159 protein-coding genes and 28 pseudogenes (2 of these 187 running past the window's edge) are annotated in these 230,686 nt (G+C 66.6%); 125 read left to right on the top strand and 62 right to left on the bottom strand.

Annotated features, from left to right (window positions below):
* From CKW46_RS17470 to CKW46_RS17390, 17 genes and pseudogenes are all read left to right on the top strand, one after another.
* A pseudogene (locus CKW46_RS17470) lies at nt 1-811 on the top strand (ISAs1-like element IS2404/ISMul1 family transposase) (it extends 393 nt beyond the left edge of the window).
* 596 nt (nt 812-1,407) lie between these two features.
* On the top strand, nt 1,408-4,959 hold the full coding sequence (locus tag CKW46_RS17465) for a PE domain-containing protein (RefSeq protein WP_482052196.1): 3,552 nt from the start codon (nt 1,408-1,410) through the stop codon (nt 4,957-4,959).
* Between the two features lie 91 nt (nt 4,960-5,050).
* Nucleotides 5,051-6,103, top strand: a complete 1,053-nt coding sequence (gene argC, locus CKW46_RS17460) for an N-acetyl-gamma-glutamyl-phosphate reductase (RefSeq protein ID WP_012394204.1) — start codon at nt 5,051-5,053, stop codon at nt 6,101-6,103.
* 72 nt (nt 6,104-6,175) lie between these two features.
* Nucleotides 6,176-7,390: a bifunctional glutamate N-acetyltransferase/amino-acid acetyltransferase ArgJ gene (gene argJ, locus CKW46_RS17455; RefSeq protein WP_015355962.1), complete on the top strand. Its 1,215-nt coding sequence runs from the start codon at nt 6,176-6,178 to the stop codon at nt 7,388-7,390.
* Nucleotides 7,387-8,268, top strand: coding sequence for an acetylglutamate kinase (argB, locus tag CKW46_RS17450; protein ID WP_015355961.1), 882 nt, complete (start codon nt 7,387-7,389; stop codon nt 8,266-8,268). The genes argJ and argB overlap by 4 nt, the downstream gene beginning before the upstream one ends.
* A pseudogene (locus tag CKW46_RS17445) lies at nt 8,265-9,454 on the top strand (acetylornithine transaminase). The gene argB and the pseudogene CKW46_RS17445 overlap by 4 nt, the downstream one beginning before the upstream one ends.
* Nucleotides 9,451-10,377: an ornithine carbamoyltransferase gene (gene argF, locus CKW46_RS17440; protein WP_015355959.1), complete on the top strand. Its 927-nt coding sequence runs from the start codon at nt 9,451-9,453 to the stop codon at nt 10,375-10,377. The pseudogene CKW46_RS17445 and the gene argF overlap by 4 nt, the downstream one beginning before the upstream one ends.
* On the top strand, nt 10,374-10,874 hold the full coding sequence (locus CKW46_RS17435; RefSeq protein WP_015355958.1) for an arginine repressor: 501 nt from the start codon (nt 10,374-10,376) through the stop codon (nt 10,872-10,874). Before argF ends, CKW46_RS17435 begins: the two co-directional genes overlap by 4 nt.
* A 48-nt stretch (nt 10,875-10,922) precedes the next feature.
* The gene (locus tag CKW46_RS17430; RefSeq protein ID WP_012394209.1) at nt 10,923-12,119 is read left to right on the top strand and encodes an argininosuccinate synthase; all 1,197 of its coding nucleotides are present in this window, start codon (nt 10,923-10,925) and stop codon (nt 12,117-12,119) included.
* Nucleotides 12,120-12,213: 94 nt separating this feature from the next.
* Nucleotides 12,214-13,626: an argininosuccinate lyase gene (gene argH / locus CKW46_RS17425; RefSeq protein WP_015355957.1), complete on the top strand. Its 1,413-nt coding sequence runs from the start codon at nt 12,214-12,216 to the stop codon at nt 13,624-13,626.
* Between the two features lie 103 nt (nt 13,627-13,729).
* Entirely contained in the window at nt 13,730-14,791 is a 1,062-nt protein-coding gene (locus CKW46_RS17420) for a type III polyketide synthase (protein WP_015355956.1), read from the top strand.
* Nucleotides 14,792-14,925: 134 nt separating this feature from the next.
* Nucleotides 14,926-21,287 (top strand): annotated as a pseudogene (locus CKW46_RS17415) (SDR family NAD(P)-dependent oxidoreductase).
* A gap of 20 nt (nt 21,288-21,307) precedes the next feature.
* A complete protein-coding gene (locus CKW46_RS17410; RefSeq protein WP_482052194.1) occupies nt 21,308-27,652 on the top strand; it encodes a type I polyketide synthase in 6,345 nt (2,114 codons plus the stop codon).
* Between the two features lie 5 nt (nt 27,653-27,657).
* Nucleotides 27,658-29,187 (top strand): annotated as a pseudogene (locus CKW46_RS17405) (beta-ketoacyl synthase N-terminal-like domain-containing protein); the annotation flags it as partial.
* A 144-nt stretch (nt 29,188-29,331) separates the two neighbouring features.
* Nucleotides 29,332-30,535: pseudogene (locus tag CKW46_RS17400) on the top strand (ISAs1-like element IS2404/ISMul1 family transposase).
* Nucleotides 30,520-32,124: pseudogene (locus CKW46_RS17395) on the top strand (acyltransferase domain-containing protein); the annotation flags it as partial. The pseudogenes CKW46_RS17400 and CKW46_RS17395, both read left to right, overlap by 16 nt.
* A gap of 154 nt (nt 32,125-32,278) precedes the next feature.
* Nucleotides 32,279-33,340, top strand: coding sequence for a type III polyketide synthase (locus tag CKW46_RS17390; protein WP_482052193.1), 1,062 nt, complete (start codon nt 32,279-32,281; stop codon nt 33,338-33,340).
* Here CKW46_RS17390 and CKW46_RS17385 read toward each other — a convergent pair.
* Together CKW46_RS17385 and CKW46_RS17380 are read right to left on the bottom strand one after the other, a co-directional pair.
* Nucleotides 33,323-34,606, bottom strand: a complete 1,284-nt coding sequence (locus CKW46_RS17385) for a cytochrome P450 (RefSeq protein WP_117436626.1) — start codon at nt 34,604-34,606, stop codon at nt 33,323-33,325. The two genes, CKW46_RS17390 and CKW46_RS17385, sit on opposite strands and share 18 nt — an antisense overlap.
* Nucleotides 34,607-34,620: 14 nt before the next feature.
* Entirely contained in the window at nt 34,621-36,390 is a 1,770-nt protein-coding gene (locus CKW46_RS17380; protein WP_482052192.1) for an ABC-F family ATP-binding cassette domain-containing protein, read from the bottom strand.
* Nucleotides 36,391-36,840: 450 nt separating this feature from the next.
* Between CKW46_RS17380 and lpqS the strand changes: the two genes are divergently transcribed.
* From lpqS to CKW46_RS17355, 5 genes are all read left to right on the top strand, one after another.
* Entirely contained in the window at nt 36,841-37,269 is a 429-nt protein-coding gene (lpqS, locus tag CKW46_RS17375; RefSeq protein ID WP_036426656.1) for a putative copper homeostasis (lipo)protein LpqS, read from the top strand.
* Between the two features lie 161 nt (nt 37,270-37,430).
* Nucleotides 37,431-38,543: an FAD-dependent oxidoreductase gene (locus tag CKW46_RS17370; protein WP_240274790.1), complete on the top strand. Its 1,113-nt coding sequence runs from the start codon at nt 37,431-37,433 to the stop codon at nt 38,541-38,543.
* Between the two features lie 146 nt (nt 38,544-38,689).
* A complete protein-coding gene (locus tag CKW46_RS17365; protein WP_482052191.1) occupies nt 38,690-41,674 on the top strand; it encodes an acyl-CoA synthetase in 2,985 nt (994 codons plus the stop codon).
* The gene (locus CKW46_RS17360; protein ID WP_015355947.1) at nt 41,667-41,900 is read left to right on the top strand and encodes a Trm112 family protein; all 234 of its coding nucleotides are present in this window, start codon (nt 41,667-41,669) and stop codon (nt 41,898-41,900) included. The genes CKW46_RS17365 and CKW46_RS17360 overlap by 8 nt, the downstream gene beginning before the upstream one ends.
* A 109-nt stretch (nt 41,901-42,009) precedes the next feature.
* Nucleotides 42,010-42,447, top strand: a complete 438-nt coding sequence (locus CKW46_RS17355; RefSeq protein WP_117436621.1) for a VOC family protein — start codon at nt 42,010-42,012, stop codon at nt 42,445-42,447.
* A gap of 351 nt (nt 42,448-42,798) precedes the next feature.
* On the opposite strand, the gene CKW46_RS17350 is transcribed toward CKW46_RS17355, so the two are convergent.
* From CKW46_RS17350 to CKW46_RS17335, 4 genes are all read right to left on the bottom strand, one after another.
* Nucleotides 42,799-44,667, bottom strand: a complete 1,869-nt coding sequence (locus tag CKW46_RS17350; protein WP_499018039.1) for a PE family protein — start codon at nt 44,665-44,667, stop codon at nt 42,799-42,801.
* A gap of 395 nt (nt 44,668-45,062) precedes the next feature.
* Entirely contained in the window at nt 45,063-45,686 is a 624-nt protein-coding gene (locus tag CKW46_RS17345) for a TetR/AcrR family transcriptional regulator (protein ID WP_117435663.1), read from the bottom strand.
* Between the two features lies 1 nt (nt 45,687).
* Entirely contained in the window at nt 45,688-46,437 is a 750-nt protein-coding gene (locus CKW46_RS17340; protein ID WP_252872313.1) for an ABC transporter permease, read from the bottom strand.
* 2 nt (nt 46,438-46,439) lie between these two features.
* Nucleotides 46,440-47,207, bottom strand: coding sequence for an ABC transporter ATP-binding protein (locus tag CKW46_RS17335; protein ID WP_117435662.1), 768 nt, complete (start codon nt 47,205-47,207; stop codon nt 46,440-46,442).
* A gap of 59 nt (nt 47,208-47,266) precedes the next feature.
* On the opposite strand from CKW46_RS17335, the pseudogene CKW46_RS17330 reads away from it, so the two are divergent.
* Together CKW46_RS17330 and tyrS are read left to right on the top strand one after the other, a co-directional pair.
* Nucleotides 47,267-47,877, top strand: a pseudogene (locus CKW46_RS17330) (DNA-3-methyladenine glycosylase).
* 11 nt (nt 47,878-47,888) lie between these two features.
* Nucleotides 47,889-49,181 (top strand): tyrosine--tRNA ligase, encoded by a 1,293-nt coding sequence (gene tyrS / locus CKW46_RS17325; RefSeq protein WP_015355942.1) that lies wholly within the window; start codon nt 47,889-47,891, stop codon nt 49,179-49,181.
* Between the two features lie 149 nt (nt 49,182-49,330).
* Here tyrS and CKW46_RS17320 read toward each other — a convergent pair.
* From CKW46_RS17320 to CKW46_RS17290, 7 genes and pseudogenes are all read right to left on the bottom strand, one after another.
* Nucleotides 49,331-50,534, bottom strand: a pseudogene (locus CKW46_RS17320) (ISAs1-like element IS2404/ISMul1 family transposase).
* A gap of 155 nt (nt 50,535-50,689) precedes the next feature.
* Complete coding sequence (locus tag CKW46_RS17315; protein ID WP_482052189.1) at nt 50,690-52,543, bottom strand: PE family protein; 1,854 nt, start codon at nt 52,541-52,543, stop codon at nt 50,690-50,692.
* A gap of 341 nt (nt 52,544-52,884) precedes the next feature.
* Complete coding sequence (locus tag CKW46_RS17310; protein ID WP_482052188.1) at nt 52,885-54,672, bottom strand: zinc ribbon domain-containing protein; 1,788 nt, start codon at nt 54,670-54,672, stop codon at nt 52,885-52,887.
* Nucleotides 54,669-54,812, bottom strand: a complete 144-nt coding sequence (locus CKW46_RS17305; protein WP_238559637.1) for a zinc-ribbon domain-containing protein — start codon at nt 54,810-54,812, stop codon at nt 54,669-54,671. Before CKW46_RS17305 ends, CKW46_RS17310 begins: the two co-directional genes overlap by 4 nt.
* Nucleotides 54,813-55,252: 440 nt before the next feature.
* On the bottom strand, nt 55,253-57,148 hold the full coding sequence (locus CKW46_RS17300) for a PE family protein (RefSeq protein ID WP_482052187.1): 1,896 nt from the start codon (nt 57,146-57,148) through the stop codon (nt 55,253-55,255).
* 175 nt (nt 57,149-57,323) lie between these two features.
* Nucleotides 57,324-58,817, bottom strand: a complete 1,494-nt coding sequence (locus CKW46_RS17295; protein ID WP_015355937.1) for a TfuA-like protein — start codon at nt 58,815-58,817, stop codon at nt 57,324-57,326.
* Complete coding sequence (locus tag CKW46_RS17290; RefSeq protein ID WP_117429234.1) at nt 58,814-60,076, bottom strand: YcaO-like family protein; 1,263 nt, start codon at nt 60,074-60,076, stop codon at nt 58,814-58,816. Before CKW46_RS17290 ends, CKW46_RS17295 begins: the two co-directional genes overlap by 4 nt.
* Nucleotides 60,077-60,738: 662 nt before the next feature.
* Here CKW46_RS17290 and CKW46_RS17285 point away from each other — a divergent pair.
* The 12 genes from CKW46_RS17285 (at nt 60,739) to xerD (ending at nt 72,532) form a co-directional block, all read left to right on the top strand.
* Nucleotides 60,739-61,128, top strand: a complete 390-nt coding sequence (locus CKW46_RS17285) for a DUF732 domain-containing protein (protein ID WP_012394235.1) — start codon at nt 60,739-60,741, stop codon at nt 61,126-61,128.
* 60 nt (nt 61,129-61,188) lie between these two features.
* Nucleotides 61,189-62,022, top strand: coding sequence for a tetratricopeptide repeat protein (locus CKW46_RS17280; RefSeq protein WP_482052186.1), 834 nt, complete (start codon nt 61,189-61,191; stop codon nt 62,020-62,022).
* A 2-nt stretch (nt 62,023-62,024) separates the two neighbouring features.
* Nucleotides 62,025-63,035, top strand: coding sequence for an HAD-IIA family hydrolase (locus CKW46_RS17275; RefSeq protein WP_015355934.1), 1,011 nt, complete (start codon nt 62,025-62,027; stop codon nt 63,033-63,035).
* A gap of 24 nt (nt 63,036-63,059) precedes the next feature.
* Entirely contained in the window at nt 63,060-63,236 is a 177-nt protein-coding gene (locus CKW46_RS17270) for a hypothetical protein (RefSeq protein ID WP_117435843.1), read from the top strand.
* A 7-nt stretch (nt 63,237-63,243) separates the two neighbouring features.
* Nucleotides 63,244-64,089, top strand: a complete 846-nt coding sequence (locus CKW46_RS17265) for a TlyA family RNA methyltransferase (protein WP_011739792.1) — start codon at nt 63,244-63,246, stop codon at nt 64,087-64,089.
* Nucleotides 64,086-65,009 (top strand): NAD kinase, encoded by a 924-nt coding sequence (locus CKW46_RS17260; protein ID WP_015355933.1) that lies wholly within the window; start codon nt 64,086-64,088, stop codon nt 65,007-65,009. Before CKW46_RS17265 ends, CKW46_RS17260 begins: the two co-directional genes overlap by 4 nt.
* Nucleotides 65,010-65,021: 12 nt before the next feature.
* Nucleotides 65,022-66,767, top strand: a complete 1,746-nt coding sequence (gene recN, locus CKW46_RS17255) for a DNA repair protein RecN (protein ID WP_482052185.1) — start codon at nt 65,022-65,024, stop codon at nt 66,765-66,767.
* Nucleotides 66,768-66,932: 165 nt separating this feature from the next.
* Nucleotides 66,933-68,114, top strand: a complete 1,182-nt coding sequence (gene steA, locus CKW46_RS17250; protein WP_117435839.1) for a putative cytokinetic ring protein SteA — start codon at nt 66,933-66,935, stop codon at nt 68,112-68,114.
* Between the two features lie 21 nt (nt 68,115-68,135).
* On the top strand, nt 68,136-69,089 hold the full coding sequence (locus tag CKW46_RS17245) for a copper transporter (protein ID WP_015355930.1): 954 nt from the start codon (nt 68,136-68,138) through the stop codon (nt 69,087-69,089).
* A 137-nt stretch (nt 69,090-69,226) separates the two neighbouring features.
* On the top strand, nt 69,227-70,978 hold the full coding sequence (pyrG, locus tag CKW46_RS17240) for a CTP synthase (protein WP_015355929.1): 1,752 nt from the start codon (nt 69,227-69,229) through the stop codon (nt 70,976-70,978).
* Entirely contained in the window at nt 70,971-71,594 is a 624-nt protein-coding gene (locus CKW46_RS17235) for an NUDIX domain-containing protein (protein ID WP_011739798.1), read from the top strand. Before pyrG ends, CKW46_RS17235 begins: the two co-directional genes overlap by 8 nt.
* Nucleotides 71,591-72,532: a site-specific tyrosine recombinase XerD gene (xerD, locus tag CKW46_RS17230; RefSeq protein ID WP_015355928.1), complete on the top strand. Its 942-nt coding sequence runs from the start codon at nt 71,591-71,593 to the stop codon at nt 72,530-72,532. The genes CKW46_RS17235 and xerD overlap by 4 nt, the downstream gene beginning before the upstream one ends.
* Before the next feature lie 6 nt (nt 72,533-72,538).
* Here xerD and CKW46_RS17225 read toward each other — a convergent pair.
* Nucleotides 72,539-73,305: pseudogene (locus tag CKW46_RS17225) on the bottom strand (O-methyltransferase).
* Between the two features lie 159 nt (nt 73,306-73,464).
* On the opposite strand from CKW46_RS17225, the gene CKW46_RS17220 reads away from it, so the two are divergent.
* The 9 genes and pseudogenes from CKW46_RS17220 to CKW46_RS17180 form a co-directional block, all read left to right on the top strand.
* Nucleotides 73,465-74,691, top strand: coding sequence for an inositol-3-phosphate synthase (locus CKW46_RS17220; RefSeq protein ID WP_015355926.1), 1,227 nt, complete (start codon nt 73,465-73,467; stop codon nt 74,689-74,691).
* Nucleotides 74,692-74,714: 23 nt separating this feature from the next.
* Nucleotides 74,715-75,548 carry an SCO3242 family prenyltransferase gene (locus CKW46_RS17215; protein ID WP_482052184.1) on the top strand — a complete coding sequence of 278 codons (834 nt, stop codon included), beginning with the start codon at nt 74,715-74,717 and terminating at the stop codon, nt 75,546-75,548.
* Nucleotides 75,548-76,969: an EboA domain-containing protein gene (locus CKW46_RS17210; protein ID WP_482052183.1), complete on the top strand. Its 1,422-nt coding sequence runs from the start codon at nt 75,548-75,550 to the stop codon at nt 76,967-76,969. The genes CKW46_RS17215 and CKW46_RS17210 overlap by 1 nt, the downstream gene beginning before the upstream one ends.
* Complete coding sequence (locus tag CKW46_RS17205; RefSeq protein ID WP_015355924.1) at nt 76,966-77,817, top strand: TatD family hydrolase; 852 nt, start codon at nt 76,966-76,968, stop codon at nt 77,815-77,817. Before CKW46_RS17210 ends, CKW46_RS17205 begins: the two co-directional genes overlap by 4 nt.
* Nucleotides 77,818-77,855: 38 nt before the next feature.
* Nucleotides 77,856-78,935, top strand: coding sequence for a metabolite traffic protein EboE (eboE, locus tag CKW46_RS17200; protein WP_499018033.1), 1,080 nt, complete (start codon nt 77,856-77,858; stop codon nt 78,933-78,935).
* A 56-nt stretch (nt 78,936-78,991) separates the two neighbouring features.
* A pseudogene (locus tag CKW46_RS17195) lies at nt 78,992-80,204 on the top strand (alkaline phosphatase family protein).
* A 123-nt stretch (nt 80,205-80,327) separates the two neighbouring features.
* Nucleotides 80,328-81,530, top strand: a pseudogene (locus tag CKW46_RS17190) (ISAs1-like element IS2404/ISMul1 family transposase).
* A 375-nt stretch (nt 81,531-81,905) separates the two neighbouring features.
* Nucleotides 81,906-83,108 (top strand): annotated as a pseudogene (locus CKW46_RS17185) (ISAs1-like element IS2404/ISMul1 family transposase).
* Nucleotides 83,109-83,128: 20 nt separating this feature from the next.
* Nucleotides 83,129-83,563 (top strand): annotated as a pseudogene (locus CKW46_RS17180) (ISAs1 family transposase); the annotation flags it as partial.
* Between the two features lie 62 nt (nt 83,564-83,625).
* On the opposite strand, the gene CKW46_RS17175 reads toward CKW46_RS17180, so the two are convergent.
* The 9 genes and pseudogenes from CKW46_RS17175 to CKW46_RS17135 form a co-directional block, all read right to left on the bottom strand.
* On the bottom strand, nt 83,626-85,215 hold the full coding sequence (locus CKW46_RS17175; protein WP_482052182.1) for a DHA2 family efflux MFS transporter permease subunit: 1,590 nt from the start codon (nt 85,213-85,215) through the stop codon (nt 83,626-83,628).
* Between the two features lie 141 nt (nt 85,216-85,356).
* Nucleotides 85,357-86,541, bottom strand: coding sequence for a PPE family protein (locus CKW46_RS17170; protein ID WP_482052181.1), 1,185 nt, complete (start codon nt 86,539-86,541; stop codon nt 85,357-85,359).
* Nucleotides 86,542-86,772: 231 nt separating this feature from the next.
* Nucleotides 86,773-87,900 (bottom strand): PPE family protein, encoded by a 1,128-nt coding sequence (locus CKW46_RS17165; protein WP_238559635.1) that lies wholly within the window; start codon nt 87,898-87,900, stop codon nt 86,773-86,775.
* A gap of 613 nt (nt 87,901-88,513) precedes the next feature.
* Nucleotides 88,514-89,620 (bottom strand): thioesterase domain-containing protein, encoded by a 1,107-nt coding sequence (locus tag CKW46_RS17160; RefSeq protein ID WP_499019294.1) that lies wholly within the window; start codon nt 89,618-89,620, stop codon nt 88,514-88,516.
* Nucleotides 89,621-89,623: 3 nt separating this feature from the next.
* Nucleotides 89,624-92,159: pseudogene (locus tag CKW46_RS17155) on the bottom strand (non-ribosomal peptide synthetase); the annotation flags it as partial.
* Nucleotides 92,152-92,403, bottom strand: a complete 252-nt coding sequence (locus CKW46_RS17150; protein ID WP_117435658.1) for a hypothetical protein — start codon at nt 92,401-92,403, stop codon at nt 92,152-92,154. The pseudogene CKW46_RS17155 and the gene CKW46_RS17150, both read right to left, overlap by 8 nt.
* A 48-nt stretch (nt 92,404-92,451) precedes the next feature.
* Nucleotides 92,452-92,676: an MbtH family protein gene (locus CKW46_RS17145; protein ID WP_011739810.1), complete on the bottom strand. Its 225-nt coding sequence runs from the start codon at nt 92,674-92,676 to the stop codon at nt 92,452-92,454.
* Nucleotides 92,677-92,702: 26 nt separating this feature from the next.
* Nucleotides 92,703-93,926: an acyl-CoA dehydrogenase family protein gene (locus CKW46_RS17140; RefSeq protein WP_482052179.1), complete on the bottom strand. Its 1,224-nt coding sequence runs from the start codon at nt 93,924-93,926 to the stop codon at nt 92,703-92,705.
* Between the two features lie 6 nt (nt 93,927-93,932).
* Nucleotides 93,933-94,106: a hypothetical protein gene (locus tag CKW46_RS17135; protein WP_015355915.1), complete on the bottom strand. Its 174-nt coding sequence runs from the start codon at nt 94,104-94,106 to the stop codon at nt 93,933-93,935.
* Between the two features lie 205 nt (nt 94,107-94,311).
* Between CKW46_RS17135 and CKW46_RS17130 the strand changes: the two are divergent.
* Nucleotides 94,312-94,518, top strand: a pseudogene (locus CKW46_RS17130) (ISAs1-like element ISMul1 family transposase); the annotation flags it as partial.
* Nucleotides 94,519-94,527: 9 nt separating this feature from the next.
* Here CKW46_RS17130 and CKW46_RS17125 read toward each other — a convergent pair.
* A pseudogene (locus CKW46_RS17125) lies at nt 94,528-95,730 on the bottom strand (ISAs1-like element IS2404/ISMul1 family transposase).
* 478 nt (nt 95,731-96,208) lie between these two features.
* On the opposite strand from CKW46_RS17125, the pseudogene CKW46_RS17120 reads away from it, so the two are divergent.
* Nucleotides 96,209-98,490: pseudogene (locus CKW46_RS17120) on the top strand (PE family protein).
* 100 nt (nt 98,491-98,590) lie between these two features.
* The gene (locus CKW46_RS17115) at nt 98,591-98,872 is read left to right on the top strand and encodes a DUF1876 domain-containing protein (protein ID WP_012393843.1); all 282 of its coding nucleotides are present in this window, start codon (nt 98,591-98,593) and stop codon (nt 98,870-98,872) included.
* A gap of 33 nt (nt 98,873-98,905) precedes the next feature.
* On the opposite strand, the pseudogene CKW46_RS17110 reads toward CKW46_RS17115, so the two are convergent.
* The 3 genes and pseudogenes from CKW46_RS17110 to CKW46_RS17100 all read right to left on the bottom strand — a co-directional run bounded on the left by CKW46_RS17110 (nt 98,906) and on the right by CKW46_RS17100 (nt 103,367).
* Nucleotides 98,906-100,216 (bottom strand): annotated as a pseudogene (locus CKW46_RS17110) (phosphoribosyltransferase family protein).
* A gap of 99 nt (nt 100,217-100,315) precedes the next feature.
* Nucleotides 100,316-101,440 carry an Rv2629 family ribosome hibernation factor gene (locus tag CKW46_RS17105; protein ID WP_482052178.1) on the bottom strand — a complete coding sequence of 375 codons (1,125 nt, stop codon included), beginning with the start codon at nt 101,438-101,440 and terminating at the stop codon, nt 100,316-100,318.
* 61 nt (nt 101,441-101,501) lie between these two features.
* A pseudogene (locus tag CKW46_RS17100) lies at nt 101,502-103,367 on the bottom strand (AMP-dependent synthetase/ligase).
* Nucleotides 103,368-103,621: 254 nt separating this feature from the next.
* On the opposite strand from CKW46_RS17100, the gene CKW46_RS17095 reads away from it, so the two are divergent.
* The 5 genes from CKW46_RS17095 to CKW46_RS17075 all read left to right on the top strand — a co-directional run bounded on the left by CKW46_RS17095 (nt 103,622) and on the right by CKW46_RS17075 (nt 109,169).
* The gene (locus tag CKW46_RS17095) at nt 103,622-104,875 is read left to right on the top strand and encodes an alpha/beta hydrolase family protein (RefSeq protein WP_482052177.1); all 1,254 of its coding nucleotides are present in this window, start codon (nt 103,622-103,624) and stop codon (nt 104,873-104,875) included.
* A gap of 15 nt (nt 104,876-104,890) precedes the next feature.
* Entirely contained in the window at nt 104,891-106,318 is a 1,428-nt protein-coding gene (locus CKW46_RS17090; protein ID WP_482052176.1) for a wax ester/triacylglycerol synthase family O-acyltransferase, read from the top strand.
* Between the two features lie 57 nt (nt 106,319-106,375).
* Complete coding sequence (locus CKW46_RS17085; RefSeq protein WP_020787930.1) at nt 106,376-107,053, top strand: hypothetical protein; 678 nt, start codon at nt 106,376-106,378, stop codon at nt 107,051-107,053.
* A gap of 89 nt (nt 107,054-107,142) precedes the next feature.
* Complete coding sequence (locus CKW46_RS17080) at nt 107,143-108,321, top strand: site-2 protease family protein (protein ID WP_482052175.1); 1,179 nt, start codon at nt 107,143-107,145, stop codon at nt 108,319-108,321.
* A 53-nt stretch (nt 108,322-108,374) separates the two neighbouring features.
* Complete coding sequence (locus CKW46_RS17075) at nt 108,375-109,169, top strand: universal stress protein (RefSeq protein ID WP_015355903.1); 795 nt, start codon at nt 108,375-108,377, stop codon at nt 109,167-109,169.
* Here CKW46_RS17075 and CKW46_RS17070 read toward each other — a convergent pair.
* From CKW46_RS17070 to CKW46_RS17060, 3 genes are all read right to left on the bottom strand, one after another.
* Nucleotides 109,166-110,059 (bottom strand): universal stress protein, encoded by an 894-nt coding sequence (locus tag CKW46_RS17070; protein ID WP_015355902.1) that lies wholly within the window; start codon nt 110,057-110,059, stop codon nt 109,166-109,168. The genes CKW46_RS17075 and CKW46_RS17070 overlap by 4 nt on opposite strands.
* A 129-nt stretch (nt 110,060-110,188) precedes the next feature.
* Complete coding sequence (locus tag CKW46_RS17065; protein WP_012393853.1) at nt 110,189-111,013, bottom strand: class I SAM-dependent methyltransferase; 825 nt, start codon at nt 111,011-111,013, stop codon at nt 110,189-110,191.
* Nucleotides 111,014-111,202: 189 nt separating this feature from the next.
* A complete protein-coding gene (locus tag CKW46_RS17060; protein WP_482052174.1) occupies nt 111,203-112,621 on the bottom strand; it encodes an MFS transporter in 1,419 nt (472 codons plus the stop codon).
* A 167-nt stretch (nt 112,622-112,788) separates the two neighbouring features.
* Between CKW46_RS17060 and fdxA the strand changes: the two genes are divergently transcribed.
* From fdxA to CKW46_RS17035, 5 genes are read left to right on the top strand one after another with little or no spacing between them, the layout of a single operon-like run.
* Complete coding sequence (gene fdxA, locus CKW46_RS17055; RefSeq protein ID WP_015355899.1) at nt 112,789-113,136, top strand: ferredoxin; 348 nt, start codon at nt 112,789-112,791, stop codon at nt 113,134-113,136.
* A gap of 9 nt (nt 113,137-113,145) precedes the next feature.
* A complete protein-coding gene (locus tag CKW46_RS17050) occupies nt 113,146-113,817 on the top strand; it encodes a helix-turn-helix transcriptional regulator (protein WP_011741077.1) in 672 nt (223 codons plus the stop codon).
* Between the two features lie 47 nt (nt 113,818-113,864).
* A complete protein-coding gene (locus tag CKW46_RS17045) occupies nt 113,865-114,239 on the top strand; it encodes a hypothetical protein (protein WP_085979890.1) in 375 nt (124 codons plus the stop codon).
* Between the two features lie 12 nt (nt 114,240-114,251).
* Nucleotides 114,252-114,596 (top strand): cupin domain-containing protein, encoded by a 345-nt coding sequence (locus CKW46_RS17040; RefSeq protein WP_012393857.1) that lies wholly within the window; start codon nt 114,252-114,254, stop codon nt 114,594-114,596.
* 2 nt (nt 114,597-114,598) lie between these two features.
* On the top strand, nt 114,599-115,543 hold the full coding sequence (locus CKW46_RS17035; protein ID WP_482052173.1) for an NAD(P)H-dependent flavin oxidoreductase: 945 nt from the start codon (nt 114,599-114,601) through the stop codon (nt 115,541-115,543).
* 32 nt (nt 115,544-115,575) lie between these two features.
* Here the strand turns inward: CKW46_RS17035 and CKW46_RS17030 are convergent, their stop codons facing one another.
* Entirely contained in the window at nt 115,576-116,079 is a 504-nt protein-coding gene (locus CKW46_RS17030; protein ID WP_134428456.1) for a DUF1990 domain-containing protein, read from the bottom strand.
* A 79-nt stretch (nt 116,080-116,158) separates the two neighbouring features.
* On the opposite strand from CKW46_RS17030, the gene CKW46_RS17025 reads away from it, so the two are divergent.
* The 11 genes from CKW46_RS17025 to pdxT all read left to right on the top strand — a co-directional run bounded on the left by CKW46_RS17025 (nt 116,159) and on the right by pdxT (nt 126,856).
* Nucleotides 116,159-116,983: an aldo/keto reductase gene (locus CKW46_RS17025; protein WP_015355896.1), complete on the top strand. Its 825-nt coding sequence runs from the start codon at nt 116,159-116,161 to the stop codon at nt 116,981-116,983.
* A 122-nt stretch (nt 116,984-117,105) separates the two neighbouring features.
* Nucleotides 117,106-117,729, top strand: a complete 624-nt coding sequence (locus CKW46_RS17020) for a PaaI family thioesterase (protein WP_015355895.1) — start codon at nt 117,106-117,108, stop codon at nt 117,727-117,729.
* A 127-nt stretch (nt 117,730-117,856) separates the two neighbouring features.
* Nucleotides 117,857-119,932, top strand: a complete 2,076-nt coding sequence (gene thrS, locus CKW46_RS17015; protein WP_482052172.1) for a threonine--tRNA ligase — start codon at nt 117,857-117,859, stop codon at nt 119,930-119,932.
* A gap of 2 nt (nt 119,933-119,934) precedes the next feature.
* Nucleotides 119,935-120,507 carry an ATP adenylyltransferase gene (locus CKW46_RS17010; protein WP_015355893.1) on the top strand — a complete coding sequence of 191 codons (573 nt, stop codon included), beginning with the start codon at nt 119,935-119,937 and terminating at the stop codon, nt 120,505-120,507.
* Between the two features lie 7 nt (nt 120,508-120,514).
* Nucleotides 120,515-121,219 carry a phosphatidylinositol phosphate synthase gene (pgsA, locus tag CKW46_RS17005; protein WP_015355892.1) on the top strand — a complete coding sequence of 235 codons (705 nt, stop codon included), beginning with the start codon at nt 120,515-120,517 and terminating at the stop codon, nt 121,217-121,219.
* Entirely contained in the window at nt 121,216-122,166 is a 951-nt protein-coding gene (locus CKW46_RS17000; protein WP_012393865.1) for a phosphatidylinositol mannoside acyltransferase, read from the top strand. Before pgsA ends, CKW46_RS17000 begins: the two co-directional genes overlap by 4 nt.
* A complete protein-coding gene (locus CKW46_RS16995) occupies nt 122,166-123,290 on the top strand; it encodes a glycosyltransferase family 4 protein (RefSeq protein WP_012393866.1) in 1,125 nt (374 codons plus the stop codon). The genes CKW46_RS17000 and CKW46_RS16995 overlap by 1 nt, the downstream gene beginning before the upstream one ends.
* Nucleotides 123,290-124,357: an NUDIX hydrolase gene (locus tag CKW46_RS16990; RefSeq protein WP_482052171.1), complete on the top strand. Its 1,068-nt coding sequence runs from the start codon at nt 123,290-123,292 to the stop codon at nt 124,355-124,357. Before CKW46_RS16995 ends, CKW46_RS16990 begins: the two co-directional genes overlap by 1 nt.
* Nucleotides 124,358-124,548: 191 nt before the next feature.
* On the top strand, nt 124,549-125,397 hold the full coding sequence (gene pdxS / locus CKW46_RS16985) for a pyridoxal 5'-phosphate synthase lyase subunit PdxS (protein ID WP_499019293.1): 849 nt from the start codon (nt 124,549-124,551) through the stop codon (nt 125,395-125,397).
* Nucleotides 125,398-125,406: 9 nt separating this feature from the next.
* Nucleotides 125,407-126,252, top strand: a complete 846-nt coding sequence (gene tesB, locus CKW46_RS16980) for an acyl-CoA thioesterase II (protein ID WP_012393869.1) — start codon at nt 125,407-125,409, stop codon at nt 126,250-126,252.
* 7 nt (nt 126,253-126,259) lie between these two features.
* Nucleotides 126,260-126,856, top strand: coding sequence for a pyridoxal 5'-phosphate synthase glutaminase subunit PdxT (gene pdxT, locus CKW46_RS16975; protein WP_011741064.1), 597 nt, complete (start codon nt 126,260-126,262; stop codon nt 126,854-126,856).
* Nucleotides 126,857-126,882: 26 nt separating this feature from the next.
* On the opposite strand, the pseudogene CKW46_RS16970 reads toward pdxT, so the two are convergent.
* Nucleotides 126,883-128,422 (bottom strand): annotated as a pseudogene (locus CKW46_RS16970) (PGRS repeat-containing protein).
* Nucleotides 128,405-128,614, bottom strand: a pseudogene (locus tag CKW46_RS16965) (PE family protein); the annotation flags it as partial. The pseudogenes CKW46_RS16965 and CKW46_RS16970, both read right to left, overlap by 18 nt.
* A 283-nt stretch (nt 128,615-128,897) precedes the next feature.
* Here CKW46_RS16965 and CKW46_RS16960 point away from each other — a divergent pair.
* On the top strand, nt 128,898-129,653 hold the full coding sequence (locus CKW46_RS16960) for a YebC/PmpR family DNA-binding transcriptional regulator (protein WP_011741062.1): 756 nt from the start codon (nt 128,898-128,900) through the stop codon (nt 129,651-129,653).
* Between the two features lie 15 nt (nt 129,654-129,668).
* Here CKW46_RS16960 and CKW46_RS16955 read toward each other — a convergent pair whose 3' ends face one another.
* Nucleotides 129,669-130,886, bottom strand: a complete 1,218-nt coding sequence (locus CKW46_RS16955; RefSeq protein WP_041299241.1) for an Rv1453 family transcriptional regulator — start codon at nt 130,884-130,886, stop codon at nt 129,669-129,671.
* Between the two features lie 460 nt (nt 130,887-131,346).
* On the opposite strand from CKW46_RS16955, the gene CKW46_RS16950 reads away from it, so the two are divergent.
* The 5 genes and pseudogenes from CKW46_RS16950 to CKW46_RS16930 all read left to right on the top strand — a co-directional run bounded on the left by CKW46_RS16950 (nt 131,347) and on the right by CKW46_RS16930 (nt 142,124).
* On the top strand, nt 131,347-135,093 hold the full coding sequence (locus tag CKW46_RS16950) for a PE family protein (RefSeq protein ID WP_499018026.1): 3,747 nt from the start codon (nt 131,347-131,349) through the stop codon (nt 135,091-135,093).
* Nucleotides 135,094-135,274: 181 nt separating this feature from the next.
* Complete coding sequence (locus CKW46_RS16945; RefSeq protein WP_482052168.1) at nt 135,275-135,766, top strand: DUF6790 family protein; 492 nt, start codon at nt 135,275-135,277, stop codon at nt 135,764-135,766.
* A 212-nt stretch (nt 135,767-135,978) separates the two neighbouring features.
* The gene (locus CKW46_RS16940; RefSeq protein WP_482052167.1) at nt 135,979-138,270 is read left to right on the top strand and encodes a PE family protein; all 2,292 of its coding nucleotides are present in this window, start codon (nt 135,979-135,981) and stop codon (nt 138,268-138,270) included.
* A gap of 91 nt (nt 138,271-138,361) precedes the next feature.
* Complete coding sequence (locus tag CKW46_RS16935; RefSeq protein WP_482052166.1) at nt 138,362-139,996, top strand: hypothetical protein; 1,635 nt, start codon at nt 138,362-138,364, stop codon at nt 139,994-139,996.
* 163 nt (nt 139,997-140,159) lie between these two features.
* Nucleotides 140,160-142,124 (top strand): annotated as a pseudogene (locus tag CKW46_RS16930) (PE domain-containing protein).
* Nucleotides 142,125-142,136: 12 nt separating this feature from the next.
* Here CKW46_RS16930 and CKW46_RS16925 read toward each other — a convergent pair.
* From CKW46_RS16925 to CKW46_RS16905, 5 genes are read right to left on the bottom strand one after another with little or no spacing between them, the layout of a single operon-like run.
* Nucleotides 142,137-143,717 carry a polyamine aminopropyltransferase gene (locus CKW46_RS16925; RefSeq protein ID WP_015355881.1) on the bottom strand — a complete coding sequence of 527 codons (1,581 nt, stop codon included), beginning with the start codon at nt 143,715-143,717 and terminating at the stop codon, nt 142,137-142,139.
* Nucleotides 143,714-144,184 (bottom strand): DUF350 domain-containing protein, encoded by a 471-nt coding sequence (locus tag CKW46_RS16920; RefSeq protein WP_117438155.1) that lies wholly within the window; start codon nt 144,182-144,184, stop codon nt 143,714-143,716. Before CKW46_RS16920 ends, CKW46_RS16925 begins: the two co-directional genes overlap by 4 nt.
* Nucleotides 144,185-144,217: 33 nt before the next feature.
* Nucleotides 144,218-144,649: a DUF4247 domain-containing protein gene (locus tag CKW46_RS16915; RefSeq protein ID WP_117438156.1), complete on the bottom strand. Its 432-nt coding sequence runs from the start codon at nt 144,647-144,649 to the stop codon at nt 144,218-144,220.
* A complete protein-coding gene (locus CKW46_RS16910; RefSeq protein ID WP_012393878.1) occupies nt 144,646-145,158 on the bottom strand; it encodes a DUF2617 family protein in 513 nt (170 codons plus the stop codon). Before CKW46_RS16910 ends, CKW46_RS16915 begins: the two co-directional genes overlap by 4 nt.
* Nucleotides 145,159-145,167: 9 nt before the next feature.
* Complete coding sequence (locus CKW46_RS16905; RefSeq protein ID WP_117438157.1) at nt 145,168-145,776, bottom strand: DUF4178 domain-containing protein; 609 nt, start codon at nt 145,774-145,776, stop codon at nt 145,168-145,170.
* 214 nt (nt 145,777-145,990) lie between these two features.
* Here CKW46_RS16905 and ruvC point away from each other — a divergent pair, with 214 nt between their 5' ends.
* From ruvC to ruvB, 3 genes are read left to right on the top strand one after another with little or no spacing between them, the layout of a single operon-like run.
* The gene (gene ruvC / locus CKW46_RS16900; protein ID WP_011739820.1) at nt 145,991-146,545 is read left to right on the top strand and encodes a crossover junction endodeoxyribonuclease RuvC; all 555 of its coding nucleotides are present in this window, start codon (nt 145,991-145,993) and stop codon (nt 146,543-146,545) included.
* Complete coding sequence (gene ruvA, locus CKW46_RS16895; protein WP_011739821.1) at nt 146,542-147,135, top strand: Holliday junction branch migration protein RuvA; 594 nt, start codon at nt 146,542-146,544, stop codon at nt 147,133-147,135. The genes ruvC and ruvA overlap by 4 nt, the downstream gene beginning before the upstream one ends.
* 3 nt (nt 147,136-147,138) lie before the next feature.
* Complete coding sequence (gene ruvB / locus CKW46_RS16890) at nt 147,139-148,176, top strand: Holliday junction branch migration DNA helicase RuvB (protein WP_015355877.1); 1,038 nt, start codon at nt 147,139-147,141, stop codon at nt 148,174-148,176.
* Nucleotides 148,177-148,201: 25 nt separating this feature from the next.
* On the opposite strand, the gene CKW46_RS16885 is transcribed toward ruvB, so the two are convergent.
* On the bottom strand, nt 148,202-149,983 hold the full coding sequence (locus CKW46_RS16885) for a PE family protein (protein WP_482052165.1): 1,782 nt from the start codon (nt 149,981-149,983) through the stop codon (nt 148,202-148,204).
* Nucleotides 149,984-150,203: 220 nt separating this feature from the next.
* Entirely contained in the window at nt 150,204-151,778 is a 1,575-nt protein-coding gene (locus CKW46_RS16880) for a PE family protein (protein WP_482052164.1), read from the bottom strand.
* Nucleotides 151,779-151,972: 194 nt separating this feature from the next.
* Between CKW46_RS16880 and CKW46_RS16875 the strand changes: the two genes are divergently transcribed.
* A complete protein-coding gene (locus tag CKW46_RS16875) occupies nt 151,973-152,359 on the top strand; it encodes a DUF1304 domain-containing protein (protein WP_041300342.1) in 387 nt (128 codons plus the stop codon).
* A gap of 89 nt (nt 152,360-152,448) precedes the next feature.
* Entirely contained in the window at nt 152,449-153,141 is a 693-nt protein-coding gene (locus CKW46_RS16870; protein WP_015355873.1) for a hypothetical protein, read from the top strand.
* A gap of 37 nt (nt 153,142-153,178) precedes the next feature.
* Here the strand turns inward: CKW46_RS16870 and CKW46_RS16865 are convergent, their stop codons facing one another.
* From CKW46_RS16865 to gabT, 3 genes are all read right to left on the bottom strand, one after another.
* The gene (locus tag CKW46_RS16865) at nt 153,179-155,053 is read right to left on the bottom strand and encodes a PE family protein (protein WP_482052163.1); all 1,875 of its coding nucleotides are present in this window, start codon (nt 155,051-155,053) and stop codon (nt 153,179-153,181) included.
* A gap of 153 nt (nt 155,054-155,206) precedes the next feature.
* Entirely contained in the window at nt 155,207-158,731 is a 3,525-nt protein-coding gene (gene car, locus CKW46_RS16860; RefSeq protein ID WP_482052162.1) for a carboxylic acid reductase, read from the bottom strand.
* A gap of 180 nt (nt 158,732-158,911) precedes the next feature.
* On the bottom strand, nt 158,912-160,252 hold the full coding sequence (gene gabT, locus CKW46_RS16855; RefSeq protein ID WP_482052161.1) for a 4-aminobutyrate--2-oxoglutarate transaminase: 1,341 nt from the start codon (nt 160,250-160,252) through the stop codon (nt 158,912-158,914).
* 230 nt (nt 160,253-160,482) lie between these two features.
* On the opposite strand from gabT, the gene yajC reads away from it, so the two are divergent.
* The 6 genes from yajC (at nt 160,483) to CKW46_RS16825 (ending at nt 168,827) form a co-directional block, all read left to right on the top strand.
* Nucleotides 160,483-160,815, top strand: a complete 333-nt coding sequence (yajC, locus tag CKW46_RS16850; RefSeq protein WP_015355869.1) for a preprotein translocase subunit YajC — start codon at nt 160,483-160,485, stop codon at nt 160,813-160,815.
* Between the two features lie 111 nt (nt 160,816-160,926).
* Nucleotides 160,927-162,774, top strand: coding sequence for a protein translocase subunit SecD (secD, locus tag CKW46_RS16845; RefSeq protein WP_482052160.1), 1,848 nt, complete (start codon nt 160,927-160,929; stop codon nt 162,772-162,774).
* A 4-nt stretch (nt 162,775-162,778) separates the two neighbouring features.
* On the top strand, nt 162,779-164,119 hold the full coding sequence (gene secF, locus CKW46_RS16840) for a protein translocase subunit SecF (RefSeq protein WP_482052159.1): 1,341 nt from the start codon (nt 162,779-162,781) through the stop codon (nt 164,117-164,119).
* 5 nt (nt 164,120-164,124) lie between these two features.
* Nucleotides 164,125-165,837, top strand: coding sequence for an ABC transporter substrate-binding protein (locus tag CKW46_RS16835; RefSeq protein WP_482052158.1), 1,713 nt, complete (start codon nt 164,125-164,127; stop codon nt 165,835-165,837).
* A gap of 43 nt (nt 165,838-165,880) precedes the next feature.
* Complete coding sequence (locus CKW46_RS16830; RefSeq protein WP_499019291.1) at nt 165,881-166,387, top strand: adenine phosphoribosyltransferase; 507 nt, start codon at nt 165,881-165,883, stop codon at nt 166,385-166,387.
* A 76-nt stretch (nt 166,388-166,463) separates the two neighbouring features.
* Entirely contained in the window at nt 166,464-168,827 is a 2,364-nt protein-coding gene (locus CKW46_RS16825) for a RelA/SpoT family protein (RefSeq protein ID WP_020787890.1), read from the top strand.
* A 56-nt stretch (nt 168,828-168,883) separates the two neighbouring features.
* Here the strand turns inward: CKW46_RS16825 and CKW46_RS16820 are convergent, their stop codons facing one another.
* Nucleotides 168,884-169,771: a peptidylprolyl isomerase gene (locus tag CKW46_RS16820; protein WP_482052157.1), complete on the bottom strand. Its 888-nt coding sequence runs from the start codon at nt 169,769-169,771 to the stop codon at nt 168,884-168,886.
* Between the two features lie 140 nt (nt 169,772-169,911).
* Between CKW46_RS16820 and CKW46_RS16815 the strand changes: the two genes are divergently transcribed.
* The 4 genes and pseudogenes from CKW46_RS16815 to CKW46_RS16800 all read left to right on the top strand — a co-directional run bounded on the left by CKW46_RS16815 (nt 169,912) and on the right by CKW46_RS16800 (nt 174,683).
* Nucleotides 169,912-170,586: an MBL fold metallo-hydrolase gene (locus tag CKW46_RS16815; RefSeq protein ID WP_015355864.1), complete on the top strand. Its 675-nt coding sequence runs from the start codon at nt 169,912-169,914 to the stop codon at nt 170,584-170,586.
* Entirely contained in the window at nt 170,583-171,845 is a 1,263-nt protein-coding gene (gene hisS, locus CKW46_RS16810) for a histidine--tRNA ligase (RefSeq protein WP_015355863.1), read from the top strand. Before CKW46_RS16815 ends, hisS begins: the two co-directional genes overlap by 4 nt.
* Nucleotides 171,846-171,909: 64 nt before the next feature.
* On the top strand, nt 171,910-173,373 hold the full coding sequence (locus tag CKW46_RS16805) for an HNH endonuclease signature motif containing protein (RefSeq protein ID WP_482052156.1): 1,464 nt from the start codon (nt 171,910-171,912) through the stop codon (nt 173,371-173,373).
* Nucleotides 173,374-173,653: 280 nt separating this feature from the next.
* A pseudogene (locus tag CKW46_RS16800) lies at nt 173,654-174,683 on the top strand (Rv2578c family radical SAM protein).
* A 7-nt stretch (nt 174,684-174,690) separates the two neighbouring features.
* Here CKW46_RS16800 and CKW46_RS16795 read toward each other — a convergent pair.
* Together CKW46_RS16795 and CKW46_RS16790 are read right to left on the bottom strand one after the other, a co-directional pair.
* Nucleotides 174,691-176,274 (bottom strand): purple acid phosphatase family protein, encoded by a 1,584-nt coding sequence (locus tag CKW46_RS16795; RefSeq protein ID WP_117437418.1) that lies wholly within the window; start codon nt 176,272-176,274, stop codon nt 174,691-174,693.
* Nucleotides 176,275-176,312: 38 nt separating this feature from the next.
* Nucleotides 176,313-177,157, bottom strand: a pseudogene (locus CKW46_RS16790) (patatin-like phospholipase family protein).
* An 85-nt stretch (nt 177,158-177,242) separates the two neighbouring features.
* Between CKW46_RS16790 and CKW46_RS16785 the strand changes: the two are divergent.
* Nucleotides 177,243-177,668, top strand: coding sequence for an Rv2576c family protein (locus CKW46_RS16785; RefSeq protein WP_117437419.1), 426 nt, complete (start codon nt 177,243-177,245; stop codon nt 177,666-177,668).
* A gap of 11 nt (nt 177,669-177,679) precedes the next feature.
* Here the strand turns inward: CKW46_RS16785 and CKW46_RS16780 are convergent, their stop codons facing one another.
* Nucleotides 177,680-178,222, bottom strand: a complete 543-nt coding sequence (locus tag CKW46_RS16780) for a helix-turn-helix domain-containing protein (protein ID WP_012393918.1) — start codon at nt 178,220-178,222, stop codon at nt 177,680-177,682.
* A gap of 92 nt (nt 178,223-178,314) precedes the next feature.
* On the opposite strand from CKW46_RS16780, the gene CKW46_RS16775 reads away from it, so the two are divergent.
* Together CKW46_RS16775 and CKW46_RS16770 are read left to right on the top strand one after the other, a co-directional pair.
* Nucleotides 178,315-179,100, top strand: a complete 786-nt coding sequence (locus tag CKW46_RS16775; RefSeq protein WP_117437421.1) for an aldolase — start codon at nt 178,315-178,317, stop codon at nt 179,098-179,100.
* 37 nt (nt 179,101-179,137) lie between these two features.
* A complete protein-coding gene (locus CKW46_RS16770) occupies nt 179,138-180,028 on the top strand; it encodes a dihydrodipicolinate synthase family protein (RefSeq protein WP_011739841.1) in 891 nt (296 codons plus the stop codon).
* 49 nt (nt 180,029-180,077) lie between these two features.
* Here CKW46_RS16770 and ypfJ read toward each other — a convergent pair whose 3' ends face one another.
* From ypfJ to CKW46_RS16755, 3 genes are all read right to left on the bottom strand, one after another.
* On the bottom strand, nt 180,078-180,962 hold the full coding sequence (gene ypfJ / locus CKW46_RS16765; protein ID WP_015355855.1) for a KPN_02809 family neutral zinc metallopeptidase: 885 nt from the start codon (nt 180,960-180,962) through the stop codon (nt 180,078-180,080).
* Nucleotides 180,963-181,023: 61 nt separating this feature from the next.
* Entirely contained in the window at nt 181,024-181,539 is a 516-nt protein-coding gene (locus CKW46_RS16760; RefSeq protein WP_015355854.1) for an SRPBCC family protein, read from the bottom strand.
* A gap of 18 nt (nt 181,540-181,557) precedes the next feature.
* Nucleotides 181,558-182,445, bottom strand: coding sequence for an oxidoreductase (locus tag CKW46_RS16755; RefSeq protein WP_252872633.1), 888 nt, complete (start codon nt 182,443-182,445; stop codon nt 181,558-181,560).
* A gap of 91 nt (nt 182,446-182,536) precedes the next feature.
* On the opposite strand from CKW46_RS16755, the gene aspS reads away from it, so the two are divergent.
* The 3 genes and pseudogenes from aspS (at nt 182,537) to CKW46_RS16740 (ending at nt 185,829) form a co-directional block, all read left to right on the top strand.
* Entirely contained in the window at nt 182,537-184,318 is a 1,782-nt protein-coding gene (aspS, locus tag CKW46_RS16750) for an aspartate--tRNA ligase (protein ID WP_012393924.1), read from the top strand.
* Nucleotides 184,315-184,750: pseudogene (locus tag CKW46_RS16745) on the top strand (nitroreductase family deazaflavin-dependent oxidoreductase). The gene aspS and the pseudogene CKW46_RS16745 overlap by 4 nt, the downstream one beginning before the upstream one ends.
* 19 nt (nt 184,751-184,769) lie before the next feature.
* Nucleotides 184,770-185,829: pseudogene (locus CKW46_RS16740) on the top strand (FUSC family protein).
* Between the two features lie 6 nt (nt 185,830-185,835).
* Here CKW46_RS16740 and CKW46_RS16735 read toward each other — a convergent pair.
* On the bottom strand, nt 185,836-186,234 hold the full coding sequence (locus CKW46_RS16735; RefSeq protein ID WP_482052155.1) for an MmcQ/YjbR family DNA-binding protein: 399 nt from the start codon (nt 186,232-186,234) through the stop codon (nt 185,836-185,838).
* Nucleotides 186,235-186,367: 133 nt separating this feature from the next.
* Here CKW46_RS16735 and CKW46_RS16730 point away from each other — a divergent pair, with 133 nt between their 5' ends.
* Nucleotides 186,368-187,312, top strand: a complete 945-nt coding sequence (locus CKW46_RS16730; protein ID WP_015355850.1) for a transglutaminase family protein — start codon at nt 186,368-186,370, stop codon at nt 187,310-187,312.
* Entirely contained in the window at nt 187,305-188,360 is a 1,056-nt protein-coding gene (locus CKW46_RS16725; RefSeq protein WP_117437468.1) for a zinc-binding metallopeptidase family protein, read from the top strand. Before CKW46_RS16730 ends, CKW46_RS16725 begins: the two co-directional genes overlap by 8 nt.
* Before the next feature lie 23 nt (nt 188,361-188,383).
* On the opposite strand, the gene CKW46_RS16720 is transcribed toward CKW46_RS16725, so the two are convergent.
* The 4 genes and pseudogenes from CKW46_RS16720 to CKW46_RS16705 form a co-directional block, all read right to left on the bottom strand.
* Nucleotides 188,384-189,352, bottom strand: coding sequence for an alpha-E domain-containing protein (locus CKW46_RS16720; RefSeq protein ID WP_499019289.1), 969 nt, complete (start codon nt 189,350-189,352; stop codon nt 188,384-188,386).
* A gap of 306 nt (nt 189,353-189,658) precedes the next feature.
* Nucleotides 189,659-191,058: pseudogene (locus CKW46_RS16715) on the bottom strand (circularly permuted type 2 ATP-grasp protein); the annotation flags it as partial.
* A gap of 45 nt (nt 191,059-191,103) precedes the next feature.
* Nucleotides 191,104-194,439 carry a transglutaminase family protein gene (locus tag CKW46_RS16710; RefSeq protein WP_482052154.1) on the bottom strand — a complete coding sequence of 1,112 codons (3,336 nt, stop codon included), beginning with the start codon at nt 194,437-194,439 and terminating at the stop codon, nt 191,104-191,106.
* Nucleotides 194,440-194,592: 153 nt separating this feature from the next.
* Nucleotides 194,593-195,726, bottom strand: a complete 1,134-nt coding sequence (locus tag CKW46_RS16705; protein ID WP_012393932.1) for an integrase — start codon at nt 195,724-195,726, stop codon at nt 194,593-194,595.
* Nucleotides 195,727-195,916: 190 nt separating this feature from the next.
* Between CKW46_RS16705 and CKW46_RS16700 the strand changes: the two genes are divergently transcribed.
* Nucleotides 195,917-197,275 (top strand): replication-associated recombination protein A, encoded by a 1,359-nt coding sequence (locus CKW46_RS16700; protein ID WP_015355846.1) that lies wholly within the window; start codon nt 195,917-195,919, stop codon nt 197,273-197,275.
* Nucleotides 197,276-197,320: 45 nt separating this feature from the next.
* On the opposite strand, the gene CKW46_RS16695 is transcribed toward CKW46_RS16700, so the two are convergent.
* Nucleotides 197,321-197,944 carry a hypothetical protein gene (locus CKW46_RS16695; RefSeq protein ID WP_015355845.1) on the bottom strand — a complete coding sequence of 208 codons (624 nt, stop codon included), beginning with the start codon at nt 197,942-197,944 and terminating at the stop codon, nt 197,321-197,323.
* 212 nt (nt 197,945-198,156) lie between these two features.
* On the opposite strand from CKW46_RS16695, the gene CKW46_RS16690 reads away from it, so the two are divergent.
* From CKW46_RS16690 to aroQ, 10 genes are all read left to right on the top strand, one after another.
* Nucleotides 198,157-198,558, top strand: coding sequence for a secondary thiamine-phosphate synthase enzyme YjbQ (locus CKW46_RS16690; protein ID WP_012393935.1), 402 nt, complete (start codon nt 198,157-198,159; stop codon nt 198,556-198,558).
* A gap of 118 nt (nt 198,559-198,676) precedes the next feature.
* Nucleotides 198,677-201,382, top strand: a complete 2,706-nt coding sequence (gene alaS, locus CKW46_RS16685; protein ID WP_482052153.1) for an alanine--tRNA ligase — start codon at nt 198,677-198,679, stop codon at nt 201,380-201,382.
* The gene (gene ruvX / locus CKW46_RS16680; protein ID WP_011739856.1) at nt 201,383-201,895 is read left to right on the top strand and encodes a Holliday junction resolvase RuvX; all 513 of its coding nucleotides are present in this window, start codon (nt 201,383-201,385) and stop codon (nt 201,893-201,895) included.
* Nucleotides 201,888-203,144 (top strand): endolytic transglycosylase MltG, encoded by a 1,257-nt coding sequence (gene mltG / locus CKW46_RS16675; protein ID WP_117437428.1) that lies wholly within the window; start codon nt 201,888-201,890, stop codon nt 203,142-203,144. The genes ruvX and mltG overlap by 8 nt, the downstream gene beginning before the upstream one ends.
* Nucleotides 203,141-203,974, top strand: a complete 834-nt coding sequence (locus CKW46_RS16670; RefSeq protein WP_015355841.1) for a shikimate dehydrogenase — start codon at nt 203,141-203,143, stop codon at nt 203,972-203,974. The genes mltG and CKW46_RS16670 overlap by 4 nt, the downstream gene beginning before the upstream one ends.
* An 11-nt stretch (nt 203,975-203,985) precedes the next feature.
* Entirely contained in the window at nt 203,986-204,429 is a 444-nt protein-coding gene (locus tag CKW46_RS16665; RefSeq protein WP_012393939.1) for a prepilin peptidase, read from the top strand.
* Between the two features lie 76 nt (nt 204,430-204,505).
* Nucleotides 204,506-205,729, top strand: a complete 1,224-nt coding sequence (gene aroC, locus CKW46_RS16660) for a chorismate synthase (RefSeq protein WP_015355840.1) — start codon at nt 204,506-204,508, stop codon at nt 205,727-205,729.
* Nucleotides 205,730-205,737: 8 nt separating this feature from the next.
* Complete coding sequence (locus CKW46_RS16655; protein ID WP_015355839.1) at nt 205,738-206,292, top strand: shikimate kinase; 555 nt, start codon at nt 205,738-205,740, stop codon at nt 206,290-206,292.
* Entirely contained in the window at nt 206,289-207,377 is a 1,089-nt protein-coding gene (gene aroB, locus CKW46_RS16650; RefSeq protein ID WP_482052152.1) for a 3-dehydroquinate synthase, read from the top strand. Before CKW46_RS16655 ends, aroB begins: the two co-directional genes overlap by 4 nt.
* Nucleotides 207,374-207,814, top strand: coding sequence for a type II 3-dehydroquinate dehydratase (gene aroQ, locus CKW46_RS16645; protein ID WP_012393943.1), 441 nt, complete (start codon nt 207,374-207,376; stop codon nt 207,812-207,814). The genes aroB and aroQ overlap by 4 nt, the downstream gene beginning before the upstream one ends.
* Here the strand turns inward: aroQ and CKW46_RS16640 are convergent.
* Entirely contained in the window at nt 207,811-208,569 is a 759-nt protein-coding gene (locus tag CKW46_RS16640; RefSeq protein WP_117437433.1) for a B-4DMT family transporter, read from the bottom strand. The two genes, aroQ and CKW46_RS16640, sit on opposite strands and share 4 nt — an antisense overlap.
* Nucleotides 208,570-208,602: 33 nt before the next feature.
* Between CKW46_RS16640 and CKW46_RS16635 the strand changes: the two genes are divergently transcribed.
* The 5 genes from CKW46_RS16635 to CKW46_RS16615 all read left to right on the top strand — a co-directional run bounded on the left by CKW46_RS16635 (nt 208,603) and on the right by CKW46_RS16615 (nt 214,243).
* Nucleotides 208,603-209,721, top strand: coding sequence for a M24 family metallopeptidase (locus CKW46_RS16635; RefSeq protein WP_020724921.1), 1,119 nt, complete (start codon nt 208,603-208,605; stop codon nt 209,719-209,721).
* Between the two features lie 14 nt (nt 209,722-209,735).
* On the top strand, nt 209,736-210,299 hold the full coding sequence (gene efp / locus CKW46_RS16630) for an elongation factor P (RefSeq protein WP_482052151.1): 564 nt from the start codon (nt 209,736-209,738) through the stop codon (nt 210,297-210,299).
* Nucleotides 210,300-210,301: 2 nt separating this feature from the next.
* Nucleotides 210,302-210,823, top strand: coding sequence for a transcription antitermination factor NusB (gene nusB, locus CKW46_RS16625; protein WP_015355834.1), 522 nt, complete (start codon nt 210,302-210,304; stop codon nt 210,821-210,823).
* Entirely contained in the window at nt 210,823-211,230 is a 408-nt protein-coding gene (locus tag CKW46_RS16620) for a hypothetical protein (protein WP_012393948.1), read from the top strand. Before nusB ends, CKW46_RS16620 begins: the two co-directional genes overlap by 1 nt.
* Before the next feature lie 181 nt (nt 211,231-211,411).
* Nucleotides 211,412-214,243, top strand: a complete 2,832-nt coding sequence (locus CKW46_RS16615; RefSeq protein WP_482052150.1) for an aminotransferase class I/II-fold pyridoxal phosphate-dependent enzyme — start codon at nt 211,412-211,414, stop codon at nt 214,241-214,243.
* Between the two features lie 5 nt (nt 214,244-214,248).
* Here CKW46_RS16615 and CKW46_RS16610 read toward each other — a convergent pair whose 3' ends face one another.
* The 3 genes from CKW46_RS16610 to CKW46_RS16600 are packed head-to-tail and all read right to left on the bottom strand — an operon-like array spanning nt 214,249 to nt 217,307.
* The gene (locus CKW46_RS16610) at nt 214,249-215,469 is read right to left on the bottom strand and encodes an FAD-dependent monooxygenase (RefSeq protein WP_482052149.1); all 1,221 of its coding nucleotides are present in this window, start codon (nt 215,467-215,469) and stop codon (nt 214,249-214,251) included.
* A 5-nt stretch (nt 215,470-215,474) separates the two neighbouring features.
* A complete protein-coding gene (locus CKW46_RS16605) occupies nt 215,475-216,086 on the bottom strand; it encodes a GNAT family N-acetyltransferase (protein ID WP_499018007.1) in 612 nt (203 codons plus the stop codon).
* 15 nt (nt 216,087-216,101) lie between these two features.
* Nucleotides 216,102-217,307, bottom strand: a complete 1,206-nt coding sequence (locus CKW46_RS16600; protein ID WP_482052148.1) for a serine hydrolase domain-containing protein — start codon at nt 217,305-217,307, stop codon at nt 216,102-216,104.
* Nucleotides 217,308-217,715: 408 nt separating this feature from the next.
* Between CKW46_RS16600 and CKW46_RS16595 the strand changes: the two are divergent.
* The 5 genes and pseudogenes from CKW46_RS16595 (at nt 217,716) to CKW46_RS16575 (ending at nt 223,610) form a co-directional block, all read left to right on the top strand.
* A pseudogene (locus CKW46_RS16595) lies at nt 217,716-218,595 on the top strand (LppX_LprAFG lipoprotein).
* 266 nt (nt 218,596-218,861) lie between these two features.
* Nucleotides 218,862-220,325, top strand: coding sequence for a fatty acid desaturase (locus tag CKW46_RS16590; RefSeq protein ID WP_482053432.1), 1,464 nt, complete (start codon nt 218,862-218,864; stop codon nt 220,323-220,325).
* The gene (locus CKW46_RS16585) at nt 220,322-221,503 is read left to right on the top strand and encodes a type III polyketide synthase (RefSeq protein ID WP_482052147.1); all 1,182 of its coding nucleotides are present in this window, start codon (nt 220,322-220,324) and stop codon (nt 221,501-221,503) included. Before CKW46_RS16590 ends, CKW46_RS16585 begins: the two co-directional genes overlap by 4 nt.
* Before the next feature lie 80 nt (nt 221,504-221,583).
* Nucleotides 221,584-222,597, top strand: a complete 1,014-nt coding sequence (locus CKW46_RS16580; protein WP_482053431.1) for a sulfotransferase domain-containing protein — start codon at nt 221,584-221,586, stop codon at nt 222,595-222,597.
* Complete coding sequence (locus tag CKW46_RS16575; RefSeq protein ID WP_167470895.1) at nt 222,597-223,610, top strand: sulfotransferase domain-containing protein; 1,014 nt, start codon at nt 222,597-222,599, stop codon at nt 223,608-223,610. Before CKW46_RS16580 ends, CKW46_RS16575 begins: the two co-directional genes overlap by 1 nt.
* 6 nt (nt 223,611-223,616) lie before the next feature.
* On the opposite strand, the gene CKW46_RS16570 is transcribed toward CKW46_RS16575, so the two are convergent.
* Complete coding sequence (locus CKW46_RS16570) at nt 223,617-224,261, bottom strand: class I SAM-dependent methyltransferase (protein ID WP_085981921.1); 645 nt, start codon at nt 224,259-224,261, stop codon at nt 223,617-223,619.
* 174 nt (nt 224,262-224,435) lie between these two features.
* On the opposite strand from CKW46_RS16570, the gene pyrR reads away from it, so the two are divergent.
* From pyrR to carB, 6 genes are all read left to right on the top strand, one after another.
* Nucleotides 224,436-224,999, top strand: a complete 564-nt coding sequence (gene pyrR / locus CKW46_RS16565) for a bifunctional pyr operon transcriptional regulator/uracil phosphoribosyltransferase PyrR (protein ID WP_012393958.1) — start codon at nt 224,436-224,438, stop codon at nt 224,997-224,999.
* Entirely contained in the window at nt 224,996-225,958 is a 963-nt protein-coding gene (locus CKW46_RS16560; protein ID WP_015355822.1) for an aspartate carbamoyltransferase catalytic subunit, read from the top strand. The genes pyrR and CKW46_RS16560 overlap by 4 nt, the downstream gene beginning before the upstream one ends.
* Nucleotides 225,955-227,247 carry a dihydroorotase gene (locus CKW46_RS16555; RefSeq protein ID WP_482052146.1) on the top strand — a complete coding sequence of 431 codons (1,293 nt, stop codon included), beginning with the start codon at nt 225,955-225,957 and terminating at the stop codon, nt 227,245-227,247. Before CKW46_RS16560 ends, CKW46_RS16555 begins: the two co-directional genes overlap by 4 nt.
* Complete coding sequence (locus CKW46_RS16550; RefSeq protein WP_012393961.1) at nt 227,244-227,765, top strand: PH-like domain-containing protein; 522 nt, start codon at nt 227,244-227,246, stop codon at nt 227,763-227,765. Before CKW46_RS16555 ends, CKW46_RS16550 begins: the two co-directional genes overlap by 4 nt.
* Nucleotides 227,762-228,889: a glutamine-hydrolyzing carbamoyl-phosphate synthase small subunit gene (gene carA / locus CKW46_RS16545; RefSeq protein ID WP_015355820.1), complete on the top strand. Its 1,128-nt coding sequence runs from the start codon at nt 227,762-227,764 to the stop codon at nt 228,887-228,889. Before CKW46_RS16550 ends, carA begins: the two co-directional genes overlap by 4 nt.
* A gap of 91 nt (nt 228,890-228,980) precedes the next feature.
* A protein-coding gene (gene carB / locus CKW46_RS16540) for a carbamoyl-phosphate synthase large subunit (RefSeq protein WP_482052145.1) crosses the window boundary here: on the top strand, nt 228,981-230,686 show its 5' portion. The gene runs 1,660 nt beyond the window's last position; 1,706 of the gene's 3,366 nt are visible here — the first part of the coding sequence; its start codon is at nt 228,981-228,983; its stop codon lies off the right edge, out of view.

The raw sequence follows: 230,686 nt of genomic DNA, 5'->3' as shown, positions 1-230,686 counted from the left end.
TTGGTGCCGATCGCGTTGGACGGCAAGATGCTGCGTGGTGCCTTTACGCGCCAAAGCGACAGCCACGCATCTCGTGTCGGTGTTCGCCTACCGTGCCCGATTGGTGCTCGGTCAACTCGCTGTCGCCGAGAAAAGCAATGAAATTCCCTGCGTACGTGCCCTGCTCACGCTGCTGCTGGGTAGCTTGCGGTGGCTGGTCACTGTGGATGCGATGCATACCCAGGTCGTCACCGCGAAGTTGATCTGCGCCACCTTGAAGTCGCACTACCTGATGATCGTCAAGTCCAACCAAGCCAAAATACTTGCGCGTATCACCGCGCTGCCCTGGGCCGAGGTGCCCGCAGCCGCTACCGACGACTCCCGCGGCCACGGCCGTGTCGAGACCCGCACCCTGCAAATCATCACCGCTGTACGAGGAATCGGCTTCCCCTACGCAAAACAAATCATCCGGATCACTCGTGAACGCTTGATCACCGCCACCGACCAGCGCAGCGTGGAGGTGGTCTATGCCATCTGCAGCCTGCCGTTCGAGCACGCCCGCCCTACCGCGATCATGACCTGGATGCGTCAACACTGGGGAATCGAGAACAGCCTGCACTGGATACGCGACGTCACCTTCGACGAAGACCGTCAAAGGGCACATACCGGAAACGGCGCACAGGTCCTAGCAACGCTACGCAACACCGCGATCAATCTGCACCGCCTCAACGGCGCCGACAACATCACCGAAGCCTGCCGGATCACCGCTTTGACCGCCAACCGCCGCCTAGACCTCCTCAATCCACAATTCCCCAGCTCACAAGCCTGCTAATCAACAACGCCGGAGCCCTGGAGGATTGGGGAACTTGCGGAAAGGGTATTCCCCATAGACTTTTCGACCTTCGGGGTGATCTTCCGTGGCAACGGCCAAGGCCTCGTGACGGCCGCTTGTTGGTACGAGGGCTCCGTTGGGGCGCCCAAAAGTGTTCCGCTGCAACGGTAGAACATCTGACATGGGCGTGGTCGGGAGCCCTGGACGGCGGGGTAGGCGTCCGGGTGGGCGGCTTACGAACTCATCGCCTGGTCGCCCGGTGAAGGCTTTGTCGGGTGAAGTCGGTGTCGCTGAACATTCGCGAAATTTACTCTGCTGCAATTAATTAGCGGCGGCCAAACTATGTGTTGGGGCTGCGGCATCCAGATCTTGATAAAACTCCTGACGGCAGGCAACAGAAGTCGATACCCGGCTTCCGGTGAAATCTGGCCCGGGGTGAAGTCGTTTCGTCAATCAGATTGCCTGGGGTTGGATTCGGACAGGTGAAAACGATGGTTTTCTTGTGTAGTTCTGCCACAGCGGATTACGTTTCTTCTGCCGATGAGATCGGGCCTCTTCGGATCACAGACCGTTCATTCTGCGTGGGGATGATGAACATGTCTTTTGTGACCGCTGTGCCCGAGCTCGTCGAGTCGGCAGCCCAGGACTTGGCAGGAATCCGTTCAGCACTGGTGGAGGCCGCTCAGGCAGTAGCAGTGCCGCCCACCGCACTGGCGGCCGCGGGAGAAGATGAGGTATCCGCTGCAATAGCAGCGCTATTCGGCACTTTTGGCCAGGAATATCAAGCAGTCAGTGCACAAGCGGCGTCGTTCCACGAGTCTTTCGTCAGGGTGTTGAGCGGTGCTGCGGCCTCGTACGTGGAAGCTGAGGTAGCCAACGGTGCTGCCCTGCTCGCGGGCGAAAGTGCCGCCGCTGCAGTCAGCGGCGGATTTAGCGGTGGGCTGACGGCCGGACTTAGCGCGGAGTTGGCTCTTCAAGCGGCGAACTCCCTCGCGACAGCTTTCGGCTCCGGAGTTTCCGGTCTTGCGCTGCAGACCGGTGGTGCGCTTGTGTCCGGTCTTGGGACCGGTCTGGTTCAAACCGGCGAGGTCATCGTGTCGGCTGGCCCGGCCTTGCAGAACCTCGGTTCGTTCATGGCGGGCGCTGGTGCTGGGTTGAGCGCTCAAGCCAGGGCGGCCCTCACCCAGGCAATGAATTTGGGTGGCTCACTGAGCGCACAGCTTGGGGCTTCCCTGTCGGGCAACTTCAACCTCGCTCTGCCGGAACTGATCGCGGGATTCAATAATGGGCTGACTGGGCTGATTCAAACCGGCCAGACCATCACGACCAGCCTGATCGGTAGCGCCGGCAGCGGCCTTGGTGCGCTTTTCCAAACCGGCGGAACCGTGCTTACCAACTTCGGGAGCGCCTTGCCCGAATTCGCCGCTCAGCTAAGCGGTGCGATCTCGGCGACCGTTGGCAGCAGCCTGCCCGGCCTCGTCGGTGCGTTCGATAGCGGATTCACCGGCCTGGTCCAGGCGGGCCAGTCCTTGGCGACAAACCTGGCCGGCAGTGTGGGCGGCGGTCTGGATGCGCTCATCCAGACCGGAGAGACCCTGGCAGGCGGCTTGACGGCCAGCCTTAGCGCTCCCGTATTGGCGGCCCAGTTGTCGGCGGCGTTGCAGGCTAGCTTCGGTACGTCGCTGCCAGAGTTGGTTGCTGCATTTACCGGTGGATTGAACGGGCTGGTGCAGGCGGGTCGAACGTTGGCCGCGAATGTGGCGGGCAACTTTGGTGGCGGCCTGAGTGGGTTGTTGGAGGCCGGGCAGGTGTTGATGGCCAACCTGGCAGGTGGGTTTAGTCTGCCGGCGTTGGCGGCCCAGATTAGTGCGGCGTTGCAGGCTAGCTTCGGTGCGTCGTTGCCGGAGGCGGTGGCGGCGTTCACGGGTGGGTTGAACGGGTTGGTGCAGGCGGGGCAAACGTTGGCGGCCAACTTGGTTGGCGGGTTTAGCTTGCCGACGCTGGCCGCTGAGTTGTCGGCGGCGTTGCAGGCGAGCTTCGGTGCGTCGTTGCCGGAGGTGGTGGCGGCGTTTACCGGTGGGTTGAACGGGCTGGTGCAGGCGGGCCAAAGCCTGGCGGCGAATCTGGCGGGCAGCCTTGGTGGCGGGTTTAACGCGTTGGTCGAAGTTGGTCAGGCGTTGGCTGCCAACCTGGTTGGTGGGTTTAGTCTGCCGGCGTTGGCGGCCCAGATTAGTGCGGCGTTGCAGGCTAGCTTCGGTGCGTCGTTGCCGGAGGTGGTGGCGGCGTTTACCGGTGGGTTGAACGGGCTGGTGCAGGCGGGCCAAAGCCTGGCGGCGAATCTGGCGGGCAGCCTTGGTGGCGGGTTTAACGCGTTGATTGAAGTTGGTCAGGCGTTGGCTGCCAACCTGGTTGGTGGGTTTAGTCTGCCGGCGTTGGCGGCCCAGATTAGTGCGGCGTTGCAGGCTAGCTTCGGTGCGTCGTTGCCGGAGGTGGTGGCGGCGTTTACCGGTGGGTTGAACGGGCTGGTGCAGGCGGGCCAAAGCCTGGCGGCGAATCTGGCGGGCAGCCTTGGTGGCGGGTTTAACGCGTTGATTGAAGTTGGTCAGGCGTTGGCTGCCAACCTGGTTGGCGGGTTCAGTCTCCCGACACTGGCGGCCCAGATTAGCGCGGCGTTGCAGGCTAGCTTCGGTGCGTCGTTCCCGGAGGCGGTGGCGGCGTTTACCGGTGGGTTGAACGGGCTGGTGCAGGCGGGCCAAACGTTGGCGGCCAACCTGGCGGGCAGTTTTGGCGGTGGCCTGAGTGGGTTGTTGGAGGCCGGGCAGGTGTTGATGGCCAACCTGGTTGGCGGGTTCAGTCTGCCGACGCTGGCCGCTGAGTTGTCGGCGGCGTTGCAGGCGAGCTTCGGTGCGTCGTTCCCGGAGGTGGTGGCGGCGTTTACCGGTGGGTTGAACGGGCTGGTGCAGGCGGGCCAAACGTTGGCGGCCAACCTGGCGGGCAGCCTTGGTGGCGGGTTTAACGCGTTGATTGAAGTGGGTCAGGCGTTGGCTGCCAACCTGGTTGGCGGGTTCAGTCTCCCGACGCTGGCCGCTGAGTTGTCGGCGGCGTTGCAGGCGAGCTTCGGTGCGTCGTTCCCGGAGGTGGTGGCGGCGTTTACCGGTGGGTTGAACGGGCTGGTGCAGGCGGGCCAAACGTTAGCGGCCAACCTGGCGGGCAGCCTTGGTGGCGGGTTTAACGCGTTGATTGAAGTGGGTCAGGCGTTGGCTGCCAACCTGGTTGGCGGTTTCAGCTTGCCGACGCTGGCGGCCCAGATCAGCGCGGCGTTGCAGGCCAGTCTTGGCACCTCATTCCCCGAGCTGATGGCCGGATTCACCGGTGGCTTCACCGGCTTGCTCCAAACTGGACAATCTCTGGCGGGAAACCTCGTGGATAGCTTTGGCGGCGGACTGGATGCGCTAATCCAGACAGGTCAGAACGTCGCGGCCAATCTTGTCGGCGCCTTCAACGCACCGGCACTGCTAGCCGGATTGAATAGCGGGTTGAACGGATTAGTCCAGACCGGCGCGTCGCTGGCTGGGAACCTGGCGGGAGCCTTTGGTGCAGGCCTGCCGGAGCTTGCTACCCAGCTGTCGGCTGCGTTGTCGGCCAGCCTAAGCGGTGACCTGTCGGCGGAGTTGAGCGCCGCGCTGACGGCGAGCCTTGCCAACACGGCGTCGGGGCTGTTGTCAGGCCTGGCGCAGACCGGTGCAAACCTGGCAGGGGGGATCGGGGGAGGACTGTTAGGTCTGATTGGCACCGGCGAAACCTTGGCGAGCAGCCTCGCAGGAGGTGTTTCCGGCTTGCTGGGCACGGGCGAATCGCTGCTGATGATCTGGCAAAACGCCACGGCAGAGGTGACCGGTGCGCTCAGCGATGCTGTGGTTGCCAGCATCGGTGTTGGTCTGCCCGGGCTGTCACAGGCCGCGGTCACCCTGTCGACAGGCATCGCCAACGCCAGCGTTGGCCTGACCCAGACCGGAGGCGTCATCGTGAGTGCCCTGGATAACGCAGCTCTTGGAATCACCGGAGACATCAGTGCTGCATTGGCCAATCTTCAACTCGCCATCCAGGCGGCGTTGAACGCGAGTTTCGGAGTTCAGGTCGCTGCCTAGCTGGTGCTGACTACCCTTGAGCTAAGTCGTGGTCGCGACACAGGCCAGAATGGATTTGCGAAATATTGCATAACCATGCAAAATCCTCGAAATGGCCCACGCGACCGATGCAATCAGGGTGGCCGTAGCGGGTGCCAGCGGCTATGCAGGCGGTGAGATCCTTCGCCTTCTGCTGGGGCATCCCGCCTACACCTCGGGACGGCTGACGATCGGGGCGGTGACCGCAGCGGCCAGCGCGGGAAGCGTCCTCGCGGAGCACCATCCGCATCTGTTGCCGCTGGCCCAGCGGATCCTCGAGCCCACCGAGCTCGAGGTGCTCCGCGGACATGACGTGGTATTCCTCGCTTTGCCGCACGGGCATTCGGCGGCGCTGGCCGATCAACTCGGCCCAGAAACTCTGATCATCGACTGTGGGGCCGATTTTCGGCTCACCGATGCGGCGGCTTGGGAGCGGTTCTATGGGTCAGCGCATTCCGGCAGCTGGCCCTACGGACTACCCGAATTGCCGGGTGCTCGGGAGCGGTTGCGTGACACCCGCCGCATAGCGGTTCCGGGTTGCTACCCGACCGCGGCGCTGCTCGCACTGCTGCCCGCGGTGGCCGAGGGCCTCATCGATCCGGCCGTGACGGTGGTCGCCGTTAGCGGTACCTCGGGGGCTGGCCGGGCCGCCAAGACCGACCTGCTCGGCTCGGAAGTCATCGGGTCGGCCCGGGCCTACAACATCGCGGGTGCGCACCGGCATACTCCCGAGATCGCACAAGGCTTGCGCGCGGTCACCGACCGAGACGTCACCGTTTCGTTTACACCGGTTCTTATCCCGACCTCACGTGGCATTCTGGCAACCTGTACCGCGCGTACCCGCTCGCCGATCGCTCGGTTACGGTCAGCCTACGAAAAAGCCTATGAGGCAGAACCTTTTATCTATTTGATGCCGGAGGGTCAGTTGCCCCGCACTGGTGCCGTGATTGGCAGCAACGCGGCGCACATAGCGGTCGCTGTGGATGAAGAAGCCGAGACCTTTGTTGCGATTGCCGCAATCGACAACCTGGTCAAGGGCACTGCCGGGGCCGCCGTGCAGTCGATGAACCTGGCGCTGGGCTGGCCGGAGACAGAAGGGCTCTCAGTGGTCGGGGTGGCGCCATGAACGGCTTCGACGACCAGTTGCCGAGTGACCGGGAGCAAGGACTACCGCCTGGCAGCGGGGAGAGTGACACACATGACTGAAGTTGTCAGCGCCGGGCGGCTGTTGCGTAGTCAAGGCATTACTGCCCCGGCGGGTTTCCGGGCTGCAGGCATCGCGGCTGGGATCAAGGCGTCGGGTGCTCGTGACCTCGCGCTGGTATTCAATGAAGGCCCCGACTACTCAGCCGCCGGCGTGTTCACCCGGAACCAGGTCAAGGCCGCACCGGTGTTATGGACGCAGCAGGCGCTAACGACTGGGCAGCTACGTGCGGTGATCCTCAATTCCGGTGGTGCAAACGCCTGTACTGGCCCCGGCGGCTTCCAGGACACGCACGCCACGGCAGAGGCCGTCGCGGCCGCGTTGTCGGACTGGGGAACAGAGACCGGCGCAGTTGAGGTCGCGGTCTGCTCGACCGGGCTGATCGGCGACCGCCTGCCGATGGACAAGGTGCTTGCCGGTGTCGAACACATCGTGCATGAGCTGCATGGCGGCCTGCACGGCGGCGACGACGCTGCCCACGCCATCATGACCACTGACACCGTCGCCAAACAAGTTGCGCTACATCATCAGAGCAAATGGACTGTCGGTGGGATGGTCAAAGGAGCGGGCATGCTGGCCCCCTCGCTTGCGACCATGCTTTGTGTGCTCACCACCGACGCGGTCGCGAGTTCGGCGGCACTCGAGCAGGCGCTGCGTAGGGCAACCGCGCGTACGTTCGACCGGCTCGACATCGACGGCAGCTGCTCGACCAATGACACGGTGCTCTTGCTGGCATCGGGTGCCAGCGAAATAGCGCCGTCGCAAGCAGATCTCGATGAGGCGGTACTACGAGTTTGCGATGACCTCTGTGCTCAACTGCAGGCTGATGCCGAAGGCGTCACCAAGCGCGTCACCGTCACCGTGAAGGGCGCCGCCACAGAAGAGGACGCACTGATCGCCGCGCGGGTGATCGCTCGTGACAGCTTGGTCAAGACCGCGCTGTTCGGATCCGACCCGAACTGGGGGAGAGTTCTGGCAGCGGTCGGGATGGCCCCCATCACCCTCGACCCCAATCGAATCAGCTTGCTATTCAATGGCTCTGCCGTCTGCATCGACGGCGTTGGTGCCCCGGGCGCGCGTGAGGTGGACCTCTCGGCCACCGATACCTATGTCACCGTCGAACTTGGCGTCGGCGATGCTCACGCGGCAATCCGAACCACCGATCTGTCCCACGCCTACGTTGAAGAGAATTCGGCATACAGCTCATGACGATTGAAACGTTGTCCACCCAGGCCAAGGCCCAAGTGCTGGCCGAAGCGTTGCCCTGGCTCAAGCAGTTGCACGGCAGGGTTGTCGTTATCAAGTACGGCGGCAACGCGATGACCGACGACACATTGCGGCAAGCATTCGCTGCCGACATGGCTTTCCTGCGAAACTGCGGAATTCATCCGGTGGTGGTGCACGGTGGTGGGCCACAGATCACCGCCATGCTTGGCAAGCTCGGGATCGAGGGTGACTTCAAAGGCGGATTCCGGGTCACCACACCGGAAGTCCTCGACGTGGCGCGGATGGTGTTGTTCGGACAGGTCGGTCGCGAATTGGTCAACTTGATCAACGCGCACGGGCCCTATGCGGTGGGGGTCACCGGTGAAGACGCACAGCTGTTCACCGCAGTGCGGCGCAGTGTGAACGTCGACGGTGTCGCTACCGACATCGGCCTGGTCGGTGACGTCGACCATGTCAATGCCGCGGCGCTGATGGATCTCATCGCCGCACATAGGATTCCGGTCATTTCAACACTGGCTCCGGACGCCGAAGGCGTGGTGCACAACATCAACGCGGACACCGCCGCCGCCGCCCTCGCGGAAGCCCTTGGAGCCGAGAAACTTCTGATGCTTACCGATGTGGAAGGCCTCTATACCAGCTGGCCCGACCGGGATTCATTGGTCAGAGAAATCGACACGGCGGCTTTGGAGCAGTTATTGCCCAGGCTGGAGGCGGGCATGATCCCCAAGGTCGAAGCATGTCTGCGGGCGGTCACCGGTGGGGTGCCCAGCGCGCACGTCATCGACGGGCGTGTTGAACATTGCGTGCTGGTCGAGCTGTTCACCAATGCGGGGACCGGCACCAAGGTGGTGTCCGCATGACGCATACCGAAGACACGCGGGCCCGATGGGAAGCCGTGATGATGAACAACTACGGCACCCCGCCCGTGGCATTGGCCAGTGGCGAAGGCGCGGTAGTTACCGACGTCGACGGTAAGAACTACGTCGACCTGCTGGGCGGCATCGCGGTCAACATACTCGGCCATCGCCACCCCGCCGTCATTGAGGCGGTGACTCAGCAGATGTCGACGTTGGGCCACACCTCCAACTTGTATGCCATCGAGCCCACCATCGCGCTCGCCGAAGAATTGGTCACGCTGCTGGGCGCTGAAGCGCCGGCGCGGGTGTTCTTCTGCAACTCTGGGACCGAGGCCAACGAGGCTGCGTTCAAGCTGTCTCGGCTTACCGGTCGTACGAAACTTGTTGCTGCGCAAGAGGGTTTTCACGGCAGGACGATGGGATCGTTGGCGCTCACCGGACAGCCGGCCAAGCAAGCGCCGTTCGAGCCGTTGCCCGGCTACGTTACTCACGTCCCCTATGGGGATATCGACGCGTTGGCCGCCGCCGTCGACGACGAGACTGCCGCCGTGTTCCTCGAGCCCATCATGGGGGAGAGTGGTGTCGTCGTGCCGCCGGAGGGCTACCTGCTGGCGGCTCGCGAGATCACCGCACGCCACGGCGCGCTGTTGGTGCTCGACGAGGTGCAGACCGGAATCGGCCGCACCGGAGCCTTCTACGCGCACCAGCATGACGGCATTACTCCCGATGTCGTGACACTGGCCAAGGGGCTAGGGGAGGATTGCCCATTGGGGCGTGTCTGGCCATTGGCCCAGCGGCGGAGTTGCTGACACCGGGGTTGCACGGCAGTACGTTCGGCGGCAACCCGGTTTGTGCCGCGGCGGCGTTGGCGGTGCTGCGGGTAGTGGCCTCCGAAGGTCTGGTGCGCCGCGCCGAAACGCTAGGCAAAACATTCAAACAGGGCGTCGAGTCGTTGAGCCATCCGTTGATCGACCATGTGCGCGGGCGCGGATTGCTCTTGGGCATTGTGCTGGCAGGCCCGCACGCCAAGGCGGCGGAGGTGGCCGCGCGCGAAGTCGGCTACCTGGTAAATGGCGCTGCGCCCAACGTTGTCCGGCTCGCGCCACCATTGGTCATTACCGAACCCCAGCTCGAAGGCTTTGTCGCCGCGCTGCCGGGAATCTTGGACAACGCGGGAGCATCAGCATGATCCGACACTTTCTGCGTGATGACGACTTGTCGCCTGCCGAGCAGGCCGAAGTTCTGCAGCTGGCGGCCGAATTGAAGCGGGAACCGTTCAGCCGCCGTCCCCTGGACGGGCCGCGGGGAGTGGCGGTGATCTTCGACAAGAATTCCACCCGCACCCGCTTCTCCTTTGAGATGGGTATCGCCCAGTTGGGTGGGCATGCAGTGGTTGTCGACGGTCGCAGCACCCAGCTGGGCCGCGAGGAGACCCTGCCAGACACCGCAAAAGTGTTGTCTCGCTTTGTTGATGCCATTGTTTGGCGCACCTTCGGCCAGGATCGCCTGCAGGCTATGGCTTCCACCGCGACGGTGCCCGTGGTCAATGCGCTGTCCGACGAGTTCCACCCCTGCCAGGTGCTGGCCGATTTGCAGACCATCACGGAACGTCGGGGCTCCTTGAAAGGCTTGCGGTTGTCCTACTTTGGTGACGGCGCCAACAACATGGCGCATTCACTGATGTTGGGCGGGGTCACCGCGGGCATGCATGTGACAGTTGCCGCTCCCGACGGATTTCACCCCGACCCGTCGGTCGTTGGCGCCGCGGAGCAGCGTGCCGAGACGACCGGTGCCTCGGTGCGGCTCACCGCTGACGCCCACGTGGCCGCGGCCGGCGCCGATGTCCTGGTCACCGATACCTGGACGTCGATGGGCCAGGAAGACGACGGGCTCGACCGCGTCAAGCCCTTCCGTCCATTCCAGGTGAACGAGCAGCTGCTGGCGGCGGCCGATTCCGAAGTCGTTGTGCTGCACTGTCTTCCGGCGCATCGAGGCGACGAGATCACCGACCAGGTGATGGACGGTCCGGCCAGCGCGGTGTGGGACGAGGCGGAGAATCGGCTGCATGCGCAGAAGGCGCTGCTGGTGTGGTTGTTGGAGCGGGGGCGATGAACGGCGCCAAACAAGCACCCGAGATCAGTGTCAATCGCGCTGGTCGGCAGGCCCGAATCGTGGCGATTTTGTCCACGGAGTCGGTGAGCAGTCAAAGTGAATTGGCCGCGTTGCTAGCGGTCCAGGGGATCGAGGCGACCCAGGCTACGTTGTCTCGTGATCTCGAAGAGCTCGGCGCGGTGAAGCTGCGCGGCGCCGATGGCGGGGTGGGTGTCTACGTGGTGCCAGAAGACGGTAGCCCGGTGCGCGGGGTGACTGGGGGCACCGGACGGCTGGCGCGGCTGCTGGGTGAGCTGCTGGTGTCCTCCGATGCCAGCGCCAACCTCGCGGTGCTGCGCACCCCGCCCGGCGGGGCGCACTACTTGGCCAGCGCAATCGATCGTGCGGCGCTACCGTACGTGGTCGGCACCATTGCCGGCGATGACACTGTGTTCGTGGCTGCTCGTGAGCCGATGGCCGGGGCCGAGTTGGCAATCGCCTTGGAAAAATTGAAGTAGGACCTGAAATACACTGCTGCCGGTTCGGCGAAATGAAGGAGTTGGTTCATGTCAGAACGCGTCATCCTGGCGTATTCCGGCGGTCTGGACACCTCGGTGGCCATCAGCTGGATAGGCAAGGAGACCGGCCGTGAGGTCGTGGCTGTTGCGATTGACCTCGGCCAGGGTGGCGAGGACATGGAGGTCGTGCGTCAGCGAGCGCTCGATTGCGGTGCCGTCGAGGCGGTCGTGGTCGATGCTCGCGACGAGTTCGCGGAGGGCTACTGCCTGCCCACCATCTTGAACAATGCCCTCTACATGGACCGCTATCCGCTGGTGTCGGCCATCAGCCGGCCGCTGATCGTCAAGCATCTGGTGGAGGCGGCACGCGAGCACGGCGGTGGGATCGTCGCGCACGGGTGCACGGGCAAGGGCAATGACCAGGTGCGATTTGAGGTCGGGTTCGCGTCGCTGGCTCCCGATCTAGAGGTGTTGGCACCGGTTCGCGACTACGCCTGGACCCGGGAGAAGGCGATCGCATTCGCCGAAGAGAACGCGATCCCGATCAACGTCACCAAGCGCTCGCCGTTCTCGATCGACCAAAACGTGTGGGGCCGAGCTGTCGAAACCGGCTTCCTCGAGCACCTGTGGAACGCGCCCACCAAGGACGTCTACTCCTACACCGAAGATCCGACCGTCAACTGGAACACCCCCGATGAGGTGATCGTCGGCTTCGAACGCGGCATGCCGGTGTCGATCGACGGCAACGCGGTCACGATGCTGCAGGCCATCGAGGAGCTCAACCGCCGGGCCGGGGCCCAGGGTGTCGGGCGCCTCGATGTCGTCGAGGACCGCTTGGTGGGCATCAAGAGCCGGGAGATCTACGAGGCGCCCGGGGCCATGGTGCTCATCACGGCCCACGCCGAGCTCGAGCACGTCACCCTCGAGCGTGAGCTGGCCCGATTCAAGCGGCACACCGATCAGCGCTGGGCCGAGCTGGTGTACGACGGACTGTGGTATTCGCCGTTGAAGACCGCGCTGGAGAGCTTTGTTGCCAAGACCCAGGAGCACGTGTCTGGTGAGATCCGGCTGGTGTTGCACGGCGGTCACATCGCCGTCAACGGCCGGCGCAGCGCGGAGTCGCTCTACGACTTCAACCTGGCCACCTACGACGAGGGCGACACCTTCGACCAGTCGGCTGCCAAGGGGTTCGTCTACGTGCACGGCTTGTCGTCCAAACTCTCCGCCCGCCGGGATCTGCAGTGAGCCGCTACTGCCGAGCAGACGCGAAATCGCAGATGCACCGGCGCGTTGGTGCGATTCTGTGTCTGCTCGCGGAGGAAAAGCTCGCGGAGGAAAAGTGAGTACCAATCAGGGATCGCTGTGGGGTGGGCGGTTCGCCGGCGGGCCTTCCGACGCGCTGGCGGCGCTGAGCAAATCCACCCATTTCGACTGGGCCCTGGCCCCCTACGACGTCACCGCATCGCGGGCCCACGCTGTGGTGCTCTTCCGCGCTGGGCTGCTCACCGAGGAGCAGCGCGACGGTCTATTGGCTGGCCTGGACAGCCTGGCCAGCGACGTCGCCGACGGCAGCTTCGGCCCCCTGGTCTCCGATGAGGACGTGCATGCCGCGCTGGAACGCGGATTGATCGAGCGGGTCGGCCCGGACCTCGGCGGCCGCCTGCGGGCCGGCCGATCCCGCAACGATCAAGTCGCCACCCTGTTCCGGATGTGGCTGCGCGACGCGGTGCGCCGGGTGGCCACGGGTGTACTCGAGGTGGTGGCGGCGCTCGGCGATCAGGCGGCCGCGCACCCGACGGCCATCATGCCCGGCAAGACGCACCTGCAGTCCGCCCAACCCATCTTGCTGGCGCACCATCTGCTCGCCCACGCCCATCCGCTGCTGCGCGACGTGGAGCGGATCGTGGACTTCGACAAACGAGCGGCGGTTTCCCCATACGGCTCGGGTGCGCTGGCCGGATCCTCGCTCGGCTTGGACCCCGATGCGATCGCGGCGGATCTGGGTTTCACCACCGCCGCCGACAACTCCGTCGATGCGACCGCCTCGCGCGATTTCGCGGCCGAGGCGGCGTTCGTATTCGCCATGATCGCCGTCGACCTGTCCCGGCTGGCCGAGGACATCATCATCTGGAGCTCGACCGAGTTCGGCTATGTCACCTTGCACGACTCGTGGTCCACCGGCAGCTCGATCATGCCGCAGAAGAAAAACCCGGATATCGCGGAGCTGGCCCGCGGCAAGTCCGGGCGGCTGATCGGCAACCTCACCGGGTTGCTGGCGACCCTGAAAGCCCAGCCCCTGGCCTACAACCGCGACCTGCAGGAAGACAAGGAGCCGGTGTTTGACTCGGTGGTTCAGCTCGAGCTGCTGCTGCCGGCGATGGCGGGCCTGGTGGGGAGCCTGACCTTCGATGTCGAGCGGATGGCCGCGCTGGCGCCTGCGGGCTACACGTTGGCCACCGATGTCGCAGAGTGGTTGGTACGACAAGGCGTCCCCTTTAGGTCCGCGCATGAGGCCGCCGGTGCCGCCGTGCGCACCGCCGAGGAACGCAGCGTCGGCCTCGAGGAGTTGACCGACGACGAACTTGCCGCCATCAGCCCGGAGCTGACACCGCAGGTACGCGACGTATTGACGATTGAGGGATCGGTGTCCGCACGTGATTCCCGCGGAGGCACGGCGCCTAAGCGGGTCGCCGAGCAGCTTCAAATTGTGCGGGAAATCACTGCTCGGCTGGGCCATGAGCTGATGCGCTGAGCGGATTTTGCCGCTGCGGCCCTCGATCGCGAACTAAACTTCGTGTCCTAGGGAATGTATTGAACGTTTCGGCGTTGATGTTCGTGTTGAAGGGGTGGGACCGATGAGCGTCATCGCAGGTGTGTTTGGTGCGTTGCCCCCGCATCGCTACAGTCAGCGCGAACTCACCGAGACGTTCGTCAACATCCCGGACTTTGAGGGCTACGAAGAACTCGTCCGGCAGATACACGCAAACGCAAAGGTCAACAGCCGCCATTTGGTGCTGCCGCTGGAGACGTACCCCAAGCTGAATGACTTCGGTGAGGCCAATCGGATTTTCATCGACAAGGCCGTGGACCTCGGCGTCGAAGCCTTGATGGGGGCACTCGACGAGGCCGGCCTGCAGCCCGAAGACCTCGATGTCCTCATCACCACCACGGTCACCGGCCTGGCGGTGCCATCGTTGGATGCCCGCATCGCCGGACGCGTTGGACTGCGGCTGGACGTGCGACGGGTACCGCTGTTCGGGCTGGGATGTGTGGCCGGTGCCGCCGGTGTGGCCCGTCTCCACGACTATCTGCGCGGTGCTCCCAACGGCATCGCCGCCTTGATCTCCGTCGAGCTGTGTTCACTGACTTTCCCGGGATACAAGCCTTCGGCTGCGGGTCTGGTCGGCAGTGCACTGTTTGCAGACGGTGCCGCCGCGGTGGTGGCGGTCGGAGACGGACGGGCCGAAGAGGTTGGCGCCAGCGGACCCGACATCCTGGATTCGTGCAGCCACCTGTATCCCGATTCGTTGCGCACCATGGGCTACGACGTGGGCTCCGCCGGGTTCGAGCTGGTGCTGTCCAAGGACATCGCGGATGTGGTCGAGGAATATGTGGCCGAGGACGTCACCACCTTCCTGGCCGGCCACGGCCTCAGCGTCACCGACATCGGCGCCTGGGTCACCCATCCCGGTGGCCCCAAGATCATCAACGCGATCACCGAGAGCCTCAACCTGCCTCCGGAGGCGCTGGAGCTGACCTGGCGTTCGCTCGGCGAGATCGGCAATCTTTCGTCGGCATCGGTGTTGCATGTGCTGCGGGACACCATTGCCAAACCGCCGCCCAGCGGGAGTCCCGGCCTGATGATGGCGATGGGCCCTGGGTTCTGTTCCGAACTAGTACTGCTGCGTTGGCACTGAACAAACGTGAATTTCTGCTCGATCGGGGATCTAGGACGGGGCTACCGGTGCTTGGCCAGGAGCCGGAAAGGAACAACGCCAGCCGCCGCGCGCCCCTCGCGCCGATTCGCTGAGTAGCTGGAAAGGCGCGTTGTATGGACAGCACCCCAGACGAACTCATCACGGCACTGCGCAAGACACTCAAAGAGAACGAGCGGCTCAAGCGGGAAAACCGTGACCACCTTGCCCAAGCCACAGAGCCCGTCGCGGTGGTCGGGATGGGATGTCGTTACCCGGGTGGCATCGCGACTCCCGAGGGCTTGTGGGAGATGGTGGCCGCCGGACGTGACGTGGTGTCGGATTTCCCGACGGATCGCGGCTGGGATGGGGCGAGTCTGTTCGACCCCGATCCGGACGCGGTGGGTAAGTCATACACCCGCAGCGGTGGATTCCTGACCGACGTCGCTGGTTTTGACGCCGAATTCTTCGGGATAGCGCCCAGCGAAGTGATGGCGATGGATCCCCAGCAGCGACTGTTGCTGGAAGTGTCCTGGGAGGCGTTGGAGCGCACCGGAATCGACCCGACCACGTTGCGCGGATCGCCGACCGGTGTGTTCGTCGGGGTCTTCCACGGCTCGTATGGGGGACAGGGCCGGGTGCCCGGCGACCTCGAGAGATATGGGCTGCGCGGGTCGACGTTGAGTGTGGCGTCGGGCCGAGTGGCCTATGTGCTGGGGTTGGAGGGCCCGGCGGTGTCGGTGGATACCGCGTGTTCGTCCTCACTGGTCGCCTTGCACCTGGCGGTGCAGTCACTGCGGTCGCGAGAGTGCGATTTGGCCCTGGTGGGTGGGGTAACCGTGATGGCCACCCCGGCGATGTTCATCGAATTCAGCCGGCAACGGGCGCTATCGGCCGACGGGCGGTGCAAGGCGTACGCGGGTGCCGCCGACGGGACCGCGTTCTCCGAGGGCGCCGGGGCGCTGGTGCTGGAGCGGCTGACCGATGCACAGCGGTTGGGACATCCGGTGTTGGCCGTGGTGCGGGGTTCGGCGGTCAACCAGGATGGTGCCTCCAACGGGCTCGCGACCCCGAATGGGCCCTCACAGCAGCGAGTGATTCGCGCGGCGCTGGCCAGTGCCCGGCTGGGCGTGGCCGATGTGGATGTGGTCGAAGGCCACGGCACCGGGACCACCTTGGGCGATCCCATTGAGGCCCAGGCGATTTTGGCCACCTATGGGCAGGACCGTACCGGGCCCGGCAAAGAGCCCCTGTGGCTGGGCTCGATCAAATCGAACATGGGGCATACCTCTGCCGCGGCCGGGGTAGCCGGAGTCATCAAGATGACGCTGGCGATGCAGCATGGGGTGCTGCCCCAGACGCTGCATGTGGATGTGCCGACGCCGCATGTGGACTGGTCAGCGGGGTCAGTGTCGTTGCTGACCGAGGCGCGTCCGTGGCCGGAAACCGGGCGTGCGCGTAGGGCAGGGATATCTTCGTTCGGGATCAGCGGCACCAACGCTCACGTCATTCTCGAGCAGGCGCCGGCAGCAGAAGAGGTTGCCGCACAGCACAGAACCGATCTCACCCCGTGGATACTGGCTGCGCGGTCAGCTCCGGCGTTAGTCAACCAGGCACGGCGCCTGGCGCAGTGGGTGAGTGATCGCCCGGATCTCGATGTAGCCGATGTGGGCTGGTCGTTGGCTACCACCAGGTCGGTGTTCGAACATCGGGCGGTGGTGGTGGGCGCCGACCGGACGCAGCTGATTCAGGGGCTCGCTGGCTTTGTCGACGGTGAGCCAGGCGCCGGTGTTGTCGTGGGTCGTGCCCGGCCAGTAGGCAAGACGGTGTTCGTGTTTCCCGGCCAGGGGTCGCAGTGGGTCGGGATGGGCGTCGATCTGCTGGACACCTCGACGGTGTTCGCCGATCAGATGCATCCGTGCGAGAAGGCTCTTGCCGAGTACGTGTCCTGGTCGCTGCTCGATGTCGTGCGGGCGGTGCCGGGTGCTCCGGGGCTGAATCGGGTGGACGTCGTGCAGCCGGTGTTGTGGGCGATCATGGTGTCGCTCGCCGAATTATGGCGTTCCGCAGGGGTGCTTCCCGACGCGGTGATTGGCCATTCGCAAGGCGAGATTGCGGCCGCCTACGTGGCGGGGGCGCTGTCCCTCGAGGATGCGGCGCGGGTGGTCGCGCGGCGCAGCCAGCTGCTGGTGCAGCTCTCCGGTGCCGGCGGGATGGTGTCGCTCGCGTGCGGACTGGAACGCGCCCGCCAGCTAGTGGCGTCGTGGAGCGACCGCTTGAGTATTGCTGCGGTAAACGGCGTTTCAGCGATCGTGGTGTCCGGCGAGGTGGATGCTCTCGATGCCCTGATTGGGCGCTGTGAGGCGGACGATATTCGGGCCCGCAGAATCGACGTCGACTACGCGTCCCATTCCGCTCAGGTGGAGGCGATCCGTGCCGAGTTGGCCGAGGCGCTGGACGGTATCGCGCCCCAATCGACATCGACGGCCTTCATCTCCACGGTCACCGGCGAATTCACCGATACCGCGGGCTTGGACGCCGACTACTGGTATCGCAGCATCCGCCAGACGGTGCAGTTCGAACGGGCTATCCGTACCGCCTTCAACAGCGGGTGCCAAGTCTTCATCGAGTCCAGCCCGCACCCGGTTTTGATGGCCGGCATCGAAGAAACCCTGGCTGGCCAGCAAGACTCCGGCGAAGCGATCGTCATTCCATCGCTGGGGCGCGACGACGGCGGGCTGCAAAGATTCTGGCTATCGGTCGCTCAAGCCCATGTCGCGGGGGTGCGGGTGGACTGGGCCTCGATCATCGGCGCCGGCCGCCGGGTGGCCCTGCCCACCTACGGGTTCCAGCATCGCCGCTTCTGGCTGGGGCAGCTCGATGCCGGTCGTACCGACGTGGGCGGTCTGGGGCAGGCCGGTGCCGCGCATGGCCTACTGGGCGCGGTGGTGGAGCGACCCGATTCGGGTGGGGTGGTCTTGACTGGTCAGCTATCGGTGGCATTGCAGCCATGGCTGGCGGGTCATGCGGTGGCCGGCACGGTGTTGTTCCCGGGTGCGGGCTTTGTCGAGTTGGCGATCCGCGCCGGCGATGAGGTCGGATGCGCGGCAGTGGAAGAACTGACCCTGTCAGCGCCGTTGGTTCTGCCGACCGTCGGCGGAGTGCAACTACAGGTGGTGGTGGGCCCCGCCGACCAGTCGGATCGCCGGACAGTAGAAGTGTATTCCCGCGGCGACCAGTCACTTTCGGAATGGTCATTACATGCCGAAGGCGTACTGGCGCCGGCGGCGGTTGCTTCAGTGGGGCAGTTGACGGCATGGCCACCGGAGGGCGCGACGGCGCTGGACCTCGGCGGTGTGTACGACCGGCTGGCAGCCCGGGGCTACGAATACGGTCCGGCGTTTCGCGGTCTGCAGGCCGTGTGGGAGTCGGGGGACGAAATCTTCGCTGAGGTGGCCCTCCCCGAAGACGCCGGCGCGCAGATCGGCGGTTTCGGCATCCACCCAGCGCTTCTCGATGCGGCACTGCATGCGTTGGTGCTGACCGCGGAGCAGAACCAAACGGTGTTGCCGTTCGCGTGGCAAGGGGTGTCGTTGCACGCTGCCGGAGCCTCGCGCTGTCGAGTCCGGATAGCGCAATCTCGGTCCGGCTCGGTGGTCATGGAACTCGCCGACTCGGCAGGTCTGCCGGTTTTGACGGTGCGGGACCTAGCGTTTCGTCCGGTGTCCGACCAGACGTCATCGGCGGGCACGGCCGGTGGCGGTGGCTTGCTAGAGGTCGTGTGGTCACCGCTGGGCAGGCCCGGCGACGACACCGCCGATATACCGGTGACGTTGTGGGACTTGGCCTCCCAGGTCGAGCTGTCCGCGGGTGCGGTGGAGTCGACATATGTGGCCACCGATGGCGCGTTGGGCGCGTTGCAGTCGTGGCTGGCCAGCGATCCACCCGGGGTCTTGGCGGTGGTGACGCACGGCGCGGTAGGACTGGCGGACGAAGACGTGACCGATCTGGCGGGTTCGGCGGTGTGGGGGCTGGTGCGTTCGGCGCAGGCCGAGCATCCTGGTCGCGTCGTACTGGTCGATACCGATGGTTCGGTCGAACTGGGCGCGGTGCTGAATTCCGGTGAGCCGCAGCTGGTGGTGCGTGCGGGCGTGGCCTACCAGGCGCGGTTGAAGCCGGCCGAGTCACTGCTGCGGTTGCCGCCACCGGGCGAGAATTGGCGATTGGTCACCGGCGGCGGTGGCACGTTGGATGACGTGAGGGTGGGCGGCTGTGCGCCGTCGGGGCTGATGACCGGACAGCTGCGGGTCGCAGTGGCCGCCGTGGGCGTCAATTTCCGGGATGTGCTGGTGGCGTTGGGTATGTATCCCGGTGGAGGCGAGCTAGGGGTTGAGGGCGCCGGGATTGTCACCGAGGTCGGGCCCGGCGTTTCCGGGGTGGCCGTCGGCGATGCGGTCATGGGGCTGCTCGGCGTGGTGGGGCCCGAGGCGGTGGTGGATCACCGCTTGGTGACCGCAGTTCCGCCGGGCTGGTCGCTGCAGACGGCCGCCAGTGTCCCGGTGGTGTTCTTGACGGCGTTCTACGGCTTGCGTGTCCTGGCCGAGGTGCGGTCTGGGCAGAAGCTGTTGGTGCACGCGGCCACCGGCGGGGTGGGCATGGCCGCGGTGCAGCTGGCTCAGCTTTGGGGCCTGGAAGTGTTCGCAACGGCCAGCCCAGGAAAATGGGATACGTTGCGGGCAATGGGTTTTGATGATGACCACATCGCCAACTCGCGCACTCTGGAGTTCGAAGAGAAGTTCCGTGCCGGCACCGGTGGAGCCGGAGTGGACGCGGTGCTCAACTCGCTGGCCGGCGAATTTGTCGACGCATCGCTTCGGCTGTTGGTCCCCGGCGGTCGCTTCATCGAGATGGGTAAGACCGATCTTCGTGACCCACAGACGATGGCCGAACAGCATCGCGGCGTTGGGTATCGGGCATTTGATCTCATCGAGGCCGGCCCGGACCTGATCGCGCGGATGCTGGCCGAGCTGAGCCGACTGCTTTGCGCCGAAACCCTGACACCGTTGCCGATCAAGACTTTCGACGTGCGGCTGGCTCGGCAGGCGTATCGCTTTGTCAGCCAGGCTCGTCACATCGGCACGGTGGTGTTGACACTTCCCGACGAAACCGGTGCGGTACCCGCTGGTGCCCTGGCCGGAGGCACGGTGATCATCACCGGCGGGACGGGCATGGCCGGGACGGCCTTGGCCCGCCATGTTGTGTCCCGTCATCGGGTGGCCAACGTCATCCTGGTCAGTCGGTCCGGCGCGCAGGCCGAAGGGACCAGCGAGCTGCTCGGCCAATTGCAGGATGCCGGAGCAGAGGCGGCGGTGGTGGCTTGCGATGTCTCCGATCGGGACGCGGTCGCGGAGCTACTAGCGCAAGTGCCGGCACGCTATCCGCTGCGGGGCGTGATTCACGCGGCGGGAGTGCTCGACGACGGGTTGATCGCTTCACTGACCCCGCAGCGGGTCGATACGGTGCTGCGGGCCAAGATCGACGGCGCCTGGAATCTGCATGAGCTGACCCGCGGCCTCAACTTGTCGGCCTTTGTGCTGTTCTCCTCGATGGCCGGGATCATCGGCACCGCCGGACAAGGTAACTATGCGGCGGCCAACAGCTTCCTGGACGGGCTGGCCGTTCACCGGCGCGCGCTCGGCCTGCCGGGTGTGTCGGTGGCTTGGGGCCTTTGGGAACAAGCCAGCGCGATGACTCGCCATCTTGGTGAGCGCGACAAAGCGCGCATGAGCCGGGTGGGGCTGGCAACGTGTCAACCGAACATGCCCTCGAGCTTTTCGACGCCGCGGTGGTGGCCGACCGCGCCGTTGTGGTGGCCACCCGGCTGGACGCCAACGCGCTCAAGTCCAACAGCGCTGCACTACCGCCGCTGTTGGGCGAGTTGGCCGCTCGCCCCAAGAGACGAGTGATCAGCGACGCCGATGCCGGCGATAACATCGCGGCGGCAACGGGCCTGGTGGCCAGACTGCACGGGCTCAGTGCCGAGCAGCGTCAACGCGAACTCGTCGATGTCGTGTGCAGCAACGCCGCTACCGTGCTGGGGCGCTCCAGCACCGCCGACATCAACGCCCACCGCGCCTTCCAGGAGTTGGGTTTTGACTCACTGACGGCCGTCGAGCTGCGCAACCGGCTCAAAACCGCGACCGGGCTGACTCTTTCGCCCACGCTGATCTTCGACTACCCAAGTCCCGCAGCCCTGGCCGAACATCTCGGCATCCGTTTGGCCACCGCCACGGCGCAACCCGATCTGATGCGCCGATTCGACGACCTCGCCCGCGAACTCGACAAGCTGATCAACCGACCCGACTGGACCCACGAGGACAAGGGCAAGTTGTCCGGCCGCCTACACGACATCCTGGCCGACCTGTCCGCCGATGACGACATCACCACTGCCAGCGAAAGCCAGCTCTTCGCCATTCTCGACGAAGAACTCGGCTCCTGAAGCCTCTACGAGGAGCAATCTTGACGGAAACCACCAAGCATGTTGATTACCTCAAACGCCTGACCGCGGATCTGCGGCGCACCCGCCGGCGGGTCGCGGAGTTGGAGGACAAGCTCTCCGAGCCGGTGGCGCTGGTTGGCATGGGCTGCCGGTATCCCGGGGGAGCGGATTCTCCGGAATCGTTGTGGGAGATGCTGACCCAAGGCCGCGATGCCGTCTCGGAGTTTCCCTCCGATCGGGGCTGGGATATCGACGCAATGTTCGATCCGGACCCGGACGCGCGTGGCAAGACCTACACACGGCGGGGCGGATTCCTGGCGGATGCCGGAGACTTCGACGCCGGCTTTTTCGGCGTTGGTCCCAACGAGGCCTTGGCGATGGATCCGCAGCAGCGGCTGATGCTGGAAGTCTCGTGGGAGGCTTTGGAGCGCAGCGGGATTGATCCGACCACGTTGCGTGGCTCCGCGACCGGGGTATTCGTGGGAGTGATTCACGCCGGTTATGGCGGCGAAGTCAAAGGTGAGCTGGAAGGATACGGGCTCACCGGTTCGACATTGAGTGTCGCCTCGGGCCGGGTGGCGTATGTGCTGGGGTTGGAGGGGCTGGCGGTGTCGGTGGATACCGCGTGTTCCTCGTCCTTGGTGGCGCTGCATCTGGCGGCGCAGTCATTGCGTTCGCGAGAGTGCGATCTCGCGCTGGTCGGCGGGGTGACAGTGATGGCGACCCCCGCGGCATTTGTGGAGTTCAGCCGGCAGCGAGCGCTGGCCGCCGACGGGTTGTGTAAGGCGTATGCGGGTGCCGCCGACGGCACCACCTGGTCGGAGGGGGCCGGGGTGCTGGTGGTGGAGCGACTGGCCGACGCACAGCGGTTGGGTCACCCGGTGCTGGCAGTCGTGCGGGGCTCGGCGGTCAATCAGGACGGCGCCTCCAACGGTTTGACAGCACCGAATGGGCCGTCACAGCAACGGGTGATTAGGGCGGCGCTGGCCAGCGCTCGGCTGGGGGTGGCCGACGTGGACGTGGTCGAAGGCCACGGCACCGGAACCGTTCTGGGGGATCCGATTGAGGCCCAGGCGATTTTGGCCACCTATGGACAGGACCGCACCGAGCCCCTGTGGCTGGGCTCGATCAAATCCAATATCGGGCACACCTCCGCGGCGGCGGGCGTGGCCGGGCTGATCAAGATGGTGTTGGCGATGCAGCATGGTGTGCTGCCCCAGACGCTGCACGTGGATGTGCCGACGCCGCAGGTGGATTGGTCGGCGGGGGCGGTTTCACTGCTGACCGAGTCACGGCCGTGGCCGGATCTGGGGCGCCCCAGGCGCGCGGGGGTTTCCTCCTTCGGGATCAGCGGAACCAATGCGCATGTGATCCTCGAACAAGCCCCCACCGCCGAACACGATCTCGCCGAGCCTGATCGCGGCGCCCCAACCGTGCCGTGGGTGTTGTCGGCGCGTTCAGCACCGGCGTTGGCGAACCAAGCGCAACGGTTGCTGTCCTGGGCCGAAGAGCATCCAGATCTCGACCCGGTGGATGTGGGCTGGTCGCTGGCCGCAACCCGCTCGCTGTTCGAGCATCGGGCGGTGGTGGTGGGCACCGACCGCACGCAGTTGATGGACGGGCTTGCCGGTGTGGTCGCCGGCGAGCACGGCGCGGGCGCCGTGGTGGGCCGCGCGCGATCGACCGGCAAGACGGTGTTCGTGTTCCCCGGCCAAGGCGCCCAATACCTGGGCATGGGACGCGTTCTGTATGAGCGGTTTTCGGCGTTCCGCACGGCATTCGACGCGGTCGCGGCGGAGTTGGATGCGCACCTGCGGCTACCGCTACGGCAGGTCATGTGGGGCACCGATGAGGGGTTGCTGGAAAGTACAGAGTTCGCGCAGCCTGCGCTGTTCGCGGTGGAGGTCGCGCTCGCTGCCTTGCTGTCACAGCTGGGAGTCGTGCCCGATCTAGTGCTCGGGCATTCGGTTGGCGAGATCTCGGCGGCCCATGTTGCGGGTGTCCTGTCCCTACCCGATGCGGCACGGCTGGTGGCGGCCAGGGGCCGGCTGATGGCTGGGCTAGCGGCGGGTGGGGCAATGGTCGCGGTTGCCGCGTCCGAACAGGAGGTGACGCCGCTGCTGGGGTCCGGGGTTGCGGTGGCGGCGGTCAATGGGCCTGACTCGGTGGTGATTTCAGGCCCGGAAGGCGCCGTCGGCGAGGTGGTGGATCGGATTGCGGCACTGGGACGACGGACGCATCGGCTGGCCGTCTCGCACGCGTTTCACTCGGAGTTGATGGACCCGATGCTGCCGGACTTCGCCGAGGTGTTGAAGGGTGTCTCGGCGAGCCAGCCGCGGATCAGCCTGGTATCCAACGTTACAGGCCAGCTGGCCGAGGCAGGCTACGGATCGGCAGCGTACTGGGTAGAGCATGTACGCAAGCCGGTGCGCTTCGCAGACAGTGTGGCGTTGGCCGAGTCATTGGGAGCCGCCGCCTTCGTCGAGGTGGGGCCTAGCGGCGGCTTGACGGCGTTGGTCGAGCAGTCGTTGACTCGTGAGACGCCAGCGGTCCCGCTGCTGATCAAGGACCGCCCCGAGAACGACGCGCTGCTCCTCGGGCTAGGTCAATTGTTCGCCGATGGTCGAGCTTTGGACTGGCGTGAGGCGTTTGCGGGCTTGGGCGCACAGCGCACGGACCTACCCACCTATGGCTTTGTGCGGCGTCGCTACTGGCTCAAGGAGCTGGGCGTTGACCAGACCAAGCTCACCGGCGCTGGTCTGACAGGTGTCGGTCACCCGCTACTGGGGGCGGTGGTGGAGCGTCCCGATGTGGGGGGACTGGTGCTGACTGGCGTGTTGTCACCAGAACTGCACCCGTGGCTACGCGATCACACGGTGGACGGGGTGGTGCTGTTTCCGGGCGCCGGATTCGTGGAGCTGGCGCTGCGGGCGGGCGATGAGGTCGGCTGCCCGCTGGTACAGGAGTTGACCTTGCTGGCACCGCTGGCGCTGCCGCAGACCGGCACGGTGCGGATGCAGTTGGTCGTCGGCGGCGCCGATGAATCGGGCCGGCGGACCGTGTCGGTGTTTTCGTCGACTGCGGATGGCGATTCGTGGGTGCTGCATGCCGAAGGCGTGCTGCGCGCCAGCGGCGTCGGCCATGGTGTCGACCTGTCGGTGTGGCCGCCGGTGGGCGCATCCGCTGTGGATGTGAGTGACGTCTACGACCGATTCGCTGCCCGTGGTTATGGCTACGGACCGGCATTTCGCGGGTTGCGCTCGGTGTGGCGGCGGGGGCGCGAAATCTATGCGGAGGTGGTCGCTCCCGAGGATGCGACGGTGCAGGGCTTCGGGATCCATCCGGCGGTCCTGGATGCCGCCCTGCATGCCTGGGGGTTCGCCACCGCGACCGATCAATTGATGCTGCCGTTCTCCTGGCAGGGGGTGTCGCTGCATGCGGCGGGGGCGGCGCGGCTGCGGGTACGCATCACCCCGGCGGATGCGGGGTCGGTGTCGGTGGAGCTGGCCGACCCGCGCGGACTGCCGGTGCTATCGGTCAAACAGTTGGTAGTTCGCGCCGTTTCTGGTGAGGCGTTGTCGGCGGCCGTGATTGCGGCCGGAGGCACCATCAGCGGCCGGCTGCTCGAGGTTGCGTGGTCTCCGACATCACCGGAACTCAGCGCGAGCGACTCGGCTCGGGATGTGGTGTTGTGGGAGTCCGGCTCTGCCGACGGTGACGTCGCGGTCGGCCAGCGGGTGAACGAGGCGCTGGCGAAGCTGCAGTCGTGGTTGGCAGGCGATGATCCCGGTGTTCTGGTTGTGCTGACCCGGGGCGCGGTGGGCCTGGCCGGCGAAGGTGTTACCGATTTGGCGGGCGCGGCGGTGTGGGGTCTGACGCGCTCGGCGCAGGCGGAGCATCCGGGGCGCGTGGTACTGGTGGACACCGATGATTCGGTGGACATTGCCGATGCCGTCGCTTGTGGGGAGCCGCAATTGGTGGTGCGCTCCGGTGTCGTACATGGGGCCCGGTTGAGATTCATCGATTCCGGATCAGGGCTGGAACTGCCGGAAGGGCCGTGGCGGTTGGCCGTTGGCGGTGGGGGAACGCTCGAGGATGTGCTGGTGCAGCCGTGTCCTCGAGTGGACCTGGCCGCCGGCCAGGTGCGGGTCGCGGTCGGTGCGGCCGGGGTGAATTTCCGGGACGTGCTGGTGGCGTTGGGGATGTATCCCGGCGGTGGGGCGTTGGGTGCCGAGGGCGCCGGCGTGGTCGTCGAGGTTGGCCCCGGAGTGGAGGGCCTGGCCGTTGGCGATGCGGTGATGGGTTTGGTGGGTGTCGTGGGCTCTGAAGCGGTGGTGGATGAGCGGTTGGTGACGACGGTTCCTGCTGGATGGTCGTTGGCCCAGGCCGCAGGTGTACCGGTGGTGTTCCTCACAGCGTTCTACGGGTTGTCGGTGTTGGCCGGTCTCAAAGCCGGCGAGCGGGTACTGATACACGCAGGCGCCGGCGGAGTCGGTATGGCCGCGGTGGCGCTGGCAAAATATTGGGGCGCCGAGATTTTCGTGACTGCTAGCTGTGGCAAATGGGATACGTTGCGGGCAATGGGCTTTGATGACGAACACATTGGTGATTCACGCTCGCTGGAGTTCGAGGAGAAGTTCCGCAAGACCAGCGGCGGCGCCGGGGTGGATGTGGTGCTCAACTCGCTGGCCGGTGAGTTCACCGACGCGTCACTGCGATTGTTGGTTTCCGGCGGGCGATTCATCGAGATGGGCAAGACCGACCTGCGCGACCCACAAGCCGTTGCCGACGAGTACCCGGGGGTGAGCTACCGGGCGTTCGACCTGATGGAGGCGGGCCCGGACGCGATCGCGCGGATGCTTTCCGAGGTCGTCGGACTGCTTCAGGAAGGAATTCTAAAAGCACCGCCGCTCAAGCTGTTTGATGTTCGGTCGGCACAGCAGGCCTACCGCTACGTCAGTCAGGCCCGCCACATCGGAAAGGTGGTCTTGACCCTGCCGCAGGGACCGGCCGCGCAATCGGTGTTGTCCGGAGGGACCGTGTTGATCACCGGCGGCACCGGGATGGCCGGGGCAGCAGTGGCCCGGCATCTGGTGCAGCGCTATGGCGTGGGCCACGTCGTGCTGGTCAGCCGGGCTGGAACGCAGGCGCCGGGAATCGCGGATCTGGTTGCCGAACTGCAGCAGGGCGGCGCCCAGGTGTCGGTGACCGCCTGCGATGTGGCTGACCGCGATGCGGTCGCGGCGCTGCTGGCGCAGCTGCCGGACCGCTACCCGCTCAAGGGGATATTCCATGCGGCGGGTGTGCTCGACGACGCGGTGCTCGCCTCCTTAACACCGGATCGGGTGGAGCCGGTGCTGCGGGCCAAGGCAGCCGGAGCCTGGAATCTGCATGAACTGACCCACGGCATGGATCTGGTGGCATTTGTCATGTTCTCGTCGCTGGCCGGCATCGCAGGGGCCCCGGGTCAGGGCAACTACGCCGCCGCCAACGCGTTCTTGGACGGTCTCGCCGCCTACCGGCGCGGCCAGGACCTACCCGCTGTCTCGATCGCTTGGGGACTGTGGGAACAACCCAGCACCATGACGCAACACCTGGGGGATCGGGACCTGGCCCGGATGAGGCAGGTCGGACTCGATCCGCTGAGCACCGAACATGCCTTGCACCTGCTGGATGCCGCGCTGCTCGGCGAGCGCCCCGGCGTGGTGGCTGCCCAGCTCAATGTCGCTGCGCTGAGCGCCAACCCGGAGGTTCCCCCGATCTGGCGTGACTTGGTCACTCGCTCGGTGCGCCGCGTCGTCGACGCCAACGACAACAGTGCCTCGATGACGGCTCTGATCAGCCGCCTGCACATCCTGAGCCCCGAACAACGTAGCCGCGAACTTGTCGACATGATCTGCACCAACGCCGCCACCGTTCTCGGGAACGCCAGCGTCGATATCGATGCCAACAAGCCGTTCCAGGACCTTGGCTTCGACTCGCTGACTGCCGTGGAGCTACGGAACCGCCTCAAAAGCTCGACCGGACTGACACTTTCGCCCACGTCGATCTTCGACTACCCAACCCCGGCGGCACTGGCCGAACACCTCAGCACCCAACTCAGCTCGCTGTCACCCGCTGCCGCCGATGAACAGCCGAACCGGCTGGCTCGGTTCGATGCGGTGGCCCGCGAACTCGACAGCATGATCAACGAGCCCGACTGGACTGCCGAAGACAGGGAACGGGTGTCGAATCGGCTCCACGGCCTGCTGGCCGACTTGACATCCCCGCAGTCGAGGGGGGAAGACCACAGCCACGATGATGACATCAGCTCCGCCAGCGAAAGCGAACTCTTTGCCATCCTGGACGAGGAACTAGGACCGTAGGCGTTATGTCGCGGGCGACGAGTCTGCGCCGGCAGCATGGCGACGGCGATCAAGAGTTCGCATCGGCTGTGGCGATCATCGGAGTGGCATGCAGGTTTCCCGGTGCGGCCAACCCCGGTGAGTTCTGGGAACTGGTGTCTGAGGGGCACGAAGTCGCCAAACCCATTGACCATGTCGGCGACTTCGATGCCGAATTTTTCAATGTGTCAACGCGCGAGGCGGCGGCGATGGACCCACGGCAGCGACTCGCCCTGGAACTGGCATGGGAACTATTCGAAGACGCCCGCATCGTTGCGGAATCCGTGCGCGGCGAGCCCATCGCCGTCTACCTCGGGGCAATGAACGACGACTATGCGTTGCTGACGCTGGACCAGGCCCCGGACAAGCTCGATCACTACTCGTTCGCCGGGGCCAGTCGGGGGATGATCGCCAACCGGGTTTCCTACGGTTTCGCCCTGCACGGTCCCAGCATGACCGTCGATTGTGGCCAATCGTCCTCGCTGGTCGCGGTGCACCTGGCCCGCGAATACCTGCGCGGCGCAGGTGATGCCACGATGGCGATCGCGGGCGGCATTCACCTCAACTTGGCGAGCGAAACCGGCCGGCTGGAAACAGAGTTCGGAGCTGTGTCGGCCTCTGGCCGCACCTACGCATTCGACGCACGAGCCGACGGCTACGTGCGCAGCGAGGGTGGCGGCCTGGTGCTGCTCAAGCCATTGCGCGCCGCGCTCGAGGACGGAAACAGTATCCGCGCAGTAATTCTGGGCGCCGCCGTGGGCAGCGCTGGGCGCACGGCGGGTGGACTGGCAGCTCCCTCGGCCGCCGCGGAAGCCGACGTGATGCGGCGGGCGATGGCCAGCGCCGGCGTCGATCCCAACCAGATCGACTACATCGAGGCACATGGAACCGGCACGCGAATCGGCGACACCACAGAGGCCCAGGCGCTGAGCGAGGTCTTTGCCACACGCGAGACCCCGGTGTGGCTGGGTTCGGTGAAGTCCAATATCGGCTACACCGGCGCTGCCGCCGGAGCCGCGGGCCTGATCAAGACGGTGCTCTCGCTAGAGAATGGCGCAATACCGGCCAGTCTCAACTACGTTGGCGACAGCGCCGGGACAGACATGGAAAGCCATGGCCTGCATGTCAGTACCACACTCACACCCTGGCCGCGCGGAGCCGGGCCCCGCCGGGCCGGGGTGTCGTCGTTCGGCATGGGCGGCACCAATGCGCATGTGATCGTGCAACAGGCTCCGATCCCGCAAGAGGCCGTGGCGGACCCCGACGGTACGGAAGCGACCGTGCCGTGGCTGGTTTCGGCGCGTTCTCGGGCGGCGTTGGCGGGGCAGGCGCAGCGGTTGGCTGCGTGGGTGGCCGAGCTGCCCTCGATCGATGTGGCCGATGTCGGCTGGTCGCTGCTGTCGACGCGGTCCGTGTTCGAGCATCGGGCGGTGCTGGTGGGCGGTGATCGCGGTGGGTTCATGGCGGGGTTAGCGGCCTTAGCCTCAGGCGAACCGGGGGTCAACCTGGTTGCCGGACCAGGGCTCCGGCGTTGTTGATTAGCAGGCTTGTGAGCTGGGTTGATGATCTTTGGTGCCGCGCTATTGGGGCCGGAGTGTAGGCACGGGCTATCTGGAGAACGATCGAGTTGGTTACTGTTCGTCGTTGGTCTGGAGTTGCCCGTGCCTACCGTTTCAGTATTGCCTGTGTCGTCGGTTCCAGAGGTGTTCGACCGCTGGAGTCCTGGTGAGCGCAGTGAGCTCATCGGATCGGAGTTTCTCGATGTGTTGGCCTCGGTGCCAGACCCGAGGGACCCACGCGGTCGGAGGTATTCGCTGATGGCTTTGTTGGCGATCGCGGTTCTGGCCACTGCCGCGGGGATGCGCGGCTATGCTGTTTTTGCCACATGGGCGGCCACCGCTCCCGATGATGTGTTGGCCTAATTAGGGGTCCGGTTCCGGCGGCCCAGTGAGAAGACCTTCCGCGCTGTTTTGTCTCGGCTAGACCCCGCCGACCTCAACGCCAGGATGGGCAGTTACTTCACTGCACACGTGGCCAGCAGCGACCCCAGTGGATTGGTGCCGATCGCGTTGGACGGCAAGATGCTGCGTGGTGCCTTTACGCGCCAAAGCGACAGCCACGCATCTCGTGTCGGTGTTCGCCCACCGTGCCCGATTGGTGCTCGGTCAACTCGCTGTCGCCGAGAAAAGCAATGAAATTCCCTGCGTACGTGCCCTGCTCACGCTGCTGCCGGGTAGCTTGCGGTGGCTGGTCACCGTGGATGCGATGCATACCCAGGTCGTCACCGCGAAGTTGATCTGCGCCACCTTGAAGTCGCACTACCTGATGATCGTCAAGTCCAACCAAGCCAAAATACTTGCGCGTATCACCGCGCTGCCCTGGGCCGAGGTGCCCGCAGCCGCTACCGACGACTCCCGCGGCCACGGCCGTGTCGAGACCCGCACCCTGCAAATCATCACCGCTGCACGAGGAATCGGCTTCCCCTACGCAAAACAAATCATCCGGATCACTCGTGAACGCTTGATCACCGCCACCGACCAGCGCAGCGTGGAGGTGGTCTATGCCATCTGCAGCCTGCCGTTCGAGCACGCCCGCCCTACCGCGATCATGACCTGGATGCGTCAACACTGGGGAATCGAGAACAGCCTGCACTGGATACGCGACGTCACCTTCGACGAAGACCATCAAAGGGCACATACCGGAAACGGCGCACAGGTCCTAGCAACGCTACGCAACACCGCCATCAATCTACACCGCCTCAACGGCGCCGACAACATCGCCGAAGCCTGCCGGATCACCGCTTTGACCGCCAACCGCCGCCTAGACCTCCTCAATCCACAATTCCCCAGCTCACAAGCCTGCTAATCAACAACGCCGGAGCCCTGGTTGCCGGACGTGCCGGCTCGGGGGGCAAAACCGTTCTGGTCTTCCCGGGACAGGGGGCGCAGTGGTTGGGCATGGGACGGGATCTCTATGGCCGGTTCCCCGCGTTCGCCAAGGCTTTTGACACGGTGGCTGACGCGTTGGACGAACACCTTCGCCTTCCGTTGCGAGAAGTGATCTGGGGTGCGGATGCGTCGCTGCTCGAGGGCACCGAATTCGCTCAACCCGCGCTATTCGCCCTGGAAGTCGCGTTGGCTGCGTTGTTGCAGGCCTGCGGCGTGGTCGCCGATCTCGTCATGGGCCATTTGGTCGGAGAGATCTCGGCGGCTCACGTGGCCGGGGTGCTATCGCTGACGGACGCGGCGCGACTGGTGTCGGCGCGGGGTCGGTTGATGGCGCAGCTGCCGCCCGGCGGGGTGATGGTGGCGGTAGCGGCCAGCGCGGCACAGGTGGCGCCGATGCTGGAGGAAGGCGTCAGCATCGCCGCGGTCAACGGGTCGGATTCGGTGGTGATTTCGGGCCCGGAGGCCGCGACAGCCGTGGTAGCGGATCGGCTGACGGGTCAGGGTTGTCGGGCGCACCGGTTGGCGGTCTCACATGCATTCCATTCGGCATTGATGGAGCCGATGATGGCGCAGTTCGGCGCCACGATCAGCGGTATCGTCGCCCACGAGCCGCGGATTGCCCTGGTGTCCAACATGACTGGGCAGCTGGCTGCGGCGGGATACGGAACCGCCAGCTACTGGGTCGAGCATGTGCGCAAACCCGTCCGGTTCGCCGACGGCGTGGCCTTGGCCGAATCATTGGGCGCCGCGACATTCCTCGAAACCGGGCCGAGCGCCGGCCTGGGCACATCAGTTGCGTTGCTGGCCAAGGGTCGTCCGGAAGTCGAATCACTACTCACCGCGATGGGCCAGTTGTACGTCGACGGTGCGGACCTGGACTGGCGGGCGGCGTTCGCCGGTCTGCGCGCCCGGACGGTTACTCTGCCCACATATAGCTTCGCGCGGCAGCGGTTTTGGCTAGGTGAAGGCGCTGGCAGGAAGGCCGATAGCAGCGACGAGTCAGGGCTGCGGCCGCGTTTGGACAGTGTGGATTCCAAGGAGCGCTTTCGTCAACTGGTTGATCTGGTGTGCCTACACGCGGCGATCGCCACCGGCCACTCGAACAGCCACCAGATCGACGCGGAACGTGCCTTCCAAGATCTTGGGTTTGAGTCGATGACCGGGGTGGAACTGCGCAATCGGTTGCGTGCCGTAACCGGCTTAGCGCTGTCGCGAACCATCATTTTTGACTATCCGACGCCAATGCCGCTGGCCCGGCACCTTGATGAACAGCTGTCCGGTGGCAATCACGAAGAATCAGACGACGACAAGATCTGGTCGGTCCTGCGAACCATTCCCGTTCGTGAGCTCAGGCGAAGCGGAATGCTGGACAAGTTATTGCTGTTGGCCGGCCAGGACGAAAGCCCGGCACCCGATGCAGCTGTCAGCGACGATGTCATCGACTCGCTGAGTCCTGAGGCGCTTGTTGCGATGGCGCTCGACTCCGAAGAGGACGACCCTGACTGACGAATTTGCGCTGCACAGCACAAATTACGCCGGCATTACTGGTCGCATATGTGACATGTGTTGAATACGTGCGACTTTGCGAGACCCCGCAGATCCGCCTAAACTTCAGTATCGCTACGGGTGGGCTGGCCGATAAGTAATTGAGGGCAGAGCAATGAGCGTTATCGCAGGTGTGTTTGGTGCGTTACCACCGCATCGTTATAGCCAAAGTGAGATCACCGAGTCGTTTCTCGAGTTCCCCGGTCTGCAGGAACATGAAGAGATTGTTCGGCGCATGCATGCCGCGGCGAAGGTCAACAGCCGCCAATTTGTTTTGCCGATCGAGCAATACCCGGCGCTGACCGACTTCGGCGATGCAAACGAGATCTTCATCGAAAAAGCCGTGGATCTTGGCATTGAGGCCCTGATGGGCGCGCTTGACGAGGCGGGATTGACGCCTCAGGACATCGACCTGATCATCACCACGACGGTCACCGGAGTCGCGGTCCCGTCGCTGGATGCCCGGATTGCCGGCCGCCTCGGACTTCGCCCCGACGTACGCCGGATGCCGCTTTTCGGCCTGGGGTGTGTGGCGGGTGCGGCCGGGGTGGCGCGCCTGCATGACTACCTGCGGGGTGCGCCCGACGGCGTCGCGGTGTTGATCGCTGTCGAGTTGTGCTCGCTCACTTATCCGGCCGTCAAACCCACCGTATCGGGCATCGTGGGGACGGCGTTGTTTGGCGACGGCGCGGCGGCCGTGGTCGCCGTCGGCGACCGGCGTGCGGAACAGATTCGTGCCGGCGGCCCTGACATCCTCGACTCGCGCAGCCGCCTGTACCCGGAGTCGCTGGACATCATGGGCTGGGATGTTGGGTCTCACGGGCTGCAGCTGAGGCTGGCTCCGGAATTGACGAATCTGATCGAGGAATACCTGCCAGACGACGTTGATGCCTTCTTGGCCATGCACGATCTGTCCAAGAACGACATCGGTGCATGGGTGAGTCACCCGGGCGGCCCCAAGGTCCTCGACACGATCGCCAACAGCCTCGGGTTGCCCTCGGATGCCCTCGAGCTGACGTGGCGCTCATTGGGCGAAATCGGCAACCTTTCCTCGGCGTCGGTGTTGCACATTCTGCGCGACACCATCGCCAAAGTTCCGCCCAGCGGCAGCCCGGGTCTGATGCTGGCCATGGGCCCCGGATTCTGCGCGGAGCTGGTGTTACTGCGCTGGCACTGAGTCGACGAATTCGACTCTCAAGCCCGGTTTGGGGGCCAGCGCCGCAAAATTGGCCGCGCGGATGCGTTGAGCGGGCAACCTAAGCCTGGTGCGCGCGACTAGCCGGGCGAGCAGCACCACCAGCTCGGTGGTGGCCATCACCGCCCCGATACAGCGGTGCAGTCCGCCGCTGAACGGGATGAACTCATGAGGTGCGGGCTTGCGGTAGTCCGGTGCGGCGGGATCCCAGCGCTGTGGGAGAAACTGTGTGGGATTCGGCCATACTTCGGGGATTCGATGGGTTACGTATGCGCTGAAGATCAGCAGCCGTCCCGAGTTGATCCGGTGCCCGTCGAACCAGAGGTCGCGGATCAGCCGGCGCGCCGAGACCACTCCCGGTGAGTAGAGCCGAAGCGTTTCGTGCACAACGCCATTGAGGTAGGTGAGAGCGCCGAGGGTCTCGGCGCTGGGCGCGGTGCCGCCGAGCACCCGGGCAACCTCGTGGGCCGCCGTCTCCCAGGCGCCGGGCAACGTGAGCAAGGTGTAGGTGGCCCACGCCAGCGCTCCGCTGGTGGTCTCGTAGCCGGCCGCGATGAGCGAAACGATGGAGTCGCGAATCTCGTTGTCGCTCAACGCGCAGCCTTCTTCGGAACGGCCGTTGATCAGTGCGGTCAGCATGCGGTCGTCGGGGCTGGGCTCCGCGCGAGCGTTGGCGATTTCGGCATCGATCAGTTCGTCGATGCGGGTGCGCGCGGCCATCGCCCGCCGCCAACCCGGTGAGTTGAGCCGCTGCTGTAGTTGCATCACCTGGGGCAACCGGTGGGTCAGGTCGATCATAGGCTGCAGTTGTCGGCCCAGATAGTCCGAATGGGAGGCCAGCCGTGGGCCGAACAGGCTCTCGGTCGTGCTGCGGCGCACCGCGCAACGAAACTCCTGGTAAATGTCCAGTGGTTGCCCTGGCCGCCAGCTGTCGATGACGTTGTCGATGGTGGACACCATGGTGGCGACATAGTCCTGCACGCTTCGGTGCCGCAGTCCGGGCGCCACGATGCTGCGGCGACGGCGGTGATCCTCGCCGTCGCTGACGATCAGTGCGGTCGGTCCATCGACGGGCACCAGGCTCTCGAACGTCTCGCGCCAGCTGAACGCGTCGGCATTGGCGAACACGAACCTGTTCGCCTCGGGGCCCAGCAGATAGACGAAACCGTGGCGCCCGACTCCCGCGTCGATGAATGCGCCACGGCGCCGATATAGCGCCAACAGTGCCTCCCCGGGACGGTAAGGCACCGTCCGGTAGGTGCTCATTCAAGTGTCTCGGAGAGTTTGAGCCAACGCTCCTCGGTCGCGACAACCTCGTCTTCGAGCGCCCGCAACTGCTGGGTCAGCTCGGTGATCCCGACGTGATCGGACTGGTCGTATTCGGCGAGCTCGGTGTGCTTTGCCGCGATGCGTTCGGCCAGACGGGCGAGTTGGCGGTCGAGTGCGGTCAACTCTTTCTCGGCGGCCCGGCGCTGAGCGCCCGACATCGCCTGTGCTGGCGCGGCCGGTTCCTGGCTGGCCTTGGCCGCCGGACGTGCCGCGAGTTGCAGGTATTCGTCGATGCCGCCCGGCAGATGGCGCAGCTGGCCGTCCAGGATCGCGTACTGCTGATCGGTGACTCGTTCGAGCAGATAGCGGTCGTGCGAGACGACGATCATGGTGCCGGCCCAGGAGTCGAGTAGGTCCTCGGCGGCGGTCAGCATGTCGGTGTCGACGTCGTTGGTCGGCTCGTCGAGAAGTAGCACGTTGGGTTCCGACAGCAGGGTGAGCATCAGCTGCAACCGCCGCCGCTGCCCGCCGGAGAGTTCGCTGACTCGCGCGGACAGTTGCCCCTTGGCGAAGCCCAGGCGCTCCAGCAACTGTGTCGGGGTGACTTCGCGCCCGTCGACCTGGTAGTCGGCGCGCAGCCGGCCCAACACATCGGCGATCCGGTCTTCGGCGGCCGAGGCCAGCGCGTCGCCCTGCTGATCAAGCACGGCGAGCCGGACGGTCTTGCCGCGCTTGACGCGACCCGAGTCGGGTTGGATGGTCCCGGCGATCAGCCCCAGCAGGGTGGACTTTCCGGCGCCGTTGGCGCCGACGATGCCGGTGCGCTCACCCGGGCCGATCCGCCACTCGACCTCACGCAGCACCGGGCGGTCACCGTAGGATACCGACACGTCGAGTAGATCGATGACGTCCTTGCCCAGCCTGGCGGTGGCGAGCTTGGCCAGTTCGACGGTGTTGCGCAGCGGCGGCACGTCGGCGATCAGTTGATTTGCGGCCTCGATCCGGAACTTCGGTTTAGAGGTTCGCGCTGGCGGGCCGCGCCGCAACCAGGCCAACTCTTTGCGCATCAGGTTCTGCCGCTTGGCTTCGGCCGTGGCCGCCAGCCGGTCGCGTTCCACTCGCTGCAGCACGTAGGCCGCGTAACCGCCTTCAAAGGGCTCCACGATTCCGTCGTGAACTTCCCAGGTGGTGGTGGCGATCTCGTCGAGAAACCAGCGGTCGTGGGTGACCAGTAGCAGTCCGCCGGTGTTGCGCGCCCAGCGTTGTTGGAGGTGGCTGGCCAGCCAGGTGATTCCTTCGATGTCGAGGTGGTTGGTGGGCTCGTCCAGGGCGATCACATCCCAGTCGCCGATCAGGAGGCGGGCCAGCTGCACACGCCGGCGCTGGCCGCCGCTGAGCGTGCCAACCTTGGCGTGCCAGCCAATGTCGGATACCAGGCCGCTGACCACCTCGCGGATGCGCGCATTGCCGGCCCACTGGTGTTCGGGCTGGTCCCCGACAAGTGTCCAACCGACGGTATGGCTCGGGTCCAGGGTGTCGCTTTGGCTGACCGCGCCGATACGCAAGCCACTGCGGCGGGTCACCCGGCCGGAGTCCGGTTGCAGCTCTCCAGTGAGCAGCCCCAGCAGACTGGACTTGCCGTCCCCATTTCGACCGACGATCCCGATGCGTGCGCCATCGTTGACGCCCAATGTCACCGAGTCGAATATCACATGAGTCGGATATGCCAGGTGTACGGACTCGGCCCCGAGTAGGTGTGCCACCGGCCCAAAACTACCGGCGAGGATGCCGGTGGCGTGCGTTCGGTCGCCGACCCAACATCGGTCTCCCCGCCGACCGGGGGATGTGCTCGCCGAGAAGGCGGTCGTCGGAGATTTGCCGGGTGGGTCTTGCGCGACACGCCGACCGATGGGTGTGGGTGGGGGAGTGAACGTCGCTTCTTCGCCGAGACGGCGACCTGTTGCGTCGGGGTGGTTGGGTGACTAGGTCGAAGGGATGCTCGGCGGTGGCGACGGGGGAGCGGCCGCCTTCCCGTTATACCCAGTACGGGTACTTGGTATAGTTGAGTTGTGGCGCCGCGCCGTGGCGCCTCCGGTGTTCGCTCGAAAGAACCACGTCAACAGCTCGTATTCGGGGCATGCTGCCGCGCTAGTCCGGGCTGGCCGATTTCGTGCTGGGATATACCCCCTAGGGGTGCTAGTCTGATCGCTGCCATGTGCTTTGAGAGGACTCTCCTGAAACCGTGGCCGCGTTACCTGATCGCCGCGGTCGCCGTCGTTTGGTTGCTCGGGAGCCTCATTGCGCGCCACGGGCGACAGGCCGAGAGTGCCGCTGGTCGGGCACTGCCAAACCTGATCGCCGCGTCCGGTCAACTGTTTGCTGGATCGCCCGGTGTGCGGGCCGCCCGCGATTGCCACTGCGTGCGGCAGGCGCAAGCTTGCCCCGACGCGATACAGCACGGCTGGATAACCGGCGCGGTTGGACCGGGCGTCCTGGTGACCGAGGTCGCGCTGGTCGCTTGGCTGGCTGTAACGGTGTTCTCGGCCACCCGAGGGCCGCCGGGATCGCCTGGGTCCATTCGCCTTGTCATGACCGTTACGGGCCGGAGCATCCTGGCCCGGAACTGCATCTCTCGCCGCTGACCGGTCAGCGTTCGCCGCTGTCCAGGTCCGACGCCGCGTGTTCGCGGCACTTGATGCAGGAAAGAGAATGTCGTGAATCGTGTTGTGGACCGAAGGTGCCACCAGACAAATGCCGGCCCCACTGGGTCGGTGCGTTGTGCCAACGCGAAGCGGGTGTGGTCATGACGCCCGGGGACCGGCCACGGGTCGTGGTCATCGGGGCCGGTGTGAGCGGATGGACCACCGCGATGGTGCTGGCCAAGCGGGGTTGGCAGGTCGTCGTCGCGGCCGACGGGTTCGGCATTGACGCGGTGTCCTCGGCGTCCGGGGCGATGTGGGAGTGGCCGCCGTCGCGGTGCGGCCGCTACCACGACCAGGCGGTATTGGCTCGATACGCGGGTTGGGCGATGCGTTCCTACCTGCGCTTCGCCCAGCTCGCCTCGGATCCGGGTACCGGGGTGGGCCTGAGGCCGGCGGTGTACTACTTCGGCCGCCGCATCGAGGACGACCCGATCGAGTTCGCGAAGATGTCCGAGGTGAAGCGATTTGTCCCCGGGTTCGTCCACGACCCGGCGCTGATCGATAGGCACGGCGTCAACCGGGACTCCGGTGTGATCGACGCCTATTCCTACCTGGCACCCACCATTGATACCGACTGGTATCTGGCCTGGCTTGCTCGCGAGGCCAAGAATGCGGGCGTCTGCGTCGACCGCCGACGGATCTTCGGCCCGCTGATCAATCAGGAAAATCGGCTGCTGACCGAATATCGTGCCGAATTGATCATCAACTGCGCGGGACTGGGCGCGCGAGAGCTGGCCGAGGACACGACCGTGGTTCCGCACCGCGGCGCGCTGCTGCGGGTGCTGCAGGAACGTACCGCGACCTCGCGGGTAACCGCAGCTCACGTGGTGGCAAACGATGCCGCTACCGACCAGCAGAACCTGATCTCGATCGCGCCTCGCGGATCGGATCAGCTGGTGCTGGGCGGGCTCGTCGAGCCGGACCGATACCACACCGAATTGAACCTGGCTGACTATCCGCCGTTGCGCATGATGTTCGATCGCTGCGTCGAGTTCTTGCCGGCATTGCGCAGCGCTGCACCAGACGTGATTCATCCGGTACGGGTCGGGTTGCGCCCCTTCCGCCGCGACGGAGTGCGGCTGGAAGCCCAGCGCGGCACTCGGATCGTGCACAACTACGGTCATGGTGGCGCCGGCATCAGCCTCTCCTGGGGATGTGCCCAGGAGGTTGCCGATCTGGCCTACCGAATATTCGCCAGACAGGGCGTTGCCTGACCCGGATCCGCGCACGTGTGTCCGGCACTGCCGGGACGGGGTCTGCGGGGTCTTTCGGCCGACAAACAGCGTGACCAAAACCGCGCAGCGCGCGTATGTGCCATGATGGCCACGCCTAAGGCCTATGCAGGGAGCACTCAGGAGCAGTGGTGGATCTCAATTTGTCGATGGTCACACGTCCGGTCGAGCGTCTGGTGGCCACCGCCCAGAATGGTTTGGAAGTGCTACGGCTGGGAGGCCTGGAAACGGGCAGCGTCCCATCGCCTTCGCAGATCGTCGAGAGCGTACCCATGTACAAGCTGCGACGATACTTTCCGCCGGACAACCGGCCGGGTCAGCCGCCGGTCGGACCGCCGGTGTTGATGGTGCACCCGATGATGATGTCGGCCGACATGTGGGACGTCACCCGAGAAGAAGGCGCCGTCGGAATCTTGCATGCCCGGGGACTGGACCCCTGGGTCATCGACTTCGGCTCACCCGACAAAGTCGAGGGCGGCATGCGCCGCAACCTCGCCGACCATATCGTGGCGCTCAGTGAAGTCATCGACACGGTCAAGGACACCACCGGCAGCGACGTGCACATCGTCGGGTATTCGCAAGGGGGCATGTTCTGCTATCAGGCCGCCGCGTATCGGCGTTCCAAGAACATCGCCAGCATCGTGGCGTTCGGCTCCCCGGTGGACACCTTGGCGGCTCTGCCGATGGGCATTCCGGCCAACTATGGGGCCGCCATCGCAGACTTCATGGCCGATCACGTCTTCAACCGGCTGGATATCCCAAGTTGGATGGCGCGCGCCGGTTTTCAGATGATGGACCCGCTCAAGACCGCCAAGGCCCGGGTGGATTTCGTGCGTCAGCTGCACGACCGTGAAGCGCTGCTGCCGCGCGAGCAGCAGCGCAGATTCCTCGAGCGCGAGGGGTGGATCGCCTGGTCGGGTCCGGCGATCTCGGAGCTGCTCAAGCAGTTCATTGCGCACAACCGAATGATGACCGGTGGTTTCGCCATCAACGGGCAGATGGTGACACTCACCGATATCACCTGCCCGGTACTGGCGTTCGTCGGCGAAGTCGACGACATCGGGCAGCCGGCGTCGGTGCGCGGTATCCGGCGCGCGGCACCCAACACCGATGTCTACGAATGCCTGATCCGGACGGGTCATTTCGGCCTCGTCGTGGGATCCAGGGCTGCCCAGCAGAGCTGGCCGACCGTCGCTGACTGGGTGAATTGGCTGTCTCGCGACGCAGACAAGCCGGCCAACATCAGCCTGATGGTCGAGCAGCCGGCCGAACACACCGACAGCGGTGTCGCGTTCAGCTCCCGCGTCGCGCACGGCCTCGGGGAGGTCTCGGAGGCGGCGCTGGCCGTGGCTCGCGGTGCGGCTGAGGCGGTCTTTGCGGCCAATAGATCGGTACGCACCCTGGCCGTCGAAACGGTCCGCACGCTGCCGCGCCTGGCTCGACTGGGTCAACTCAATGACCACACCCGAATTTCGCTGGGCCGCATCATCGATGAGCAAGCACGTGACGCACCGCAGGGCGAATTCCTGTTGTTCGACGATCGCGTGCACACCTACGAGGCCGTGAACCGGCGCATCAACAACGTCGTTCGGGGGCTGATCGAAGTCGGTGTGCGACAAGGTGACCGGGTGGGCGTGCTGATGGAGACACGGCCCAGCGCCCTGGTCGCGATCGCGGCGCTGTCCCGGTTGGGGGCGGTGGCGGTGCTGATGCGCCAGGACGTCGACCTGGCCGCCCAGGTTCGGCTCGGGGGAGCGACCGAGATCTTGGCTGACCCAACCAATCTCGCTGCTGCGCGGCAACTGCCGGGGCAGATATTGGTGCTGGGCGGTGGCGAGGCGCGCGATCTGGACCTGCCCGAGGACGCCGACGTCATCGACATGGAACAGATCGACCCGGACGCCGTCGAACTGCCCGCCTGGTATCGGCAGAACCCCGGTCTAGCAAGGGATCTGGCCTTTATCGCGTTCAGCGGAATCGGCGGTGAGCTGGTGGCGAAGCAGATCACCAACTATCGCTGGGCGGTGTCGGCTTTTGGAACCGCTTCCACGGCCTCGCTGGACCGCAAGGACACGGTCTATGCGTTGACGCCGCTGCACCACGAGTCCGCGCTGCTGGTCAGCTTGGGCGGTGCGGTTGTTGGAGGCGCCCGCATTGCACTGTCCCGCGGATTGCGGCCCGATCGATTCCTCAGCGAAGTGCGGCGATACGGCGTGACGGTGGTGTCCTACACCTGGGCGATGCTGCGTGACGTGGTCGACAATCCCGAGTTTGCGTTGCACGGTAACCATCCGGTGCGGCTGTTCATCGGCTCTGGGATGCCGACCGGACTCTGGGAGCGCGTCGTCGAGACGTTCGCACCCGCTCACGTCGTCGAATTCTTCGCTACTACCGACGGACAGGCGGTGCTGGCCAACGTGTCCGGCGCCAAGATCGGCAGCAAAGGTCGGCCGTTGCCCGGGGCCGGACGTGTTGAGCTCGGTGCCTACGATGCCGAACACGACCTGATTCTGGAGAACGAGCGTGGCTTCGTGCAGATCGCCGAGGCAAACCAGGTCGGGGTGCTGCTGGCCCAATCCAGAGGGCCCATCGATCCGACGGCCTCGGTCAAACGCGGGGTTTTTGCCCCCGCCGACACCTGGATATCCACCGAATACCTGTTCCGCCGCGACGAGGACGGAGACTTCTGGCTGGTGGGCCGGCGCGGCTCGGTGGCGCGCACCGCGCGCGGGATGATCTATGCCGAACCCGTCACCGACGCGCTCGGCCTCATCGACGCCGTCGACCTTGCGGTCACCTACGAAGTCTCGGTCGGCGAGCATCAGCTCGCGGTATCGGCAGTGACACTGCGCCCGGGCGCGACCATCACGGGAGCCGATCTGACCGATGCCGTGGCCGGCATGCCGATCGGCCTGGGCCCCGACCTCGTGCACGTGGTGCCGACGCTCTCGCTCAGCGCGACTTACCGTCCAACGGTCAGCGCCCTGCGGGCGGCCGGGCTTCCCAAGCCGGGACGCCAGGCGTGGTATTTCGATGCCGACACCAGCGAGTTCCGGCGGTTGACGCCGGCGGTACGTGCCGAACTCAGCGGCGAGGCGCCCGCCGATGCTTGACGAGAAGCTACTCAAGATCCTGGTATGCCCGGCCGACCGGGGTCCGCTGCTGCTCGTCGAGGACGGCGAACGGGGCCGGCTGCTCTACAACCGGCGGCTACGGCGCGCATATCGGATCGACGACGACATTCCGGTCTTGCTGATCGATCAGGCCCGCGACGTCACCGACGATGAGCACGCTCGCTTCACGGCAGCGGGCTTACCGACAGATTCGCCGGCGGGCTGACGTCGCAACCCGACAATGCGGCGGGGCGTGACTATCGGAGAACGTCCCTACGGCCACAACGAACGCGACGAGGATTCGTGGCTGGGTCCGGCCCGGTAGCGTGCCACGCATGGCCATCAAAATCGAGAATGTCGGCATCGCCGTTCGCGACCTCGAAGCAACGATCTCCTTCTTCACCGACCTCGGTCTCACGGTCGTCGGTCGTGACACGGTCAGTGGTGAATGGGCCGACACTGCCGTCGGCCTTGATGGCAACCACGCCAACATTGCGATGCTCCAGACGCCAGACGGGCACGGTCGTCTCGAGCTCTTCGAGTACATCCACCCACCGGTGATCGAGTCGAAGCCCATGCTGCCCAACGAGATTGGAATGCATCGGGTTGCCTTCTCGGTCGACGATATCGACCAGGCTCTCGAGATTGCCGCGAGGCACGGATGCCGTCCACTACGCGGCGTGGCGACCTATCAGGACATCTATAAGCTCACTTACTTACGCGGTCCCAGCGGCATCATTGTGATGCTCGCCGAGGAGCTGACGGCGCGCTGACATCCGAAATCGGCCCACTTTGGCTGTGCCGCTTACCCACTCGGGGCTCTGAGTTCGTCCAGTAGGGGATCGACTGTCGCGCCGTTGCCGGCCGCACCGCACCGATCGTCTGGCAGCCGGGAGTGTCAGACACGCACTAGGCATCGGCGACAACGCTGCGACCTATCGTCGGCCTATCCAGTCGGCTACCCATCCTGACCGGCGGTGCCGGGTGCGCCCTGGTTACCGTCGGCACCGTCGCTGCCATTCACGCCAAAGGTTCCCGCCGCGACACCACCGTCGCCGCCGGCGCCGGCGCTACCGCCGTTGCCGGCCGCGCCCCCGGCACCGCCAACACCGGAGCCGCCAGCGCTACCAGCGCTGCCGAGAAAACCTCCCTGCCCCCGCGCCGCCGGCAGCGCCCGCGGCCCCGCCATCGCCGCCGTCGCCGCCGTCGCCACCGTTGCCTCCGACAGCGCCGATATTGCCGCTGACGCTGGAGGTTCCGCCGGCACCTCCAGCCCCGCCGGCACCTCCGGCCCCGCCGGCACCTCCGGCCCCGCCGGCACCTCCGGCGCCACCGGTACCGGCGGCGCCACCGTTGCCGCCGAATCCGAATACCGAGCTGGCATTACCGCCGTTGCCGCCGACGCCACCGGTGCCGCCATTGCCGCCAACGGCAGTGGTATCGCCGCCGTCGCCGCCGAGCCCACCCTCGGCAGCGATGCCCAAATTGGTCGCAGTGCCGATGCCGCCCCCGCCGCCGCCACCTCCGATGCCGCCCGGTGCGCCGGCTCCGCCGGACCCTCCCGTGCCACCGATACCGCCGGCACCCCCGTTGCCGATCAGCAGCCCACCGTGGCCGCCGGTACCGCCCGCACCGCCGTTGCCGCCATCACCGCCGCCGTTGGAGGCCGAGTTTCCGTTGCCGCCGATACCACCATTGCCGCCGTGGCCCACACCGTCGGCGGACGTGCCGTTGCCGCCGGCCCCGCCAGTGCCACCGGCGCCGCCACCGATGTGGCCATCATGACCGGCGCCTCCATTACCGCCTGTCGCGGAGGGGCCGGTCACGGTGGAGTAGTCGTTTAGCGCATCGCCCCCGCGCCCACCGTCGCCCCCGTTGCCACCGATGGCGAAGAGGCCGGCGGCACCCCCGTCACCCCCGTTGCCGCCGATTGCGTTCTGGGTGTTGTGCACCGTCGCGCTCCCGCCGGCACCGCCGGTGCCGCCGTTGAGACTGTCGAGGCTGCCGCCACCGCCCGGACCTCCCGCACCGCCATAGATCTCGGTCGGGGGCGGCGCGGTCGAATGTTCCACATTGGTTCCGGCAGCGCCGGTGGATGCCGTCCCCGAGCCGTGGGAACTGACGCCGTCGATCCCGGCCAGACCGGTACCGCCTTGCCCGCCTGCGCCTCCGGAGCCCAATAGCCCAACCGCGTTGCCGCCGCTACCACCGTGGCCGGCGGAGCCCCCGTTTATGCCCGTTATTCCGGTGCCGCCTTGCCCGCCTGCGCCGCCGTTGCCCCACAGCAGGGCACCATCGCCGCCGGTACCGCCGGCCGCGCCGGCACCGCCGAATCCGCCGGTGCCTCCGCTGCCGAATCCCACCCCACCGGCGCCGCCGGAACCGCCGGTGGCGCCGGCGCCACCGGTCCCACCGATGCCCCCGTCCCCGAATAGCCACCCGCCGGCGCCGCCGGTGCCACCGGCCGCGCCGGTGCCGCCCGCCCCTCCGGTGCCACCGGTGCCGATCAGCCCGGCCGCTCCGCCGGAACCGCCGACCTGCCCGGTCGCGCCGGACCCGCCGTTGCCGCCGTTGCCCCACAGCAGCCCGCCATCTCCGCCGTTCGCTCCGGTACCGGCAGCTCCGTCGGTACCGTTGCCGATCAGGTCGCGTCCGAACAGCGTTTGGGTGGGTGCATTCACGGCGTCCAGCAGGAACTCCAACGGTGATGCATTGGCGGCCTCGGCGGTCGCATAGGAGAAGCCGCCGGCGGCAAGGGAGCGAACGAGTTGCTCATGGAACGTCGCCGCTTGCACGCTGAATGCCTGATATTGCTTGGCGTGCGCGCTGAACAGGCCAGCGATCGCTAGCGAGACCTCGTCGGCGGCGGCCGCCAGCACCGAGGTCGTGGGGGCGGCCGCTATGGCATCGGCGGCGCTGATCGTCGACCCTATCGTCGCGATGTCCGCTGCCGCCGCCGTAAGCATTTCGGGTGCTGCGATCAAAAATGACATTGGTTGGCTCCTCTACGCTCGCGAGCGGCGGCCACCCAGTGGTACTCGTCCTGGCCATCGGCAGCCACATCTGCATACCAGATGGTATAGGAATGCATACCGAAAGGTATGAAAGTAGCGGCAACGGGTAAGCACCGCGCCGAGAAGCGGCGCGGTGTTCGGTCTCGAGTCCAGCCTCGGCCCGGCACACCGAGCGCCCAGAAGAAGTGCTGAGAGTCTTGGTGTGCCGGGCTGGCCGGTGTCGGCTGTCGCATCTGGGTGGCGGTAGGTTTTGCCTGGCCGCCCATGGCTAAGCGGTGCCTACTGCAGCGCGGGCGAGGGCCCGGTGTTGTTGGTCGAGCGGTCCCACAGCCTCATCGCTGTCGTCGGCGTCATCGGTGACGAGTGCGCTCGTTTCATGACGCAATCTCCTCTGGCAGCTCACCGGTGAGGTGGCGCTGCAGGGTGGGAGCGATGGCCTGTGCGACCTGGTCGGCCGGCAGTGAGGCGAAGGGCTCGATCTTGACGATGTGGCGAGCCATCACCACTCCCAGCAGCTGAGAGGCCACGAACTGGGCGCGGATCCTGCCGGTTCCGGTGGGGGAGTCGACTCGCGAACCTACTTCGCTTGTCACCACCTCCTGCAGGAAAGAACGCGCCAGATTCGACTCGGTGCCTGCCATCAACGCCCGCAGGGTCGCGATGAGCCCGGTGCCCAGCTCCGAATCCCACAGTGGCAGTAACACGGACGGCAGCTTGAGCCCGAGTTCGTCAACGGGGGTTTCGACAATCTGCTCGAGCACCACGGTCGGATCGATGGGGATTTGGATGGCGGCAGCGAACAGCTGTTGTTTGGTGCCGTAGTAGTGATGCACAAGAGCGGCATCCACGCCGGCGGCCGCAGCCACCGACCGGACCGAGGTTCGGTCAAGACCATTGAGCGCAAAGAGTTCTCGCGCACAGGTCAGGATGTGTTCCCTGGTGTTTGAGGTGCCGGTGGGGCGTCCAGGTCGCCGGCGTCCGGTGTTTGTCGTTTCCACGCTAGGGTGTCCGTCGGCGTAGGGTTGCGGCGGCCAGGCAAAGGGATGCGACCGCGAAAACCACCACGACGACGATGTCGCGAAGAGCGATGTAGGTGAGCTCGGGATGAGCTCCCACCTGCTGCAAGGCTTCCAGAGCATAGCTTGCGGGCATGGCGTTGCTGACCCACTCGAGCCAGGTAGGCATGACCGCACGAGGGACGATGATGCCGGCCAGCAGCAACTGCGGCACCATCACCAAGGGGATGAACTGCACGGCCTGAAACTCCTTGCGGGCGAAGGCACTGAACAACAATCCCAAACCGACTCCCAGAATGGCGTTGACGACTGCGATTACGAAGACCCACACGGGACTGCCCGCGGTGTCGAACCCGAGCAGCCAAAACGACACGATGCAAGCCACCGTGGCCTGTGCCGCGGCCGCGAGCGAAAATGCTGTGCCGTAACCGGCCAGCATGTCCAGCCGCCGCAGCGGCGTGGTCAGTACCCGCTCCAACGTCCCGGATGCCCGCTCTCGCTGCATCGTGATCGAGGTGATGATGAACATCACGAATAGCGGGAACAGGCCCAACAGGATCAAACACGCGTTGTTGAACGGCGTTTGCGTGCCGGGGCGGTGCGGGGCATTTTCGAACATGAAATACATCAGCGTGATCACCAGCACCGGCACCAGCAGGATCATCGCAACGCTGCGGTGATCGGCGGCGAGCTGACGCAGGATTCGCGTGGTGGTAGCGGTGTAGGCGCGCAGGCCTATTCGGCCTGGTGCGTGGTGGTGTGGCGGCGGATCATGGAGAGAAACGCCTCCTCCAGCGACATGCATCCGGTGTCCTTCCGTAGTTGGGTCGGGGTGGTCTGCGCCACTAGGCGGCCGGCACGCATCAGCAGCAGATCGCCGCAGTGCTCGGCTTCATTCATGACATGACTGGAAATCAGCAATGTCGTTCGGGCGCGGGCTAGCTCGGCAAACTGCTGCCAAAGATCTACGCGCAAAACGGGATCCAGGCCCACCGTAGGTTCGTCGAGGACAAGCAAGGTGGGGTGGCACACCAGCGCGCACGCCAGCGACACCCGGGTTCGCTGTCCGTCGGACAGGTTGGCGCAGTAGTCGGTGCGGTGATCGGTCAGGCCCACTCGCGCGATCGCATCATCGGCGGCTTGCCTGTTGTAGCCGTAGAGGGCGGCGAAGTAACGGACGTTGTCAATGATTCGCAGGTCGTGGTAGATCGCTGGATCTTGTGGCAGATATCCGACCTGGCGGCGCAGCACGGCAGAACCGGCCGGATGACCCAGCACGGTGACGGTTCCCGACGTCACGATCTGGGTGCCGACGATGCTGCGCATCAGGGTGGTCTTACCGCACCCGGATGGCCCGAGCAGGCCGGTGATGGTGCCGCGCGCAATGTCGACCGAGAAGTCGTGCAGCGCGGAGTGTTTGCCGCGGATGACCCGTAGGTGCTTGATGCTGACAGCCGGCTGTGACCCACCTGTTAGCGATTCAACGAGTGTTGAAGTCACCATGCGATGATTAGTCGACCTAGAAGTGGGGGTTTGTCAAGAGGAAGGGCACAATCGCTGCGATGAGCGCTGAGCAACTGCTGGTCGACCCGGTACCTGCCGCACATCGACTGCTCGGGGCGACCATCGCCGCGCGGGGGTGTGCGGCGTCATCGTCGAGGTCGAGGCCTACGGCGGGGTTCCCGACGGCCCGTGGCCCGACGCGGCGGCCCATTCCTATCGCGGACCCAGTGCGCGCAACCGCGTCATGTTCGGTCCACCCGGTCGGCTCTACACTTACCGCAGCCACGGAATCCACGTATGCGCCAACGTCGCGTGTGGTCCCGACGGTACGGCCGCGGCGGTGCTGCTCAGGGCGTGCGCCATTGGTCGCGGTACCGATGTCGCCCGGTCCCGCCGGGGTGGGCTGGTTGCCACCGCCGCGCTCGGGCGTGGTCCGGGAAACCTGTGTTCGGCGCTAGGGATCACCATGGATGACAACGGGATTGATTTGTTTGACCCGGCCAGTCCGGTGACGCTCCAGCTGCACGAACCGATCGCGGCGGTCTCGGGGCCGCGGGTGGGAGTCAGCCGCGCCGCCGACCGGCCCTGGCGGTTGTGGTCGGCCGACCGTCCGGAGGTGTCGGCGTATCGACGAAGTCCACGAGCACCCGCCCTCGGGGCCAGCGACTAGAGTCTTGCGCGATGTCTTCAAACTCTTCTGGGTCAGCTGGGATCCTCGACGAGCTGGGCTGGCGCGGCTTGATCGCCCAGTCCACCGACCTTGACGCGCTGGCCGCCGACGCACAGCGCCCGCCGCTGACGGTTTATGCCGGTTTCGACCCCACCGCGGCAAGCCTTCACGCCGGACACCTGGTGCCGCTATTGGCGTTGCGGCGATTTCAGCGAGCGGGCCATCGTCCCATCGTGTTGGCGGGTGGGGCCACCGGGATGATCGGCGACCCTCGCGACATCGGTGAGCGCAGTCTCAACGACGCCGATACCGTGGCCAACTGGACCGAGCGGATCCGCGGCCAGCTGGAACGCTTCGTCGACTTCGACGGATCTCCCACCGGCGCGATCGTCGAGAACAACCTCGAATGGACCGCCACCATGTCGACCGTCGAGTTTCTGCGTGACGTCGGCAAACACTTCTCGGTGAACGTGATGCTGGATCGGGACACGATCCGGCGGCGGCTGGAGGGCGAGGGGATCTCCTACACCGAGTTCAGCTACATGCTGCTGCAGGCCAACGACTACGTCGAACTGCACCGGCGCCACGGCTGCACGCTGCAGATCGGCGGATCGGATCAGTGGGGCAACATCATCGCCGGAGTCCGCCTGGTGCGCCAAAAGTCGGGTGCGGCGGTGCACGCCCTCACGGTCCCGCTGGTGACCGCCGCCGATGGCACCAAGTTCGGCAAATCGACCGGCGGCGGCAGCCTTTGGCTGGACCCCGAGATGACCAGCCCGTACGCCTGGTACCAGTACTTCGTAAACACCGCCGACGCGGATGTGATCCGCTACCTGCGGTGGTTCACGTTCCTGGTTGCCGAGGAACTGACCGAGCTGGAGCAGGCCACCGCCGAGCGGCCCCACCAGCGCGCCGCCCAACGCCGGCTGGCGGCCGAACTCACCACCCTGGTGCATGGGGAGGCGGCCACCGAGGCCGTCGAGCACGCCAGCCGAGCGCTTTTCGGCCATGGCGAGTTGAGCCGGCTCGACGAGGCGACTCTGGGGGCGGCACTGCGCGAGACGAGCATCGCCGAACTCGAACCGGGCACCCCGGACGGCATCGTGGATTTGCTGGTGGCCACCGGGCTTTCGGCCAGCAAGGGCGCGGCGCGGCGCACCATCGGCGAAGGTGGGGTGTCGGTCAACAACATTCGGGTCGAGACCGATGAGTGGGTACCGCAGACATCGGACTTCCTGCACGGCCGCTGGCTGGTGCTGCGCCGTGGCAAGCGGAATATCGCCGGAGTGGAACGCGTCGGCTGAGCCGCTCTTTCCCGGTGAGTGAAATGCATAGTCCAGCATTTCTCAAAGCACTGGGCGCTGCGGCTCGGCTATTCGCGGCTTACCGTGAATGCAAACTGGAATTGATTGGAGAGCGGCTTGGTGGGGGACCAGGGCTCCGGCGTTGTTGATTAGCAGGCTTGTGAGCTGGGGAATTGTGGATTGAGGAGGTCTAGGCGGCGGTTGGCGGTCAAAGCGGTGATCCGGCAGGCTTCGGCGATGTTGTCGGCGCCGTTGAGGCGGTGCAGATTGATCGTGGTGTTGCGTAGCGTTGCTAGGACCTGTGCGCCGTTTCCGGTATGTGCCCTTTGACGGTCTTCGTCGAAGGTGACGTCGGGTATCCAGTGCAGGCTGTTCTCGATTCCCCAGTGTTGACGCATCCAGGTCATGATCGCGGTAGGGCGGGCGTGCTCGAACGGCAGGCTGCAGATGGCATAGACCACCTCCACGCTGCGCTGGTCGGTGGCGGTGATCAAGCGTTCACGAGTGATCCGGATGATTTGTTTTGCGTAGGGGAAGCCGATTCCTCGTGCAGCGGTGATGATTTGCAGGGTGCGGGTCTCGACACGGCCGTGGCCGCGGGAGTCGTCGGTAGCGGCTGCGGGCACCTCGGCCCAGGGCAGCGCGGTGATACGCGCAAGTATTTTGGCTTGGTTGGACTTGACGATCATCAGGTAGTGCGACTTCAAGGTGGCGCAGATCAACTTCGCGGTGACGACCTGGGTATGCATCGCATCCACGGTGACCAGCCACCGCAAGCTACCCGGCAGCAGCGTGAGCAGGGCACGTACGCAGGGAATTTCATTGCTTTTCTCGGCGACAGCGAGTTGACCGAGCACCAATCGGGCACGGTGGGCGAACACCGACACGAGATGCGTGGCTGTCGCTTTGGCGCGTAAAGGCACCACGCAGCATCTTGCCGTCCAACGCGATCGGCACCAATCCACTGGGGTCGCTGCTGGCCACGTGTGCAGTGAAGTAACTGCCCATCCTGGCGTTGAGGTCGGCGGGGTCTAGCCGAGACAAAACAGCGCGGAAGGTCTTCTCACTGGGCCGCCGGAACCGGACCCCTAATTGGGCCAACACATCATCGGGAGCGGTGGCCGCCCATGTGGCAAAACCAGCATAGCCGCGCATCCCCGCGGCAGTGGCCAGAACCGCGATCGCCAACAAAGCCATCAGCGAATACCTCCGACCGCGTGGGTCCCTCGGGTCTGGCACCGAGGCCAACACATCGAGAAACTCCGATCCGATGAGCTCGCTGCGCTCACCAGGACTCCAGCGGTCGAACACCTCTGGAACCGACGACACAGGCAATACTGAAACGGTAGGCACGGGCAACTCCAGACCAACGACGAACAGTAACCAACTCGATCGTTCTCCAGATAGCCCGTGCCTACACTCCGGCCCCAATAGCGCGGCACCAAAGATCATCAACCCAGCTCACAAGCCTGCTAATCAACAACGCCGGAGCCCTGGGCGGGCCGGAATCAACCCGGCTGGCCCGGCGCCCCATCGAGACCGGTGTGGCCGTTTGCGCCCGTACCCCCGCTGGCCCCGGATCCTTGGGCGGTACCTCCGGCACCTCCGGCGCCGCCCGCACCGCCGGCGCCTCCCGCCCCGGCTGCGCCGCCGGCCCCGATCGAGCCGGTCCCGCCAGCCGCACCGATCAAACCACCGCGACCGCCCGCACCGGCAACCGCGCCGGCCGCGCCGCCATTACCGCCGTCGCCGCCGTCGCCGCCGTGACCACCCTCGCCGGCAACGGATGCCGTCGAGGACGATGAGGTGTTGCCGCCAATCCCGCCAATCCCGCCGGCGCCGCCGGCACCGCCGGTGCCGCCGACCCCGCCGGTGCCCGAGACTCCACCCGCGCCACCGGAACCGATCAACCACCCGCCGTTTCCGCCGTTACCGCCAGTGCCGCCGGCCCCGCCCGTTCCGCCGACCGCGGTCGAGTCTGCTCCATAGCCGCCATCGCCGCCTTGCTGTCCGGTGGCGGTGCCATCGCTACCGTCGATGGCGAATCCGGCGTTACCCCCATCGCCTCCGGTTCGGCCGGCGGCGCCGGCGCCACCCATGCCTCCGGTGCCCCCGACGCCTCCGGTACCACCGTTGCCGAACAGTAGGCCGCCATTGCCGCCCTGGCCGCCGGTCCCTCCCGTGCCGCCGGCGCCGCCGGTGGCACTGCTGGCGAATCCGGCGCCGCCGCGCCCGCCGACCCCACCGACGGCGTCACTCTGGTTGGCATGTCCGTCGCCACCCCAGCCGCCCGCGCCGCCGGCACCACCGGCAACCTGGGCATCGCCCCCGTTGCCGCCATTTCCGCCGGTGGCCGACGGCTGCGGCGCATCGGTCTGACCGGAGGTGTCCCCGCTGCCGCCGTTGCCGCCCATGCCGCCATTGGCGCCGTCGCCGCCCTTGCCGCCCTCTCCGCCCAAGGCGCTGTTCTGGTTGGTGGAGGTTGCGCCGCCACCCTGCCCGCCAACGCCGCCGTTTTGGATGGTGCTGCCCGCGGCGCTTTCCGACCCGTTGCCCCCGGTGAGGGGGTTGGCGGCGGGATCGTCGGTGGTGGTCACATCTTGGCCGGCTGCGCCCGAGTTTGCGGTGTCGAAGACCAGGGGGTTGGAGCCGTTCGTTCCGGCCACACCGGTGCCGCCTTGTCCGCCGGCGCCGCCGCTGCCGAACAGCAAGGCGCTACCACCGTTGCCTCCAGCTCCGGCCATGCCGCCGTTGAAGCCGAGTGTGGCGGTGCCGCCCATTCCGCCGTTGCCGCCGTTGCCGAACAGCAGCCCGCCGGTGCCGCCATTGCCCCCGGCCGAACCGGCGCCGCCGGTTCCACCGTTACCGCCATCGCCGAATAGCCCCGCGGACCCACCGCCGCCGCCGGCTTGGCCGAAATCGCCGGCCGCGCCGTTGCCGCCGTTGCCGATCAAGAGTCCGCCGTCTCGGCCGTCTTGTCCGGGGTAGGTGCCGTTGGAGCCGTTGCCGATCAGCGGACGCCCAAGGATGGCCTGGGTGGGCGCATTGATGAGGTCGAGCAGTGGTTGCAGTGGCGAGGCATTGGTGGCTTCGGCCGTCGCGTACAGGTTTGAACCGCTGGCCAGAATCCGCACGAAGTCGTCGTGAAATGCGGCCATCTGGGAACCCAGCGATTGGTATTGCTGGGCGTGTGCCCCGAACAACGTGGCCACGGCGGTCGACACTTCGTCGGCGGCCGCGGCGGCGACCGCGGTGGTCGACGCCGACGCCGCCGCATTGGCGGCGCTGATCGTCGAACCGATCCCGGCCAGATCGGTTGCTGCCGCCGAAATCAGCTCCGGCGCTGTGATGACAAACGACACAGTGCGCTCCCATCGGTTCATGACGCCCCAGGAAAAAAATTGCCGACGGCGCCTTCGAGAATGGCCACGACAGCCGACTGCAACACGATATAAAGATACGCGCTCTATTGCTGCGATTTCAGCGCAATGGTCAATTTAGACGAACCGGGCGGGCCTCTCGAATTCACCCTATGATGAATTGCTCACGGCCTTTTCTTGTGTTCATGTGCACACATTTTCTAAAACCACCATCTGATGAATTTGTTTTTTTGGTTATCGCGCGCACATCGCGGCGTGTTTCCGGGCATGGCCGGTCATTGGCACTGCGTCGCACTTCGACAGTCTGGGTTGCCTTCGCGCGTTCAGAGCATGGAGTCAATCATCATCTGGGCCGCACCCACATAGCTGGCGCTCACGTCGCTGGTCTCCCGGTAGTCGATGAACGCCGACTGATGGTTCGAGGTGTTCAACAACTCCATGAACACTCCGATGAGGTGGGTAATGCCCAGCTGTGCCGAGAAATCCGCGGTGTAGTTCATCGACGCTGCCTGCTGGAATTTCTCACTCTGCAGGGTCTTGGTCGTGGGTGCCCCCATCACGTTCACGTTGGTCAAACCGGTCGAGGGCGCGCTGATCAACTGATTGACATCGCCCTGCAATACCGCGGCGGCATCGGTGCCGTCGGCTGGTTTGACCGTGACGTGTATCGCCGCCGTGTTGTTGGGGTCGAACAGTGTCACCCAGTTCGGACCCCGGTCGGTCAGCGTCCAGCCCGGCGCGGGTGTGATGGAGATGCCGTCCGCGATGGCGATCGCATTCGCCGAGGTCAGCGTGAGTCGTGCACCCCGCACCGCAGGCGGGAGAGCCGTTGGCGGGTTGACGGGTTGGGAGAGGCCGGACCCCGCCGGCGCTGTCGCCTCAGCATGGCCACCGGGCAGCATCGGCGGCAGTTTGGTCCGGCCGGTGGTGCCGCTCAAGACGATCAATGCGGTCACCGCCGCGGCGATCAGGACGATCACCACGATGACCGCGGCGACCGTGACCGGTCGCAGCCGGTGCCCTACCTGCACTCCGTTGCCGGGGAACTGCAGCGGCGGGGGAGTGCGCGGCGGGGTCGCGGGCATCACGGCTGCTGGTTCGGCAGCGGTTGTTGCCCCCACATCGACAGTGGTGTTGCCATCGTCGGGGGCGGGGTGGCGGGCCAGCGCGGCCGTGGCTATCCCGCAGACCTGGCAGAAGGCGGCCTCGGCCTCGATCATTGCGCCGCAGTGGGCACAGACCTGGCGGGTGCCAGGGGCACGCGCCAACGTGGCGGCACCAGTGAGGGCCGCTTGGGCTTCGGCCAACAGCGAGACATGCAGCGCGTAACGCACGCCGAGCAGTCCGGCCGCGCCCAGCACCAGCGCTGCCAAGGTGGTCAGCACGATGCCACGGGTGCCGTAGGGGGCCAGCAGGACGGTGGCCAAACCGTAAAGCACCAGCAGCGCCAAACCTTTGGCCAGTCCCGAGACGGTATTGACGCCGACCCCGCGCAGCGGCACCAGCGCCATCGCGGCGGCGGTAGCGAAGATGATCGGCTGCAAAAAGCCGAGTGTCAGGGCGATGAACGCGACGTGAGCTGGATCCCCGGCGGTAGCCCCGAGGTGGGAGAAGGCGCCGCGTTGTATGGCCACGCTCAGGCCTAGAGAGAACGCGGCCCCGCTTAGCGAGCAGATGGCTACGGCATCGACAGAGTGCCGGAAGGCGCTGCGGGCGGTCACCAGCACAGGCGGAATCAGCACCGCGACAAAGGTCACCGCCGGGACGAGGATGCCCAGTTCCAGGACCTGGGCCATGGTCGGCATCCGATGTCGCGGCGCGGCCAGCAGCACCGGCTTGGTGAGGTGGTGTTCGAGCATCCCGACCCCGACACCGAGTGCCAGAGACGTCAGCAGGGCCAAGCCGAGAACGCTGATCGGCTCGCCACGCCATAAGTCGTGGTCGTGCATATAGGTCAGTACCGCCGCGGGCAGCGCAATGGCGGCCAGTATCAGTGCGACTGAGAGCATTCCGAATGCGGCGGCGATCAACGCCGCCACCAGCGCCAGCCCGATAGCGCCCCGGTAGATGTGGTGGCGTCCCCCGGCCAGGTGCGGCATCAGGGTGCTCACCACCGCCAGCGAACGCACCGGTTCTTCGGGGTGGGCAGCGAAGTGCCGGGACCTCTGAATGGCGGGATGCAAAGGGTGCCGCAACGAGAGCAGAAGCGTGCCGCCTCAGGGTGTGGTGTCGAGCAATTCGGGCAGTCCATGTCTCTCCTCCCGGCCATCCAGCGACTGGTTGGGTCGAGGCGGCGCTGGCGTCAGCTGACCCGGTCCCCGCCGCGCAGAGAGCAGCGAAGGTGCGCACGGGGGCTCACTGTTTTGCGGCGACTCGAGAAGATCCGTTGCGTCAATTTTGACCGCCGAGTTGGGTGGCCACCGCGGCCTACCGGGGGGCGCGGCATCCATCCTGATGCCGTGATCAAGCCCGATTGCTGGACCCACCTCAACCATCGAACCAGTTAGCCGAGGTAACGGATAGGGGCGGAAGCCCCTAGCGGCGGGCGGCCGCGCGCTACCCGCCGGTTCTCGGCGATCTTGGTCGCGCCGGGCGCGGTGTCGTGCAGTGACGCGCCGATCCGGTTCTAGCTGCGATCCCGCACGTCCGAGATGGCGGCCCCCGGTGGTAGTCGCAGCTGGACCGTTAGGTCTAGCCGTGTTGGCCGGCGTTGCCGGAGGTGCCTGCCACACCGTTGAGCCCAGCGTCACCGTCGACGTGGATCAGACCCTCGGCGATGCCACCGGTGCCGCCGACCCCGAGGGCGCCACCGGCCCCACCGGCACCGGCTCGGCCGCCGATTCCGGCCGCGCCGTCCACTCCCGAAACCCCGATCAACCCGCCCTGGCCGCCATTTCCGCCGCTGAGCCCGGCAGCACCACCATCGCCGCCGTCCGCGCCGTTGCCGCCGCCGCCGCCGTTGCCGCCGTTGCCGCCCTGACTCAGCTGACCGCTGGTCGCGTTGCCGCCATGGCCACCGGCGCCGCCGGTACCCCCGACACCGCCATTGCCGGCGTCGCCGCCGGCACCGCCCAGGCCGAGTAGCCGCCCGCCGTTGCCGCCGTTACCGCCCACGCCGCCGTTGCCGCCGTTGCCGCCGATTCCCGTCGAGTCGGCGCCGGAGCCGCCGTCCCCACCCTCTTGTCCCTGGGCGGCGGTACCGGTGGGGTCGAAGTTTCCAGTCGCGGTGCCGCCGTCTCCGCCAGCGCCTCCGGCGCCGCCCGCGGCACCCGTGCCGCCGGAGCCGCCAACACCCCCGGTTCCCCCTGCGCCGCCATTGCCGACGAGCAGCCCGGCGTTCCCGCCGTTGCCACCGGCGCCGGCCGCGCCGCCATTGCCGCCGGATAGGTCGCTGGCGGCGCCGTTGCCGCCATGGCCGCCCTTGCCGCCGGTGGCCGCTCCGCCCGCCGTCGAGGCGCCCCCGTCCCCGCCAGCGCCACCCGCGCCGCCGGGGCCACTGCCGTTGGCTCCGTTGCCGCCGTTGCCGCCTTGGTTGTTGTCGAAGCCAAATGTGTCCGTCGCCGCTCCGCCGACCCCACCATCGCCGCCGTTGGCGCCTCCGGAGCCCGCGGCACCGCCGTTACCCCCGGTGCCGCCGATTCCCCCGGCGCCGGTCGCTTCGCCGCCGGTTCCTCCGGTGCCGCCGTTCTCACCTGGTGCGCCGTTATCGCCCGTGTGGCCGGAACCGGCGTGACCGTCTCCGGAGAAAGGAGTACCCGAGGCCCCGGTTCCCGCGGTCCCGGTCGGGGTGGGGTTGGTCCCGTCGGTTCCGGCCATGCCGGTGCCGCCCTGCCCGCCGGCGCCGCCATTGCCCAACAGCACCGCGTGGCCGCCGCTGCCGCCCTGCCCCGCGACACCGCCGTTGACGCCAGCCATCCCCACGCCGCCCATCCCGCCGGCACCACCATCGCCCAATAGCAGGCCGCCGGTGCCGCCGCTGCCTCCGGCGGCGCCCGCTCCGCCCACGCCATCCACGCCACCGCCGCCGAACAGCCCGGCGGCGCCTCCCATGCCACCCGCCGCGCCGATGCCGCCGGCGCCACCGTTGCCGGCGGTGCCGATGAGACCGGCGACACCACCGTCGCCGCCGGTTTGACCGGCGGCTCCCGAGCCGCCGTTGCCGCCGTTGCCCCACAGCAATCCGCCGGCCCCGCCGTCGGCGCCGGTTCCGGGAGCACCATCGGTGCCGTTGCCGATCAATGGGCGGCCCAGGAGTGCCTGGGTGGGGGCGTTGACCGCGTTGAGTAGTTCCTGCAGCGGTGATGCGTTCGCGGCCTCGGCGCCGGTATACGCGAGCGCGCCGGTTTTGAGGGTCTGGACGAACTGGTCGTGAAATGCCGCCATGTGGGCACCGAAGGTTTGGTATTCCTGCGCGTAGGTGTCAAATACGTGTGCGACGGCGGTGGATACTTCGTCTGCGGCCGCCGCCGCCACCGAGGTAGTCAGGGCGGACGCGGCGGCATTGGCGGTATTGATAGTCGAGCCGATGCTGGCAAGATCGGTTGCCGCCGCTGCCACCATGTCCGGGGCCGCGATCAAAAATGACACGCTTTACTCCCATCAATTCACTACTCGGTGAATATTTCGCGCCGATTTTCACGCAATCCGAATTATCGGAAGTGAATGATTGTATAGCGAGACTCCGTGGGATATCTGGATTTTTCGAATACGGATCGGCGTCCCGCTGGACGCCAATTCGGTAGCAGATTCCGCCCGAGAGTCGCTAGTGGGCCGGAGGTGACTGGCGTGACTGAACGGGCCCCAGACAGCCGACCTCGATGGCTGGCAACTGGCCGTCGGCAGCGGCTACCGCGTAGACAGTGGCGGCGGTGTAGAAGGCGTCCTCGGTCATCAAGCCACGTTGGGCCAACTCGACCCGATCCACCGGGGTGCCCCATATCGTGCCGAACAGCTGCTTGAGCAGTGCGGGATCCGGGCGACGCAGGTTCAAATGTGGTTTTTGACGAGCCAGCTCATCGCGGCGGGCCACCGCGCGTGCGGCCATGAGGCGCCATTCCGGCAGCCGGGGGTCGCCGCGCAGCAGGTCCAGGAAATGCGCGACGGCAGGCAGGGATCGGGCGAAAAACAAGGTGCGGGTAGTCAGCCGCGCGGACACCGCAACTGCGTCGTCGCCAAGGGCGGAATTTTCTTCGGCGGTCAGCCAATGCGCCCTGACGTGCTCGGGAAAACCTGCGTCGTCGATGATGCCGGTTGCCAATGCGTAGTGGTGGGCGACCGTCTCCAGCGAGAGTTGATAACTGTCGCAGGGGACTTCGGCGGCAGCTAGCGCGGCCCGGTCACCGACGTTGCCGCTGGCGTCGGGGTGGTTCAAACTCCAGTGCCAGGCGGCCACCTGCTCCAATGCGGGCAGGTAGGCCCACCGATCGCTGGCGCACAAGCTCAGCAGCGAAAGTACGTCGATATCGGCAACGTCAATGGCGTCGATCGCGGGCTCGGCGCTCTCCGCGGCGTCCAAAGCCACCGGCGTCGGCGGTGACCAGCGTTGCCGCCAGCGCTCCGACCACACGGTCGGGGGTGGGCCGGGCCGCACGGCGGTACTGGCTTGACCGCGGAGCACTTCTTGAAGCGCGAGCACCGCATCGGCGTGTTTGATGTCCACTCGCAGAGACCTCAACTGCTTTGCCAGATTCTGGCTCTCGCCGGCGCCAACGGTGTCCAGCAGGCGATTCCAGGTCCGCTGGGTAAACGGTGTACTGCGGGCCGTGTCGATCAGCTGATCCGCTAAAGCTGCTGGTAGCAAACCGGATTCGACGGCGTGCGCCAAGGTTTGCCGAATGTTGACCAGCGCATCGACGAAGATGGGATAACCGTCTTCGGGATCGCCGTGCACCATCCCCACCTCGTCGTCTGCTTCCAGCAGCCCGTCCCGATATCCTTCGAAAACCCAGCCGTAACCCTCCATACCGAACGGGTGCAGCTCGGCGGCTCGCAATGCTCCCATGCTGGACGAACCGACGACCCGAATGCCGTCGGAGATCAGGGTCAGCAGTTCCTTGTGACGCACCGATGCCTGCTGGAAGAACAAGCCGTCGACAATGAGCAGCGCATCGCCGGGCCGCAGCCCGTAACCAAGAGCGTGGCCGAACGCGATCGGCGGCACCACCTCAGCGTGGGGCACCACGGCGTGCACGTCGTCGGCGCTGATCGTGGGCCCGGCCGTGACGACGATCCGTCCGCCGGTTGTCGTGAATGTCACTGGTGCTCCTGCAGCGGGGTTCGCATCGGCGAGGCTATCGAAGCGGACAAACCGGGGGCTATCACCTTCACCACCGGAACGCAGGCGTCGGCGAATTCGCAGACGACCGCGAGCGGCTCGGTGCCAGAACGTTTGGTCACCGCGGTCGCTGCGGTGGCCAGCAGCTCGCCCAGCGAGTTGGTGTAGTCGATGTGCCACGCGGTGGGTTCGGCGTCGGGCATCGATTGCATGGATCGGTGCACCGCCGCATAACTGTGAACCCGGGCGAACCGGTGGTAGATCGCTGAGGGCAGGTCCTCGCGGGCTCCGCTGATGGCGGTCAAGCGCGATTGTGCGGCTTCGGTGATCGCCCTGGACAGGGCGACATTGGGGTCATGGTGAAGTCCGCTGCCGCTGAACGGAACTTCCAACATCGGCGACGTCAGCTCGGCGGCGAAGCAATAGAAGCCGTCCCACGTGTCGATGCGAGCGACCTGCACTTCGCTTCCAGCTTGGTGGATCATTTCGACCAATTCGGCGCAGTCGGAGCGGGCGACGTCCTCGAGGGGGACATGGAAAAGGGTCGATCCGGGCTCGGCGGTGGCCATGCCGTGGCGCTCCATAATCTCGTAGAGCGCGTGCACTGTCGCTTCGTGGTAGCTGTTGCCCGAAGCCAATCCGGTGGTGTCCATGCCGAACATCGGAGGTCCCCAGGAATCGTTGACAGCGACATTCACCACGGTGGACAGCCACGGCACGAAGGTCCGTCGGCCGCTCAACAAAGTTGTCGCGACCATCCAGTCGAGCTTGGCCGAAGGGTGATACAGACTGCCTGCCGGCCGGTTGAGGTCGGCTGGGTCGTAGGTCAGCTCCGCCGTGAGATCCCTTGCCGGCGTTGCCAACATGGTGGGCGTGACGTTTTCAGCGTGCCAGTTTTCCAGGGACTCCATCACGGCCGACACCTGAGCGGCCCGGTAAGTGGTGGCTTTTCCCTGGCTCACCGACAAGGTCAGGGAGGCGGGGCGCACCGCCTGCACGGTGGGAATCCCGAGATCGTCGAGCCAGGTCAGGTCGGCGACTCGGGTGATTCCGGCTTGCGCCAGCAGCGGTTGGACCGCCTGCCAGGTTTGATCGGGAGAAATGGTCCGGTGAGTACCGGCTCGATGCCCGATCGTGGTGGGGTCGGCGTGCCCGAGGACTCGAACCGGCCAGTGCGACCAATCCGGACCGTTCGGCTTTTGGGGCAACTGCCGCGTACCAAGCCGGGGAGGTTTGGACATTGCTTCACGCTACTCAGTTGGAGCCGGCACAGGGGCCATGAAAAGTCGCTGAAAAAGATCCAGCGGGATCTCATCGCGGGGGGGGGGGGGGGGGGGGGGGGGAGGGAGGCGGCGATGAGACCCCGCTGGCAGTCGGGGATCAGATGAGCGCTGAGCTCTCTCTGTCTGCTGTGCGAAGTGGTGTTCGGCGGGGATCTCAGTACTTGGGGGGGCGTATGAGATCCCCGCCGATGGTCTATTTAGTTGATGCCCTTCGGGTGAAGGGGGGGTTCGGCGGGGGCCTCAATACTTGGGGGGGGATGGGGGCGAAAGAGGCCCCCGCCGATTGGTCTATTTAGTTGCGGTGCTGGTAGCGGGTTCGTTCTCTTGTTTCGTTCCCGCGCTGAAAACCATTCTGCGGGGGGCGCGACGCCGCTGCTATCCCACAACCAGCTGATTGGAAGGGGAAATTCGGCTCCCCCAACCGCCCGATACTCCTTGTCCCCCGATTGGGGGACAAGGAGCGGCTGTCCTAGCGCCTGGCCCCCTCACCACCTGCGGCAAAACGCGTTAGTGTGCAAACCTTTACCCCACCGAGGCGTGAATGTGACTGTCGTTGAGCACTGTTGTCACACGGTGATTTGTGCGTCCGGAGCTCCACGACTGACAGGTGAAAACGGGTGATGACACAGCAGTCAGACGGTGCACCACGGACCTGCCGCGCGGGCGGACCGGCGCTGGCCCTTCGATTCCTGGCGTTGACCGCCGGGGTGTTCGGGGTGTCGGCGGCCGTGGCGGCTCCGATACACGCAGACATGATGGGCAATGCCTTCCTGACGGCTCTGAACAACGCCGGCATCTCCTACAGTCAGCCCGCCGCAGCCATGGCAATGGGCAGGTCGGTGTGCCCGATGGCGGTGGAGCCAAACGGGACGTTCGAGTCCGTGGTGGCCAGGATGGTCGACAAGAACGGGATGCCCCGCGAGACCGCGGCCGCGTTCACCGTGGTCGCGATAGCGACCTATTGCCCAGCGGTGATCTACCCCCTGCTGCCCAACCGGCTGCAGGCCTGACCCACTGGGCCCATCCGGGCTGATTGTGAGCCTGCCCGGCGTGCCCGTAACCTCTAGCGAGTGGTCGACGACAGGCACGGTCGCGGTGGGCAGCGACGACTGCGATCGGCGTCGGGCGATGCACCACGGCGCGGTCCACGGCGGGATCGTGACGGTTCGTGGTCGGGCCCGGGCCGAGCGCGTCCGGCTCAGCCTCAAAACGCATCCGGTGACGGGACCCGCGCGCGGCCGGAAGGTCCGGCGGTGCCGCCCGGCGTGGACGCCAAGCAACTGGCACCCGAGATCCGGCGTGAATTGAGCACCCTGGATCGGGCGACCGCTGATGCAGTCGCCCGCCACCTGGTGGCAGCCGGAGAGCTGCTCGATGAGGACCCGCAGGCCGCGTTGGCGCACGCGCGTGCGGCTCGGGCGCGCTCCAGCAGGATCGCCGTGATTCGTGAAGCCGTCAGCATCGCGGCCTATCACTGCGGTGATTGGGGTCAGGCCCTGGCCGAGTTGCGAGCGGCGCGCAGGATGGGCAGCAAGTCCGCGTTGCTGGCGCTGATGGCTGACTGCGAGCGTGGCCTCGGGCGCCCGCAACGGGCCATCGATCTGGCCCGCGGTCCCGAAGCGACGCAGCTCAGCGGTGACGACGCCGACGAGTTGCGGATTGTCGCCGCGGGGGCCCGGGCAGATCTTGGACAGCTGGAGCAGGCGCTGACCCTGTTGTCCACACCGCAGCTGGATCCGGACCGGACCGGCTCGACCGCGGCTCGGCTTTTCTATGCCTACGCCGACACGTTGCTGGCGCTCGGCCGTCGCGACGAGGCGTTGCATTGGTTTCTGCGTTCGGCGGCCGCCGATAGCGAAGGCGTCACCGACGCCGAGGACCGAGTCGACGAACTGGCCGAGTAGCGGTGAAAAACATTGCGCAGGAATATGACTGCCTGCTGATCGACCTGGACGGGACGGTGTTCCGCGGCAGCCAGCCCACCGAAGGCGCGGTTGAGTCGCTGGATGAGGTCACGGCGCGCAAGCTGTTCGTCACCAACAATGCGTCGCGCAGCGCCGGCGAGGTCGCGGTGCACTTGCGCGAGCTCGGCTTCACGGCCACCAGCGAAGACGTTGTCACCAGCGCTCAGAGTGCCGCTCATCTGCTGGCCGTCGCCCTGCCACCGGGTTCGAAGGTACTGGTCGTGGGCACCGACGCGTTGGCCGACGAAATCAGCGCGGCCGGTCTGCGTCCGGTGCGCCGTTTCGAGGACCAACCCGATGCGGTCGTCCAGGGGCTTTCCCTGACCATCGGGTGGCCCGAGCTTGCCGAGGCGGCGCTGGCCATCCGGGCCGGCGCGTTGTGGGTGGCCGCCAATGTCGACAAAACGCTGCCCACCGAGCGCGGTCTGCTGCCGGGCAACGGATCGTTGGTGGCCGCGCTGCGAACCGCCACCGGCGCACAGCCCCAGGTGGCGGGCAAGCCCGGGCCACAACTGATGAAAGACGCCGTGGGGCGTGGCGACTTCCGTGCTCCGCTGGTGATCGGCGACCGGCTGGACACCGATAGCGAGGGGGCCAACGCCGCCGGGTTGCCCAGTCTCATGGTTCTCACCGGGGTCAGCAGCGCACGGGATGCGGTGCATGCCGATCCCGTTTGCCGGCCCACATATATCGGCCATGACCTGCGCTCGCTGCGCCAGGACCGCGCCACGTTGGCGGTAGCACCGCAGGCCGGCTGGCGAGTGCAGGTCGACGGCGCGGCGGTGACGGTCAGTGCCAACGGCGAGCAGGCGGGCGACGATCTGTCGATCGTCCGTGCCGTCGCGTGCGCGGTGTGGGATGCCCAGTTCGACGGCCGGCCGTTCACCGTGAACGGCGGTGACGACCACGCGTGGGAGGGCCTGCACCGCTGGTCCCTGGTGCACAGCGAGTAGCGGCCAACTAGCGTAGGGAGTCCGATGACTATTCATCCTGACCAAATTCGCACAGAAATCGAATCGCTACTCGCTCAATTGCCCGAGGTCGCGGATGGTGCAAACGGGCCGTCTCTGGCTGAGCTGGAAGACATTGCCCGTCGCCTTTCAGAGGCACACGACGTGTTGTTGCAGGCCTTGGAGTCGGCGGAGAAAGGTTGAGTGCGGCGTGGCACGGCGTACCCGCGTTGACGCCGAGCTGGTGCGCAGGGGACTCGCACGTTCCCGCCAACAGGCCGCGGAATTGATCAGCGCCGGCAAAGTGCGTATCGATGGCCTGCCGGCGGTGAAGCCGGCCACCGCCGTGGCGGCTACGGCCGCGCTGACGGTTGCTGCCGACAGCGAACGCGGCTGGGTATCACGCGGAGCCCACAAGCTGATCGGTGCCTTGGACGCTTTCGGCATTGACGTGCACGGCCGTCGCTGTCTTGATGCGGGCGCGTCGACCGGGGGGTTCACCGAGGTGCTGTTGGACCGCGGCGCCGCCGAGGTGGTCGCCGCCGACGTCGGGTACGGCCAGCTTGCGTGGTCACTGCGAACGGATCCGCGGGTGATTGTCATCGAGCGGACCAACGTTCGCGATCTTTCCCCGGCGGCCATAGGCGGGCAGGTCGACCTGGTGGTGGCCGATTTGTCGTTCATCTCGCTGACCACGGTGTTGCCCGCGCTGGCTGCGTGTGCTTTGCCGCACGCCGATATCGTTCCGATGGTGAAGCCACAGTTTGAGGTCGGCAAGGGCCAGGTCGGTGCTGGCGGAGTGGTGCAAGATCCCGCCCTGCGCGCCGGGGCGGTGCTGTCGGTCGCGCGGCGCGCCGGGGAGCTGGGCTGGCACACCGTCGGTGTCACGGCAAGCCCCCTGCCCGGTCCGTCGGGAAACGTCGAATACTTCCTGTGGCTGCGCGCCCAGACCGATCGGCCGTTGTCCGATGACACGCTCTCGGATGCGATCCAAACTGCCGTGGCCGAAGGTCCGGGCCGAGAACCGGCCGGGCACGCGGAACGAGGCCCGCAGTGACCGCCACCCGTACCGTCCTGCTGGTGGTCCACACCGGGCGCGACGAAGCCACTGAAACCGCACGACGGGTTGAGAAGGTCCTGGGTGACAACGGTATTGCCCTTCGGGTGCTCTCGGCGGAGGCGGTAGACCGGGGGTCGCTGCATCTGGCGCCCGACGACATGCGGGCCTTGGGCATCGATATCGAAGTGGTTGACGCGGATCCGCGCGCCGCCGACGGCTGCGAGTTGGTCTTGGTGCTCGGCGGCGACGGCACCTTCCTGCGGGCCGCTGAGCTGGCCCGCAACGCGCAGATTCCGGTGCTCGGCGTCAACCTGGGGCGGATCGGCTTCCTGGCCGAAGCCGAGGCCGAGGCCATCGACCGGGTGCTCGACCATGTGGTGGCGCGCGACTACCGGGTAGAGGAACGCCTGACGCTGGACGTCGTCGTGCGCAAGGCCGGCTGCGACCTCGAAAAGGGATGGGCGCTCAACGAGGTCAGCCTGGAAAAGGGACCCCGGCTGGGAGTGCTGGGGGTGGTCGTCGAAATAGATGGGCGATCCGTGTCGGCGTTCGGATGTGACGGGGTGTTGGTGTCGACTCCGACCGGATCCACCGCCTATGCCTTCTCGGCGGGTGGTCCGGTGCTCTGGCCGGATCTGGAAGCGATTCTGGTGGTGCCCAACAACGCCCACGCCCTGTTCGGGAGGCCGATGGTGACCAGCCCCGAAGCCACGATCGCCGTCGAGATCGAGCCGGACGGGCACGACGCCATGGTGTTCTGCGACGGTCGCCGCGAGATGTTGATGCCGGCCGGCAGCCGGCTGGAGGTGACCCGTTGCGATACCCCGGTGAAGTGGGCCCGCCTGGACAGCGCGCCGTTCACCGATCGCCTGGTTCACAAGTTCCGCCTGCCGGTAACCGGCTGGCGCGGGAAATAGCGGCTCGCACCTGTGCTGACCGAGATACGAATTGAATCGCTTGGCGCCATCAGCGCCGCGACCGCGGAGTTCGATCGTGGCCTGACCGTGCTGACCGGCGAGACAGGCACCGGCAAGACGATGGTGGTCACCGGACTGCACCTGCTCGGCGGTGCCCGCGCCGACGCCAACCGGGTTCGCTCGGGTGCTGACCGCGCGGTCGTCGAGGGCCGTTTCACCACCGTCGATCTCGACCAGAGCGCGACCGCACACCTGGATCACATGCTCGACGCGTCGGGGGCAGATCGTGACGAGGACGGCAGCGTGATCGCGCTGCGGTCGGTCAGCAGCTCCGGTTCCTCGCGGGCGTATCTGGGCGGGCGCAGCGTGCCGGCCAAGTCGTTAAGCAATTTCACCAACGAACTCCTCGCCCTGCATGGGCAGAACGACCAGCTGCGGCTGATGAGGCCCGAGGAACAGCGCGGGGCGTTGGACCGCTTTGCGACCAGCGCCAGCGCACTACAGCGCTACCGCAAGCTGCGTGACACCTGGCTGTCGGCACGACGCGATCTGCTGGACCGCCGCAACCGGGCCCGAGAGCTGGCCCAGGAGGCGGATCGGCTGCAGTTTGCGCTCGACGAGATCGACACCGTCGACCCGCAGCCCGGGGAAGACGACGCGTTGGTGGCCGACATCGCGCGGCTCTCCGAGCTGGACACCCTGCGCGAGGCCGCGTCGGCGGCGCGCGCCGCGTTGTCGGGCGCATCGGAAGAAGCATTCGGGACCGGTGCCGCCGAGTGTCTGGGCCGGGCCCGAGCGGCCCTGGAATCCAGCGACGACGCCACCCTGCAGGCCCTGGCCAAGCAGGTCAGCGACGCGCTGGCGGTGGTCTCCGATGCGGCCGGGGAACTCGGCTCCTATGTGGATGCCCTACCGGCCGACGCCAGCGCTTTGGACACCAAGCTGGCTCGCCAAGCGCAATTGCGCACGCTGACCCGCAAGTATGCCGCCGACATCGACGGGGTCTTGGCGTGGGCGCAGGACTCACGCGCCCGGCTGGCCGCACTCGACGTGTCCGAGGAAGGTCTGGCAGCGCTGCAACGCCGTGCCGGCGAGCTGGAGCATGAAGTCGCGCAGGCGGCGGCCGAGCTCAGCAAGACGCGGGCCAAGGCGGCCAAGCGGCTGGCCAAGGAGGTCACCGCCGAGCTGTCCGCTTTGGCGATGGCCGATGCCGAATTCACCATCGCCGTCGGCGTCGAGGTGGCTGACGAGGACGATGCCGCCGCGTTGACCTTGCCGACCGGTGAGCGGGTGCGCGCCGGTGGTGACGGCGTCGACCTGGTCGAATTCGGCTTCGCGGCGCACCGTGGAATGACGGTGCTGCCGCTGGCCAAGAGCGCGTCCGGCGGCGAGCTGTCCCGGGTGATGCTGGCGCTCGAGGTCGTGCTGGCGGCATCGGCGGCCGGCACCACGATGGTTTTCGACGAGGTCGACGCCGGCGTCGGCGGCTGGGCGGCAGTCCAGATCGGGCGCCGCCTGGCGCGGCTGGCGCGCACTCATCAGGTCATCGTCGTCACGCACCTGCCGCAGGTCGCCGCGTACGCCGACGTGCATCTGATGGTGCACTGCACCAAGGGCGGTGCCAGCGAGGTGCGGCGGCTCTCCGACGATGAGCGCGTCGGCGAGCTGGCCCGGATGCTGGCCGGGCTCGGGGAGTCCGACAGCGGTCGTGCGCATGCCCGTGAGCTGCTCGATACCGCGCGGAACGACAAGGATTAGCCGGCGATTAGTCAGCGCGCGTCGCTGTCTTGTTGAAGTACGGCAACAATTCGGCGAACAACCCCGCAATGGGGTTGTGACAGGTGTGACGACATATAACTTATGGGGCTGATGTTACGGCGCGCCTCCCCGCCTAGGCCGCGCTTCACCGACAGAATCGCCCCCATGAAGATGTCTGCGCTTCTGTCCCGTAACACCGCTCGGCCCGGCTTGATCGGCACCGCCCGGGTTGATCGGAATATCGACCGACTGCTGCGCAGGGTGTGTCCCGGTGACATCGTGGTCCTCGATGCGCTGGACCTGGACCGCATTACCGCAGACGCGCTGGTGGAATCCGGTGTGGCCGCCGTCGTCAACGCTTCGTCGTCGGTCTCGGGCCGCTATCCCAACCTGGGCCCCGAGGTGTTGGTCAACAACGGCGTCACCCTCATCGACGAGACCGGGCCGGAGATCTTCAAGAAGGTCAAGGACGGGTCCAAGGTCCGCCTCTACGAGGGCGGCGTGTACTCGGGTGACCGGCGGCTGATCCGCGGCACCGAGCGCACCGATCATGACATTGCCGATCTGATGCGGGAGGCCAAGAGCGGACTGGCTGCCCACCTGGAGGCGTTCGCCGGCAACACAATTGAGTTCATCCGCAGCGAAAGCCTGTTGTTGATCGACGGAATCGGCATTCCCGATATCGACGTCGACATGCGCCGCCGGCACGTGGTGATCGTCGCCGAAGAGCCGAGCGCCGCCGATGATCTGAAGTCTTTGAAGCCGTTCATCAAGGAGTACCAGCCTGTTCTGGTCGGTGTCGGCACCGGCGCTGACGTGTTGCGCAAGGCGGGCTACCGGCCGCAGCTCATCGTCGGCGACCCCGACCAGATCAGCACCGAGGTGCTCAAGTGCGGTGCCCAGGTGGTGTTGCCCGCCGATGCGGACGGCCACGCCCCGGGGCTCGAGCGGATCCAGGATCTCGGGGTCGGTGCGATGACATTTCCCGCCGCCGGCTCGGCCACCGATCTGGCGCTGCTGCTAGCCGATCACCACGGCGCGGCGCTGCTGGTCACCGCCGGTCACAACGCCAACATCGAGACGTTCTTCGACCGCACCCGGGTGCAGAGCAACCCGTCGACCTTCCTGACCCGGCTGCGGGTGGGGGAGAAGCTGGTTGACGCCAAAGCCGTCGCAACGCTGTACCGCAACCACATTTCGGCCGGGGCGATTGCGTTGTTGGCCCTGACGATGCTGATCGCCATCATCGTTGTCTTGTGGGTGTCACGCACCGATGGGGTGGTGGTGCACTGGATCGTCGACTACTGGAACCGCTTCTCCCTTTGGGTGCAGCACCTGGTCACCTAACTTTTCGAGGACGGTGCTTCTATGATCTCGTTACGCCAACACGCGATCTCGCTGGCGGCTGTCTTTCTGGCACTGGCGATCGGGGTGGTGCTGGGTTCGGGCTTCTTCTCGGACACCTTGCTGTCGAGTCTGCGTAACGAGAAGCGCGATCTCTATACGCAGATCGGCACTCTCAATGATCAGTGCAACGCTCTCAACGAGAAACTTAGCGCAGCAAACGATTTCGATAATCAGATGCTGGGCCGCATCGTCCATGACGCTCTTGCCGGGAAATCGGTGATCATCTTCCGGACTCCGGATGCCAGTGACGACGACGTCGCCGCGGTGACAAAGATCGTCGCGCAGGCCGGGGGCTCGGTGCCCGGAACCGTGTCGCTGACCCAGGAGTTCGTCGAATCCAACTCCGCGGAGAAGCTGCGCTCGGTGGTGGACTCGACCGTCCTGCCGCCCGGCACGCAACTGAGCACCAAGCTCGTCGACCAGGGATCGCAGGCCGGGGACTTGCTCGGGATCGCCCTGCTGACCAGTGCCAAACCGGACCCGGCGGCGGGCCCGGGAGTGGACGACGCCCAGCGCGACACCGTGCTGGGCGCCCTGCGGGAAACCGGCTTCATCACCTATCAGCCCAGCGATCACATCGGCGCAGCAAACGCCGCCATCGTGATCACCGGCGGCGCGCTGCCCGCCGATGCCGGCAACCAGGGCGCCAGCGTGGCGCGATTCGCCGCGGCGCTGGCGCCGCACGGGTCCGGCACCGTGCTCGCCGGTCGGGACGGCTCCTCGACCGGCGCCGCGGCCGTCGCGGTGGCCCGGGCCGATGCCGGGATGGCGGCCACCATCAGCACGGTCGACGATGTAGACGCTGCCCCCGGGCGGATCACCACGATCCTTGCCCTGCACGATCTCATCAACGGCGGTCATCCGGGGCAGTACGGCACCGGCCACGGTGCGACGTCGGTCACGGTCGCTCAGTAACTCCACTCGGGCGTGTTATCCGCGGGCTGGCGATGCGGATGTTAGGGTGGGTTTCCGTGGGTCGGCAGGCCTAGCTGGTTGCGGCTAGGAATGTCCGAAGAATTCAAACCCTGCCCGTCTTCACGGAGGTCGCTCACTTGCGTAGGCATCCGCAAACCGCTACTAAGCACCTCTTCGTCAGCGGTGGTGTCGCTTCTTCACTCGGCAAAGGACTGACGGCAAGCAGCCTCGGTCAGTTGCTGACCGCCCGCGGTCTGCGGGTGACCATGCAGAAGCTCGACCCGTATCTCAATGTCGATCCGGGCACCATGAACCCGTTCCAGCACGGTGAAGTCTTCGTCACCGAAGACGGCGCCGAAACCGACCTCGACGTCGGCCACTATGAGCGATTCCTGGATCGAGACCTGTCCGGGTCGGCGAATGTCACCACCGGGCAGGTCTATTCGACGGTGATCGCCAAGGAGCGCCGTGGCGAGTACCTCGGCGACACGGTTCAGGTGATCCCGCACATCACCGACGAGATCAAGCGGCGCATCATGGCGATGGCCGAGCCCAACGCGGACGGCCGCCGCCCCGATGTCGTCATCACCGAAATCGGCGGCACGGTAGGCGATATCGAATCTCAGCCATTCCTCGAGGCCGCCCGCCAGGTGCGCCACGACCTGGGGCGCGAGAACGTCTTCTTTCTCCATGTGTCGTTGGTCCCGTACCTGGCCCCCTCGGGGGAGCTCAAGACCAAGCCGACCCAGCACTCGGTGGCCGCACTGCGCAGCATCGGTATCACTCCGGACGCACTCATCCTGCGCTGTGACCGTGATGTTCCCGAAGCGCTTAAGAACAAGATCGCCCTGATGTGCGACGTGGACATCGACGGCATCATCTCCACCCCGGACGCGCCCTCGATCTACGACATCCCCAAGGTGTTGCATCGCGAGGAACTCGACGCGTTCGTGGTGCGCCGGCTCAACCTGCCCTTCCGCGACGTCGACTGGACCGAGTGGGACGACTTGCTGCGCCGGGTGCACGAACCAAAGGAAACGGTTCGAATTGCTCTGGTGGGTAAATACGTTGAGCTTTCCGACGCTTACCTGTCGGTCATCGAGGCAATACGGGCCGGCGGATTCAAACATCGGGCCAAGGTCGAAATCAGCTGGGTGGGCTCCGACGACTGCCAGACCGACGGCGGCGTCGCCAGCGCCTTGGGCGACGTCCACGGGGTACTGATTCCCGGCGGGTTCGGTATCCGGGGCATCGAGGGCAAGATCAGCGCCATCAGCTACGCGCGGTCGCGCGGTTTGCCGGTGTTCGGGCTCTGCCTGGGGCTGCAGTGCATTGTGATCGAAGCCGCCCGCTCGGTGGGGCTGACCGAGGCCAATTCGGCCGAGTTCGAACCCGGTACACCCGACCCGGTGATCTCCACGATGGCCGATCAGGAACACATCGTGTCCGGCCAGGCCGATCTGGGCGGCACCATGCGGCTCGGTGCCTATCCCGCCGTATTGGAATCGGGTTCCATTGTGGCCGAGGCATATCAATCGACCAAGGTGTCCGAACGGCACCGGCACCGCTACGAGGTCAACAATGCCTACCGGGAGCGGATTGCCGAAAGTGGGCTGCGCTTCTCGGGGACCTCACCTGACGGCCACTTGGTGGAGTTCGTCGAATATCCGCCCGAGCAACACCCGTTCGTGGTGGGCACCCAGGCTCACCCCGAGCTGAAGAGCCGGCCTACCCGGCCGCATCCGCTGTTCGCCGCGTTCGTCAAGGCGGCTATTGACTACAAAGAGGGCGAGCTGCTGCCGGTGGAGATGCCCGAGCGGGTTTCCAACGGCGCTGAGGGGCGCGATCAGGTCGGGCAGTCGATACCTGAGCCCGCAAACCGTGGCTGAGCACGACTTCGAGACGATCTCGTCCGAAACCTTATATACGGGGGCCATTTTCGCGCTGCGTCGAGATCGGGTGCGGATGCCCGGTGACACCACTGCCGTGCGTGAAGTCATCGAGCATTACGGAGCGGTTGCCATCGTCGCGATGGATGACAACGGCAATATCCCGATGGTCTACCAGTACCGCCACGCGTTCGGGCGGCGGCTGCTGGAACTTCCCGCCGGGCTGCGCGATGCCGCGGGAGAACCCTCCCATGTCACCGCGGCGCGCGAACTGCATGAGGAGGCGGGTCTGCAGGCCGAGCACTGGCAGGTGCTCATCGACCTGGACTCCGCGCCCGGATTCAGCGACGAGTCGGTGCGGGTCTATCTGGCCACCGGGCTCAGCGAAGTCGAGCAGCCCGAGGGGCATCACGAAGAAGCCGATATGACGGTGCGGTGGTTTCCCCTCACCGAGGCGGTGAGCAAGGTGTTCACCGGCGAGATCGTCAACGCCATCGCGGTGGCCGGCGTTTTGGCCGCCCACTCCATCTCCACCGGGCTGGCCCAGCCGCGCCCGCTGGACAGTCCCTGGATCGACAGACCGACGGCGTTCATGGCGCGGAAGAACTCGCGGTGAGCACCCTGACCCTGGACACGCAGTTGCAGGGTTATCTCGACCATTTAGCGATCGAACGTGGCGTTGCCGCCAACACGTTGAGCTCCTACCGGCGGGACCTGCGCCGCTACTCCAAGCACCTCGAAGATCGGGGGATCACCGATTTAGCCAAGGTGGGCGAGGACGATGTGAGCGAGTTCCTGGTCGCCCTGCGACGGGGAGATCCCGAATCCGGAGTGCTCGGGCTGTCGGCGGTGTCGGCGGCCCGAGCGCTGATTGCGGTGCGCGGGTTGCATCGGTTCGCGGCCGCGGAGGGACTGGCCGCGCTGGATGTGGCGCGCGCCGTGCGTCCGCCCACACCGGGCCGAAGGCTGCCCAAGAGTCTGACCATCGATGAGGTGCTGGCCCTGCTCGAAGGTGCCGGTGGCGACAATCCGGCGGACGGCCCGCTGACGCTGCGCAACCGGGCATTGCTGGAGCTGTTGTATTCCACCGGGTCTCGGATCTCCGAGGCGGTCGGACTCGATGTCGACGATATCGATACGCAGGCCAGGACGGTGTTGTTACAGGGCAAGGGCGGTAAGCAGCGGCTGGTGCCGGTGGGGCGTCCCGCGGTACAAGCCTTGGACGCCTATCTGGTGCGCGGACGTCCGGAGCTCGCCCGCCGCGGCCGCGGCACCCCGGCGATTTTCCTCAACGCGCGCGGCGGTCGCCTGTCGCGCCAAAGCGCTTGGAAGGTGTTGCAGGATGCGGCCGAACGTGCCGGCATCACCTCGGGGGTATCGCCGCACATGCTGCGCCATTCGTTTGCGACTCATCTGCTGGAAGGCGGCGCGGATGTCCGGGTGGTGCAGGAGCTTCTGGGTCATGCCTCGGTGACAACGACGCAGATCTACACGCTGGTCACCGTGCACGCGCTGCGCGAAGTGTGGGCGGGCGCGCACCCCCGGGCCACCTAGCGCCAGTCACCCCAAGTAGTCGGATTCGAGCACCAGATCCGATACCAGGGTCTGGTACTCGAGGTGGGTCTTGTGCTCGGTGGTGTCCCATAGCGTGCCCTGATGGTGCCGCATGTATTCGTGGTACTCGGGAGCGCCGGGCACCTTGACGTTGTCGGCCACCACGATCGAGCCCCGATGCAGCCACTCCCGGTCCAGGATGCTTTGCAGGTCGTCGAGGTAGGCCTTCTTGTCGTGATCGACAAAGACGAAATCGAGCGCACCGGGGGCGAATCCGTGCTCGGTCGCGAGTGCGTCCAGGGTGCGTCCGCCGTCGCCAATGGTGCCCACGACACATGTCACGCGATCGGCAACGCCGGCATGACCCCAGATCTGCCGGGCGTTGGCGGCGTTGGCTTCGGCGAGTTCGACGGAGTACACCTTGGCCTGCGGTGCGGCCCGCGCGATCCGCAGCGCGCCATACCCGCAGTAAGTACCCAGCTCCAGCGCCAGTGCCGGATCGGCGCGCCGCACCGCGGCATCGAGTAGTAGTCCCTTCTCGTCGCCGACGTTGACCAGGATGGACTTTTCGTAGGCGAACTTGTCGCTTTTCGTAGGCGAACTTGTCGATGGTGGCCAGCACGTCGTCGATATCGCCGGCGCGGGCATGCGCGAGCACATAGTCGACAGCCGCGGCCGTCGCCGACCTGGCCCGTTCTGAGCAGGGTGCGAAATGCCAGCGCCAGGCGCAATACCGACCACCGCAACGGAGCGAAGCGTGCGTTGAGCCTCATCGAGTCCACGCTACCGCTTTCGTGGGCCAGTTGATTTCGTCACATCGCGCGCCATTTGACCATGCACTTTCGACCTGTTCAAGGTTAGCATCAATTGTTTGGAAAAGCTAGTTTGACACGCCAAATTTTCAAGAAATTGTCGAACAAGTGAGCACGGCTATGAATCGCGATCGCGCCAGATCCGAGGCAACCGCAGGCCAGCGCTGCGGTCTGTGGCTCAGCGGCGCCCGGGGGTCGGTGGCAACTACGTCGATCGTCGGTTTGTATGCGCTGAGCGCGGGTCTGGTATCTGAAACCGGTTGTGTGACTTCGAATGCCGACTTTGCCGACGTGCCGCTGCCGAACTACTCCGATTTTGTGGTGGGCGGACGAGACCTGTCCACCACCTCGTTGGTCAAACGCGCGGAAACCCTGGTTGAAGCCGGACTTCTGCCGCACCAGGTGGTGGCCACACTCTCCGATCGGCTGGCAGCCACCGACGACGAGATCGTGGGTCCTTCTTGTGTGGCCACGCCGGATCCCTGCAGTGCGGGTGCGAGCACCCAAGCCGAACTGATCGACCGGCTCTGCGATGCGATGGCCTCGTTCGTTTCGCGTCATGGTTTGGATGGTTTGGTTGTCATCGATGTCGCGTCGACCCAGCCGCCGGTTGCCGATCTACCGGAGTATCGCGACCCGCAACTGTTGCGTCTGGCGCTGGGCGAGAAGAACCGAGCGCTGCTGCCGGCGAGTGCGCTGACGGCGCTGGCCGCGATACGTACCGGTGCCGCCTATGCCTGTTTCACGCCGTCGCCGTCTTTGGGTATCCCCGCGCTGCGCCAACTCGCTGCCGAGGCTGACATCAGCTACGCGGGTCAGGATGCCAAAACAGGCCAGACCTTGCTGCGCACGGTGTTGGCGCCGATGTTTGCCAGCCGCGCGATGAACGTTCACTCATGGGCCGGGTCGAACTTGCTGGGGGGCGGTGACGGCGCCACCTTGGCCGACCCGGTCGCGGTGCAGTCCAAGCTCGCCAGCAAGCAGCGCGGCATCCAGCAGATGCTCGGCGGCCATGTCACCGCTCCGCTGCACATCGACTACGTGCCCGATCTGGGGGAAACCAAGGTTGCGTGGGACTTCATCCATGCAACGGGATTTCTGGGCGGCCAGATCACGCTGCAAACTACCTGTTCTGCACCGGATTCCGCGTTGGCTGCGCCGCTGGTTCTCGACGTGGCACGACTTCTGTCGATGGCCCGAATGCGAGGCGCGCAGGGCGTGGTGGGGGAGCTCGGCTTCTTTTTCAAGGAGCCGTGGGGATCCTCGACGCACTCCCTGGCGGCGCAGTACGAAGCACTGCACCAGTGGGCCAACTCCTTCTCGACACCGGATTCAGCTGAGCTGTGAAACCCAAGGCGTACCTCGACCTGATGAGGGCGCCTGCTGCACTTACCGTTCTCGGTGACAGCGTCGTTGGCGCGATGTGGTCAGGACGCCCGTTGGGAGGACGGCGCCTGGCGCTACCGCTGGCATCCGCCCTGTTGTATTGGAGCGGGATGGTGCTCAACGACTGGGCCGACCGCAAGCGTGACGCCGTTGAGCGTCCCGAGCGTCCGATTCCCTCCGGCGACGTGTCACCCGCGGCGGCGCTGTCGGCGGCCACCATCTTGGCCGCCGCCGGAGTCGCCGCAGCGGCGGCGGGAGGCCGCCGGGGCCTGGCCGCCGCGGGCCGCATCACGCTGTGTGTGGTGGCCTACGACGTGGCTGCCAAGGACACCGCGGCCGGGCCCCTGGTGATGTCGGGCTGCCGGTTCTTCGATGTCATGCTTGGCGCCGCCCCACATTATCGCCGCGCCCTGATTCCCGCCTCGGTCATCGGCCTACACACCACCGCGATCACGGTGCTATCCCGCAGCGAGGTAACGGGATCCGACCGCCGCATGCCGGCTCTGGTAGGAGGTGCCGCTGCGGCGGTGGCGACATCGGCCGTTGCCGCCACAGCCGATGGGCCAGCTGGATACCGCGTGGCGCTGCCGGTTGCGGTCTACTCCTGGGCATTCGGGCCCGGGTTGTGGAACGCGTGGCAGCAACCCACCGCTGAGGCGATTCGCAGCGCGGTACGTAGCGGAATCGCCTCGATGATCGCGGTACAGGCCATGCTGGCCGCGCGCTCACCGCGGTCGCGCACCATGCTTGCGCTGTGCGGTCTTGCTATTGGCCTGCGGCTGAAAGTTTCTGCGCCGAAACCCACCGAGGTGACCTGATGCACGTTGGCTACAACACCAATAGCTTGGCTGATCATCCGATTGCTGAAGCGCTTGCTTTGATCGCCGAAGAGGGTTACAGCGCCGTCGCCTTGACCGTTGGCTATCCGCACGTGCGGCCTATGGACTCCGATCTCGGCGCGCAACTCGATGCACTGGGTTGCCTGCTGGACACATACGGATTGACGGTGGCAATCGAGACGGGCGCCCGCTATCTGCTGGATCCGCACAACAAACACAAACCGTCACTGGTCGATGTCGCCGCGCAGCCGCGCATTGAGTTCTTGCAGCGGGCAATCGATATCGCTGCCGAACTGGGGGCAACCTGCGTATCGCTATGGTCAGGATATTCGGTCAGCTACAGTGACGCCGCCACCACGCGTGACCTCTTGCTCAGCAGGCTCTCTCGCCTGGTGGAGTACGCAGACCGCAAGTCGGTCATGCTGGGCTTCGAGCCCGAACCGGGCATGTTTGTGGAAACCGTCCAACAGGCGCTGGGGCTGTGCAGCGAGTTGGGTGATCCTGCGCGACTTGGCATCACGCTCGACGTCGGACACTGCGTGATGACCGAGCCCGCCGGGGCCGAGGCGGCAATCGCGGAACTGGGGGACAAGCTGGTCAACGTCCACCTGGACGACATGACACCGCTCAAACATGAACACCTCGAATTCGGTTACGGCGCAGTGGATCTAGGTGCGGTGATGGACGCTCTGCAGGTCGCGGGCTTCGCCGGGGTGGCTTCCGTCGAGCTGCCCCGACACGCCCATGACGCACCCAAGGTGGCGCGCCGCAGCATGAATTCGATCAAGCTTGCCCAGCTGCCCCTGCAGGTTCGCACGTGGATCGCGGAGGCCGCCGTGGTGCTACGGCGGGACCCCGAGAAGGTTCTGGAGCTCTTCTCCGGCGCGCAGTGCCAGATGCCGGCCTCCTCGGATGAGGCTACTGTCTTGGCGCGCGGGCGACTGGTTGCCACTCTGGTGGCCGAAACCCCGGACGTCACCGCGGGCCCGCTGATCGACAAGTTATACCGGTGGGGCGATAGCGACGAGCGCCTCGGCGTCTTCTGCGGTCTCGAGACTGCGGCATCGGAGGAGACGCTGGGGCCCGACGCGACCAGGGTCGGTGTGGGCCTCGCCGAAGATGCCCTGCGGTGCAACGATCCGCGCCTGGTCGCCGCGGCGCTCGGCGGGTTCGGCGCCCGATTCCTGGCCCAGCACAGGTGGCGTGACGGAGTGATGAAGTTGGTCTTCATGGGTGTCCCACTGCGCGGCGTATCGGGCTTGCGCAGTCGCGCTGACACCGAGTTGGGTCGCATGGCTACGGATTACGCAAGTGAACGCGCTGCGGCCGGCCGAATGATCCCGGCCGATGCCCAGCTGCTGCAACGATTGTGTGCTACCGAAGCGGAGGCTTTGAAGTGAGGATCTTCGACCCGCACATCCACATGACATCACGCACCACAGACGACTATGAAGCGATGCATCGAGCGGGTGTGCGCGCGGTCGTCGAACCGGCCTTCTGGCTGGGGCAACCTCGCACCGGCCCGTCCTCATTCATCGACTATTTCGACAGCCTCATCGGCTGGGAACGCTACCGGGCATCACAGTTCGGGATTGCCCACAACTGCACCATCGCGCTCAATCCCAAGGAAGCCAACGACAGTCGATGTCGGGAGGTGCTTGATCAGATCCCGCGGTACCTGTCGAAGAGTGGGGTTGTTGCCGTCGGTGAGATCGGCTACGACTCGATGACCCCGGAGGAAACGGCGGTATTCGAGACACAGTTGGAGATGGCGGCCGAACGTGGTCTTCCTGCGCTCGTTCACACTCCTCACCGCGACAAGCTCGGCGGCACTTTGGCCAGCATCGAAGTGGCCGATCGGGTAGGGATCGACCCTGGCCTGGTACTGCTGGACCACCTCAATGAGGTGACCATTGAACCCGCGCGCGACAGCGGTTGTTGGATGGGCTTCTCCATCTATCCGGATACCAAGATGGACGAAGCACGGATGGTCGTGCTGATGCAGCGGTTTGGACTGGACCGGATGATCGTCAACTCAGCCGCGGATTGGGGGCGATCCGATCCGCTCAAGACGGCCAAGACCGCGCAGGCGATGCTGACCGCGGGCTTCACCGACGACGACGTCGACCGGGTGCTGTGGCGCAATCCCGTCGAGTTCTACAGCCAGAGCGGACAGCTTCGCTTGCTCAGTGATGAGCAGGAGGCGGCGTTTGCCGGCAACACCATCAATCGTGGGGAAAAGCCGTGATGTTGTCCTACTGCAGCAATGTTGTTGCAGCGGAGAACATGTCAGCACTAGAACAGCGGCTGGCAACGGTGTTTGCGCCGGCACGCGAACTCGCCGGCGTCGAAACGCTGGGCGTGGGGCTATGGTTACCCGCCCGCACCATGGCCGGCCTGGCCGATGACCCCGCCGCGCGCCGTCGGCTGGCGGCGATTCTGGCGCACCATGGGCTCGCTGTGGTGACCATGAATGCCTTTCCCTATGGCTCCTTCCACGGAACCTCGGTGAAGCACGCCGTGTATCGGCCGGATTGGACGACGCCAGAACGCATTGCCTACACGCGCTGCTGTGCCGAGGTGCTCAGCGAGCTACTCGGCGACACGGACCATGGCACCATTTCGACGCTGCCGTTGGGCTGGGCTGAGCAGTGGAGCGATGAGTCCGAAGCGGCGGCGCTGCGCAACTTGTCGGCGCTCGGCGATGAGCTGCGGCAAATCGAAGAGCACACCGGGCGCCGGATCCGGTTGGCTATCGAACCAGAGCCGGGCTGCGTCATCGGATCTTGTCGGGACGCAATCGAGTGGTTTGGCCGGGCCAACCTGGACCCCCGATACCTGGGTCTGTGCTTGGACACCTGCCACCTGGCCGTGATGCACGAGACCCCGGGCGAGGTAGTGAGCGGGCTGGCCGGAATCGGAGTCGAGGTGGTAAAGATCCAGGCATCCAACGCAATCCAGATTGATGACCTCGCAGACGAGCGTGTGGGGCAAGCCTTTGCCGAGTTGTCGGGGTCGCCGTACCTGCACCAGGTCAACGGTGTCACCGGTGATGGGCAACCGTGGTTTCGTGATGACCTTTCGTTCGCGGACCCGTCGATACCAAGATCGGGTAGTGCCAGGGTGCACTACCACGTTCCGCTTCATCTCGACCCGCCCGCGCCGCTGCGCACCACCTCACACATCCTGGCCGAGGTGATGACCATGTTCAGTAACGGGACGCTGTCAGGGAGGGCCGACGTGGAGGTCGAGACCTATACCTGGGAGGTGCTTCCGGCGTCGCTTCGCAAAGCCAGCCTGGCCGAAGACATCGCCGGCGAGATCGGCTGGCTTGACCAGCTTTTGCGGGTAGGGGATCCGGCGTGACTCAACGGGTGCTGCTGATCAACGTGGTGGGGCTCACCGAGCCGCTGTTGCCGAACATGCCCAATCTCGCCGCGTTGGCGGCTCGGGGTGCGATGCGCCATCTGGACCCGGTGTTTCCGGCGGTCACCTGTTCGGTGCAGTCGTCGATGGTCACCGGCTTGATGCCCAATCAGCATGGAATTGTCGGCAACGGCTGGTACTTCCGTGAACTGGGCGAAGTTCTGCTGTGGCGCCAGAGCAGTAAGCTGGTTGCGGGGGGAGAAGATTTGGGAGACCGCGGCCAGTCGTTTCACTGGATACACTTCGGCGAACGTCGGGTGGTGGTATGCGATGAATGCCAGCAACGATGTGATCGTGACGCCGCGGCCGGTGTATCACCAGGATGGACGCAAGTCCCCGGATTGCTATGTCGTCCCGTCGGACCTGCGCGACATCTTGACCGACAAGCTGGGGATGTTTCCGCTGTTCCAGTATTGGGGTCCGACCGCCAACATCACGTCGTCACGCTGGCTGGTGGATGCGTCGATAGAGATTCTGCAGCGCTATTCACCCACCTTGTTCACCGCCTATATTCCGCATCTGGACTACGACTTTCAACGCTACGGCCCGCACTCGGCCGCCGCGAGCACAGCGGCAGCCGATGTCGACACGGCGTTGGGGCCATTGCTGGGCTACGCCGCGGAGCATGACCTGACGACCATCGTCGTCTCCGAGTACGGGATCTCTGCGGCGCAACGGCCGGTGGACATCAATCGGATGCTCAGGACCGAGGGGTATCTGAGGGTCTACACCCAGCAGGGCCGCGAGTACCTGGATCCTTGGACCTCGCGAGCTTTTGCGGTGGCCGACCATCAAGCGGCGCACGTGTATGTGCGCGATGAGTCCGATATCGCCACAGTGGCCAGCCTGATCAAACGGCTGGACGGGGTGGACGACGTGCTGGATCGAAGCAAGCAGCAGGCGTGGTCGATTGATCACCCCCGGGCCGGAGAGTTGGTGGCTGTCGCCGAACCTGCGGCGTGGTTTACCTACTACTACTGGCTCGATGATGATCGGGCCCCGGAGTTCGCGCCCTGCGTGGACATTCACCGCAAGCCTGGCTATGACCCCGTCGAGCTGTTGATGAACCCCGATGATCGGGCCGCCAAGGCCAAGGCTGCCGCCGCACTCGCCAAGAAGTGGCTGGGGCTTCGCTACACCATGAACGTCATCGCCCTCAACGGTGCCGCGGTGGGAGGCACCCACGGAACAGGGCTCCGGCGTTGTTGATTAGCAGGCTTGTGAGCTGGGTTGATGATCTTTGGTGCCGCGCTATTGGGGCCGGAGTGTAGGCACGGGCTATCTGGAGAACGATCGAGTTGGTTACTGTTCGTCGTTGGTCTGGAGTTGCCCGTGCCTACCGTTTCAGTATTGCCTGTGTCGTCGGTTCCAGAGGTGTTCGACCGCTGGAGTCCTGGTGAGCGCAGTGAGCTCATCGGATCGGAGTTTCTCGATGTGTTGGCCTCGGTGCCAGACCCGAGGGACCCACGCGGTCGGAGGTATTCGCTGATGGCTTTGTTGGCGATCGCGGTTCTGGCCACTGCCGCGGGGATGCGCGGCTATGCTGGTTTTGCTACATGGGCGGCCACCGCTCCCGATGATGTGTTGGCCTAATTAGGGGTCCGGTTCCGGCGGCCCAGTGAGAAGACCTTCCGCGCTGTTTTGTCTCGGCTAGACCCCGCCGACCTCAACGCCAGGATGGGCAGTTACTTCACTGCACACGTGGCCAGCAGCGACCCCAGTGGATTGGTGCCGATCGCGTTGGACGGCAAGATGCTGCGTGGTGCTTTACGCGCCAAAGCGACAGCCACGCATCTCGTGTCGGTGTTCGCCCACCGTGCCCGATTGGTGCTCGGTCAACTCGCTGTCGCCGAGAAAAGCAATGAAATTCCCTGCGTACGTGCCCTGCTCACGCTGCTGCCGGGTAGCTTGCGGTGGCTGGTCACCGTGGATGCGATGCATACCCAGGTCGTCACCGCGAAGTTGATCTGCGCCACCTTGAAGTCGCACTACCTGATGATCGTCAAGTCCAACCAAGCCAAAATACTTGCGCGTATCACCGCGCTGCCCTGGGCCGAGGTGCCCGCAGCCGCTACCGATGACTCCCGCGGCCACGGCCGTGTCGAGACCCGCACCTTGCAAATCATCACCGCTGTACGAGGAATCGGCTTCCCCTACGCAAAACAAATCATCCGGATCACTCGTGAACGCTTGATCACCGCCACCGACCAGCGCAGCGTGGAGGTGGTCTATGCCATCTGCAGCCTGCCGTTCGAGCACGCCCGCCCTACCGCGATCATGACCTGGATGCGTCAACACTGGGGAATCGAGAACAGCCTGCACTGGATACGCGACGTCACCTTCGACGAAGACCGTCAAAGGGCACATACCGGAAACGGCGCACAGGTCCTAGCAACGCTACGCAACACCGCGATCAATCTGCACCGCCTCAACGGCGCCGACAACATCGCCGAAGCCTGCCGGATCACCGCTTTGACCGCCAACCGCCGCCTAGACCTCCTCAATCCACAATTCCCCAGCTCACAAGCCTGCTAATCAACAACGCCGGAGCCCTGCCAAGGCGGCGCACCGGCGACGCCGGTGGTCACTTCGGGTTGGGCATGCACACGACACGATCGCGACAGTCCGCCCGGTCGACATCAGCGGAAATCGGGTGGGCGCTCGGCAACCTGCGTGTCAGTTGTGAAAGATGGTGGTCCCGACGCCGCTGGGGCTGTTCGAGATGTATATCGCCTGCTGCCCGAAGGGGAGATATCCGGTATTCATCCAGGGCTCCGGCGTTGTTGATTAGCAGGCTTGTGAGCTGGGTTGATGATCTTTGGTGCCGCGCTATTGGGGCCGGAGTGTAGGCACGGGCTATCTGGAGAACGATCGAGTTGGTTACTGTTCGTCGTTGGTCTGGAGTTGCCCGTGCCTACCGTTTCAGTATTGCCTGTGTCGTCGGTTCCAGAGGTGTTCGACCGCTGGAGTCCTGGTGAGCGCAGCGAGCTCATCGGATCGGAGTTTCTCGATGTGTTGGCCTCGGTGCCAGACCCGAGGGACCCACGCGGTCGGAGGTATTCGCTGATGGCTTTGTTGGCGATCGCGGTTCTGGCCACTGCCGCGGGGATGCGCGGCTATGCTGGTTTTGCTACATGGGCGGCCACCGCTCCCGATGATGTGTTGGCCTAATTAGGGGTCCGGTTCCGGCGGCCCAGTGAGAAGACCTTCCGCGCTGTTTTGTCTCGGCTAGACCCCGCCGACCTCAACGCCAGGATGGGCAGTTACTTCACTGCACACGTGGCCAGCAGCGACCCCAGTGGATTGGTGCCGATCGCGTTGGACGGCAAGATGCTGCGTGGTGCTTTACGCGCCAAAGCGACAGCCACGCATCTCGTGTCGGTGTTCGCCCACCGTGCCCGATTGGTGCTCGGTCAACTCGCTGTCGCCGAGAAAAGCAATGAAATTCCCTGCGTACGTGCCCTGCTCACGCTGCTGCCGGGTAGCTTGCGGTGGCTGGTCACCGTGGATGCGATGCATACCCAGGTCGTCACCGCGAAGTTGATCTGCGCCACCTTGAAGTCGCACTACCTGATGATCGTCAAGTCCAACCAAGCCAAAATACTTGCGCGTATCACCGCGCTGCCCTGGGCCGAGGTGCCCGCAGCCGCTACCGACGACTCCCGCGGCCACGGCCGTGTCGAGACCCGCACCCTGCAAATCATCACCGCTGTACGAGGAATCGGCTTCCCCTACGCAAAACAAATCATCCGGATCACTCGTGAACGCTTGATCACCGCCACCGACCAGCGCAGCGTGGAGGTGGTCTATGCCATCTGCAGCCTGCCGTTCGAGCACGCCCGCCCTACCGCGATCATGACCTGGATGCGTCAACACTGGGGAATCGAGAACAGCCTGCACTGGATACGCGACGTCACCTTCGACGAAGACCGTCAAAGGGCACATACCGGAAACGGCGCACAGGTCCTAGCAACGCTACGCAACACCGCGATCAATCTGCACCGCCTCAACGGCGCCGACAACATCGCCGAAGCCTGCCGGATCACCGCTTTGACCGCCAACCGCCGCCTAGACCTCCTCAATCCACAATTCCCCAGCTCACAAGCCTGCTAATCAACAACGCCGGAGCCCTGGTCGAGACCCGCACCTTCCAAATCATCACCGCTGTACGAGGAATCGGCTTCCCCTACGCAAAACAAATCATCCGGATCACTCGTGAACGTTTGATCACCGCCACCGACCAGCGCAGCGTGGAGGTGGTCTATGCCATCTGCAGCCTGCCGTTCGAGCACGCCCGCCCTACCGCGATCATGACCTGGATGCGTCAACACTGGGGAATCGAGAACAGCCTGCACTGGATACGCGACGTCACCTTCGACGAAGACCGTCAAAGGGCACATACCGGAAACGGCGCACAGGTCCTAGCAACGCTACGCAACACCGCGATCAATCTGCACCGCCTCAACGGCGCCGACAACATCGCCGAAGCCTGCCGGATCACCGCTTTGACCGCCAACCGCCGCCTAGACCTCCTCAATCCACAATTCCCCAGCTCACAAGCCTGCTAATCAACAACGCCGGAGCCCTGCACCTATACCGAAGTGTTGTGAAGGCCGCTGGGCCAGCCGCGCTACCGATTGACTTCGGTGTCGGAGTGCTCTGCTGGTTGTGGCGGCGGATTCCTCCGGACGGCCGGCGGCTTTTTCGGCAGGAATGCCACCGGGACGAACATCAGCGCGACTAGTCCGACGGCCACCACGAACACCACCGCGTAAGCGTGCGAAAGGTCGTGCATCAGGACGAGGGGGAAGTCTGGGGTGCTGGCTCGTTCGGGCATCAGCGACTGGTCGACCGGGACGCCGCTGCGGGCAGCGTCGGCGCGCAGGCTGTCGATCCGGTGCGCCGCGGAGATGTTTGCGCTGCGGTTGAACTGGCTGGTGAGGATCACCGACATGAGGGCCGTTCCAATGGATGCGGCCACTTGCTGATTGACGTTGATCAGGGTTGAACCCCGAGCGATCTGATGCGGTGTCAGCGTCTGCACCGCCACCGCCGATAGGGGCATCATCGTGGCGCCCATGCCCAGGCCCATGATCGTCAGCCCGGTGACCAGGGTCGGCAGATAGGCGGCATTGAGGGAGACCCCGATGGCGAAGAGGCCCATCCCCGCCGCGATCAGCCCCACGCCGACCATCAGGATCTTTCCGGCCCCACGCTTGTCCATCAATGCGCCGGCGATCGGCATCGTCACCATCGCCCCCAGTCCGCGCGGGACCATGCTCATTCCGGCCTGCATCGGCGTCTGGCCCAGCAGCTCCTGGAAGTAGCTCGGGAATAGCAGCCCCGCGCCGAAGAACGACGCCGCGAACAGAAACATCGCCACGTTGGCGAGCGTGACCACGCGATTGTCGAACAGGCGTAGATCGATCAGCGGATGGTCGGCCCGGTAGAGGGCATGCAACACGAATCCACCGATGAGCACCAGGCCGACGGCTGCGGGGAGCCAGACATGGCGATCGGCAATGGTGCCGCTTGCGGGCAGGGCCGAGACACCATAGAGGAAGGTCGCCAACCCCGGTGATAGCAGCAGCATCCCGATGACATCGAAAGATTCCGAAGGTTCAGGGCGGTCCTTGGGAAAGACGACGGCGGCAAGACCCACCGTGATCAGCCCGATCGGGAGGTTGATCCAGAAGATCCACTCCCAGCCGAAACGATCGATCAGCCAGCCGCCCAGCACCGGACCGAAGACCGGTCCCAGCAACATGGGAATTCCGAGCACGGCCAATACCCGGCGGAGCCGCGCCGGACCGGCTTCTCGGGTCAGCATGGTCAAAACCGGCGGCATCAGCATCCCGCCGCCGAGACCCTGTATCACTCGAAAAGCGATGAGAGCGGAGATGTTTGGGGCCAACGCACACAGCAGGGACCCGGCGCTGAATGCCAGCAGCGAGGCGATGAAGGGGCGCTTGGTGCCGAACCGATCGGCTACCCAGCCGGCCAGTGGGATCACCGCGGCCAGCGCCAGCGTGTAGCCGGTCATCGTCCAGGCGACGATGGCCTGCGGGGAGTCGAAGGTGGAGACGAAAGTGCGCTGCGCGACGGTGACGACCGTGGTGTCTACGATCGCCATCATCGAGCCAAGGACACAGACTCCGGCGATCTTCAGCAGCCTGGCGTCGAGCTGGTCGGAACTGCCCTGCTGGCCGGTGTCTGGCACGGTTGTGGCTCCTAGCAACTCGCCATCGGCGGACAAGGCCCGTCGCCTCGATGCCGCCTCGAACTCACGGTCATCGGTGGGCGCCGGCCAACGCCGCCGAAGCGACGACGAGCTGGTACCGATGACATGGCGCGGAAAGTGTCAGCCCGCGAACGGTGGCCGTGCCATCACGGTGACCCGGAACCCGTAGCGGGGACCGGCTCCGGCCGCGGCACCGCCAGGGCCGCCGGCCAGCGGCATTCCGCCCAGCAGGCTTCCGGGTGCGGAGGCCTCTGGCGGGTTGACGATGTCGCTGGCCAGGGGGCCGCCCGCACTCACGCTTGGGGGCACGTCGAGGCCCGATCCCGGCCAGGAAGGCGGCACCGACAACTTGCCCAGGGCGGACGCGTTGCCCAGCCCGGCACCGATTGGCCCCGCGCCGCCCAAGGCTGCGGGTGCGGCGCCGGCGGCGGCCTCCGCTGCGCCGGCACCGGCGGCGGCGGCTTCGGCTTCGGCTTCGGGGCCGATCAACCCGAGCGCCCGCTCGGAGGTGATGAGGCTGCTAACGATACCAATCGCGAAGTACGGCAGACCCACCGTGTTGTAGAACAGCTGGGAAATCGGTAGATACCAGTTGACCAACCAGTCGATCCACGTCGCCGGTGAGGCGGCCGACGTCAGCGCCGAGGCGATCGGCGACGTCAGGCTCGTCAGTGCGTTCGGCAGCTGCGAAATGACTCCGGCCAGCGTGCTCTGCGCCGCGCCCGCCGCGGTGGCCGCGGCGGTGGAGGTGGCATTGGACTGCAGCGCCGAGGCGGCGGGATTGGCGGTTTCCGGCGGCGGGGTGAACGCGGTGATCTTTGTGGCGCTCGCGGAGGACCCCGCGTAGGTGTACATCGCCCTGGCGTCCTGCGCCCACATCTCGGCGTACTGCGCTTCCAGGGAAGCGATCTCGGCGGTGTACTGCCCGTAGATGTTCCGCGCCATCAGGGTCATCAGCTGCATGCGATTGGACGCGATCAGGGGCGGGGGCACCACGCCGGTGAACGCGGCCTCAAACGCGGCGACCGCGGCTTCTGCCTGCTTGGCCGCCTGTTCGGCTTGCACCGCGGTGGAGCGCATCCACGTCACATAGGGCGTGATCGCTTCCAGCATCATCGCGGAGGCCGGTCCGAACCACTCTTCGCCGGATAGCGCCTTGATCACTCGCTCGTAGCCGTCGGCGGTGAACGAGAGCTCGGAAGCCAACCGGTTCCAGGCGGAGGCGGCGGAGACCATCGGCGTCGAGCCCGGCCCGGTGTACATGCGCCCGGAGTTCACCTCCGGTGGCAAAGCCCCAAAATCCATCGCTACGAACTCCTTGCCTTGTCGCGGCCCGCCGTCGAGGCGCTCATGTCCGAACTGATATCGCGCCAATAAATCAGGGATGCCGATCGCAACTCTGATTCACCTATTATTGTCGCCATATCACTTCCTCTTTGCTGCTTTCAAAAATCTTTCGACCGCTATTTGAATTACCTGGCAGTCAAGCCTGAGTCGTTTTTCAATTGTGTGTGCGCGCTCTGTGCACTCTGTGTGCTATCCGGCGTTCGGGGGGCGGCACATCACCCGGAGCCGGGCCCCGTAGCGGCGGCCGAAATTGCGACCCGCCTGACCTTGGTTGCGCGGTGGTACGCCGGTGATCAGGCCCAATAGCCCGATCGTGTCGACCTCCGAATTGGCAGCCGAAAACGCCGTCGACGCTGCCGACGAACCGGGCCAGGTCGGCGGCACCGACATCGGCCCGACCTTGGAGGCCAAAGCGGCGGTGGCAATCGGCGGGGCCCCGCCAAATTGGGCCAACCCGCCCGAGAAGGCGGCAAATCCACCCATGCCGGCGGCACCGGCTACGCCCTCGGCCGCGGCTTCTCCGCTCTTCCACGCCAACGATCCGAATATCGACAGGGCAATCAGAGTGAAGCCGCCGCTGTCGTAGACGAACCCCTCGGCGGTGGTGAACGAGCTCATCAGTTCGATCCAGAGTTCCTGCCACGTCGGCGTCGTCGTCGCTGCGGCACTGGAAGCCTGTTGCCCGAGTCGCGCGGCCGCGCTGGACCTGCCCGCCAGGCTGGCGCTGGACCTCGACACCGTCGTTCCGGAGTTGTTTGCTGTTGCTGCGGCCTGCCTGGCCAACCCGCTTGGATCGCTGGTCTGCGGCGGCAGCGAGAACGGCGCCAAAAGCGAGGCGGCCGCGGAGCTACCTGCGTATTCGTACATCGCCCCGGCGTCTTGCGCCCACATCTCGGCGTAGTGAAGTTCGGTGGCGGCGATCGCCGCCGAATTTTGCCCGAACCAGTTCGTCGCGATCAGTGCGGCCAGCAATGCCCGGTTGCTCGCGATCACCGGCGGCGGCACCGTCAGCGCAAAGGCCATCTCATAGGCCGCGGCCGCGGCGCGGGCTTGAATCCCCGCCTGCTCGGCCACCGATGCGGTCGCACTGAGCCAGCTGGCGAACGGCAGGACGGCGGCCACCATCGACTCCGCGGCCGGACCAAACCACCAGATGCCGGTCAGCTCCGAGATCGCCGAATCGTAGCCGGCCGCGGTGACGTGCAACTCGGCGGCGAGGCTGTCCCATGCGCACGCGGCGGCCAGCAACGACCCGGCTCCCGGGCCGGCATACATGCGACCTGAATTGACCTCTGGAGGCAGTGCGCCATAGTCCAGCACGACTGGTGGGGCGATGTCGCCGACAACACCGGCGGTGGCGGGCGCCGTAGCCAACTCCCGTAGCTCCGCGACCTCGATCGCCCGGTCGGCGGCGAGAAGCAACTCTTCGGCGCCGGTCTCGATCTGCGGCAGCGCAGCGCTACCCCATAGGGCGTTTAACCCGATGGAGAGGTCTAGGGTCATCCAAAACCGCCTAGCGCTTGGGCCGGGTGCTCAGACGCGACATCGTCGTCGCTATGCAGTTAACGAGTAAAACTATGCCCTACTGCAACTAATATGCCGGGCGGCGTGTTGCTAAAGAATTTCGACTATGTAACAAGTATGTTAATTAGGCTCGAAAATAAGCGCTTTGTCCACCGAATGTTTATGTCGTGTCCACCGGATAGCGAGGACGTGTCCCCCGAACGGGGGACACGTAGATGTCGGTGATGTTAACGACGGTCGGTCTGGCTCAGGATCGGGAGCTGCGGGCAGTCCCGTGTCGCGCCCGGAATTCTAGAATGCGATTCGCTTTTTGTTGTGGATTGGCGCCCGCGTGGCGCCCGGAGAGTCCGTCGATGAGGGCGTCGCCGTTCAACGAAAATGGCTGGCTCGATCGATCGGTAGACCTTCACGGCTGGTCCAGGGCCGCTCGGATCAGGTCACCGAACGTTTTGAGGGCGGCGGGGTTGAGCAGTTCTTCGTGTGTGCAGTTGACGGGGTATTCGGTGACTTCGCCGGCAACATATTGCCGCCAGCATTGCTGAAGGTCGGCGCCGCTGCGGACCGGTTGTGCCGAGAACAGGACCATGCGGCCGGCGAAGAGGCCGGGCTGGTGTTGGGCATTGAGTTGTAGGTTGGTGTTCGCGTTGGCAACCATGATCTGCACAAGTCGGCGCGACGGCAGCGCGAATTCCGCGTCTACCTCCTGCTGAATCAACGTCTGTGCTTGGGAGTACGTCAGCAGGCGGCAGTACTGTTCGGCAGCCACTCCGACCGCTTGCAGGATTGCCTCCAAGACGTCGGATTCGCTGACCACCGTGGCGGTGGATGCATCCCGGATGAGGATCGGGTCGAGCGCTATCAGGCGCACCACAACGGCGCCGCGCTGTTGCAGCTCAACGGCAACCTGGTGGGCAGTGACCCCGCCGAACGACCAGCCGAGAAGCTGATAGGGGCCTTCGGGATCGTGAGTTTGGATGGCGTCGGCGTAGGCACTCGCGAGTTCACGAACCGATTCCGGGCCGTCGTGGATCTGCTGCAGACCGACGATCGGGCAATCCAGGTAAGGGCTGAGGTTCCGGTAAGCCCAGCTGATGCCGCCGCCGGGAGGCAAGCAGAAAAGCGGCAGACCGCAACCGTCTTGGAGCACCTCCACGGGCACGATCTCAACCGAACTCTCGGGTGCCCTTAGCTTTTGGGCCAGGGCGCAGACGGTGGGTGCGTCAAATAAGACTCGCACCGCCACATCGGTGTTCAGCGTGGTGTTGATCGCCGAGACCACTCGCATGGCGGATAGGGAGTCGCCGCCGAGGTCGAAGAAGGAGTCGTCGACGCTTACCCGGTCGAGTCCTAGGACCTGGGCATATATTGCGGCCAGGGTTTGTTCGGCGGGGGTGTCGGGGGCTCGGTAGCGTTGGGTGTGGCCGTATTGGACGGCGGGTAGGGCGCGTGTGTCGAGTTTGCCGTTGACGGTCAGTGGCAGTTCGGCGATGGGGATCAGGGCTGTGGGCACCATGTAGTGGGGCAGTTGGGTGGCTAGTGCGGCGCGTAGTTCGGTGGGGTCGGCGTTGCCGGTGAAGTAGCCGACCAGGCGGGGGTCTCCGGGGTGGTCGTGGCGGGCGATGACCACGGCTTGGTCGACTCCGGCCATTCGGCTCAGGGCCGCGCCGACTTCGCCGGGCTCGATGCGGAATCCGCGGATTTTCACTTGGTTGTCGGCGCGACCGAGGTAGCGCAGTTGTCCGTCGGTGCCCCACCACACCAGGTCTCCGGTGCGATACATCCGGGTGCCCGGTGTCTGGCCGAATGGGCAGGCGACAAATCGTGTGCCGGTCAGATCTGCCCGACGCCAATACCCAAGGCCGACACCGCCACCGGCGACATACAACTCGCCGACCACCCCGACGGGCACCGGCCGCAACCACCCATCCAAGACGAATAGCGAGGCGCCGGCTACCGGCGAGCCGATCGGTGTGGCTCCAGACCCCGGCACCAGCGGTGAGCTCATCGCCGCGTAGATCGTGGCTTCGGTGGGGCCGTAGGCATTGATCATCGTCCGCCCGGGCGCCCACTGGTCCACCAGGCCCGCCGGGCATGCCTCACCACCGACCACCAGCGTGACCGACTCCAATCCCTGCGGCGACAACGCCGCCGCCGCCGAGGGAGTCTGGGTCAACACTTCGACATGCTCGGCTACCAGCAGGGCGTGCAGTTCGTCGGGGGATTTTGCGGTGTGTTCGGGTACGACGACCAGTCGTGCGCCGGATAGCAGTGCTCCCCAGATTTCCCAGACCGAGACGTCGAAGGAGTAGGAGTGCCATTGGGTCCATACTCGGTTGGGGGAGAACAGGATTGCGGTTGATTGGGGGTCGAAGGAGTTCAGTAGTTGGGTGACGTTGTGGTGGGTGATGCCGACGCCTTTGGGGGTGCCGGTGCTGCCGGAGGTGTAGATGATGTAGGCGAGGTCGTGGGGTGTGGGGGTGGGCGGGTTGGTGGCGGGGGTGGTGTCGGTCGGGGGGGGCGATGTCGATGACGGGTAGGTCGTAGTCGTTGAGGCGGGGGTGTAGTGCGCCGGTGGTGATCGCGGCGATTGGTGTTGAGTCGTTGAGCATGAATGCGATGCGGGTGTCGGGGTGCATCGGGTCGATGGGTAGGTAGCCGGCTCCGGTTTTGAGGACGGCCAGGATGGCGATGATCCCGCGGTGTGTTCGTGGTAGTAGCAGTGCGATCAGTTCGCCGGGGCGTGCTCCGAGTGCGGTTAACGCCTGTGCCAGTTGGGTGCTTTGGGCGTCGAGTTGGGCATAGGTTAGGGATACGTCGCCGTCGGTTATGGCGGTTGCCTCTGGTGTGCGTGCGACTTGGGCGGCAAACAACGCCGGCAGTGATCCCGGGGTCGGGACCGCCTTGGTGAGGGCGGCCCGGTTGCCCCAGTCATCAAGACGTTCGTGCTCGTTGGGATCGAGCAGATCAATCAACGACAACCGCCGCCCCGGCTCGGCAGCCATCACCGTCAACACGGCCTGCAACCGGGCAGCGAGGTCTGAGACGTCAAGATCAGCAAATGGCCCGCCGCTTCCCACGGTATGCAGGAAGAGCCGGCCACCATCTTTGGTGAAGACCATGCCGAACTGCTCGCCCTGGGCAAAGCTGAGGATCGTTACTGTGCTGGCAGCGCCGCCGAACGGCGCCAGGGTTACCGACGGCATGAAATTGACACTGACCGCACCGGCCGAATTCTCATTAAACTGCTGGTAGGCGCCGCTTTCCAGGATGTGCATGGGGAAGCGTTGATGCCGCACGGCTTGCTTGATCTGGGACTCCACATGCTGGCAGAAGGCGTTGACCTCGGCATCGGGTGGCACCGTCAACACCAACGGCACAGTGCCGGAAAGCATCCCCGGAATCGTCATCAGTTGTGGGCTTGTCCGCCTGCTGACCGGGAAATCGAGGACTACCTTTGGGCCGCCTTGCCTTTGACGCACCATCAGTGCACATGCCGCGGTGATCACCGACGATCGACGAACACCGGCCAGCTGGGCAAGCTGCTCGGCTCGGTCCACGACCGCAGGGTCAATCTCGACCGACACCGAGGTCGCCGAGGGGCCGCGGTCACCGTCGGCGTGAGCCAGGCTGTGATCCGTTACGCCATCCAGAGTCTCTTTCCAGTAGGCCAGGTCCGCTCGGTAGTCATCGGACTGTTCGTATTCCGCCTCGGCGGCAACCAGGGTCTGCAACGACCCGAAGAACGTTGGTGAAACCGGTGCGCCAGAACTCAACTCGGAATAGACCAGGGCGATCCGATTGACAAGGAGGGCATAGCCGAATCCGTCGACGGCCACATGGTGGATGGACACGAAAAGATAGAACTCTTCGGAGGCCACCTGAAAAAGCGCGAACTTGAACAGCGGACCGTTCCACGGCATCGGCTCTCGATGCATCGCCAACCCGCGCCGATTGGCTTCCGCAACGGGATCGGCACAGCTTCTCAGGTCGTGGAATGGAACCTCCAGATTCGGGTAGTCGACCACCTTCTGAACGACATGCCCGTCAGCCATCGATGATGGCGGCCCTTAGCGGTTCGGCCTCACCCACCACCTGCCGAATCGCCTGGCTCAGCAGATCGGGCGTCACCGATCCGGCAATGACTGCGAATCCGCTGTTGTACCACTCCTGCGGCGAACGGCCGATCTCCTGGGAAAACCAGATATCAAGCTGTCCCCGCGTCAGCGCAAACCCCGTCTCGGCCGGCTCGAGAGCGCGCCCCGAATCGCGAAGTATTTGGTGGTGATCCACGGTCATCTCTACGTCGTGCCTACCGAAGACCTGTCCGGATCGAAATGTCCGCCATTACGCCGGCTGGTCCCGGGCCAGTCTGTCCCGCAAGCTCTTTGGTCGGATGTCGGGCCAGTTCTGCTCGATGTAGTCCAGACACTCGGCACGCGTGCCCTCGCCATGGACCACCCGCCAGCCTGCTGGCACATCAGCGAAGGTCGGCCACAAGCTGTGCTGCTCTTCGTGGTTGACCAAAACCAAGAAGGTCCCAGCCTCATCGTCGAACGGATTGATACTCACCGGCATTCCCTCTCATGGATTTGACGCTAGGCCCCTACGCCGCGGACCCGTTCCCACTGCCGCAGGGATGCGACATTGCTTGATCCCTCGTCGGCGCGGCTCTCCTGCAACGGTTTCGACGATCGCTCGTGATGGCTCTTGGCTAGTTCACGCGCAATCACGAGCCGCATCGCCTCCTCGGTACCGCCCGCCACGGAGCCGCAGAGAAAGTCGAGCGCACATTGGTAAAGGCGTGCTTCTTCCTGAATCCCGTAACTGCCGCACAACTTCATCGCGTCAATGCAGCCGTCCAAGCCCGCCTGCATCCCGTACAGCTTGAGCGCCGCGGACTCGAGATCGATGGATTCGTCGCGCAGGTAGCGGTCAAGAGTCGAATGAGCCAACGCGATGGTCATCTGCCTGCTCACCGCCACATCGGAGATACGGCGCTGGATGTGCTGGTGGGTCGCTATCGGCTTGCCGCGAACCTGACGGTTGATCGAGAAGGCGAGCATCTGGTCGAGTACCTGGTCCAAGATGCCGATCGTGCCGAAACCGCTGAGCAGCCGTTCGGGGCCGATGACCCCATGAAGAATTTCGTTACCACGGCCAGCGCCGAGCACATGAGTCTTGGGTATCGCGACGCTATCGAATCTGATCGAACCTACCGGCGAGGTGCGCATGCCGGCGGGGGCTAGCGGAGGCGAGCAGTTCACACCGGGCCACGACGATTCCACCAGCACCGCGGACATACCGCCCGTGGCCTCGTCAGCGCACCAGACGAGGATTACGTCGGCGATCGGTGCGTTGGTGATGTGCCATTTGGCGCCGTCGAGGTAGAGACCGCCAGGACCTCGGCGCAGGCGAGTCTCGGGATGAAAGGCGTCGCTACCGCCGTGGGGCTCCGTTGTCGCGAATGCCGGGATGATCTTCCCTGAAACCGCGGGCGCCAAGTATGCCTCCCGCACCTCCTGGCTGGCGTATTGATCGAGGATGGGAATCGTCAAGATCGCTTGGACGCCCGTGGAGATGTTGAACCCCAGGTGGCACGATCCGCTCGTCAGGCCATGTGTCGCCGCGGCGTAGGTCAATACCTGCCGCTTCATCTGTCCGCCGAGCGCGGCGCGGAACAAGCCGGCGCCAGCAACATCGCACCATAGATCGTGCGGGAATTGCCGCTGTGCCCAGCGTTCTGCCAGCGCGGCACGATGTCGCACCCCGATGGCGTGATACTGATCTCTGATTTGTTCGTACTCGGCCAGCCACTCCACTTGACTTCAACCTCCTTGGTTTTCGCCCGCACGCGGGGGCGCGTCATGGGTACTGCATTCACGCTTCTCATCGACTGAACGCTCGAACACACCGGCGTCGATGAGGGGGAACGCGTGAGCTGTGGTGCTGGTCAGGGTGCCGTGGTCGCTTGCCGTGGGCACCGTGACTTCGGAACTCATGGGTGCCGGCGCCGCATGATGCGCAGCGAGCTGCTTGCCGCCGCCGGCATGTCTTGAAGGCGCAGGGCTCCGGCGTTGTTGATTAGCAGGCTTGTGAGCTGGGTTGATGATCTTTGGTGCCGCGCTATTGGGGCCGGAGTGTAGGCACGGGCTATCTGGAGAACGATCGAGTTGGTTACTGTTCGTCGTTGGTCTGGAGTTGCCCGTGCCTACCGTTTCAGTATTGCCTGTGTCGTCGGTTCCAGAGGTGTTCGACCGCTGGAGTCCTGGTGAGCGCAGCGAGCTCATCGGATCGGAGTTTCTCGATGTGTTGGCCTCGGTGCCAGACCCGAGGGACCCACGCGGTCGGAGGTATTCGCTGATGGCTTTGTTGGCGATCGCGGTTCTGGCCACTGCCGCGGCAGGGCTCCGGCGTTGTTGATTAGCAGGCTTGTGAGCTGGGGAATTGTGGATTGAGGAGGTCTAGGCGGCGGTTGGCGGTCAAAGCGGTGATCCGGCAGGCTTCGGCGATGTTGTCGGCGCCGTTGAGGCGGTGCAGATTGATCGCGGTGTTGCGTAGCGTTGCTAGGACCTGTGCGCCGTTTCCGGTATGTGCCCTTTGACGGTCTTCGTCGAAGGTGACGTCGCGTATCCAGTGCAGGCTGTTCTCGATTCCCCAGTGTTGACGCATCCAGGTCATGATCGCGGTAGGGCGGGCGTGCTCGAACGGCAGGCTGCAGATGGCATAGACCACCTCCACGCTGCGCTGGTCGGTGGCGGTGATCAAGCGTTCACGAGTGATCCGGATGATTTGTTTTGCGTAGGGGAAGCCGATTCCTCGTGCAGCGGTGATGATTTGCAGGGTGCGGGTCTCGACACGGCCGTGGCCGCGGGAGTCGTCGGTAGCGGCTGCGGGCACCTCGGCCCAGGGCAGCGCGGTGATACGCGCAAGTATTTTGGCTTGGTTGGACTTGACGATCATCAGGTAGTGCGACTTCAAGGTGGCGCAGATCAACTTCGCGGTGACGACCTGGGTATGCATCGCATCCACGGTGACCAGCCACCGCAAGCTACCCGGCAGCAGCGTGAGCAGGGCACGTACGCAGGGAATTTCATTGCTTTTCTCGGCGACAGCGAGTTGACCGAGCACCAATCGGGCACGGTGGGCGAACACCGACACGAGATGCGTGGCTGTCGCTTTGGCGCGTAAAGCACCACGCAGCATCTTGCCGTCCAACGCGATCGGCACCAATCCACTGGGGTCGCTGCTGGCCACGTGTGCAGTGAAGTAACTGCCCATCCTGGCGTTGAGGTCGGCGGGGTCTAGCCGAGACAAAACAGCGCGGAAGGTCTTCTCACTGGGCCGGCGGAACCGGACCCCTAATTAGGCCAACACATCATCGGGAGCGGTGGCCGCCCATGTGGCAAAACCAGCATAGCCGCGCATCCCCGCGGCAGTGGCCAGAACCGCGATCGCCAACAAAGCCATCAGCGAATACCTCCGACCGCGTGGGTCCCTCGGGTCTGGCACCGAGGCCAACACATCGAGAAACTCCGATCCGATGAGCTCACTGCGCTCACCAGGACTCCAGCGGTCGAACACCTCTGGAACCGACGACACAGGCAATACTGAAACGGTAGGCACGGGCAACTCCAGACCAACGACGAACAGTAACCAACTCGATCGTTCTCCAGATAGCCCGTGCCTACACTCCGGCCCCAATAGCGCGGCACCAAAGATCATCAACCCAGCTCACAAGCCTGCTAATCAACAACGCCGGAGCCCTGGGTGCGGGGATTAGGTTTTGGTATCGAAAACGGAATCTATCGGGTTTCGACGGTCGGCCGGAACGGATTTCTCCGGTACCCGCCATTAACAATCTGCGGTACAGGGGATTTCAGTTTGTCGCGACTGCCAATTGCGCCGGATCGTGGGTGCGGCGATAGCTGGAGTGCGGCGTGTTTGGTCCGGTCGGGCGTTGGAGAAGGGCTTGCGGGGCAACCGAATTTCCCCGACGCGCGCACGCTGTTGGGCGAATATCCATTGTGTTATTCGTGACGGGGATAGGATTTGATGCTGCCCAGCGCTCGATCATCGCTTGTCCTGTATGGGAGGTTGGCAGATGTCGTTTGTGATTGCTGTTCCGGACGCGGTGACGGCCGCGGTCTCGGATCTGGCGAACATCGGATCGGTGCTCACAACGGCCAATGCCGCTGCGGCGCTGCCGACAACGACCGTCGTGGCAGCAGCGGGTGATGAAATATCGGCGGCCGTCGCGGCGCTGTTCGGGTCCTACGCCCAGGGCTACCAGAGCCTGAGCGCCCAGGCGGCCGCGTTTCACGAGCGCTTCCTCCAAACACTTTCGGGCGGCGCCGGCGCCTACGCGGCCGCTGAGGCCGCGAATGCCTCGCCGCTGGATCAACTGATGGGTGTGGTCAACGCCCCCGCACAGGCCCTATTGGGGCGCCCTTTGATCGGCAATGGCGCCAACGGTGCCGATGGCACCGGCGCTGCCGGAGGCGACGGCGGGATCCTGCTTGGCAATGGGGGCAATGGCGGCTCGGGTGCGGCGGGCCAGGTCGGCGGGACGGGCGGCGCGGCAGGACTATTCGGCAATGGCGGCACCGGGGGTACCGGTGGCGAGGGCGCCGCCGGCGGCCTGGGCGGACGGGGCGGGCTGCTGCTGGGCAACGGCGGGGCGGGCGGAGTGGGCGGGGTTGGCGCCACCGGGTTGGCCGGCGGTACCGGCGGGGCTGTCGGATTCTTGGGCAACGGCGGGACCGGGGGCGCGGGCGGGGCCTCGAACATGGGTGGTGACGGCGGCATGGGCGGCACCGGTGGCACCGGTGGCTTCTTCGGCAACGGCGGGTTCGGTGGCGATGGTGGCGACGGTGCCGTCGGCGGCGCGGGCGGTGCCGGCAGCTTCCTCGGCGGCGGCGGTGTCGGCGGTACCGGAGGGGTCGGGGCGGCCGGGGGCATGGGCGGCGCGGGCCCGCTGATCGGCAACGGCGGCAATGGCGGGATGGGCGGGGCCGGGGCGGCCGGTGGCGACGGCGGTGCCGGCGGAACGCTCCTGGGTGACGGCGGTAACGGCGGGCAAGGCGGAGCGGCCTGACCGGCATCCTCGGCGGTTTGCCCGGCCAGGGCGGCAACGGCGGAAACGCGAATTGGTTCGGCTCGGGTGGTGCCGGTGGCCAGGGCGGCACCGGTCTGGCGGGGACAGACGGGACTAATCCGACCCCGGGTGCCACAGCCGGTACCGGTGGCGCCGGTGCTGACCAAAGCAACAACGGCAACGTAACGGGAGGCAACGGGGATCCCGGTGACGCCGGCACGGGCGACGAAATCGGCGGCACCGGCGGTGCGGGTGGGCTCGGCGAGTCGACCGACGGTAACTCGGGCACCGGCGGTATGGGCGGGGGCGGCGGTACCGCTGGCCCCAACGGTGGCAACGGCGGTGAAGGCGGGATGGGCGGTGAGGGCAGAACCGACGGTAGTTCCGGCGGCACGGCGACCGGCGGCGACGGTGGTGCTGGTGCCGACGGTGGAACCGGCGGCGGCGACGGCGGTGCCGGCGGTGACGGCGGCTTCGGGAACAACACCATCAGCGGTGCTGCGATAGGTGGTAACGGCGGGATCGGTGGTGCCGGTAGCACGCTGCAGGGGGCAACTGGCGGTAATGGCGACACCGGCGGTGCCGGCGGCAACGGTGGGCGTGGCGGGATGTTCATCGGCAACGGCGGCACCGGAGCGGCCGGCTATGCGGGCGGTATCGGTGGCGACGGTGGGGCAGCCTTCAGCGATGCCGCCGCGGCGACCGGAGGCGACGGCGCTGTCGGAGGCGTCGGAGGGCTCGGTGGCAACGGCGGGACCGGTGGTGCTGGAGGTGCCGGCGGCACCGGCGGCGCGGCCGGGTTCATCGGGATCGGGGGCAACGGAGGCGCCGGCGGTATCGGCGGCGTCGGGGGAATCGGAGGCATCGGCGGGGCCGGTGGGGACGGCGGTATCGGCGGCGCGGCCACCACCACTTCGGGAACGACGACCGGTGGCATCGGTGCCAATGGCGTGCTCGGCGGCGACGGCGGCACCGGTGGCGACGGCGGCGCCGGCGGCACTACCGGCGGCAGCGGTGGCGCCGGCGGCGTGATCGGGTGGGCTGGTTCGACCGGCGCTACCGGCGCCGGCGGTACCGGCGGGCAGGGCGGCCAGGGTGGTGCCGGCGGCAGTGGTGGCAACGGCGGCACGGCCCAGACCGGTGGTACCGGCGGCGCCGGTGGTGACTTGGCACTGGGTGGTCAGGGCGGCGCCGGCGGTGCGGCCGGTGGTACGGGCGGCGACACCGGTCTCGACGGCCTTCTCGGGGTGCCCGGCAGCAACGGCCAGACCGGAGAGATTGTTCCGTGATGGTCGCTGGACATCCCGGCGTCTCGTGACCTTTGCCCCTACTGCCGGTGGGTTCGGTGGTGGTGGCATCGAATGTGTCTGCAAGACAAAGGAGACGGCGATGACAGGAAACACCACCAACGCCAAGTCCTGCCACGTGGATGTGCTGATCGAAGAGCGCGACGAGCGCACCCGGGCAAAGGCGCGACTGGTCTGGGGCGACCAGACTCTGGTTGGTATCGGGTTGGCCAGGCTTGACCCGGCCGATGAGCCGGTGGCTCAGATCGGCGATGAACTCGCGATCGCCCGAGCGTTATCCGACTTGGCCAATCAGCTGTTTGCGGCGACGTCGGCCGACATCCAAGCCAGCACGCACGAGCCGGTTTCCGGCCTCCACCACTGAATCGCCGGCTATCGCAGCGCGTGCGAGCGCTGACTAGTGATGGCGCAGGTAGCCGAGGAACCAATCACGCGCCAGTGTCGCCACTTGCTCGAGGGCGCCAGGTTCTTCGAAGAGGTGAGTGGCACCGGGAACCACCACAAGCTCACACGGCGCCGGGATCGCCGCTTGCGCTTGCCGGTTCAACTCCAGGACGGCCTCGTCACGACCACCGACGATCAGCAGCGTGGGAGCGTGCACTTCGCGCAGCGCATCGCCCGCGAGATCGGGCCGCCCGCCGCGGGACACCACCGCCTGCACCTTGACGCCGGGGTGCGCGGCCGCGACCAGAGCCGCGCCGCCGCCAGTGCTGGCCCCGAAGAATCCCACCGGCAGCGCCGTGGTGTCCGGTTGTGCCGCCAGCTACCCGGTGACGTCGACCAATCTCCGGGCGAGTAATCCGATGTCAAACACGTTGGCGCGGTTGTGTTCTTCCTCGGGCGTCAGCAAATCCAGCAGCAGAGTCGCCAGGCCGGCCTGGTTGAGTACCTCGGCCACGTAGCGGTTGCGCGGGCTGTGGCGGCTGCTGCCGCTGCCGTGGGCGAAGACGACGATTCCGGTGGGGCGGTCGGGAATGGTGAGGCGCCCGATCACCGAGACCGGGCCCGCCAATACCCGAACCTCATCGTCTCGCCGCGCAGGAACTGGCGGCTGATGGCCCGCACCGAATTCGCTACGGGCCCGATCCAGTAGCGTCACCACCGCCTGATCGGAGGTCTGGGTGAAGTTGTCGTATCCCTGTCCGACGGCAAAGTAGGGCGTGGGCGTTTCCAGGCACACCACCTCGTCGGCGTATTCAGTGAATCGTGGTGCGGTATCGGTAGCACCGATGGGAACGGCCAGGATGACCCGGCTGGCGCCCTGGGCGCGCGCAACCTGGCAAGCGGCCGCGGCGGTGGCTCCGGTCGCGACGCCATCATCGACGATCACCGCGATCCGGCCCCGCAGCGGGATCGGATGGCGATCGCCACGGTAGCGCTGCACCCGGCGCTGCAACTCGGCCCACTGCGCGGTCTCGACCGCGGCCATCTCCTGTTCTCCGAGCCCGGCCTCGTGCACCACGGCACTGTTGATCACCTGCACGCCGCCCTCGCCGATGGCGCCGAAGGCCAGCTCGGAATGCAGCGGCACACCGAGCTTGCGCACCAGCAGCACATCAAGTGGCGCGTGCAAGGCTTTGGCTACCTCGAAGGCCACCGGGACACCGCCTCGCGGCAGACCCAGCACCACAATGTCTTGACCACGTAGGAATTCCAGCCGGCGGCCCAATTTGCGGCCGGCGTCGATGCGATCGCTGAACTGCCTCATACCTCGGGTGTCCTTCAACCAACGCGAGCGTAACGCCAGGGCCGAATGTCACGCCAGAGTTCGCCACGGCGTTACGCCCGCGAGATCGCCCGTCAGGCCTTACGAACTCTGGCTGGCCAATCTGTCGCTTGCCGGATACCGCAGCAGCGCGCCCACCCCGTCGGCGGGCGCCATCTGACCATCGGCTCGAACCAGCGAGGCGTCGGCCGCGATCGCGGTGAATGGCAACGCTTCATCGGCACGGGCAATCCGCACCACGGGCTCGCCGAGCTCGGACAGCACGTCGGCGTTGGGGGCGATCGTGGTGAGCGCGGCCCCGGTTACCACCGTGGCGTCGCGCAGCTCACCGACGATCAGGGTGTCGACCTCGCCGTTGCGCAGGGCCGCGCAGACCGCTGACAGTCCCTCGGTTGCCAGCCCCGAACGCCGCCCCAGCTCCGCTTCGAACCGCTGTGTCACCTCGGCCATTTCGGTGTCTCGCCGGCGAGCAAACTCGGCAAGGGTGAGCTCGTTGATCTCGTCCTCACCGATGCTGCTGTTGCGTGCGCCGCCATGTAGTTGCCACACTCGCTGGGCCGCCCGGTGCGGCAGTGCCGCAACCAGGTCGGAGCGGGATCGGATCTCACCGGAGACGAACACCACCTCGGGGTCGGCCTCGTCCACCAGCTGGGTGAGGTGGTCGGCGACGGCACGGTAGTTCATCCGGGCGGCCTCCTCGGCGGTGTGCTGAAAGTCGCCATAGCCCTTCCAGCCGGCGGTGGCCGGTTTGTGGATGGGGTGGCCGCCGCCGTCGATGCTGGTGCAGCTGAACGTGTCACCGCGATACAACCGGACGTCGGCGCCGGCGTGATCCACCGCCGCGAACACGTAGGTCGGTCGCCGAATCTCGCGGTCGATCAGCGGCACCAGGTACGGGTACTCGGACAGCCGCACCACGGTTACCGGCGGTGGGCTGATGAGCTGATCGTTGACCAGCACCTTGTCGCTGGTCGCCACCACCGCCCGGCCCCGCCGCCCGACGGCCGGGCGGTGGTTGCACACCGCCTCTTCGAGCCGGCCGATGAGCTGATCGTCGGCCTTCAGACCGTCGAGGTGACGCCGGATGTCGCGCCATGTCGCTTCCAGCCGCTCGGCGGCATCGGCGGTGTTGTGTGAGTCATCGAAATACACCGAGGCGAATGGACCAGCCGCAGTTGTTAGCCAATGGAGGCGATCTGATTGCATGCCAAACTTCTCCGCTGTGTCGTTTATGTTGTTGTGATATTTGCTGTCTCGTCGCGCGAGCTCAGCCGCTCTTGGGTGCCTGGCCCGCTGGTTGCTGGTAGAGAGCCGAGATCTCGTCGGCGGACTTGTCCAGAACCACCTTGCGGCGCAGCTTCATGCTCGGTGTCAGGTCACCGGATTCGATGGACAGCTCGCGGTCGAGCACGGCGAATTTCTTGATCTGCTCCCACCGGTTGAGCTCGGCGTTGAGCGTGTCGATGTAGCCCGCGATCAACTCGCGTGTCTTGGGGTCGCGGGTTAGCTCGGCGAAGGACTTGCCGGCCAATTCATGCCCCGCGGCCCACTCGGTGATCGCTTCACTGTCCAGACTGACCAGGGCCACGCAATAGGGCTTGGCTTCACCGACGACGATCAGCTCGCCCGCGTAGGGGCACAGGCCTTTGAACCTCACCTGGATCGCGGCAGGTGCGACGTACTTACCTTGTGAGGTCTTGAACATGTCCTTCTTGCGGTCGGTGATCCGCAGGTAGCCGTCGGCGTCGATCTCCCCGATGTCGCCGGTGTGAAACCACCCGTCGTGGTCGAGTGCCTCCTCGGTGGCCTCGGGCAAGTCGTGGTAGGACGTCATCAAGCCAGGGCCCCGCAGCAGGATCTCGCCATCCGTGGCGATCTTCGCCTCGGTAGCGGGAAACGGCCAGCCGACCGTGCCGAACCGATAGGCGTTGGGGCGGTTGATGAACGACGCCGCGGCGGTCTCGGTCAGCCCGTAGCCTTCGAGCACGGTGATACCGATCGCGTCGAACCACTGCGCGACGTTGCGGTCCAGGGCCGCGGCTGCGGAGACGAAGAAGCGGATCCGGCCGCCGAAGCGCTCGCGAATGGTGGAGAACACCAACCGGTCGGCCAGCTGGTAGGCCAGCCTGGACAGCAGTGCGGGCTGGCGGCCGGCTTGCCGGGAGGCCGAGACTTTCAAGCCCACACCGATCGACCAGTCGAACACCGCTTTCTTGAGCCCGCCCTGCTCGGCGACCATCTGCTCGATCCGGGCGTGAGCCTTTTCGAAGATGCGCGGCGCCGCCCCCATGACGGTGGGATGCAGCTCCGCCAGATTGTCGACGATCCGGTCGACCCGCCCGTCGATCGCGGTGGGGAACCCGATGAGCAGCGGCAGCGAAAGCATCACCTTGCCGAATGCGTGGGCCAGCGGCAGCCACAGAAAGTTCAGGTCGGCCGGGCCGAGCACGTTGAGGGCATCGATCGCCGAGGCGGTGTACGTCCAAGCCCCGTGGGTCAACCGCACACCCTTGGGCCGTCCGGTGGTTCCGGAGGTGTAGATGAGGCTGGCGAGCTGGTCGGGGCCGATCGCGGCGACCCGCTGGTCCACGGCGGCGGGGGAGTCGGCAAGCAGCTGCTTGCCCAGTTGTTCGAGTTCGGCGAGCGTGATCACCCAGCCGCCATCACCCTTGCCGTCGATCACCACCACCCTGGCCACCTCGGGCAGTTCGGCGCGGTGTTCGACCAGTTTGTCGACCTACGTCTGGTCCTCGGCGACCACGACTCGACTTCCGGAGTTCGCCACGATGTAGGCGACGTCGGCGGCGATGGTCGTCGGATACACCGTGGTTGTCGCCGCTCCGGCGCACATCACGGCGAAATCGACGAGCACCCATTCGTATCGGGTCGACGATGCCAGCGCGACCCGATCCTGCGGGGCGATGCCCAACGAGATCAGGCCGGCCGCCAGGCGGCCTACCCGCTCGCCAACCTGCTCCCAGGTGACGCTCTCCCAGTCGTCACCGTGGGGATAGCGGAACGCTTCGGCGCTCGGGGAGGCGGCCACGCGGTCTAGGAACATCCGCGCCACCGATGGTGGCCGGTTGTCGATCTTGGCGATGTCGGGCCGCTCGTGGGCCAGCGTGGGATGCATCACGCAAACCACCTCTCACCAGTGCAAACATCGCCGACGAGCGGGATCTCTGGTGGGCCTGGCAAGCAGTGCATAACGCATCTCTTCTGTCGCTAGATGACACTTTCGATGTTTCTGCGGTTGCCTGGGCCGGGGTAGGGCCCAAAGTCATCCAGGCGATTGGCAATTGTCCTTTGGTGTCCGTTGGTGCCCGTGACCTGCTCGGGACGTAAGACCCTAACCGGCGTTTTGGGCGACCTGTTAGCTTTGGCGCCATGGCGAAACCGGCCGGCGATGACGCACAGGAAAGCCCAGGGGCCCGGCAAGTCAACCCGATTGGCCTCGGGGGCTTGGGCAGCGTGGTCACGCCCTTCGTGCACACCGGTCGTTACTTCGCCGAGTCGTGGCGCGACTACCTCGATCAAGACTCCGACGGGCTCCCGATCGCCCGGCCCACCATCGCCCTGGCGGCCCAGGCGTTTCGGGACGAGATCGCGCTGATGGGGCTCAAGGCGCGTCGCCCGGTCAGCGATCCACACGTGTTCGAGCGAATCGATGACGAAGTGGCGCTGGCCCTGCAGTTCTACGGCGATCAGGGCTGGCTGCAGCGCCCGCGGACATTCTTCGCCGACCCCCCGCCCCCCTCCGAGGTCACGGTCCGCAAGGTCAAGGGGCGCAAACGCTCCTTCTACCGGATGTTCTTCGACAGCGGGTACACCCCGCTGCCGGGGGAGCCGGGTGGCCAACGGTGGCTGGGGTACACCGCGAACAATCGCGAGTACGCGCTGTTGCTGCGCCACCGGGAACCGCGCCCCTGGCTGGTCTGCGTACACGGCACCGAGATGGGCCGTGCCCCGCTCGATCTGGCGCTGTTCCGGTCCTGGAAGCTGCATCGCGAGTTGGGCCTGAACATCGTCATGCCGGTGCTGCCGATGCACGGTCCCCGGGCGCGTGACCTGCCCAAGGGCGCGGTATATCCGGGCGAAGATGTTCTCGACAACGTCCATGCCACCGCTCAGGCCGTATGGGACATCCGTCGGCTGATCTCCTGGATCCGGATGCAGGAGCCCGAATCGCTGATCGGAATCAACGGTCTGTCGCTCGGCGGCTACATCGCGTCCTTGGTGGCCAGCCTGGAAGACGACCTGACCTGCGCGATCCTCGGTGTGCCGGTCGCGGATCTGGTCGATTTGCTGGGCCGCCACTCGGGTTTTAGTCGCGATGACCCCCGCCGCGAGACGGTGGCGCTGGCCGAACCCATCGGCCACATGATCTCGCCGCTCGCCCTGACTCCGCTGGTGCCCAGGGCCGGGCGCTTCATCTATGCCGGCGTCGCCGACCAGCTGGTGCATCCGCGGCGGCAGGTAGCCCGGCTTTGGGAACACTGGGGTAAGCCCGACATCGTCTGGTATCCGGGCGGACATACCGGGTTCTTCCGATCTCGGCCGGTGCAGCAGTTCGTCGAGGATGCGCTGCAGCAGTCGGGCCTGCTCGACGATCCCTCGGAGCAGCGCGACCGCCCTGCCTAGTTGCGGAGGAACCGGATGCATCCGCTGGATCCGCTGGACGCATTGATGTTGACCGCGGAGTTGGTATCCAACCCCATGCATGTCGGTGCGCTGCTGATCCTGTCACCGCCACCCGGTTCCGGGGCCGACTACGTCGACCAGCTTCACCGCGAAACACTGGCTGGTGGTGAACCGATAGATCCGAGGCTGCGCCGATACCCACATCGTGGCGTGGACACCGAGGGTGTCTGGGTCTGGAGAGATGCGCAAGCCGTCGACATCGGGTACCACTGCCAGCGGCGCAGCGTCGATGCCGGCCGCGACGCGTTCTGGCGGCTGATCGCCGAGCTGGACGCGCAGCGGCTCGAACTGTCCCGCCCGATGTGGATGTCGTATCTGATCGATGGTCTCGAGGATGGCCGGTTCGCGTTCTACATCAAGGTGCATCACACCGTCGTCGATGGTGTGGCGGGTTTTCAAATGATCGCCGAGGCGCTGAGCACCGATCCCGAATGCCGGTCGATGCCGCCCTTCTATGCCGACCGCCACCTGGACCACCCGCCGTCGTCTACCTCGACCGGGCTGCTGGCGCGCCTTTTTGCGCCGCTGCGTTCGCTGGCCGGTGCCGCGGCATCGGGCATCGGGCTGATCAATCACGTCGTCGCCGGGGAGGCATCCACGGTCTGGGACAGCTTGATCGGGCACACAACGGTGCTGCCGTTCACCGCACCCTACACGCGGTTCAACGGCCGCTTGGGCGCTCAGCGCGCCGTCGCGGCGGGCAGTTGGTCGCGGCACCGCATCGAGGCGATACAACGGGCGGCCGACGTCACGGCCAACGACGTGGTCACCGCGGTGATCGCCGGCGCGCTGCGCCGCTGGTTGCTCGCCCATTCCGAACTGCCCGATCACTCCCTGGTCGCCATCTGCCCGATCACCGTGCGTGATCGCGAGCATCCTTCGGCACCCGACGAGCACGCCAACATGTTCGGTCTTTGGTTGTGCCCCTTGGGCACCGATCTACCAGATCCGCACCGGCGCCTGGATCTGATTCACCGGTCGATGTCGGAGGGCAAGCACTGGGTGAGCGCGCGGGGATCGGCGGCATCGTTGCTCACCACGGCGGCCAGCATCGCTGCCACCGTTGTCTTTCCGCTGCTGCCGTTCACCCCGAAAATCCGCACCGGATACAACCTTCCGATTTCCCACGTTGGGGACCCACGCGCCGAAAGGTATTGGAACGGAGCACACGTCGACGAGATGTATCCGGTGTCGACCGTCTACGACGGTCAGGCGCTCAACGTCACCACGTGTTCCTACGCTGACCGGATCGGGTTCGGCTACGTCGCGGGCCGCGAGGTGATGCCCGATATCGACACCCTCATCCCGCTGACCGAGGAATGCCTGACCGAGCTGGAATCTTGTGTGGGCGTGCCACCCCGACTGTCGGGGCACATCGGTTAGCGCATGGGGGACCATTGGCCCTGGTCAATGAGCATGCCGTGCTCGCAGACTGGGGATATGGGCACGACGACGAAACGGATTGCTGAAGCCACAGCCTCGTTGGCGCTGCTTTACGCCGCGCGACGCTACTACCGCAACTGGGGCGCGACCAAGCAAGAGGCTCAGATGCTGTTGCCCGGTGACAGTTTGGTGGGGGATCCGGCGACTCAGACCACCGAGGCGTTGTGCATCGACGCGCCCGTGTCGGCCGTGTGGCCCTGGCTACTGCAGATGGGGCAGGACCGGGGTGGCTGGTACGGCGGCGAGCGACTGAAAAACCTTGCCGGCCTTGGCTACGACGCCGATCGCATCCATCCGGAATGGCAACACCTTGCGGTAGGCGATGTGGTTCGACTGGCTCCGCCGGGGTGGCTGGGATTGCCGGACGGACTGACGTTGCGTGTCGCTGCGATCGAGCCCGAAAAGTACCTGGTGCTCAACGCGACCCAGCCGGACCAACGCTGGAACGCGGTCTGGTCATTTCACGTTCAGCCGCACTGGGAGGATCGTGTGCGTCTGCTGACGCGCGCCAGGATCGCCCTGCGCCACCCGGGGGAGATCTTTGCCCTGGAGCTGGCCAGGCCGCTGATCTCGCTGGGCACCCGGGGTCTGCTGCTGGGAATCAAGCACCGAGTTGAACGTCTGGCCCCGGCCCAGCCGCAGCCGGCCGGCGATCGGAAGGCCGAACGGCCCTAGCGCAGTCCGCCGGCTCGCCCTACGTTCGGGAGTAGGTGGATCGCGTTGGTGAGCGTTGCAGGGCAATCCGCCAGGTTGGAGGTAGCGCGGTGAGCGACGAGATCCCATTGGGACGAATCGCCGGCTTTGCGGTGAAGGTTCACTGGAGCGTTCTGGTCATTCTTTGGCTATTCACCTGGAGTCTGGCCACAACATTGCCGGAAACGGCCAAAGGCTATGGCGCGGTGGTCTATTGGATAGCCGGCGGGTGCGGGGCACTGGTGCTGCTGGCCTCGTTGTTGGCCCACGAGCTCGCGCACGCCATCGCGGCGCGGCGGGCCGGGGTACCCGTGGGAAACGTCACGCTCTGGCTGTTCGGGGGAGTGACCACCCTGGGCGGGGAAGCCAAAACTCCAAAGGCGGCTTTTCGGATCGCATTCGCGGGCCCAGCCACCAGCCTGGCCCTGTCCGCGATGTTCACCGCGGTGGCCGTCGCCCTGGCGATGGTGCGAACGCCGGATCTGGTGGTCAGCGTCGTCTGGTGGCTGGCCGCGGTCAATTTGATGCTGGGCCTGTTCAATCTGCTGCCGGGGGCGCCGCTGGACGGAGGTCGGCTGGTGCGGGCCTACCTGTGGCGACGCCACGGCGATATCGTGCGCGCCGGAATCGGTGCGGCGCGGGCCGGACGGGTGGTCGCGCTGATCTTGATCATCTTGGGGTTGGCGGAGTTTGTGGCCGGCGGCCTGGTCGGCGGTATGTGGTTGGCCTTCATCGGCTGGTTCATCTTCGCCGCCGCCCGCGAGGAGGAAACCCGGATCTCGACTCAGCAGCTTTTTACCGGCCTGCGGGTCGCGGACGCGATGACCGCGCATCCACATACCGCTCCCGGCTGGATCGACGTCGACGAGTTCATTGCGCGCTATGTGCTTGGCGACCGGCACTCGGCCTACCCGGTCACCGAGCGGGATGGATCGATCACGGGTCTGGTCACCCTGCGGCAGCTGCGCGAGCTGGCGCCCGAGCGGCGAGGCAGCACAACGGTCCGCGAAATCGCCCTACCCCTGCATGACGTGCCCACCGCAACGCCGCAGGAGCCGCTGACGACGCTGCTCGAGCGGATGGCGCCGGCGGGCCGGGGTAGCCGCGCGCTGGTCCTCGACGGCGGTGCGGTGGTCGGCATCGTCGCCGCCAGCGACATCGCACGGCTGATCAACGTCTACCGGCTTGCCGGGCCGGGGGCCACGGCGGACTCCGCTGATCAGCACGAAAAGTATTCCAACGCGGGTTGATTGGCCATCTGGTGGATTACCGAACGTGAGCAGTGCCGGAGAGGGGCAATGACATGAAACCGGTCATCGTTGGCATCGATGGTTCACCGGCGGGTATCACGGCAGTGCTGTGGGCCACCGCGGAGGCGGTCAGCGCCGGCGTGCCGTTGCGGCTGATATCGGTGCTCAAGACGGCTCATTCGTCCCCCGAAGAGTACGAGCATGATCTCGCGCATGCCGAGACATCGCTGCGTGCAGCGCAATCCGCGATCGAAGCCACCGCAGCGCCGGTCAAAGTGGAGACCGACACCCCGCGCGGGCCGGCGGGTGCCGTGCTCGTCGAGGCGTCTCGCGATGCGGAGCTGGTCTGCGTGGGCTCAGTAGGGATCGGCCGCTACGCGCGAGCCATTCTGGGGTCGACGGCCACCGAGCTCGCCGAAAAGGCGCACTGCCCGGTGGCGGTCATCCGTTCGAACTCGGATCAGCCGCCGCCGGACATCAACTGGATCGTGGTGCGGGTGACCGACGCGCCCGACAACGACGCGGTGATCGAATACGCCGCCCACGAGGCGAAACTGCGCCAAGCACCGATCCTCGCACTCGGTGGGCGCCCCGAGGAGCTCACCGACGCCGCGGACGGGGAATTTGAACGTCGAGTACAGCAATGGGGCCAGCACCATACCGATGTGCACGTCTATCCGATCACCACCCAGGCGGGCATCGCACGATTTCTGGCCGATCACGATGAGCGGGTTCAGTTGGCGGTGATCGGCGCCGACGAGGCCGATCAGGTTGCGCGGCTGGTGGGGCCATCCGGACACCCGATCTTTCGGCACGCCGAGTGCTCGGTGCTCGTGGTCCGCGGCTAGGCCGGCGACTCGCGCGCCACGATCACCGGCACGCGGGCCAGTTGGGCAACGGATTCGGCCACCGAACCCACCACCATTCCGGCGAATCCACCGCGTCCGCGGCTACCGACGACGACCAGCTGGGCTTCGCCGGAACGGTGCACGAGCTGGCGGGCCGGCTGATCACGCGCGACCACGCGGCTGACGCTCACATCGGGATATTGCTCTTGCCATCCCGCCAAGCGCTCGGCCAATACCTGTTCTGCCATCGACTGCGTTGCCGGCCAATCGATTCCCGGCCATTCCGAGACATCGACGTCACTCCAGGAATGCGCCGCCACCAGCCCGGTATGGCGGCGCGATGCCTCATCGAAGGCCAAGCCGGTGGCGAATTCCGATGCCCGGGAGCCGTCGATGCCCACCAGCACCGGCGCCGCGGCGCGATCCGGCGCCGAGGCGTCCTCGTCGTGGACGATGGCCACCGGACAGTGCGCGTAGCGCAGCAGCCCGGAACTGACTGAGCCCAGCGGCCGGCCCGGCCAGCGCCCGCTGCCGTGGCAACCGGTTACCACCATCTCCGCGTCCTTGGACATGTCGACCAAGGCGGGAACGGCGGCGGAAGGCACGATTTCGCTACCCAGCCCCGCGGGACCGCCGCGCTCGGCGGCCTCCTCGATGACCTTGAGCGCGTCCTCGACCAGTTGGTGGCCGTGATCGCGCTGCCAGCGGGCCAGGCCGGGCGGCAATGGCTTGTTCAACCACGTCGCGACGTCGGGAGAGATCGCGTGAACGAGCGTCAGCGGGGCGTTTCGCAGCTCAGCTTCACGCGTTGCCCACTGGATGGCCACCTTCGCGGCCGGTGAATCGTCGATACCGACGATGATTCCCAATCGTTGGTTCTGGGAGGACATGGCGTGTCCTTTGTTGGCGGGTCAGCCGGCTCGGCCGAATTGGCGGGCCGCTACCCACGACTCTAACGACGAACGGTCACCACGGTCAGAGCCGTTTGTCACTCGCACGGGGGGCCGGCGCTACGGCCGTCAACTGCCCGATGCCGAGGGCTTGTAGGCCACGATGGCTACCGCCGCCATGCGGTCCCGGTGTTTGCGGAATGTGCTGCGCATCATCAGTACTCGTTTGCGCGCGGCCGGCTGGGTGAGCAGGTTCTTGGCAAAACGCAGGGCCCCCAACAGGCCCTCATCGGCGATGATCCGCCGTGGCTGCAACAGCGCCATCGGCGCGGTTGCCACGTGGCTGACGACCAGCCCGTGTCCGGCCAGTAGCTGGGACCATTCGGCCACCGTCAACGGCCGGGCGTTGACTTTGATGGACCGGGCCAGCGCCTGGCGGACCTCGGTGCTGATTTCTTCGGGCACGTCGTCGGGCGTCAGCGCCAGCTCGTGGATGGCGTAGCGCCCGTGGGGGCGAAGCACCCGCGCCGCCTCGGCGACGATCGCGTGTTTGGCCGCATCGCCCTGCATGGTCAGCATCGCCTCGCCGATGACGACATCAGCGCTGGAGTCCGGCAATCCGGTGTCGGCCGCGTCGGCGACTCGCACGTCACCGTGCCCGGCCACAATTGTGCGCACCAGGTTCGCCGCATCGGGATCGGCTTCGGCTCCGACGTAGGACCGCGGATGGCGGGCCAGGATCTCGCTCGCGGTGCGGCCCAGGCCGGGCGCCAGTTCGAGCACGTCGGCATGGTTGACGTCGGCGCGGGCCAGCAGGGTGCGGGTGAGTTCGACACCGCCGGGGCGCAGTACCCGTTTGCCCAGCCGCGCCAGCAGCCAGTGCCCCTGCAGATGGTCGTCGCTGCGATTCGACAGCGGGAGGGGCTGTCCGGATTCGCCCTGAGTGCCGGCCATCAGGCGGTGGGTCGGGTCGGTAGGCCCACAACCAGCGGGCGCCGTGGATGGGCGGTGCAATGCCAGAGCGCGGAGGCGGAATACGGGTCGATGATGCCCTCCTTGTTACTCGGCCGGCCGATCCCGGACAGCGCGGATCAAGACCTGCAGGTCGGGTCCAGTATGCATGCCGAGGTATCCACCGTGCGCCTAGGCAGCAGCACCGGAGAGCTGCGGATCCTCGTTAGGTTTGCGGGGCGCCGAGGCAACCGGGCTGCGTGGGCGCACGTACCGTGCCCAGGTCAGCGCGGCCGCGCAGAGGTAACACACCAGGAACGCCCAGAAGGCCGGCGTCTCGGTGCCGCTGTGCACATATGACTGGCGCAGAGCCAGGTTGATCCCAACGCCGCCCAGTGCGCCCACCGAGCCGGCGAACCCGATCAGTGCCCCCGACATGATGCGTGCCCATTGGCGGCGTTGCATATCGCTGATGTCCAGGTGCTGACTACGCTCCGCGAATATCGACGGGATCAGCTTGAACACGGTTCCCTTGCCCATCCCGCAGAAGATGAACAACGCGATGAAGCCGCTCACATAGCCGATCAGCGTCGCAGCTGTCATGCGCCCGCCGGCGCCGTGGTTGAGGTCGGCGTGTGTGCTGACTGCGACCAGCAGTGCGGCACTGAGGATCATGGCGACGAAGACCCCCAGGGTGACGCGGCCGCCACCGAAGCGGTCGCCCAATTTGCCGCCGACTATGCGCGCCAGCGACCCCAGCAGCGGACCGACGAAGGCGATCTCGGCGGCGTGCAGCGACGCCTGTGCGGTGCTCTGCCCGCCGGCCAGCAGGTTGAACTGCAGCACCTGACCGAAGACGAAGGCGAAGCCGATGAACGAGCCGGAGGCGCACATGTAGAGAAACGAGACGCCCCAGGTATCGGGCACCGCGAGAACGGATCGCACGTGCCCGACCTCGATCACGTGGGTCAAGTTGTCCATGAACAGGGCCGCGCCGAGGCCGGCGATGGCGATCAGCACCAGGTAGACGGCGCACACCCAATATGGAGCTTCATGGCCCGCGGTCGCCAGCACCAACAGCCCGACCGCCTGGATGGCGGCCACCCCCAGATTGCCGATCCCTCCGGTGAGGCCTAGAGCTACGCCCTTGAGCCGTTGTGGGTAGAAGGCTTCGACGTTGGCCAGCGATGCGGAGTAGTTGCCGCCGCCCAGGCCGCTCAGGGCGGCACAGACCAGGTATGGCCACAGCGGCAGTCCGGGGTTGGCCAGCAGCACGATTGCTCCGACGGTGGGCACCAGCAGTACCAACGACGAGAACGTCGCCCAGTTGCGGCCACCGAATCGGGCGGTGGCCATCACGTAGGGGATCCGCACGCAGCCGCCAACCAGCGTCGCGGTGGCGCCCAGCAGCAACTTGTCTGCGGCCGAGATGCCGTAGACGGACTGCGGCATGAACAGCACCATTACCGACCAAAGGGTCCAGATCGAGAAACCGACATGCATGGTGGCGATGGAGAAGACGAGATTGCGCCGGGCGATGGCCTTGTTGCCGGCTTCCCACGCCTGGACATCCTCGGGGTCCCAGTGCACGATGTGACGTGAGCGTCCCATGCAATCCCTTCCACTCCGTGTCGTGGAGACTGGGCCCAGGGCTTTTAATCGTAGCGGTTGAGGTGGCGCGCCGTCACTGCGCCGATCCGGACGTCAAGTACGTTGTCGGACAGAACTTTTGCCGCCTCGCTAGTTTTTACAAATCATATTGTATAAACTCCGGAACCATGACGTATGTGATCGGAAAACCCTGCATCGATGTGACGGATCGGGCCTGTGTGGAGGAGTGTCCGGTCGATTGCATATACGAGGGTGGGCGCTCGCTGTACATCCACCCCGACGAATGCGTGGACTGTGGCGCCTGCGAGCCCGTGTGTCCGGTCGAAGCGATCTACTACGAGGACGACCTGCCGCAGGAGCTGCACCCGCATCTCGCCGACAACGTGGCGTTTTTCACCGAAACCCTGCCCGGCCGGGACGGGCCGCTGGGTTCGCCGGGCGGGGCTGCCAAGATTGGCCGACTGGGTGTTGATACGCCACTCGTGGCGGGTCATCCTCAAGCCGCAGATGCTTAAGATTCTTAAATGGGAGAGGGTCGGATCGCCAGAATGGGCGGGGAGCCGGCGGGGCGTCGCCGCGCGGTGTTGCGGGTATTGCGTGCCCTCGGCCATCCGCTGAGCATTGTCGCGATCGCCGAGCACCTGGGAGTGCACCCCAACACCGTGCGCTTCCACCTCGACGGCTTGGTCGATGACGGTCAGGTGGAGCGCGTGCAGCCCAGCCGTCGCGGCCCCGGACGCCCGCCGCTGATGTTCCGGGCGGTCCAGCAGATGGACCGCGGTGGCGCTCGCCACTACCAGCTCCTCGCCGAGATCCTCAGCAACGGCCTTGCCGCCGAGAGCGATTCGGTTGACAAGGCGCTGGCCGCCGGCCGCGCCTGGGGCGAACGTCTGCAAGCCCCGACGACCGCGCACAGCGCCGAGAAATCGATCGATCACTTGGTCGGCGTCCTCGACGGACTCGGGTTCGCTCCCGAGCGCCGAGTCTCCGACGGCCAGCAACAGGTTGCCCTGCGACACTGCCCGTTTCTGGAACTTGCCGAGAACCGGTCGGGCGTGGTGTGTCCAATTCACTTGGGCCTCATGCGCGGGGCGCTGGAAAGTTGGGGGGCGCCCGTCACCGTCGAGCGGCTCGACCCGTTTGTCGAACCGGATCTTTGCTTGGCCCACCTTTCGCCGGAAGGAGCCCTCAGTTGAGCACCGCAGCGGCGACCCAAATCGCCGTCACCTTCATATGGCTCGGCATGGTGCTGGCCATCTCGTTTCTGGAAGCTCCGCTGAAGTTCCGGGCGCCGCACGTGACGCTGCAGATCGGGCTTGGCATCGGCCGGTTGGTCTTCCGCGCGCTCAATATCGTTGAGGTCGTCTTCGCGCTGGTCCTGGCGGCAATAGCGGTGTCGGGCCCGGCGCCGCTGCGGATTATCGTGGCGTTCGGTGTCGTGGTCGCAGCGCTAGCGGTGCAGTTGCTCGCGGTGCGTCCCCGTCTGACCCGCCGGTCCGATCAGGTGCTGGCCGGGTTGGATGCGCCCCGCTCCCGTGCGCACTACGTGTACGTCGGTTTGGAAGTGGTCAAGGTGGTCGCCTTGATCGTTGCGGGAATACTGCTACTGAACGGCTGAAAGGACTCACCGATGGAATCGCTTTCGCTGACCGCGCTCGCCTCCGAAAAGCTGGCCGAGGCAAAACAGTCACACAGCGGACGGGCCGCCCACACGATCCACGGCGGACACGCCCACGAATTGCGCCAGACCGTGCTGGCACTGCTGGCCGACCACAATCTCGGCGAACACGACAGCCCGGGTGAGGCGACCCTGCAGGTGCTACAGGGACATGTGCGCCTCACCACCGGCGATGACGCCTGGGACGGCAAGACGGGCGACTATGTCGCGATTCCGCCGCAGCGGCACGCGTTGCACGCCATCGAGGATTCGGTGGTGGTGTTGACCGTGCTCAAGTCCCAGCCCGGCGCCCACTAGGGGTGCTCGCTACCGGCTGGTCACGGGGCTTCGGCCTGCGGGTTCCCATCGTCAACGCCCCAATGGGCGGAGTCGCCGGTGGCCGGCTCGCCGCCGCTGTCACCGCGGCCGGTGGACTGGGCATGATCGGCATGGGAAGCCGGGCCACCCGGGCTGCCTTGGCCGAACAATTGCGGCAGGTCAGCGGCAGGTTCGGGATCGGGCTGGTGGACTGGGTGATGCGCAGTGAGGCGGGGCTGCTCGAGGATGCGCTTGCCGCCGGGCCCGCCCTGTTGTCGGTCAGTTTCGGCACCGACTGGTCATGGGTCGGCCCGGCCCGTGACGCCGGAATCCACACCGTCACACAGGTTTACGACGCTGTGGGGGCCCGGCGTGCCGCCGATGCGGGGGTGGACATCGTGGTGGCGCGCGGAGCCGAGGGGGGTGGCCATGGCGAGGTGCGGCTGGGAACGCTGCCGTTGCTCGACGCGGTCCTGGCCGCGGTCTCGGTGCCGGTATTGGCCGGCGGCGGCATCGCCTCGCCCCGAAGCCTGGCCGCGGTGCTGGCCGCCGGTGCCGCGGGGGCCTGGGTAGGCACGCGTCTGGCGGCGTGCCCCGAGGCGCTGACGGGGGAGCCGAGCCGTCAGGCTCTGATCGCGGCGCGCGAAACCGACACCGGCACTACCCGGGTCTTCGACGTCGCCGACGGCCTGCCCTGGCCTCAGCGGTTCCCATCGCGGGTGTTGACCAACGACTTCGTCGCGCGCTGGAACGGCAATGAGACGGCACTGGCCGCCGATGCGGATGCTCGTGCCGAGCTGGCCGCTGCCAGCGCGGCCGAAGACCTGCGGGTGGCGCCGGTCGACGCGGGCCAGGGAGTTGGGATGATCCCCGACGGCGCGCCGGCCGGCGAGGTGATCGAGCAGATGTGCTCGGGTGCGCGGGAGCTGTTGGCGCGATGGGCGTGACCGCGCGTTGTCGCCGGCTCGGCTGACGCCGCCTACACCCCGCGCAAGTAGCGCTTGGCGATGATGCGTTGAGTCAGTGCCACAAGCGGGCCACCGGCCTTGCTCCACCAGGTCGCCGGCCGGGAGAACGACGACACCTCCGCAAAAACCCCGGAAGTGTCCGGGTCGTAGCGAATGGCAAACCGTTCCTCGCCGCATTCCGGGTGCCCCGGCAGCGTGCCATAGGCAAATCCGCGGATATCGGGTTCGTCGATGACGTAGACCACGCGGCACGGCGCGCGCAACACACCCATCATCTGGATCACCGCCACCGTCGAAACAGCGACCGTATCCGAGGTGGCCCGCACCGCCAGCCCGGCGCCACGCTGCATGCCCCAATGCATCACCGCGTGGGCGGCCTCCTCAAAACGCTTCCGGCCGGTGCCGATCTGGTCGGACACACTGAGGTGGGCGTATCCCGGGGGCAACTGTCCGGCCGCGGTGGCGCCCACTTCCGGGTAGGTCAGTTGTTGCCCGGAAAGCGCGCGAAGGTCCACACCCCCCAGCTTGCCACGCCGGATCGGGTGTGCCCCGTGGCGTACGGTCGGAAAAATGAGTGCTCACAGCGCGAAAGCCATGGCCGCAGCATCCGCAACGTTGACCCTGGGTGGCGACCTGACCGTCAACCGGCTCGGGTTCGGCGCGATGCGCCTTACCGGCGACGGCGTCTGGGGCCCGCCCGCCGACCGTGCCGAAGCCGTACGGGTGCTGCGCCGGGCCGCCGAACTGGGCGTCAACTTCATCGACACCGCCGACTCTTACGGCCCCTACGTGTCCGAGGAGATCATTCACGAGGCGTTGCACCCCTACACCGGGCTGGTAATCGCCACCAAGGCCGGGCTGCTGCGTACCGGCCCAGGCGTGTGGGTGCCGCTGGGCAATCCGAGCTATCTGCGCCAGGAATGCGAGATGAGCCTGCGGCGTCTGGGCGTGGACACCATCGACCTGTTCCAGCTGCACCGCATCGATCGCAACTATCCACTGGCCGACCAGGTGGGCGAGCTGCTCGCCCTGAAGAACGAAGGCAAGATCCGCCACATCGGGCTGTCCGAGATCGACGTCGACCAACTCGAGGCGGCCCAACAGATCACCGAGATCGTGTCGGTACAGAACATGTACAACCTGGCCGCGCGTGGCGCCGAACCATTGCTGGAGGCGGCCACCAGCCAGGGGATCGCATTCATCCCATGGTTCCCGCTGGCCTCGGGCCCGCTGGCGGCGCCGGACGGTCCGTTGCGCAAGATCGCCGACGATCATCACGCGACGCCGTCGCAGCTCGCCCTGGCGTGGCTACTCAAGCGGTCGCCGGTGATGCTGCCGATTCCCGGCACCTCGCGGGTAGCGCACCTGCAGGAGAACGTCGCCGCTGCCGAGATTGTGCTCTCTGACCAGGAGTTCTAAGCATTGTCGGTGGCCGGAGCCGCCCACGGCGGGTAGGGGCGGGCGGCGACCCGTGAGCCCGGCTAGCCAGTCTCAGCCGCGGTGTCGCCCATTTGGCTGGCGGCAGGCAATACGGTGGTTGGGTGACCCGCGAACAGTCGCAACACCCTGGCGGCGGCTTCAATCCGCCGCAGCCAACCGACAAGGGCGGACCGGACTACGGCAGGTTCATTGATGCGGTGCGCAAGGTGCAGGACCACGCGCGTGCCGCCGACGCGCCTGACGAGGTGATCACCCAGGCCGCCGACCTGCTCGAACGGGTCTCCATACTGCTTGCGCCATTCGACGCCGACGAATGGGAGTCACCATCGGGGCGCCGAATGGACTTGCCGATGCGGGGCAACGTCACGACCATCCCGATGTCGGCGCGCAAGACGCAAGACGGCCGGATCGGTGGCTGGGCCCGCTTCGCCCGGTTCCACCTCGGACGCAATGGCGCGGTCCATGGTGGTGCGTTGGGCATGTTGTTCGACACGCTCCTGGGCTTGACGGCGTCGGTGCTCACCGGCAGTCGGCGCCAGCGCACCGCCTACCTCAAGATCGACTATCGCAACATCGTGCCCATCGAAAAGGAGCTGCAAATCGACGCCGGAGTGGACCGGGTGGACGGGCGCAAGATCTTCGTGTCCGGCCGGTTGCGCGATGGCCAGACCCTGCTGACCGAGGCGGATGCGTTGTTTGTGCGGCTCAAGCCCGGCCAGCCTTGAGCCGGTTTCGGCCAAGACGCCGACGCGGACCTAGCACGCGGCTTGGGTTCGACCAGCTCCGCCCCGATAGCATGGTCGCGTTCGATTCGACATGCCCATTCACTCGCGAACCTTGGAGACCACCCCGATGAGCGTCCCCGCACAACCCGCCCCAGGAGCCGACGGCGGTGACCCGCGGCAGCCGATCCGGGTTCCTGCCGGGACCACGGCGGCCGCCGCAATCGGTGAGGCGGGGCTGCCCAGACGCGGCGCGCCGGACGCGATCGTCGTGGTGCGAGACGCAGAAGGCAAGCTGCGCGACCTGAGCTGGGTGCCCGACGCTGACGCGGAGGTCACCCCGATCGCGGCCAATACCGACGACGGTCGCAGCGTTATCCGGCACTCGACCGCGCATGTGCTGGCCCAAGCGGTTCAAGACCTCTTCCCACAAGCCAAACTGGGTATCGGACCGCCCATCACCGACGGCTTCTACTACGATTTCGAAGTGCTCGAGCCGTTCACCCCTGATGATCTTCAGGCGCTTGAGAAGCGGATGCGCCAGATCGTCAAGGAAGGGCAGCTCTTCGACCGCAGGGTCTTCGAATCCAAGGATCAGGCGCGCGAGGAGTTGGCCAACGAGCCCTACAAGCTCGAACTCGTCGATGACAAGTCCGGGGATCCCGATGTCATGGAGGTCGGTGGCGATGAGCTCACCGCCTACGACAACCTCAATCCCCTTACCCGCGAACGGGTCTGGGGTGACCTGTGCCGCGGACCGCACATCCCGACTACCAAGCACATCCCGGCGTTCAAACTGACCAGAAGCTCGGCGGCCTACTGGCGGGGCGACCAGAAGAACGCCAGCCTGCAGCGGATCTACGGGACGGCATGGGAGTCGCAAGAAGCGCTTGATACGCACATCGAGCTCATCGAAGAGGCACAGCGCCGCGACCATCGCAAGCTCGGTGTGGAGCTGGATCTGTTCAGTTTCCCCGACGAAATAGGCTCTGGCCTAGCTGTTTTCCATCCCAAGGGTGGGATTGTGCGGCGCGAGCTCGAGGACTATTCGCGTCGCAAGCACACCGAAGCCGGCTACCAGTTCGTCAACAGTCCGCACATCACCAAGGCCCAGCTGTTTCACACCTCGGGGCACTTGGACTGGTACGCCGACGGCATGTTCCCGCCGATGCAGATCGACGCGGAGTACAACGCGGACGGTACGGTGCGCAAACCCGGCCAGGACTATTACCTCAAGCCGATGAACTGCCCGATGCATTGCTTGATCTTCCGGGCGCGCGGTAGGTCCTATCGCGAACTACCGCTGCGGCTCTTCGAGTTCGGCACCGTCTACCGCTACGAGAAGTCCGGTGTGGTGCATGGGCTGACCCGGGTGCGCGGATTGACCATGGACGACGCGCATATCTTCTGCACCCGCGAACAGATGCGTGACGAGCTGCGTTCGCTGCTGCGGTTCGTGCTCGATCTGCTCAGCGACTACGGACTGACCGACTTCTATCTGGAACTGTCCACCAAGGATCCGGACAAGTTCGTCGGCTCCGATGAGGTCTGGGAGGAAGCCACCAACGTGCTCGCCGAGGTGGGCGCGGAATCGGGTCTGGAGCTGGTACCCGATCCCGGTGGCGCGGCTTTCTACGGGCCCAAGATCTCGGTGCAGGTCAAGGACGCCCTGGGCCGTACCTGGCAGATGTCGACCATCCAGCTCGACTTCAACTTCCCGGAGCGATTCGGGCTCGAATACACCGCCGCCGACGGGACTCGCCAGCGCCCGGTCATGATCCACCGTGCCCTGTTCGGGTCGATAGAGCGGTTTTTCGGCATCCTCACCGAGCACTACGCGGGTGCCTTCCCGGCGTGGCTGGCGCCCGTTCAGGCGGTCGGCATCCCGGTTGCCGACGAACACATCGCCTACCTGGAACAGGTTGCCGCACAGTTGAAGTCACATGGGGTGCGGGTCGAGGTGGACACCAGCGATGGCCGCATGGCCAAGAAGATCGTGCACCACACCAACCAGAAGGTGCCGTTCATGCTGCTGGCCGGCGACCGCGATGTGCAGGCCGACGCGGTGAGCTTCCGGTTCGGCGACCGCACGCAGATCAACGGCGTGCCACGCGAGGCTGCGGTAGCTGCGATCGTGGACTGGATATCCCGGCGCGAAAACGCCACTCCCACAGCTGAACTGGTCAAGGTGGATAGCGGTGAGTAACGGTGACTAACGAGGAAAGCGCGCAGCCGCAGGACAGCACCATCCTGGACCGCGGCGTCGGCGAGCGCGACCACCTGGAGCGGCTCTGGACGCCGTACCGGATGAACTACCTCGCCGAGTCTCCGCTCAAGCGGGAGGACTCCGCGCGCTCGCAGCCGTTCACCGAGATCCCGCGGCTGTCTGATGAAGAAGGTCTGGTGGTTGCCCGCGGCGAGTTGGTCTACGCCGTGCTCAACCTGTACCCCTACAACCCCGGCCACCTGATGGTGGTGCCGTATCGGCGGGTATCGGAGCTCGAAGACCTCACCGAGCCGGAGAGCGGCGAGCTGATGGCGTTCACCCAGAAAGCGATTCGCGTCGTCAAGAACGTCTCGCGGCCACACGGCTTCAACGTCGGCATGAACCTGGGGACATCGGCGGGCGGATCGCTGGCCGAGCACCTGCATGTGCACGTTGTTCCGCGCTGGGGCGGGGACGCGAACTTCATCACCATCATCGGCGGATCCAAGGTCATCCCACAGTTGCTGCGCGACACCCGGCGGCTGCTGGCGACCGAATGGGCTCGGCAATCATGAGGCAACGATGAGCAAGGCGCCCTTCTTGTCCCGGGCGGCATTTGCGCGGGTCACCAATCCGCTGGCCAGGGGCTTGCTCCGGATCGGTCTGACCCCCGATGCCGTCACCATCATCGGCACCACCGCTTCGGTGGCCGGCGCGCTCGTACTTTTTCCGATGGGCAAGCTGTTTCCCGGCGCGTGCGTGGTCTGGTTCTTCGTGCTCTTCGACATGCTCGACGGAGCCATGGCACGGGAACGGGGCGGCGGCACCCGATTTGGCGCGGTGCTGGATGCGGCCTGCGATCGCATCAGCGACGGCGCGGTGTTCAGTGGGCTGCTGTGGTGGGTCGCGTTCGGCATGCGAGACCGATTGCTGGTGGTGGCGACGTTGATCTGCCTGGTCACCTCGCAAGTGATCTCCTACATCAAGGCCCGGGCGGAAGCCAGCGGGTTGCGTGGTGACGGCGGCATCATTGAACGACCGGAGCGGCTGATCATCGTGCTGGCCGGTGCGGGGGTGTCCGATTTTCCGTTCATCGCCTGGCCGCCGGCGCTGCCGGTGGCGATGTGGCTGCTGGCGGTGACCAGCGTGATCACCTGCGGACAACGGTTGTACACCGTGTGGACCTCACCGGGGGCCACCGATCTGCTGGTTCCCAGTGCGCCGGTGCGCGACGACGACGCGCAGGGCCATCCGAGGTCGGGTGACCCCGGAAAGACCCAGCGGTGATCTCCACCCCGGCCGGCCTGCGATGGGTCAGGGCTCCGCGGCAGCTCTTGGTCGGCAACGCGACGGACTTGGCGTATGCGGCGGGATGGCGGATGGTGCGGGCGCTGCCCGAGTTCGCCGCGCGCAACGCCTTCGACGCCGGGGCGCACTACGCGGCCCGCCACGGCGGGCCCGAGCAACTTCGCAAGAACCTGGCCCGGGTAACCGGGGTGCGGGCCGGCGCGGTCCCGGACTCCCTGATGCGCGCGTCGCTGGAGTCCTACGCCCGCTACTGGCGGGAGGCGTTTCGGCTTCCGTCGATGAACCTGCGTAAGGTCGCCGCCCAGATTGACAGTTCCATCGGGGGCAAAGATCACCTCAATGCCGGGCTGGCCGCGGGACGCGGTGTGGTGCTGGCATTGCCACACAGCGGCAACTGGGACATGGCCGGGGTGTGGCTGGCGCAGCGGCACGGCACCTTCACTACCGTCGCCGAGCGGCTCAAGCCCGAGTCGTTGTACCGGCGATTCATCGACTATCGGGAAACCCTTGGCTTCGAAGTACTTCCGTTGTCGGGCGGTGCGGAGCCGCCCTTCGAGGTGCTATGTGAGCGACTGCGGGACAACCGGGTGGTATGCCTGATGGCTGAGCGTGATCTGACCCGCACCGGTGTTGAAGTCGATTTCTTTGGCGAGCCCACCCGGATGCCGGCGGGCCCGGCCAAACTCGCGATCCAAACGGGAGCCGCCCTGCTGCCGACCCACTGCTGGTTTGAGCCCAAGGGCTGGGGTTTTCAAGTCTATCCGGCTCTGGATTGCAGCAGCGGTGATGTGGAAGCGATCACCCAGGCGCTCGCCGATAGGTTCGCAGCCAACATCGCGGACCATCCCGAGGATTGGCACATGTTTCAGCCACAATGGTTGGCCGACTTGTCCGATGCCCGCCGCGCGCGGCTGCGGGAGCCCTGATGCGGATTGGAATGGTGTGTCCCTACTCGTTCGACGTGGCGGGTGGGGTGCAGTCACACGTCTTACAGCTCGCCGAGGTGATGCGGGCCCGTGGGCATGAGGTCAGCGTGCTGGCACCGGCGTCGCCGCACGCGGCCCTGCCGGACTATGTCGTCTCCGGCGGCAAGGCCGTTCCCATTCCCTACAATGGGTCGGTGGCGCGGCTGCGCTTCGGCCCCGCCACCCATCGCAAGGTCAAAAAGTGGCTTTCCGAGGGCGATTTCGACGTCCTGCACCTGCACGAGCCCAACGCGCCGAGTCTGTCGATGCTGGCCCTCAACATTGCCGAGGGCCCCATCGTGGCAACGTTTCACACCTCGACCACCAAGTCGCTGACGTTGACCGTCTTCCAGAGCATCTTGCGGCCCATGCACGAGAAGATCGTCGGTCGCATCGCGGTGTCCGATCTGGCCAGGCGTTGGCAGATGGAGGCGCTCGGCTCGGACGCGGTCGAAATTCCCAACGGTGTCGACGTCGGTTCTTTCGCGTCCTCGTCGTGTCTGGACGGATACCCCCGCCCCGGCAAGACGGTGCTGTTCTTGGGCCGATACGACGAGCCCCGCAAGGGGATGAGTGTCCTGCTCGAGGCGCTGCCCAAGTTGGTGGAGCGCTTCAGCGACGTGCAGCTGCTGATCGTGGGCCGCGGTGACGAAGACGAACTACGCGATGAGGCGGGTGAGCTGGCCGAGCACATGCGTTTTCTCGGTCAGGTCGACGACGCGGGCAAGGCATCGGCGATGCGCAGTGCGGACGTCTACTGCGCACCCAATACCGGCGGCGAGAGCTTTGGCATCGTGCTGGTTGAGGCCATGGCCGCCGGCACCCCGGTGGTGGCCAGCGACTTGGATGCCTTCCGGCGCGTACTGCGCGATGGCGAGATCGGGCGCCTGGTTCCAGTCGATGACAGCGACGCGCTGGCGGCCGCGCTGATCGAGGTGCTTGATAGCCAGGAGCTGCGAGAGCGCTATGTGGCGGCGGGCACCGAAGCGGTCCGCCGCTACGACTGGTCGGTGGTGGCCAGCCAGATCATGCGGGTCTACGAGACCGTCGCCGGGGCCGGGGTCAAGGTGCAGGTGGCGAGCTGATGACGTGGTTGGTTGTCGCCGGCATCGTGCTGCTCGTCGTGCTGGTCGTGTTCGGGGCCTGGGGATACCAGCGCGCCAACCGGCTGGATCGATTGCACGTGCGCTACGACTTGTCCTGGCAGGCGCTCGACGGTGCTCTGGCGCGCCGGGCCGTGGTGGCGCGCGCCGTCGCGATCGATGCCTACGGCGGCGCGCCCCAGGGCAGCCGGTTGGCGCGGCTGGCCGACGCCGCCGAGCAGGCGCCGCGACACGAACGAGAGAATGCGGAAAACGAACTGTCCGCCGCGCTGGCGATGGTTGATCCGGCGTCGTTGCCGTCGGCGCTGGTGGCCGAACTCGCCGATGCCGAGGCCCGGGTATTGCTGGCCCGCAGATTCCACAACGACGCCGTGCGCGACACCCTGGTGCTGGCCGAGCGGCGCATGGTGCGCGCCTTCCGTCTTGGTGGGCGAGCTCCGCTGCCGGCCTATTTCGAGATCGCCGAGCGGCCGCAGGCGCAGGTGCACAGCGACGACGGCGATATCGGCCGGCGTACCTCGGCGCGGGTGGTGCTGCTCGATGACCGCGGCGCGGTGCTGCTGCTATGCGGTTCGGACCCGGCCGCCGCGGCGTTCGACGAGGGCGGCGCGCCTCGGTGGTGGTTCACCGTGGGCGGCGAGGTGGGCAAGGGGGAGCGGCTGGCCCAGGCCGCGGCGCGTGAGCTCGCCGAAGAGACGGGTTTGCGGGTCGACCCCGCCGACCTGGTGGGACCCATCTGGCGACGTAACGAGGTCTTTGAGTTCAACGGTTCCAAGCTCGACAGCGAGGAGTTCTATCTGGTGCACCGCACCAGTCGGTTCGAGCCGTCCCTGGATGGCCGGACCGAGCTGGAACGGCGTTATGTTCACGGGTCCCGCTGGTGTGATGCCAGCGACATCGCCGCGCTCAACGCCTCCGGTGAGCAGGTCTACCCGCGCCAACTCGGGGAGCTATTGGCCGAGGCCAATCGCATTGTCGACGCCGCTTGCGGCGGCGCGGGAGGCGACCAGACCGTCCGCACCGCATATGTTCCCCGGTCGATTCGCTAGTCCGAATATCGGGCGGGACTGCGGTCCCGCAAACTTGCTTGTGGTTCCCATTAAAGTAAGACTCCAACAGTTGAAGGAGAAAGACAGTGGACAGCGCTACCCAGCCCAGTGGGGACCGGCCAGATCCGGCATCGTCCAAGCAGGCTCAGTCGGGTTCAAGCCAGACCGGAACGGCGAGGGTCAAGCGTGGCATGGCCGAGATGCTCAAGGGCGGCGTCATCATGGACGTCGTCACCCCCGAGCAGGCACGCATCGCTGAAGGGGCCGGCGCCGTCGCGGTCATGGCCCTAGAGCGGGTGCCCGCCGACATCCGCGCCCAGGGCGGGGTGTCGAGGATGAGCGACCCCGACATGATCGAGGGCATCATCGAGGCGGTCACCATTCCGGTAATGGCTAAAGCGCGTATCGGACATTTCGTCGAGGCGCAGATCCTGCAAAGCCTCGGGGTGGACTACATCGACGAATCCGAGGTCCTCACGCCCGCGGACTACACCCACCACATCGACAAGTGGAAGTTCACCGTGCCGTTCGTGTGCGGGGCGACGAATCTGGGTGAGGCGCTGCGGCGCATCGGCGAGGGGGCGGCGATGATCCGCTCCAAGGGTGAGGCCGGCACCGGTGACGTTTCCAACGCGACGACGCACATGCGCTCCATCGCCGGCGAGATTCGCCGGCTGACGTCGATGTCCGAGGACGAGTTGTTCGTCGCGGCAAAGGAATTGCAGGCGCCCTACGAACTGGTCGTGGAGGTGGCCAGGGCGGGCAAGTTGCCGGTCACCCTGTTCACGGCCGGCGGTATCGCCACTCCTGCCGATGTCGCGATGATGATGCAGCTGGGCGCCGAAGGCGTCTTCGTGGGCTCGGGCATCTTCAAGTCCGGCGCCCCGGAACACCGGGCCGCCGCGATCGTCAAGGCCACCACGTTCTACGACGACCCCGACGTGCTGGCCAAGGTGTCACGCGGGCTGGGCGAGGCAATGGTGGGCATCAACGTGGAGGAGATCGCGCAGCCGCATCGCCTGGCGCAGCGCGGGTGGTAAGAATCTTTCGTGGCAATCGAGGAGATTCTTGATCTCGAGCAACTCGAGGTCAACATCTATCGCGGTAGTGTCTTCAGCCCGGAATCAGGCTTTCTGCAGCGCACATTCGGCGGCCATGTGGCCGGGCAGTCACTGGTGTCGGCGGTGCGCACGGTCGACCCGCGCTATCAGGTCCACTCGTTGCACGGGTACTTTCTGCGCTCCGGGGACGCCCAGGAGCCCACGGTTTTTCTGGTCGAGCGCACTCGCGATGGCGGATCGTTTGTGACCAGGCGGGTCAACGCCGTTCAGCACGGCGAGGTCATCTTCAGCATGGGGGCTTCGTTTCAGACCGCGCAGAACGGCATCAGCCACCAGGACGCGATGCCGGCGGCGCCACCGCCCGACGATCTACCCGGATTGAGGTCGGTGCGGGTCTTCGACGACGCCGGGTTCCGGCAGTTCGAGGAGTGGGATGTGCGCATCGTGCCGCGGGACCTGCTCGCGCCGCTACCGGGTAAGGCATCCCAGCAGCAGGTGTGGTTTCGCCATCGCGACCCGCTGCCCGATGACCCGGTGCTGCACATCTGTGCCTTGGCCTATATGAGCGATCTGACCCTGCTGGGTTCGGCGCAGGTCACCCACCTGGCGGAGCGTGAGCATCTGCAGGTGGCGTCCCTGGACCACGCGATGTGGTTCATGCGGGGGTTTCGGGCCGACGAGTGGCTGCTCTACGACCAGTCATCGCCGTCGGCAGGCGGGGGTCGCGCACTTACGCACGGTAAGATCTTCACCCAGGGAGGCGAGTTGGTGGCCGCGGTCATGCAGGAAGGGCTGACCCGCTACCCAAGCGGATATCAGCCGGGCGAAAAGTGAGCGGGTTGTGAGTATTCCGAGGGTTGGGGTGCTGGCGCTGCAGGGCGATACCCGCGAGCACCTGGCGGCGCTGGGCGAAGCCGGCGCCGAGCCGATGACCGTGCGCCGCCGCAGCGAACTCGACGCGGTGGATGGATTGGTGATTCCGGGTGGCGAATCCACCACCATCAGCCACCTGCTGTGCGGGTTCGATCTGCTCGAGCCGTTGCGTGCCCGATTGGCTGCCGGGCTTCCGGCCTATGGCGCGTGCGCGGGCATGATCATGCTGGCCAGCGAGATCCTGGACGCCGGTGTCCGAGGACGCCAGGCGCTGCCACTGCGCGGGATCGATATGACGGTGCGGCGCAACGCTTTCGGGCGCCAAGTCGACTCTTTTGAAGGCGATATCGCGTTCACGGGTCTTGATCATCCGGTGCGCGCGGTGTTTATCCGGGCGCCCTGGGTCGAGCGCGTGGGTGCTGGGGTGACGGTGCTGGCCCGGGCCGGCGACCATATCGTCGCGGTTCGGGAGGGTTCGGTGCTGGCAACCGCGTTTCACCCGGAGGTGACCGGCGACCGCAGCATCCATCGGTTGTTCGTCGATATCGTCAACGGCAAGGCCTAGCCAACAAGTTCGGCCCCAACCGCCGGCTACGTCGACCCGTCGGTCCCACTCACGCCGATCAGTTGTCCGCCGGTGCCGCCGGTGCCGCCGGTGCCTTCGTTGCCCGCGGTAGCGCCGGCCCCGGCGTTGCCGCCGTTACCGCCGTTACCGATTTCCCGAGCGTCGCCGCCGTCACCGCCGTCGCCGCCGGTGCCGCCGCTGACCAGGGCGTCGCCTCCGGTGCCGCCGTCACCGCCGTTACCGATCGTCCCGGCCGCGCCGCCGTCCCCGCCATGACCGCCCTGGCCACCGCTGCCCGAATCGTCGTAGCCGCCGTGGCCGCCGGCGCCGCCGGACCCGAAGTACGTGCCGCCGTGGCCGCCGTCGCCGCCGTCGCCACTGTTACCTTGGGAGCCGGCGACTCGGTCGCCGCCGGCCCCGCCGGCACCGGCGTTTCCGCTGAATCGGACACCGCCGTTACCGCCGGCCCCGCCGTTGCCGGCCAACAAGCCGGCGTTGCCGCCCGCGCCGCCTTGCCCGCCGGTAAAGAGGTTTCCACCAACCCCGACGCCGCCGGCGCCGCCGGCCCCGCCATTGCCGCCGTAGATGCCGGCGTTGCCGCCGGCGCCGCCGTCTCCGCCGTCTCCGTGGGCATCGAAGCCGCCGATTCCGCCCGCGCCGCCGTTGCCGAACCACAATCCGCCGCCGCCGGCCCCGCCGTTGCCGCCCGTGGCGTTTGCCGCGGCGCCACCGGCGCCTCCGGTGCCGCCGGTGCCGAACAGCCCGCTGGTACCGCCAATACCGCCGTCGCCACCGCTGCCGGTACTCGATGACGGGCTGGTGGCACCGCCTTCGCCGCCGCCACCGCCGGTACCGAACAGCAACCCCGCCGGCCCCGCCGTTCCCACCAGCGCCGCCGTCGGCACCGCTGAAGCCGGCTCCACCGTCGCCGCCGGCGCCGCCGGGGCTGAACAACAGCCCGCCCGCCCCGCCGCTGCCACCGGTCGCGCCGGTACCACTTGCCGAGGTGCCGTCGGTGCCGCCGTGGCCGCCGGCACCGACGAGCAGCCCGCCGGCTCCGCCGGCACCCCCGACGCCCGCGGTGGTTGCCGAATTCCCGCCTTCGCCACCGGCGCCGCCGATGCCGAAAAGCCCGGCGTGGCCGCCGGCGCCGCCAGGCAGTCCGACCCCGGAGGCCAGGTCGCCGGCGGCCCCGCCGGTGCCGCCGTTGCCGAACAGTAGCCCCCCGTTGCCGCCGGTGTCGCCGAACAGGCCGAGGGCCGCGCCGCTGCCGCCCGCCCCGCCGTTGCCGATCAACCCGGCATTGCCGCCGGCACCGCCGGGCCCGCCGGCGCCGCCGTTGCCATACAACAGACCGCCGTCGCCGCCGGCTTGCTCCGGAGCCGTCCCGTCAGCGCCGTTGCCGATCAGCGGTCGCCCCAACAATGCCTCGGTGGGTCCATTGACCGCATTCAGCATGTCTTGCGATATGCCCAGCAACGGCGAGGCATTGGCCGCCTCGGCGGCCGCATACGCGTTGCCGGCACCGGTCACGGCCTCCACGAATTGTGTGTGAAACGCCGCCACCTGGGTGCTCAGCGCCTGATAGTCCAGGGCATGGCCAGAAAACAGCGCTGCCACCGCAGCCGACACCTGGTCCGCCCCGGCGGCCAGCACCCCGGTGGTCGGGGCCGCTGCCGCCGCAGTGGCCGCGTTGAGTGTCGAGCCGATACCGGCCAAATCGGCGGCCGCCGCCACCGTGTCGGGTACCGCGAACATGTACGACATCGGCCGCCTCACACATACATCGCGGTGACCGGCCAAGACGGTCCGCTCACGGGGCCATCGGAATCCGAACATCCGCCAGAAAGCTCAACCTAGCGCGTTCGAGGGCCCAACGGCGCTGTTTCGAGTGAGGATGGTGTCTCCGGATGCACCAGATTGGGCAGGGCGACGGCACAGCGCGGCCACCGCCGCATTGCGTCTCCCGGCCGGGTCAGCGGATCGGCCGTCCACGTAGACTCGGCTAGCCATCATTCAAAGGATTTGAGATAGGACGGCGATGAGCGGCCATTCCAAGTGGGCCACCACCAAGCACAAGAAGGCCGTCATCGACGCCCGCCGCGGCAAGATGTTCGCACGGCTGATCAAGAACATCGAGGTCGCGGCTCGCGTCGGTGGCGGTGACCCGGCGGGAAACCCCACCCTCTACGACGCCATCCAAAAGGCCAAGAAAAGCTCGGTGCCCAACGAGAACATCGAGCGGGCCCGCAAGCGCGGTGCCGGTGAAGAGGCCGGTGGGGCGGACTGGCAGACCATCATGTACGAGGGTTACGCGCCCAACGGTGTGGCCGTACTGATCGAGTGTCTGACCGACAACCGCAACCGCGCTGCCAGCGAGGTGCGGGTGGCGATGACGCGCAATGGCGGCGCCATGGCTGATCCGGGGTCGGTGTCCTACCTGTTTTCCCGCAAGGGCGTGGTGACCCTGGAGAAGAACGGTCTGACCGAAGACGACGTGCTGGCGGCCGTGTTGGAAGCCGGCGCCGAGGACGTCAACGACCTCGGGGACAGCTTCGAGGTGATCTCCGAACCGGGTGAACTGGTCGCGGTACGCTCCGCGCTGCAGGATGCCGGCATCGACTACGAATCGGCCGAGGCGGGCTTTCAGTCGTCGGTGACCGTGCCGGTGGACGTCGACGGGGCCCGCAAGGTTTTCAAGCTGGTCGACGCGCTGGAAGAAAGCGACGACGTTCAGAACGTGTGGACCAACGTGGACGTGTCCGATGAGGTGCTGGCGGAGCTCGACGAGGAGTAGTCCCGGTGCCCGGGCTTAGGTGATGGCCCGAAGGGAATCGCCATCCCGATCGCTGCGCCACTGTAGGACTTCCAGTGCCACGGCGATGTGAACGATGTTCGCCTCGACCGGCTGGGGCAGGAGTCGGTGCGCGGTCTCGAGCCGGTGCACCAGCGTATTGCGGTGGATGTAGAGGGCCTTTGCGGTGCGTGCGGCATTGCATTGCTGGTTGATGTAGGTCAGCAAGGTGGCGTGCAGTACCGGGCTGGCCGACTGGAATTCCCCGAGCGTGCATTCGATGAACTCGTCGACACCCTCTAGGTCTTGGGTGAGCAACTCGACCATTTGGGTGTCCGCAAAGTGGGCGGTGCGCTGGGGTGCGCCGAGCCGGGTCAGCATGCGCTGCGTCGTCTGTGCGTCGCGGTGACTGCGTCGGAACCCCTCGATACCTCGCCTGGTGTTGCCGACGGCAAGCCGTACCGTTGGCGCGTCGGTGAGCACCTGTTGGATACGGTCTCCGACCGGGGTGGCGGCGTCGTTCACCCATACCCAACGAGTCGCGGAATTGGTGACCACGATCAATGGTGCCCGACAGCCGAGCGCCGTGCAGAACGCGTCGGCCGCCTGGTCCAGTTGGCCGTGGTCGCCGTCGGGCTCGTCGGACCAAACGATGGCGGCGGTATGGGCGCGATCCAGGAGATAGCCCAACTGCGCTTCGGCGCGTTCCCGGTTGACGGGGGCGCCGCCGAGGATCTGTTCGACGACTTTGCGGCGCTGGGCGCTGACTTCGCGGGTCAGCGCATCGTATTCCAGGGGTAGCTGTGCGGGGATGCCCGCAATGGTGGCGTCGATGAAGTCGTTGGAAGAGCGGAACGCCACATCGAGGAGGTCGCGCAGTTCTTGGGGGTTGGACGTCAGGCCGAACGCGATGTCGGTCCAGCGCTCCCATGCCACGTTGTGCGCGATTCGGTAGATGTCGGCGGCGAGCGCCTCCAGGCCGCGGTTGAGCAGCTCTTGGGCCATCCGCAGCGGTTCGGGCCCGAAGTTTGCTGGCACCGGGCCGCCGGGATCGCGCAAGATGGCAATGGCGAAATGGATCAGGTTGGCACGGTTTGCGCGGCTGATGATTTCGACCAGGGCGGGATCATCGGAAAGGGCCGGATTGGCGGCCAAGGTGGTGCGGTCGAGTTCATCGAGCCATTGCTGGGTGGGGTTGAGAGCGATGCGCGCGGTGTGGCGGATCAGCTCGCGCATGCGTGGGGAGAGTGATGGATTGCTTGGGCTCGCCACGGTCCCGATGGTAGGGGAGAGCGGGGCTTGGCACAGTCGCAGCGATCCGTGGCTGACGGTGCCCGCCGGGTGCTGCCGCCGCATCCGAGGTTGTTTAGCTGCGCGTTTGTTGTTTGCGGGACGGCCGCAGATATCCACGCCGGTAATTCGTGCCGGGCGAGGCTCGTTGAACTCGGGTGCGCCATTAGCACGTACCGGCGTGAATTGGTAGGTGCACTTCTGCCGGTCTTCTAAGGCGGGTTCGGAGTTTTTGTCCATTGGGCTGCACTTGAGCAACCGGGATCGTTGGGGGCGCAGCTCGTAGGTCGCCAGCTCTACAGGGGCTTGAACTGGCGGTATAGCTTTCGCACTTCCCTTTGTCGGCAACCGCTGGCAAAGGGTTGATCGTCGTGGGCACTGGTGGGTTAACGGGAGGGTGGGGCAAATGTCATTTGTGAGTGTGACGCCGGAGATGGTCGTTGCGGCGGCTTCGGATTTGTCGGGAATCAATTCGGCGATAGCCCAGGCGAATTCGGTTGCTGCGGCAGCGACAACAACGGTATTGCCCGCCGCCGCCGATGATGTGTCGGCGGCGATCGCGGCCTTGTTCGGCACCCACGCACAGCAATACCAGGCGATCAGTGCAGAGTTGGCGGCTTTCCATGACCGATTCGTGCAAAGCCTGAACACCGGCGCCGGTTCGTATCTGCGGGCCGAGGCGGCCAATGCCGAGCAGGGTTTGCTGGGGTTGGTGAATGCCCCCACCCAGGCGCTGTTTGGACGTCCGCTGATCGGAGACGGCGCCAACGGGGCGCCCGGTAGTGGCCAAGCCGGTGGAGCCGGTGGGTTGCTGTACGGAAACGGTGGTGCCGGTGGCTCAGGCGGGGTGGGTCAAGCCGGCGGGGCCGGTGGAGCCGCGGGGTTGATCGGCTCCGGCGGGGCGGGCGGCGCGGGTGGCGCGGGCGGTGCTGGTGGAGCTGGCGGTGCCGGCGCGGTCGGTGGGGCCGGTGGGGCCGGTGGCAACACCTGGCTCTGGGGTAATGGGGGTGCCGGCGGAAGCGGTGGTGTGGGCAGCGGCTCTGGCGGTGCCGGTGGTTCCGGTGGCTTGCTGTATGGCAACGGCGGCGCGGGTGGGACCGGTGGGGTCGCTGACGGCGTGGGTGAGGGCGGCGGCCACGGCGGCGCCGGTGGTAATGCCCGGCTGTTGGGCACTGGCGGTGCCGGCGGTGACGGCGGGGCCGGGTTGGCTGGCGCCGCCGGCATTTCGGGCATCGCTGCCGGCGAGGCAGGCACCGGCGGCGGTATTGGCGGTGACGGCGGTGTCGGTGGTGTCGGCGGTGTCGGCGGTGTCGGCGGTGACGGCGGGGCCGGTGGGTGGCTGTTCGGCAATGGTGGCGCCGGTGGGATCGGCGGCGCGGGCGGTGCGGGTGGTGCTGGTGGCTTCGGTGCCTCGGGTGACCTCGTCATCAACCAGGGTTCCGGCGCCGACGGCGGGTCCGGCGGTGCCGGTGGAGCGGGCGGTGCCGGCGGCAATGGCGGGGCCGGCGGCACCGGCGGGACTCCCGGTGATGGAGGCGGCGGCGCGCACGGCTCCATGGCGGTGAACCCGGGTGCTGGATTTGGGACCGGCGGCAACGGCGGAAACGGCGGTGACCCCGGCGCCGGCGGCGCGGGCGGGACCGGCGGTTCCGGCGCTGGCGGCAGTCGCGCCGCGACGGGCGCGACCGGATCCACCCCGAGCAGCGGTGGCAACGGCGGCGCCGGCGGTGCTGGTGCGGACTCGATCACTACCGGCGGCGCCGGTGCGGCCGGCGGCACCGGTGGCGATGGCGGTCTGGTCGGTGATGGTGGCGCGGGTGGTGACGGTGGTGCCGGCCTGGGTGGAGCTCCGGGAACGTCGGTGATCTTCCCGGGCGGACAGCCCGGGAGCTCGGGCGGTGACGGCGGTGCCGGTGGCGCCGGCGGCGCTGGCGGTGACGGCGGATTGGTCGCTGGAAACGGCGGGGCCGGCGGCGCCGGCGGAATTGGGGGAGTCGGTGGGACCGGCGGTGATGGTTCGGTCGGTGTCGATGCCGCTGGCGCGGGCCAGGATGGCGGTGTCGGCGGAGCCGGTGGTGCCGGTGGCGCCGGCGGCGCCGGCGGTGAGGGTGGTGCCGGCGGTCACGCGTTGGCGGCCGGCTATGCCGACGGTAGCCAGGGGGCGGGCGGGGCCGGCGGTGCCGGCGGGATTGGTGGTGACGGTGCGGCCGGAGGCAAAGGCGCCGAGGGCGCGGCGGCCGCCGGTGCTGGCGCGGATGGCAATGATGGCGGCAATGGTGGCCGAGGTGGAGCCGGCGGTCGTGGCGGTGATGGTGGTGTAGGCGGGGCCGGACCGGAGGGCCAGACCGGGATGCAAGGCGTCGGTGGCGCCGGCGGCGATGGAGGTCTGGGCGGACAGGCCGGCAACGGTAGCGACGGGGCCGACGCCATTGTCGGCGGTGGCAAGGGCGGCGACGGTGGTGACGGCGGCGACCCAGGTCTTGGAGGCGCTGGCGGGCAGGGCGGCGCCGGCTCGACCGCGGGGATGGAAGGTCTCACCGCCGGCGATGACGGGCCGGGTCACGGCGGCGACGGCGGTCTGGTCGGTGACGGTGGTGTCGGCGGGAACGGGGGGACCGGCGCAGACGGTAGCCCCGGCATCACGTTCATCAGCCCGGGTGGGCTCTCCGGCACCGATGGCGGTGCCGGGAGCATCGGCGGAACTGGCGGTGCCGTTGGTGCCGGCGGCCTGCACGCCGGTGATGGTGGTGCCGGTGGTATCGGTGGAACCGGAGGCGACGGAGGCCACGGCGGCAGCGGGTCGGCGGGCGCCGATGCCACCGTAGCTGGCGCGGCCGGTCAAACCGGTGGTGACGGCGGAGATGGCGGGGCCGGCGGTTCCGGCGGTGCCGGCGGGCAGGCAGGCAACGCCGGAGACGGCGGCGACGGTGCCGATGCCACCGTTGCCGGTGGCAAGGGCGGAGCCGGCGGCAACGGCGGTGACGCAGGCGTTGGAGGCAGTGGCGGCCTCGGCGGCGACAGCGGCAATGGCACCCACGCCGCCAACGGTGCATCTGCGGGCGCATACGGAACCGGAGGTAACGGTGGTGCTGGCGGCGACGGCGCCGACGCCACCGCTGCGGGTCAGGCCGGCGGCGCCGGCGGTGACGGCGGGGTGGTCGGCGATGGTGGTGTTGGCGGTAACGGTGGTGATGGCAAGGCCGGCGTTGACGGCACCTCGGCCGTGACTTTCGGGGCCTCGGGTGCTGACGGTGGTGACGGCGGTGCTGGTGGCGCCGGCGGTGCTGGTGGTGATGGCGGGGCCGTTGCCGGTGACGGTGGCCGCAGCGGTGCTGGTGGCGACGGCGCGATGGGCGGGAACGGCGGTAACGGCTTCGACGGACTTCACGGCACCACCCCAGGTGCGAATGGCCAATACGGCGGGGATGGCGGTGAGGGCGGTCGCGGCGGGGTCGGCGGGGCCGGCGGGGCGGGCGGGGCCGCGGCTGCGGGCCAGGCGGGTAGCCAAGGTGACGGTGGCAACGGCGGTGACGGAGGTGACGGCGGTACCCCCGGCAATGGTGGTAGCGGTGCCGATGGCGCAAATTCCGCTATCGGCGTCAGTGCCGGGGACGGCGGGTACGGCGGAGCTGGCGGCAATGCCGGCGCAGGCGGGCTCGGTGGGGAAGGCGGTGCCGGCTCAACCTCGGGCGCATCGGGACTTGACGGCAGCCAGGCCGCGGGCGGCGACGGCGGCAACGGTGGCTTCGGTGGAACCGGTGGCCTCTTCGAGGCCGCAGGGTCCGGCGGCGCGGGTGGCGTGGGCGGAGATGGCTCCCAAGGTGGCGACGGCGGGAACGGCGGGGCCGGCGGGTTTGGCCAGAATGGAGGTCCCGGCGGCAGGGGCGGTGGCGGCGGCCACAGTCTGGTCGGCCCCGGCGGGGATGGCGGGTTGGGCGGCACCGGAGGCAACGGTGGGAACGGCTCCCAACCGCCTTTCGGTTCCACTCCGGCCGGCAGCGGCGGTGACGGCGGAAATGGCGGTGACGGCGGGTCGAGCGGGTTCGTTAGCGGCCAGTCGGGAACCGACGGCCAAGACGGCGGCGACCCCAGCGGACAGTTTGGTGGAACCGGCGGAGCCGGCGGAAGCGGCGGTGCCGGCGCCGGCACGTGATCACCACGCGCGTCGGCATCAACCACTTCAGTATCTTTGACCCCACCTAGCGGGTCTGTGCATCCGGGACGACGGCACGATCGCGCTCGGTTTGGTCGGCCTGCCATCGAGGCACCTCAGCACGCCATGAGGACATTGCGCCGGAAACCCGCAGCAGGCACACGGAGTGAGGAAGGTAGACATGTTCACGATTGCCGCAGTTCTCGTTGCGGTGGTCGGCGGCTTCGTCCAAAGCTGGCGCAGCAAGGACCGACTGGCCGCCGACGTTCACATGGTGTGGTGGATGGTGGCAGTAGTGGGGTTCAACTCACTGTTGGGAGCCGGCTTTCACGTCCTTGATGGCCCGCACATCGCCACATTGATCGGATACACCCGCGGCGACGGCGGCTTCCAGTGGGAGAACGCCATGGGTGACCTGGCGATCGGCGTGGTGGGGATCATGGCGTACTGGTTTCGAGGCCACTTCTGGCTGGCAACGATCGTGGTGCTCAGCGTGCAATACCTCGGCGATGCCGCCGGCCACATCTATTTCTGGATAGCTGAGCACAACGTCGAGCCGGACAACATCGGGGTTCCGCTGTGGATCGACGTTGTGCCACCCACCATCGTGTGGGCGCTGTATGTCGGGTCGCGGCGACACGGTGGTGACGCGGTGCCCGACCGGGGCCGGTAGTCCGGTAGGCCGGTAGGTCGCACCCAACCTTTTCCGGCAAGCCCCGCGTGGGCAATTGTGCACATTGCAATTGGTGGGCGCATTGGTTGGGGGGATTTTGCCCTTGGCCGCCCGTAACCCGAGCAGCAACCATGGCGCGGTGTTGTGTCGCCTGACACGGCTTTGACGTATCGGTGACCGCTGGCCAGGGGCGGGTTGCGGGAAGGTGCGAGATGTCTTTTGTGGGTGTGGCTCCCGAAATGGTGGCGGTCGCGGCATCGGATTTGGAGCGGTTGGGGTCGACGATCAGCTCGGCCAATGTGGCGGCGGCGGGGTCGACCACGACCATATTGGCCGCCGGCGCCGACGAGGTATCTGCGGTGATCGCGGCGTTGTTCGGTACGCACGCGCTGGAGTACCAGGCGATCAGCACGCAGCTTTCGGTCTTTCATGAGCAGTTTGTGCAGACGCTGACCAACGGCGTCGGCGCCTATTCGGCCGCCGAACTGGTCAACGTGTTGCCGCTGCAGAACGTCGAGCAAGACCTGCTGAACCTGGTCAATGCTCCCACTCAGGCATTGTTCGGGCGGCCGCTGATCGGCAATGGCGCTGACGGGGCCGCAGGGACCGGGCAGGCCGGTGCGGCCGGCGGCATCTTGTGGGGCAATGGCGGCAGCGGCGGCTCGGGTGCGGCGGGCCAGGCCGGCGGTGCCGGTGGCGCGGCGGGCTTGATCGGCGCCGGCGGCGCCGGCGGCGCCGGCGGGCAAGGCATGTTCAACGGCGGTTCCGGCGGTGCCGGCGGGTGGGCCGGGCTGATCGGGGCGGGCGGGGCCGGCGGAGTCGGTGGCACCGGAGTCGCCCTCGATGGGGGTGCGGGCGGTGCCGGTGGCAATGCCGGTGTGTTGTTCGGCCCGGGCGGAATTGGGGGATCCGGAGGGCAGGGCATGGCCAGTGGCGGCGCCGGCGGCGCCGGTGGTGCCAGTGGGTTGGTCGGCAACGGGGCGGTCGGTGGTGCCGGTGGTATCGGCACCACCGATGGCGGGGCCGGCGGACAGGGCGGCAACGCCCGGCTATTTGGCACCGGTGGTGTCGGAGGCCACGGCGGTACCGGTGCGGGGTCCGGCAGCGGCGGGGCCGGTGGCGATGGTGGCCTCGGCGGTCTGGTGTACGGCAACGGTGGAGGTGGCGGTGCCGGTGGCGTCGGCGGTGCTGGCGGTGCTGGCGGTGCTGGCATTGTGAGCGTCGCCGCGGGTAGCGGTGGCCATGGCGGCACGGGAGGGGCGGCCGGCCTGTGGGGTGTCGGTGGCCACGGTGGTGACGGAGCCCACGGTGGCGCCGGTGCTTCGGGTGGGGCCGGTGACGCCGGCAGCGGCGGCGGTGACGCCGGTGACGGCGGGGCCGGTGGGCGCGGTGGCTGGTTGGTCGGCGGTGGTGGGGCCGGCGGCTCTGCGGGCTCTGGCGGTAGCGGCGGTGCCGGTGGTTCTGGTGCCAACGCGGTGACTTTGGGCAGTGCGGGCGGCAACGGCGGTAATGGTGGCGACGGAGGCGCCGGTGGGGTTGGTGGCGCCGGCGGCCGGGGCGGGTGGATCAGCTTCTTGAGTGGGCAGGGCGCGGGTGGAGCCGGCGGCGACGGGGGAGCCGGTGGCGGGGCCGGCAACGGTGGAGACGGCGCCGCCGGCACGTTCTTTGGCGGCACCGGTGCGGGCGGGAACGGCGGTCACGGGGGTGATCCGGGCAGCGGCGGCGCCGGCGGAGCCGGGGGTGCCGGATCCAGCGCCGGGGCGGCCGGCGCGGGCGGGCTGAGCCCGACCACCGGCGGCAACGGCGGTAATGGCGGTCGTGGTGCGGATGGCTATGGCACCGGCATTTCCGGTGCTTCTGGTGGGGCGGGGGGTGACGGCGGAAGGTATGGCAACGGCGGCGCCGGTGGCGCCGGCGGCGATGGGATGGGGGTGCGAGCGGGTTCTCGATCGTCTTTCCACCCGGACAAGACGGTGGTGGCGGCGGCATCGGCGGGTCCGGCGGCGAAGGCGGCGCCGGTGGGATGGGCGGCGCCATGGCGGGTCACGGCGGAGACGGTGGTGCCGGCGGTCATGGTGGCCAGGGGGGCTCGGGAGGTAGCGGTTCGCGCGGGGCGGACGGGGTCACCGGCCCGAACCCCAACGGTGGCGGCGGCGGTGACGGCGGGGCCGGAGGTGCCGGCGGCCAGGGCGGTAACGGTGGGCTGGCCGGTCATGCGCAGGCGGCCGGATATTCCGACGGTGTCCAAGGCGTGGGCGGGGCCGGCGGGAAAGGTGGTGCCGGAGGGCTCGCGGGTGATGGCGGCACCGGCGCGGCCGGCACGTTTGCCAATGGCGGCAATGGCATCGGTAGCACCGGCGGGGACGGCGGCGACAACGGCGCCGGCGGCGCGGGCGGGACCGGCGGTAGTGGCTCCACCACCGGTACGGACGGCGCATCCGGGACCACGACCACATCCGGCGGCAACGGCGGCAACGGCGGGCGCGGCGCCGATTCCGTCATGATCGGCGGCAAGGGCGCTGCCGGCGGAGACGGTGGTGACGGCGGTTCGGGTGGAGCCATGGCCGGCAGGGCGGCGATGGTGGTGACGGCGGCATGGGCGGTGGCGGTGGTGTCGGTGGTAACGGCAGCAACGGCGACCACGGAGTCTCGGGCGGCAACGTCAACGGGGGAACCGGCGGCGATGGCGGCAAAGGCGGGTCCGGCGGGCAGGGCGGTAATGGCGGAGCCGCCGGCAAAGCGTTAGCGGCCTCGTACGCGGATGGAGCCGAGGGTGCGGGGGGAGCCGGCGGCATGGGCAGCACCGGCGGTCTCGCCGGTAACGGCGGTGATGGTGCAGACGCGGCCGCGGGCTCCGCAGGCACTGGCGGCAACGGTGGCCACGGCGGCAATAACGGCGCCGGCGGGGCGGGCGGCAAAGGCGGCACCGGCTTGACTACCGGTGCTGACGGCGCGACCGGGTCCCGCCTGACCGCGGGTGGTAACGGAGGCGACGGCGGAGATGGCGGCAGTGCGGCAACCGCCGGCGCCAAGGGTGGGGCCGGCGGTGTCGGCGGTGACGGCGGACTCTATGGCAACGGCGGCAAGGGCGGAAACGGTGGTGCCGGCGGGAACGGCGCCGCCGGCAGCAATGCCAGCGGCGCAGGGGCAACCGGCGGCACCGGCCTGATGGGGGGCACCGGTGGTAGCGGTGGTGCCGGTGGCGAGGGAGGAGCACTTGCCGGCAATGGTGGCCAGGGCGGTAGCGGCGGCTCCGGTGGTATTGGGGGCACCGGCGGGCAGGGCGGCGGTGGTTCGGCGGGCGGCGCCGGTGTCGCTGGCGTTCAGGACGGTGCGGGTGGCGCGGGCGGCGGGGGCGGCCTGGGCGGTAGCGGTGGCGCCGGTGGCGCCGGCGGCGTCGGTGGGATTGGTGGTCAGGCCCACGCTGGCGGAGCATTCCACGACGGCGATGCCGGCGCCGGCGGCCTTGGCGGCAAGGGCGGAACCGGCGGCACCGGAGGCAAGGGTGGCACCGGCGGCGGCGGAGCCGATGCCACCGTGTTTGAACCCTTCGCCGGCAACGGGGGCCACGGTGGCGCTGGCGGTGGTGGTGGGACCGGTGGTGCCGGTGGGGCCGGCGGTACCAGCGGTGATGGGGTCACTGTGGCCGGGGCAGGCCCCACTGGCGGTACCGGCGCCGGTGGCGCCGGGGGCAATGGCGGCGCGGGTGGCAATGCCGACGGCGGTGGCATCGTCAACCCCGAGTACGGCGACGGAGGCGCCGGCGGTAACGGCGGTAACGGCTCCAGCGGTGGCGACGGCGGCTCCGGCGGCCGCTCCGGCGCCGGCATTTACAACAAGGGTGGTACCGGCGGCGTCGGCGGTGACGGCGGCAACGGCACCAATGGTGCGGGCGGCAAGGGCGGCTCCGGGGGCAACGGCGGCCGCGGGGCTGACGCGTCCCTGTTTGCTGACGCCGGCGATGGTGGTACCGGCGGCGATGGCGGTGACGGCGGTACCGGAACCACGGGGGCCGGACGCGGTGGCACCGGAGGCGCCGGCGGTGGCGGTGGCACCGGGACAGGAACTCCGCCGCCTTTCGGCACGGGTGCCCCCGGCGGAAGTGGCGGCACCGGCGGCCATGGCGGCGATAGCGGCTTTGGATGGTCCGGCCAGGTCGGCTCTGCGGGCTCCGGTCCCAACGGGGTCATCGGCGGCAGCGGTGGCGACGGCGGAACCGGGGGCGGCTGAACACATTGCGGCAGCAGCGAATTCGTATGTGATGCGATGCCGGTTGCGTGCCATGCCGCGTCGGCCGCCTGAATCTAGTACTCGGAAACGCGCCGAAAAAGTGCAATTATGAGCTGGGTCACAGCTGCCGATGGTTGCGGGCTTGCCGAGTTGGAGGGCCAACATGTCGTATCTGATCGCTGCACCGGACCTATTGATGACAGCGGCGGCAGATGCGGAGGGCATCGCTTCTTCGATCATGGCGGCGAACCTGGCCGCGTTTGCTCCGACCAGTACGTTGATGGCCGCTGCCGGAGACGAAGTGTCGACGGCGATCGCCTCGTTGTTTGCTGGCCACGCTCAGTAGTACCAGCTGCTCAGTGCGCGCGCGGCGGTGTTCTACGAGCAATTTGTGCAGGCGCTGAGTACGGCCAGCGGGGCGTATGCGGCCGCGGAGGCCGCCAATGCCAACCCACTGCAGATCCTCATCGATGACGTTCTGGGTGTGGTCAACGCGCCCACGAACCTGCTGTTGGGGCGTCCGTTGATCGGCGAAGGAGCCAATGGCGCGCCCGGCACCGGCCAAGCCGGTGGGGCCGGCGGCATTCTGTGGGGCAATGGCGGGGCGGGTGGCTCGGGGGCACCGGGCCAGCAGGGAGGGTCTGGCGGAAACGCCGGGCTGATCGGTAACGGCGGCGTCGGCGGCGTCGGGGGCATCGGCGGTGGCGTCGGCGGCGTCGGCGGCACGGGCGGATGGTTGCTGGGCAATGGTGGGACCGGCGGTACGGGAGGGGTGGGAACGGGAAACATTGCCGGCGGGGCGGGAGGGTTCGGCGGCAGTGCGCTGTCCTTGTTAGGCAACCCGGGTGCCACCGGTACCCCTGGGGGACACGCCGACGTGCTGTACCTGTCTCAACAACAGGCCCTGGCTCTTTTTCTGTCCGCACCAGATGCGAATTTCCTGTTGATCGGCACCGACGGCACGAACCTGGCCAGCATTCTGGCCGATCCCGCCGGCACCCCGAACTTCCACGCGCTGATGCTGCATAGCGTCACCGCCGCGTCGACGATCTCCGGGCACACCAGCATCTCCAACCCCTCGTGGACGACCATCCAGACCGGAGTGTGGAGCGAGACGGCGGGCGTGTCCAACAACGTCTTCACTCCCTGGACATACGACACCTGGTCGACCGTGTACAACCAGCTCGAGGCCACCTATGGCGACCAGGTCAACACCACCGTCATCGCAAACTGGCCGGTCATTGCCGACATAGCCGGGGCCGGCTCGCACCCGGCCGACAACATCGAGTTCGTCCCGCAGGTCGCCGGTGATACGAACTGGATCGCGACGCAGAACCTGGTCGGCACGAAGACCCAGGCCGCGATTATGGCCGCCGATCCACAACAGGGAAACCTCATCTTCTCGTACTTTGTCGGTGTCGATAACAACGCACATATGTACGGTGGTGATTCGCCGCAATACCAGCTGGCCATTCGGAACATGGACTACAACCTTGGTTCCCAAACCCAAGACGGCGGTGGGATATTGGGAGCGGTATACAACTGGGAGCAAATGCACCACGAAGAATTCTCCACGCTTGTGCTCACCGGCCATGGTGAAACGGGGGCCCAACAGTTCAGTCTCACTCACGGCTTCCAATCGCCGCGTGAGACCGCAACCTTCCTGATCTTCGATCAGGCCTACAACGACGCCCACGATGGATTTATCAACAATTCATGGCAAATCGTCAGCACCACACCAACAATCCTGGACCAATTCCACATTCCTCCGCTGCCATACATGCAGGGTGCGCCGCTGACGGATCCCAGTTTCGACAGCACCTACGTTGACCCCGGCAACAACCTTTTCAGTGTGCTCAGCGCCGATTTCGCCGCGCAGGGGTATCCGGATATTCCGACCAGCCTGAGGCTGGCGTCACGCACGCTCGCGACCACGATTCCGTTCGTGGTATACGAGCAGGTAGAAAACCTCGTCAATGCGGTGCCCAGCTTCCTGCAGGTACCGGTCTCATGGCTCGGAGCCGGCGTCTACCAGTTGGTGAATATCCCCGCGCAGATTTGGATCCGGCTCACCGGCGTGACCGGCAACGAAATCATTCCGCCGGTTTTCAACCCATTCCTGCCCTAGAGCCGGCCGCGATCACCTATATCCTCGGCGCATATCCTCGACGATGCGCGGATTGTCCAGGGTGGACGGCTCGAGCATGGTGGGTCCGACGTCGCTGGAGAACACGGTGGCGGCGTTGAGCACCGGCTGGTTGAGGAAGCGCAGCGACGGTGCGTCGGCCGGTACGGCGGGGATGGGCGCGGTGCCACCCCGCCTGGCCAGGGCGAATCCCCAGTCGCCGAAGGTGGGCACGTGGACGTGGTAGGGCGTGACCGCATATCCGGCGGCCTTGATGGTTGAGACGGTGCGCCAGAACGCGGTCGGGGTGGAAAACGGGCTGCCGGCCTGCACCACCATCAAGCCATCGGGGGCCAGGGCGTGGGCGGCAAGCGCATAGAACTCGGCGGAATACAGCCGCCCCAACGCCGGAGTATCCGGATCGGGCAGGTCGACGATGACCGCGTCGAAGCGGCGGGACTGGCCCGAGTCAGTCCCGCGCAGCCATTTCATCGCGTCGCCGATCACCACCTGCACGCGCGGGTCATCCAGCGCACCACCGTTGGCCTCGCGCATGGTGGTGCGCGCCAGCTCGATGACCGCGGGGTCCAGTTCCACCTGCACGATCCGCTCGATGCGGGGCAGGCGCAGCAGTTCACGGGCCGCCAGTCCGTCACCGCCGCCCAGCACCAGCACCGAGCGGGCGCCGTCACCCAGCGCCGGGTAGACCAGGCTTTCGGTGTAGCGGTACTCGTCTCGGGTGGAGAACTGTAGCCCGCCATCGAGGTACAGACGCAGGTCGTTGCCGCGCCGGGTCACCACGATCTCCTGGTAGGAGGTGTGGCGGTAGGCGATGATCGGGTCGGCGTAAAGCTCTTGGCGGCTGGTGGTCTCGATGTCGCGGGCATGGACCAGCAGCGTGACCAGCAGCCCGAGCGCGGCAAGCAGAGAGCACAGCGCCATCGCCAGCTGCCGGGTGGAAACGACCTGACGGAGCAGGAAGATCGACACGACGGCCGCCGCCACCAGGTTGACGATGCCGGTGGCGGCCGCACCGCGGATCATGCCCAGATGCGGCAGCAGGACGAAAGGCCAGACCAGTCCACCGATCAGGGCCCCCAGATAGTCGGCGGCGTTGAGGTTGGCCAGGGTGCGGCCGGTGTCGGCCGCCTCGGCCAACCGGCCGCGCTGCAGGAGCGTCATCAGCAGTGGGACCTCGGCACCGACCAGTCCGCCGATCAGGGCGGTGCCCAGCGCAAGCACCCAGGTCGACCCATCGATGAAGGCGAACGCCACGTAAAGCGCCGCCGCGGATAGCCCACCGATGATGCCCAGCAGGACTTCGACCGCGATGAAGGCGATGGCCGCGTGCGCCAGCAGCGGTTTGACTAGCAGGGCACCGGCACCCAGCGCGGCGATGTAGCCGGCCACGATCAACGAGGTGGCCACGATGCCGCCACCATCCAGGCTGGTCGACAGCGTGAGCAGTGCGAGTTCGTAGATGATGCCGCACGCCGCACAGGCCGCGACGGCCGCCAGCAGCAGTGCCCGCCAGCGTCCCGAGGCCGTCACGGTCCCGACGGTGTCGGGTGCCAGTGCGTGATCAGTCGCGGTCATGACAGCGCGGCAGCGATCACACCTCCCACCGACAGCAGCATCACCGCGGTGGCAAAGGCTGCCGGATGCAGTTGGGTCGCCTCGATGTGATCCCGAAAGCGGCCCGGCACTGCAATTTCGAAGACTACCAGCGCCGCCCCTTGCAGGGCGACGCCGACGAGCCCGTAGAGCGCGACCCCGAGCAGGCCCTTGCCGAGCTGGTTGGAGCTGGTGAAGATGGCGCTGATGATGACCAGGGCCAGCGCGGCGTACATGGAGCAGGCCAGCACGACCGCGTTGGGGCGACGTTCGACGAACACCAGGGTGCGCAGATTTCCCGGGGTCAGCAGGTTGACCATCACGAAGCCGACGATCAGGATGGCGAAGGCGACCAGGAAGTACAGAACGCTGGCGACCACGCCCCGCAGGAGCGGATCGACGCTGAGGGTGCCGAACTGGACTCCGGCCTGGTTGATGGCCTGGTACATGGCTGTCTCCTTTGCGTGTGCGCCAAGTGGGTCTTACTTGCTGCCGCCCGGGCCGCCGGGGTTGCCGCCCGAACCACCCGACGGAGATCCGGGATAGAACCCGGGGCCGAGAAAGATGTACGAGCCGTGGTTGTATCCGGCGCTGAGGTTTTCGACTTTGATGATGCACGGATGGGTGCCAGCGGGACCGACGCTGACAATGTTGTGCCGGTAGCGCAGGTACTCGGTTTCGCCATAAGACGCACGCGCGGCCGGTGACTTGTATTTGGACAGTGTGTTGGCCACCTGCTTGGGCGATCCTTCGCAGAGGTAGCGCGTTGCGTTGACGTCACGTGATTCTTGCTGATAGTGCGAGGCGATATAGGAGCCGATGTTGCGGTTCAACAGGGATACTCCGAAAACCATGGCCACCAAGGCGGCGACGGCCAGCGCGCTGGCGATGACGAACAACCGGTTGCGGCTCACGGATGCCACCAACTCGTAGTGTGCACGACGGTCCCGCCGGATCCGCCGGGGTGCAGCGGGTACAGATGCCAGGTATGCCAGCGCCAGCCCCTGCCCTCGGGTTCGGCGCTCAGTGCGGTCAACGCGGCCTCGTCGCCGGGAAACACGCCGCCCAGCCAACCGTTGTCGCGGCTGCAACGCTGTCGCAGGTCGTGCGCAAGGCTGCGGAAGCTCGATTCATCGTGCGTCTCGATGCGCGATTGGAGGCGATAGCCGGGCGCTTCGGTGCGCTCGGGAAGGCTTTCACCGTGGCCGCCAACCGCGCAGGAGACCTGTTCGGAAAAGTCGCCGTCGCGGTGCGCCACGGTGATGACGTGTGATGCGCCCAGCACACCGAGCAGCAACGTACCCCCATCGGGGTGGTCCATCCGGCAGGTGGCCAGCGGCGGCGGCGCGGGCGCGTTGAGCGCAAGCCCAAGGCGCGCCCCGGAAACGTCGGCCGGAACCACGGCGAGCTGATGAAGCGGCACCGATAATCCCTAGCCGGCGGCCGGGGGCGCGGGGTAGACGGTCAGCTCGCCGGTCAGCACGGTCTTACCCGTGGAGATCTCCCACGGCATGTCCGGCGCCCAGCGCTCGAAACCCAGCAGCGCGGACTCGTCGGCACTGACGTAGTCGACATAGTCCATGTCCCCGCCGGCCGGCAGCCCTGTCGTTCCCTCGGTGGTGTAGCCGGCACGTCCCCGCTCCTCTTCCCGGAACGTGACGCCGTCGACCACGTGAACGCCGCTGGGCTGCAACGCAAGATCGGTGCGCTTGGTCCACATCGCGAGCTCCAGCCGCCCCTCATCCTCTTCGACACTGAACCAGATCGGCTCGTCGCCGCCTTCGAGCAGATGCTCCCACCACACGAAGGGGCCCTCGCGGAACGTCACCGATCCGCGCACCACATAGTCGACGCCGCCGTAACTGACGATCGCACCCGGGCCCAGTTGCCGTGGGCCGAACTGCGGCATCGCGTTGAAGGCGAGCGGATCTTGGCGCTGGCCGGGTCTGGCTGGTGTCTTGAGCCGCCGCAGCGCCACCGTGAGAACGATGATGGAGGCGATGAATAGCATCACGGCCAGCAGAACCAGCAGAGTTCCCACGCATACCCTCCAGTACCGCGCTGCCGCGCAGTGGTTTGCCAATCACGGCGCATCGATGGTGCTCAAACGTAACAGCTTCGCCGGGGCCGGGTGCAGCCAAACCGCATTGATTGGGTGAGCAACTCGCGCGTGTCCTGCCGGCCGGTGTGGCGGCCAGCCGCTAGGCTATCGAACAATTGTTCGGACCCGGCAGGGCTGAAGGTGGGAGCATGCAGTGCGGGTGATGGGTGTCGACCCCGGGTTGACGCGGTGTGGGCTGTCTCTGATCGAGAGCGGCCAGGGTCGGCAGCTCACTGCGCTGGACGTCGACGTGGTGCGCACGCCGTCAGATGCCCCGTTGTCGAGTCGGCTGCTGGCCATCAACGAGGCCGTTGAACACTGGCTGGAGACGCATCGTCCGGATGTGGTTGCGATCGAGCGGGTGTTCTCCCAGCAAAATGTGAAGACCGTGATGGGCACCGCGCAGGCCGGCGGCGTGGTCGCACTGGCGGCGGCCAAGCGTGGTGTGGAGGTGCACTTTCATACCCCGAGCGAGGTGAAGGCGGCGGTCACCGGCAACGGTACCGCCGACAAGGCACAGGTCACCGCGATGGTCACCAGAATTCTTGCGCTGCAGACCAAACCGACGCCGGCCGACGCCGCCGACGCACTGGCGTTGGCAATCTGTCATTGTTGGAGGGCGCCTATGATCGCCCAGATGGCCAAAGCACATGCGCTGGCCGAACAACAACGGCGCAGCTATACTGCCAAACTCAAGGCCGCCCGATGATCTCGTCGCTGCGCGGTGAGGTACTCGAGGTGGCACTCGATCACGTGGTCATCGAGGCCGCCGGTGTCGGCTATCGGGTGAACGCGACGCCGTCGACTCTGGCGACGCTGCGGCAGGGGACCGATGCCCGCCTGATCACCGCGATGATCGTGCGCGAGGATTCGATGACCCTGTACGGCTTCGTTGACGGGGAGACCCGCGATCTGTTCCTGACACTGCTGTCGGTGTCTGGAGTGGGGCCCCGGTTGGCGATGGCGACGCTGTCGGTGCACGACGCCAACGGGCTTCGGCAGGCGTTGGCCGACGGCGATGTCACCGCGCTGACCCGGGTACCCGGAATTGGCAAACGCGGCGCCGAGCGAATGGTGGTGGAGCTGCGCGACAAAGTCGGTCCAGCGGGTTCGGCCGCCACCGCGCCCGCGGTAAACGGTCACACCGTGCGCGCTCCGGTGGTCGAAGCCCTGGTCGGCCTCGGGTTCGCCGCCAAGCAGGCCGAGGAAGCCACCGACAAGGTGTTGGCCGGCGACGGCGAGGCGACGACATCGAGCGCGCTGCGTGCCGCCCTGTCGTTGTTGGGGAAGGCCCGATAGTCGATGAGCACCGATCCCGATGAGCGCGAGGTCTCACCGGCGCTGACCGTTGGCGATGGCGATGTCGACGTCAGCCTGCGGCCGCGCTCATTGCGTGAGTTCATCGGCCAGCCACGGGTGCGCGAACAACTTCAGCTGGTGATTCAGGGCGCCAAGAATCGCGGCGGCACACCGGATCACATTCTGTTGTCCGGTCCGCCCGGGCTCGGGAAGACCTCGCTGGCGATGATCATCGCCGCCGAGCTTGGTTCCTCCCTGCGGATGACATCGGGTCCCGCGCTCGAGCGGGCCGGCGATCTGGCCGCGATGTTGTCCAACCTGGTCGAGCATGACGTGCTGTTCATCGACGAGATTCACCGCATCGCCCGGCCCGCCGAGGAGATGCTCTATCTGGCCATGGAGGATTTCCGGGTCGACGTGGTGGTCGGCAAAGGGCCGGGGGCGACATCGATTCCGCTGGACGTCGCGCCGTTCACCCTGGTCGGGGCCACCACCCGATCCGGCGCGTTGACGGGGCCGCTGCGTGACCGGTTCGGTTTCACCGCACACATGGATTTTTATGACCCCGCTGAGCTGGAGCGAGTGCTGGTCCGTTCCGCCGGAATTCTGGGCATCCAACTCGGTGCGGACGCGGGGGCCGAGATCGCCCGCCGGTCACGCGGGACTCCGCGGATCGCCAACCGGCTGTTGCGCCGCGTCCGTGACTTTGCCGAGGTTCGTGCCGACGGGGTGATCACCCGTGATGTCGCCAAGGCGGCGCTGGCGGTTTACGACGTCGACGAGCTGGGCCTGGATCGGCTGGACCGTGCCGTGCTTTCCGCCCTGACCCGCAGTTTCAGTGGCGGTCCGGTAGGTGTGTCGACGCTGGCGGTGGCGGTAGGGGAGGAGGCCAGCACCGTGGAGGAGGTGTGTGAGCCGTTCCTGGTCCGTGCCGGCATGGTCGCGCGCACTCCACGCGGCCGGGTGGCCACCGCACTGGCCTGGACTCACCTGGGCATGACGCCACCGGCGGGAGCGAATCAGCCGGGGCTGTTCGAGTAGCGAGTGGGCCGGGCGGCGGTGCTGGCTAGGGAGAGCCGTTCGTCCCATCGGTGCCGATCAGCGTGCCGCCGCTGCCGCCGGTGCCGCCGGTTCCCCCATTGACGCCGTTGCCTCCGTTGCCCCCGTAGCCCACGGGTGTCGGGGTGAACGAGCCGTCGGAAATCACCCCGACGCTGCCGCCGTTGGCCGCCCCTACGCCACTGCCGGCGTTGCCACCGTGTCCACCGGCGCCGATGCCGAACAACGCGCCCGCGTTGCCGCCGTCGCCGCCATTGCCCACGGCGTTGACGGTTGCCGAGCCGCCGTCGCCGCCCGCACCGCCGAAGCCCGCGCCGATGAGCACGGCGCCCTGACCGCCCTGGCCACCGGCGCCGCCGAAGTCGTTGGCGAATCCGCCGATGCTGCCGGCGCCGCCGACGCCCAAGCCCATCACGGCCGCGCCGGAACCACCCGCGCCCCCGGCGCCGCCGACGCCGACGAGTGCGACGCCCTCACCGCCGTCGCCGCCGGCACCCGCGGTGGAGTTGGCGGCGCCGCCGATGCTGCCGGCGCCGCCGACGCCCAAGCCCATCACGGCCGCGCCGGAACCACCCGCGCCCCCGGCGCCGCTGGTGCCGTTTGCGAAGCCACCGATACCACCGATACCGCCGACGCCGACACCGACGAGTGCGGCTCCTGCGCCGCCCGCACCGCCCGCGCTGGCGGCGGCGTTGCCGGCGCCGCCGATGCTGCCGGCGCCGCCGATGCTGCCGGCGCCGCCAACTCCGACACCAAGCAGCGCTGTGGCGTCACCGCCCTGGCCGCCCAGTCCGCCGGTGTCGTTGGCGAAACCGCCGATGCCGCCGGTGCCGCCCTGGGCGTAGCCGAACACGGCGCCGCCCTCACCGCCCACACCGCTGGTACCTCCGGTGTGGGGGGTAACGGCGGTGGCTGAACCGCCCATGCCGCCGGCGCCGCCCAGGCCATAGAACAGACCGCGCCCGGCACCGCCGGCGCCGCCGTCCCCTCCGGCCACGCCGCCGCTCCCGCCGGTTCCGCCGGTGCCGCCGACGGCCGAGAGCGCGCCGCCGGCCCCGCCGATACCGCCGGTGCCCTGAGGAGCGTTGCCGCCGACCCCGCCGTTGCCGCCCCAGCCCAGCAAGGGCGCGTTGCCGCCGGCCCCGCCTGCACCCGCGATCTCGCCGATGCCGCTCACCGAACCTCCGGCACCCCCGTTGCCGCCGCTGCCGGCGAGCCAGCCGCCGCTGCCACCGGCTCCGCCGGTCCCGCCGAGGAAGCCGTTGCCGCCGTTGCCGCCGTTGCCGATCAGTCCGGCCGAGCCGCCGCTGCCGCCGTTTTGGAGGCCCCCGCTGGTGAAGCTGTAGCCGTTGCCGCCGTTGCCGTACAGGATGCCGCCGGCACCGCCGTTGGGGCTTGTCGCGGTTCCGTTGGCGCCGTTGCCGATCAGCGGGCGTCCGAACAGCGCCTGGGTGGGTGTGTTCACCGCGTCCAGCACGGTGGATTCCAGGGTCTGCAGTGGGGAGGCGTTGGCGGCCTCTGCGCTTGCGTAGGCTCCGCTGGCCGAGTTGAGCAGCTGGACAATGCGCTGGTGTACCTGGGCGCCCTGGGCGCTGAGCGCTTGGTATTGCGCTCCGTGATTCCTCAGCATTGTGGCGATGGCGTGCGACACCTCATCGCCACCCGCTGCCAGCACGCTGGTGGTCGGTGCTGCGACGGCGGCGTTGGCCGCGCCCAACGATGTGCCGATGTTTGCCACATCTTGCGCCGCCGCGCTCACTAGCTCCGGAGTCGCGAACACAAACGCCATCGAGGCCTCCACCCAAGTCAGGTCACCCGCACCAACAAGCGAAAGAAGCCATTCTTACTGAACTTGGTTGGGGTTGCCTTCGTTTGGTGAGACTATTTGTCTCAGGTTTTGTGCCGCCCCGGCCGACCTGGGTCAACCGGCGCTTTTGTCCGCCAAATGGGTGTGACGAGTGGCCGCAGCGGGGTGGCGCGTGTGTCCGCGCGCCGCGGCCAGCCCGATATCAGGATCCGTTCGTCCCGTCGGCGCCGATCAATATGCCGCCGCTGCCGCCGGTGCCGCCGGTGCCAGGGGTGCCGCCGGTGCCGCCGGTGCCGCCGTTGCCGCCGTTGCCGCCGTCACCGAAAAGCGTTTGGGTGAAGGTGCCGTTGGCAACTACCCCGATGTTGCCGCCGTTGCCGCCGTTGCCGCCGTTGCCACCGATGGCACCGGCATTGCCGCCGTTGCCGCCGTCCCCGCCGCGCCCGATGTTGAACAGGCCGCCGCCGTTGCCGCCGTCACCGCCGTTGCCGCCTGCTCCGACGAAACTGTTGCCACCGACAGCACCATCGCCGCCGAAGCCCGCGCCCCACAGCGCGGCGCCTTGGCCGCCCGCGCCGCCGTCCCCGCCGGTGGCAGTGCCGAATCCGCCAACGCCGCCGATGCCACCGACGCCCAGTCCCGTGAGTGTGACGCCCTGGCCGCCGACACCGCCCGCGCCACCGGTTGTGCCGGCGCCGCCCATGCCGCCGAACCCTCCGACACCCGCGCCGACGAACACACCGGCCACGCCGCCGGCGCCGCCGGTGCCACCGATGTCGCCGATGCCGGTGGCATCGGTGGCAACGCCGCCGGCCCCACCGGAGCCGCACAGGCCGAACAGCAGGCCGCCGCCCGCACCGCCGTCGCCGCCGACACCGCCGGAGGTTGTGCCGGTTCCGCCGGCGCCGCCGGCGCCACCTAGACCAAACAAACGACCGGATCCTTCGCCGCCGACTCCGAGGTCCCCTCCGGCAGTAGCGCCGGTCCCGCCGGCGCCGCCGGCCCCGCCGATGGCCGCGAGCGCGCCGCCGGCCCCACCGGCGCCGCCCATCCCACCGGCGCCCTGAGTGGAGTCACCGCCAGCCCCGCCATTGCCGCCCCAGCCCAGCAAGGGAGCGCTGTCGCCAGCCCCGCCTGCGCCGCCGACCTCGCCGACGCCGGTCACCGAGCCCCCGGCACCTCCGTTGCCGCCGCTACCGGCGAGCCAGCCGCCGCTGCCCGCGGCTCCGCCGGCCCCGCCGAGGAAGCCGTTGCCGCCGTTGCCGCCGTTGCCGATCAGTCCGGCCGAGCCGCCGGTGCCGCCACTCTGGGTGCCCCCGCTGGTGAAGCTGTAGCCGTTGCCGCCGTTGCCGTACAAGAATCCGCCGGCACCGCCGTTGGGGCTCGTCGCGGTTCCGTTGGCGCCGTCGCCGATCAGTGGCCGTCCGAAGATCGCCTGGGTGGGTGTGTTCAGTGCGCCCACCACGTTGGATTCCAAGGTCTGCAGTGGGGAGACGTTGGCGGCTTCTGCGCCGGCGTAGGCTCCGCCGGCAGAGTTGAGTAGCTGCATGAAGCCCTGGTGGAACTGCGCGGCCTGAGCGCTGAGCGCTTGATATTGCGCGCCGTGACTACTCAGTAGTGCGGCGATGGCCTGCGACACGTCATCGACGCCCGCCGAGAGCACGCTGGTGGTCGACGCCGCGACGGCGGCGTTGGCCGCGCCCAACGAAGTGCCGATACTCGCCACGTTCTCGGCTGCCGCGCTCACCAGCTCCGGGGCCGCGATCACAAACGCCATTTCAACCTCCACCTGTGTGATGTGCCTTACACATACTAGGAATGCGTGGGGCTTTTGGGGCGCCGTTTCCCGATCTGCTCCCAACCTGGCGTTTCGAGCCAGGTCCGGGCCGGTATGGTCGCGCATACCCGACTCCACCCGCCGGGTGAACCGAGCCGGTGCCGTTCGAGTAGTTCGAGTGGAAGGCCGTGATGATGATCATCGCCGGGTTGATATTTGCCGCGCTGGCGGGACTGCTGCACGTCTATATCTTCACCATGGAGTCGCTGACCTGGACCTCGCCGCGCACCCGCGCGACGTTTGGCACGACGGCGGAGGAAGCTGAAACCACCAAGCTGCTGGCCTTCAATCAGGGCTTCTACAACCTGTTTCTGGCGATTGTCGGCGGATTGGGCATCGCCGGTGTGGCCATGGGCCACAACGGGATCGGAGCCGCACTCATCTTCGCCGGCGTCGGATCGATGGCCGCGGCGGCGGTCGTGTTGTTGATCTCGGCGCCGGACAAGGCGCGAGCCGCGGTGACGCAGGGCCTGTTTCCGGTGATCAGCCTGGTCCTGCTCGGGCTCGGGCTCGCGTCGTAGGGCGATTCGCTGCTGCCTTGATCCTGTGACGGGCGTTACATCGCCTCAGCTTTCGGGTACCCGAAAAGGTATCGGAAGAGGAGATTGCGATGACGCACACAGAAGATCGCCCCGCCCGGTTGGGCATGCCACGCTCGCGCGGCGCGGTGACCGGGATACTTCTAGTGGTTCTGGGCGCCTGGGGAGCGCTGATCCCATTTGTCGGGCCTAGCTTCGATTTCGGCTATACCCCCGGCCACGCGTGGACCGCCGCCCGCGGCTGGCTGGAGGTGTTGCCTGGCATCGTGACCGTGGTCGCTGGTCTGCTATTGATCATTTCCACAAACCGCGCCAGTGCGGTGTTCGGTGGCTGGCTGGCCGGTCTTGCCGGAGCCTGGTTTGTGGTCGGAGTTTCGCTCGCCCCACTGTTGAGGATCGGCTCCGTTGGCGACCCGGTCGCGGCCACGAACTTCAAACGCGCCCTCATCGAGGTCTCGTACTTTTCGGGCCTGGGTGTGGTGATCGTGTTCTTGGCCGGTGCCGTCTTGGTAAGGCTGGTGGCGCGATTGGCGCGCGATGTCCAACCGGTACCCGCGCCGGCCTATGCGGCCTACGCGCCCGAGGCGGACCAGACAGCCGAGGAGGAGCCGCAGGACGAGCCCGAGTCCAAGGATCCCAAGTCAAAGGACGAGGCAACGGAAGAGGAAGCGCCGAAGGAACCCGAGGAGAGCGAGGCCGAGGCCGAGACCGAGCATCACGGCCTGGCGTTTCACCCGTTCCGCCGACACCGCGCCGGCGTGTAGCCGGGTAGAGCGACCTGGCCGCCGGCCGGCGCCGGTACTAACCGGACTGCCCGGCGCCGCCCGCGGCGCTGGGCACAAATTGGAAGGAATTGCCGCCCTGGCCGCCCGCGCCCCCACCCGTGCCGCCCGAGCCGCCGCTGGTGGTGCCCGTTCCTCCGGTGCCGCCGTTGACTCCATCGGCGCCGTTACCAGCGTCAAGGCTCAAGGTGGAGGCCAGGGGACCGCCGCCGCCCCCGCCGCCGGTGCCCCCGGGAGCCCCGGTGCCTCCGGAGCCGCCGAAGGCGCTGCTGAAGGTGGTGCTGCCGGCGAACGCTATGGCGTTGCCTCCCGCGCCTCCATTTCCGGCGGTGCCACCGGCGCCGCCGGCGGCGCCGCCTCCACCGCCGCCCCCGCCGACGGCACCCGTCCCGGCGGCGGCACCCGCGCCTCCTCCGCCACCGCCTCCGCCGGTACCGGCGCTGGGGGTCGGGCCGGTGTTGCTACTGGATGCGGTGCCGCCGGTGCCGCCGGTGCCGCCTTGGCCGCCGAGGGCACCGTTGCCTCCGCCGTTGCCGCCGTGGCCGCCCGCGCCACCTCCTCCGCCACCGCCGGCATATCCGACGGCGGTATCGATGCCAGAGGTGTTGTTGCCGCCATTTCCGCCATTTCCGCCAATACCGCCTTGGCCGCCCTGACCGCCGATGGCGTTGGCGGCGCCGGGCGCCCCGCCATTGCCGCCGGCACCGCCATTGCCGCCGGTACCGCCGCTCGCGCTGGCGGTGCCGCCGGTGCCGGTGTTGATACCGCCGTTGCCGCCGGCGCCGCCGGCGCCGCCGTTGCCGCCGAGACCGCCGTTGCCGCCGGTACCGATGCCGCCGTCGGAGCCGGCATGCGCCAAGAAATTGACTGGCACGGTCACGGCGCCGGCGCCGCCCATTGCGCCGTCGCCACCGGTCATGCCAAAGCCCGTTGCGTCGCCGCCGTTGCCGCCTAGGCCGCCGGCCCCGCCCAGGCCGCCGGCCCCGCCGCCACCACTGGACCCGCCGATCAGCGACTGGTCGGCCCCGCCGGCCCCGCCGGTCCCGCCGGCCCCGCCGAAACCACCGATTTGTCCGGTCACGCCGGCCGAGCCCAACGTTCCCGCGGCTCCGTCCGCGCCGGCCCCGCCGGCCCCGCCAGCCCCGCCGGCCCCGAACAACGACACCAGTTGCCTATTGGCCCCACCGGCCCCGCCGTCACCGCCAGTCCCACCCGCTTGCGCGGTGCTGCCGACCGCACCGGCTCCACCGGCCGCACCCGCTCCACAGGCGCCACCGACCCCGCCGTTGCCGCCGCCGATGAGCCCGTTGGCGCCGCCGGTCCCGCCGGCTCCGCCAGCCCCGCCGGGAGTGGTCGCGCTGCCGCCGGCGCCGCCGGCCCCGCCGGCACCCCACAGGCCCGCTGATCCGCCCGCGCCACCAGCCTGCCCGGGCGCGCCCGACCCGCCGTTGCCGCCGTTGCCTACCAGCCACCCGCCGTCCCCACCGGCCGCCCCGGTGCCGTCCACCCCATTGGCGCCGTTGCCGATCAGCGGGCGCCCGGTCAGCATTTGGCTGGGGGCGTTGATGCCCGCCAGCAGGTCCTGCTCCAGGGTTTGCAGCGGCGAGGCGTTGGCGGCCTCAGCCCCCGAATAGGCTCCTGCGCCGGTAAGTAGTGCCCGCACAAAGTCGGTATGGAACTGCTCCATGCGCGCGCTGAGCGTTTGAAATTCTTGCGCGTAGGTGCCAAACATTCGGGTGACAGCCGCTGATACCTCGTCGCCGGCCAGCGGGGCTATCGCCGTGGTCGACGGCGCCGCTGCCCCGGTAGCCGCCCGCACGGCATCCCCGATCCCACTCAAATCGTTTGCTGCCGCGGTCAAGAACTCAGGTGTTGCGATTACAAAAGACGACATCGTTGGCGCTCCTGCGGTAGGGCGGTCAGTCTCCTATAAGAATGTGACACCCACCTCACGCGCAGCGCATAGAAAATTCACATTGTTAGCAAAAAATTTGCAAACACCGCCCAGCTCCACGATGGGTTCGGGCCGTTGGACTTGTCCCCGTCCTCAGAGCAGGCCGAGTAGGCGCAGGTCGCTGACGTACTTCACGATGATCGGCGCGCCGACGTGCGGAATGTCTTTGTCGGGGCCGATCTTGGCCTCTTGCACCGCTGCCCGGAAGCGATCGGTAGGGGCGATCGACCCGCGGACGGGCCGCTCCGGCTGCCGATAGTTGTGCAACAGCGGCAGCAGTGAGCTGTGCCGCTGCCGATCGGGCAGTGCGCGCAGTGCGGTTTCGAAGCGCTGCAGCCAGTCGCCATAGTCAGCGATGCGCTGGATGGGGCAACCGGACTCGTTGAGCCAGTCGACGAACTCGTCGAGTCCGATGCCGTCGTCGTAAGGGTTCATCACGTGATACGTGTGGAACCCATCCTGGCTCTGCGCACCCAAAGTCGAAATCGCCTCGGCGATGAACTCGACGGGCAGACCGTCATAGTGGGCGCGTTGCCGGGCGCCGTCGGCCGCAAGCTCATAGAACGAACCCGGCGCGATACCGGTGGCCGCCAGGCTCAGGATCATCCGGGTGAACATGTCCGGCACGTTGAGCTGTCCCGCCCATGTGGTGTCGGCCAGGATCATGTCGCAGCGGAACACCGCAACCGGCAGGCCACACAGGACATGCGCCTCGCGCAACAGCACCTCGCCGGCCCACTTGCTGTTCGAATAGCCATTGGCGTAGCTGTCGTCGACCGCGCGGGTGGCGCTGATGACCCGGATGTCGGCGTCCTCGGTGAACGCCGACGGCGGGATCTGGTCGGCGACACCGATTGTCGAGGTGTAGCTGTAGGGCTTGATCTTGGAGGTGAGCGCCAGCCGCAGCAGCTCGGCGGTGCCCAGCGCGTTGGGCCCGAACAGCTGGCTGTATGGCAGTACGTGGTTGACCAGGGCCGCGGGGTCGACGATCAGGTCGACCGTGTCGGCCAGGCGTTGCCAGGTCTGCCGGTCCAGTCCGAGGTCGGCTTCGCCCTTGTCACCGGCGAGCACCTCGAGGTGGTCGCCGGCCAGTGCGCGGTAGTGGGCCAGCAGTTCGGGGGCGCCGCTGTCGAACGTCTTGTCCAGCCGCGCCCGTGCTTCGGTGTCGGACTTGGCCCGGACCAGGCAGATCAGTTTGCCGTCGACCAGGTCCATCCGCTCCAGCCATTCCAGGGCCAGGTAGCGCCCGAGGAAGCCGGTGGCGCCGGTCAGCAGCACGGTGCGCACTTGGGTGTTTGCGGCGGGCAGCCGGGGAGCTTCGGCCAGGGTTGCGGCATCGATGAATTTGTCCAGGGACAGGTCACCGGCATGCACCTCGGTGACCTGCTCATTCGAGGCGTCGTGGACCGAGGCGAAGGTCGGCCGTGACGAGCCGGGTTTGCGAGCCGCCTCGACGTAGTCGGCCAGGGCCTGCAAGTCGTTGGCGGGGCTGACGATGACGCCCACCGGCACTTCGATGTCGAAGATCTCGTGCAGCAGGTTGGTGAACGACAGCGCCGACAGCGAGTCGCCGCCCAAATCGGTGAAGTGCGCATCGGGCTGGACGTCAGAGGCGCTGCCGCCCAACAGCGCGGCCGCCGCGCGGCACACCGTCACCAGCACCGGCGCATCGGCACCGCTTTGGCGCAGCGAGCGCAGTTCGTCGGCCTGGCCGTGTGCCAGGTCCGTGTAGATCTGCTCGAGAAGCTCGCCGTAATGCTTTTTCAGCTGCGGCCTGGCCAACTTGCGGATGCCGGTGAGCAGGCCGTTCTCCAGCGTCCATGGTGTTGTTTCGATGATGAAGTCGCGCGGGATCTCGTAGGACTGCAGGCCGGCGGCCTTTGCGACCTCTTGCAGCGAGTCGCCCAGCCGCGCCTTGAGCTCCTCGACAGGCACGGCGTCCAGCGCCTCCTGGGTGGGGACGATCACCGCCAACAGGTAGGCACGGGCGCTGTTGCCGTAGATGTAGATATACCGTACCAGTGGGCTGTCGCCAAACACCGCTTCGAGTTTGGAGACGGTGACGAACTCGCCCTGCGACAGCTTCAACACGTTGTTGCGGCGGTCGAGGTACACGAACTGTTCGGGGCCGACCTCGGCCATGATGTCGCCGGTCCGGTAGAAGCCGTCAGCATCGAACACGTCGGCGGTGACTTCGGCTCGCTGGTAGTAGCCCGGGAACAAACTATCGGTCTTGACCAGCAACTCGCCCCGCGGATGTGGCCGGTCGGTCAGGAAGTAACCCAGGTCGGGAACATCGACCAGCTTGTAGTCGAGTACCGCCGGGCGCCGAATGGCTCCGTCGATCAGGATCATCCCGGCCTCGGTGGAGCCGTAGCCCTCGACCAGATGCATGTCGAGCAGCTCCTCGACCCACGCCTTCATCTCGTCGGAGATCGGGGCGGAGCCGGTCAGTGCGCTGGTATACCGTCCACCGAGCACGTCGTTGCGTATCTCGGCCTTGACCTGGGCTTCGAGCGCGACCCGGTCGGCGCCGTCGACCAGGCGGCGGTCGACCTCACTCTGAAACTCGTCGAACACCATGTCCCACACGCGCGGCACGAAGGTCAGCTCGGTGGGCCGCACCAGCGCCAGGTCTTCGAACAAGGTGGAGAGATCGCTTTTCGCCACGAAGTAGGCGGTGCCGCCATTGCACAGCGTGCCGTACAGGATTTGGCGGCCCATGACGTGGCTCATTGGCATGAAGTTCAGCGTGATCGACGGCTCGTAGCCGCCTTCGAACCAGGTGCGCTTGCGCCAGAAGGCCGCAACGTTGCGTCGGGGGTACATCGCGCCCTTGGGCGCACCGGTGCTGCCCGAGGTGTAGATCAGTAGCGCGAGCGAGTCGTCGGACACATCGGTGCCGGGCGCCGAGCCGGCGGACGCACCGCGGGGCACGTCGCCGCGCGCGATGGCCTCGGCCAGGGTTTCGACGACCGCCGAGCCAGCCAGGCGCTCCCGGGCGGATTCGACCGCTGCGCGGTGTGCGTCAACCTGCCGGTGGTGGTCGAACACCAGGACTCGGGTAGCGGTCTGACCGGACAGAGCCAATTCGGTGGCGTCAGCGAGTGCGTCGACGCTGGCCGCGATCATGGTGGGCTGGGTCTCGGCGACGATCGGCTGCAGCTGGGTTATCGCCGCGCTGGTCTGCAATGGTACGGCCACCGCGCCCAGCCGCGCCAAAGTCATGTCGATCGTGGCGTAGTCGACGCTGTTGAAGCCCAACAAGCAGACCCGGTCGCCCGGTTTCACCGTCTGTTCGGTGCTGAGCACGTCGGCCAGTGCGCTGATGCGGTCCCAAAGCTCGCCGTAGCTGATGGTTTCGAAGTGGGGGAGCAGTCGCAGCGTGGTGTGGCCGGTGCCGGCATCGGTCACGAATTCGACCGAGCGCTGAGCGAGAGCCGGCCGATCGGCGTATCCGGTCATGACGGTCTCGATGATCTGGGGTAGCGGTAGACCCGGCCGCTCGATTGCTGCGGTGATCGCCGTGGCGGGTTTCGCGGCGGCGAACTGCGGGTCGTTGGCGTAGAGGTCCTGGATGCGGCGCTCGAGCCGCTCTTCACGCGTGATTGGCGACATGGCAGATCCTTGCAATAGCTCGGAAAATCGAGAATTTGACCGCGCGACGTTGCGCTAGACAACTAGAACGTTAGCTAAAGTAAATAACTTTCTCAATGCCTCGGCCGGGCCAAGTGTCGCCAAAGGGTGTGATCTACCCCACCGCCGAGTCCGGGTGTCGACGGATGGGGGACGGGCCGGCTAGAGGTCGGCCAGGATCTGGCACAGGATGTCGAGGCCTTCGGACAGCAGCTCGTCGCTGATCGTCAGTGGTGGCAGCAGCCGGATCACGTTGCCGAACATTCCGCACGTCAAGACAATTACGCCGGCAGCATGGGCGGCGGCGGCCAGCTTTTGGGTGAGCGCAGCGTCGGGTTCGGCAGTGCCCGATTTCACCAGCTCCATGGCGATCATGGCGCCGCGGCCGCGCACATCGCCGAGACGGTCATCGGCGGCTTGCAGGCGCAGCAATCGGTCCATCACCAGTCGTTCGATCTGGCGGGCCCGTTCGACCATGCCGTCGCGTTCGATCGTTTCGATGGTGGCCAGGGCCGCCGCACACGCGACCGGGTTGCCGCCGAAGGTGCCGCCCAAGCCGCTGGTGTGCGGGGCGTCCATGATCTCGGCCCGGCCGGTGACCGCCGACAAGGGGAATCCGTCGGCGATGCCTTTGGCGGTGACGATCAGGTCGGGCTCGACGTTCTCGTGGTCGCACGCGAACATGGCGCCGGTGCGGGCAAATCCGGTCTGCACCTCGTCGGCGATGAACACCACGTCGTTGTCGCGGCACCACCGCTGCAGCGCGGGCAGGAAACCGTCGGCCGGAACGATGAAGCCGCCCTCGCCCGCGATCGGTTCGATGATGACCGCGGCCAGGTTGGCGGCGCCGATCTGCTTGTCGATGAGGTTGATGGCGCGTTCGGCGGCAAGCTCACCGTCGGTGGCGATGTCTTTGTCGAGCAGGTTGTCCCGGTAGGGGTAGGACACCGGTGCGCGGTAGATCTCCGGCGCAAAGGGGCCGAAGCCGCTCTTGTACGGCATGGACTTGGCGGTCAGCGCCATCGTCAGGTTGGTGCGGCCGTGGTAGGCGTAGTCGAACGCGACCACGGCCTGCTTACGGGTGTGCGCGGGGGCGACCTTGATGGAGTTCTCCACCGCCTCGGCGCCGGAGTTGAACAGCACCGTCCGCTTCTCGCCGGAGCCCGGGGTGATCCGATTGAGCTGTTCGGCGACGGCCACGTAATGCTCGTAGGGGGTCACCATGAAGCAGGTGTGGGTGAACTGCTCCACCTGGTCCCGTACCGCGTCCACCACGCGGGGCGCCGAATTGCCGATAGTCGTGACGGCGATGCCGGAGCCGAGGTCGATCAGCCGGTTGCCGTCGGCGTCCTCCACGATTCCGCCACCCGCGCGAACCACGAACACCGGCAGGGTGACCCCGACGCCACCCGACACCGCCGCGGCCCGGCGCTTGTTGAGCTCCAACGACGCGGGGCCGGGGATTTCGGTGACCAAGAGACGACTTTGATCGAGGCTGGCCACGGGTGTTCTCCTCTCGCGCGGCGCGGGGGTCGCGTCGCGGGTAAAAGCGTATCTGCTCACCCCAGCCCGGCGATCCCTGTGGGGCGGGACGGCAATGGGGGCGGGTGCCCGTCGGGGTACGACCTGCGGGAATGGCAGACTGGACAGTTACGAGGCGCGCGAGCCCGGTGTCACGCTCGGCGCCGTCCTCGAATGCCGAGGGAATGCCGATTCGAAAGACAGGCGTGTTGATGGAGAGTTTCGTCCTATTTTTGCCGTTCCTGCTCATCATGGGCGGCTTCATGTACTTCGCCTCGCGACGGCAGCGCAAGGCCATGCAGGCCACCATTGACCTGCACGAGTCGCTCGAGCCTGGCGACCGGGTGCACACTACTTCTGGCCTACAGGCCACCGTCGTCGGCATCACCGAGGACACCGTCGACCTCGAGATCGCCCCCGGTGTGGTCACGACCTGGATGAAGCTGGCCGTACGCGACCGGATCCTGCCCGATGACGACTCCGACGGCGACCTCGATGCAGAAAGCCCAGAAATCTCGGAAAGCCACACAGCCAAGGAGCTGTGATCGGGGTTCGGGGTCCGAACATGGCAAGCCGCGTGCGTGACGCACGCGCCCCGCAGCGCCACGTAGGCTCTGTCGGGGGTAAGAACGGAATTTCAAGGAGATAAACGGAACGTGGCGTCGTCTTCTGCGCCGGTGCATCCTGCCCGCTACCTGTCGGTGTTTCTGGTCCTGTTGATCGGCGTCTACCTGCTGGTTTTCCTCACCGGGGACAAGAAGGCGGCCCCCAAACTGGGTATTGACCTGCAGGGCGGCACCCGGGTCACGCTGACCGCGCGGACCCCGGACGGCTCGGCCCCCAGCCGCGAGGCGCTGGCCCAGGCCCAGCAGATCATCAGCGCCCGGGTCAACGGGCTCGGTGTGTCTGGCTCCGAGGTCGTTGTGGACGGGGACAACCTGGTCATTACGGTTCCCGGAAACGACGGCAACGAAGCTCGCAACCTCGGGCAGACCGCACGGCTGTACATCCGGCCGGTGATGAACTCGATGCCTGCCCAGCCCGCTGCCCAAGAACCGCAGCAGGAACCGCAGCAGCCGGGCGGCACTGCGCCCGCCCCAGGCGGACCGGCGCCGAATGCGGGGCAACCGCCCGAATCCGGTGCTCCCGCTTCGCCGCAATCCGGCGCCCCGGCTGCCCCGCAATCGGGAATTCCGGGCCGCCCGGGGGCGCAGCCGCGGCCCTATCCGCAGGACCCACCGCCGTCGCCGGCTCCCGCTCCCAGCCCGGCCCCGACGGGCAGCCCCGCGCCACCCGCCACCGGGGCCCAGCAGCCGGCGGACTTGCCGCCGGGCGAAGAGCCCGCGCTGCCGGATCCGCGCAAGGATCTCGCTGAGCGGATTGCGCAGGAGAAGAAGTGGCGGCAGAGCACCAACCAGTACATCCAGATGGTCGCTCTGCAATTCGAGGCCACCCAGTGCGGCAAGGACGACATCCTGGCCGGGAACGATGACCCGAAGTTGCCCCTGGTGACCTGCTCCACCGACCACAAGACCGCCTACCTGCTGGCGCCGTCGATCATCAGCGGCGATCAGATTCAAAACGCCACCTCCGGAATGGATCAGCGCAGCATCGGCTACGTGGTGGATCTGCAGTTCAAGAGCCAGGCGGCCAACACCTGGGCTGACTACACGGCCGCTCACATCGGTACTCAGACCGCCTTCACCTTGGACTCGCAGGTCGTGAGCGCACCGCAGATTCTGGAGGCGATACCCGGCGGCCGGACCCAGATCAGTGGGGGAGAGCCACCATTTAACGCATCGACCGCACGCCAGCTGGCCAACGTCCTGAAATATGGTTCGCTGCCGCTGTCTTTCGAGTCGTCTGAGGCACAAACGGTTTCGGCGACACTGGGTTTGACGTCGCTGCGAGCGGGCCTGATCGCGGGCGCGATCGGTCTGGCGTTGGTGCTGCTCTACTCCCTGCTGTATTACCGGGTGCTAGGGTTGCTCACGGCGCTATCGCTAATCGCCTCTGGTGCAATGGTTTTCGCGATTCTGGTGTTGTTGGGTCGCTATATCAACTACACCCTTGACCTGGCGGGTATCGCGGGTCTGATCATCGGTATCGGCACCACCGCCGACTCGTTCGTGGTGTTCTTCGAACGAATCAAGGACGAGATCCGTGAGGGTCGTTCGTTCCGCTCGGCGGTGCCACGAGGTTGGGCGCGCGCCCGCAAGACGATCGTGTCGGGTAACGCGGTCACCTTCCTGGCCGCCGCGGTGCTGTACTTCCTGGCAATCGGGCAGGTGAAGGGTTTCGCATTCACGCTGGGCCTTACCACGATTCTGGACATCGTCGTGGTCTTCCTGGTGACCTGGCCGCTGGTCTACTTGGCCTCTAAGTCGCCACGGTTGGCGAAGCCGGCTTACAACGGCTTGGGTGCGGTTCAGCAGGTTGCTCGCGAACGGCGTGCCTCCGACTCGAGGACTCGATCGGGCATCGCGAAGACGGGACGGGGATAACGCCATGGCGTCGGAGACCAAGGCCGAAACCACAGCCAAAAACGACAAGAAGGGCGCTTCGGCGGTCGAACTCACCGAAGCCTCCGAGGGCTCGGCCGAACTGAGCGGCTCGGGCAGCGAGAAGGCCACTGGGCTGCCGCACCACAACCTGCTCTCCCGGCTCTACACCGGTACCGGGGCCTTCGAGGTGGTGGGACGGCGCAAGCTCTGGTACGGCATCAGCGGGGCGATCATGGCGATCGCGATCCTGAGCATCATCGTGCGCGGCTTCACGTTCGGGATCGATTTCAAGGGCGGCACCACGGTGTCGTTCCCGCGAGGCGACAGCCAGGTCACTCAGGTCGAAGAGGTTTTCCACAACGTCGTGGGCAGCGATCTCGAATCGGTCGTCACCGTGGGTAGCGGCGCTTCGGCGACCGTGCAGATCCGGTCCGAGACGCTGTCCAACGAACAGACGGAAAAGCTGCGCGACGCCCTGTTCGACGCGTTCCACCCCAAGGGGGCCGACGGCAAGCCCAGCAAGAAAGCCATCAGCGACGCCGCGGTATCGGAGACCTGGGGTGGGCAGATCACCAAGAAGGCGGTGATCGCCCTGGTGGTGTTCCTGGTGCTGGTCGCCATCTACATCACCGTGCGCTATGAGCGGTACATGACGATCTCGGCGATCGCGGCGATGATTTTCGACCTGACCGTCACCGCAGGGGTGTACTCCCTGGTGGGCTTCGAAGTCACCCCAGCCACCGTCATCGGACTGCTGACAATCCTCGGGTTCTCGCTCTATGACACCGTGATCGTGTTCGACAAGGTCGAAGAAAACACGCACGGCTTTCAGCACACCACTCGGCGCACCTTCGCCGAGCAGGCCAACCTGGCGGTGAACCAGACATTCATGCGCTCGATCAATACCAGCCTGATCTCCGTATTGCCGGTGCTGTCACTGATGGTGGTGGCGGTCTGGCTGCTGGGCGTCGGGACGTTGAAGGACCTGGCGCTGGTGCAGTTGATCGGCATCATTGTGGGCACCTACTCATCGATCTTCTTCGCCACTCCGTTGCTGGTGACCCTGCGTGAGCGCACCGAGCTGGTGCGGTCCCACACCCGCAAGGTGATCAAGCGTCGCACTCCGGCTTCGCGTGCGGCCGGCGAGCGCGCAGAAGCCGATGCCGAGTCGGGGCAGGAGCTCACCGAGACCACCGCCGCCGAGACATCGACAGAGACTGCGCGCCCGAATGAGAAGGCTGACGCGAAGCCGGCCGCATCGAACAAGCCGGCGCCAGGTGCGCGCCCGGTGCGCCCCACCGCTACCAAACGTCCGACCGGCAAGCGCAACGCCGGCCGTCGGTAGTCGCGATGGCCAGCTGTCGTCGTGAACGCAACTTCAGCCGGTGGTCGGGATTGCGCAACGTCCTGCGGCGCGGTTTCGGGGGCAATGGGCACAAGATCGCCGCTGTCGGCGTCGCCGCGCTGGCTGCGGCATCCTCGCTGAGCGCGTGCTCGGGTAGTGCGGCGGGGCAGATCGACTATGTGGTTGATGGTCCGCTGCCCACCTACAACACCAACACCGTCACCGGAGCCGCATCCGCCGGAGCGCAGGCATTTGCCCGAGTGCTGACGGGGTTCGGGTACCACGGACCCGACGGCCAGGTGGTGGCCGACCACGACTTCGGAACGATCTTGGTAGTGGGCGGCGCGCCCTTGGTGCTCGATTATCAAATCGCCGACGACGCCGTCTATTCCGATGGCAAGCAGGTGACTTGTGACGACCTGGTGCTGGCCTGGGCCGCAGAATCCGGGCGTTACGCGGGTTTCGATGCCGCAACGCAGGCCGGTTACGTCGACATCGCCAACATCGAATGCACGCCCGGGCAGAAGAAGGCCCGAGTGTCCTTCATCCCGGATCGCGCGGTCGTCGACTACGCCCAGCTGTTCACCGCGACATCATTGATGCCGTCGCACGTCCTGGCCGATGAGCTTGGCATCGACGTCACCGCGGCGCTGCTGGACAACAAGGCTCCCCAGGTGGAGCAGATCGCGCGACTGTGGAATACCACCTGGGATCTCAAGCGGGGTGTGGATCTCAAACACTTCCCGTCTTCGGGGCCGTACAAGATCGAGTCGATTCTCGACGATGGTGGCGTGGTGCTCGTCGCCAACGACCGTTGGTGGGGCGCCAAGGCGATCACCAAGCGGGTCATCGTCCGGCCGCAGGGGGCCGACATCCAAGACCGGGTCAACAATCGTGACGTCGACGTCGTCGACGTCGCGGCCGGGTCCTCGGGGACCTTGACCACCCCCGACAATTACCAGCGCACGGATTCGCCATCGGAGGGAATCCAACAGCTGATCTTCTCGCCGAAGGGGCCGCTGGCCGATGTTCGGAATCGTCGCGCCGTCGCGTTGTGTACGCCACGGGACGCGATTTCGCGCGACGCCGGAGTTCCGATCGCCAACTCGCGGCTCAATCCGGCCACCGAGGACGCCATCGCCGGGGCCGACGGCACCGCGGAGGGGGGCAAGTTCACCAAGGGTGATCCGGGCGCCGCACGCGATGCGCTCGGCGGTGCGCCGCTGACCCTGCGCATCGGCTACCACGGGCCCAATGCACGGCTGGCGGCCATCATCGGCGCCATCGCCAAATCGTGCGGGCCGGCCGGCATCTCGGTTTCTGATGTGACGCTGGACACAGCGGGGCCCGGGGCGCTTCGGGACGGCAAGATCGATGTTTTGCTGGCCAGTACCGGTGGGGCCTCCGGTAGCGGGTCCACGGGTTCGTCGTCGATGGATGCATATGACCTGCACAGCGGTAACGGAAACAACCTGTCGGGCTACGCAAATCCGCAAATTGACGGCATCATCAGTGCACTTGCGGTGTCCGCTGATCCGGCAGAGCGTGTCAGGTTGCTCGCCGAGGGGGCGCCGGTACTCTGGGATGAGATGCCAACGTTGCCGTTGTATCGGCAGGAGCGCACGTTGCTGATGTCAAAAAAGATGTATGCTGTGAGCAGGAATCCGACTCGCTGGGGGGCAGGCTGGAACATGGACCGATGGGCGTTGATGCAGTGACAGATTTAGTGGTAACTGGGCGGGGGGCGCCCCCGTCGCGGATCTGATCTCGTCGCTTACCAGGGACGTGGCAGATTTCCCCAAGCCTGGCATTCAGTTCAAGGATCTGACTCCGCTGTTTGCCGACCGTGAGGCGATGGCTGCGGTGATCGACGCGCTGGCCGACATTGCGGCCGGCACCGACCTGGTGGCCGGTATCGAGTCGCGTGGGTCGCTGGTTGCCGCGGCCCTGGCCGCACGCCTGGGCACCGGCGTGCTGTCCATTCGCAAGAGCGGCAAGCTGCCACCGCCGGTGCTCACCGAGGAATACGACAGGGAATATGGCGCTGCCAGCATGGAGATTCCCGCCGACAGCCTCGAGCTGCGGGGCCGCAGCGTGATGATCATCGATGATGTGTTGGCCACGGGTGGGACCCTCGGGGCGGCAACGCGCTTGCTGGAGCGCGCTGGCGCCAGGGTGACCTGGGCGGCGGTGGTGGTCGAACTGACGGCGCTGCGCGGTCGCGAGGCGATCGCGCCGTTGCGGGTGCACAGTCTGAGCCGGGCCTAGTCTGCGCCGGCAGCGGCCGAGAACTAGCGGGGCAAGTCCAACTTTGGAGATATCCTCTAGGTCGGAGGTGACGACGGTGGCCGATGACCAAAGCACGACGCAGGCAGTCGTGCCGTCCGTCGAGTCGCCACCGGTGGTAGAGGCGCCCGAGGCGGCGCCGGCTGAGACCCTCAAGACAACCAGCAGCGCCTCCCGTCGGGTGCGTGCCCGGCTGGCCCGCCGGATAACCGCTCAGCGCAGCGCCATCAACCCGGTTCTCGAGCCATTGGTGGCGGTGCACCGCGAGGTGTACCCCAAGGCCGACCTTTCGCTGCTGCAGCGGGCTTACGAGGTCGCCGACCAGCGCCACGCCGGCCAGTTCCGGCATTCCGGTGATCCTTACATCACCCACCCGCTGGCGGTTGCCAACATCCTGGCCGAGTTGGGCATGGACAGCACCACCCTGGTGGCGGCGCTGCTGCACGACACCGTCGAAGACACCGGATACACCCTCGAGGCGCTTTCCGAAGAGTTCGGCGAGGAGGTGGGCCATCTTGTCGACGGGGTGACCAAGCTGGACCGGGTCGTGCTCGGTAGCGCCGCCGAAGGCGAGACCATCCGCAAAATGATCACCGCCATGGCTCGCGATCCGCGGGTGCTGGTGATCAAGGTGGCCGACCGGTTGCACAACATGCGCACCATGCGCTTTCTGCCCCCGGAGAAGCAGGCACGCAAGGCCCGCGAGACATTGGAAGTCATTGCCCCCCTGGCGCATCGACTGGGGATGGCCAGCGTCAAGTGGGAGCTCGAAGACCTGTCGTTCGCCATCCTGCATCCCAAGAAGTATGACGAGATCGTGCGCCTGGTGGCCGGCCGAGCGCCGTCGCGCGACACCTACCTGGCCAAGGTCCGTGCCGAGATCATCGCCACGCTGAGTGCATCGAAGATCAAGGCCACCGTGGAGGGGCGCCCCAAGCACTATTGGTCGATCTACCAGAAGATGATCGTCAAGGGCCGCGACTTCGACGACATCCACGACCTGGTCGGCATCCGCATCCTGTGCGACGAGATCCGGGACTGCTATGCCGCTGTGGGCGTGGTGCATTCGCTGTGGCAGCCGATGGCGGGGCGGTTCAAGGACTACATCGCCCAGCCCAGATACGGTGTGTACCAGTCGTTGCACACCACCGTGGTCGGCCCGGAGGGCAAGCCGCTGGAGGTGCAGATCCGCACCCGCGACATGCACCGCACCGCCGAATACGGCATCGCCGCGCACTGGCGCTACAAAGAGGCCAAGGGCCGCAACGGTGTTCCCCATCCACATGCGGCAGCCGAGATCGACGACATGGCGTGGATGCGTCAACTGCTCGACTGGCAGCGGGAGGCCGCCGACCCGGGCGAGTTCCTGGAGTCGTTGCGTTACGACCTTGCCGTACAAGAGATTTTTGTGTTCACACCCAAGGGTGATGTCATCACCTTGCCCACCGGATCGACACCGGTGGACTTCGCCTATGCGGTGCACACCGAGGTTGGCCACCGCTGCATCGGCGCCAGGGTCAACGGGCGGCTGGTGGCACTGGAACGCCAGCTGGAAAACGGCGAAGTGGTAGAGGTTTTCACCTCCAAGGCGCCCAATGCCGGGCCATCGCGGGACTGGCAGCAGTTCGTCGTCTCGCCACGCGCCGAGACCAAGATCCGGCAGTGGTTCGCCAAAGAGCGGCGTGAGGAGGCGCTGGAGGCGGGTAAGGAGGCGATTGCGCGCGAAGTGCGCCGCGGTGGGCTTCCGTTGCAGCGCTTGGTCAATGGCGAGTCCATGGGGGCGGTTGCCCGTGAGCTGCACTACACCGATGTGTCGGCGCTCTACACCGCCATTGGCGAGGGGCACGTGTCTGCCCGCCATGCCATGCAACGGCTGCTGGCCGAGCTTGGCGGCATCGACCAGGCCGAGGAGGAGCTCGCCGAGCGGGCCACGCCGACCACCATCCCGCGCCGTCCGCGCAGCTCCGACGATGTCGGGGTCTCGGTGCCCGGTGCCCCGGGCGTAATGACCAAGCTGGCTAAGTGCTGCACACCGGTTCCCGGCGACAACATCATGGGTTTTGTGACCCGCGGTGGCGGAGTCAGCGTGCATCGCACCGACTGCACCAACGCGGAGTCGCTCAAACAGCAGTCCGAGCGCATTATCGAGGTGCATTGGGCGCCGTCGCCGTCGTCGGTGTTCCTGGTCGCCATTCAGGTGGAGGCACTGGACCGGCATCGGTTGCTGTCGGATGTGACCCGAGTGCTGGCCGACGAGAAGGTCAACATCCTGTCGGCGTCGGTGACCACCTCGGGTGACCGGGTGGCGATCAGCCGGTTCACCTTCGAAATGGGCGACCCCAAGCACCTGGGGCATCTACTCAACGTCGTGCGCAACGTGGAGGGCGTGTACGACGTCTACCGGGTGACTTCGGCCGCCTAGAGACGGCCTGGAGCCGCCTAGCGGCGGCTACCGAGGCCGTTCACGGCGCTTTCCGGCTAGTCGAGGAACACCGACTTGATGGTCACATCAAGTGCTGGCGGTCCTTCCTCGCCGCCACCGGCGACACCGGCCTTGGCGATCTTGTCCAGCGTTTCCAGCCCGTCGGCTTGGATGGTGCCGAACACGGTGTACTGCGGCGGTAGCTGCGAGTCGCGATAGACCATGAAGAACTGGCTGCTGTTGGTATCCGGGCCGGCATTGGCCATGGCCAGGGTGCCGCGCGGATAGATCACCGGCTGGCGCAGTGCCGGGTCGTTGGGCGGGTACTGGTCGGTGGGGTACTCGTTGGCGAATTGGTAACCCGGACCGCCCGTTCCGTCGCCCTTCGGGTCGCCGCACTGCAGCACCGACAGCGTCGGCGAGGTGGTCAGCCGATGGCACTTGGTGTCCTTGAAGAAGCCCTGCTGCGCCAGGCTGGCGAAACTGTTTACCGTACAAGGTGATTCGTTGTTGGCCAGCATGAGGCCGACCTTTCCTTGGCTGGTCATCATGCTCGCGCTCACCTGGGCCGGTTCGGTCGGCACCTTGCCCGACCGCGGCGGCTTGGCCGGCTTGGCGGCCTTGTCCGGGGATGCCGGGTATTGGCAGTTGGCACCGAGGTTGGCCGAAGGCTTGAACGCCGGCAGCGGCGGTACCGAGTCGTCGGCGGGTGCAGCGGCGGAGCTGGTCGGCTCGGAACTGCTGGGGCTCGCGGAGGCGGTGGTCTTGTGATCGCCCTTGTTGATCACCACAACGACCACTACGGCGGCGATCACGGCGACCGCGGCCACTGCGCTACCCACGATCATCAGGATCCGCCGGCGCTTGGCCTGCTTGGCGCGGCGCTCCAGCTGCCGCTCTAGTTTGCGCTTGGCTGTGGCACGTCGCTGCTGGTTGGTCGGCACGGCCGATGGCCTCCCTGCTTGTCCGGTGAATCGGGCCGAGTGGCCAGCCCAGGCTAATGTCAGCGCCGAAACCCTTGTCAAGCACCCCACGGTGTTGGCCCATATCGTCGCCGGTCCGCGGGAATGGGAAACTGGGAATCGTGTTGATCACCGGATTTCCCGCCGGCGTGTTGCAGTGCAATTGTTACGTGCTGGCCGAGCGGCCTGGAACGGACGCTATCATCGTCGACCCCGGCCAGCGTGCGATGGGCCAACTGCGTCGCATTCTGGACAAGAACCGGCTGACTCCGGTCGCGGTGTTGATCACCCACGGGCACATCGACCACATGTGGTCCGCTCAGAAGGTCTCGGATACGTTCGGCTGCCCGACCTACATCCATCCCGAGGACCGATTCATGCTCAAAGACCCCATCTACGGCCTGGGGCCGCGGGTGGCACAGCTGTTCGCCGGTGCCTTCTTCCGTGAGCCCAAACAGGTCGTCGAACTGGACCGCGACGGCGACAAGATCGACCTCGGCAACATCTGCGTCAACGTGGATCACACACCCGGGCACACCCGCGGATCGGTGTGCTTTCGGGTGCCGCAGGCGGCCAAAGATGACCGCGACGTCGTATTCACCGGCGACACGCTGTTCGAGCGCTCCATCGGCCGCTCCGATCTGTTCGGAGGCAGCGGCCGTGACCTGCTGCGTTCGATCGTCGACAAGCTGCTGGTGCTCGACGACAAGACCGTGGTGCTTCCCGGGCACGGCAACTCCACCAGCATCGGTGCCGAACGGCGCTTCAACCCGTTCCTGGAAGGGTTGAGCACGTGACGGAATTCTGTGCTCCCAAAGGCGTGCCGGACTACGTGCCACCGGACTCGGCGCAGTTTGTGGCGGTGCGCGACGGCCTGCTGACGGCCGCCCGCCGGGCCGGCTACGGCCACATCGAACTGCCGATCTTCGAGGACACCGCGCTGTTTGCCCGTGGCGTGGGTGAATCAACCGACGTGGTGTCCAAAGAGATGTACACGTTTGCCGACCGTGGTGACCGTTCGGTGACGCTGCGGCCCGAGGGCACCGCTGGGGTGGTGCGGGCGGTGATCGAACACGGCCTGGACCGTGGGGCGCTGCCGGTCAAGCTGTGTTACGCGGGTCCGTTCTTCCGCTACGAGCGTCCGCAGGCCGGCCGGTATCGCCAGTTGCAGCAGGTTGGCGTGGAGGCGATTGGGGTGGACGATCCGGCGCTGGACGCCGAGGTGATCGCCATCGCCGACGCGGGCTTCCGTTCGCTGGGGCTGGACGGGTTCCGGTTGGAAATCACTTCGCTCGGTGATGAGACCTGTCGGCCGCAGTACCGAGAACTGTTGCAGGAGTTTCTGTTCGGTTTGGACCTCGACGATGAGACCCGCCGGCGCGCTGCACTCAACCCATTGCGGGTGCTCGACGACAAGCGCCCGGAGGTGCGGGCGATGACCGCCGAGGCCCCGGTGCTGCTCGACCACCTCTCCGATGTCGCCAAGCAGCACTTTGACACGGTGCTGGCGCATCTGGACGCGCTCAGGGTGCCCTATGTCATCAACCCGCGCATGGTGCGCGGGCTCGACTACTACACCAAGACCACCTTCGAATTCGTGCACGACGGGTTGGGCGCACAGTCCGGCATCGGTGGCGGGGGCCGCTACGACGGCCTGATGAAGCAGTTGGGCGGGCAGGACCTGTCGGGCATCGGGTTCGGGCTGGGTGTCGATCGGACGATGCTGGCGTTGCGCGCCGAAGGCAAGAGCGTGGGGGAGAGCGCCCGCTGCGACGTGTTCGGGGTGCCATTGAGCGAGCAGGCGAAGCTGACGCTGGCGGTGCTGGCCGGGCAGCTCCGGGCCTCGGGTGTTCGCGTCGACCTCGCCTACGGTGACCGTGGGCTCAAGGGCGCGATGCGTGCGGCTGACCGCTCCGGTGCGCGCGTTGCGCTGGTCGCCGGGGATCGCGACATCGAGGCGGGCACGGTCGGGGTGAAGGACCTCGGTACCGGCGAGCAGGTATCGGTGTCGACGGATTCGGTTGTCGACGACGTGATTTCCAAGCTCGGACGCTAGCCCGGCCGCGCCCCCGTCGGGGCGATCGCCGTTCGTGTCGCACCCCCGTGGCAGTATCGAATGTATGTTCGAATCCTGGTACGCCAGTCGTGCGACATCCGAGTCGGCGGCGTTGCTGGATCGGGTGGGTGAGGCCGCGCGGTCAGAGGCGCAGTCAGCGGCCGGGCGCCTGGTGGAGATCGGGGAGTTGTTCGTACTGCGGTGCCGCGAGTCGGGGGAGCGGGCCCAGTGGGCAACCGATACCTGGGAGGCGGTCGCCGCCCAGGTCGCGGCCAGGTTGCGCTGCAGCGTGGCGATGGGGGCGAGCTATCTGCGCTATGCGATGGCGATGCGGGATCGGCTGCCGCTGGTCGGCAAGGTGTTCGAGTCCGGTGACATCGACTATCGGAGCTTTCAGACAATTGTGTTTCGCACCGATCTGATCGCCGATGCCGACGTGTTGGCCAAGGTGGATGCCCAGGTGGCGGCGCTGGTATCGCGTCGCCCCTCGCTGACGCGCGGTGGGCTGGGCGCGGCGGTCGACCAGATTGTCACCAAGGTCGATCATGACGCGGTGCGCCAGGCGCACAAGGCGGCCTCGGACCGGTACGTCGACGTCATTGGGAATGGTTCGGGAATGGCCTGGGTGGAGGGCAGTGTGGTTGCCACCGCTGGGCAAGCCCTTGATCGGCGACTCGATGAGTTGGCGGCCACCGTGTGTGCGGCCGATCCGCGCACGCGCAAGCAGCGGCGCGCCGACGCGTTGGGGGCGCTGGCCGCCGGTATCGAGCGGCTGGTGTGCGGTTGTGGGTCGGCTCAGTGCGCGGTGTCGGAACCGGAGCGTTCGAGCAACATCGTGATACATGTCATTGCCGAGCGGGCCAGCGTCGAGGGCGCGGGGACCGCGCCGGGCGTGCTGGCGGGGTCGGAGTGGCTTGTCCCGGCCGAGTTGGTCGCCGAGCTAGCCAAGTCCGCCAGGCTGGTGCCCGTGATCCGGCCGGCCGAGATTGCCGAACCGAGATACACCCCATCGGCGCAACTGGCTGACTTTGTGCGCTGTCGCGACCTCACTTGCCGGGCTCCCGGGTGTGACCGCCCGGCCGCCGACTGCGACGTCGACCACACGGTGCCCTACGCGGCTGGCGGCCTCACGCACCCCTCGAACCTGAAATGCCTATGCCGCAAACGCCATCTGCTGAAGACGTTCTGGGGTTGGCGCGACCAGCAGTTGCCCGATGGAACCGTGATCTGGGGTCTGCCCGACGGGCATGTCTATGTCACCACCCCGGGTAGCGCGTGGTTGTTCCCCTCGCTGTGTGCACCCACCGGCCGCGTGCCCACGAGGTCGGCCGCGCAGGGCGCTTGTGGCGACGGTCGGGGCGCGATGATGCCCCAACGGCGTCGCACTCGGGCTCAGCAACGGGCCCATCTGATCGCTACCGAACGCCGTCGCAACCGGCAGGCGCGCCAACCCCGCACCGTGTTCGCGCAGGGTTCGGACTTGCAGACCCGCACCTGCGCCGCTGCCGAGGAACCGCCGCCCTTCTAGCTGGCTCGTTGCGCCGTCAAAGATGCGTGCAAGCGATGTACTTCGTTCTGTGTTGTCGAGCTCAGACGACTATCGCTGCGACCAGAATTCCGGTAGCAAGCCACCTTTCGCGAACTTCATCGAGTTCATGGGCGGGTCGGCGCCGGCTTCATTGCAAACGCCACCGCCGAGACCCGCCTGATGCGCGCTCGACGGGCAGGTCTAGGTGACTATCCTGGGCGGCAAAAGCGAGTTAGTCGGGCGCTTGACTAGAAATCGAACTAGTGTTCGAATATGTGGTATGCGCTGGTGTGCCCAGGCCCTGGCGATCAACGGGGAGCCCGTCGATGACGGAGCGCTACCCGGGCTGCAGCGCATCGGGTTGGTTCGAAGCGTCCGCTCGCCGCACTTCGAGGGCATGACGTTTCATGAAGTGCTCTGCAAGTCCGCGCTGAACAAGGTGCCCAACGCCGCCGCGTTGCCTTTCCGCTACACCGTCAACGGCTACCGCGGCTGCATGCATGCCTGTCGTTACTGTTTCGCCCGTCCCACCCATGAGTACCTCGACTCCGACTCGGGTGCGGATTTCGATACCCAGATCGTGGTCAAGACCAATGTCGCCGAAGTGCTGCGCCGCGAGTTGCGCTGGCCATCGTGGCGGCGCGAGACCGTCGCGCTCGGCACCAACACCGATCCCTACCAGCGCGCGGAGGGCCGTTACGCGCTGATGCCGGGAATCATTGGCGCGCTCGCCGGATCGGGAACCCCGCTGTCCATCCTGACCAAGGGCGGCACTGCTGCGCCGGGATCTGCCACTGCTGGCCGAGGTGTCCGGGCAGGTGCCGGTGTCGGTGGCCGTGTCGCTGGCCATCGCCGACCCGGACCTGCACAAGGAGATCGAGCCCGGCACGCCGGCCCCGCAGGCCCGGCTGGGTCTGATCGCCGCAATCCGCGACGCCGGTCTGGATTGTCATGTGATGGTTGCCCCGGTACTACCGCACCTCACCGACTCCGCTGCGCACCTCGATCTCTTGCTCGGCCAGATCGCGGCGGCCGGTGCTACCGGTGTCACGGCTTTCGGGCTGCATCTGCGCGGAGCGACGCGCGGTTGGTTCATGTCCTGGCTGGCCCGGGCGCACCCGGACCTCGTCGGCACCTATCGGGAGCTGTACCGGCGCGGCGCCTACTTGCCGCCGTACTACCGCGACATGCTCAGGCAACGCGTGGCGCCACTGGTCGCCAAGCATCGGCTGGGCGGTACCCCGCGCCCGTCCTCGCCGGTCGCCGAAGCGGAGGTCATGCCCGTTCCCGAGCAGGCGACCCTATTTTGACGCGGCGTTAATCACCACGCGGCTTGGTCAGCGTGAATTCGTCGACAACCGTGGTCGCCCCGAACAACCCGGTCACCGCGTAGTGCGTCGCCTTGATCGATGTGTGGCCGCCGGGTTGGCCGGGATCGACATCGAAGGCCGCAAAGCCGTAGGGGTTGTCGTGGTCACGGAACGCCGACCATGGTGCGTCCTCGAGCACGTAGATCGATGGCCGGGACCGCTCGCCGGGATCGTATGGGCCGACCGCGGTCACGACCCGGCAGCGGGGTTCGGGGAAGAACAACTGGTTGCTGGTCAGCGACCGCCCCCCGCAACCGATGACCAGGTGCACCGTTCCCCGGGTCGCGTCGATCACGTCACCGCGGGTGTCCACGGGGATCGGCGTTCGGGTCTGGGTGTCCATCGCGCCGCGCAGCGGATGTGACCGCTCGTAGTGGTGCTCATGGCCGCACAACACGAGATCGACCTCGTATTGGTCGAACAACGGCAGCCACTCCTGTCGGATGCCCAGGTCGGCGCCGTTGAAATGATCGGCGGTCGAGATGGCCGTCTGGTGCATGCACACGATCACCCAGTCGACCGCCGGGTCGCGGCGCGCCGCGGCGAGTTCGGTTTGCAGCCAACGTCTTTGCTCACCACCCGAATAGCCGTGTACGTAGGAGCTGCCGGCGTCCTGAAAACACACATCATCGTTGCTCAGGCTGATCACCCGCACCGAGCCGGCGGTGAAGGAGTACCACAGCCCGCGCAACTCCTGGCTGGCCCCAGAGTCGGGCACCGAGAAATAGGTTTGGTAGGCGCCGTAACCGATTGGCCCATTGCCCAATTCATTTTCGTGATTGCCGGCCGCGGGCATCCATGGCCGGTAACGCGCTGAACGGCCGTTGGTTTCCAGCCAGTCCGACCAGGTGCGAATGCGGTCGTGTGCCATGTTTGCGTAGCACAGGTCGCCGTTGACTAGGTTGAACAACGGGGCCATGCGCTCGATCGCGATGGTGATGTCGCCCGCGGCAGGCGTTCCGCCGTTGTCGCTCACATATCGACCGTCGGAGAACCTGCCCAGTGTTGGCGTGCCCTGATCCCCGAAGCTGGTGAAGCGCAGCGGTTTTCGCCCCAATGGCGCGGTTCGCACGGTGCCCAGTTGTGGATCCGCGCCGTCGTGGACCGCGGCGTATACGTAGTCGCTATCTGGTGTGAGGTTGGTTAGCCGGGCGTGGTTGACGCGAACCTCGGTATTGGACTTCGCATCCCGATAGGTTCGGGTCTCGGCGCTGACGACGCGGCCGAACCCGGACGCGGGGGTTTCCAGCATGACTCGCGGATTCTGGACCGCGTCAACGCTGTGCCACGACACGACGACCTCGGTGGCGGCGTTCTTGCCATATTGCAGATGCAGACCGCCAACCGGTTGCGCGCTGGTGCGATCGGGCTGATACCAGACACTGGGACCGCGCCCGGGCCGCAGCAGTGCCGCCCCGCCCAGGCCGATGCCCGCTCCGACGGCGGCCGACGCAAGACCCGTCGTCAGCAACTTGCGGCGGCTGGGTCCCACGGGTTGCGGGTCATCGGGTTGATCCAGATCGTCGGGCATTACTGCCTTCATACCCCAGTCGGGTTAACACCGGTTGGCTAGTGCAGGTGCGGCTTGAGTAGTGCGGCCTGTCCGATGCGCGCCGGATTCGTCGCCAGCCACTCGCGGGTGGCCTGGTGCGAGCGCGGGATAAGGGTTGCCGATTGCGAGAAGTCGGCTCCGGATATGGATACCGGACAAAGCGGCCGAATGACGCGCAGATCGACGGTCTGCTCGAAGCGCTCGATATCGACGGCGAGGCGGTGGTTGACCGCCAGCGTCATCGCGTGCAGGACCATTGTGACCGCCGAGGCTGGCAAGGTCTGCAGATCGCACGAATAGCCGGTCGGCAATACCCAGATCTTGTCGGCCCCCAGCGCCACCGCGTGCGACACCGGGGTGTTGTTCACCACACCGCCGTCGATGAGCTCACGCCCGTTGATGCTGACCGGGGGGAATATCCCGGGAATGGCTGCGCTGGCTGCGATCGCATCGACGGCGTTGCCGGAGGACAGCAATACGTCGGTGCCGGAGATGACGTCGGTGGCCACCACGTGCAGCGGGATCGGTGCATCCTCGAGATTGGTGAATTCAAATTCCCTGCTGAGGATGCGCCGCAGACCCGTGTTGGGGACCAAGTGCTGGCGCCGCCGAGGAAGCCCATCACCCCGGTGACCGGTTGAGTGGGAAATACCTCTTTTCGGGTGAGGGACCGCCACAATCCGGCCAGAGCCCGAATCCCGGCAGCATCGGGCCGCGACGCGATCCACCCACCGTTGAGCGTGCCGACCGAGGTGCCGATGATCAGGTCTGGTGTGATGCCTTCGTCGGCCAAGGCTTGCAGCATCCCGACCTGTATCGCTCCGAGGCTTGCGCCGCCGGACAAGACGAATGCGGTGGTCACGCTTGCACCGTAGGGACGATTACCCGCCATGTCGGACGAATTGCGGACCGCGGCCATCGGTAACGAATCCGGTAGCGTTTTCGATATGACGAACGTGCGAAAGAGGGCGAGCGCGGTCTCAGTGACGGGGGCGGTGGTCGCGATTGCCGCGGTGGTAGCTACGCCCGCGATCGCTCATGCAGATCCAGCTGGGCATCAGGTGACTTACACGGTCACGACCACCAGCGATCTGGCCGCCAACATTCAGTACATGAATGTCGATCCGCCCAGCCAGTCGGCGTTTGATGCCGATTCCTCGAAATACCTGACCTCCGTGCACACCCCGATCACCGGCGGCCAACCGTTGGTCTACACGGCCACACTGCAGAACCCGAGTCAGTGGGCCATCGTCACGGCCAGCGGTGGCCTTCGGATCAATCCCGAATTCCACTGCGAGATCGCCGTCGACGGACAGGTGGTGGTGTCGCAGAACGGTGGCAGCGGAGTCACCTGCTCGACCCGGCCGTGGTAACGCTCCGTTAGTCACCGGCCGCCGAGTTCGGCCCCCGCGACCACCACGACTTCGGCCCGTTCGGTGCCGACCGCCCTTAGCTTGTGGCCGACCGAGGCGTCGAAGTAGGCGCTGTCGCCGGTACCGAGCGTGATGGTCTGGTCGCCGTAGTCGAGTTCGACGCTGCCCGTGTGCACAAAGACGAACTCCTGGCCGGTGTGCTCCGGATGCGGACCGTCGGAGGCGCAGTCCTGCCCGGCGGTCGGCCGAACAACAAACGGCGACATGGTTTTTCCAAGTTGCGTCGACGCCAGCACGTGGTAGCGCCCGGATTGGGGCCCTAGGCGGTCGTGGGCGCGGTCGACGGTGATCGTCTCGTGGGCGGACTCGTCTGAGAAGAGCCGCCCGACGTCGACGTCGAGTGCCCGCGCGACCTTGAGCGCCACCGCGATCGAGGGCGTGCTCTGTCCCCGCTCGATCTTGGACAGGTAGCTCTTGGTGAGCCCGGCCCGCTGGGCGAGTTGTTCCAGGGTGAGCCCGCGCTGCCGGCGGACCGCGCGCAGCAGTGCTGTCACTGTCCAGCTCCTAACCCGCCAAAATTCGAGGACACAAAGTTTCCTATAGTGCTACTATCGTGTCATATCAACGCTATGCAAGGGAGCCTCGGATGGCAACCACTTTCTCCGATTCCAAGTCCGAATTGATGCGACGGGCCCAGGAACGCCTCGATGCCCAGACGCCCGAATCTCAGCTGACCACCCGGCAAAAGGTCGCGTTGACCTGCCGGGCATTGTTCGACGCCGGCCACGATTCCGGTCTGGCCGGGCAGATCACCGCGCGTGCGCAGCGGCCCGGCACCTATTACACCCAACAACTCGGCTTGGGATTCGACGAGATCACCGAAGACAACTTGCTGTTGGTCGACGAGGACCTCAATGTTCTCGAGGGCTCCGCAATGGCCAACCCGGCAAATCGATTTCACAGCTGGATCTACCGCGAACGGCCGGACGTGCAGTGCATCGTTCATACCCATGGGTTCCACACCGCGGCGTTGTCGATGCTGAAGGTGCCGCTGGTCGTTTCGCACATGGACACCACGCCGCTCTATGACGACTGCGCTTTCCTCGCCGACTGGCCAGGCGTGCCGGTGGGTAACGAGGAAGGCGAGATCATCAGCGCCGCATTGGGAAACAAGAAGGCGATCCTTCTTGCGTACCACGGGCAGTTGATAGCCGGCGTCAGCATCGAGGAGGCCTGCACGCTGGCGGTCCTGATCGAACGCGCCGCCAAACTGCAACTGGCGGCCATGAGTGCGGGAACAATCGCCGAACTACCGGACCAACTGGCCCGCGAGGCTCACGATTGGACCCTGACACCTTCCCGCAGCCGGGCGAACTTTGCCTACTACGCGCGTCGCGCACTGGCCCGTCACCCCGATGCGCTGAGCAGCTGATTGGTCAATCCGTTCACCAAAGCCAAAGGAGCCAGCTATGGCAGAACCTGGTGCGCCCACGATTCACGGGATCATCGCTTACCCGGTCACGCCCTTTACCGCCGAGGGCGACGTCGATGCGCGCCGGCTGGCGGCACTTGTCGATCGGCTGGTGTGCTCGGGAGTCCATGCGATCGCCGCGCTGGGCAGCACCGGGGAACTGGCCTACCTCGACGAGGCCGAGTTCGATACCGCGGTTGACACCGCGGTCGCGGCGGTCAGCGGCCGGCTACCCGTTGTCGTGGGCGTCTCGGATGTCACTACTGCCAAGACCATTCGGCGCGCGCGCTACGCGCAACACGTCGGTGCTGACGCGGTGATGATCCTGCCGGTGTCCTACTGGAAGCTCAACGAACACGAGATCTTCCAGCACTACCGCAGCGTTGGCGACGCCATCACCATCCCGATCATGGCTTACAACAACCCGGCCACCAGCGGTGTGGACATGCGCCCCGAACTGTTGGTCAGGATGTTTGAAAGCATCGACAACCTCACCATGGTCAAGGAGTCCACCGGCGACCTGTCCCGGATGCGGCGCATCGCCGAACTCAGTGGCGGCCGGCTGCCGTTCTACAACGGCTCCAACCCGCTGGTGCTCGACGCGTTGAAAGTTGGTGCCGCCGGATGGTGCACGGCCGCACCCAACTTGTGGCCCCAGCCATGCATCGATCTGTACGAAGCGGTGTGCGCCGGGGATCTGGAGAAGGCCCAGATTCTCTACGACGACCTCAAGCCGCTGCTGGAGTTCATCGTCGCGGGCAGGCTGGCCACCACGGTGAAAGCCGGTCTGGGGCTGCTCGGATTCCCGGTCGGGGATCCGCGCCCGCCGTTGCTGCCGCTCGACGAGCACGGACGGGCCAAGCTGGGCCGCCTACTAGCCGGCTGCTGAGCCGCGAAGCGATTGGTCGGCGTCGGTTGCGTTATTGGGCAACCGATCTCTAGCCCAGGTTGGTGGCGCTGAAGGTGTCACATTTGTTGGGGTCGCCGGTCTGATACCCGACGGTGAACCACTTCTGCCGTTGCGCCGAGGAGCCGTGCGTCCACGTCTCGGGGTTGCTGCGTCCGGCCACCTGCTGCTGGATGCGATCGTCGCCCACCGATGCCGCGGCTGAGAGCGCGTCTTGGATATCCTTGTCGCTCAACGGCTCCAGGAAGGGGACGCCGGTACTTTCTTGCCGGACGGTAGACGCATAGTGTGCCCAGACCCCCGCGTAACAGTCGGCCTGCAACTCGGTGCGCACGCCATTGCCCCCGGCGCCTTTGGCTCCCTGTTGGGCGCGGCCCAGCACGCCCAGCAGGTTCTGCACGTGATGGCCGTATTCATGGGCCACCACGTATTCCTGCGCGAACGGCCCACCACTGGAACCGAATTCGGTGACAAGCAGCTGAAAGAAGTCGGTGTCGAAATATGCCGTCTGGTCCACCGGGCAGTAGAACGGGCCGACTTCGCTGCTGGCCGGCCCGCACCCGGTGCTGACCTGGCCGCTGAATAGGCGCAGATGCGGGCGCGTGTACCGATCGGGCATTAGCTGCGTCCATACCGCGTCCAGAGAGTTTCCGGTGGCCACCACCCGGCACTGCACGTACTTGTTGGCGTCGGCGCCCGTCTTGCACTGGCTCAGGTCGAATCCGGGAGCCACCACGTCGCGGTCGTCCATGGGTTGCTGGCTCAGCACGCCACCCGGATCGACACCGAGAAACATCGCGACCACGACGATCAACAGGCCGCCGATGCCGCCGCCGATGGCCATCCGGCCAAACCCGCCACCGCCCGAGGATGACGTGGCGCTGGTGTCGATCTGCATACCCTCGTTAAAGGTCATCGCACGCTCCAAATCTGGCCCGCCGTCGGGCTGGGCGCTGGGCTACCCGGGCGGCACCAGCCTAACGTTGCTGCGGCACCTCGAACCGGGCGTCGGTGTAACTGCGCAGTTTGCGTAAGAAGCGCCGTAATCCCAGGTTGAGCAGCGGACCGAACAACATCATGCCCAGCCGCGCCGGGCCGGCGGGCTTTTGCGCCATGGTCCAGGTCAGTCGGCAACCGCCCGGGATGACCTCGACCCGGTAATCCTCGGCGAACGCCGCGACGGCCTGCGTCGAGCATTCATTGAACCGAAACGCCATGTGGCTGAACGGCTCCCAGGCGATGAACTCCTCGTTGCCGACCATGCCCCCGCGCATCTCGACGGTACGTGTGGTGCCGACGCGGAAGGGCGGGGGACTGGTCCAGGTCACCTTGGTGATCACCGGTGCCCAGCTCGGCCAGGACTCCGCGTCGGAAAGCACCTCAAACAGCTGCTCGGGGGTGATGGCGAGGTCGACGCTGTTGCGGTAGAGAAAGGGCGCTTGACCGGAATCCGGGTCGACAAAGCTCAGGTCGACGCGCTCGCACGGGAACATGAACTAGACCCTAACCAGCTATCCGGGTCCGTCGCTGGCTGCGGCCAATAATGGCACCAGCACCTGGCTGATCGGGGTCGCCAGGCCGTGGGCGCGGGCCTTGCGGATGATCACACCGTTGCGCAGGTCCCATTCCAACCGCCGGTGGGCTTCTCGATCGGCCAGGATCGAGGTGCCCATGTCCTCGGGTGCGGATGCGAACAGATCAACCATCTCATCGATCACGTCGTCATCGAGTCGCGCGCCCTCGGCGCGTGCCACCGCCAGACATTCGGCGACGTAGTGACGAGACAGTTCGGCGATGTCGTCGCGCCGGAACATTCCGGAGCGCCGCCCGGACAGCGCCATCAGTCCGGCCAGCGCATTGAGTACGAGTTTGCGCCAGATGACGGTGGTGAAGTCGGGATCGCAGTCCACCCGGCAACCGGCGGCACGCAGCAACCCGGCCAGCGTCTCCGCCGCAGCCCCGGTGGGCAACACCAACGCGGCATCTCCGCGCAACCGTACCCAGCCGCCCGGCTGAGTCTCGGCCGCAAACCACACACTGCCCGCGACAATGGATGAGGACGGACAGTGCGGCTGCACCTGCTCGACTTGTTCGACACCGTTTTGCAGGACGGCTACCATGGTGTGCTCACCACACAAGCGGGCCAGCCATTCGCGCGCGGCGCCGGTCTGAGTGGCTTTGACCGCGAATATCAGCACATCGACCGGTCCGGACAGCTGCTGCGGGTCGGTGTGTACCGGACCGGGCACCACGATCGGAGATGCCCCGTCGGGCCGCAGCTCGATGCTGTCGCGAGCCGTGTGGCCGCACAGCAGCACCGGGTTCCCCGCGGCATGCAGCAGCGCGGCGACCGTCGTGCCGACGGCGCCGGGGCCTACGAGTGCGATTCTGGGTGCGATGCAGCCAAAAGTACCGGGTTGGGTGGGCCAGTGGCCCGGTCCTCTAGACTGAGCAGTCGTTTTAGGTCGTTCCAAAGCCGGGTGAAGGGGAGTGTTTGTGCTGCGTAGCCACGCCGCTGGGGCATTACGGGATAGCGATGCCGGGCGACAGGTGACGCTGGCCGGTTGGGTGGCCCGCCGCCGCGACCATGGCGGCGTCATCTTCATCGACCTGCGCGACGCCTCCGGCATTGCCCAGGTCGTATTCCGCGAAGCCGACGTGTTGGCCCAGGCGCATCGGCTGCGTGCCGAGTTCTGCGTCGCGGTCACCGGTGTCGTCGAGATCCGTCCCGAAGGCAACGCCAACCCCGAGATCGCGACCGGCGACATCGAGGTCAACGCCTCTTCATTGACGGTGCTCGGCGAATGCGCGCCACTTCCGTTCCAGCTCGACGAGCCCGCAGGGGAGGAGTTGCGGCTGAAATACCGCTACCTCGACCTGCGCCGCGACGGTCCGGCATCGGCGATTCGGTTGCGTTCCAAGGTCAATGCCGCCGCCCGCGCGGTGCTGGCCGGACACGACTTCGTCGAGATCGAAACACCGACGATCACCCGCTCCACCCCGGAGGGCGCCCGCGACTTTCTGGTGCCCGCCCGGCTGCACCCGGGCATGTTCTACGCGCTGCCGCAAAGCCCGCAGCTGTTCAAACAGCTGCTCATGGTGGCCGGGATGGAGCGCTATTACCAGATCGCCCGGTGCTACCGCGACGAGGACTTCCGGGCCGATCGCCAGCCCGAGTTCACCCAGCTCGACATGGAATTGAGCTTTGTCGACGTCGAGGACATCATCGCGGTCTCCGAGGAGATCCTGACCGCGCTGTGGGCGCTGATCGGCTACCGGATTCCGACCCCCATCCCACGGATCAGCTACGCCGACGCGATGCGCCGGTTCGGGTCCGACAAACCCGACCTGCGGTTCGGCCTCGAACTCGTGGAGTGCGCAGAGTTCTTCAAAGACACCACATTCCGGGTGTTCCAAGCGCCCTACGTCGGCGCGGTGGTGATGCCCGGCGGAGCCTCGCAGCCGCGGCGCACGCTGGATGGCTGGCAAGAGTGGGCCAAACAGCGCGGTCACCGCGGGCTGGCCTACGTGCTGGTCGGCGAGGACGGGACGCTGGGCGGCCCGGTGGCCAAGAACCTGACCGATGCCGAGCGTGACGGACTGGCCGCTCACGTGGGCGCCAGTCCGGGGGACTGCATCTTCTTCTCGGCGGGACCGGTGAAGGCGTCGCGGGCGCTGCTGGGGGCGGCGCGCATCGAGATCGCCGAGCGGCTCAACCTGATCGACCCCAGCGCCTGGGAGTTCGTTTGGGTGGTTGATCCGCCCCTGTTCGAGCCCGCCGAGGACGCCACCGCCTCCGGCGACGTGGCCGTTGGATCCGGCGCGTGGACGGCGGTGCATCACGCGTTTACCGCGCCCAAGCCAGAGCTCGAAGACCGTATCGAATCGGACCCCGGCAGCGTGTTGGCCGATGCCTACGACATCGTTTGCAATGGCCACGAGATCGGGGGTGGATCGATCCGTATCCATCGTCGCGACATTCAGGAGCGGGTGTTCGCGGTCATGGGTCTGAGCAAGGCTGAGGCCGAAGAGAAGTTCGGCTTCCTGCTGGAGGCTTTCACCTTCGGCGCCCCGCCGCATGGCGGCATCGCGTTCGGGTGGGACCGGGTCAGCACGTTGCTGGCCGGAGCCGATTCGATCCGCGATGTGATCGCGTTCCCCAAAACCGGTGGCGGTGTCGACCCGCTTACCGAGGCCCCCGCGCCGATCACCGCCCAGCAGCGCAAGGAGGCTGGAATAGACGCCAAGCCCAAACAAGTTGAGGGGACATGACGCGAGGGATCCCCGACGCCGAGACGATCAAGGCGTTCAACAGCAACATCGTCAATGAGTTCCGGGCCAATGGGGGCAAGGTGGGCGGCCCGTTCGCCGGCTCGGATCTGTTGCTGCTCACAACCACCGGGGCCAAGTCCGGGCGGCCTCGGCTGGCGCCGCTGGTGTACCTGCGCATCGACGGCAAGATGTTCATCGTCGGTTCCTTCCGCCGGTGCCGATGTCGACCCGGCCTGGGTGCATAACCTCAGGTCCGACGCGCGTGCACACGTCGAGGTGGGTACCGACGCGTTCGACGTGACCGCCCGCGAACTGCCCCCGGCAGAGCGTGACGAGCTTTTTCCGAAGGTGGCCGCCGCCGCCGCGGGGTTCGGCGACTATCAAGCGAAAACCAGCCGGGTAATCCCCCTGTTCGAGCTGCAGCGGGCCTGACCGGGGTACCCGACACGACGTGGAGATTTCGCTACTGACCAGGGCGGCCGACGGAAGTCTCGCGGCCGTCCGGCAGCTGCGCACCGCCTTGTGGCCGATCACGCAGGCGTCGGTGACCGCCGGCCTGGCCTGGTTTCTCACCCACGATGTGCTCGACCACCCGCAGCCGTTCTTCGCACCGATCTCGGCCGCGGTGTGCATGTCGGCGACCAACGGTGCTGCGCGCGCGACGCGCCGTCCAGATGGTTGGCGGGGTGGCGCTGGGCATCGTTGTGGGTGCCGGCGTGCAAGCCGTCCTGGGCACCGGCTCAACCGCGATGGGCGTGGCGGTGTTCGCCGCATTGTCGGTCGCGGTCCTGGCCGTGCGCGGCTTCGTCGCCCAGGGCCTGATGTTCGTGAACCAGACCGCAGTTTCCGCGGTGCTGGTCCTGGTGTTCGCCCCCACCGGCGATGTGGTGGCCGAGCGCCTCTTCGACGCGCTGATCGGCGGGGGATTGGCGCTGGTGGTCGCGATGTTGCTGTTCCCGGCCGATCCGGTGCGGATACTGCGCGACGCGCGTACCGGCGCGCTGGCCGCCCTGCACGACACCCTGGTCGAGGTGATCAAGTTCATCGACAATCCCGGCGGCGCCGCTCCGGACTGGCTGCTGGCCACCTTCGACCGGTTGCACAACCAGCTTGGTGGGCTGATCGAGGCCCGCGCCACGGCGGTCTTGGTGTCGCGGCGGGCGCCCCGGCGGTGGGCCGCCCGCGACGCCATTGCCGACATCGAGCGGCAATCGGCGCGACTGGGGATGCTGGTCAGCGGCGTCTTGAATCTGGTCCGCGCCATCACCCGACTTCCTGAGCAACAGGTACCGCGCCCGGTGCGCATCGCGCTGGCCGAACTGGCCGCCGCGCTGGCCGTCGCCGACGACGAACCAGCGGCCGCGATCGCCCATGCCGCCGCTGCCCGCGATCGGGCCCAAGAATTGCTATCGCAGGCTCGCGACCGCACCGAGGTGGTGCTCGCCGACATCGTGGACGCATGCGGAGTCGATTTACAGCGGGTCATCAACGTACCCGGCGGCGACCATTGAGGAACGTCAACAGGACTTGGCTGACCCCGTCAGAAACTCCTTTGCCAGCCTTTTCGGCGCCTGCGTCAGCCAGGCCTCGGTGAGCAGCTCCTCGAGGCCTATCGCCTCTATCTCGGATAACACCACCAGCACCGCCGGATACCCGTCGAAATGTGGGGTGGTGAAGTACACCGTCGGCTCGTCGGCGACCAGGGCGAACTCCACGCCTTCGTCGGCCACCCGGACGCCGAGAATATCGCCGTCTGGTGGTTGCCTGCCGGAGGCCGCCAAGGCCGCCAAGTCGGACTTGCGCAGCGGTCGCTCCCACGCCAACGGTTTCTTGCCGACCCGCCAGTTGTGCGCAGATCGCTCTTCTGTGAGCGGCAGCTCACTGACGATGCGCGCGACATCGCTCCAGGTCGCCATATGCTGATTGTGCTCCGGATGAGGTGCGCTCGGTGGCGCATTCGCCTGCACCGGACCCAGATGTGTTGTGATCAGCCTTGCTATTACCGGTGTGGTGGCCGTGGTTGACGGTCGAGAAGTCAGGAGTCAGCTCTTGTCGTTGCTTTCCGACGCGTTGTTCGGCTCCCCGGACACCAAGCGCTATCGCGTCACGCACCGCACCGAATACCGCTACTCGGACATCGTGACCAGCTCCTACGGACGCGGGTTTCTGACCCCACGCGATTCGCTGCGGCAGCGTTGCGTCACACACCAAATCACCATTGATCCGACGCCGGCGGACAGCTCCACCAGCCGCGACACCTACGGCAACATCAGCTCCTATTTCCATGTCACCGAACCGCACCGGGTGCTGGGCATCACCAGCGACTCCATCGTCGACGTGGCACCGCCGGATTCCGGCCTCTACACCAGCGGGCCGGCATTGCTGCCCTGGGAAGCGGCCCGGCCCAGCGGCATGCAAGGGGCGCTGGCCGTCGACTTCGCGCTGGACCTGGATCCCGCCGAGATCACCGCCGAGGTACGTGAGTACGCGGCCGTCAGTTTCCTGCCGGAACGTCCGTTGGTGGAGGCGCTGCGCGATCTCACCACGCGGATCTACAACGACTTCACCTACCGATCCGGGTCGACCACGGTTTCCACCCGAGTCAATGAGGTTCTGCAGGCGCGCGAAGGGGTATGCCAAGACTTTGCGCGGCTGGCGATCGCCTGCCTGCGAGCCAACGGGTTGGCGGCCTGCTACGTGTCCGGGTATCTGGCCACCGACCCACCGCCGGGAAAGGATCGGATGATCGGTATTGACGCCACCCACGCCTGGGCAGCGGTGTGGACACCCCAACAACCAGGCCAGTTCGAGTGGATGGGGCTGGACCCCACCAATGACCAGCTGGTCGATGAGCGCTACATCGTGGTAGGCCGGGGCCGGGACTATGCGGATGTGCCGCCGGTGCGCGGCATCATCTACACCAATTCGGAACACAGCGTGATCGACGTCGGTGTGGACGTGGTGCCGTTCGAAGGTGATGTGCTCGATGCGTGATTTCCACTGTCCCAACTGTGGCCAGCGCCTGACCTTCGAGAACTCCGCGTGCCTGTCGTGCGGCAGCGCGCTGGGCTTCTCCCTGGACCAGATGGCGCTGATGGTCATCACCGGGCGCGACCAAAGCGAACACGCCGGCGCGGTGGCCGCCGACGATTACCAGCTGTGCAAGAACCTGCACCTGGCCGAATGCAACTGGCTGGTTCCAGTCGGTCAGCGCGACGGTCTGTGCGAGTCCTGCGTACTGACCGTGCTGCGGCCCCACGACGGCGACACCGTGGGACTCACGGAGTTCGCCCGCGCCGAGGCGGCCAAGCGGCGGCTGATCGCCGAACTGCACGAGCTGAAGTTGCCCATCATCGGACGTGACGAGGATCCCGCCTACGGACTGGCATTCCGGCTGCTGTCCAGTGCCCACGAGAATGTGATCACCGGGCACGAAGACGGAGTCATCACCCTGGATCTGGCCGAGGGCGACGACGTGCACCGCGAACAACTCCGCGTCGAGATGGAGGAGCCCTACCGCACCCTGCTGGGCCACTTCCGCCACGAGATCGGGCACTACTACTTCTATCGGCTGATTGCCCCCTCCGATGACCATCTGGCGCGATTCAGGGAGTTGTTCGGGGACCTGGACGCCGACTACCAGGCTGCGCTAGACCGGCACTACAGCGACGGCGCCCCGGAGAATTGGCAGGAACGGTATGTGTCGTCGTATGCCACCATGCATCCCGCCGAGGACTGGGCGGAGACGTTCGCGCATTACCTGCACATCCGCGACACCCTGGACACGGCGGCCTGGTGCGGTTTCGCGCCGGCATCGGCAACCTTTGATCGGCCGGCGTTGGGCCCCAGCGCCTTTCCCACCATCATCGACATGTGGCTGCCGCTGTCGTGGTCGTTGAACATGGTCAACCGGTCCATGGGGCACGATGACCTGTATCCATTTGTGCTACCGGTCGCGGTCCTGGAGAAGATGCGATTCGTCCATACGGTCGTCGACCAGGTGACGCAAGCTCCGTGCGGTCCCGCCGCACTCAGCGGTTAGGGGAGGGCCTCGTGTCCGCCTGCTTAGGCGGGCATCGTCCGTCGTTCCTCGGGCCCCCACAGCGGCTGCATGCCGCCGGGCAGGGCCAGCTGGGTGTCGGTGATGACTTCGGCCAGCTCGCGCAGCGAAACGTGGATGCCGTTCAACAGTTCGGCCAACTCGGTGCGCCGCCCGTCGGTGATTTCTTCCAGCTCGGCCGGATGCGACCGGCGTAGCCGGGCGCTGATCTCATCCACCATTCGCTCGGGGCGCGAGGAGCCCGAGGTGCCGGGCAGATCCTTGAGATTGGCCCGCAGCCGCTCCAACTGGTAGATGAGCGAACGCGGATTGTGCGCGTCGAAAAGCATCAATTCATTGACGGCGGTAACGCTGAACTTTCCGACGGTGCGGCGCCGGTAGATCACCGACGACTCACAGACTTCCAGCGTCGACTCGATGATGGTCTGCTCGGCGACGACGCCGCGCACCGTGGTTAGGGTGTCCGCCAGCAGCGCGGTCAGCCACAGGCCCCGTTCGATGCGCTTGCCGATGTCCATCATGGTCCAGCCCACGTCGCGCACCATCGATTCGCTGGCCACCCCGGAGAGGGTGAGCATCCCGGCCAGCGTTTGCGCCTGGGCCTCGGCCAGTAGCCCATCGGCTTCGGCCAGCGACTGTGGCGGATCCGACCTGAGTGTGACGGCGCGTTCCACGTCGGCCAGCACTATCCAGGTGTCGTTGGACAACTGGTCGCGCACCGCCCGTGCGGCCAGCGCCAGTCCCTCCACCGACTGAACCAGCGAGCCCGGCCACTCCAGGTCCACCGTCATCGACCACAGCATCGAGGGAGCGACGGCGATCATTTCGGCGTGGTCGTTGGCGGCCCCGGTATCGGTCCCGGTGATGTTGCCGAGCGCGGCCATCAGCACCGGCACGCATTCGGATTCCTCGGTGTCCTGATGGTGTCGGAACAGGTGATAGCGCTCGCGGGCGACCATCAGCAGGCGGGCCATGTTCTCGGCGCGCTCGCCATAGCGGCCCATCCAGAACAGGTCGGAGAGCACGCGAGGGGAACTGACCCCCAGGGTGCCCGCACCGGTCTTGATCGGCACCAGCGCCGACGGCTCCAATATCGGCTGCACAATCGGGCCGGTGACCGGCGCCGCAACGGTCTCGACGATGGCGCGTTCGGTCGGGCGGACCCAAATATCTTTTGCTGCAACCGATCTCAGCGTGTACGCGGCCGGTCCGGGTGCCAGGACATAGCCCAGGCCACCGATCATCGGCGAGTAACCGCTGCGCTGTGCGACGGTGAACAACCGCATGCCAACCCCGGCTGAAGACAGAACACCCGCGTGATCGGTGGGCGCCGAGGAGAAGGCCGGGAGCTCCTGTCCCACCCACTGCCAGGGCATCGCTTCGATTCGCGCGGCCAACTCGGCCAGCTGCGCGGATGAGAGCGTCGGCCCGACCCGGGTCTTCCCCCGACGGTGGACTTGATCAGCAGCGACGACAGATTCGCCAAAAGGTGGGAACGCTCGGTGGCGATGCCACCCCAGTACATGGGCGCGCTCTGCAGCATCGGTTCCTCACCCAGCAGGCGCTCGGCCAGCCCCGGCAGGAAACGCATCAGGCCGGGGCTCTCCAGGATGCCGCTGCCCAGCGTGTTGACCACGGTCACGGCACCGCGGTGTTGCGCCTCGACCAGACCCACCACGCCGAGCCGGGAATCGGCACGAAGATCCAACGGGTCCGCGTAGGCGGCGTCGACCCGGCGCAGCACCACGTCGACGCGTTTGAGCGTCCCCAGCGAGCGCATCCAAAGCTTGCCGTCGCGGACCACCAGATCCGCGCTCTCTACCAGCGGGAAACCCAGCAGTGTAGCCAGGTAGGCCTGGTCGAACGCGGTCTCCGAATAGATGCCCGGGCTGAGCACCACGACCACCGGGTCCTGGGCGACGTCGGGCGCCGCATCGATCAGCGCCAGACGCAACGCCTGCGCGAACGGCGTGGTCGGCCGGGGCGCGATGTTCTCGTACAGATCGGGGATGGCGTGGGCGACCACGCGCCGGTCGGCCAGCGCATAGCCGGCTCCCGAAGGCGCCTGGGTCCAGTCGGCGTTGACCTGGTAGCTGCCGTCGGGTATCCGGCTGATGTCGCAGCCGTGCAGGAAAAGTTGATGATGCCCAGGCACCTCGATGCCATTGGCGCCGCGCACATAGGCGGGATGGCCGAAGACCAGTTCGGATGGCAGCAGACCCTCGGTGAGTAACCTGCGCGGGCCATACAGGTCCGCGAGCACCGCATCGAGCAGGCGCGACCGTTGCACGAGTCCGGCTTCGAGAACTTCCCAGTCCTGAGCGGACACCACCAGCGGCAGCGTGTCCAGACGCCACGGTCCGGGCTCCAGCCCGTGCACGCCGTGATCCTCGCGCCCGGAATCGACTCCGGTGTAGGTGATGCCGTCGTGGTCGATCAGGCTGTGCACCACCGAACGCAGCCGGTCCAGGCCGGTTCGCCCGCGTTCGGCGACCGCGTCGGCCAGCTCGGTCCAGGCCGGCCGCACATTGCCGTCGGCGTCGACGAACTCGTCGTAACCGATGCCCGGGCTGTCGCGCACATCGAACAGTGCTTCCTGAGCACGCGCGGTGCGGTAGCCGGCCAGCAGCCGGTCGACGTCGTAGGGTTCGGCGGCGGCAACAGCCGCCGGCCTACTCATGCCAAGTACCATCACGCGTCAATTCGATGCCGGATTGCAGGACCATTACTGTTGCACGGTACGCACGCGTCGCAGGTCGAGAATGCCAGGCGCGCCGATATCGGTGAACATCCGAGCCTGCTTCTCTCGGATGTCGGACAAGTCGAGTTTGCCCGGAGTGAAGCCGGTTGCCTCGAAACGCCGGGCGCGGCGCGACTCCGCTGTGACAGCGTTGACGGGTGGCTCATCGTAGGAGAGCCCGCCGGGATGGGTGACGTGATAGGTGCACCCGCCGCGAGAGGTTCCGGCGGTCAGGTCGATGAGCTCGAACTGCAACGGCCCGTCGGCGGAGATGGTCGGGTGCAGCGCGCTGGGCGGTTGCCAGGCCTTGAATCGCACGCCACCGACGTGGATATCAGGGTTGTCGGTGGCCAGCAGGGGCACCGGGTAGCCGTTGCAGGTGACCACGTAGCGGTGGCGGTCGGCCCCGATCACGCGGATCTGGAGGCGCTCGACCGATGAGTCGACGTAACGGGCAGTGCCGCTGGCGGTCGACTCCTCGCCAAGGGTGTTCCAGGGCTCGATCGCCCCGCGCAGCTCGATCTCGACACCGTCGAACACGGCGGTGCCGATGCGCGGGAAGCGGTATTCGGTGAATGGGTCCAGCCAGCTGGTCTCGAAGTCGATGCCGTTGGCTCGCAAGTCTGCGGCCACATCGGCGATGTCGTGGATCAAAAAATGCGGCAGCAGATATCGCCCATGCAGGTTGGCGCCGTGGCGGATCAGTGGAGCGCGCAGCGGTTGCTCCCAGAACCACGCCACCAGCGAACGCACCAGCAGCGACTGCACCATTGCCATGCGCAGATGTGGCGGCATCTCGAAACCGCGCAGCTCTAGCAGTCCGAGCCTGCCGCGGGTGCCTTCGGGACTGTAGAGCTTGTCAATGCAGAACTCGGCGCGATGGGTGTTGCCGGTGATGTCGGTCAGCAGATGGCGCAGCGCACGATCGGTCACCCAGGGCTTGGCCGCACCGCCAGCCGACAGCCGAGCGATTTCGGCGAATGCGATCTCTAGCTCGTACAGTGCCTCGGCGCGGCCCTCGTCGACTCGCGGCGCCTGGGAGGTGGTGCCGACAAAGCGCCCGGCGAACACGTAGGACAGAGAGGGGTGCCGCTGCCAGTAGGTCAGCAAGGACACCAGTAAATCCGGGCGGCGCAACAGTGGCGAGTCCGCGGGCGTGACGCCGCCCAGCGTGATGTGATTGCCGCCACCGGTGCCGCCGTGGGATCCGTCCACGTCGAACGACTCGGTGGAGAGCCGGGCGAGCCGGGCTTCTTCGTACAGCGTTTCCAGTTGCTGGCGCTGTTCTTCGAAGCTGGCGGTCGGTGCGACGTTGACCTCGATGACGCCCGGGTCGGGGGTGATCGTCGTCGATTCCAGCCGCGGGTCCGGTGGCGGGCCGTAACCCTCGAGCACCAGCGGGCAGTTGGCCTTCGCCGCCGCGGCCTCGATGCGGGTGACGAGGTCCACGAAGTCTTCAAGCGCTTCGGTGGGCGGGATGAAGATGTACAGCAGCCCCTCGCGAACCTCGGCGACGATCGCGGTCGGCGGCGCATTTTCGGAGTCGTCAAGCACCGCATCCACGGCCTCGGCGGTGGCGGGTTCCGGCAGTGCGTACCCCACCGTCACCGGGTCGACGTCAAAGGATGTCCGCGGCGGTTGCCAGCTGATGGAGTTCAGGGGCAGCCGCAGCCCGGCCGGTGAATCCCCTTCGATCAAGACCAGCCGGCCGCGGCGCAGCCGCCAGTCCGCGCTGGCCCAGCCCGAGCCGTCCTCGCGGCGGTGTAGCGGGAGCACGTGGGCGGCCGCGGACGTGACCGAGGCGTCGAGGCGGGCCAATAGCTCGGCGCGGCCGACAGGGGTGTCGGAGTCGGTTTCGGGGTCGAGGTCGTCGATCGGGTCGACGGGGTCGCCGGACGGCAGTCGCACCGTGGCCGCCAGCCGCGCCAGCGGGTCCTCGTAGGCCGGGCGTACCTGCGACAGGGGCAGTCCCATTCCCTCGGCAAATGCGCTGAGCACCTGGTGGGCGGCGTCGGAATCGACCGGAGTCGGCGGGTCCAGCCAGGGATCGGCCAGCAGCGTGGGGTCGGTCCACAGCGGACGTCCATCGGTGCGCCGATACAGCGCAATCTGCCAGCGCGGCAATGGCTCCCCGGGATACCACCTGCCCTGGCTGCGTTGGACCAACCCCTCAGGAGCCCACCGGGCCTTGAGGCGCGCGGCCAGATCGGATGCCCGTGATCGCTTGTGCGGACCGTCGGCGGCGGTGCGCCACTCCTTATCGGTCTGGTTGTCCACCGACACGAAGGTGGGCTCGCCGCCCATGGTCAGCCGGACATCACCGGCCGCCAGGCGTTCGTCCACACGGCGGCCTACATCGCAGATCGTCTGCCACGCCTCATCGGTGTAGGGCAGGGTGACCCGCGGGTCTTCATGCACCCGGGTGACGGTGTTGGAGAATTCCAGCACCGTGTTGCACACGCCGGTGCCCCCGCTGATGGGAGCCGCGCTGGCGGGGTGGGGCGTGGCCGCGAGCGGAATGTGGCCCTCACCGGCGAACAGCCCCGAGGTCGGGTCCAGCCCGATCCAGCCCGCACCGGGAATGTAGACCTCGGTCCAGGCATGCAGGTCGGTGAAGTCTGCCGTGGGGCCCGAGGGTCCGTCGAGGGCCTCGATGTCGGAGGCCAGCTGGACCAGGTAGCCCGACACAAACCGGGCGGCCAACCCGAATTGGCGCAGGATCGACACCAACAACCACGCCGAGTCGCGGCACGATCCGATGCCGGTGCGCAGCGTGAAATCCGGTGTCTGGACACCGGGTTCCATCCGCACGCTGTACCCGACGTCGGCGTTGACCGCGTGGTTGATCGCGACCAGGAAGTCGATGGTGCGGGTGCCCTCGGGCACGCTGAAGTTGGCGACCCAAGCCCGAATCAGGTCCCCGGGGCCGGACTCCTCGCCGGTCTCGTCGACCGGCCGCAAGTACGGCTTGAGGTCATCGGCCAGTGCCTTGGGGTAGGTCAGGCCTTCGGCCGGCCAGGTTTCGGCCCATTCTTCGATGAAGAAGTCGAACGGGTTGATCACCTTCAGGTCGGCGATCAGCCCGACGGTGATGGTCAGGTGCTGCATTGGTTTGGGAAAGACCAACCGGGCCATGAAGTTTCCCAGCGCGTCCTGCTGCCAGTTGACGAAGTGCTCGGTTGGCTCAACCCGCAACGAATAAGCCTCGATGGGGGTGCGAGAGTGCGGTGCTGGGCGCAGCCGCACAACGTGCGGATAAACCTGCACCAGCTTGTCAAAGGTGTAACTGGTGCGGTGCTCCAGCGCAACTTTGATGCTCATAGAAGCTGATCCCATCATAAGACTCTGCTGCCCGCAGCGCTTCGAAATTCGGTGTCGCCGTGGGCTTGACGGCCATGGGCAGCGTCACGCCGTCGCGTGTAACAACGGCGTTTCGGTGGCTTTACGGTTGGTGTTGCGGGGTGGACCGGGGTCCTACCCGAACTGCGGTCCCGGCGGCGCCCCTGGGGGCGGACCGGGCGGCAGACCCGCCGGAGGCCCGGGCTGGCTCAGCTCGACAACCTGGCCACCGGACAGCTTGCGCCAGGTGTAGGTCTGGATGAGCGAGGCAACCGGAACGCCGACGAGCATGCCGACAAAACATAGCAGCTCACCGGCGAGCACCACCGCGTACTGCACCAGCCAGGACAACGCGGTGTTACCGAGTTCGGCACGGACCGTCGCGAAACTGGACTTGATGGAATCGATCGGCGACAGCGATCGGTCCACGGCAGCGATGATCGCGAACTGCGCCAGGAAGCCGAAAATCAGGCCAGGAACGATGCACAGCACCGAGCCGATCGCGGTCAAGACGATCACCAGCAGGCCGGTGAGGATCACCATGCCGAGGTTGCGCGGTTTGAAGAACGATCCGATGGTCACCGGCTTTCCGTCGGCGATGTCCAGGCAGCCCGTGGTGATGCCGGCGTGCATGAACAGCACCACCGCGAACACGGCCAGGTAGCCGATGAACATCACGATGCTCGCCAGCGGGCTCATGGTCATGTTCACGGTTTCCGACGTGTTGCCGTAAGCGTCGGTATAGGTCGTGCTGGTGCGGTCGGAGAAAGCGAAGAAGAGCCCGACCATCACGCCGCCGACAGCGCTCAGGATCAAGCCGTAGATGACGATCGGAACCACCAGGGCCATTGCGTTCTGGGTGAACCGGTTCCACGCCCAGCTGATGGCTTCGCCCACGCTGAAGGGCGGCTTGGCCGGGCCGCCGAATCCCGGCTGGGCCGGGTAGCCGGCCGGCGGTGGGCCGTAGCCGGGGGGCGGGGGTGGCGGCGGGTTGTACCCCGGGGGCGCATACCCGCCGGGCGCCTGGCCGTAACCGGGAGGCGGAGGCGGTGGTGGGGTGCCGTAACCAGGAGGCGGTGGTGGGGTGCCGTAACCAGGAGGCGGGGGCGGGGCGCCGTAGCCGGGAGGCCCGGCCGGTGGTGCGCCGTAACCCGGTGGGGGAGGCGGTGGAGGCGTGCCGTAGTTCGGTGGTGGCGGGTAGCCCGGAGTGCTCTGATCGCCGCCCTGGGGGTCGGCCTGATTGCCCGGATTTTCTGGCGGCTGGCTCATCGCTTTCCTAAGTGCTTTCGTAGTTCGCCCGCGCGGTGCGCACGGGCGAATCAAGCAAACCGGAACTTAGCAAATATGTGTGGCAGGCGCGCGCATTGGTCGCGCGGCGCCTGTAATCGGCGCCGGCGCATCCCCTCGGATGTGCTGCTCAACCGGTGATGCGGCGCAACTGGCGATATTGCGAAGTGGTATGTCTGAACCCGTGTCCGACGGTCTGTTCGACCTGCCCGGCGCACCGCAACACAGCGATCATGGTCTGGAAGTGTCGGCCGGCGCGCCGCTGGCGGTGCGGATGCGCCCGGAGTCGCTGGACGAAGTGGTGGGGCAGGGCCACTTGCTTGCTCCGGGGGCGCCGCTGCGCCGGCTGGTGGAGGGCTCCGGCGTCGCCTCGGTGATCCTCTATGGCCCGCCAGGTAGCGGGAAGACGACGCTGGCGGCGTTGATCTCGCACGCCACCGGACGAAGGTTCGAGGCGCTGTCGGCGTTGTCGGCCGGAGTCAAGGATGTGCGGGCGGTGATAGAGACTGCCCGGCAGGTGCTCCGTCGCGGCGAGCAGACGGTGCTGTTCATCGACGAAGTGCACCGGTTCTCCAAGACCCAGCAGGACGCCCTGCTGTCGGCCGTCGAGAACCGGGTGGTGTTGCTGGTGGCCGCGACCACCGAGAACCCGTCCTTCTCGGTGGTGGCCCCGTTGCTGTCGCGATCGCTGATTCTGCAGTTGCACCCGCTGGGCGCCGACGACATTCGCGCGGTCGTGCAGCGCGCGGCACAGGATCCACGCGGGCTTGGTGGGCGAGCCGCGATCGCCCCCGATGCCACCGACCTGCTGGTGCAATTGTCCGCCGGTGACGCGCGCCGCGCGCTGACCGCGCTGGAGGTGGCGGCCGAGGCGGCCCAGGCGGCCGGGTCGCAGGTAAGCGTCGAGATCATCGAGCAGTCGCTGGACAAAGCCGCGGTCCGCTATGACCGTGACGGTGACCAGCACTACGACGTGGTCAGCGCCTTCATCAAGTCGGTGCGGGGCTCCGATGTCGACGCCGCGCTGCATTACCTGGCTCGGATGCTGGTGGCCGGTGAAGACCCCAGGTTCGTCGCCCGCCGCCTGATGATCCTGGCCAGCGAGGACATCGGCCTGGCGGATCCGACGGCGCTTCCGACCGCGGTGGCCGCCGCGCAGACGGTCGCCCTGATCGGCCTGCCCGAGGCGCAGCTCACGCTGGCGCACGCCACCATCCATCTGGCGACCGCGCCGAAGTCGAATGCGGTCACCACCGCGCTGGCCGCGGCGATGGCCGATATCAAGGCGGGCAAGGCCGGCCTGGTGCCGCCACACCTACGCGATGGGCACTACTCCGGGGCGGCCGCGCTGGGCCACGCACAGGGCTACAAGTACTCCCATGACGACCCGGACGGGGTGGTGGCCCAACAGTATCCGCCCGACGAATTGGTGGGCACCAACTATTACCGGCCGACCGGCCGCGGCGGCGAACGCGAGATCGGCGGCCGCCTGGAGCGGCTGCGGGCCATCATCCGCCGAAAGCGTGCCTGACCGGTTGGCGGGCGTTGCCCTGCCGCAATAGCGGCCTCAGCCCACTCAGACCAGCTCGGGCACCCGCAGGTGAGCGATCGCCAGCTCGAACTCGGCCACGTCGAGCACCTCGGCGCCCAATTCACGGACCCGCCTGCTGCGCAGTTCGGAAGCCTGATCGCGGTTTCGCGCCATCGCCTCCATGGTGTCGAAGGTGGCGCACGAGACCGCACGCCGGCAGGCCGGGTGATCGACCATCAGGCTGGCGCTGCAGAACCCGTCCAGGCCCTCCAGCTCGGGCAACACGTACATCCCGTAGAAGTCCAGGGATCGCTCGATCTGATCCGGCACCACCTTGAGCCAGGTGGCCCGCACGCATGCACCCTGCCGGGAACGGTGGTCACGGTGCAGCATGGCGATGTCCCATTCCTCGACCCGCGCATTGTCGGAGAACATCATCGCGGCCCGGTCCCGGATGGGAGCCACCGCCGGTGCGCGCGAGCGCATGGCCTGCAAGGTCTCCCACGCGCTGGTCGCGATGCAGGTGCCGGACTGGCGGTCGACCAGCAGTGACAACCCGACGTAACCGTCGATCGCCTGCAGAGCGGGCATGACGACATCGCGAACATGGGCAATTCCGATGTCGACCGACAAGGGTTGCGCCTGGATGGTGGTGGAGCGTGCGTACACGATCGGCCCCTCCTCTGTCGGGGCGGCGCCCCGGTGGCGCCACCGGTCCCACCAATTACCTTCCTCCTGCCGATTCGGCCTGGCAATGACCTGAGGGGATCTCGGGAGATCTCGGGGGGATCCGCCCACCAGCTCACGGGTGATCGTGGCGATGGTGCGGCGGGAGGGAACGGATTGGCAGGTCGCCGAGCGCCCACCGTAGGCTGGTCTGGATGGATACCGATGTCCTCGACGTTGACACATCGCGTCGCCGCACCGTCGATCTCACCGACGCGGTGCGGGCCTTCTGCGCCAACCATGGTGATGGGCTGTGCAACGTTTTCGTCCCGCACGCGACGGCGGGTGTCGCCATCATCGAGACGGGCGCCGGTTCCGACCACGACCTGGTCGACACCCTGCAGACATTGCTGCCGCGCGACGACCGCTACCGCCACGCGCATGGGTCGCGCGGGCACGGTGCCGATCACGTGTTGCCGGCCCTGGTGTCGCCGTCGGTGACGGTGCCGGTGTCGTCGGGCGAGCCGCTGTTGGGTATCTGGCAAAGCGTCGTTCTGGTCGACCTGAATCAGGACAACCCGCGGCGGTCGGTCCGCCTGAGCTTCCTGGAAGGCTAGGTGGAAGGCTGAGCGGACCCGGAATGCGTCTTTGGACAGCCTTCTAATAGTCCGGCGAATAGGCTGGCAATCGATCTCTGCTAGAGAAAAACCAAGGAAACTTAAGGAAACAACGACGGTGCAAACACACGAGATCAGGAAGCGGTTCCTTGATCATTTCGTGAAGGCGGGTCACACCGAGGTGCCCAGCGCTTCGGTGATACTCGATGACCCCAACCTGTTGTTCGTCAACGCGGGCATGGTGCAGTTCGTGCCGTTCTTCCTCGGACAGCGCACCCCGCCGTATGCGACGGCCACCAGCATCCAGAAGTGCATACGTACCCCCGATATCGACGAGGTGGGCATCACCACCCGGCACAACACGTTCTTTCAAATGGCCGGCAATTTCTCGTTCGGTGACTACTTCAAACGCGGGGCGATCGAACTTGCCTGGGCGCTGCTGACCAACAGCGTCGCCGACGGAGGTTACGGGCTGGACCCGGAGAAGCTCTGGGCCACCGTCTACCTCGACGACGACGAGGCCGCCGGCTTGTGGCGTGAAGTGGCCGGTCTACCGGCCGATCGGATCCAGCGCCGCGGCATGGCCGACAACTACTGGTCGATGGGCATTCCCGGTCCCTGCGGGCCGTCGTCGGAGATCTACTACGACCGGGGCCCGGACTACGGGCCCGAGGGCGGCCCCGTCGTCAACGAGGACCGCTACCTCGAGATCTGGAACCTCGTGTTCATGCAGAACGAGCGGGGCGAGGGAACCACCAAAGAGGACTACGAGATCCTCGGCCCGTTGCCTCGCAAGAACATCGACACCGGGATGGGTGTGGAGCGCGTCGCGCTGATCCTGCAGGGGGTGCCCAACGTCTACGAGACCGATCTGCTGCGCCCGATCATCGACTTGGTTGCCGCCCGCGCGCCCCGCGGTTATGACCAGAGCAATCACGCTGACGATGTGCGCTACCGGATCATCGCCGACCACAGCCGCACCGCCGCGATCCTGATCGCCGACGGGGTGAGCCCCGGCAACGACGGCCGCGGCTACGTGTTGCGCAGACTGCTGCGCCGCGTCATCCGGTCGGCCAAGCTGCTCAACATCGACACCGCGATCGTCGGAGATCTGATGGCCACCGTGCGCGATGCGATGGGGCCCTCCTATCCCGAATTGGCCAGCGACTCCGACCGGATCAACCGCATCGCCGTTGCCGAAGAGACCGCGTTCAACCGCACGCTGGCGTCGGGCTCGCGGCTGTTCGACGAGGTGGCCGGCGCCACCAGGTCCTCCGGTGTCAGCGTGGTGTCCGGTTCGGACGCGTTCACCCTGCATGACACCTACGGATTCCCGATCGAGCTGACCCTGGAGATGGCCTCCGAAGCCGGCTTGACGGTGGACGAGGGCGGCTTCCGCGAACTGATGGCGCAGCAGCGCCGGCGGGCCAAGGCCGACGCGGCCGCGCGCAAACATGCCCACGCCGACCTGACGGCCTACCGGGAACTGGTCGATGCCGGACCTACCGAGTTCACCGGGTTCGATGAGCTCACCTCCGAAGCGCGGATCCTGGGCATCTTCGTCGACGGCAAGCGGGTTCCGGTGGTGGCCCACGGCCAGGCCGTTGACGCCGATCGGGTGGAGCTGGTGCTGGACCGCACCCCGCTGTACGCCGAGTCGGGCGGCCAGATCGCCGACGTCGGAACCATCAGCGGAACGGGGTCGGGCAGCAGCGCCCGCGCGGCGGTGACCGATGTCCAGAAGATCGCCAAGACCCTCTGGCTACACCGGGTCAACGTCGAATCCGGGGAATTCGTCGAGGGCGACGGTGTCGTCGCGGCCGCGGACGCGGGCTGGCGCAAGGGCGCTACCCAGGGCCATTCGGGCACCCACATGGTGCATGCCGCCCTGCGGCAGGTGCTGGGGCCCAACGCGGTACAGGCCGGGTCCCTGAACCGTCCCGGTTACCTGCGATTCGACTTCAACTGGCAGGGTCCGCTCACCGAAGAGCAGCGGGGCCAAATCGAAGAAGTCACCAATCAAGCGGTGCAAGCCGATTTCGCCGTGCACACCTTCACCGAGCAGCTGGAGAAGGCCAAGGCCATGGGCGCGATGGCGCTGTTCGGCGAAAGCTATCCGGACGAAGTCCGGGTGGTCGAGATCGGCGGGCCGTTCTCGATCGAGCTCTGCGGCGGTACCCACGTAGCCACCTCGGCGCAGATCGGTCCGGTGACGATCCTGGGCGAGTCCTCGATTGGCTCGGGGGTGCGGCGGGTGGAGGCCTACGTCGGCCTGGACTCCTTCCGCCACCTGGCCAAGGAGCGCGCCCTGATGGCCGGGCTCGCCTCGTCACTGAAGGTGCCCTCCGAAGAGGTCCCGGCCCGGGTGGCCAGCCTGGTCGAGCGGCTCAAGGCCGCCGAGAAGGAACTCGAGCGTGCCCGGCTCGCCAGTGTGCGGGCGGCCGCGGTCAACGCCGCCGCCGGCGCCGAGCGCATCTGCAACGTCCGGCTGGTGGCGCAGCGCATGTCCAGCGAGATGACGCCGGCGGACCTGCGCACCCTGGTCGGCGACATCCGCGGCAAGCTGGGCAGCGACCCCGCGGTGGTGGCGCTGATCGCCGCCCCGGCCGGGGGAGAGTCCTCCACCGTGCCCTATGTGGTCGCGGCCAACCAGGCCGCCCAGGGACTCGGCCTCGGTGCCAATGAACTGATCAAACACCTAGCCGCGGCAGTCGACGGCCGCGGTGGCGGCAAAGCGGACCTGGCCCAGGGGTCGGGAAAGAAACCGGCTGGCATCGACGCCGCGCTCGAAGCATTACGTGCAGAGATAGCGCGGGTCGGTTGAGTGGTCGCCGCATCGCACCGCTCGCCCGACCGGCCCGGTGATCCAGAGGGCCTCGAACCCGGGACGGGCCGAGGCCGACGCTTGGGTATCGATGTGGGAACGGTGCGCATCGGGGTGGCGTCCAGCGATCCGGATGGCATCCTGGCGACTCCGCTGGAAACGGTGCGGCGCGAGCGCTCCGGCAAGCACCTGCGTCGGCTGGCCACGCTGGTCGGTGAAACGGAGGCGGTCGAGGTCATCGTCGGCCTGCCGCGGACCCTGGCCGACCGCATCGGCTCCTCGGCGCAGGACGCGATCGACCTGGCTGATGAGCTGGCGGCGCGGGTGGCTCCGATACCGGTGCGGCTTGCCGACGAACGGCTGACCACCGTCAGTGCGCAGCGATCGCTGCGCGAGGCGGGTGTCCGGGCCAAGAATCAGCGTGCGGTGATCGACCAGGCCGCGGCGGTCGCGATCCTGCAGGCCTGGCTGGACCAGCGGCGCACCCTGGCCGGGGGCCGCGCCGATGGCTGAGGATGTGTATCGGTCTCGGGCTGAGCCGGTCGCGGTGGGGCCCAACCGGCACCGGATGAGCCGGGTTGACCGGCTCAAGCGCAATCGCGAACAACACAACCGACGCCGGCGGCGGCGCGTCCTCGGGGGATTCGTCTTCGGACTGCTGGTCGTGTTCGTGGTGGTGGTCGTCGTCTTCGGCACCAAGCTATGGAATGTCATGCTCGGCACCGGCGGTGACTACGCCGGTCCGGGCAAGCGCGACGTCGTCATCCACATCAGCCCGGGCGACTCCACCACCGCGGTCGGCGAAACGTTGTACAACAACCACGTGGTCGCCACGGTGCGGGCATTCGTGGACGCGGCCCACGGCAACGCCGTGATCGCGGCGATCCAGCCGGGCTTCTACCTGGTGCGTACCGAGATCCCGGCGGCCGATGCGGTCGCCCGGCTCGCGGACCCCAAGAACCGCGTCGGCAAGCTGGTCATCCCGGAGGGCCGTCAGCTCGACGACACCACCGACATGAAGACCAATGTGGTGACGCCCGGCATTCTGACCTTGATTTCGCGTGCCACGTGCGTGGACCTGGACGGCAAGAAGCACTGCATCTCGATGGCTGACTTGCATACGGCGGCGACCAAGAGCACGCCCGCCACGTTGGCGGTGCCGTCGTGGGCCGTCGAACCGGTGCTCGAACTCGGCGCTGACCATCGCCGGATCGAGGGCCTGATCGCCCCGGGGACCTTCAACATCGATCCCGCGGGATCGGCGGACAAGATCCTGGCCTCGCTGATCAGCGCCGGTGCCGTGGAGTACTTGAAATCCGGTTTGGTGGACAACGCCAAGTCGCTGGGCCTGTCGCCCTACGACATCCTGGTGGTGGCGTCGTTGGTGCAGCAGGAGTCCAACGCCCAAGATTTCCCGAAAGTCGCGCGGGTCATCTACAACCGCCTCAACGAGCACCGCGCCCTCGAGTTCGACTCCACGGTGAACTACTCGCTGGATCGTCGCGAGGTGGCCACCAGCGACGCCGACCGCGCGATGCGGACTCCGTGGAACACCTACATGTCCGAAGGGTTGCCGGCCACCGCGATCTGCTCGCCCGGGGTCGAAGCGCTGCACGCGGCCGAGCATCCGCAACCCGGGGACTGGTTGTACTTCGTCACCATCGATAGTCAAGGCACGACGCTGTTCACCAGGGATTACCAGCAACACCTGGCGAATATCGAGCTGGCCAAACGTAACGGTGTCCTCGATAGCGCGCGATGAGCAGCGGCCAGGAGCACAATCAACCACCGCGCGGTAGGAAAGCGGCCGTCCTCGGTTCGCCGATCGCTCATTCGCGGTCCCCGCAGCTGCATCTGGCTGCCTACCGGGCGCTGGGCCTGACCGACTGGACATACCAGCGGATCGAGTGCGACGCCGCGCAATTGCCCGCGGTGGTGGGTGGTTTCGGGCCGGAGTGGGTCGGCGTATCGGTGACCATGCCGGGCAAGTTCGCCGCGTTGCAGTTTGCCGACGAGCGCACCGCCCGCGCCGAGCTGGTTGGATCGGCCAACACCCTGGTCCGCACCCCACGCGGGTGGCGGGCAGACAACACCGACATCGACGGTGTCGCGGGGGCGCTGGGGCAGGCATCCGGACCGGCCATTGTCTGCGGTTCGGGCGGCACCGCACCGGCAGCCGTGGTGGGGCTGGCCGAACTCGGCGTCACAGAGATCACGATCGCGGCGCGCAACGCGGACAAAGCCGCCCGATTGGTCGACCTGGGCGCCCGGCTCGGGGTGGCCAGCCGGTTCTGCGGACTGGATGACCCCGAGCTGGGCGAGCGGGCCGCATCCGCGGCGGCGCTGGTCAGCACCATTCCGGCCGAGGTGGCGTCACGTTACGCGGCCATCTTCGCCACGGTCCCGGTGGTGCTGGATGCGATCTACAACCCGTGGCCGACACCGCTGGCGGCCGCCGTGGCCGCCGCGGGTGGCCGGGTGATCAGTGGCCTGCACATGCTTTTGCATCAGGCATTTGCCCAGGTGGAGCAATTCACCGGGTTACCCGCCCCCCGTGCGGCGATGACTTGCGCATTGGAGGCGCTGGACTAGCCTGCCTGGGAATGTGGCTGGTGATCCGAACCCCGGTAGTGGCCGTCGTGGTGGCCTGGCTGCTGGTGTTGAGCTACACCGACATTCGACATCGGCGGCTGCCCAACCGTTTCACGCTGCCCGGCGCGGGCGCGATGCTGCTCGGTGCCCTGGTGGCCGGGCGGGGGACGGCGGCACTGGCCGGGGCGGCCGCGCTGACAAGTGTCTACCTGCTGGTGCATCTGCTGGCTCCAGCCGCGCTGGGTGCCGGCGACGTGAAACTGGCGATCGGTCTGGGTGCTCTGGCCGGCTCGCTCGGGGTCGAGGTGTGGTTCCTGGCGGCGTTGGCGGCCCCGCTGATGACTGCGCTGTGGGCGGTCGGCGCACGGCTGCGCACCGGTGCCCTGGCCGTCCCGCACGGTCCGTCGATGTGCCTGGCGACCGCCGTGGCCGCCGGGCTGGCGCTGCTCGGGTAGTTGGGCCCGGCCGGTTCGGGCGGCCGGCAGCCGAGCCATGGCCGGGCGTGCACGGCCATCGTGGGAAGATGTTCGGGTGTTGCGCTGGATAACTGCGGGGGAATCCCATGGCCGTGCGTTGGTGGCCCTGGTCGACGGAATGGTTGCCGGGGTAGAGGTCACCTCGACGGAGATCGCCGATCAGTTGGCCCGCCGCCGGCTCGGCTACGGACGTGGCGCCCGGATGGCGTTCGAGCGTGACGCGGTGACCGTGCTCTCCGGAATACGCCACGGCAGCACGCTGGGCGGCCCGATCGCGATCGAGATCGGTAACACCGAATGGCCGAAGTGGGAAGCGGTGATGGCGGCCGACCCGCTGGACCCGGCCGCCGCGGCCGAGCTGGAGAATTCCGCCCGCAACGCGCCGCTGACCCGGCCGCGGCCGGGGCATGCCGACTATGCGGGCATGCTCAAGTACGGCTTCGACGACGCCCGGCCGGTGCTGGAACGGGCTAGTGCCCGCGAGACCGCCGCCCGAGTCGCCGCGGGCACCGTAGCGCGGGCCTTCCTGCGTCAGGCCCTGGGCGTGGAAGTGCTGTCGCACGTCGTCTCGATCGGCGCGTCGGCGCCCTACGACGGCCCGCCGCCGCAGCCCGAGGACCTGCCCGCCATCGACGCCAGCCCGGTGCGCGCGTTCGACGGGCAAGCCGAAAAATCCATGATCGCCGAGATCGAGGCGGCCAAGAAGGACGGCGACACCCTCGGCGGCGTCGTCGAGGTGGTAGCGCTGGGGCTGCCGGTGGGGCTGGGGTCGTTCACCAGCGGTGAGAACCGGCTGGACAGCCAGCTCGCCGCGGCGGTGATGGGCATCCAGGCCATCAAGGGCGTGGAGATCGGTGACGGGTTCGAGACCGCGCGTCGCCGCGGTAGTCGCGCCCACGACGAGATGTACCCCGGCACCGACGGTGTGGTGCGCTCCACCAACCGGGCCGGGGGTCTGGAAGGCGGGATGACCAATGGCCAGCCGCTGCGGGTGCGTGCGGCGATGAAGCCCATCTCCACCGTCCCCAAGGCGCTGGCCACCGTTGACCTGGCCACCGGCGATGAAGCCGTCGCCATCCATCAGCGTTCCGACGTGTGCGCCGTGCCGGCCGCGGCAGTGGTGGTCGAGACCATGGTGGCGCTGGTGCTGGCCCGAGTGACGCTGGAGAAATTCGGTGGCGATTCGCTGGCCGAGACCCGCCGCAACATCGAGGCGTATCAGCGCAGCGTTGCCGACCGGGAAGCACCGGCCGCCCGGGCCCGGGCCATCCGGGGTTAGGCGCCACGATGGCACCCAAAGCGGTATTGGTGGGATTGCCGGGTTCCGGCAAGTCGACCATCGGGCGTCGGCTGGCCAAGGCGCTCGGAGTGAGTCTGCTCGACACCGATGCGGCGATTGAGCAGCAGGCCGGGCGCAGCATTGCCGAGATCTTCGCCACCGACGGGGAAGAGGAGTTCCGACGTATCGAGGAGGAAGTGGTGCGCGCGGCTTTAGCCGATCATGACGGAGTGCTGTCGCTGGGCGGCGGCGCGGTCACCAGCCCCGGGGTTCGCTCGGCGCTGGACGGCCACACCGTCGTCTACCTGGAGATCAGTGCCGCCGAAGGGGTGCGCCGCACCGGCGGCAGCAACGTACGGCCGCTGTTGGCCGGGCCCGATCGGGCGGAGAAGTTCCGCGCGCTGATGTCCCAGCGGATTCCGTTGTATCGGCGGGTGTCGACCATTCGTGTCGACACCAATCGCCGCAATCCCGGTGCGGTGGTGCGCTACATCATGTCGCGCCTGGACGACCCCACACCGAACACGAGTCCCTCCTCCACCGCCAGCGGGGCCGCCACATGAGCGACAACAAAGAACCGGTCACCGTGCAGGTGGCCGTCGACCCGCCGTACCCGGTGGTGATCGGTACCGGGTTGCTGACCGAGCTGGAGGAACTGCTCGCCGGCCGGCACAAGGTCGCCATCCTGCATCAGCCGGTGCTGACCGAGACTGCCGAGGCCATCCGTAACCACCTTGCCGACAAGGGGATCGACGCGCACCGCATCGAGATCCCCGACGCCGAGGCCGGTAAGGAGCTACCGGTCGTGGGATTCATCTGGGAAGTGCTGGGGCGCATCGGGATCGGGCGAAAGGACGCTCTGGTGAGCCTGGGCGGCGGCGCGGCCACCGACGTCGCCGGGTTCGCGGCCGCCACCTGGCTGCGTGGTGTCTCGATCGTGCACGTGCCAACCACGTTGCTGGGCATGGTCGATGCGGCCGTCGGAGGCAAGACCGGTATCAACACCGACGCCGGCAAGAACCTGGTCGGAGCCTTCCACCAGCCGCTCGCGGTGCTCGCCGACCTGGCCACGCTGCAGACCTTGCCGCAAAACGAAATCGTCTGTGGGATGGCCGAAGTGGTCAAGGCGGGCTTCATCGCCGATCCGGTTATCCTGGACCTCATCGAAGCCGATCCGCAGGCCGTATTGGATCCGTCCGGTGATGTGATGCCGGAATTGATCCGGCGTTCGATTGCGGTCAAGGCGGAGGTTGTCGCGGCCGACGAGAAAGAATCCGAGCTGCGCGAAATCCTCAACTACGGACACACTTTGGCTCATGCGATCGAGCGCCGGGAGCGTTATCAGTGGCGACACGGTGCCGCGGTGTCGGTGGGTCTGGTCTTCGCGGCCGAACTCGCCCGGCTTTCCGGGCGCCTCGACGACGCCACGGCGCTGCGTCATCGCACCATCCTGTCGGCGCTGGGCCTGCCGGTCAGCTACGACGCCGATGCGCTGCCGCAGTTGCTGGAATTCATGACCGGCGACAAGAAGACCCGGGCCGGAGTGCTGCGGTTCGTGGTGCTCGACGGGCTGGCCAAGCCGGGACGGATGGTGGGTCCGGATCCGGGGTTGCTGGTGACCGCCTACGCGGGAATCTGTGCCCCATGAGCGAGCCGATGACCGTCGTCAACGTTCTCAATGGTCCCAACCTGGGCCGGCTGGGCCGGCGTGAGCCCGACGTCTACGGCAGCACCACGCACGCCGAACTCGCCGCCCTGATCGAGCGGGAGGCCGCCGGGCTGGGACTGCAGGCGGTTGTTCGGCAAAGTGATAGCGAGGCAGAACTGCTGGACTGGATTCATCGGGCCGCCGACGCCGGCCAGCCCGTGATCCTCAATGCCGGCGGGTTGACGCACACCTCGGTGGCGCTGCGCGACGCCTGTGCGGAGTTGAGCGCGCCGCTGATCGAGGTGCACATCTCAAATGTCCACGCCCGCGAGGAGTTCCGGCGCCACTCTTACCTGAGCCCGGTCGCAACCGGGGTGATCGTCGGGCTGGGCATCCAGGGTTACCTGCTGGCCCTGCGCTACCTGGCCAGCTACTAGTCCTTCTTCTTTTTCGGCACTTCGTCCGTCTTGGTCTCGTCCTCGTCGAGCTGGATCACCTCGGTGCTCGCCTCACTTTCGGTGGTGGCGATCGTCTCGGTTTTTGCCTCCGGCTCGGCCGTGCGGATCACCTCGGTCGGTGACTCTTGCTCGGTGGTGGCGATCACCTCGGTCGGGGCATCGCGTTCGACGGTGGCAACCGCGGTGGGAGCCGTTGCCTGCGCCTGGTTGGAGGCCACCGGCATCTCCCCGGTAGGACTGTCGTCGGCGCGCACCGCGGCGAACACATCAGTGTCGGCGCGGCCGCCGGTTCCGTCGTGGGTGGGCACCGGGGGAGCATTGCGGTCCACCCGCGACCTGCCCACGGCCACACCGGAAATTCCCGGCAGGAAGATGATCAACGCGGTGAAGGCGGCAAACGTCGTAACCTCGTTGATCAGCCCGCCGACATAGATGCCCTTGTAGAACAACGCGATGATCCAGGCGACCGCGCCGCTGAGGATACCGGCCACCAGGCCGGCCACCAGCCAGGTCATGGCCAGATCTGCGCGGCGATCCGGGTCCGGATTCGCCTTGGCGTCGGCACGGCCGTCGAGTGTGCCCCACACAATGACGGCGATGACGTACAGCAGCAGCAACACCAGGCTTATCAGTCCGGCTTGCGTCTGCCATGCGTTGATCAAGGCCCCCTGGAAGAGGCGGAGAACGACCATCGCGGCGGCGAACGCTAGTCCACGCAGCATCCAGTTAGTCATGAATGGTCAGCGTAGCGAGTACCGTCAAGGGTCGTGACACATTCCCAGCGTCGACACAACCTCAAATCCAAAATCAGTGCCGCCGGACTGGACGCGATGCTGGTCACCGATTTGATCAATGTGCGATATCTCTCCGGGTTCAGCGGATCCAACGGTGCGTTGCTGGTATTCGCCGACGAGCGTGAAGCCGTGCTGGCCACCGACGGTCGATACCGCACGCAGGCCGCCCATCAGGCGCCGGACCTCGAGGTGGCCATCGAACGCGCCATCGGGCGACACCTGAGCTGCCGGGCTGCCGATGACGGTGTTGGCCGGCTGGGCTTCGAAAGCCATGTGGTCACGGTGGACGGCTTTGATGCGCTCACGGGTGCGCTGGCGGACACCAACACCGAGTTGGTCCGCGCCTCCGGCACCGTGGAGGCACTGCGCGAGATCAAAGATGCCGGTGAGCTTGCGTTATTGCGGCTGGCGTGCGAGGCGGCCGACGCCGCGCTGTCGGACTTGATCAAGCGCGGCGGGCTGCGGCCGGGCCGCACCGAGCGCGAGGTGGCCCGCGATCTTGAGGGCCTGATGCTCGACCATGGTGCCGACGCGGTGTCGTTCGAGACGATTGTGGCTGCCGGGCCGAACTCGGCCATCCCACACCACCGGCCCACCGACGCGGTGCTGGCCAAGGGTGATTTCGTCAAGATCGACTTCGGTGCGCTGGTTGCCGGCTATCACTCGGACATGACCCGCACCTTCGTGCTGGACAAGGCGGCCGACTGGCAGTTGGAGATCTATGAGCTGGTCGCCGCGGCGCAAAAGGCCGGTCGAGAGGCGTTGTCTGCGGGCGCCGAGTTGCGCGACGTGGATGGCGCCGCGCGACAGATGATCGTCGACGCGGGGCATGGAGATAACTTCGGTCACGGTCTGGGACACGGTGTTGGCCTGCAGATACACGAAGCACCGGGCATCGGGGCCACATCCGTCGGTACACTACTGGCGGGCTCCGTGGTTACCGTGGAGCCCGGCGTTTATTTGCCCGGCCGCGGCGGTGTCCGCATCGAGGACACGTTGGTAGTGCCCAATGGGGGCCCGAAGACACCGAGAAGCGCCGCGCAGACCCCGGAATTGTTGACCCGGTTCCCGAAGGAACTGACCATCTTGTAGGAGATTTACCGATCGTGGCGAGCACTGCTGACTTCAAGAACGGACTTGTTCTGCAGATCGATGGACAGCTGTGGTCCATCGTGGAATTCCAGCACGTTAAGCCCGGTAAGGGTCCGGCCTTCGTGCGTACCAAGCTCAAGAACGTGCTCTCGGGCAAGGTTGTCGACAAGACCTACAACGCCGGCGTGAAGGTGGAGACCGCCACCGTCGACCGGCGCGACACCACCTACCTCTACCGCGATGGCTCCGACTTCGTGTTCATGGACAGCCAGGACTACGAGCAGCACCCATTGCCGGAGTCGCTGGTGGGAGATGCCGCCCGATTCCTGCTGGAGGGCATGCCGGTGCAGGTGGCGTTTCACGACGGAGCGCCGCTGTACATCGAGCTGCCGGTGACCGTCGAGATCGTGGTCACCCATACCGAGCCGGGTTTGCAGGGCGACCGCTCCAGCGCCGGCACCAAGCCGGCCACCCTGGAGACGGGCGCCCAGATCAACGTGCCGCTGTTCATCAACACCGGGGACAAGCTGAAGGTGGATTCGCGTGACGGCGGCTACCTGGGCAGGGCCAACGCCTGAGTATGCCTGAGGGAAGGCCGGGCAAACCGGTTAAAGGACGTCACCAGGCCCGCAAGCGTGCGGTGGACCTGATGTTCGAGGCTGAGGCGCGGGGCCTGGGCCCGGGCGAGATCGCGGACCTGCGCACCGAGCTGGCCGAGACGAAGCCGGACGTGGCGCCGCTGCACCCGTACACGGCGGCGGTGGCGCGCGGGATTGGCGAGCACGCCGCTCACATCGACGACCTGATCACGTCGCAACTGCAGGGCTGGACGCTGGACCGGTTGCCGGCCGTGGATCGTGCCATCCTGCGAGTCGCGGTGTGGGAACTGTTGTATGCCGACGACGTGCCCGAACCGGTCGCCGTCGATGAAGCCGTCGAGCTGGCCAAGGAATTGTCCACCGACGACTCGCCGAGCTTCGTCAACGGTGTGCTGGGACAGGTCATGCTGGTGAGGCCGCAGATTCGGGCGGCTGCCGCGGCGGTCCGGCAGGCGGTCCCGGATGAATCGTCGCGCCTGCCGGAAAACCAGGGATCGTGCTGATGAGCAGGCTCGAGTTGCGTGTCGTGGTCGCGGCCTGGATGGCAGCGGCGGTGATCCTCGGCGCGGTCATATGCGCCGCCTACGGGTGGGCCATCGTCGCCTCCGCACTGTCGATCTACGCCCTGGGCGTGGGTGCCTGGCTGTACCACTCGGTCGAGCGGCTGATTCTGGCCCGCCGGATCAGTACGGTGCGTACCGCGGCCAGGCCGTTACAGCCGTTGCTTCCCGTGATGGCCGCCATCATGGGTCTGACCCAGGCGGTGGTGCGCTCGTTGGGCGATGTCACGGACTTGCCCGCGCGCCGCTGGGAGCTTCCCCAGTTCCCGCAGCTTCCGGTGCTGCGCTGGGTGGACAGCGGCCGGGGAAACCGGCGGGTCGTCGACAGCGACGACGAGTTCGAAGCCTGACCGAACGGATCGCACCCTCAAGCGTCGCGGTCAGGGCGAACATTCGGTGCCGGATTGGGGCTAGATCCGGCCCCATGACTCGATAACCTGCAAGGGTGAGTTTTCGGGTATGAAAGGTACGCCGCGGGCGATACCTAAGCCGCCCGCCGGCGCGTCCCGCACCACTAGAACAGGTGACGACATGAAGCGATACAGCACCCGCCCGCGACGACTTCGTGTCTCCGCTCTGGCTGCGGTAGCCAACCCGTCATACGCACGTGTTGATACGTGGAACCTGCTCGACGACGCGTGCTGTCACCTCGCCGAGGTCGACCTGGCCGGGATGGACATCACCCACGACATGGCGAAAGTGCGGCGGCTGATGGACCGCATCGGCGCCTACGAACGGTATTGGCTTTATCCGGGCGCACAGAACCTGGCAAATTTTCGCGCACACCTGGAAAGCAAGTCCACGGTGCGGCTCAAAGAAGAGGTCTCCCTGGCGGTCCGTCTGCTGGGTGAATATGGTGACCGCACAGCACTTTTCGATACTTCGGCGCCGCTGGCCGAGCAGGAACTGGTGGCCCAGGCCAAGCAGCAGCAGTTCTACACCGTGCTGGTCGCCGATGATGCGCCCACATCGGCGCCCGACTCGTTGGCCGAGCACCTTCGGGCATTGCACAATCCGTCTGACGACGTCCAGTTCGAAGTCCTGCTCGCCCCGAGTGTCGAGGACGCGATCACCGCGGTCGCACTCAACGGCGAGATACAGGCCGCAATCATCCGGCACGACCTGCCACTTCGGTCCCGGGACCGGCTGCCGCTGATGAACGCACTGCTGGGGGCCAACGATGACGTGGTTGCCCCCGATAGCCCGCACGACTGGATCGAATGTGGGGAATGGATCAGGGAGCTGCGCCCGCACATCGACCTCTACCTGCTCACCGACGAGTCGATCGCAGCCGGGGCCGAGGACGATCCGGACGTATACGACCGGACTTTCTACCGGCTCAACGATGTCACCGATCTGCACAGTACGGTGCTGGCCGGACTACGGAACCGGTTCGCCACACCGTTTTTCGATGCTCTGCGGGCCTACGCCGCGGCTCCGGTAGGCCAGTTCCACGCGCTTCCGGTCGCGCGCGGCGCCAGCATCTTCAACTCCAAGTCGCTGCAGGACATGGGGGAGTTCTACGGCCGCAACATCTTCATGGCCGAGACGTCGACCACGTCGGGCGGTCTGGATTCGCTGCTGGACCCGCACGGCAACATCAAGAAGGCCATGGACAAGGCCGCCAGTACCTGGAACGCCGACCACACCTATTTCGTCACCAACGGCACCTCGACCGCGAACAAGATTGTCGTGCAGTCCCTCACCCGACCGGGCGACATCGTGCTGATCGACCGCAACTGTCACAAGTCGCACCACTACGGCCTGGTGCTCGCCGGTGCCTACCCGCTGTATCTGGACGCCTATCCGCTGCCCCCGTTCGCCATCTATGGGGCGGTATTGCTGCACACGATCAAGCAGGTGCTGCTCGACCTGGAGGCGGCCGGACAGCTGCACAAGGTGCGCATGCTGCTGTTGACCAACTGCACCTTCGACGGCGTCGTCTACAACCCGCGGCTGGTCATGGAGGAGGTGCTGGCGATCAAGCCGGATATCTGTTTCCTCTGGGACGAGGCCTGGTACGCGTTTGCCACCGCGGTCCCATGGGCCCGGCAGCGCACCGCGATGGTGTCCGCGGAGTACCTCGAATCAATGTTGGCCTCTGACGAATACGGCGCCGTATACGAGAAGTGGCGCGCCTCCATGCAAGGGATTCCGCGGTCGCAGTGGGCCGAGCACCGATTGCTGCCGGATCCGAAACGGGCACGGGTGCGCGTCTACGCCACGCACTCCACCCACAAGTCGCTCTCGGCGCTGCGGCAGGCATCGATGATCCACGTCCGTGACCAGGACTTCAACGCCCTGACCCGCGACGCGTTCGGCGAGGCGTTTTTGACTCACACCTCGACCTCGCCCAACCAGCAACTGCTGGCCTCGCTGGACCTGGCGCGCCGCCAGGTCGATATCGAGGGATTCCAATTGGTCCGGCAGGTCTACGACATGGCGCTGGTGTTTCGGCACCGTGTTCGTAAAGACCGCCTGATCAGTAAGTGGTTCCGCATTCTCGACGAAGCCGATCTGGTTCCCGAGGAGTTCCGGGCCTCATCGGTCAGCTCCTACCGCCAAGTCAGACAGGGAGCTCTGGCCGAGTGGAACGAGGCATGGCGATCGGATCAGTTCGTGCTGGACGCCACCCGGGTCACCCTGTTCATCGGGAGCACCGGGATGAACGGATACGACTTCCGCGAGAAGATCTTGATGGAGCGATTCGGGATCCAGATCAACAAGACGTCGATCAACAGCGTGCTGCTGATCTTCACCATCGGAGTGACCTGGTCGAGCGTTCACTACCTGCTCGACGTGTTGCGCCGGATCGCCACGGACTTCGATCGGAGCCAGCGGGCGGCCAGCGCGGCCGACTGGGCGCTGCATGAGCGTCGCGTTGAGGAGATCACCCAGGACTTGCCGCATCTGCCCGACTTCAGCGAGTTCGACATTGCGTTCCGCCCCGATGATGCGAGCAGTTTCGGCGACATGCGGTCGGCCTTCTACGCCGGCTATGACGAATCCGACCGCGAGTACGTCCAGATCAGCATGGCCGGGCGCCGCCTGGCCGAGGGCAGAACATTGGTCTCCACCACATTCGTCGTGCCTTACCCTCCGGGCTTCCCGGTGCTGGTCCCGGGCCAGGTGGTGTCCAAAGAGATCGTCTACTTCCTGACTCAGCTCGACGTCAAAGAAATCCATGGGTACAACCACGAACTCGGGTTGTCGGTGTTCACCGACGTCGCGCTGAAACGGATGGAGGCGGCTCGCAATGTGATCGCCTCGGCGGGCGCGGAGCTGCCGGCCTTCGAGCTTGCGCCGGCTTCTTCGGTTGTCAACGGTGACGGTGTGCTTCAGGCCGTCGCCGACGACGCCTGACGCAGCTAGGGCAGCCGCGGATACCGGGGCAGCTCGATGGACTCGGCGATGGTGAACCACTTTTTTTCGGCGAAGAAGCGAAACGGCCAGCGCTGCATGTACTTCATCGCCGCAGCGTTTGACCGGATCTCGGACTCCGACATCGGCAGAAAGCGATCGATGCTGTTCGGCAGGTCCTGACAGTTGGCTACATACGGCCGCAGCACGGTCTCGTAGCGGGCCAACGCGGCCGCCAGCGCGGCCTCGTCGATGCCGTCGCCGTGGGCCGGGCCCAACTCGCCGGCCAGCACATATGCACCTACCAGCGCCAGGCTGGTGCCCATGCCGCTCAGCGGCGATGCGCAGTAGCCGGCGTCGCCGACCAGCGTGACCCGTCCGCGTGACCACGCGTCCAGATGAATCTGGACGATCGCGTCCAGGTAGAAGTCATCGGCCTCGCGCGCCGCGGCGATCAGCGCGTCGGATTGCCAGCCAGCACCGGCGAAGCGGGCGGCGAGCAGATCGCGTTGGGCGTCCAGGTCGGCACGGTCGTAGCGGATCGGAGCGGAGCGAAATGCCAGTCCGGCCTTGGCTGTCGCGGGATCGTGCGACGGGCGCATCGACGCGTTGAGCCCTCCGGGGGCCTGGTACATCAGGTACCAGCCGTTGAGGCCGACCGTGTCGGGTGCGCTGAACCAGGCGTTGTAGCCGCCCAGCGGCCGGGCGAACTGCTCTTCGGGGCCAAAGGCCAGCCGTCGGACACCCGAGTGTGGACCGTCGGCGCCGACCACCAGATCCGCCCGCACCGTCGTCCCGTCGGACAGCCTCGCCTGGACCGCGTCGCCCGACGGTGCCAGATCGGTGATGCGGGTACCGAATCGGTAGTCGGTGCCGGCGGCGGTGGCCCGGTAGAGCACCGCGGCCAGGTCACCGCGCAGAATCTCGAGCTCGCTGACCGGTCCGTTGCCGTGGAAGGCCTCAACCGGCATCTCGGCGCGGCGCCGGCCGTCCGCCCGTATCCAGGCGATGCCGCGCTGGCGCAGGCTGCGCTGGCGCATCTGCTCCAGGAGTCCCATCCGTTCGATGACCAGCCGTCCGGCCCCCCGCAAGTCGACGGTCTGACCGCCCGGGCGGATGTCGTCGGCGAGTTCGGTCACCACCACCTGGTATCCGCTGTGGGTGAGCCAGAATGCCAGCGCCGGGCCGGCGATCCCCGCGCCGCTGATCAGGACGATCGGCTTCGCCATGGGGCTCAGCCTAGGGCAGCGGTTCCAGTGGGTGCGAAGCTGTGCTCAGGGGCAAACCGTGGCATCGGGGCGCGGTTGAGCCGCAGGATCCTGGTGTACAGCAGACTGTCGTTGGGTTCGGGACCCATGGTCGGATAGACGGCGTGACGGCAGAGTCTGGCCTCCAGGACGAACCCGGCGCGCTGCAGCAGCCGCGCCGACCGGGCGTTGTCGACGTGGCATGTTGCCCAGACGCGGCATCCGGCGGCGTCGGCCGGCAGCCCGGCCAGCAACAGGCTCAGCGCCTCGGACATGAAACCCATGTCCCACCATTGCCGGCCCAGACAGTAGCCAACCTCGATCGAGCGGGGCGCGTCGCTTCGGCAGCTGATCAGGCCGACGATCTCGCCGCTGCCGTGTAGCGAGATCACCCAATTGCGTTCGTAGCGGCTCCGGCTGAGCTGGTTGATCAGCACTCGGCGGGTTTCCGCCACGTTGCGGTGTGCTCTCCACAGCAGGAAGCGGGTGACTTCGGGATCTTTGGCGATCTTCTTGTATATCGGGCCGGCGTCGTCGAGTTTGGGTGGCCGCAGCAGCAGACGCCGGCTGTCCAGGTATCGAGGGGGGAAGTGGGCCATCTCGACCTCGCGCCGCTACAGTCCGAGCGCGCGGTAGGTGCGCCGGACGAACCGGGGTTGTGCCGTGCGCAGCTTGGCCAGCCCCGGGTTGCCCGCGACCGCAGCCGCCGCGTTCACGGACAAGTCGGGACAATGCTGAATCAGATACAGCAGGATCAGGTCGGCGCCAGGATCGGCCTGCCACCAGGTCCCGTAGGCACCGGGCCAGCTGAAGGTGCCAAGCCCGCCCGGGCCGAACAGTGGAGTGGACTGAACCGGGTCGGTCACCACCGACAGGTTCAGCCCGAACCCGCGGCCCACCCCGAAGGGCGCCCCGAGAAAGTTGTGTCGCTTGTGCTCGTCGCTGAGCCGGTCGGTGCGCATCAGCCGCACCGACTCCGGTGAGAGAACCCGAACGCCGTCGATCGTCCCGTCGCCGAGCAGTAGCCGGACAAATCTCAGGTAGTCGTCGGCGGTTGACCACAATCCGCCGCCGGCGTTGCAGAACGACGGAGGCCGCACGTGCGGCGGGCCCATGACGTCGTGCCGTAGCTGGTCCAGCTCGTCGAGGCGGTACATGGTTGCGGCGCGGCGCTGGGCCTGTGTCGACACGAAGAAGCCGGTGTCGGTCATGCCGGCCGGGCCCAGTATTCGCTCGTCGAGCACCTGGTAGAAAGGCTTGTCGTCGATGCGGGACATGATGACGCCGAGCAGATCGATGGCGTGGCTGTAGGTGACCCGCTCGCCGGGCTGGTGCACCAGTGGCAGCGCGGCGAGTTCGGCCAGCCAGGCGTCGGAACCATGACCAAATGGCAATCGCATGTACGCCCGCGAAATGTCCCCGGACACCGAAAAACTGTAGGCCAGCCCGCTGGTGTGGGTCAGCAGGTCCTCGATGAGGATCGGCCGTCGGGTGGGGTGCGTGCGGTCCAACGGGCCGTGCGGGTCGTCAAGCACCCGGATGTCGCGCAACTCGGGCGCCCAGCGTGTGATCGGGTCACGCAGGGCTATTTTGCCCTCGTCGACCATGCTCATGGCCGCGGCAACGGTGACGGGTTTGGTCATGGACGCGATGCGAAACAGCGTGTCGCGCTGCATCGGCAGGCCCGCCTCGACGTCTCGGTAGCCGATTTCGTTGACCTGCAGTACTTCTCCGTGCTGCCAAACCACGGTCACTGCGCCGGAGAGCAATCCGGCATCGCAGACCTCGCGGATATCAGCCTGGTTGGCGTCGAGATTCACCGGATTGAGGTTAGCCGCTGGCGGTCGGCGGGTCAGGCGGCGGCCGTCCGATGGTTTGCGGGCGCCGGCGAACCACGCCGCGCGTGGACCGCGCCAACGAGGTCGGGCAACGCCCACGGCTTCGCGGTGGTGCCGGATTGATTGCTAGTTCTGCGAAAGGCCTTCTCGGTCAGTGGTCGCGTGTTACTGTCGCGCTCTCCGGCAAATGTGATCTGGGGAACATGCTGTGAGGGCAATGGCGCGCGAATGACTGCAGTGTTGTTGCTGGTGAACCAGGGTGCGGGGTGCAGTCACCAAGACCCGCCACCATGGACGGGGCCGAACTGGCTGGCGCTGTCCATGTGCTACGACGAGGGTAGCGACCCGCTGCTCATTACCACCGGTCGGATAACTCAGCAAAGGTTGGCCATGAATGGCTTGATCTCCCAAGCGCACACCTCCCACCGACTTCTCTCCCGTCCCTGCCGTCGATTCTCGACCCCGACGTCTGTCGCAATCCTGTTTGCGACGGCACTTGTCGCAACGGTCATGACCGGGTGCGGGCACAAATCCACAACGGCAACCTCGCAAACCCCAGGGGCGTCGGGAACCTCTGCCACCACGGCGACATCCGGGGCCACGGGCGCCCCATCACCACAAGCCCAGCAGATCTTGCAAGACAGTTCCAAGGCGACCAAGGGCCTGCATTCGGTTCACATCGCGGTGAACGTCACCGATCTACCGAAGCTGCCGTTCGAAAGCGTGAATGCCGACGTGACCAATCAGCCGCAGGGCAACGGCCAGGCCGGTAGGCAATGCCAAGGTCCGGATGCAGCCGGATGCTCCGGCCGTCGCGACCGACTTCCTGGTCACGAACAAGATCATGTACACCAAGAACGGCGAGACCTACACGTCGGTCGGTCCGGCCCAGAGGATCTACGACCCGGGCATCATCCTGGACAAGGACCGTGGCCTGGGTGCGGTGATCGCACAGGTGCAGAACCCGAAGATCGAAGGAAACGAAACGGTCGACGGCATGGCAACCGTCAAGGTGTCGGGCACCATCGACGGCGCGGTGATCGATCCGATCGTGCCTCAGTTGGGTAAGGACGGGAGGACGATGCCGATCACCCTGTGGATCGTTGACACCAGTGCCCAGGCTCCGGCGAGTTCGACCGCCGAGTCGCCGGCACCGGAGCCGCCGGCGGCAAACCTGGTCCGGATGGTGGTCGACAAAGGCCAGGGCAACGTCGAGATAACCCTGTCCAACTGGGGTGTCCCGGTGACCATCCCCAACCCGACGGGGTAACACGGTAGCGGTGGACTTCGGATTGAGAACCGGCCCGGAAACGCAGCATGGGGGAAAGGGCTGCCGGTAGTTTCCGGGCCGGCTCTCGTCGGTGGTTCGCCGTGCGGGCGCAACAGATCTGGTGCCGCGTCGTTGCAGACACCCCAGTTCCGCGATCCGGAATTCCGTTGAGAATCCTCCAAGGTCGTCGCTCCAGTATTGGGGCCACTTCGCCGGAAATGGCGATTAGCAACCGATCTCACCCGACCACACCTGGAGGAATACGAATGCCGAACGACCTCTCAGAAGTTCAGGAGCGCCCTGGGCTACGTCCTGCTCCTCCGCCCGGAGGGCCGCCGATGGCCGACGTATGGGTCTACAACGGAAGGGCCTACGACCTCAGCGATTGGATTTCCAAACACCCCGGCGGCGCCTTCTTCATCGGGCGGACCAAGAACCGCGACATCACCGCCATCATCGCCGCCTACCATCGCGACCCGGCCAAGATCGAGCGGATGCTGCAACGATATGCGTTGGGGCGCGACGCGACTCCCAGAGATATCCATCCCAAGCACAACGCGCCGGCGTTCTTGTTCAAAGACGATTTCAACAGTTGGCGCGATACCCCCAAGTACCGCTTTGACGACCGGAACGACCTGATGCACCGCGTCAAAGCCCGGCTGAACGAGCCCGCGCTGGCCGCCCGGATCAAGCGCATGGATCGACTTTTCAACATCGTTGTGGCGCTGCTGGCGGTTGCCTATTTCGCCGTGCAGGGTCTGCGATTGCTCGACACCCGATGGATGCCGTTGCCGGCCTTCGCGATCGCGATGGTGTTGTTGCGCAGCTCGCTTGCCGGCTTCGGTCACTACGCCTTGCACCGCGCCCAACGGGGCGTCAACAGGGTGCTCGGGAATAGCTTCGATATGAACTATGTGGCACTGGCTTTGGTGACCGCTGACGGACATACCCTGCTGCACCACCCGTACACGCAAAGCGATGTGGACATCAAGAAGAACGTGTTCACCATGATGATGGGACTGCCCCGGTTGTATCGGATCCCGGTGCATACCATTCACAAGTTCGGCCACATGTTCACCGGCATGGCCATTCGGATTGCCGACGTATGGAAAATCACCCGCAAGGTAGGTGTACAAGAGTCCTACGGAAGCTGGCGTGCGGCGCTGCCGCACTTCCTCGGCTCGTCGGGAGTGCGGCTGCTGTTGGTCACCGAGCTGGTGGTGTTCACCCTGGCGGGCGATTTTTGGGCCTGGGCCCTGCAATTCATCGTGACGCTGTGGGTCAGCACCTTCTTGGTGGTCGCCAGCCACGAGTTCGAGGACGACTCGGCGGAGGGTGTCGAGCAGGGCGAGGACTGGGGTGTGGACCAAGTCGTGCACGCCAACGACCTCACGGTGATCGGGAATCGCTACGTTGACTGCTTTTTGTCCGCGGGGTTGAGTTCGCACCGCGTTCATCACGTGCTGCCGTTCCAGCGCAGCGGATTTGCCAACATTGTCACCGAGGACGTGTTGCGGGAAGAGGCTGCAAGGTTCGGTGTCGAGTGGCTTGCGCCGAAGAGCTTCGTCGCGGACCGACTGCCCAAGCTCTGCCGCTCATATCTGTTGGCACCGTTCCGGCAGGCCAGGGAGCAAGGTTGGGGCCTGATCCGTGAGCATTGCTCACCCGCAGCCTGGAAAGCCAGCGCCAGCTACGTGGTCGCCGGCTTCGTCGGAATCGGGTCGGTATGAGCACCGCAGCCGAGGGCGGCGCAATCCGCCGGGCCGGCCACGAGCCGCGTTACGACCTCGCGCAATTGCCGCCGGCACCGCCCACCACGGTGGCCGTTATCGAAGGCATGGCCACCGGCGCCCCGCAACGGGTGGTTGCTCAGGCCGACGCCGCCGCTCGTGTTTCTGAGTTGTTTGTTGATCCGCAACAGCGGGAACGAATTTCGCGGATATATGACAAGACCCGGATTGATACCCGCAGGATGGCAGTGGATCCGCTCGACGACGAGTTCGACGAGTTCCGGCGCGAGCCGGCAACGATCCGGGACCGGATGAACCTGTTCTATCAGCACGCCGTACCGCTGGCGGTCGACGTGGCCGCCCGTGCCCTCGACGGCCTCCCATACGCCCCCGACGAGATCGGCCAGCTGGTGTTCGTCACCAGCACCGGTTTCATTGCACCGGGCGTGGATGCAGAGATCGTCAAGCAGCTCGGTCTGCCCCGGTCGATATCGCGGGTGGTGGTCAACTTCATGGGTTGTGCTGCCGCAATGAACGCCATTCGCACCGCGACGAACTACGTCCGAGCCCACCCGAGCATGAAGGCATTGGTGGTGTGCATCGAATTGTCCTCGGTGAATGCGGTTTTCGCCGATGACATCAACGACGTCGTAATCCACAGTTTGTTCGGAGATGGCTGCGGCGCATTGGTCATTGGAGCCAGCCAGGTCCAGCAGCCGCTGCCCGCTGGCAACGTGGTGATCCGCAGCAGCTTCAGCCAGCTGCTCGACGACTCCGAGGACGGGATCGTGCTTGGGGTCAATCACGACGGCATCACGTGTGAGCTGTCGGAGAATCTGCCCAGCTACATCTACCGTTCGGTCGACCCGGTGGTCGCAGAGATGTTGCGGGACAACGGGTTGAGCAAGGCCGATATCGATCTGTGGGCGATACATCCGGGTGGGCCGAAGATCATCGAGCAGTCGGCACGCTTGTTGGGGATTCCCGTCGGGCGAGCCGTGCAGAGCTGGGATGTACTAGCCCAGTTCGGCAACATGTTGAGCGTATCGCTGATCTTCGTGCTGGAAATGATGGTTGCGCAGGCCGAGTCGGACAAACCCATCTCAACGGGTGTGGCGTTCGCCTTCGCCCCGGGTGTCACGGTCGAAGGTATGCTGTTCGACATCATCCGCCGCTGATGGCCGCTGCCCAGCCGAGAACCCAACCAGCCGAGACCATGCTGAGCAGGAGAAGTGTCGTGCCAATCGCATCTGATGAAATGGGCAACAATCACCCGCCTCCGGCGCCGTCATCCGGTCAGTTCCGGACCGATGACCGGGTTGCCTACCGCTCCTGGATGAGCGACAACCTGCGCTGGGATAGCTTGACGTTGCGGGGCGGCGACATCGTGATCTCGGCACCGCCGAAGTGCGGCACCACCTGGACGCAACGCCTGATTTCCCTGGTCATCTTCGATGGGCCGCAGCTGCCGGCGCCGATGCACTTGGTGTCGCCGTGGCTGGACTTGACCGCCCGGCCGGTGCAGGAGGTCGCCGCCGCACTCGACGCCCAGCCCCATCGCCGGTTCATCAAGACCCACACGCCGCTGGACGGCTTGGTGCTCGAGGATCGGGTCACCTATATCGGGGTGGGGCGCGATCCCCGCGATGCCGCGGTCTCGATGCTGATGGACCAGCACCGGATGCGGGCGCTGCACGAGGTGCTGGGGCCGCCAGGTGAGCGATTCGCGCCCCCGGGTTTGGACTTCGACGGCGAGTTCAGCCCGCTCGATGTGATGCGGCGCTGGCTGGAAGGGCCCAACGTACCCACCGAGGGGGTCGCTTCGTTGGCCACCATCCTGCATCACTTCGCCACGTTCTGGGACCGGCGCAGGCAGCCCAACGTCGCGATGTTCCACTACGCGGACTACCGGGCGGACCTCGTCGGTGAACTGTTGCGCCTCGGCTCGGTCCTGGGTATCGAGCTGGGTCCCGATCGCGCCGCGGAGTTGGCCGAACACGCCACCCTCGACGCCATGCGCGCGCACGCCGATGCGCTTGCTCCCGCGGCCACCCGCGGCGTCTTACCCGGGCACCAGCCGCGTACCGAAGCCCCCTTCTTCCGGGCCGGTGGACGTGGCCAGTGGCACGACATTTTCACCGCCGCCGAGCATCGGCGTTACGGCGAACGCGCGGCCGAATTGGCCGGGAATCTGGGCGGCCCGGAGTTCCTCGACTGGGCTCACCGGGGTCGCGGGGACCGCCGTGGCCCCGTCGGGCGGGGGGAGTCCTGATGGCCACCCGAGTTGGGTATCGCTCGTGGATCAGCGACAACCGGCGTTGGGACGCGCTGGAGCTGCGCGAGGGCGACATCGTGATTTCGGCACCGTCGAAGTGCGGCGTCACGTTGACCCAGCGCCTGGTGTCGCTGCTGGTCTTCGATGGACCGCAGTTGCCGGGGCCGCTGGCCGAGGTTTCGCCATGGCTGGATAGGACGGTCCGGCCGGTGAACGAGGTTGTTGCCGCCCTCAACGCGCAGGGCCACCGCCGATTCATCAAGACCCACACGCCGCTGGACGGCCTGGTGCTCGATGACCGGGTCACCTACATCGGTGTGGGCCGCGACCCGCGCGACGCCGCGATGTCGGAGCTTTTCCAGTGGGACAACATGAACCACGCCAACCTCAACCGGAGGGGGTCCGCCGCCGGCGATCGACAGGATGATCCCACGCCCATCCAGGCCTTCCGGGCCTGGATGGAAGGGCCGATCATGCCCCCGGAAGGCCCGGTTGCACCCCCACCTTCGGCGATCGCGCCGCCCCCCGGCCCCGGATTCCCGCCTCCGCACGGGGGACCGGGCCCGATGCCGCCCATGGCCAAACACATCGGCTCGCTGTCCAACATCCTGCATCACTTCAACACGGTCTGGTCGCGACGTCAGCTGCCCAACGTGTCGATGTTCCATTACACCGACTACCGCGCCGACCTCGTGGGTGAGCTGATCCGCCTGGCGGGGGTCCTGGGCTGCTCCCTTGGCCGCGATCGTGCCGAGGAGCTCGCGCAGCATGCCAAGCTGAACTCGATGCGTGCGCGCGCCGCCGAACTCGCCCCCGAGTCCACCGAAGGCATTTGGCGCAGCAACGAGCGCTTTTTCCGGGCCGGTGGTAGCGGCGAATGGCAGGAGTTCTTCGACGAGCGCGTCTATCGCCGCTACTACGATCGCATCAACCAGCTGGCCGCGCCGGATCTGCTGGCCTGGGCGCATGAGGGTCGCCGGGGCTGTGATCCCGCCGGGCCGGTGGGCTGAGCTGCGCTAGTTTTGCCGCCGCGCGCGGACGTACCAGAAGGCCAGCTCGATGGGCTGCCCGTCGGATCCACCGAGTTGGCGGTTCACCGTGACCGGATCCAGCGCCGCGATCTCCCAGCCCGCACCGCCTAGCACGTCGCGCAGCGTCTGCTCGGGCACCGCCGGGCGCGGCTGTTGTTCGTTGGGCGGGTTGGCATCGCAGAAGCAACTCATCAGCAGGGTGGCGCCAGGTCTGGTGGCGCGGTGCACCGCGGCCGCATAGCTGCGCTTGCCCTCGTCGTCGAGGCAGTGGAACATGCCGCTGTCGATCACGGTGTCGAAGGCGTCGGTGTAACCGTCGAGCTTGGTGGCGTCGGCCACCGCAAACGTGACGTGCACGCCCGCGTCATCGGCTCGGCGCGCCGCGGTGATCAGCGCGGTCGGGGAAATGTCCAGGCCGGTCACCGGGTGTCCGTGCGCAGCCAGGTAGATCGCGTTGTCGCCCAGCCCACAACCGATGTCCAGCACGTCGCCGTGCACCCAGCCGCCGGCTTGCCAGGCGATGACATTTTCTTTGGGAGCCTTGGTATCCCACGGGGGCGTCGTCATCGGCGCAACGCCCGGGCGCGGGCTCTCGCCGCGGTACAGCGCATCAAAATCCATCTGTTGCAGCCCGGCGGGAAAACCGGTGGAATCCCCAGAAGCGGTGGAGTCCCTCACCTATGCCAGGGTATCCCCACGGCGGGCCCCGCATCGTGGCCGCGGGCGCGCAATGCTACGGTGTCGGGCAGTCGACATCCTTTAACGACCCGTCCGGAGAGGCGGAGAAGGAGGTCAGGTTCTCGCATGGGTGCCGCCAATGATGCCGTGGATGGCAGGGAGTTGATGTCCGCGGCCGACGTCGGTCGAACTATTTCCCGCATTGCGCACCAGATCATCGAAAAGACCGCGCTGGATAGCCCGGACTCGCCACGCGTCGTGTTGCTCGGGATCCCGACTCGCGGTGTGATCCTGGCGTCGCGGTTGGCGGCCAACATCGGTGAATACAGTGGCATCGAGGTCGACCATGGTGCGCTGGACATCACGCTGTATCGCGATGATCTGATGAGCAAACCGCCGCGGCCGCTGGAGGAGACCGAGATCCCGGCCGGCGGCGTCGACGACGCCTTGGTGATTCTGGTCGATGACGTGCTCTACTCCGGGCGCTCGGTGCGCTCGGCGCTGGACGCGTTGCGCGATGTCGGGCGGCCGCGATCGGTCCAGCTGGCCGTGTTGGTCGACCGCGGGCACCGGGAACTGCCGGTGCGCGCGGACTACGTGGGCAAGAACGTGCCCACCGCCCGCAGCGAAAGCGTGCATGTCCAATTCAGCGAACACGACGGCCACGATGGGGTGGTGATCTCTCGATGACACCCAGGCATCTGCTGGCGGCGGGCGACTTGAGCCGCGACTACGCCATTGCGATCCTTGACGACGCCGACCGCTTCGCGCAGGCCCTGGTTGGCCGTGAGGTCAAGAAGTTGCCGACGCTGCGCGGTCGCACCGTGGTGACGATGTTTTACGAGAACTCGACACGAACCCGGGTGTCCTTCGAGGTGGCCGGTAAGTGGATGAGCGCGGACGTGATCAATGTCAGCGCGAGCGGGTCCTCGGTCAGTAAGGGCGAGTCGCTGCGCGACACCGCGCTGACCCTGCGTGCGGCTGGCGCCGACGCCCTGATCATCCGGCACCCCGCGTCCGGGGCGGCGCGGCTGCTCGCCGATTGGACCGCCGGCCAATCCGACGGTGGCCCTTCGGTGATCAACGCCGGCGACGGCACTCACGAGCACCCGACGCAGGCGCTGCTGGACGCCCTGACCATCCGGCAGCGGCTCGGTGGCATCGAGGGCCGGCGCGTCGTCATCGTCGGCGACATCCTGCACAGCCGGGTGGCCCGCTCCAACGTCATGCTGCTGCACACGCTGGGTGCCGAGGTGGTGCTGGTGGCGCCGCCCACCTTGCTGCCGGTGGGTGTCGCGGATTGGCCGGTCACCGTATCCCATGACCTTGACGCCGAGCTTCCCGCCGCCGACGCGGTGCTGATGCTGCGGGTGCAGGCCGAGCGGATGAACGGCGGATTCTTCCCCTCGGTGCGGGAGTACTCGACCTTGTACGGTCTGTCCGACCGTCGGCAGGCGATGCTGGGCGGTCACGCGGTGGTGCTGCATCCCGGGCCGATGCTGCGCGGCATGGAGATCGCCTCATCGGTTGCCGACTCGTCACAGTCGGCTGTGTTGCAACAGGTTTCCAACGGAGTCCACATACGCATGGCGGTGCTGTTCCATGTCCTGGTTGGACTCGAGTCGGCTGGGGAAGAGGGTGCGGCGTGAGCGTTCTGCTGCGCGGAGTGCGGTTGTACGGCGAGGGCGAACGGGTCGACGTGCTCGTCGACGACAACCAGATCGCTGACATCGGGACCGGACTGGCCATCCCCGATACGGCGGATGTCATCGATGCCACCGATCACGTGCTGCTGCCGGGGCTGGTCGACCTGCACACCCACCTGCGCGAGCCGGGCCGCGAATATGCCGAGGACATCGAGACCGGTTCGGCGGCAGCAGCGCTGGGTGGCTACACGGCGGTGTTCGCGATGGCCAACACCCATCCGGTGGCCGACAGTCCGGTGGTCACCGACCACGTCTGGCACCGGGGACAGCAGGTCGGTTTGGTCGACGTACATCCCGTCGGCGCCGTCACGATCGGGCTCGCCGGAACTGAACTCACCGAGATGGGCATGATGAATGCCGGTGTCGCCGCGGTGCGGATGTTCTCCGACGACGGGATCTGCGTGCACGACCCGCTGATCATGCGCCGCGCTCTCGAATACGCCACCGGCCTGGGTGTGCTGATCGCCCAGCACGCCGAGGAGCCCAGGCTGACCGTCGGTGCGGTCGCCCACGAAGGCCCGAATGCCGCGCAGTTGGGCCTGGCGGGTTGGCCCAGGGCGGCTGAGGAATCGATTGTGGCCCGCGACGCGCTGCTGGCCCGAGACGCGGGCGCGCGGGTGCACATCTGCCACGCCTCCACCGTGGGAACCGTCGAAATATTGAAATGGGCTAAATCACAAGGTATTTCGATCACAGCGGAGGTTACTCCGCATCACCTGCTGCTCGATGACCGCAGACTGTCCGGCTACGACGGGGTGAATCGGGTCAATCCACCGCTGCGCGAGGCGTCTGATGCGATGGCGCTGCGACAGGCGCTGGCCGACGGGATCATCGATTGTGTGGCCACCGATCACGCGCCGCACGCCGAGCACGAGAAATGCGTCGAGTTCTCCGCGGCGCGCCCGGGCATGCTCGGGCTGCAGACCGCGCTGTCGGTGGTGGTGCAGACGATGGTGCAGCCGGGTCTGCTGAGCTGGCGCGATGTCGCGCGGGTGATGAGCGAGAACCCGGCGGGAATCGTGGGGCTGCCCGATCATGGCCGGCCGCTCGAGGTAGGGGAGCCGGCCAACCTGACCGTGATTGATCCCGACGCCACCTGGACTGTCACCGGGGCCGACCTGGCCAGCCGCTCGGCCAACACCCCGTACGAGTCGATGACCTTGCGCGCCCGGGTCACGGCGACGCTGTTGCGTGGAAAGATCACCGCCAGGGACGGAAAGAGCCCGGCATGAACTCAGGCACGCTGATCGGCTCCCTGATCTTTGCGGCCGTGCTGGCGGTGTTGATCGCGATGGTGATCGCGCTGATGATCAGGGGCTGGCGGCGTCGCGCGCGACTGCAAAGCGAGCTGATCGGTGCGTTGCCCGACCTGCCCGCCGCGGTGGGTCCCGCGTCGGTCATCACTTGCGGCATGTACGTCGGTTGCACCCTGGCGCCGGCGTCCAACCACCGGGTTGTGGTCGGCGACCTCGGGTACCGCAGCCGGGCGGAACTGACCCGTCATCCGGACGGAATTCTGGTGAAACGTGCGCGGGCGCAGCCGATTTGGATCCCACAGGATTCGATCACCGCGGTACGCACCGAGCGCGGAATCGCCGGCAAGATCGCGGCGCGCGACGGGATACTGGCAATCCGGTGGCGACTGCCATCAGGTACTGAGATCGACACCGGGTTCCGGGCAGACAATCGTGACGAGTACGACGGCTGGCTAGCAGGCTGGCTTCAGCCCCGAACGGAGGGAATCGTGTGAGCAAAGCCTTGCTCGTACTTGAAGATGGCCGAGTCTTCACCGGAATGTCATTCGGTGCGGTTGGCCAAGCACTGGGGGAAGCCGTTTTCAGCACCGGCATGTCCGGCTATCAGGAGACGCTGACCGATCCCAGTTACCACCGCCAGATCGTGGTGGCCACCGCCCCGCAGATCGGTAACACCGGCTGGAACGACGAGGACGGCGAGAGCCGCGGCGACAAGATCTGGGTCGCGGGCTACGCGGTACGTGACCCGTCGCCGCGCGCCTCCAACTGGCGCTCATCGACGACACTGGAAGACGAGCTCATCCGCCAGCGCATCGTGGGGATCGCCGGCATCGACACCCGCGCAGTGGTGCGTCATCTACGCAGCCGCGGCTCGATGAAGGCCGGTGTGTTCTCCGGTGCGGCCCTGACCGCCGGCACGCAAGTAGCCGAGCTGGTCGAGCGGGTGGCTGCCCAACCCCCGATGCTGGGTGCCGATCTCGCCGGAGAGGTCAGCACCCCCGAGGCGTACATCGTCGAACCAGAAGGGCCGCAGCGTTTTACCGTGGTTGCCTTGGACCTCGGTATCAAGACCAACACGCCGCGCAACTTCGCCCGGCGCGGCGTTCGCAGCCATGTGCTGCCCTCGTCGGTGACCTTCGATCAGATCGCCGATATCAAGCCAGACGGCGTGTTCTTGTCCAACGGACCCGGCGATCCGGCGACCGCAGACCATGTCGTGTCGCTGACCCGTGAGGTGCTCGGTGCCGGAATCCCGCTGTTCGGTATCTGCTTCGGCAACCAGATCCTCGGCCGAGCGCTGGGATTATCGACCTACAAGATGGTGTTCGGGCACCGGGGCATCAACATTCCGGTCATCGACCACGCCACCGGGAGAGTCGCGGTAACCGCGCAGAACCACGGTTTCGCGCTGGAAGGGGAGGCCGGGCAGTCTTTCGAGACGCCGTTCGGCCGGGCCGCTGTCAGCCACACCTGCGCCAATGACGGTGTGGTCGAGGGGGTCAGACTGGTTGACGGCCGCGCATTCTCGGTGCAGTACCACCCCGAGGCCGCGGCGGGCCCACACGATGCCGAGTACCTGTTCGATCAGTTTGTTGACCTGATGGCGGGGGACCGCTGATGCTCATCGCCGCGAGCGGGTGCCCCCAGCTGACACGCTGGGTTCGGCGCAAGACCGCGCACCTTCGCGTCCAAACCTTAGGGGGCTGCTAGTGCCGCGCCGCACCGATTTACACCACATTCTGGTCATCGGCTCGGGGCCGATCGTCATCGGCCAGGCTTGCGAGTTCGACTACTCCGGAACCCAGGCGTGCCGGGTACTGCGCGCCGAGGGCCTACAGGTCAGTCTGGTCAACTCCAATCCGGCGACGATCATGACCGACCCCGAGTATGCCGACTTCACCTACGTCGAGCCAATTACCCCAGAGTTCGTCGACCGGGTCATCGCTCAGCAAGCCGAGCGCGGCAACAAGATTGACGCCGTGCTGGCCACCCTGGGTGGGCAGACCGCCCTGAACACCGCCGTCGCTCTACACGAGAACGGGGCGCTGGAACGCTACGGCGTCGAGCTGATCGGTGCCGATTTCGAAGCCATTCAGCGCGGCGAGGACCGGCAGCGGTTCAAGGACATCGTTGCCAAGGTCGGGGGTGAATCCGCCCGCAGCCGAGTGTGTTTCACCATGGACGAGGTTCGCGAGACCGTTGCCGAGCTGGGCCTTCCAGTGGTGGTGCGGCCCAGCTTCACCATGGGCGGGTTGGGCTCGGGTATGGCTTACTCCGCCGACGAGGTGGATCGGATGGCCGGCGCCGGGCTGGCCGCCTCGCCCAGCGCCAATGTGCTCATCGAGGAATCGATCTACGGCTGGAAAGAATTCGAACTCGAGCTGATGCGCGATGGCCACGACAACGTGGTGGTGGTGTGCTCGATCGAGAACCTCGACCCGATGGGCGTGCACACCGGCGACTCGGTCACCGTTGCGCCGGCCATGACGCTGACCGATCGGGAATACCAGCGGCTGCGTGACTTGGGGATTGCGATCCTGCGCGAGGTCGGGGTGGACACCGGCGGCTGCAACATTCAGTTTGCGGTCAACCCCCGAGACGGCCGGCTGATCGTCATCGAGATGAACCCGCGAGTATCGCGGTCAAGTGCGTTGGCGTCCAAGGCGACCGGGTTTCCGATCGCCAAGATCGCCGCGAAACTGGCCATCGGATACACGCTCGACGAGATCGTCAACGACATCACCAAAGAAACGCCGGCCTGCTTCGAACCCACCCTGGACTACGTCGTGGTCAAGGCGCCGCGGTTCGCCTTCGAGAAGTTCCCGGGTGCCGATGCCACGCTTACCACCACCATGAAATCGGTGGGCGAGGCGATGTTGTTGGGCCGCAACTTCGTCGAGGCGCTCGGCAAGGTGATGCGTTCGCTGGAAACCAGCCGGGCCGGGTTCTGGACCGCCACCGATCCCGAAGGCGGCCTCGACGACGTCCTGACCAGGCTGCAAACCCCGACCGAAGGTCGGCTCTACGACCTGGAACTGGCGCTGCGGCTGGGGGCCTCGGTCGATCGGGTGGCCGAGGCCAGCGGCGTGGACCCGTGGTTCGTCGCGCAGATCGACGAGCTGGTCGGTTTGCGTGCCGAATTGGTCGACGCGCCGGTGCTCGACGCGGATCTGCTGCGCCACGCCAAACACAGTGGGCTATCCGATCGGCAGATCGCCTCGCTGCGACCCGAACTGGCCGGGGAAGACGGTGTGCGCTCACTGCGCGAGCGGCTGGGCATCCACCCGGTGTACAAGACGGTGGACACCTGTGCCGCCGAGTTCGAGGCCAAGACTCCGTACCACTACAGCAGCTACGAGCTGGATCCGGCGGCCGAGACCGAAGTGGCTCCGCAGATCGACAAACCGAAGGTTCT

Origin of the sequence: Mycobacterium liflandii, from assembly GCF_022354805.1 — a bacterium.
Classification (GTDB): Bacteria; Actinomycetota; Actinomycetes; order Mycobacteriales; family Mycobacteriaceae; genus Mycobacterium; species Mycobacterium marinum.
This window is presented reverse-complemented; position numbering and strand designations above follow the sequence as displayed.

Excerpts from the sequence above, each read along its gene's own strand:
- CKW46_RS17085 (WP_020787930.1), top strand. The coding sequence starts at position 106,376 with ATGGGCACGACGACGAAACGGATTGCTGAAGCCACAGCCTCGTTGGCG.
- CKW46_RS16920 (WP_117438155.1), bottom strand. The coding sequence starts at position 144,184 with ATGTACCAGGCCATCAACCAGGCCGGAGTCCAGTTCGGCACCCTCAGC.
- CKW46_RS16865 (WP_482052163.1), bottom strand. The coding sequence starts at position 155,053 with ATGTCGTCTTTTGTAATCGCAACACCTGAGTTCTTGACCGCGGCAGCA.
- CKW46_RS17290 (WP_117429234.1), bottom strand. The coding sequence starts at position 60,076 with ATGTCCAAACCTCCCCGGCTTGGTACGCGGCAGTTGCCCCAAAAGCCG.
- pyrR (WP_012393958.1), top strand. The coding sequence starts at position 224,436 with ATGGGTGCCGCCAATGATGCCGTGGATGGCAGGGAGTTGATGTCCGCG.
- CKW46_RS16835 (WP_482052158.1), top strand. The coding sequence starts at position 164,125 with ATGGCCAGCTGTCGTCGTGAACGCAACTTCAGCCGGTGGTCGGGATTG.
- CKW46_RS17065 (WP_012393853.1), bottom strand. The coding sequence starts at position 111,013 with ATGGCCGGCACTCAGGGCGAATCCGGACAGCCCCTCCCGCTGTCGAAT.
- CKW46_RS17370 (WP_240274790.1), top strand. The coding sequence starts at position 37,431 with ATGACGCCCGGGGACCGGCCACGGGTCGTGGTCATCGGGGCCGGTGTG.
- pdxS (WP_499019293.1), top strand. The coding sequence starts at position 124,549 with ATGGCCGAGATGCTCAAGGGCGGCGTCATCATGGACGTCGTCACCCCC.
- mltG (WP_117437428.1), top strand. The coding sequence starts at position 201,888 with ATGGCTGAGGATGTGTATCGGTCTCGGGCTGAGCCGGTCGCGGTGGGG.
- CKW46_RS16670 (WP_015355841.1), top strand. The coding sequence starts at position 203,141 with ATGAGCAGCGGCCAGGAGCACAATCAACCACCGCGCGGTAGGAAAGCG.
- CKW46_RS16955 (WP_041299241.1), bottom strand. The coding sequence starts at position 130,886 with ATGCGCGAGCTGATCCGCCACACCGCGCGCATCGCTCTCAACCCCACC.
- CKW46_RS17095 (WP_482052177.1), top strand. The coding sequence starts at position 103,622 with ATGGCGAAACCGGCCGGCGATGACGCACAGGAAAGCCCAGGGGCCCGG.
- CKW46_RS16585 (WP_482052147.1), top strand. The coding sequence starts at position 220,322 with ATGAGCACCGCAGCCGAGGGCGGCGCAATCCGCCGGGCCGGCCACGAG.
- argJ (WP_015355962.1), top strand. The coding sequence starts at position 6,176 with ATGACTGAAGTTGTCAGCGCCGGGCGGCTGTTGCGTAGTCAAGGCATT.
- CKW46_RS16735 (WP_482052155.1), bottom strand. The coding sequence starts at position 186,234 with ATGGCGACCTGGAGCGATGTCGCGCGCATCGTCAGTGAGCTGCCGCTC.
- CKW46_RS16640 (WP_117437433.1), bottom strand. The coding sequence starts at position 208,569 with ATGACTAACTGGATGCTGCGTGGACTAGCGTTCGCCGCCGCGATGGTC.
- aroB (WP_482052152.1), top strand. The coding sequence starts at position 206,289 with ATGAGCGACAACAAAGAACCGGTCACCGTGCAGGTGGCCGTCGACCCG.
- CKW46_RS16925 (WP_015355881.1), bottom strand. The coding sequence starts at position 143,717 with ATGACCGCGACTGATCACGCACTGGCACCCGACACCGTCGGGACCGTG.
- thrS (WP_482052172.1), top strand. The coding sequence starts at position 117,857 with ATGAGCGTCCCCGCACAACCCGCCCCAGGAGCCGACGGCGGTGACCCG.
- CKW46_RS16795 (WP_117437418.1), bottom strand. The coding sequence starts at position 176,274 with ATGCCCGACGATCTGGATCAACCCGATGACCCGCAACCCGTGGGACCC.
- CKW46_RS16690 (WP_012393935.1), top strand. The coding sequence starts at position 198,157 with ATGGATACCGATGTCCTCGACGTTGACACATCGCGTCGCCGCACCGTC.
- argC (WP_012394204.1), top strand. The coding sequence starts at position 5,051 with ATGGCCCACGCGACCGATGCAATCAGGGTGGCCGTAGCGGGTGCCAGC.
- CKW46_RS17435 (WP_015355958.1), top strand. The coding sequence starts at position 10,374 with ATGAACGGCGCCAAACAAGCACCCGAGATCAGTGTCAATCGCGCTGGT.
- CKW46_RS17105 (WP_482052178.1), bottom strand. The coding sequence starts at position 101,440 with ATGCAATCAGATCGCCTCCATTGGCTAACAACTGCGGCTGGTCCATTC.
- yajC (WP_015355869.1), top strand. The coding sequence starts at position 160,483 with ATGGAGAGTTTCGTCCTATTTTTGCCGTTCCTGCTCATCATGGGCGGC.
- CKW46_RS16760 (WP_015355854.1), bottom strand. The coding sequence starts at position 181,539 with ATGTTCCCGTGCGAGCGCGTCGACCTGAGCTTTGTCGACCCGGATTCC.
- CKW46_RS17305 (WP_238559637.1), bottom strand. The coding sequence starts at position 54,812 with ATGGACTGCCCGAATTGCTCGACACCACACCCTGAGGCGGCACGCTTC.
- CKW46_RS16940 (WP_482052167.1), top strand. The coding sequence starts at position 135,979 with ATGTCTTTTGTGGGTGTGGCTCCCGAAATGGTGGCGGTCGCGGCATCG.
- CKW46_RS17060 (WP_482052174.1), bottom strand. The coding sequence starts at position 112,621 with ATGGGACGCTCACGTCACATCGTGCACTGGGACCCCGAGGATGTCCAG.
- CKW46_RS16935 (WP_482052166.1), top strand. The coding sequence starts at position 138,362 with ATGGGCGGTGGCGGTGGTGTCGGTGGTAACGGCAGCAACGGCGACCAC.
- CKW46_RS16705 (WP_012393932.1), bottom strand. The coding sequence starts at position 195,726 with ATGAGCCAGCCGCCAGAAAATCCGGGCAATCAGGCCGACCCCCAGGGC.
- CKW46_RS16960 (WP_011741062.1), top strand. The coding sequence starts at position 128,898 with ATGAGCGGCCATTCCAAGTGGGCCACCACCAAGCACAAGAAGGCCGTC.
- argB (WP_015355961.1), top strand. The coding sequence starts at position 7,387 with ATGACGATTGAAACGTTGTCCACCCAGGCCAAGGCCCAAGTGCTGGCC.
- CKW46_RS16720 (WP_499019289.1), bottom strand. The coding sequence starts at position 189,352 with ATGGCCCGCCTGCTGATGGTCGCCCGCGAGCGCTATCACCTGTTCCGA.
- CKW46_RS17430 (WP_012394209.1), top strand. The coding sequence starts at position 10,923 with ATGTCAGAACGCGTCATCCTGGCGTATTCCGGCGGTCTGGACACCTCG.
- CKW46_RS17025 (WP_015355896.1), top strand. The coding sequence starts at position 116,159 with ATGGCCGCAGCATCCGCAACGTTGACCCTGGGTGGCGACCTGACCGTC.
- CKW46_RS17040 (WP_012393857.1), top strand. The coding sequence starts at position 114,252 with ATGGAATCGCTTTCGCTGACCGCGCTCGCCTCCGAAAAGCTGGCCGAG.
- CKW46_RS17215 (WP_482052184.1), top strand. The coding sequence starts at position 74,715 with ATGAGGGCGCCTGCTGCACTTACCGTTCTCGGTGACAGCGTCGTTGGC.
- CKW46_RS17285 (WP_012394235.1), top strand. The coding sequence starts at position 60,739 with ATGACACAGCAGTCAGACGGTGCACCACGGACCTGCCGCGCGGGCGGA.
- lpqS (WP_036426656.1), top strand. The coding sequence starts at position 36,841 with ATGTGCTTTGAGAGGACTCTCCTGAAACCGTGGCCGCGTTACCTGATC.
- CKW46_RS17465 (WP_482052196.1), top strand. The coding sequence starts at position 1,408 with ATGTCTTTTGTGACCGCTGTGCCCGAGCTCGTCGAGTCGGCAGCCCAG.
- eboE (WP_499018033.1), top strand. The coding sequence starts at position 77,856 with ATGTCAGCACTAGAACAGCGGCTGGCAACGGTGTTTGCGCCGGCACGC.
- CKW46_RS16665 (WP_012393939.1), top strand. The coding sequence starts at position 203,986 with ATGTGGCTGGTGATCCGAACCCCGGTAGTGGCCGTCGTGGTGGCCTGG.
- pgsA (WP_015355892.1), top strand. The coding sequence starts at position 120,515 with ATGAGCAAGGCGCCCTTCTTGTCCCGGGCGGCATTTGCGCGGGTCACC.
- CKW46_RS17355 (WP_117436621.1), top strand. The coding sequence starts at position 42,010 with ATGGCCATCAAAATCGAGAATGTCGGCATCGCCGTTCGCGACCTCGAA.
- CKW46_RS16995 (WP_012393866.1), top strand. The coding sequence starts at position 122,166 with ATGCGGATTGGAATGGTGTGTCCCTACTCGTTCGACGTGGCGGGTGGG.
- car (WP_482052162.1), bottom strand. The coding sequence starts at position 158,731 with ATGTCGCCAATCACGCGTGAAGAGCGGCTCGAGCGCCGCATCCAGGAC.
- CKW46_RS17045 (WP_085979890.1), top strand. The coding sequence starts at position 113,865 with ATGGTGCTGGCCATCTCGTTTCTGGAAGCTCCGCTGAAGTTCCGGGCG.
- CKW46_RS16610 (WP_482052149.1), bottom strand. The coding sequence starts at position 215,469 with ATGGCGAAGCCGATCGTCCTGATCAGCGGCGCGGGGATCGCCGGCCCG.
- CKW46_RS16615 (WP_482052150.1), top strand. The coding sequence starts at position 211,412 with ATGAAGCGATACAGCACCCGCCCGCGACGACTTCGTGTCTCCGCTCTG.
- CKW46_RS17420 (WP_015355956.1), top strand. The coding sequence starts at position 13,730 with ATGAGCGTCATCGCAGGTGTGTTTGGTGCGTTGCCCCCGCATCGCTAC.
- CKW46_RS17135 (WP_015355915.1), bottom strand. The coding sequence starts at position 94,106 with ATGAGTTCCGAAGTCACGGTGCCCACGGCAAGCGACCACGGCACCCTG.
- CKW46_RS17360 (WP_015355947.1), top strand. The coding sequence starts at position 41,667 with ATGCTTGACGAGAAGCTACTCAAGATCCTGGTATGCCCGGCCGACCGG.
- CKW46_RS16560 (WP_015355822.1), top strand. The coding sequence starts at position 224,996 with ATGACACCCAGGCATCTGCTGGCGGCGGGCGACTTGAGCCGCGACTAC.
- CKW46_RS16590 (WP_482053432.1), top strand. The coding sequence starts at position 218,862 with ATGCCGAACGACCTCTCAGAAGTTCAGGAGCGCCCTGGGCTACGTCCT.
- argF (WP_015355959.1), top strand. The coding sequence starts at position 9,451 with ATGATCCGACACTTTCTGCGTGATGACGACTTGTCGCCTGCCGAGCAG.
- CKW46_RS16950 (WP_499018026.1), top strand. The coding sequence starts at position 131,347 with ATGTCATTTGTGAGTGTGACGCCGGAGATGGTCGTTGCGGCGGCTTCG.
- CKW46_RS17220 (WP_015355926.1), top strand. The coding sequence starts at position 73,465 with ATGAATCGCGATCGCGCCAGATCCGAGGCAACCGCAGGCCAGCGCTGC.
- steA (WP_117435839.1), top strand. The coding sequence starts at position 66,933 with ATGAAGATGTCTGCGCTTCTGTCCCGTAACACCGCTCGGCCCGGCTTG.
- CKW46_RS16580 (WP_482053431.1), top strand. The coding sequence starts at position 221,584 with ATGGGCAACAATCACCCGCCTCCGGCGCCGTCATCCGGTCAGTTCCGG.
- CKW46_RS17075 (WP_015355903.1), top strand. The coding sequence starts at position 108,375 with ATGAAACCGGTCATCGTTGGCATCGATGGTTCACCGGCGGGTATCACG.
- CKW46_RS16575 (WP_167470895.1), top strand. The coding sequence starts at position 222,597 with ATGGCCACCCGAGTTGGGTATCGCTCGTGGATCAGCGACAACCGGCGT.
- CKW46_RS16945 (WP_482052168.1), top strand. The coding sequence starts at position 135,275 with ATGTTCACGATTGCCGCAGTTCTCGTTGCGGTGGTCGGCGGCTTCGTC.
- CKW46_RS17270 (WP_117435843.1), top strand. The coding sequence starts at position 63,060 with ATGACTATTCATCCTGACCAAATTCGCACAGAAATCGAATCGCTACTC.
- CKW46_RS16550 (WP_012393961.1), top strand. The coding sequence starts at position 227,244 with ATGAACTCAGGCACGCTGATCGGCTCCCTGATCTTTGCGGCCGTGCTG.
- CKW46_RS17245 (WP_015355930.1), top strand. The coding sequence starts at position 68,136 with ATGATCTCGTTACGCCAACACGCGATCTCGCTGGCGGCTGTCTTTCTG.
- CKW46_RS16770 (WP_011739841.1), top strand. The coding sequence starts at position 179,138 with ATGGCAGAACCTGGTGCGCCCACGATTCACGGGATCATCGCTTACCCG.
- fdxA (WP_015355899.1), top strand. The coding sequence starts at position 112,789 with ATGACGTATGTGATCGGAAAACCCTGCATCGATGTGACGGATCGGGCC.
- CKW46_RS16620 (WP_012393948.1), top strand. The coding sequence starts at position 210,823 with ATGAGCAGGCTCGAGTTGCGTGTCGTGGTCGCGGCCTGGATGGCAGCG.
- CKW46_RS17150 (WP_117435658.1), bottom strand. The coding sequence starts at position 92,403 with ATGACCGTGGATCACCACCAAATACTTCGCGATTCGGGGCGCGCTCTC.
- CKW46_RS16885 (WP_482052165.1), bottom strand. The coding sequence starts at position 149,983 with ATGGCGTTTGTGTTCGCGACTCCGGAGCTAGTGAGCGCGGCGGCGCAA.
- CKW46_RS16710 (WP_482052154.1), bottom strand. The coding sequence starts at position 194,439 with ATGAGCATCAAAGTTGCGCTGGAGCACCGCACCAGTTACACCTTTGAC.
- CKW46_RS16725 (WP_117437468.1), top strand. The coding sequence starts at position 187,305 with ATGCGTGATTTCCACTGTCCCAACTGTGGCCAGCGCCTGACCTTCGAG.
- CKW46_RS17070 (WP_015355902.1), bottom strand. The coding sequence starts at position 110,059 with ATGTCCTCCCAGAACCAACGATTGGGAATCATCGTCGGTATCGACGAT.
- CKW46_RS17160 (WP_499019294.1), bottom strand. The coding sequence starts at position 89,620 with ATGGTGCCCACAGCCCTGATCCCCATCGCCGAACTGCCACTGACCGTC.
- aroQ (WP_012393943.1), top strand. The coding sequence starts at position 207,374 with ATGAGCGAGCCGATGACCGTCGTCAACGTTCTCAATGGTCCCAACCTG.
- CKW46_RS16880 (WP_482052164.1), bottom strand. The coding sequence starts at position 151,778 with ATGGCGTTTGTGATCGCGGCCCCGGAGCTGGTGAGCGCGGCAGCCGAG.
- ruvA (WP_011739821.1), top strand. The coding sequence starts at position 146,542 with ATGATCTCGTCGCTGCGCGGTGAGGTACTCGAGGTGGCACTCGATCAC.
- CKW46_RS17210 (WP_482052183.1), top strand. The coding sequence starts at position 75,548 with ATGCACGTTGGCTACAACACCAATAGCTTGGCTGATCATCCGATTGCT.
- CKW46_RS16775 (WP_117437421.1), top strand. The coding sequence starts at position 178,315 with ATGGCAACCACTTTCTCCGATTCCAAGTCCGAATTGATGCGACGGGCC.
- ypfJ (WP_015355855.1), bottom strand. The coding sequence starts at position 180,962 with ATGACCTTTAACGAGGGTATGCAGATCGACACCAGCGCCACGTCATCC.
- CKW46_RS16785 (WP_117437419.1), top strand. The coding sequence starts at position 177,243 with ATGACGAACGTGCGAAAGAGGGCGAGCGCGGTCTCAGTGACGGGGGCG.
- nusB (WP_015355834.1), top strand. The coding sequence starts at position 210,302 with ATGCCTGAGGGAAGGCCGGGCAAACCGGTTAAAGGACGTCACCAGGCC.
- CKW46_RS17170 (WP_482052181.1), bottom strand. The coding sequence starts at position 86,541 with ATGGATTTTGGGGCTTTGCCACCGGAGGTGAACTCCGGGCGCATGTAC.
- CKW46_RS16870 (WP_015355873.1), top strand. The coding sequence starts at position 152,449 with ATGACGCACACAGAAGATCGCCCCGCCCGGTTGGGCATGCCACGCTCG.
- CKW46_RS16700 (WP_015355846.1), top strand. The coding sequence starts at position 195,917 with ATGTCTGAACCCGTGTCCGACGGTCTGTTCGACCTGCCCGGCGCACCG.
- CKW46_RS16605 (WP_499018007.1), bottom strand. The coding sequence starts at position 216,086 with ATGGCCCACTTCCCCCCTCGATACCTGGACAGCCGGCGTCTGCTGCTG.
- CKW46_RS17115 (WP_012393843.1), top strand. The coding sequence starts at position 98,591 with ATGACAGGAAACACCACCAACGCCAAGTCCTGCCACGTGGATGTGCTG.
- CKW46_RS16805 (WP_482052156.1), top strand. The coding sequence starts at position 171,910 with ATGTTCGAATCCTGGTACGCCAGTCGTGCGACATCCGAGTCGGCGGCG.
- CKW46_RS17390 (WP_482052193.1), top strand. The coding sequence starts at position 32,279 with ATGAGCGTTATCGCAGGTGTGTTTGGTGCGTTACCACCGCATCGTTAT.
- CKW46_RS17090 (WP_482052176.1), top strand. The coding sequence starts at position 104,891 with ATGCATCCGCTGGATCCGCTGGACGCATTGATGTTGACCGCGGAGTTG.
- CKW46_RS17335 (WP_117435662.1), bottom strand. The coding sequence starts at position 47,207 with ATGGTGACTTCAACACTCGTTGAATCGCTAACAGGTGGGTCACAGCCG.
- CKW46_RS16655 (WP_015355839.1), top strand. The coding sequence starts at position 205,738 with ATGGCACCCAAAGCGGTATTGGTGGGATTGCCGGGTTCCGGCAAGTCG.
- secF (WP_482052159.1), top strand. The coding sequence starts at position 162,779 with ATGGCGTCGGAGACCAAGGCCGAAACCACAGCCAAAAACGACAAGAAG.
- CKW46_RS17350 (WP_499018039.1), bottom strand. The coding sequence starts at position 44,667 with ATGTCATTTTTGATCGCAGCACCCGAAATGCTTACGGCGGCGGCAGCG.
- CKW46_RS17050 (WP_011741077.1), top strand. The coding sequence starts at position 113,146 with ATGGGAGAGGGTCGGATCGCCAGAATGGGCGGGGAGCCGGCGGGGCGT.
- CKW46_RS16875 (WP_041300342.1), top strand. The coding sequence starts at position 151,973 with ATGATCATCGCCGGGTTGATATTTGCCGCGCTGGCGGGACTGCTGCAC.
- CKW46_RS16990 (WP_482052171.1), top strand. The coding sequence starts at position 123,290 with ATGACGTGGTTGGTTGTCGCCGGCATCGTGCTGCTCGTCGTGCTGGTC.
- tyrS (WP_015355942.1), top strand. The coding sequence starts at position 47,889 with ATGTCTTCAAACTCTTCTGGGTCAGCTGGGATCCTCGACGAGCTGGGC.
- ruvB (WP_015355877.1), top strand. The coding sequence starts at position 147,139 with ATGAGCACCGATCCCGATGAGCGCGAGGTCTCACCGGCGCTGACCGTT.